Source organism: Gibbsiella quercinecans, from assembly GCF_002291425.1.
In the GTDB taxonomy this organism is placed as follows: domain Bacteria; phylum Pseudomonadota; class Gammaproteobacteria; order Enterobacterales; family Enterobacteriaceae; genus Gibbsiella; species Gibbsiella quercinecans.
The window spans coordinates 1,665,498-1,896,183 of sequence record NZ_CP014136.1 but is presented as its reverse complement, the minus strand read 5'-3'; the positions used below and the strand labels follow the sequence as shown (position 1 = coordinate 1,896,183).

The 230,686-nt window shown below is 55.6% G+C and carries 209 protein-coding genes, 7 tRNA genes, 3 rRNA genes, 2 pseudogenes and 1 other annotated feature (2 of these 222 only partly in view); of the genes and pseudogenes, 128 read left to right on the top strand and 93 right to left on the bottom strand.

Going from position 1 to position 230,686, the window contains the following annotated elements:
• A protein-coding gene (locus ACN28Q_RS08820) for a DASS family sodium-coupled anion symporter (protein ID WP_095846006.1) crosses the window boundary here: on the top strand, positions 1–741 show its 3' portion. 732 nt of this gene lie to the left of the window's left edge; only the last 741 of its 1,473 coding nucleotides appear in the window; its start codon lies off the left edge, out of view; the stop codon is at positions 739–741.
• Between the two features lie 44 nt (positions 742–785).
• Here ACN28Q_RS08820 and leuD read toward each other — a convergent pair whose 3' ends face one another.
• Genes leuD through leuA form a run of 4 tightly spaced genes read right to left on the bottom strand, consistent with a single transcriptional unit; the run spans position 786 to position 5,468 of the window.
• Positions 786–1,388 (bottom strand): 3-isopropylmalate dehydratase small subunit, encoded by a 603-nt coding sequence (leuD, locus tag ACN28Q_RS08815; RefSeq protein ID WP_095846005.1) that lies wholly within the window; start codon positions 1,386–1,388, stop codon positions 786–788.
• Positions 1,389–1,397: 9 nt separating this feature from the next.
• Positions 1,398–2,798, bottom strand: coding sequence for a 3-isopropylmalate dehydratase large subunit (gene leuC, locus ACN28Q_RS08810; protein WP_095846004.1), 1,401 nt, complete (start codon positions 2,796–2,798; stop codon positions 1,398–1,400).
• A 1-nt stretch (position 2,799) separates the two neighbouring features.
• On the bottom strand, positions 2,800–3,891 hold the full coding sequence (leuB, locus tag ACN28Q_RS08805; RefSeq protein WP_095846003.1) for a 3-isopropylmalate dehydrogenase: 1,092 nt from the start codon (positions 3,889–3,891) through the stop codon (positions 2,800–2,802).
• A gap of 2 nt (positions 3,892–3,893) precedes the next feature.
• On the bottom strand, positions 3,894–5,468 hold the full coding sequence (leuA, locus tag ACN28Q_RS08800; protein ID WP_095846002.1) for a 2-isopropylmalate synthase: 1,575 nt from the start codon (positions 5,466–5,468) through the stop codon (positions 3,894–3,896).
• 904 nt (positions 5,469–6,372) lie between these two features.
• Between leuA and leuO the strand changes: the two genes are divergently transcribed.
• From leuO to cra, 5 genes are all read left to right on the top strand, one after another.
• On the top strand, positions 6,373–7,317 hold the full coding sequence (gene leuO, locus ACN28Q_RS08795; protein ID WP_095846001.1) for a transcriptional regulator LeuO: 945 nt from the start codon (positions 6,373–6,375) through the stop codon (positions 7,315–7,317).
• Positions 7,318–7,751: 434 nt separating this feature from the next.
• A complete protein-coding gene (locus ACN28Q_RS08790; RefSeq protein WP_095846000.1) occupies positions 7,752–9,551 on the top strand; it encodes an AMP-dependent synthetase/ligase in 1,800 nt (599 codons plus the stop codon).
• A 514-nt stretch (positions 9,552–10,065) separates the two neighbouring features.
• Positions 10,066–11,784, top strand: a complete 1,719-nt coding sequence (gene ilvI, locus ACN28Q_RS08785) for an acetolactate synthase 3 large subunit (RefSeq protein ID WP_095845999.1) — start codon at positions 10,066–10,068, stop codon at positions 11,782–11,784.
• A gap of 2 nt (positions 11,785–11,786) precedes the next feature.
• Positions 11,787–12,278 carry an acetolactate synthase small subunit gene (ilvN, locus tag ACN28Q_RS08780; RefSeq protein ID WP_165907028.1) on the top strand — a complete coding sequence of 164 codons (492 nt, stop codon included), beginning with the start codon at positions 11,787–11,789 and terminating at the stop codon, positions 12,276–12,278.
• Between the two features lie 216 nt (positions 12,279–12,494).
• Positions 12,495–13,499 carry a catabolite repressor/activator gene (gene cra / locus ACN28Q_RS08775; RefSeq protein ID WP_095845998.1) on the top strand — a complete coding sequence of 335 codons (1,005 nt, stop codon included), beginning with the start codon at positions 12,495–12,497 and terminating at the stop codon, positions 13,497–13,499.
• Between the two features lie 52 nt (positions 13,500–13,551).
• Here the strand turns inward: cra and ACN28Q_RS08770 are convergent, their stop codons facing one another.
• A complete protein-coding gene (locus ACN28Q_RS08770; protein WP_095845997.1) occupies positions 13,552–13,992 on the bottom strand; it encodes an L-alanine exporter AlaE in 441 nt (146 codons plus the stop codon).
• Between the two features lie 872 nt (positions 13,993–14,864).
• Between ACN28Q_RS08770 and mraZ the strand changes: the two genes are divergently transcribed.
• The 16 genes from mraZ (at position 14,865) to lpxC (ending at position 32,734) form a co-directional block, all read left to right on the top strand.
• Entirely contained in the window at positions 14,865–15,323 is a 459-nt protein-coding gene (mraZ, locus tag ACN28Q_RS08765) for a division/cell wall cluster transcriptional repressor MraZ (RefSeq protein WP_095845995.1), read from the top strand.
• A gap of 2 nt (positions 15,324–15,325) precedes the next feature.
• On the top strand, positions 15,326–16,267 hold the full coding sequence (gene rsmH / locus ACN28Q_RS08760; RefSeq protein ID WP_095845994.1) for a 16S rRNA (cytosine(1402)-N(4))-methyltransferase RsmH: 942 nt from the start codon (positions 15,326–15,328) through the stop codon (positions 16,265–16,267).
• Positions 16,264–16,584 carry a cell division protein FtsL gene (gene ftsL, locus ACN28Q_RS08755; protein ID WP_095845993.1) on the top strand — a complete coding sequence of 107 codons (321 nt, stop codon included), beginning with the start codon at positions 16,264–16,266 and terminating at the stop codon, positions 16,582–16,584. The genes rsmH and ftsL overlap by 4 nt, the downstream gene beginning before the upstream one ends.
• 42 nt (positions 16,585–16,626) lie before the next feature.
• Entirely contained in the window at positions 16,627–18,390 is a 1,764-nt protein-coding gene (locus tag ACN28Q_RS08750) for a peptidoglycan DD-transpeptidase PBP3 (RefSeq protein WP_095845992.1), read from the top strand.
• Entirely contained in the window at positions 18,377–19,864 is a 1,488-nt protein-coding gene (gene murE / locus ACN28Q_RS08745) for a UDP-N-acetylmuramoyl-L-alanyl-D-glutamate--2,6-diaminopimelate ligase (protein WP_095845991.1), read from the top strand. The genes ACN28Q_RS08750 and murE overlap by 14 nt, the downstream gene beginning before the upstream one ends.
• Positions 19,861–21,222 carry a UDP-N-acetylmuramoyl-tripeptide--D-alanyl-D-alanine ligase gene (murF, locus tag ACN28Q_RS08740; protein ID WP_095845990.1) on the top strand — a complete coding sequence of 454 codons (1,362 nt, stop codon included), beginning with the start codon at positions 19,861–19,863 and terminating at the stop codon, positions 21,220–21,222. The genes murE and murF overlap by 4 nt, the downstream gene beginning before the upstream one ends.
• Positions 21,216–22,298, top strand: a complete 1,083-nt coding sequence (gene mraY / locus ACN28Q_RS08735) for a phospho-N-acetylmuramoyl-pentapeptide-transferase (RefSeq protein ID WP_095845989.1) — start codon at positions 21,216–21,218, stop codon at positions 22,296–22,298. Before murF ends, mraY begins: the two co-directional genes overlap by 7 nt.
• Before the next feature lie 2 nt (positions 22,299–22,300).
• On the top strand, positions 22,301–23,620 hold the full coding sequence (gene murD, locus ACN28Q_RS08730; protein WP_095845988.1) for a UDP-N-acetylmuramoyl-L-alanine--D-glutamate ligase: 1,320 nt from the start codon (positions 22,301–22,303) through the stop codon (positions 23,618–23,620).
• A complete protein-coding gene (ftsW, locus tag ACN28Q_RS08725; RefSeq protein WP_095845987.1) occupies positions 23,617–24,819 on the top strand; it encodes a cell division protein FtsW in 1,203 nt (400 codons plus the stop codon). Before murD ends, ftsW begins: the two co-directional genes overlap by 4 nt.
• 3 nt (positions 24,820–24,822) lie before the next feature.
• Positions 24,823–25,887 (top strand): undecaprenyldiphospho-muramoylpentapeptide beta-N-acetylglucosaminyltransferase, encoded by a 1,065-nt coding sequence (gene murG / locus ACN28Q_RS08720; protein ID WP_095845986.1) that lies wholly within the window; start codon positions 24,823–24,825, stop codon positions 25,885–25,887.
• A gap of 82 nt (positions 25,888–25,969) precedes the next feature.
• Complete coding sequence (murC, locus tag ACN28Q_RS08715) at positions 25,970–27,445, top strand: UDP-N-acetylmuramate--L-alanine ligase (RefSeq protein WP_095845985.1); 1,476 nt, start codon at positions 25,970–25,972, stop codon at positions 27,443–27,445.
• Complete coding sequence (locus tag ACN28Q_RS08710) at positions 27,438–28,358, top strand: D-alanine--D-alanine ligase (RefSeq protein ID WP_095845984.1); 921 nt, start codon at positions 27,438–27,440, stop codon at positions 28,356–28,358. Before murC ends, ACN28Q_RS08710 begins: the two co-directional genes overlap by 8 nt.
• Before the next feature lies 1 nt (position 28,359).
• Positions 28,360–29,229 carry a cell division protein FtsQ gene (gene ftsQ, locus ACN28Q_RS08705; RefSeq protein ID WP_095845983.1) on the top strand — a complete coding sequence of 290 codons (870 nt, stop codon included), beginning with the start codon at positions 28,360–28,362 and terminating at the stop codon, positions 29,227–29,229.
• Positions 29,226–30,482 carry a cell division protein FtsA gene (gene ftsA, locus ACN28Q_RS08700; protein WP_095845982.1) on the top strand — a complete coding sequence of 419 codons (1,257 nt, stop codon included), beginning with the start codon at positions 29,226–29,228 and terminating at the stop codon, positions 30,480–30,482. The genes ftsQ and ftsA overlap by 4 nt, the downstream gene beginning before the upstream one ends.
• Before the next feature lie 76 nt (positions 30,483–30,558).
• A complete protein-coding gene (gene ftsZ / locus ACN28Q_RS08695; RefSeq protein WP_095845981.1) occupies positions 30,559–31,713 on the top strand; it encodes a cell division protein FtsZ in 1,155 nt (384 codons plus the stop codon).
• Positions 31,714–31,816: 103 nt separating this feature from the next.
• Positions 31,817–32,734 carry a UDP-3-O-acyl-N-acetylglucosamine deacetylase gene (gene lpxC, locus ACN28Q_RS08690; protein ID WP_095845980.1) on the top strand — a complete coding sequence of 306 codons (918 nt, stop codon included), beginning with the start codon at positions 31,817–31,819 and terminating at the stop codon, positions 32,732–32,734.
• A gap of 20 nt (positions 32,735–32,754) precedes the next feature.
• Here the strand turns inward: lpxC and ACN28Q_RS08685 are convergent, their stop codons facing one another.
• Entirely contained in the window at positions 32,755–33,282 is a 528-nt protein-coding gene (locus ACN28Q_RS08685; RefSeq protein ID WP_095845979.1) for a DUF721 domain-containing protein, read from the bottom strand.
• Between the two features lie 26 nt (positions 33,283–33,308).
• Between ACN28Q_RS08685 and secM the strand changes: the two genes are divergently transcribed.
• From secM to mutT, 3 genes are all read left to right on the top strand, one after another.
• Positions 33,309–33,842 (top strand): secA translation cis-regulator SecM, encoded by a 534-nt coding sequence (secM, locus tag ACN28Q_RS08680; protein WP_095845978.1) that lies wholly within the window; start codon positions 33,309–33,311, stop codon positions 33,840–33,842.
• An 89-nt stretch (positions 33,843–33,931) separates the two neighbouring features.
• Positions 33,932–36,643, top strand: coding sequence for a preprotein translocase subunit SecA (gene secA, locus ACN28Q_RS08675; RefSeq protein WP_095848968.1), 2,712 nt, complete (start codon positions 33,932–33,934; stop codon positions 36,641–36,643).
• 131 nt (positions 36,644–36,774) lie between these two features.
• Positions 36,775–37,179, top strand: coding sequence for an 8-oxo-dGTP diphosphatase MutT (mutT, locus tag ACN28Q_RS08670; RefSeq protein ID WP_095845977.1), 405 nt, complete (start codon positions 36,775–36,777; stop codon positions 37,177–37,179).
• 48 nt (positions 37,180–37,227) lie between these two features.
• Here mutT and yacG read toward each other — a convergent pair whose 3' ends face one another.
• From yacG to coaE, 3 genes are read right to left on the bottom strand one after another with little or no spacing between them, the layout of a single operon-like run.
• Positions 37,228–37,419, bottom strand: coding sequence for a DNA gyrase inhibitor YacG (gene yacG, locus ACN28Q_RS08665; RefSeq protein WP_095845976.1), 192 nt, complete (start codon positions 37,417–37,419; stop codon positions 37,228–37,230).
• 51 nt (positions 37,420–37,470) lie between these two features.
• Positions 37,471–38,223 carry a cell division protein ZapD gene (gene zapD, locus ACN28Q_RS08660; protein ID WP_095845975.1) on the bottom strand — a complete coding sequence of 251 codons (753 nt, stop codon included), beginning with the start codon at positions 38,221–38,223 and terminating at the stop codon, positions 37,471–37,473.
• Positions 38,220–38,843 carry a dephospho-CoA kinase gene (gene coaE / locus ACN28Q_RS08655; RefSeq protein WP_095845974.1) on the bottom strand — a complete coding sequence of 208 codons (624 nt, stop codon included), beginning with the start codon at positions 38,841–38,843 and terminating at the stop codon, positions 38,220–38,222. The genes zapD and coaE overlap by 4 nt, the downstream gene beginning before the upstream one ends.
• A 338-nt stretch (positions 38,844–39,181) precedes the next feature.
• On the opposite strand from coaE, the gene ACN28Q_RS08650 reads away from it, so the two are divergent.
• Positions 39,182–40,225, top strand: a complete 1,044-nt coding sequence (locus ACN28Q_RS08650; RefSeq protein ID WP_095845972.1) for a GMP reductase — start codon at positions 39,182–39,184, stop codon at positions 40,223–40,225.
• Positions 40,226–40,271: 46 nt separating this feature from the next.
• Here ACN28Q_RS08650 and hofC read toward each other — a convergent pair whose 3' ends face one another.
• The 5 genes from hofC to nadC all read right to left on the bottom strand — a co-directional run bounded on the left by hofC (position 40,272) and on the right by nadC (position 46,019).
• A complete protein-coding gene (hofC, locus tag ACN28Q_RS08645; protein WP_095845971.1) occupies positions 40,272–41,471 on the bottom strand; it encodes a protein transport protein HofC in 1,200 nt (399 codons plus the stop codon).
• The gene (gspE, locus tag ACN28Q_RS08640; protein ID WP_413541189.1) at positions 41,471–42,895 is read right to left on the bottom strand and encodes a type II secretion system protein GspE; all 1,425 of its coding nucleotides are present in this window, start codon (positions 42,893–42,895) and stop codon (positions 41,471–41,473) included. The genes hofC and gspE overlap by 1 nt, the downstream gene beginning before the upstream one ends.
• A 5-nt stretch (positions 42,896–42,900) precedes the next feature.
• A complete protein-coding gene (gene ppdD, locus ACN28Q_RS08635) occupies positions 42,901–43,341 on the bottom strand; it encodes a prepilin peptidase-dependent pilin (RefSeq protein WP_095845970.1) in 441 nt (146 codons plus the stop codon).
• 251 nt (positions 43,342–43,592) lie between these two features.
• Positions 43,593–44,954, bottom strand: coding sequence for an esterase-like activity of phytase family protein (locus ACN28Q_RS08630; RefSeq protein ID WP_095845969.1), 1,362 nt, complete (start codon positions 44,952–44,954; stop codon positions 43,593–43,595).
• Between the two features lie 165 nt (positions 44,955–45,119).
• Positions 45,120–46,019, bottom strand: a complete 900-nt coding sequence (gene nadC / locus ACN28Q_RS08625) for a carboxylating nicotinate-nucleotide diphosphorylase (RefSeq protein ID WP_095845968.1) — start codon at positions 46,017–46,019, stop codon at positions 45,120–45,122.
• Between the two features lie 275 nt (positions 46,020–46,294).
• Between nadC and ampE the strand changes: the two genes are divergently transcribed.
• Positions 46,295–47,149 carry a beta-lactamase regulator AmpE gene (gene ampE / locus ACN28Q_RS08620; RefSeq protein ID WP_095845967.1) on the top strand — a complete coding sequence of 285 codons (855 nt, stop codon included), beginning with the start codon at positions 46,295–46,297 and terminating at the stop codon, positions 47,147–47,149.
• Positions 47,150–47,191: 42 nt separating this feature from the next.
• Here ampE and hemL read toward each other — a convergent pair whose 3' ends face one another.
• Complete coding sequence (gene hemL / locus ACN28Q_RS08615) at positions 47,192–48,481, bottom strand: glutamate-1-semialdehyde 2,1-aminomutase (protein WP_095845966.1); 1,290 nt, start codon at positions 48,479–48,481, stop codon at positions 47,192–47,194.
• 267 nt (positions 48,482–48,748) lie between these two features.
• Between hemL and erpA the strand changes: the two genes are divergently transcribed.
• Positions 48,749–49,096 (top strand): iron-sulfur cluster insertion protein ErpA, encoded by a 348-nt coding sequence (gene erpA, locus ACN28Q_RS08610; RefSeq protein ID WP_095845965.1) that lies wholly within the window; start codon positions 48,749–48,751, stop codon positions 49,094–49,096.
• A 128-nt stretch (positions 49,097–49,224) separates the two neighbouring features.
• On the opposite strand, the gene btuF is transcribed toward erpA, so the two are convergent.
• On the bottom strand, positions 49,225–50,031 hold the full coding sequence (btuF, locus tag ACN28Q_RS08605; protein WP_095845964.1) for a vitamin B12 ABC transporter substrate-binding protein BtuF: 807 nt from the start codon (positions 50,029–50,031) through the stop codon (positions 49,225–49,227).
• 1 nt (position 50,032) lies between these two features.
• Complete coding sequence (mtnN, locus tag ACN28Q_RS08600) at positions 50,033–50,734, bottom strand: 5'-methylthioadenosine/S-adenosylhomocysteine nucleosidase (RefSeq protein ID WP_095845963.1); 702 nt, start codon at positions 50,732–50,734, stop codon at positions 50,033–50,035.
• 130 nt (positions 50,735–50,864) lie between these two features.
• On the opposite strand from mtnN, the gene dgt reads away from it, so the two are divergent.
• Together dgt and degP are read left to right on the top strand one after the other, a co-directional pair.
• A complete protein-coding gene (gene dgt / locus ACN28Q_RS08595) occupies positions 50,865–52,382 on the top strand; it encodes a dGTPase (protein WP_095845962.1) in 1,518 nt (505 codons plus the stop codon).
• A 194-nt stretch (positions 52,383–52,576) separates the two neighbouring features.
• Positions 52,577–54,013 (top strand): serine endoprotease DegP, encoded by a 1,437-nt coding sequence (degP, locus tag ACN28Q_RS08590; protein ID WP_095845961.1) that lies wholly within the window; start codon positions 52,577–52,579, stop codon positions 54,011–54,013.
• Between the two features lie 98 nt (positions 54,014–54,111).
• On the opposite strand, the gene barA is transcribed toward degP, so the two are convergent.
• Entirely contained in the window at positions 54,112–56,868 is a 2,757-nt protein-coding gene (barA, locus tag ACN28Q_RS08585; RefSeq protein WP_095845960.1) for a two-component sensor histidine kinase BarA, read from the bottom strand.
• 74 nt (positions 56,869–56,942) lie between these two features.
• Here barA and rlmD point away from each other — a divergent pair, with 74 nt between their 5' ends.
• From rlmD to queE, 6 genes are all read left to right on the top strand, one after another.
• Entirely contained in the window at positions 56,943–58,292 is a 1,350-nt protein-coding gene (gene rlmD / locus ACN28Q_RS08580; RefSeq protein ID WP_095845959.1) for a 23S rRNA (uracil(1939)-C(5))-methyltransferase RlmD, read from the top strand.
• Between the two features lie 14 nt (positions 58,293–58,306).
• Positions 58,307–60,541, top strand: a complete 2,235-nt coding sequence (gene relA / locus ACN28Q_RS08575) for a GTP diphosphokinase (protein WP_095845958.1) — start codon at positions 58,307–58,309, stop codon at positions 60,539–60,541.
• Between the two features lie 63 nt (positions 60,542–60,604).
• Positions 60,605–61,399 carry a nucleoside triphosphate pyrophosphohydrolase gene (gene mazG / locus ACN28Q_RS08570; protein WP_095845957.1) on the top strand — a complete coding sequence of 265 codons (795 nt, stop codon included), beginning with the start codon at positions 60,605–60,607 and terminating at the stop codon, positions 61,397–61,399.
• 337 nt (positions 61,400–61,736) lie between these two features.
• On the top strand, positions 61,737–63,374 hold the full coding sequence (gene pyrG / locus ACN28Q_RS08565; protein WP_095845956.1) for a glutamine hydrolyzing CTP synthase: 1,638 nt from the start codon (positions 61,737–61,739) through the stop codon (positions 63,372–63,374).
• Between the two features lie 82 nt (positions 63,375–63,456).
• Complete coding sequence (eno, locus tag ACN28Q_RS08560) at positions 63,457–64,755, top strand: phosphopyruvate hydratase (protein ID WP_095845955.1); 1,299 nt, start codon at positions 63,457–63,459, stop codon at positions 64,753–64,755.
• 184 nt (positions 64,756–64,939) lie between these two features.
• Positions 64,940–65,611 (top strand): 7-carboxy-7-deazaguanine synthase QueE, encoded by a 672-nt coding sequence (queE, locus tag ACN28Q_RS08555; RefSeq protein WP_095845953.1) that lies wholly within the window; start codon positions 64,940–64,942, stop codon positions 65,609–65,611.
• A 30-nt stretch (positions 65,612–65,641) separates the two neighbouring features.
• On the opposite strand, the gene queD is transcribed toward queE, so the two are convergent.
• Positions 65,642–66,004 carry a 6-carboxytetrahydropterin synthase QueD gene (queD, locus tag ACN28Q_RS08550; protein ID WP_095845952.1) on the bottom strand — a complete coding sequence of 121 codons (363 nt, stop codon included), beginning with the start codon at positions 66,002–66,004 and terminating at the stop codon, positions 65,642–65,644.
• Between the two features lie 411 nt (positions 66,005–66,415).
• Between queD and cysJ the strand changes: the two genes are divergently transcribed.
• The 3 genes from cysJ to ACN28Q_RS08535 all read left to right on the top strand — a co-directional run bounded on the left by cysJ (position 66,416) and on the right by ACN28Q_RS08535 (position 71,116).
• Positions 66,416–68,221: an NADPH-dependent assimilatory sulfite reductase flavoprotein subunit gene (gene cysJ / locus ACN28Q_RS08545; protein ID WP_095845951.1), complete on the top strand. Its 1,806-nt coding sequence runs from the start codon at positions 66,416–66,418 to the stop codon at positions 68,219–68,221.
• Entirely contained in the window at positions 68,221–69,936 is a 1,716-nt protein-coding gene (gene cysI / locus ACN28Q_RS08540; RefSeq protein WP_095845950.1) for an assimilatory sulfite reductase (NADPH) hemoprotein subunit, read from the top strand. The genes cysJ and cysI overlap by 1 nt, the downstream gene beginning before the upstream one ends.
• 445 nt (positions 69,937–70,381) lie before the next feature.
• Positions 70,382–71,116, top strand: coding sequence for a phosphoadenylyl-sulfate reductase (locus ACN28Q_RS08535; protein ID WP_095845949.1), 735 nt, complete (start codon positions 70,382–70,384; stop codon positions 71,114–71,116).
• A 44-nt stretch (positions 71,117–71,160) separates the two neighbouring features.
• Here the strand turns inward: ACN28Q_RS08535 and ACN28Q_RS08530 are convergent, their stop codons facing one another.
• A complete protein-coding gene (locus tag ACN28Q_RS08530; protein WP_095845948.1) occupies positions 71,161–72,225 on the bottom strand; it encodes an aminopeptidase in 1,065 nt (354 codons plus the stop codon).
• 339 nt (positions 72,226–72,564) lie between these two features.
• Between ACN28Q_RS08530 and cysG the strand changes: the two genes are divergently transcribed.
• The 5 genes from cysG (at position 72,565) to ACN28Q_RS08505 (ending at position 77,408) form a co-directional block, all read left to right on the top strand.
• Positions 72,565–73,995: a siroheme synthase CysG gene (cysG, locus tag ACN28Q_RS08525; protein ID WP_095845947.1), complete on the top strand. Its 1,431-nt coding sequence runs from the start codon at positions 72,565–72,567 to the stop codon at positions 73,993–73,995.
• Positions 73,996–74,005: 10 nt separating this feature from the next.
• Positions 74,006–74,914, top strand: a complete 909-nt coding sequence (gene cysD / locus ACN28Q_RS08520) for a sulfate adenylyltransferase subunit CysD (RefSeq protein ID WP_095845946.1) — start codon at positions 74,006–74,008, stop codon at positions 74,912–74,914.
• Positions 74,915–74,925: 11 nt separating this feature from the next.
• Complete coding sequence (cysN, locus tag ACN28Q_RS08515; RefSeq protein WP_095845945.1) at positions 74,926–76,362, top strand: sulfate adenylyltransferase subunit CysN; 1,437 nt, start codon at positions 74,926–74,928, stop codon at positions 76,360–76,362.
• A gap of 1 nt (position 76,363) precedes the next feature.
• Complete coding sequence (cysC, locus tag ACN28Q_RS08510; protein ID WP_095845944.1) at positions 76,364–76,993, top strand: adenylyl-sulfate kinase; 630 nt, start codon at positions 76,364–76,366, stop codon at positions 76,991–76,993.
• Positions 76,994–77,090: 97 nt separating this feature from the next.
• Positions 77,091–77,408: a DUF3561 family protein gene (locus tag ACN28Q_RS08505; RefSeq protein ID WP_095845943.1), complete on the top strand. Its 318-nt coding sequence runs from the start codon at positions 77,091–77,093 to the stop codon at positions 77,406–77,408.
• A gap of 53 nt (positions 77,409–77,461) precedes the next feature.
• On the opposite strand, the gene ACN28Q_RS08500 is transcribed toward ACN28Q_RS08505, so the two are convergent.
• The 3 genes from ACN28Q_RS08500 to ACN28Q_RS08490 form a co-directional block, all read right to left on the bottom strand.
• Positions 77,462–78,184, bottom strand: a complete 723-nt coding sequence (locus ACN28Q_RS08500; protein ID WP_095845942.1) for an amino acid ABC transporter ATP-binding protein — start codon at positions 78,182–78,184, stop codon at positions 77,462–77,464.
• Positions 78,168–78,935, bottom strand: a complete 768-nt coding sequence (locus tag ACN28Q_RS08495) for an amino acid ABC transporter permease (protein ID WP_095845941.1) — start codon at positions 78,933–78,935, stop codon at positions 78,168–78,170. Before ACN28Q_RS08495 ends, ACN28Q_RS08500 begins: the two co-directional genes overlap by 17 nt.
• A 96-nt stretch (positions 78,936–79,031) precedes the next feature.
• On the bottom strand, positions 79,032–79,802 hold the full coding sequence (locus ACN28Q_RS08490; RefSeq protein WP_095845940.1) for a basic amino acid ABC transporter substrate-binding protein: 771 nt from the start codon (positions 79,800–79,802) through the stop codon (positions 79,032–79,034).
• Positions 79,803–80,064: 262 nt separating this feature from the next.
• On the opposite strand from ACN28Q_RS08490, the gene ftsB reads away from it, so the two are divergent.
• The 8 genes and pseudogenes from ftsB (at position 80,065) to rpoS (ending at position 86,476) form a co-directional block, all read left to right on the top strand.
• Positions 80,065–80,382, top strand: coding sequence for a cell division protein FtsB (gene ftsB, locus ACN28Q_RS08485; RefSeq protein ID WP_095845939.1), 318 nt, complete (start codon positions 80,065–80,067; stop codon positions 80,380–80,382).
• A gap of 3 nt (positions 80,383–80,385) precedes the next feature.
• Complete coding sequence (ispD, locus tag ACN28Q_RS08480) at positions 80,386–81,093, top strand: 2-C-methyl-D-erythritol 4-phosphate cytidylyltransferase (protein ID WP_095845938.1); 708 nt, start codon at positions 80,386–80,388, stop codon at positions 81,091–81,093.
• A 120-nt stretch (positions 81,094–81,213) separates the two neighbouring features.
• Positions 81,214–81,687, top strand: a complete 474-nt coding sequence (gene ispF, locus ACN28Q_RS08475) for a 2-C-methyl-D-erythritol 2,4-cyclodiphosphate synthase (RefSeq protein ID WP_095845937.1) — start codon at positions 81,214–81,216, stop codon at positions 81,685–81,687.
• A 4-nt stretch (positions 81,688–81,691) separates the two neighbouring features.
• Positions 81,692–82,738 (top strand): tRNA pseudouridine(13) synthase TruD, encoded by a 1,047-nt coding sequence (truD, locus tag ACN28Q_RS08470; protein WP_095845936.1) that lies wholly within the window; start codon positions 81,692–81,694, stop codon positions 82,736–82,738.
• Positions 82,719–83,480 carry a 5'/3'-nucleotidase SurE gene (gene surE / locus ACN28Q_RS08465; protein ID WP_095845935.1) on the top strand — a complete coding sequence of 254 codons (762 nt, stop codon included), beginning with the start codon at positions 82,719–82,721 and terminating at the stop codon, positions 83,478–83,480. The genes truD and surE overlap by 20 nt, the downstream gene beginning before the upstream one ends.
• Positions 83,474–84,100, top strand: a complete 627-nt coding sequence (locus ACN28Q_RS08460) for a protein-L-isoaspartate(D-aspartate) O-methyltransferase (protein WP_095845934.1) — start codon at positions 83,474–83,476, stop codon at positions 84,098–84,100. Before surE ends, ACN28Q_RS08460 begins: the two co-directional genes overlap by 7 nt.
• A gap of 310 nt (positions 84,101–84,410) precedes the next feature.
• Complete coding sequence (gene nlpD / locus ACN28Q_RS08455) at positions 84,411–85,424, top strand: murein hydrolase activator NlpD (protein WP_165907026.1); 1,014 nt, start codon at positions 84,411–84,413, stop codon at positions 85,422–85,424.
• A gap of 53 nt (positions 85,425–85,477) precedes the next feature.
• Positions 85,478–86,476 (top strand): annotated as a pseudogene (gene rpoS / locus ACN28Q_RS08450) (RNA polymerase sigma factor RpoS).
• A gap of 73 nt (positions 86,477–86,549) precedes the next feature.
• On the opposite strand, the gene mutS reads toward rpoS, so the two are convergent.
• The 6 genes from mutS to ACN28Q_RS08420 form a co-directional block, all read right to left on the bottom strand.
• The gene (gene mutS / locus ACN28Q_RS08445; RefSeq protein WP_095845931.1) at positions 86,550–89,111 is read right to left on the bottom strand and encodes a DNA mismatch repair protein MutS; all 2,562 of its coding nucleotides are present in this window, start codon (positions 89,109–89,111) and stop codon (positions 86,550–86,552) included.
• A 681-nt stretch (positions 89,112–89,792) separates the two neighbouring features.
• Entirely contained in the window at positions 89,793–91,265 is a 1,473-nt protein-coding gene (locus ACN28Q_RS08440) for an aldehyde dehydrogenase family protein (RefSeq protein WP_230469419.1), read from the bottom strand.
• Between the two features lie 13 nt (positions 91,266–91,278).
• Positions 91,279–92,388 (bottom strand): ABC transporter ATP-binding protein, encoded by a 1,110-nt coding sequence (locus ACN28Q_RS08435; RefSeq protein WP_095845929.1) that lies wholly within the window; start codon positions 92,386–92,388, stop codon positions 91,279–91,281.
• Positions 92,388–93,173 carry an ABC transporter permease gene (locus ACN28Q_RS08430; protein ID WP_230469418.1) on the bottom strand — a complete coding sequence of 262 codons (786 nt, stop codon included), beginning with the start codon at positions 93,171–93,173 and terminating at the stop codon, positions 92,388–92,390. The genes ACN28Q_RS08435 and ACN28Q_RS08430 overlap by 1 nt, the downstream gene beginning before the upstream one ends.
• Positions 93,170–94,036: an ABC transporter permease gene (locus tag ACN28Q_RS08425; protein ID WP_095845927.1), complete on the bottom strand. Its 867-nt coding sequence runs from the start codon at positions 94,034–94,036 to the stop codon at positions 93,170–93,172. The genes ACN28Q_RS08430 and ACN28Q_RS08425 overlap by 4 nt, the downstream gene beginning before the upstream one ends.
• 69 nt (positions 94,037–94,105) lie before the next feature.
• Complete coding sequence (locus tag ACN28Q_RS08420; RefSeq protein ID WP_095845926.1) at positions 94,106–95,176, bottom strand: extracellular solute-binding protein; 1,071 nt, start codon at positions 95,174–95,176, stop codon at positions 94,106–94,108.
• A gap of 185 nt (positions 95,177–95,361) precedes the next feature.
• Here ACN28Q_RS08420 and ACN28Q_RS08415 point away from each other — a divergent pair, with 185 nt between their 5' ends.
• Both ACN28Q_RS08415 and ACN28Q_RS08410 read left to right on the top strand, forming a co-directional pair.
• Entirely contained in the window at positions 95,362–96,633 is a 1,272-nt protein-coding gene (locus tag ACN28Q_RS08415) for an NAD(P)/FAD-dependent oxidoreductase (RefSeq protein ID WP_095845925.1), read from the top strand.
• A gap of 63 nt (positions 96,634–96,696) precedes the next feature.
• Positions 96,697–97,329 carry a helix-turn-helix domain-containing protein gene (locus ACN28Q_RS08410; protein WP_095845924.1) on the top strand — a complete coding sequence of 211 codons (633 nt, stop codon included), beginning with the start codon at positions 96,697–96,699 and terminating at the stop codon, positions 97,327–97,329.
• Positions 97,330–97,497: 168 nt separating this feature from the next.
• Here the strand turns inward: ACN28Q_RS08410 and ACN28Q_RS08405 are convergent, their stop codons facing one another.
• Entirely contained in the window at positions 97,498–98,421 is a 924-nt protein-coding gene (locus tag ACN28Q_RS08405) for a LysR family transcriptional regulator (protein WP_269467121.1), read from the bottom strand.
• Between the two features lie 80 nt (positions 98,422–98,501).
• Here ACN28Q_RS08405 and aptA point away from each other — a divergent pair, with 80 nt between their 5' ends.
• A complete protein-coding gene (gene aptA, locus ACN28Q_RS08400) occupies positions 98,502–99,833 on the top strand; it encodes an omega-aminotransferase AptA (RefSeq protein WP_095848965.1) in 1,332 nt (443 codons plus the stop codon).
• A gap of 10 nt (positions 99,834–99,843) precedes the next feature.
• Here the strand turns inward: aptA and ACN28Q_RS08395 are convergent, their stop codons facing one another.
• Positions 99,844–99,969 carry a hypothetical protein gene (locus ACN28Q_RS08395; protein WP_257790441.1) on the bottom strand — a complete coding sequence of 42 codons (126 nt, stop codon included), beginning with the start codon at positions 99,967–99,969 and terminating at the stop codon, positions 99,844–99,846.
• Positions 99,970–100,180: 211 nt separating this feature from the next.
• Here ACN28Q_RS08395 and ACN28Q_RS08390 point away from each other — a divergent pair, with 211 nt between their 5' ends.
• From ACN28Q_RS08390 to ACN28Q_RS08375, 4 genes are all read left to right on the top strand, one after another.
• Positions 100,181–101,164, top strand: a complete 984-nt coding sequence (locus tag ACN28Q_RS08390) for an amino acid ABC transporter permease (protein WP_095845923.1) — start codon at positions 100,181–100,183, stop codon at positions 101,162–101,164.
• On the top strand, positions 101,154–101,948 hold the full coding sequence (locus ACN28Q_RS08385) for an amino acid ABC transporter ATP-binding protein (RefSeq protein ID WP_095845922.1): 795 nt from the start codon (positions 101,154–101,156) through the stop codon (positions 101,946–101,948). Before ACN28Q_RS08390 ends, ACN28Q_RS08385 begins: the two co-directional genes overlap by 11 nt.
• Before the next feature lie 17 nt (positions 101,949–101,965).
• A complete protein-coding gene (locus ACN28Q_RS08380) occupies positions 101,966–103,996 on the top strand; it encodes an oxidoreductase (RefSeq protein WP_095845921.1) in 2,031 nt (676 codons plus the stop codon).
• Positions 103,997–104,125: 129 nt separating this feature from the next.
• A complete protein-coding gene (locus tag ACN28Q_RS08375) occupies positions 104,126–105,034 on the top strand; it encodes a transporter substrate-binding domain-containing protein (protein WP_131928963.1) in 909 nt (302 codons plus the stop codon).
• A 140-nt stretch (positions 105,035–105,174) separates the two neighbouring features.
• On the opposite strand, the gene ACN28Q_RS08370 is transcribed toward ACN28Q_RS08375, so the two are convergent.
• A complete protein-coding gene (locus ACN28Q_RS08370; protein WP_095845919.1) occupies positions 105,175–106,584 on the bottom strand; it encodes an MFS transporter in 1,410 nt (469 codons plus the stop codon).
• 234 nt (positions 106,585–106,818) lie between these two features.
• On the opposite strand from ACN28Q_RS08370, the gene pncC reads away from it, so the two are divergent.
• The 13 genes from pncC to luxS all read left to right on the top strand — a co-directional run bounded on the left by pncC (position 106,819) and on the right by luxS (position 116,595).
• Complete coding sequence (gene pncC / locus ACN28Q_RS08365) at positions 106,819–107,307, top strand: nicotinamide-nucleotide amidase (RefSeq protein WP_095845918.1); 489 nt, start codon at positions 106,819–106,821, stop codon at positions 107,305–107,307.
• 112 nt (positions 107,308–107,419) lie between these two features.
• Positions 107,420–108,484 carry a recombinase RecA gene (recA, locus tag ACN28Q_RS08360; protein WP_095845917.1) on the top strand — a complete coding sequence of 355 codons (1,065 nt, stop codon included), beginning with the start codon at positions 107,420–107,422 and terminating at the stop codon, positions 108,482–108,484.
• Between the two features lie 58 nt (positions 108,485–108,542).
• Positions 108,543–109,040, top strand: a complete 498-nt coding sequence (gene recX, locus ACN28Q_RS08355; protein ID WP_095845916.1) for a recombination regulator RecX — start codon at positions 108,543–108,545, stop codon at positions 109,038–109,040.
• A gap of 131 nt (positions 109,041–109,171) precedes the next feature.
• Positions 109,172–111,799, top strand: coding sequence for an alanine--tRNA ligase (gene alaS, locus ACN28Q_RS08350; protein WP_095845915.1), 2,628 nt, complete (start codon positions 109,172–109,174; stop codon positions 111,797–111,799).
• A gap of 253 nt (positions 111,800–112,052) precedes the next feature.
• Positions 112,053–112,238 (top strand): carbon storage regulator CsrA, encoded by a 186-nt coding sequence (gene csrA, locus ACN28Q_RS08345; RefSeq protein ID WP_004091602.1) that lies wholly within the window; start codon positions 112,053–112,055, stop codon positions 112,236–112,238.
• A gap of 307 nt (positions 112,239–112,545) precedes the next feature.
• Positions 112,546–112,638, top strand: a tRNA-Ser gene (locus ACN28Q_RS08340).
• Between the two features lie 3 nt (positions 112,639–112,641).
• Positions 112,642–112,718 (top strand) — tRNA-Arg (locus ACN28Q_RS08335).
• Positions 112,719–112,778: 60 nt separating this feature from the next.
• Positions 112,779–112,855: transfer RNA gene (locus ACN28Q_RS08330), tRNA-Arg, on the top strand.
• Between the two features lie 60 nt (positions 112,856–112,915).
• Positions 112,916–112,992, top strand: a tRNA-Arg gene (locus tag ACN28Q_RS08325).
• A gap of 280 nt (positions 112,993–113,272) precedes the next feature.
• Entirely contained in the window at positions 113,273–113,839 is a 567-nt protein-coding gene (yqaB, locus tag ACN28Q_RS08320; protein ID WP_095845914.1) for a fructose-1-phosphate/6-phosphogluconate phosphatase, read from the top strand.
• A complete protein-coding gene (locus tag ACN28Q_RS08315) occupies positions 113,836–114,264 on the top strand; it encodes a YqaA family protein (RefSeq protein WP_095845913.1) in 429 nt (142 codons plus the stop codon). The genes yqaB and ACN28Q_RS08315 overlap by 4 nt, the downstream gene beginning before the upstream one ends.
• Before the next feature lie 81 nt (positions 114,265–114,345).
• Positions 114,346–115,914, top strand: coding sequence for a glutamate--cysteine ligase (gene gshA / locus ACN28Q_RS08310; RefSeq protein WP_095848964.1), 1,569 nt, complete (start codon positions 114,346–114,348; stop codon positions 115,912–115,914).
• Between the two features lie 165 nt (positions 115,915–116,079).
• Positions 116,080–116,595, top strand: coding sequence for an S-ribosylhomocysteine lyase (gene luxS / locus ACN28Q_RS08305; RefSeq protein ID WP_095845912.1), 516 nt, complete (start codon positions 116,080–116,082; stop codon positions 116,593–116,595).
• 73 nt (positions 116,596–116,668) lie between these two features.
• Here luxS and ACN28Q_RS08300 read toward each other — a convergent pair whose 3' ends face one another.
• Positions 116,669–117,958, bottom strand: a complete 1,290-nt coding sequence (locus ACN28Q_RS08300) for an HlyC/CorC family transporter (protein ID WP_145957815.1) — start codon at positions 117,956–117,958, stop codon at positions 116,669–116,671.
• Between the two features lie 81 nt (positions 117,959–118,039).
• Complete coding sequence (locus tag ACN28Q_RS08295; RefSeq protein ID WP_095848962.1) at positions 118,040–118,831, bottom strand: cytochrome C assembly family protein; 792 nt, start codon at positions 118,829–118,831, stop codon at positions 118,040–118,042.
• Between the two features lie 168 nt (positions 118,832–118,999).
• Between ACN28Q_RS08295 and ffh the strand changes: the two genes are divergently transcribed.
• The 5 genes from ffh (at position 119,000) to rplS (ending at position 122,606) form a co-directional block, all read left to right on the top strand.
• Positions 119,000–120,361, top strand: coding sequence for a signal recognition particle protein (gene ffh, locus ACN28Q_RS08290; RefSeq protein ID WP_095845911.1), 1,362 nt, complete (start codon positions 119,000–119,002; stop codon positions 120,359–120,361).
• 212 nt (positions 120,362–120,573) lie between these two features.
• Positions 120,574–120,822 (top strand): 30S ribosomal protein S16, encoded by a 249-nt coding sequence (gene rpsP / locus ACN28Q_RS08285; protein WP_095845910.1) that lies wholly within the window; start codon positions 120,574–120,576, stop codon positions 120,820–120,822.
• An 18-nt stretch (positions 120,823–120,840) separates the two neighbouring features.
• The gene (gene rimM, locus ACN28Q_RS08280) at positions 120,841–121,389 is read left to right on the top strand and encodes a ribosome maturation factor RimM (protein WP_095845909.1); all 549 of its coding nucleotides are present in this window, start codon (positions 120,841–120,843) and stop codon (positions 121,387–121,389) included.
• A gap of 52 nt (positions 121,390–121,441) precedes the next feature.
• Positions 121,442–122,209, top strand: a complete 768-nt coding sequence (gene trmD / locus ACN28Q_RS08275) for a tRNA (guanosine(37)-N1)-methyltransferase TrmD (protein ID WP_095845908.1) — start codon at positions 121,442–121,444, stop codon at positions 122,207–122,209.
• Positions 122,210–122,258: 49 nt separating this feature from the next.
• Positions 122,259–122,606: a 50S ribosomal protein L19 gene (gene rplS, locus ACN28Q_RS08270; protein ID WP_004955150.1), complete on the top strand. Its 348-nt coding sequence runs from the start codon at positions 122,259–122,261 to the stop codon at positions 122,604–122,606.
• 88 nt (positions 122,607–122,694) lie between these two features.
• Here the strand turns inward: rplS and ACN28Q_RS08265 are convergent, their stop codons facing one another.
• The 4 genes and pseudogenes from ACN28Q_RS08265 to ACN28Q_RS08250 all read right to left on the bottom strand — a co-directional run bounded on the left by ACN28Q_RS08265 (position 122,695) and on the right by ACN28Q_RS08250 (position 124,775).
• Positions 122,695–122,919 (bottom strand): ogr/Delta-like zinc finger family protein, encoded by a 225-nt coding sequence (locus ACN28Q_RS08265; RefSeq protein WP_095845907.1) that lies wholly within the window; start codon positions 122,917–122,919, stop codon positions 122,695–122,697.
• A gap of 147 nt (positions 122,920–123,066) precedes the next feature.
• Positions 123,067–123,567: pseudogene (locus tag ACN28Q_RS08260) on the bottom strand (lysozyme); the annotation flags it as partial.
• Entirely contained in the window at positions 123,551–123,769 is a 219-nt protein-coding gene (locus ACN28Q_RS08255) for an HP1 family phage holin (protein ID WP_095845905.1), read from the bottom strand. The pseudogene ACN28Q_RS08260 and the gene ACN28Q_RS08255, both read right to left, overlap by 17 nt.
• A gap of 241 nt (positions 123,770–124,010) precedes the next feature.
• The gene (locus ACN28Q_RS08250) at positions 124,011–124,775 is read right to left on the bottom strand and encodes a DUF481 domain-containing protein (RefSeq protein WP_095845904.1); all 765 of its coding nucleotides are present in this window, start codon (positions 124,773–124,775) and stop codon (positions 124,011–124,013) included.
• 530 nt (positions 124,776–125,305) lie between these two features.
• Here ACN28Q_RS08250 and ACN28Q_RS08245 point away from each other — a divergent pair.
• Positions 125,306–126,379, top strand: coding sequence for a 3-deoxy-7-phosphoheptulonate synthase (locus ACN28Q_RS08245; protein ID WP_095845903.1), 1,074 nt, complete (start codon positions 125,306–125,308; stop codon positions 126,377–126,379).
• Positions 126,380–126,385: 6 nt separating this feature from the next.
• Positions 126,386–127,507, top strand: a complete 1,122-nt coding sequence (gene tyrA / locus ACN28Q_RS08240) for a bifunctional chorismate mutase/prephenate dehydrogenase (RefSeq protein ID WP_095845902.1) — start codon at positions 126,386–126,388, stop codon at positions 127,505–127,507.
• Between the two features lie 56 nt (positions 127,508–127,563).
• Here tyrA and pheA read toward each other — a convergent pair whose 3' ends face one another.
• The 4 genes from pheA to bamD form a co-directional block, all read right to left on the bottom strand.
• Positions 127,564–128,721, bottom strand: coding sequence for a bifunctional chorismate mutase/prephenate dehydratase (gene pheA, locus ACN28Q_RS08235; RefSeq protein ID WP_095845901.1), 1,158 nt, complete (start codon positions 128,719–128,721; stop codon positions 127,564–127,566).
• Positions 128,722–128,766: 45 nt separating this feature from the next.
• Positions 128,767–128,892, bottom strand: a sequence feature (Phe leader region).
• Entirely contained in the window at positions 128,844–128,891 is a 48-nt protein-coding gene (pheL, locus tag ACN28Q_RS08230; RefSeq protein WP_121525945.1) for a pheA operon leader peptide PheL, read from the bottom strand. (Overlaps the previous feature by 48 nt.)
• Before the next feature lie 105 nt (positions 128,893–128,997).
• The gene (raiA, locus tag ACN28Q_RS08225; RefSeq protein ID WP_095845899.1) at positions 128,998–129,339 is read right to left on the bottom strand and encodes a ribosome-associated translation inhibitor RaiA; all 342 of its coding nucleotides are present in this window, start codon (positions 129,337–129,339) and stop codon (positions 128,998–129,000) included.
• 312 nt (positions 129,340–129,651) lie between these two features.
• Positions 129,652–130,383, bottom strand: coding sequence for an outer membrane protein assembly factor BamD (gene bamD / locus ACN28Q_RS08220; protein ID WP_095845898.1), 732 nt, complete (start codon positions 130,381–130,383; stop codon positions 129,652–129,654).
• 131 nt (positions 130,384–130,514) lie between these two features.
• Between bamD and rluD the strand changes: the two genes are divergently transcribed.
• The 9 genes from rluD (at position 130,515) to ACN28Q_RS08175 (ending at position 141,812) form a co-directional block, all read left to right on the top strand.
• Positions 130,515–131,492 carry a 23S rRNA pseudouridine(1911/1915/1917) synthase RluD gene (rluD, locus tag ACN28Q_RS08215; RefSeq protein WP_095845897.1) on the top strand — a complete coding sequence of 326 codons (978 nt, stop codon included), beginning with the start codon at positions 130,515–130,517 and terminating at the stop codon, positions 131,490–131,492.
• Positions 131,492–132,223: a purine nucleoside phosphorylase YfiH gene (gene yfiH / locus ACN28Q_RS08210; protein ID WP_095845896.1), complete on the top strand. Its 732-nt coding sequence runs from the start codon at positions 131,492–131,494 to the stop codon at positions 132,221–132,223. Before rluD ends, yfiH begins: the two co-directional genes overlap by 1 nt.
• A gap of 130 nt (positions 132,224–132,353) precedes the next feature.
• Entirely contained in the window at positions 132,354–134,927 is a 2,574-nt protein-coding gene (gene clpB / locus ACN28Q_RS08205; protein WP_095845895.1) for an ATP-dependent chaperone ClpB, read from the top strand.
• Positions 134,928–135,424: 497 nt separating this feature from the next.
• Positions 135,425–136,966, top strand: a 16S ribosomal RNA gene (locus ACN28Q_RS08200).
• 143 nt (positions 136,967–137,109) lie between these two features.
• Positions 137,110–137,185: transfer RNA gene (locus ACN28Q_RS08195), tRNA-Glu, on the top strand.
• A 185-nt stretch (positions 137,186–137,370) separates the two neighbouring features.
• A 23S ribosomal RNA gene (locus ACN28Q_RS08190) occupies positions 137,371–140,280 on the top strand.
• Positions 140,281–140,388: 108 nt separating this feature from the next.
• A 5S ribosomal RNA gene (rrf, locus tag ACN28Q_RS08185) occupies positions 140,389–140,504 on the top strand.
• Together the 16S, 23S and 5S rRNA genes with 2 tRNA genes alongside form the textbook arrangement of a ribosomal RNA operon.
• Positions 140,505–140,598: 94 nt before the next feature.
• Positions 140,599–140,675: transfer RNA gene (locus ACN28Q_RS08180), tRNA-Asp, on the top strand.
• 342 nt (positions 140,676–141,017) lie between these two features.
• Complete coding sequence (locus tag ACN28Q_RS08175) at positions 141,018–141,812, top strand: endonuclease/exonuclease/phosphatase family protein (RefSeq protein WP_095845894.1); 795 nt, start codon at positions 141,018–141,020, stop codon at positions 141,810–141,812.
• Between the two features lie 88 nt (positions 141,813–141,900).
• Here the strand turns inward: ACN28Q_RS08175 and mltD are convergent, their stop codons facing one another.
• Together mltD and gloB are read right to left on the bottom strand one after the other, a co-directional pair.
• Entirely contained in the window at positions 141,901–143,286 is a 1,386-nt protein-coding gene (gene mltD / locus ACN28Q_RS08170) for a murein transglycosylase D (RefSeq protein ID WP_095845893.1), read from the bottom strand.
• Positions 143,287–143,358: 72 nt separating this feature from the next.
• Positions 143,359–144,114 carry a hydroxyacylglutathione hydrolase gene (gloB, locus tag ACN28Q_RS08165; protein ID WP_095845892.1) on the bottom strand — a complete coding sequence of 252 codons (756 nt, stop codon included), beginning with the start codon at positions 144,112–144,114 and terminating at the stop codon, positions 143,359–143,361.
• 44 nt (positions 144,115–144,158) lie between these two features.
• On the opposite strand from gloB, the gene ACN28Q_RS08160 reads away from it, so the two are divergent.
• Positions 144,159–144,878 (top strand): class I SAM-dependent methyltransferase, encoded by a 720-nt coding sequence (locus ACN28Q_RS08160; protein WP_095845891.1) that lies wholly within the window; start codon positions 144,159–144,161, stop codon positions 144,876–144,878.
• On the opposite strand, the gene rnhA is transcribed toward ACN28Q_RS08160, so the two are convergent.
• Complete coding sequence (gene rnhA / locus ACN28Q_RS08155) at positions 144,875–145,342, bottom strand: ribonuclease HI (protein WP_095845890.1); 468 nt, start codon at positions 145,340–145,342, stop codon at positions 144,875–144,877. The two genes, ACN28Q_RS08160 and rnhA, sit on opposite strands and share 4 nt — an antisense overlap.
• 71 nt (positions 145,343–145,413) lie before the next feature.
• Here rnhA and dnaQ point away from each other — a divergent pair, with 71 nt between their 5' ends.
• Both dnaQ and ACN28Q_RS08145 read left to right on the top strand, forming a co-directional pair.
• On the top strand, positions 145,414–146,145 hold the full coding sequence (gene dnaQ / locus ACN28Q_RS08150; protein WP_095845889.1) for a DNA polymerase III subunit epsilon: 732 nt from the start codon (positions 145,414–145,416) through the stop codon (positions 146,143–146,145).
• Between the two features lie 159 nt (positions 146,146–146,304).
• Positions 146,305–146,381 (top strand) — tRNA-Asp (locus ACN28Q_RS08145).
• Between the two features lie 160 nt (positions 146,382–146,541).
• Here the strand turns inward: ACN28Q_RS08145 and ACN28Q_RS08140 are convergent.
• The 18 genes from ACN28Q_RS08140 to ACN28Q_RS08055 form a co-directional block, all read right to left on the bottom strand.
• Positions 146,542–147,174 carry a lytic transglycosylase domain-containing protein gene (locus tag ACN28Q_RS08140; protein ID WP_095845888.1) on the bottom strand — a complete coding sequence of 211 codons (633 nt, stop codon included), beginning with the start codon at positions 147,172–147,174 and terminating at the stop codon, positions 146,542–146,544.
• 26 nt (positions 147,175–147,200) lie between these two features.
• Entirely contained in the window at positions 147,201–148,940 is a 1,740-nt protein-coding gene (locus ACN28Q_RS08135; protein WP_131928988.1) for a TadE/TadG family type IV pilus assembly protein, read from the bottom strand.
• 31 nt (positions 148,941–148,971) lie between these two features.
• Positions 148,972–149,556: a tight adherence pilus pseudopilin TadF gene (gene tadF, locus ACN28Q_RS08130; protein ID WP_095845886.1), complete on the bottom strand. Its 585-nt coding sequence runs from the start codon at positions 149,554–149,556 to the stop codon at positions 148,972–148,974.
• Positions 149,546–150,046, bottom strand: coding sequence for a TadE/TadG family type IV pilus assembly protein (locus ACN28Q_RS08125; protein WP_131928987.1), 501 nt, complete (start codon positions 150,044–150,046; stop codon positions 149,546–149,548). Before ACN28Q_RS08125 ends, tadF begins: the two co-directional genes overlap by 11 nt.
• Positions 150,047–150,086: 40 nt before the next feature.
• Positions 150,087–150,512, bottom strand: a complete 426-nt coding sequence (locus ACN28Q_RS08120; RefSeq protein ID WP_095845884.1) for an A24 family peptidase — start codon at positions 150,510–150,512, stop codon at positions 150,087–150,089.
• Between the two features lie 41 nt (positions 150,513–150,553).
• Positions 150,554–150,949, bottom strand: a complete 396-nt coding sequence (locus ACN28Q_RS08115) for a hypothetical protein (protein ID WP_095845883.1) — start codon at positions 150,947–150,949, stop codon at positions 150,554–150,556.
• Entirely contained in the window at positions 150,942–151,415 is a 474-nt protein-coding gene (locus ACN28Q_RS08110; RefSeq protein ID WP_121572386.1) for a roadblock/LC7 domain-containing protein, read from the bottom strand. Before ACN28Q_RS08110 ends, ACN28Q_RS08115 begins: the two co-directional genes overlap by 8 nt.
• 5 nt (positions 151,416–151,420) lie before the next feature.
• A complete protein-coding gene (locus ACN28Q_RS08105; protein WP_230469459.1) occupies positions 151,421–151,975 on the bottom strand; it encodes a GTP-binding protein in 555 nt (184 codons plus the stop codon).
• Between the two features lie 48 nt (positions 151,976–152,023).
• A complete protein-coding gene (locus ACN28Q_RS08100) occupies positions 152,024–152,389 on the bottom strand; it encodes a roadblock/LC7 domain-containing protein (protein ID WP_095845881.1) in 366 nt (121 codons plus the stop codon).
• Positions 152,390–152,421: 32 nt separating this feature from the next.
• Entirely contained in the window at positions 152,422–152,883 is a 462-nt protein-coding gene (locus ACN28Q_RS08095; protein ID WP_095845880.1) for a hypothetical protein, read from the bottom strand.
• A 35-nt stretch (positions 152,884–152,918) separates the two neighbouring features.
• Entirely contained in the window at positions 152,919–154,019 is a 1,101-nt protein-coding gene (locus ACN28Q_RS08090; RefSeq protein ID WP_131928986.1) for a tetratricopeptide repeat protein, read from the bottom strand.
• A gap of 341 nt (positions 154,020–154,360) precedes the next feature.
• Positions 154,361–155,206 (bottom strand): type II secretion system F family protein, encoded by an 846-nt coding sequence (locus ACN28Q_RS08085; protein WP_095845878.1) that lies wholly within the window; start codon positions 155,204–155,206, stop codon positions 154,361–154,363.
• A 7-nt stretch (positions 155,207–155,213) separates the two neighbouring features.
• The gene (locus tag ACN28Q_RS08080) at positions 155,214–155,855 is read right to left on the bottom strand and encodes a type II secretion system F family protein (protein WP_165907074.1); all 642 of its coding nucleotides are present in this window, start codon (positions 155,853–155,855) and stop codon (positions 155,214–155,216) included.
• Between the two features lie 257 nt (positions 155,856–156,112).
• Positions 156,113–157,402, bottom strand: coding sequence for a TadA family conjugal transfer-associated ATPase (locus ACN28Q_RS08075; protein WP_095845876.1), 1,290 nt, complete (start codon positions 157,400–157,402; stop codon positions 156,113–156,115).
• A 60-nt stretch (positions 157,403–157,462) separates the two neighbouring features.
• Entirely contained in the window at positions 157,463–158,599 is a 1,137-nt protein-coding gene (locus tag ACN28Q_RS08070) for a CpaE/TadZ family protein (protein ID WP_095845875.1), read from the bottom strand.
• A 36-nt stretch (positions 158,600–158,635) separates the two neighbouring features.
• Positions 158,636–160,036 (bottom strand): type II and III secretion system protein family protein, encoded by a 1,401-nt coding sequence (locus ACN28Q_RS08065; RefSeq protein ID WP_095845874.1) that lies wholly within the window; start codon positions 160,034–160,036, stop codon positions 158,636–158,638.
• 72 nt (positions 160,037–160,108) lie between these two features.
• Entirely contained in the window at positions 160,109–160,981 is an 873-nt protein-coding gene (locus ACN28Q_RS08060) for a CpaB family protein (protein ID WP_131928985.1), read from the bottom strand.
• Positions 160,982–161,095: 114 nt separating this feature from the next.
• Positions 161,096–161,338 carry a Flp family type IVb pilin gene (locus tag ACN28Q_RS08055; protein ID WP_095845872.1) on the bottom strand — a complete coding sequence of 81 codons (243 nt, stop codon included), beginning with the start codon at positions 161,336–161,338 and terminating at the stop codon, positions 161,096–161,098.
• A 1,366-nt stretch (positions 161,339–162,704) separates the two neighbouring features.
• On the opposite strand from ACN28Q_RS08055, the gene ACN28Q_RS08050 reads away from it, so the two are divergent.
• On the top strand, positions 162,705–163,913 hold the full coding sequence (locus tag ACN28Q_RS08050; protein ID WP_095848960.1) for a phosphoadenosine phosphosulfate reductase: 1,209 nt from the start codon (positions 162,705–162,707) through the stop codon (positions 163,911–163,913).
• Positions 163,913–164,539, top strand: coding sequence for an IbrB-like domain-containing protein (locus tag ACN28Q_RS08045; protein WP_095845871.1), 627 nt, complete (start codon positions 163,913–163,915; stop codon positions 164,537–164,539). Before ACN28Q_RS08050 ends, ACN28Q_RS08045 begins: the two co-directional genes overlap by 1 nt.
• 80 nt (positions 164,540–164,619) lie before the next feature.
• Here ACN28Q_RS08045 and citX read toward each other — a convergent pair whose 3' ends face one another.
• From citX to ACN28Q_RS08010, 7 genes are read right to left on the bottom strand one after another with little or no spacing between them, the layout of a single operon-like run.
• Complete coding sequence (gene citX / locus ACN28Q_RS08040) at positions 164,620–165,159, bottom strand: citrate lyase holo-[acyl-carrier protein] synthase (protein ID WP_095845870.1); 540 nt, start codon at positions 165,157–165,159, stop codon at positions 164,620–164,622.
• Complete coding sequence (gene citF / locus ACN28Q_RS08035) at positions 165,156–166,682, bottom strand: citrate lyase subunit alpha (RefSeq protein WP_095845869.1); 1,527 nt, start codon at positions 166,680–166,682, stop codon at positions 165,156–165,158. The genes citX and citF overlap by 4 nt, the downstream gene beginning before the upstream one ends.
• Positions 166,683–166,692: 10 nt before the next feature.
• A complete protein-coding gene (citE, locus tag ACN28Q_RS08030; protein ID WP_095845868.1) occupies positions 166,693–167,568 on the bottom strand; it encodes a citrate (pro-3S)-lyase subunit beta in 876 nt (291 codons plus the stop codon).
• On the bottom strand, positions 167,565–167,858 hold the full coding sequence (citD, locus tag ACN28Q_RS08025; protein ID WP_095845867.1) for a citrate lyase acyl carrier protein: 294 nt from the start codon (positions 167,856–167,858) through the stop codon (positions 167,565–167,567). Before citD ends, citE begins: the two co-directional genes overlap by 4 nt.
• Positions 167,859–167,876: 18 nt before the next feature.
• Positions 167,877–168,896 carry a [citrate (pro-3S)-lyase] ligase gene (gene citC, locus ACN28Q_RS08020; RefSeq protein WP_095845866.1) on the bottom strand — a complete coding sequence of 340 codons (1,020 nt, stop codon included), beginning with the start codon at positions 168,894–168,896 and terminating at the stop codon, positions 167,877–167,879.
• A gap of 16 nt (positions 168,897–168,912) precedes the next feature.
• On the bottom strand, positions 168,913–169,776 hold the full coding sequence (locus tag ACN28Q_RS08015; protein WP_095845865.1) for a fumarylacetoacetate hydrolase family protein: 864 nt from the start codon (positions 169,774–169,776) through the stop codon (positions 168,913–168,915).
• A 21-nt stretch (positions 169,777–169,797) separates the two neighbouring features.
• Complete coding sequence (locus ACN28Q_RS08010; protein WP_095845864.1) at positions 169,798–171,162, bottom strand: 2-hydroxycarboxylate transporter family protein; 1,365 nt, start codon at positions 171,160–171,162, stop codon at positions 169,798–169,800.
• Positions 171,163–171,496: 334 nt separating this feature from the next.
• Between ACN28Q_RS08010 and ACN28Q_RS08005 the strand changes: the two genes are divergently transcribed.
• Together ACN28Q_RS08005 and ACN28Q_RS08000 are read left to right on the top strand one after the other, a co-directional pair.
• Positions 171,497–173,134, top strand: a complete 1,638-nt coding sequence (locus ACN28Q_RS08005) for an ATP-binding protein (RefSeq protein WP_095845863.1) — start codon at positions 171,497–171,499, stop codon at positions 173,132–173,134.
• Positions 173,124–173,822, top strand: coding sequence for a response regulator (locus ACN28Q_RS08000; RefSeq protein ID WP_095845862.1), 699 nt, complete (start codon positions 173,124–173,126; stop codon positions 173,820–173,822). The genes ACN28Q_RS08005 and ACN28Q_RS08000 overlap by 11 nt, the downstream gene beginning before the upstream one ends.
• Before the next feature lie 75 nt (positions 173,823–173,897).
• Here the strand turns inward: ACN28Q_RS08000 and ACN28Q_RS07995 are convergent, their stop codons facing one another.
• Positions 173,898–175,358 (bottom strand): NCS1 family nucleobase:cation symporter-1, encoded by a 1,461-nt coding sequence (locus ACN28Q_RS07995; protein ID WP_095845861.1) that lies wholly within the window; start codon positions 175,356–175,358, stop codon positions 173,898–173,900.
• A gap of 164 nt (positions 175,359–175,522) precedes the next feature.
• Between ACN28Q_RS07995 and ACN28Q_RS07990 the strand changes: the two genes are divergently transcribed.
• The 4 genes from ACN28Q_RS07990 to ACN28Q_RS07975 all read left to right on the top strand — a co-directional run bounded on the left by ACN28Q_RS07990 (position 175,523) and on the right by ACN28Q_RS07975 (position 178,895).
• On the top strand, positions 175,523–176,239 hold the full coding sequence (locus ACN28Q_RS07990; protein ID WP_413541199.1) for a GntR family transcriptional regulator: 717 nt from the start codon (positions 175,523–175,525) through the stop codon (positions 176,237–176,239).
• Positions 176,236–176,979: an aspartate/glutamate racemase family protein gene (locus ACN28Q_RS07985; protein ID WP_095845859.1), complete on the top strand. Its 744-nt coding sequence runs from the start codon at positions 176,236–176,238 to the stop codon at positions 176,977–176,979. The genes ACN28Q_RS07990 and ACN28Q_RS07985 overlap by 4 nt, the downstream gene beginning before the upstream one ends.
• A gap of 18 nt (positions 176,980–176,997) precedes the next feature.
• Entirely contained in the window at positions 176,998–177,939 is a 942-nt protein-coding gene (gene puuE / locus ACN28Q_RS07980) for an allantoinase PuuE (protein ID WP_095845858.1), read from the top strand.
• Positions 177,940–178,016: 77 nt separating this feature from the next.
• Positions 178,017–178,895, top strand: a complete 879-nt coding sequence (locus tag ACN28Q_RS07975) for a siderophore-interacting protein (RefSeq protein WP_095845857.1) — start codon at positions 178,017–178,019, stop codon at positions 178,893–178,895.
• A 7-nt stretch (positions 178,896–178,902) separates the two neighbouring features.
• Here ACN28Q_RS07975 and hpxZ read toward each other — a convergent pair whose 3' ends face one another.
• From hpxZ to ACN28Q_RS07955, 4 genes are all read right to left on the bottom strand, one after another.
• Complete coding sequence (gene hpxZ / locus ACN28Q_RS07970; protein WP_095845856.1) at positions 178,903–179,286, bottom strand: oxalurate catabolism protein HpxZ; 384 nt, start codon at positions 179,284–179,286, stop codon at positions 178,903–178,905.
• Positions 179,287–179,289: 3 nt separating this feature from the next.
• Entirely contained in the window at positions 179,290–180,690 is a 1,401-nt protein-coding gene (locus ACN28Q_RS07965; RefSeq protein ID WP_095845855.1) for an AtzE family amidohydrolase, read from the bottom strand.
• Positions 180,687–180,878, bottom strand: a complete 192-nt coding sequence (hpxX, locus tag ACN28Q_RS07960) for an oxalurate catabolism protein HpxX (protein WP_095848959.1) — start codon at positions 180,876–180,878, stop codon at positions 180,687–180,689. The genes ACN28Q_RS07965 and hpxX overlap by 4 nt, the downstream gene beginning before the upstream one ends.
• A 63-nt stretch (positions 180,879–180,941) precedes the next feature.
• Positions 180,942–182,528 (bottom strand): gamma-glutamyltransferase family protein, encoded by a 1,587-nt coding sequence (locus tag ACN28Q_RS07955; protein ID WP_095848958.1) that lies wholly within the window; start codon positions 182,526–182,528, stop codon positions 180,942–180,944.
• A 129-nt stretch (positions 182,529–182,657) separates the two neighbouring features.
• Here ACN28Q_RS07955 and ACN28Q_RS07950 point away from each other — a divergent pair, with 129 nt between their 5' ends.
• From ACN28Q_RS07950 to ACN28Q_RS07905, 10 genes are all read left to right on the top strand, one after another.
• Complete coding sequence (locus ACN28Q_RS07950) at positions 182,658–183,497, top strand: MurR/RpiR family transcriptional regulator (protein WP_095845854.1); 840 nt, start codon at positions 182,658–182,660, stop codon at positions 183,495–183,497.
• A 218-nt stretch (positions 183,498–183,715) separates the two neighbouring features.
• Entirely contained in the window at positions 183,716–184,507 is a 792-nt protein-coding gene (locus ACN28Q_RS07945; RefSeq protein ID WP_095845853.1) for a transporter substrate-binding domain-containing protein, read from the top strand.
• Between the two features lie 12 nt (positions 184,508–184,519).
• Positions 184,520–185,185 carry an amino acid ABC transporter permease gene (locus ACN28Q_RS07940; protein WP_095845852.1) on the top strand — a complete coding sequence of 222 codons (666 nt, stop codon included), beginning with the start codon at positions 184,520–184,522 and terminating at the stop codon, positions 185,183–185,185.
• A gap of 2 nt (positions 185,186–185,187) precedes the next feature.
• Complete coding sequence (locus ACN28Q_RS07935; RefSeq protein WP_095845851.1) at positions 185,188–185,841, top strand: amino acid ABC transporter permease; 654 nt, start codon at positions 185,188–185,190, stop codon at positions 185,839–185,841.
• Positions 185,822–186,565 (top strand): amino acid ABC transporter ATP-binding protein, encoded by a 744-nt coding sequence (locus ACN28Q_RS07930; RefSeq protein ID WP_095845850.1) that lies wholly within the window; start codon positions 185,822–185,824, stop codon positions 186,563–186,565. The genes ACN28Q_RS07935 and ACN28Q_RS07930 overlap by 20 nt, the downstream gene beginning before the upstream one ends.
• A gap of 46 nt (positions 186,566–186,611) precedes the next feature.
• Positions 186,612–187,853, top strand: a complete 1,242-nt coding sequence (locus ACN28Q_RS07925; protein WP_095845849.1) for a pyridoxal-phosphate-dependent aminotransferase family protein — start codon at positions 186,612–186,614, stop codon at positions 187,851–187,853.
• The gene (hpxK, locus tag ACN28Q_RS07920) at positions 187,853–189,112 is read left to right on the top strand and encodes an allantoate amidohydrolase (protein ID WP_095845848.1); all 1,260 of its coding nucleotides are present in this window, start codon (positions 187,853–187,855) and stop codon (positions 189,110–189,112) included. The genes ACN28Q_RS07925 and hpxK overlap by 1 nt, the downstream gene beginning before the upstream one ends.
• On the top strand, positions 189,109–189,609 hold the full coding sequence (gene uraD / locus ACN28Q_RS07915) for a 2-oxo-4-hydroxy-4-carboxy-5-ureidoimidazoline decarboxylase (protein WP_095845847.1): 501 nt from the start codon (positions 189,109–189,111) through the stop codon (positions 189,607–189,609). Before hpxK ends, uraD begins: the two co-directional genes overlap by 4 nt.
• Positions 189,602–189,937, top strand: a complete 336-nt coding sequence (gene uraH, locus ACN28Q_RS07910) for a hydroxyisourate hydrolase (RefSeq protein ID WP_095845846.1) — start codon at positions 189,602–189,604, stop codon at positions 189,935–189,937. The genes uraD and uraH overlap by 8 nt, the downstream gene beginning before the upstream one ends.
• Before the next feature lie 93 nt (positions 189,938–190,030).
• Positions 190,031–191,383 carry a nucleobase:cation symporter-2 family protein gene (locus ACN28Q_RS07905; RefSeq protein ID WP_095845845.1) on the top strand — a complete coding sequence of 451 codons (1,353 nt, stop codon included), beginning with the start codon at positions 190,031–190,033 and terminating at the stop codon, positions 191,381–191,383.
• 187 nt (positions 191,384–191,570) lie between these two features.
• Here the strand turns inward: ACN28Q_RS07905 and ACN28Q_RS07900 are convergent, their stop codons facing one another.
• The 5 genes from ACN28Q_RS07900 to ACN28Q_RS07880 form a co-directional block, all read right to left on the bottom strand.
• Entirely contained in the window at positions 191,571–192,449 is an 879-nt protein-coding gene (locus ACN28Q_RS07900) for a formylglycine-generating enzyme family protein (protein ID WP_095845844.1), read from the bottom strand.
• A 308-nt stretch (positions 192,450–192,757) separates the two neighbouring features.
• Positions 192,758–193,636: a formylglycine-generating enzyme family protein gene (locus ACN28Q_RS07895; protein ID WP_095845843.1), complete on the bottom strand. Its 879-nt coding sequence runs from the start codon at positions 193,634–193,636 to the stop codon at positions 192,758–192,760.
• Entirely contained in the window at positions 193,633–195,885 is a 2,253-nt protein-coding gene (locus ACN28Q_RS07890; RefSeq protein WP_095845842.1) for a hypothetical protein, read from the bottom strand. Before ACN28Q_RS07890 ends, ACN28Q_RS07895 begins: the two co-directional genes overlap by 4 nt.
• Positions 195,886–196,061: 176 nt before the next feature.
• Positions 196,062–196,835, bottom strand: coding sequence for an amidohydrolase (locus ACN28Q_RS07885; RefSeq protein ID WP_095845841.1), 774 nt, complete (start codon positions 196,833–196,835; stop codon positions 196,062–196,064).
• Positions 196,823–197,983 carry a pyridoxal phosphate-dependent aminotransferase gene (locus tag ACN28Q_RS07880; protein WP_095845840.1) on the bottom strand — a complete coding sequence of 387 codons (1,161 nt, stop codon included), beginning with the start codon at positions 197,981–197,983 and terminating at the stop codon, positions 196,823–196,825. The genes ACN28Q_RS07885 and ACN28Q_RS07880 overlap by 13 nt, the downstream gene beginning before the upstream one ends.
• 232 nt (positions 197,984–198,215) lie before the next feature.
• On the opposite strand from ACN28Q_RS07880, the gene ACN28Q_RS07875 reads away from it, so the two are divergent.
• From ACN28Q_RS07875 to ACN28Q_RS07865, 3 genes are read left to right on the top strand one after another with little or no spacing between them, the layout of a single operon-like run.
• Complete coding sequence (locus tag ACN28Q_RS07875; protein ID WP_095848957.1) at positions 198,216–198,830, top strand: methylthioribulose 1-phosphate dehydratase; 615 nt, start codon at positions 198,216–198,218, stop codon at positions 198,828–198,830.
• Positions 198,827–199,513, top strand: coding sequence for an acireductone synthase (gene mtnC, locus ACN28Q_RS07870; protein WP_095845839.1), 687 nt, complete (start codon positions 198,827–198,829; stop codon positions 199,511–199,513). Before ACN28Q_RS07875 ends, mtnC begins: the two co-directional genes overlap by 4 nt.
• Positions 199,513–200,055, top strand: coding sequence for a 1,2-dihydroxy-3-keto-5-methylthiopentene dioxygenase (locus ACN28Q_RS07865; protein WP_095845838.1), 543 nt, complete (start codon positions 199,513–199,515; stop codon positions 200,053–200,055). The genes mtnC and ACN28Q_RS07865 overlap by 1 nt, the downstream gene beginning before the upstream one ends.
• Positions 200,056–200,107: 52 nt before the next feature.
• On the opposite strand, the gene mtnA is transcribed toward ACN28Q_RS07865, so the two are convergent.
• On the bottom strand, positions 200,108–201,136 hold the full coding sequence (mtnA, locus tag ACN28Q_RS07860) for an S-methyl-5-thioribose-1-phosphate isomerase (protein WP_095845837.1): 1,029 nt from the start codon (positions 201,134–201,136) through the stop codon (positions 200,108–200,110).
• 140 nt (positions 201,137–201,276) lie between these two features.
• Here mtnA and mtnK point away from each other — a divergent pair, with 140 nt between their 5' ends.
• Positions 201,277–202,476 carry an S-methyl-5-thioribose kinase gene (gene mtnK, locus ACN28Q_RS07855; RefSeq protein WP_095845836.1) on the top strand — a complete coding sequence of 400 codons (1,200 nt, stop codon included), beginning with the start codon at positions 201,277–201,279 and terminating at the stop codon, positions 202,474–202,476.
• Positions 202,477–203,742: 1,266 nt separating this feature from the next.
• Here mtnK and ACN28Q_RS07850 read toward each other — a convergent pair.
• The 7 genes from ACN28Q_RS07850 to ACN28Q_RS07820 all read right to left on the bottom strand — a co-directional run bounded on the left by ACN28Q_RS07850 (position 203,743) and on the right by ACN28Q_RS07820 (position 211,637).
• Entirely contained in the window at positions 203,743–204,672 is a 930-nt protein-coding gene (locus ACN28Q_RS07850) for a LysR family transcriptional regulator (protein WP_095848956.1), read from the bottom strand.
• A 148-nt stretch (positions 204,673–204,820) separates the two neighbouring features.
• Positions 204,821–206,254: a M20 family metallopeptidase gene (locus ACN28Q_RS07845; RefSeq protein WP_095845835.1), complete on the bottom strand. Its 1,434-nt coding sequence runs from the start codon at positions 206,252–206,254 to the stop codon at positions 204,821–204,823.
• Positions 206,255–206,319: 65 nt separating this feature from the next.
• A complete protein-coding gene (locus tag ACN28Q_RS07840) occupies positions 206,320–207,180 on the bottom strand; it encodes an ATP-binding cassette domain-containing protein (RefSeq protein ID WP_095845834.1) in 861 nt (286 codons plus the stop codon).
• Positions 207,177–208,169, bottom strand: a complete 993-nt coding sequence (locus ACN28Q_RS07835) for an ABC transporter ATP-binding protein (protein WP_095845833.1) — start codon at positions 208,167–208,169, stop codon at positions 207,177–207,179. The genes ACN28Q_RS07840 and ACN28Q_RS07835 overlap by 4 nt, the downstream gene beginning before the upstream one ends.
• Positions 208,170–208,180: 11 nt before the next feature.
• The gene (locus tag ACN28Q_RS07830; RefSeq protein ID WP_095845832.1) at positions 208,181–209,116 is read right to left on the bottom strand and encodes an ABC transporter permease; all 936 of its coding nucleotides are present in this window, start codon (positions 209,114–209,116) and stop codon (positions 208,181–208,183) included.
• Positions 209,117–209,126: 10 nt separating this feature from the next.
• Complete coding sequence (locus ACN28Q_RS07825; protein ID WP_095845831.1) at positions 209,127–210,044, bottom strand: ABC transporter permease; 918 nt, start codon at positions 210,042–210,044, stop codon at positions 209,127–209,129.
• Positions 210,045–210,104: 60 nt separating this feature from the next.
• Positions 210,105–211,637, bottom strand: coding sequence for an ABC transporter substrate-binding protein (locus ACN28Q_RS07820; RefSeq protein WP_095845830.1), 1,533 nt, complete (start codon positions 211,635–211,637; stop codon positions 210,105–210,107).
• A 66-nt stretch (positions 211,638–211,703) separates the two neighbouring features.
• Here ACN28Q_RS07820 and ACN28Q_RS07815 point away from each other — a divergent pair, with 66 nt between their 5' ends.
• Positions 211,704–211,907 (top strand): hypothetical protein, encoded by a 204-nt coding sequence (locus ACN28Q_RS07815; protein WP_095845829.1) that lies wholly within the window; start codon positions 211,704–211,706, stop codon positions 211,905–211,907.
• Positions 211,908–212,034: 127 nt separating this feature from the next.
• Here ACN28Q_RS07815 and ACN28Q_RS07810 read toward each other — a convergent pair whose 3' ends face one another.
• The 3 genes from ACN28Q_RS07810 to ACN28Q_RS07800 all read right to left on the bottom strand — a co-directional run bounded on the left by ACN28Q_RS07810 (position 212,035) and on the right by ACN28Q_RS07800 (position 214,115).
• Complete coding sequence (locus ACN28Q_RS07810; protein ID WP_095845828.1) at positions 212,035–212,535, bottom strand: fimbrial protein; 501 nt, start codon at positions 212,533–212,535, stop codon at positions 212,035–212,037.
• Positions 212,536–212,548: 13 nt separating this feature from the next.
• Positions 212,549–213,511, bottom strand: coding sequence for a fimbrial protein (locus tag ACN28Q_RS07805; protein WP_230469457.1), 963 nt, complete (start codon positions 213,509–213,511; stop codon positions 212,549–212,551).
• 256 nt (positions 213,512–213,767) lie between these two features.
• A complete protein-coding gene (locus ACN28Q_RS07800; protein WP_183096686.1) occupies positions 213,768–214,115 on the bottom strand; it encodes a hypothetical protein in 348 nt (115 codons plus the stop codon).
• 677 nt (positions 214,116–214,792) lie between these two features.
• Between ACN28Q_RS07800 and ACN28Q_RS07795 the strand changes: the two genes are divergently transcribed.
• From ACN28Q_RS07795 to ACN28Q_RS07745, 11 genes are all read left to right on the top strand, one after another.
• A complete protein-coding gene (locus tag ACN28Q_RS07795; protein ID WP_095845827.1) occupies positions 214,793–215,317 on the top strand; it encodes a fimbrial protein in 525 nt (174 codons plus the stop codon).
• A 140-nt stretch (positions 215,318–215,457) separates the two neighbouring features.
• The gene (locus ACN28Q_RS07790; protein WP_095845826.1) at positions 215,458–216,003 is read left to right on the top strand and encodes a fimbrial protein; all 546 of its coding nucleotides are present in this window, start codon (positions 215,458–215,460) and stop codon (positions 216,001–216,003) included.
• 47 nt (positions 216,004–216,050) lie between these two features.
• Entirely contained in the window at positions 216,051–218,609 is a 2,559-nt protein-coding gene (locus ACN28Q_RS07785; protein WP_095845825.1) for an outer membrane usher protein, read from the top strand.
• 118 nt (positions 218,610–218,727) lie between these two features.
• Complete coding sequence (locus ACN28Q_RS07780) at positions 218,728–219,495, top strand: fimbria/pilus periplasmic chaperone (RefSeq protein ID WP_413541198.1); 768 nt, start codon at positions 218,728–218,730, stop codon at positions 219,493–219,495.
• 78 nt (positions 219,496–219,573) lie between these two features.
• Positions 219,574–220,230: a fimbrial protein gene (locus ACN28Q_RS07775; protein WP_095845823.1), complete on the top strand. Its 657-nt coding sequence runs from the start codon at positions 219,574–219,576 to the stop codon at positions 220,228–220,230.
• A gap of 194 nt (positions 220,231–220,424) precedes the next feature.
• Positions 220,425–220,973 (top strand): fimbrial protein, encoded by a 549-nt coding sequence (locus ACN28Q_RS07770; RefSeq protein ID WP_095845822.1) that lies wholly within the window; start codon positions 220,425–220,427, stop codon positions 220,971–220,973.
• Positions 220,974–221,075: 102 nt separating this feature from the next.
• Complete coding sequence (locus tag ACN28Q_RS07765; protein WP_329957325.1) at positions 221,076–222,794, top strand: PglL family O-oligosaccharyltransferase; 1,719 nt, start codon at positions 221,076–221,078, stop codon at positions 222,792–222,794.
• 243 nt (positions 222,795–223,037) lie between these two features.
• The gene (locus ACN28Q_RS07760; RefSeq protein ID WP_095845820.1) at positions 223,038–223,460 is read left to right on the top strand and encodes a YuaE family lipoprotein; all 423 of its coding nucleotides are present in this window, start codon (positions 223,038–223,040) and stop codon (positions 223,458–223,460) included.
• Complete coding sequence (locus tag ACN28Q_RS07755; RefSeq protein ID WP_095845819.1) at positions 223,457–224,755, top strand: FKBP-type peptidyl-prolyl cis-trans isomerase N-terminal domain-containing protein; 1,299 nt, start codon at positions 223,457–223,459, stop codon at positions 224,753–224,755. Before ACN28Q_RS07760 ends, ACN28Q_RS07755 begins: the two co-directional genes overlap by 4 nt.
• 78 nt (positions 224,756–224,833) lie before the next feature.
• Complete coding sequence (locus ACN28Q_RS07750) at positions 224,834–225,424, top strand: response regulator transcription factor (protein WP_095845818.1); 591 nt, start codon at positions 224,834–224,836, stop codon at positions 225,422–225,424.
• Positions 225,425–225,782: 358 nt separating this feature from the next.
• On the top strand, positions 225,783–226,328 hold the full coding sequence (locus ACN28Q_RS07745; RefSeq protein WP_095845817.1) for a thioredoxin fold domain-containing protein: 546 nt from the start codon (positions 225,783–225,785) through the stop codon (positions 226,326–226,328).
• A gap of 117 nt (positions 226,329–226,445) precedes the next feature.
• Here the strand turns inward: ACN28Q_RS07745 and ACN28Q_RS07740 are convergent, their stop codons facing one another.
• On the bottom strand, positions 226,446–227,417 hold the full coding sequence (locus ACN28Q_RS07740) for a helix-turn-helix domain-containing protein (RefSeq protein ID WP_095848953.1): 972 nt from the start codon (positions 227,415–227,417) through the stop codon (positions 226,446–226,448).
• 209 nt (positions 227,418–227,626) lie between these two features.
• On the opposite strand from ACN28Q_RS07740, the gene ACN28Q_RS07735 reads away from it, so the two are divergent.
• The 3 genes from ACN28Q_RS07735 to ACN28Q_RS07725 are packed head-to-tail and all read left to right on the top strand — an operon-like array spanning position 227,627 to position 230,497.
• Positions 227,627–228,574 (top strand): carbon-nitrogen hydrolase family protein, encoded by a 948-nt coding sequence (locus tag ACN28Q_RS07735; protein WP_230469456.1) that lies wholly within the window; start codon positions 227,627–227,629, stop codon positions 228,572–228,574.
• 1 nt (position 228,575) lies between these two features.
• Complete coding sequence (locus tag ACN28Q_RS07730) at positions 228,576–229,625, top strand: phenylacetaldoxime dehydratase family protein (protein ID WP_095845816.1); 1,050 nt, start codon at positions 228,576–228,578, stop codon at positions 229,623–229,625.
• The gene (locus ACN28Q_RS07725; protein ID WP_095845815.1) at positions 229,622–230,497 is read left to right on the top strand and encodes a transporter; all 876 of its coding nucleotides are present in this window, start codon (positions 229,622–229,624) and stop codon (positions 230,495–230,497) included. The genes ACN28Q_RS07730 and ACN28Q_RS07725 overlap by 4 nt, the downstream gene beginning before the upstream one ends.
• A gap of 177 nt (positions 230,498–230,674) precedes the next feature.
• Here ACN28Q_RS07725 and ACN28Q_RS07720 read toward each other — a convergent pair whose 3' ends face one another.
• Positions 230,675–230,686, bottom strand: partial view of a hypothetical protein gene (locus tag ACN28Q_RS07720; protein WP_095845814.1) — the end only. It continues 507 nt past the right edge of the window; 12 of the gene's 519 nt are visible here — the last part of the coding sequence; its start codon lies beyond the right edge, outside the window — the gene reads right to left on this strand; the stop codon is at positions 230,675–230,677.

The following is a 230,686-nucleotide window of genomic DNA, read 5'->3' as shown; positions in this document are numbered from 1 at the left end:
CCGCTGGTGGTGTATTTGATGTATCCGCCGGAAATCAAAAGTACCCCGGATGCGCCGCGTTTTGCGCGGGAGAAACTGCATGCCTTGGGGCCGGTGACGCTGCCGGAAAAAATCACCCTGGGGGTTTTTGCCCTGCTGCTGTTGCTGTGGGCTGGCATCCCGGCGATGATTTTTGGCCCGCAGTTTGCCATTAACCCCACCACCACGGCGTTGATCGGCCTGGCTATCCTGCTGATGACCGGGGTGTTGAACTGGCAGGACATTTTAAAGCACAAAGGGGCATGGGATACCGTGGTGTGGTTCTCGGCGCTGGTGATGATGGCCACCTACCTGGGCAAGCTGGGGCTGATTGCCTGGCTGTCGCATACCGTCGGCAGCGGTATTGATCATATGGGGATGAGCTGGGTCGGCGGCATGCTGCTGCTGACCTGTGTCTACCTGTATTCCCACTACTTTTTTGCCAGCACCACCGCGCACGTGACCGCGATGTTCGCCGCCTTCTTTGCCGCCGGTATGGCTCTCGGGGCGCCGCCGGCCTTGCTGGGGCTGTTGCTGGCTTTTTCATCTTCGCTGATGATGTCGTTAACCCACTATGCCACCGGCACGGCGCCGATTGTATTTGGTTCAGGCTATGTCACGCTGGCGGAATGGTGGAAAACCGGCTTTGTGATGAGCGTGGTCAACTTGCTGATCTGGATGGTGGTCGGCGGGCTGTGGTGGAAATGGCTGGGATACTGGTAATAAAAAACTCACCCGCCTGGGGGCGGGTGAGGGGATAAGCCTGCTTAGTTCAAAAATGCCGGCTGTTGCGCTTCGTAGCGGGAGATATCCGCTTCGTGCTGCAGCGTCAGGCCAATGCTGTCCAGGCCGTTAATCATGCAGTGGCGGCGGAAGCTGTCGATTTCAAACGGGTAGCTGTGGCCACCGGCTTTGACCACCTGGTTTTCCAGATCGACAGTGAACTCGGTGCCTTCGTTATCGGCCACCAGCTTGAATAGCGTATCCACGTCCTGCTCGCTCAGCGTCACCGGCAGCAGCTGGTTGTTGAACGAGTTGCCGTAGAAGATATCGGCAAAGCTTGGCGCGATCACCACTTTAAAGCCGTAATCGGTCAGCGCCCAAGGCGCGTGCTCACGGGATGAGCCGCAGCCGAAGTTCTCGCGCGCCAACAGGATGCTTGCCCCTTTGTAACGCGGTTTATTCAGCACGAACTCCGGGTTGGGCTGCTCACCGGCGTCATCCAGATAACGCCAGTCGTTGAACAGGTGTACGCCGAAGCCGGTACGGGTCACCTTCTGCAGAAACTGCTTCGGGATAATGGCGTCGGTATCGACGTTGGCCGCATCCAAAGGCACCACTAAGCCGGTATGTTGAGTAAATTTAGCCACGGTAGCTCCTTAGTGCAATTCACGGATATCGGCGAAACGGCCGGTGACGGCAGCGGCGGCGGCCATGGCCGGGCTGAGCAGGTGCGTGCGCCCGCCGCGCCCCTGGCGGCCTTCGAAGTTACGGTTGCTGGTTGACGCGCAGCGCTCGCCCGGGTTCAGGCGGTCGTTATTCATCGCCAGGCACATGGAGCAGCCCGGCAGGCGCCATTCAAAACCGGCTTCGATAAAGATCTTGTCCAGGCCTTCCGCTTCCGCCTGGGCTTTCACCGGGCCGGAACCCGGCACGACGATCGCCTGTACGCCGCTGGCCACTTTACGCCCTTTGGCGATGGCGGCGGCGGCGCGCAAATCTTCAATGCGTGAGTTGGTGCAAGAGCCGATGAACACTTTGTCGATGGGCACTTCAGTCAGCTTGATGCCCGGCTTCAGATCCATATACGCCAATGCTTTTTCCGCCGAGGCGCGCTCAACCGGATCGCTAAAGGATTCAGGCAGTGGAATTTCCTGGTTGACGGCGATCACCTGGCCTGGGTTGGTGCCCCAGGTCACCTGTGGCGCGATGTCTTCCGCACGCAGGGTCACCACGGTGTCGAACTGGGCGTCATCGTCGGATTTCAGCGTGCGCCAGTAAGCGACGGCCTGTTCCCAGTTGGTGCCGGTTGGGGCGAACTGGCGGCCTTTCAGGTAGTTGAAGGTGGTGTCGTCCGGGGCCACCAGGCCCGCTTTGGCGCCCATTTCAATCGCCATGTTGCACAGCGTCATGCGGCCTTCCATGCTCAGCGCTTCAATCGCCTTGCCACAGAACTCCACCACGTGGCCGGTGCCGCCGGCGCTGCCGGTTTTACCGATCACCGCCAGCACAATGTCTTTGGCCGTGATGCCGGCGGCGGCTTCCCCGGTGACTTCGATCTTCATCGTTTTGGCGCGCCCCTGCTTCAGGGTTTGCGTCGCCAGCACGTGTTCTACTTCAGAGGTGCCGATACCAAACGCCAGCGAACCAAAGGCGCCGTGGGTCGCGGTGTGGGAATCGCCGCAAACGATGGTCATGCCCGGCAGCGTAATGCCCTGTTCTGGCCCCATCACGTGCACGATGCCCTGGTACGGGTGGTTCAGGTCGTACAGTGAAACGCCAAACTCCGCGCAGTTCTTGATCAGTTCCTGCATCTGAATGCGCGCCATCTCGCCGCTGGCGTTGATGTCTTTGGTTTGGGTGGATACGTTGTGATCCATGGTGGCAAACGTTTTGCCGGGCTGCCGAACCGGGCGGCCCATGGCGCGCAGGCCGTCGAATGCCTGCGGAGAAGTGACCTCGTGCACCAGATGACGATCGATGTACAGCAGCGGCGTTTCATTCGGCGCGGCATACACTACGTGTGCGTCGTACAACTTTTGGTATAACGTCTTGCCCATATCATGCCCCCTGCGCAACAAAGCGAGCGATGATGTCGCCCATTTCGCTGGTGCCGATGGCTTTGCCGTTGCCGGCCAGATCGGCGGTGCGGTAACCCTGTTCCAACGCCTGATTGATCGCGCGCTCGATAGCATCGGCGGCGTCTTCTGCCCCCAGGCTATAGCGCAGCAGCAGAGCGGCGGACAGGATCTGGGCTACCGGGTTGGCGATGTCTTTGCCTGCGATGTCCGGTGCGGAGCCGCCGGCAGGTTCATACAGGCCAAAGCCTTGGTCATTCAGGCTGGCGGAAGGCAGCATGCCCATAGAGCCGGTGATCATGGCACATTCGTCAGACAGAATGTCGCCAAACAGGTTGGAGCACAGCAGCACGTCAAACTGCGACGGGTCTTTAACCAACTGCATGGTGGCGTTGTCGATGTACATGTGCGACAGCTTGACGTCCGGGTATTCTTTGGCGATTTCACTGACCACTTCGCGCCACAGGATGGAGCTTTGCAGCACGTTGGCTTTATCAATGGAGGTAACGATGCCGCGGCGTTTGCGTGCGGACTCGAAGCCAATGCGGGCAATGCGTTCGATCTCGAAACGGTGATAGATCTCGGTGTCAAAGGCGCGTTCGTGCATGCCCTGGCCTTCACGGCCCTTCGGCTGGCCGAAGTAAATGCCGCCGGTCAGTTCACGCACGCACAGAATATCGAAGCCGCGCGCAGCGATATCGGCACGCAGCGGGCAGAAGCTTTCCAGGCCTTGATACAGGCGGGCCGGGCGCAGGTTGCTGAACAGTTTGAAATGCTTACGCAACGGCAACAACGCACCGCGTTCCGGCTGTTCTGCCGGCGGCAGGTGTTCCCATTTCGGGCCGCCCACGGAGCCGAACAGGATCGCATCCGCCTGCTCACAGCCGGCGATGGTTTCCTGCGGCAGCGGGGTGCCGTGGCGATCGATAGCGATACCGCCGATATCATATTCGGCATGGGTGATGCGCAGGCCGAAACGTTCACGCACTGCGTCCAACACTTTGTATGCCTGCGCCATCACTTCCGCGCCGATTCCGTCTCCGGGCAAGACGGCAATATGGTAAGTCTTTTTCATGTTCACACCGTTTCCTGATTATTTTGATGTTTGTTTTGCTGCAGGCGTTGTTTTTCTTTTTCTACCTGCTGGGAACGCCAAATGTTGTTCAATACGTTAATCATCGCCTGAGCGGAGGATTCAACGATGTCGGTCGTCAGGCCCACGCCGTGGAAACGGCGGCCGTGGTAAGACACCACGATATCAACCTGCCCCAGTGCATCGCGGCCCTGGCCTTTGGCGGAGAGCTGGTATTTTACCAGTTCGATCGGGTATTCGGTAATGCGGTTGATGGCCTGGTACACGGCATCGACCGGGCCGTTGCCGGTTGCGGCTTCGGCTTTTTCTTCGCCGCCGCACATCAGTTTCACTGATGCCGTAGCCATAACGCTGGTGCCCGATTGTACGCTGAAGTAGCCCAGTTTGAAGTGTTCTTCTTCATCCTGCCGGTTATTGATAAAGGCTAATGCTTCCAGATCGTAATCGAACACCTGGCCTTTTTTGTCGGCCAGCTTCAGGAATGCGGCGTACAGATTGTCCAGGTTGTAGTCTTGTTCTTTGTAGCCCATTTCTTCCATGCGGTGTTTCACGGCAGCACGGCCTGAACGGGAGGTCAGGTTCAACTGCACGTCTTTCAGGCCGATGGACTGTGGGGTCATGATTTCGTAATTTTCGCGGTTTTTCAGCACGCCGTCCTGGTGGATACCGGAAGAGTGGGCAAAGGCGTTGGAACCGACGATGGCCTTGTTGGCCGGGATTGGCATATTGCACAGTTGGCTGACGATTTGACTGGTGCGGTAGATTTCCTGATGGTTGATGTTGGTGTGCACCTTCATGATGTCGGCGCGCACTTTGATCGCCATGATCACTTCTTCCAGCGAACAGTTGCCGGCGCGTTCGCCGATGCCGTTCAACGTCCCTTCCACCTGGCGGGCGCCGGCCTGTACAGCGGCGATGGAGTTGCCGACCGCCATACCCAGATCGTCATGGCAGTGTACGGAGATAATCGCTTTATCAATGTTGGGAACGCGATCGTACAGCGTGCTGATGATGCCGCCGAATTGGTTTGGCGTGGTGTAGCCAACGGTATCAGGAATATTGATGGTGGTGGCGCCTGCGTTGATCGCGGCTTCTACCACCCGGCACAGATTATCGATTGGCGTGCGGCCGGCGTCTTCGCAGGAGAATTCCACATCATCGGTATAGTTACGCGCCCGTTTGACTGAATGCACCGCCATTTCCAGCACGTCGTCGAAAGAGCGTTTTAATTTTGATTCGATGTGCAGGGTAGAGGTTGCCAGGAACACGTGGATGCGGAACGCTTCGGCAACGCGCAACGCTTCGGCGGCGACGTCAATATCTTTGTCTACGCAGCGTGCCAGGCCACAGACGCGGCTGTTTTTGATCTGGCGTGCAATGGTCTGTACGGACTCAAAGTCGCCCGGTGAAGAAACTGGGAAGCCGACCTCCATTGCATCAACGCCCATTCTTTCCAGCGCCATGGCGATCTGCAGCTTTTCCTTAACGCTCAGGCTGGCTTGCAATGCCTGTTCACCATCACGCAGCGTGGTATCAAAAATAATGACTTGTTCGCTCATCGGTTGTTCCTTAATCGTGTTTGTTTCACGCTAAGCGGGCAAAAAAAAACCCGCGCAGTAGCGCGGGTTTATTATGAGGTGAGGTGCTGAATCAGATCCAGGTTTTGCCCACCGGCATACCGCGCAAAGGAGATGCGTTTAGTAGTAGGCCTAGTAGACGGGTAGTACGGATCATGGGGTTCAACTTCTCTGAAATATTTACGTTGTATTAAGTGATACGTTATTCGCCATCAAATGTCAACATTTGGTTGCCCGGTGAGCGCTCGTTGACCACGCATGATAATGGGATAATCATACTGGTGTATTATTCTGTGAAATAGCTTTTTTTCAGCAAAAAATAATAATATTTTTTGCGGGATGGTTAGCATAAATAGAACTTAGCAGGCAATGGAATATTGATTATTGATGGCGCTACGATAAAATCTGCAACAGAAGTGAGCGGTGAGAAATCGTTAACTTGAAGTATACAAGGTATAAAATTGAGAGCAGTTTATCTTTTATTCATGGCGTTATCTTTCATTTTACGTCTATCGGTAAATGAGTAGCGTGAGCGAAAATCTTCTGGAAACAGATTTGAGCGCTATTGACATGTTCCCCGCAATGGCAGGGCGCAGGGATAGGCCGAGTGACCAAACCAACACATCTGCACGTTGCAGGATGTAATTAGCCTGTATTTATGGGAATGTTGTACCTCTTTTGTATTTGTTATTGTCGTGATTTTAGGTGGCTTTAGTTTTTTGCCATGGGGATTAACCTTAAAGGGTTAGAGTAAAGCTATTGATTCATGTTTTTATAATGTTGATGCACTAATTGAATCTGTTATTGAAAAACTTAACTTAATTGATAATGACGGTTTTTTTAGGTGTTAATGGGATTATTTCAATAGGATTGAGTGGAGTATACTATGTCTGAATCTGATTTAGACGCTGCCTCAGGGAAAGAAACGCTCAGTAGTTACCTGCGTAACATCGATTTAAACTTACTCACGGTGTTTGATGCCGTTATGCAAGAGCAAAGTATTACCCGGGCCGCCAGTTTGCTGGGGATATCGCAGCCGGCGGTCAGCAATGCGGTTGCGCGCTTGAAGACCATGTTTAATGATGAACTTTTTATTCGCTTTGGCCGTGGCATCCAGCCGACGGCAAGGGCCAAACAGCTTTTTTCCCCGGTGCGTCAGGCGTTGTTGTTGGTAAGAAACGAGTTGCCCGGCACGGAATTTGACGCGGAAACCAGCGTACGTACGTTTTCGATTTCTATCTGCAGTCCGTTGGATTTACGCCTGGCGGTTAATATTATCAATACCGTTAAGGCGTTGGCGCCTCACATCCGCCTTCAGATCCGTTCTTTTATGAACAACGATATTGAACAGCAGCTACGCTACCGGGAAACGGATTTCGTCATTAGCTATAAGCGTTTTGACGGTGCAGAGTTTTGCAGCGAAGTTTTATTTGAAGATGAGCTCGTATTGGTTGCATCGCAAACGCACCCGCGTATTTCGAAGGTTATCATGCATGCGCACCTTTTAGCGGAGGAACATGCCGTGGTATCGCTAGAGAATTTTTGTTCCTTTAGTAAACCTCATTATATTGATCATGAAATGCGTAATCGCGTTGCGCAGCAATGCACCGATCTGCTCAGTGTGTTAGATATCGTGGCAAAAACACAGCTTATTGCTATTGTGCCAAAATGGCTGGCGCAACAGCGGCAAGAATTATTATCGCTGAAGATCATTTCTTTGCCTGGGAATAAACAAAAAACCTATGGTTACCTTTCCTGGCATGAATCTGCATCTTCGGATAAGTCTTATCAATGGATTAAAACATTGCTAAATCATATGGAGTCGAAGTAAAAATAGATTAACTTATTAATCTGGGGCGGCGAGTTCCCAGATTAATATTGTGTCTGACTCACGTGAAATAATAGGATTTTTCTTGGTTTTAGTGGGATTTTACTGTAATAAAATGGCAGGTTGTTCCGCTGGGTTACATCATCATTAATAAAAAATATTATCCTGTATTTTGTATTTATCTTGGTTTTTTAGATTGCCTGCCTGCTTTGCCTTGTGAGTCTTGTCATCGTGCAGCCCATCGCCATCTCTTTTGAGCCGCTGTGCGGGTTAAGCCGCATCACTTTTTTGAGCTTACACCTCTACGCTGAAATTCCTTCCCCATCGGTAAATGAGCCGGTAAACTGCAGAAAAACAGTAAACATATGTAAGCCGAGATGCTGGGCCGCCGCTCTGCTCCGGGTTAGTCAATTGATTAAATTCAGGCTCAGAGCACTATGATTGATAACATGCTGCAATACCATATTGTCCAACGCATCCAGCATCAGGTTGCCAACCGGGCCGAATGTACGGCTTTTCGCCAGTGGGCGCCAAGTGGGGAGATCCTGCTTTCCTGGCAAGAGGTGGGTTCGCATGTTGAACGCCTTGCCTGTGGGCTGTTGGCCCTCGGGATCGGGGTTCAGGAACGCGTCGCCATCTTCGCCAATAACAGCATGGCCTGGTCGCTGGCCGATCTGGCCATTTTGCATCTGCGTGCGGTCAGCGTACCGCTTTATGCCACCAATACGCCGGCCCAGGCGGCCTTCATTATTCATGACGCTGACGTTCGTACCCTGTTTGTCGGCGGGCAGGCGCAACTGGATACCGCGATTGCACTGCGTGAAACCTGCCCACAGCTGGCCCATATCATTGTGTTTGATGGCACCGTCGATCTGCGTGGCTGCGAGATCGCCTGTTACCTGGATGATCTGCTGCGTGATGCCGATGTGGCGGCTTTTGGCCCCGATTTGCAGGCGCGTATTGCCGCCAGTTGCTTAGCCGATCTGTTTACCCTCATCTATACCTCGGGCACCACCGGCGAGCCGAAAGGCGTGATGCTGGATTACCGCAACCTGGCGGCGCAGCTCTGCCTGCATGATGAGCGCCTGACGGTCAGCGGCGATGACGTTTCGCTGTGTTTTCTGCCGTTATCACACGTATTTGAGCGGGCCTGGAGCTTCTTTATCATGCATTCCGGGGCGCAGAACGTTTATCTGCCGAACACCGATTGGGTTCGGCAGGCGATGGCTGCGGTGCGGCCAACTTTGATGTGTGCGGTGCCGCGGTTTTACGAAAAAATCTTTAGCGCCGTGCATGAGAAAGTGGCGCGGGCCCCGTGGCTGCGCCGGGCGTTGTTCTATTGGGCGATGGTGTGTGGTGAGCGCAAGTTCCTGCAGGAGCGTGCCGGCAAGCCGCTGGGCAAACTGTTCATGCTTTCACACCGCTGGGCAGACAAACTGGTGCTCAGCAAGCTGCGCGATATTTTAGGTGGGCGCGTGCGCTTCCTGCCAGCGGCGGGTGCCAAGCTGGATGATAATGTGATCCTGTTTTTCCAGGCGATGGGGATCAATATCAAATACGGCTATGGGATGACGGAAACCTGTGCCACCGTTTCCTGCTGGGAAGAAGGTAATTTCCGCTTTGGCTCCATTGGCAAGCCCTTGCCGGGGATCGGCGTGCGCATTGGTGAAGAAAACGAAATCCAGGTGCATGGCCCGATAGTCATGCGTGGCTACTTCAACAAGCCGCAGGAAACGGCAGCGGCGTTTACCGCCGATGGCTGGCTGAAAACCGGTGATGCCGGGGGGCTTGATGAGGATGGTAATTTGTTTATCACCGAACGGCTAAAAGATCTGATGAAGACCTCCGGTGGGAAATACATTGCGCCGCAAATGATTGAAGGCGTGCTTGCACAGGATCGTTTTATCGATCAGGTGGCGATTGTGGCCGATGCGCGTAAATTTGTTTCCGCACTGATTGTGCCAAGCTTTGAATCGTTGGAAGAGTATGCGAAGTCGATCAACCTTAAGTATCACAATCGGCTGGAGCTTCTGCGCAACAGCCATATTGTCGAGATGTTCGAACATCGCCTGCGCGAAATGCAAAAAGAACTGGCGCGCTTCGAGCAGGTGAAAAAGTTTACCCTACTGCCGGCGGCGTTCTCGATGGAACAGGGGGAGTTAACGCCAACCCTGAAGCTACGGCGTAAAGTGATCCTGCAGCGCTATCAGCACCAAATTGATTCTATGTACCAATAAAAGCGGCGTTAGCGGGCCAAAAGCCAATGCTTTTGGCTAAAAAAACGGCATTGAGTGCGCCTGATATAGTTCTGTTGTTCATTCACTTTTCAAAACAATTGATGGATGAATTTGATGGATGCTAGTGCATAATATTTATTAACCTGAATTATTCAGTTTAGTAACAATCCCCCTTGGCTTGCTGTGCCCTTTTGCCGTTTGCCTGCCCCCATATTCTGACGTTATGTTAGTGGGTTATACCCTTCATACTTCACGTTGCAGGTGTGTTGGCTGCGCTCTGTCACCCGAATCACTTACCGGAGTCAGCTCATCGGGATTGGCTGTGTTGCCGCGTGATTCGGCCATACGGCCTCACCCCTTCGGGGCCAGCGCTATTCAAAAACGCTTTTGCGGTTTTGTCCTGCAACTCGAATTATCTTGGGTACACAGTCAATTCATAATAATTTTGGGGCATTGTCCCTACATTGGCGCGCTATCCGCGCCAGCAAAGCATTATCAGCCTGGAGGCAAACCCATGGAAATGTTGTCAGGAGCCGAGATGGTCGTTCGATCGTTGATCGATCAGGGCGTTAAGCACGTATTCGGCTATCCGGGCGGGGCAGTATTGGATATCTATGACGCCCTGCATACGGTCGGCGGGATCGACCATATTTTAGTCCGTCATGAGCAGGGCGCGGTGCATATGGCTGATGGCTATGCGCGCGCAACGGGCGAAGTGGGGGTCGTGCTGGTGACTTCCGGCCCGGGCGCCACCAATGCTATTACCGGTATCGCCACGGCCTATACCGACTCTATCCCGCTGGTGGTGCTTTCTGGCCAAGTGCCTAGCTCGCTGATTGGTTTCGATGCTTTTCAGGAGTGCGACATGGTGGGGATTTCCCGCCCGGTGGTGAAGCACAGCTTCCTGGTGAAGCGCACGGAAGATATTCCCGGCGTGTTGAAAAAGGCATTCTATCTGGCCTCCACGGGGCGGCCAGGCCCGGTGGTCATTGACCTGCCGAAAGATATCGTCGGCCCGGCGGTGAGAATGCCGTACGCCTATCCGCAGGAAGTGAGCATGCGTTCTTACAACCCGACGGTTCAGGGCCACCGTGGGCAGATCAAACGGGCGCTGCAAACCGTTCTGGCGGCGAAAAAACCGGTTATGTACGTGGGCGGCGGGGCGATCAATGCCGGCTGCCACGCGGAATTGCTGCAGTTGGCGGAACAGCTTAATCTGCCGGTGGCCAGTTCGCTGATGGGGCTGGGGGCATTTCCCGGCACGCACCGCCAGAGCGTTGGCATGCTCGGTATGCACGGCACCTACGAAGCGAATAAAACTATGCATAACGCGGATGTGATCTTCGCCGTTGGCGTGCGCTTTGACGATCGCACCACCAACAACCTGGCGAAGTACTGCCCGGATGCCACCGTGCTGCACATTGATATTGATCCCGCCTCGATTTCCAAAACCGTCAACGCGGATATCCCGATCGTCGGCGATGCCCGCCAGGTGTTGAGCCAAATGCTGGAACTGCTGGCGCAGGGAGAGCAGGCGCAGGACGGCGACGCGCTGCGTGACTGGTGGCAGGCGATTGAACTGTGGCGCGCGCGCAACTGCCTGGATTATGACAAAAGCGGCACCACCATTAAACCCCAATCGGTGATTGAAGCCGTTTATCGTCTGACCAAGGGTGATGCTTATGTGACTTCGGACGTGGGCCAGCACCAGATGTTCGCCGCGTTGTATTACCCGTTTGATAAACCTCGCCGTTGGATCAATTCCGGTGGCCTGGGCACCATGGGCTTTGGCCTGCCCGCGGCGCTGGGTGTGAAGTTGGCGCTGCCGGAAGAAACCGTGGTGTGTATCACCGGCGACGGCAGTATTCAGATGAATATCCAGGAGTTGTCGACCGCGCTGCAATACAACCTGCCGGTGGTGGTGGTGAATCTTAACAACCGTTATCTGGGCATGGTGAAACAGTGGCAGGACATGATTTATTCAGGCCGCCATTCGCAGTCGTACATGGATTCCCTGCCGGACTTCGTCAAGCTGGCGGAGGCCTACGGCCACGTGGGGATCGCCATCCGCACGCCGGATGAGCTGGAAAGCAAACTGGCGCAGGCGCTGGCTGAGAAGAATCGGCTGGTGTTTGTCGATGTGAACGTCGATGAAACCGAACATGTTTACCCGATGCAGATCCGCGGTGGGAGCATGGACGAAATGTGGTTAAGCAAAACGGAGAGGACCTGATCATGCGCCGTATCTTATCGGTATTATTGGAAAACGAATCCGGCGCTCTGTCGCGGGTGATCGGGCTGTTTTCCCAGCGGGGCTATAACATCGAGAGCCTGACCGTGGCGCCGACTGACGATCCAACCCTGTCGCGCATGACCATTCAGACCGTCGGCGACGAAAAAGTGCTGGAGCAGATCGAAAAGCAACTGCATAAGCTGGTGGATGTGTTGCGCGTCAATGAGTTGGTGCAGGGCGCGCACGTTGAGCGTGAGATTATGCTGGTCAAGCTGCAGGCCAGCGGCTACGGGCGTGAGGAAGTGAAACGCTGTACGGATATTTTCCGCGGCCAAATCGTCGATGTCACCGCAGCCTTGTACACCGTGCAACTGGCGGGCACCAGCGACAAGCTGGATGCTTTTCTCAATGCGGTGCGCGAAGTGGCCGAGATCGTCGAAGTGGCACGCTCCGGCATTGTCGGCGTGGCGCGGGGCGATAAAATCATGCGCTAGCGGCCGGCGCCGTTGCGTGGTGAACCCTAGGGCGTAGCGTTGGCTACGCCCTTTTTTACGTTTTTTGTCTGTTTGCTGGCACCTTTCGGCAAAAGCGGTTGCTTGCCAAAGTTTTCTGCTGTTAGATCGCTGGAACGAGGGTGAATAACGGCATGGGTGCCAGGGTTAATTTGGGTACGGCCTTCACTGTGTTTTCAGCATCATAAAGGGGTTAATGTGAAACTGGATGAAATCGCGCGTCTCGCGGGCGTTTCGCGTACCACGGCCAGTTATGTTATCAACGGCAAGGCAAAGCAGTATCGTGTCAGCGATAAAACCGTCGAAAAGGTGATGGCCGTCGTCAGGGAGCATAACTATCACCCCAATGCCGTGGCCGCCGGGCTGCGCGCCGGGCGAACCCGCTCCATTGGGCTGGTGATCCCGGATCTGGAAAACACCAGCTATACGCGCATCGCCAATTATCTGGAGCGCCAGGCCCGCAAGCGTGGCTATCAGTTGCTGATCGCCTGCTCGGAAGATCAGCCCGATAACGAAATGCGCTGTATCGAACATCTGCTGCAGCGCCAGGTCGATGCGATCATCGTTTCAACGGCGTTGCCGCCGGAGCACCCCTTTTATCAACGCTGGGTTAAAGACCCGTTGCCGATCATTGCGCTGGACCGCGCGCTCGATCGCGAGCATTTCATCAGCGTGGTGGGGGCCGATCAGGTCGACGCCTTTGCGCTGGCGCAGGAGCTGCGCACTTTTCCTGCGCAATCGGTGCTGTATCTGGGGGCCTTGCCAGAGCTTTCCGTCAGCTTCCTGCGTGAGCAGGGGTTCCGTGAGGCGTGGCAGGATGATGAGCGGCACGTGGATTACCTGTATGCCAATAGCTATGAGCGTGCAGCGGCCGGCACGCTGTTTGCGGAGTGGCTGAAAACCCATCCGATGCCGCAGGCGTTGTTCACCACCTCCTTTTCGCTGCTGCAAGGAGTGATGGACGTGACGCTCAAGCAGTATGGCCGCTTGCCGACCGATTTAGCGATTGCCACCTTCGGCGATAATGAACTGCTGGATTTCCTCGAGTGCCCGGTGCTGGCGGTGGCGCAGCGCCACCGGGAAGTGGCCGAACGGGTGTTGGAATTGGTGTTGGCCAGCCTGGATGAGCCACATAAGCCGAAGCCGGGGCTGACCAGCATTCGCCGTAATTTATTCCGCCGCGGCAGCCTGAGCCGCAAATAAGCGCCGGTTGCGGCCGGCACAACGCGCCGGCCGCACGCCCATTCTCATGGTGTTACACGTAGCCCTCTACCCGGAACAGCCGGCGGCAGTATTCCAGAAAATAGCCGTAGATTACGCCCATGACCATCGAGATGATCGCGTTGCTGGCCACCGCCGCTATGATTTGCGGGCCGTCCGCGCCCACGCTCCACAGGATGGCGGCATACACCGGTGACTGAAAGCTGACGTAAGCCAGCAGATCGGCCAGGTTGCGCAACAGTAACTGCCCATGCGGGCTGCGATGCGCGGCGCGGACAAACAGATCGCGGTAGCGCCCATAGGGCCAGGCGATCAAAATATTCACCGGAATGGAAAGCAGCCGTGAGGCAAGGGATTGACGAAAACTCATGCCAGAGATCAGCATTTCAATCGCCATCCCCGCAATGAAGCAATACACCACGAGTGCAAAAGTATCTGCGGCGGCACTACGCCAGCGTGAAGCAAAGGGCAGCATAAGGCTAACTCGACTTAATGAAGGTTAACACACCATTAACTTGCTTTTGTTTGGGTTAAAAAGCTGGTTTGTTGCTTTTTTTGTAGTTTACTTCACTGCTGTGTAGTTGTTAACTAGGGTAATATTTTTATTTTTAATATTTATCTTATTTTTATCCTGAGAATTACGGGAAAAAGGGAGATTGGGGGCATTAAAGGTGGATGCTTTCAATAATGACATTATAAACAAAAGGTTAGCTTTTTTAGGCTGGTGAGTGAACGGTTTGGGATATAAACAGGGCGAATGAGCGTGATAAAAAATAGAGAATATTAATTGTAAACAGGTATTTTAAGACTAATCTTACGCCGCTAATTTGATTTGAATTTCATGGGTTGCGCATTTCGTGACGCATTATTTTTTATCCGCGTTCATCTTTGCCGGATTTATTGCAGTAAAATAGCGCCGTAATTAGGCGGCAATTATTGACGAACATTATTAACTCAAGGGGTTATAACACTTGGGTTGTACTACTCTCGCCGTGCTCCCGGCCGCGCCCAGCACTGGCGGCGAGGATTTTGCCGTATGCGTGTACCCCTGCGGGAAATGAGACTTTGCTTGCAGAAAGGCGGAATAAGTTAATTAATCGCCAATTTGGCCGGATTTTAATCTGGCGCATGCCGTTAAGGAAATTCTTCTCTTTTATCATGGTGTTAATTTTTATTTGTTGAGTGATTAGCATCCCTTTCGTGCGACAGCTCCCAAAATGACCCGACAAATATTGCCAAAGCGCGGGCGCTCTGGCTTGACAAGGTTTTCATACCCTCCGTAAACTCCTTTACGTGGGAATTTGTGGGGTAAAGTGGTGAAAAAGGTCATGAAGGGGTAGCTCAGGAATGTTCCGTGGAGCGACGATGGTCAACCTCGACAGCAAAGGGCGGCTTGCCGTACCTACCCGTTATCGGGATGCGTTGAACGAGGAATCGCAAGGCCAAATGGTCTGTACCATTGACCTCCATCAGCCCTGCCTGCTGCTTTATCCGCTACCCGAATGGGAAATCATTGAACAAAAATTATCCCGTCTGTCGAGTATGAATCCCGCCGAGCGCCGTGTGCAGCGCTTACTCTTGGGGCATGCCAGTGAGTGTCAGATGGACAGTGCCGGTCGGTTGTTGATTGCCAATACGCTGCGTCAACATGCCGGGCTTTCTAAAGAAGTGATGCTGGTCGGTCAGTTCAACAAGTTTGAACTGTGGGATGAACAGACCTGGTATCAACAAGTTAAGGATGATATTGACGCTGAACAGTCTTCTCAGGAACCGTTGTCTGAGCGGCTACAGGACTTGTCACTATAAGCATGTTGGAAAACTATAAACACACAACCGTATTGCTGGATGAGGCGGTTAATGGCCTCAACATCCGCAGTAACGGCATATATATCGACGGTACTTTTGGTCGCGGCGGCCATTCTCGTCTGATTCTGTCCCAGTTGGGGCCGGAAGGGCGCTTACTGGCCATTGACCGCGATCCGCAGGCGATTGCAGCCGCTGAATCTATTGACGATTCCCGTTTTACTATCGTACACGGCCCGTTTTCCGAATTGGCGCACTATGTGCGCGAACGTGGCCTGGAAGGCAAGATTGACGGCGTTTTACTGGATCTGGGCGTTTCTTCACCCCAGCTTGACGACCCTGAGCGCGGTTTTTCCTTCATGCGCGATGGGCCGCTGGATATGCGTATGGATCCATCCCGCGGCCAGTCCGCTGCCGAGTGGCTGATGAAGGCCGCAGCAGAAGATATCGCCTGGGTGCTGAAAACCTTTGGCGAAGAGCGCTTTGCCAAGCGCATTGCGCGCGCGATTGTGGAGCGCAACCAACTGGAGCCGATGACGCGCACCAAGGAACTGGCGGATCTGATCGCCAATGCCAGCCCGGTGCGTGAAAAGCACAAACACCCGGCGACGCGCAGTTTCCAGGCGATTCGTATCTATATCAACAGCGAGCTGGAAGAAATCGAGCGTGCGCTGGCCGGTGCGTTGGAAATATTGGCACCGCAGGGGCGCCTGTCGGTGATCAGCTTCCACTCGCTGGAAGATCGCATTGTGAAGCGCTTTATGCGCCACCATAGCCGCGGTGCCCAGGTGCCGGCCGGGCTGCCGCTGACCGAAGCCCAACTGCGCGAACTGGGCGGCCGCACGCTGAAAGCTCTGGGCAAGATGATGCCGTCGGAAGCGGAAGTGGCGGAAAATCCACGGGCGCGCAGCTCGGTGCTGCGCATTGCAGAGAGGATGCCGCTGTGATTGGCAATGAGCGTCATGGTTTGGTCGGGGTGATTGGCGGGGATCTGCTGCGTAATGCCAAGATCCCGTTGATTTTACTGATTGCCGTGCTGGTTTCCGCCATTTTGGTGGTGACAACGGCGCACCGCACCCGTTTGCTGACCGCACAGCGTGAGCAACTGGTGCTGGAACGTGACGCATTGGATATTGAGTGGCGCAACCTGATTCTGGAAGAAAACGCCCTGGGTGACCATAGCCGCGTAGAGCGCATTGCGACTGAGAAGCTGCAAATGCGCCATGTGGATCCATCGCAGGAAAATATCATCGTCAAACCATGAATGATGTCAGCAGAGTTATGAGTCGGAGCAAAAAGGGAACGCATGAAAGCAGCACGCCCCGGTAAGTTGAAACGCCAGGAAGATCAGGCCAGCTTTGTCAGCTGGCGTTTTGCGTTGCTGTGCGGCTGTATTTTGCTGGCGCTGGTTGGGTTAATGCTGCGCGTGGCCTACCTGCAGGTGATTAACCCCGATCGGCTGGTGAAAGAAGGTGACATGCGCTCGCTGCGCGTGCAGGAAGTCCCGACCTCCCGCGGGATGATAAGCGATCGCGCCGGCAGGCCGTTGGCGGTGAGCGTGCCGGTGAATGCCGTGTGGGCCGATCCGAAAGAACTCAATGAACGGGGTGGCATTACGCTGGATTCGCGCTGGAAAGCGCTGTCAGATGCGTTGCAAATCCCGCTTGATCAGCTTTCCCGCCGGATCAACGCCAACCCGAAAGGGCGCTTTGTTTATCTGGCGCGCCAGGTGAACCCGGCGATCGGCGATTACATCCATAAACTGAAGCTGCCGGGTATCTATCTGCGCCAGGAGTCACGCCGTTACTACCCTGCGGGGCAAGTGACTGCTCACATCATCGGCGTGACCAACATCGACGGCTCCGGCATTGAAGGCATTGAAAAAAGCTTTGACCGTTGGCTGACCGGCCAGCCCGGTGAACGTACGGTCCGTAAAGATCGCTATGGCCGGGTGATCGAAGATATTTCCTCGGTAGATAGCCAGGCGGCGCATAACCTGATGTTGAGCGTGGATGAGCGCCTGCAGGCGTTGGTCTATCGCGAACTTAACAACGCCGTCGCCTTTAACAAAGCCGAGTCCGGCACGGCGGTGCTGGTGGATGTGAATACCGGTGAAGTGTTGGCGATGGCCAACAGCCCGTCCTATAACCCGAACAACCTGTCCGATACGCCGAAAGACACCATGCGTAACCGGGCGATAACCGATATTTTTGAACCCGGTTCAACCGTAAAACCGATGGTGGTGATGACGGCATTGCAGCACGGCGTCGTGAAGGAAAACAGCGTGCTGAACACCGTGCCTTACCGCGTTAACGGCCATGAAATCAAGGATGTGGCCCGCTATTCGGAACTCTCGGTGACCGGGATCTTGCAGAAGTCGAGTAACGTCGGTGTTTCAAAGCTGGCGTTAGCGATGCCGTCCTCAGCGTTAGTAGATACTTACTCACGCTTTGGGCTGGGAAAAGCGACCAATTTGGGGTTGGTCGGAGAAAGCAGTGGCTTATATCCTAAAAAACAACGGTGGTCTGACATAGAGAGGGCCACCTTCTCTTTCGGCTACGGGCTAATGGTAACGCCGTTACAGTTAGCGCGTGTCTATGCCACGATCGGCAGCATGGGGGTTTACCGCCCGCTGTCGATTACCAAAGTTGATCCGCCGGTTGCTGGTGAGCGCATATTCCCAGAGCCCTTGGTGCGTACCGTAGTGCATATGATGGAAAGCGTGGCTCTGCCGGGTGGCGGCGGTGTTAAGGCCGCCATCAAAGGCTATCGTATTGCCATCAAAACCGGTACGGCGAAAAAGGTCGGGCCGGATGGCAAATACGTCAACAAATATATCGCCTATACCGCCGGCGTGGCACCCGCCAGCCGGCCCCGCTTTGCCCTGGTGGTGGTGATTAACGATCCGCAGGCAGGGAAGTATTACGGTGGTGCGGTTTCCGCGCCGGTGTTTGGCGCCATCATGGGCGGGGTTCTGCGCACGATGAACGTTGAGCCGGATGCGTTGCCCACCGGTGAAAAGAACGAGTTTGTGATTAATCAACAAGAGGCTTCAGGTGGCAGATCGTAATTTGCGCGACTTGCTCGCTCCGTGGGTGCCATCTGCACCCGAGCGCGCGCTACGGGAAATGACATTAGACAGCCGCGTTGCGGCTGCCGGGGATCTGTTTGTTGCCGTTGCCGGCCATCAGACCGACGGGCGCAGTTATATCCCACAAGCCATCGCCCAAGGGGTTGCCGCCGTTATCGCCGAGGCAGAAGGCCAGGCGCAAGACGGTAAAATCATTGAAAAACATGGCGTACCGGTGATTTACCTGAGCCAGCTCAACGCGCGGTTGTCTGCGCTGGCTGGCCGTTTTTATCACCAGCCTGCAGAGCGCCTGCAACTGGTTGGCGTTACCGGCACCAATGGCAAGACCACCACTACCCAACTGCTGGCGCAGTGGGCCCAACTGTTGGGGAAAACCAGCGCCGTCATGGGCACCGTGGGCAACGGTCTGCTGGGGCAGGTGGCGCCTTCTGAAAATACCACCGGTTCTGCGGTCGATGTTCAACACACGTTAAACGATCTGGCAGAGCGCGGCGCTACCTTCGCCGCGATGGAAGTCTCTTCGCATGGGCTGGTGCAAAAACGCGTGGCGGCGCTGCCATTTGCCGCCGCGGTATTCACCAACCTGAGCCGCGATCATCTGGATTACCACGGTGATATGGCCAGCTACGAAGCGGCCAAATGGGCGTTGTTCTCTGACCATGAGGTCGGCCAGTCGATTATCAACGCTGATGATGACGTTGGCCGGCGTTGGCTGGATAAGCTGCAGGATGCCATCGCGGTGAGCATGGCGAGCAATATCCCAGCGGATTGGCACGGCCGCTGGCTAACGGCCGGCACGGTGGATTACCACGATAACGGCGCCACCATTAACTTCAGTTCCAGTTGGGGCAATGGAGTGATCGAAAGCCGTTTGATGGGCGCATTTAACGTCAGCAATGTGTTGTTGGCGTTGGCTACGCTGCTGTCACTGGGCTATCCGCTGCAGGCGCTGGTGGAAACCGGCAGCCAACTGCAGCCGGTGTGCGGCCGTATGGAAGTGTTTGCGGCGGCAGGCAAACCCACGGTCGTCGTTGACTACGCCCATACGCCGGATGCGCTGGAGAAAGCGCTGGCGGCTGCCCGGCTGCATTGCCAGGGGCAATTGTGGTGCGTATTCGGCTGCGGCGGCGATCGCGATAAGGGCAAACGTCCGCTGATGGGCGGTATTGCCGAGCAGTTTGCCGATCGCGTGGTGATCACGGATGACAATCCACGCACCGAAGAGCCGCAAAGTATTATCGCAGATATTCTTACCGGCCTGTTAGATGCCGGCCGGGCGCAGGTGATTCATGGCCGTGCACAGGCGGTGTCCAATACCATCATGCAGGCAAAGGCACAGGATGTGGTGCTGGTGGCCGGTAAAGGCCATGAGGATTATCAGATCGTGGGCCATCGCCGCCTGGACTACTCCGATCGCACCACGGTCGCGCGTTTGCTGGGGGGGCTGGCATGATTCCTGTTTCCTTCCAGACTCTGGCAAGCGTTTTGCGCGCGGCACCGCTGGGTGACGCCGGGCAGATTGTTGAGGTAGTGACGGATACCCGTAAGGTGACGCCGGGTTGCCTGTTCGTAGCCCTGAAGGGCGAGCGTTTCGACGCTCACGATTTTGCCGCCGACGCGGTTGCCGCTGGCGCCGGGGCGTTGCTGGTCAGTAAACGCCTGGCATTGGATGTTCCACAGTTGGTGGTTGAGGATACGCGCCTGGCGCTGGGGCAACTCGCTGCCTGGGTGCGCCAGCAGGTTCCGGCGCGCGTGGTGGCGTTGACCGGTTCATCGGGCAAAACCTCGGTGAAGGAAATGACCGCCGCAATCCTGCGTGAATGCGGCGAGGTGCTGTATACCGCAGGGAATTTCAATAATGACATTGGCGTTCCGCTGACGTTGTTACGTTTACAGCCTGAGCACGACTTTGCCGTGATTGAGCTGGGCGCCAATCATATCGGCGAGATTGCCTATACCACCGCCCTGGTGCGGCCGCAAAGCGCCCTGGTGAATAACCTGGCGGCGGCGCACCTGGAAGGTTTTGGTTCGCTGGCCGGCGTGGCGCAGGCGAAAGGCGAAATTTTTGCCGGTTTGCCGGCGGGCGGCGTCGGCATCCTCAATGCGGACAGCAACGACTGGCCGCACTGGCAGGCGGCGCTGGCGGGTAAAACGGTCTGGCGGTTCTCACCGCAGGCGGCGGAGAGCGTGGACTTCTCCGCCAGCCAGGTGCAGGTGAACGGCGACGGTACGCAGTTTACGCTGCATAGCCCGTTTGGCGCCGTGGATGTCGCCTTGCCGCTGCCGGGGCGCCATAACGTCGCCAATGCGTTGGCGGCGGCGGCGTTGGCCACCTCCGTCGGGGCGCCGCTGCAGGCGGTGCGTGCCGGGCTGGCTGGGCTGAAAGCGGTTCCGGGGCGTTTATTCCCGGTCAAACTGGCTGAAGGCAAGCTGATCCTGGACGACAGCTACAACGCCAACGTCGGCTCGATGACCGCAGCGGTGCAGGTATTGGCCGAGATGCCGGGTTATCGCGTGCTGGTGGTTGGCGATATGGCGGAGCTGGGCGCAGAAGCAGAAGAATGTCACCGCCAGGTGGGCGAAGCCGCCCGTCAGGCCCGGATCGATAAGGTTATCAGCGTGGGGGCGTTAAGCCAGGTGTTGAGCGCCGCCTCCGGTAACGGCGAGCATTTACAGGATAAGGCAGCAGTGATCGCGCGCGTGGCGGAATTACTGTCGGAACATGCGGTAATTACCGTGTTAATCAAAGGGTCACGTAGTGCCGCAATGGAGCAGGTAGTACGCGCGTTACAGGAGAAAGCACCATGTTAGTTTGGCTGGCCGAGCATTTGGTCAAGTATTATTCCGGCTTTAACGTCTTTTCCTATCTGACGTTCCGAGCCATCGTCAGCCTGCTGACCGCATTGGTGATTTCTTTATGGATGGGGCCGCGCCTGATTGCGCGCCTGCAGGAAATGTCGTTTGGCCAGGTGGTGCGTAACGATGGCCCGGAATCGCACTTCAGCAAGCGCGGTACGCCGACCATGGGCGGCATTATGATCCTGACCTCCATCACCATTTCGGTGCTGATGTGGGCTTACCCGTCCAATCCGTATGTTTGGTGCGTGCTGTTCGTGCTGGTGGGGTATGGCATCGTCGGTTTTGTCGATGATTACCGCAAAGTGGTGCGCAAAGATACCAAGGGCCTGATTGCCCGCTGGAAGTATTTTTGGCAGTCGGTGATTGCGCTGGCGGTGGCTTTTGTCATGTATGCCGTCGGTAAGGATACGCCGGCCACCGAGCTGGTGGTGCCGTTCTTTAAAGATGTGATGCCGCAGCTTGGCCTGCTGTACGTTCTGCTGGCGTATTTTGTGATTGTGGGCACCAGCAACGCCGTCAACCTGACCGACGGCCTGGACGGGCTGGCGATCATGCCGACGGTGTTCGTGGCCGCCGGTTTTGCGCTGGTGGCCTGGGCCACCGGTAACATGAACTTCGCCAATTACCTGCATATCCCCTATTTGCGCCATGCGGGGGAACTGGTGATTGTGTGCACCGCCATTGTGGGCGCCGGGCTGGGCTTCTTGTGGTTTAACACCTATCCGGCGCAGGTGTTTATGGGCGATGTGGGCTCGCTGGCGCTGGGCGGCGCGTTGGGCACCATCGCTGTGCTGCTGCGCCAGGAGTTTTTGCTGGTGATTATGGGTGGGGTGTTCGTGGTGGAAACGCTGTCGGTCATCCTGCAGGTGGGGTCGTTCAAGCTGCGCGGGCAACGTATTTTCCGCATGGCACCGATTCACCACCACTATGAATTGAAAGGCTGGCCGGAACCGCGCGTGATTGTGCGCTTTTGGATTATTTCGCTGATGCTGGTGTTGATTGGCCTGGCAACGCTGAAGGTACGTTAATTATGGTGGATTATCAGGGTAAAAAAGTCGTCATCATCGGGTTGGGCCTGACCGGCCTGTCCTGCGTTGATTTCTTTGTGGCACGCGGCGTGACGCCGCGCGTTATGGATACCCGTGTTTCTCCGCCCGGCCTGGATAAACTGCCCGAGAGCATTGAGCGCCATCTGGGTTCGCTGCATGAAGATTGGCTGCTGGCCGCCGATCTGATCGTCGCCAGCCCTGGTGTTGCGTTGGCGACGCCGGCGCTGAGCGCCGCCGCCGATGCCGGTGTGGAAATTGTCGGCGACGTGGAGCTGTTTTGCCGCGAAGCGGTAGCGCCGATCGTGGCGATCACCGGTTCCAACGGCAAAAGCACTGTTACCACCCTGGTGGGGGAAATGGCGAAGGCCGCCGGTTGGGCGGTTGGCGTGGGCGGCAACATTGGCCTGCCGGCGTTGCGCCTGCTGGAACAGGAGTGCCAACTGTATGTGCTGGAGCTGTCCAGCTTCCAGTTGGAAACCACCAGCAGCCTGCATGCGGCAGCCGCCACCATCCTGAACGTCACCGAAGACCATATGGATCGCTACCCGTTTGGCCTGCAGCAATATCGCGCCGCCAAACTGAAGGTTTATGAAAACGCCGCGGTGTGCGTGGTGAATGCCGATGATGCCCTGACGATGCCGATCCGCGGCGCCGACGAGCGCTGCATCAGCTTTGGCATCGACGTGGGCGATTACCACCTGAATAACCAGCAGGGTGAAACCTGGCTGCGGGTGCGCGGCGAAAAAGTGCTGAACACCAGTGAGATGAATCTGGTGGGGCGCCATAACTATACCAATGCGCTGGCGGCGCTGGCGTTGGCCGATGCGGTGCATCTGCCGCGCGCCTCCAGCCTGAAGGCGCTGACTCTCTTTACCGGTTTGCCGCACCGTTTCCAACTGGTGTGGCAAAACAACGGGGTGCGTTGGATTAACGATTCGAAAGCCACCAACGTGGGCAGCACCGAAGCGGCGCTTAATGGCCTGCAGGTGGCTGGCACGCTGCACCTGCTGCTGGGCGGTGATGGCAAGTCCGCTGATTTTTCGCCGCTGACGCGCTATCTGCAGGGCGACAATGTTCGCCTGTACTGCTTCGGGCGCGATGGTGCCCAACTGGCTGAGCTGCGCCCGGAAGTGGCGGTGCAAACGGAAACCATGGAACAAGCGATGCAGGTGATTGCCGGCCGTTTACAGCCTGGCGATATGGTGTTGCTGTCGCCGGCCTGCGCCAGCCTGGATCAGTTCCGTAATTTTGAAGAGCGCGGCAACGAGTTTGCCCGTCTGGCACAGGAGCTTGGCGGATGAGACTACGGGTGCCGACGTTCGGGCTGGCGGACAAGCTAAAAGAGTGGGTGATGGGGGCGCGCGACCACGATGCCGCCACCATGGTGCTGTATGACCGCACTCTGCTGTGGCTCACCTTTGGCCTGGCGATTATCGGTTTTGTGATGGTGACGTCGGCTTCGATGCCGATTGGCCAGCGTCTGGCGGACGATCCTTTCCTGTTCGCCAAACGTGACGCGCTGTACCTGGGGCTGGCCTTCGGCCTGTCGCTGGTCACGCTGCGCATCCCGATGGACGTGTGGCAACGCTACAGCAACGTGATGCTGCTGCTGTCGATCGTGATGCTGCTGATTGTGCTGGTGGTGGGCAGCTCGGTTAACGGGGCATCGCGCTGGATCGCGCTGGGCCCACTGCGAATTCAGCCGGCGGAGCTATCGAAGCTGTCACTGTTTTGCTATTTGGCCAGCTATCTGGTGCGCAAGGTGGATGAAGTTCGCAGCAACTTCTGGGGCTTCTGCAAGCCGATGGGCGTGATGGTGGTGTTGGCGGTGCTGTTGCTGGCGCAGCCGGACCTCGGCACCGTGGTGGTGCTGTTTGTCACCACGCTGGCGATGCTGTTCCTGGCCGGCGCCAAGCTGTGGCAATTCCTGGCAATAATCGGCTCCGGCCTGATTGCCGTTGCGTTGTTGATTATCGCCGAGCCTTACCGTATGCGCCGCGTAACTTCGTTCTGGAACCCGTGGGACGATCCGTTCGGCAGCGGTTACCAGCTTACCCAGTCGCTGATGGCATTTGGCCGCGGTGAGTTCTGGGGGCAAGGCCTGGGAAACTCGGTGCAAAAACTGGAATATCTGCCTGAAGCGCATACTGACTTTATCTTTTCGATCTTAGGTGAGGAGTTGGGCTATATCGGTGTGGTTTTTGCGCTGTTAATGGTATTCTTCGTCGCTTTTCGCGCGATGTCGATTGGGCGCCGGGCGTTGGAAATCGATCAGCGCTTCTCCGGCTTCCTGGCCTGCTCGATCGGCATCTGGTTTAGCTTCCAAGCGCTGGTGAACGTTGGTGCGGCGGCGGGTATGCTGCCGACCAAAGGCCTGACCCTGCCGCTGATCAGTTACGGTGGTTCGAGCCTGTTAATTATGTCAACGGCGATTGTGCTGTTGCTGCGGATTGATTTTGAAACGCGCCTGAGTAAAGCGCAGGCGTTTGTTAAGAGGTAAGGAATGAGCGGGAAACCCAAGCGTTTAATGGTGATGGCAGGCGGCACGGGCGGGCATGTGTTCCCTGGGCTGGCGGTTGCGCATCACCTGATGGCGCAAGGCTGGCAGGTGCGCTGGCTAGGTACCGCGGACCGTATGGAAGCCGATTTGGTGCCAAAACACGGAATCGCAATTGATTTCATCCGTATTTCCGGCCTGCGCGGTAAAGGGCCGATGGCTCAGTTGGCCGCGCCGGTGCGCATTTGGCGCGCGGTGCGCCAGGCTATCCTGATCATGCGCAGCTACCAGCCAGACGTGGTGCTGGGGATGGGGGGCTACGTTTCCGGCCCGGGTGGCCTGGCGGCCTGGCTGTGCGGCATCCCGGTGGTGCTGCACGAACAGAACGGGATTGCCGGGCTGACCAACCGCTGGCTGGCGCGCATCGCCAAAACGGTATTGCAGGCGTTTCCCGGCGCGTTCCCGAATGCCGACGTGGTCGGCAACCCGGTGCGCACCGACGTGTTGGCATTGCCGTTGCCGAACCAACGCCTTAAAGGGCGTGAAGGGCCAATCCGCGTGCTGGTCATTGGCGGCAGCCAGGGCGCACGCGTGTTGAATCAGACAGTTCCTGAAGTCGCCGCGCGTTTGGGCGATAGAATTACGCTCTGGCATCAAGTGGGCAAAGGCGCCCTGGAAAGCGTGCTGGCGGCCTACGAAAAAGCCGGGCAGACGCAGCACAAGGTCACCGAGTTTATCGATGACATGGCCGGCGCCTATGCCTGGGCGGATGTGGTTGTCTGCCGTTCCGGCGCGCTGACCGTCAGTGAGGTTGCGGCGGCTGGGTTGCCGGCGATTTTCGTGCCGTTCCAGCACAAGGATCGCCAGCAGTACTGGAATGCCCGCCCGCTGGAAGAAGCCGGTGCGGCGAAGATTATCGAACAGCCGCAGTTTAATGCCGATGTGGTTGCGGAACTGCTGGCAAGCTGGGATCGCCCGACGCTGCTGGCGATGGCTGAAAAAGCGCGCGCCGTGGCAATCCCGGATGCGACCGATCGCGTGGCGGCCGAACTGATCGACGCGGCCAGGTAATAATGCATGGGCCCGGTTTGCCGGGTACATAGTGAAGAACAGGTAATGGGGAGCGGTTTGCCGCTCCTGGATAGAGAAAGTGATGAATACACAACAACTGGCGAAACTACGTACTATCGTGCCCGAGATGCGTCGCGTCCGGCACATTCACTTTGTCGGCATCGGTGGTGCCGGTATGGGTGGTATCGCCGAAGTGTTGGCAAATGAAGGCTATCAGATTAGCGGCTCCGACCTGGCGCCCAATCCGGTAACCCAGCAGTTGAGCGAACTGGGGGCGACGATCTATTTCCATCACCGCCCGGAGAACGTTCAGGACGCTAGCGTGGTGGTGGTTTCCACGGCGATCCCGGCGGACAACCCGGAAATTGTCGCCGCCCGCGAGGCGCGTATTCCGGTTATCCGCCGCGCCGAAATGCTGGCCGAGCTGATGCGTTTCCGCCATGGCATCGCCATCGCTGGTACGCACGGCAAAACCACAACCACGGCGATGGTGTCGAGCATTTATGCCGAGGCCGGGCTGGATCCGACCTTTGTCAACGGTGGGCTGGTGAAGGCCGCGGGCACCCATGCGCGCCTGGGCTCCAGCCGTTACCTGATTGCGGAAGCGGATGAGAGCGACGCGTCGTTCCTGCATTTGCAGCCGATGGTGGCGATTGTCACCAACATTGAAGCCGACCATATGGATACCTACCAGGGCGACTTCGAGAATTTGAAGCAGACGTTCATTAACTTTCTGCACAACCTGCCGTTCTACGGCCGTGCGGTGATGTGTGTGGACGATCCGGTGGTGCGTGAACTCCTGCCGCGCGTGGGGCGCCATATCACCACCTACGGTTTTAGCGAAGATGCCGATGTGCGGGTGGAAGGCTACCAGCAAATTGGGCCGCAGGGGCACTTTACCCTGAGCCGCCAGGATAAGCCGCTGTTGACGGTGACGCTGAATGCGCCGGGCCGCCATAACGCGCTGAACGCCGCCGCTGCGGTGGCGGTGGCCACCGAAGAAGGGATCGACGACGACGACATCCTGCGTGCGCTTGCGGGGTTCCAGGGCACCGGGCGCCGCTTCGATTTCCTCGGCGAGTATCCACTGGCGTTGGTGAATGGCCAACCGGGCAGCGCGATGCTGGTGGATGATTATGGCCACCACCCGACCGAAGTTGACGCGACGATCAAAGCGGCGCGTGCCGGCTGGCCGGAAAAGCGGCTGGTGATGATTTTCCAGCCGCACCGTTATACCCGTACGCGCGATCTGTACGACGATTTCGCTAACGTGCTGTCGCAGGTGGATGTGCTGCTGATGCTGGATGTGTATCCGGCGGGCGAAGCCCCGATCCCGGGTGCCGACAGCCGTTCGCTGTGCCGCACCATCCGCAACCGCGGCAAGCTGGATCCGATTTTGGTTTCCGACGCGGCGACCGTGCCGGAAACGCTGGCGCAACTGCTGCAGGATGACGATCTGGTGTTGGTGCAGGGTGCGGGCAACGTTGGCAAAATCGCGCGTAAGCTGGCCGAGCTGAAGCTGCGGCCGATAAAAAACGAGGAGGCGAGCCATGGCTGACAAAGTTGCCGTTTTGTTGGGCGGCTCCTCCGCTGAACGCGACGTCTCGCTGCAATCCGGCGCGGCGGTGCTGGCGGGCTTGCGCGAAGCGGGTGTTGATGCCCACGGCGTCGATCCGCAGCATTTTCCGGTAACCGAGCTGAAAGCGCACGGTTTTACCAAAGTCTTTATCGCCCTGCACGGGCGTGGCGGTGAAGACGGCACCCTGCAAGGGGCGCTGGAGTTTCTCGGCCTGCCCTATACCGGCAGCGGCGTGATGGCTTCGGCGCTGACCATGGATAAATGGCGCAGCAAGCTGGTATGGCAAGCGCTGGGTTTGCCCATCGCGCCGTATGTGGCGCTGCAACGCCAGGCCTTCACCGGCGCGGCCCGGGAAGCGCAGTTGGCGGCTATCGCGGCGTTGGGGCTGCCGGTGATCGTGAAGCCGAACCGTGAAGGCTCCAGCGTCGGGATGAGTAAGGTGAGCGAGCCTGAGGCGCTGGAAGCAGCATTGGCCGCGGCTTTTCAGCACGACGACGATGTGCTGGTGGAAAAATGGCTCAGCGGGCCGGAATACACCGTGGCGTTTTTGGGGGAGCAAATGCTGCCTTCGATTCGCATTCAGCCGGCCGGGGTATTTTACGATTACCAGGCCAAGTACATTGCCGAAGATACGCAGTACTTCTGCCCAAGCGGCCTGAATGCCGCACAGGAAGCCGAACTGGCCGCCCTGTCGCAACGCGCGTACCGTGCGTTGGGCTGCAGCGGCTGGGGCCGGGTTGATGTAATGCAAGATAGCGATGGCCGCTTCTATCTGCTGGAGGTAAATACTTCGCCAGGCATGACCAGCCATAGCCTGGTGCCGATGGCGGCGCGCCAATATGGTTTGGGTTTTCCGCAGTTGGTAGCGGAAATTTTGGAATTGGCCGACTGATATGTCGCAAGCTGCCCTGAATGTGCGCGAGCGTGAGGCGGATAACAATCCACGTCGCAGCAATGGAACCCAGTTGGCCGGAATCATTTTCCTGCTGATGGTGTTAGGAACAATTTTGTGGAGTGGTTGGGCGGTGGTTGGTTGGATGAAGGACGCAAGCCGCCTGCCGCTGTCACGGCTGGTGGTGACCGGCGAACGCCATTACACCACCAACGATGATATTCGCCAGGCGATCCTGGCGCTGGGATCGCCGGGGACGTTCATGACGCAGGATGTCAACGTCATCCAGCAGCAGATTGAACGGCTGCCGTGGATTAAGCAGGCCAGCGTGCGCAAGCAGTGGCCGGATGAGCTGAAAATCCACCTGGTGGAATATGTCCCGGCGGCGCGCTGGAATGACTTGCACATGGTGGATGCCGAAGGCAAATCATTCAGCGTCCCGGCAGAACGTGTCGGCAAACAGAAATTGCCGTTGCTCTATGGTCCGGAAGGGAGCGAGCAAGACGTTCTGGAAGGCTATCGGGCCATGAGTAGCGTGTTAGCGGCCAACAGGTTTTCGCTGAAAATGGTGGCGATGAGCGCCCGCCATTCCTGGCAGTTGGCTTTGGATAACGATGTTCGGCTGGAACTGGGTCGTGACGATCGCATGGGGCGTCTGCAGCGCTTTATCGGGCTATATCCGGTATTGGTGCAGCAGGGCCAGGCAGAGGGCAAACGCGTCAGCTATGTCGATCTGCGGTATGAGTCAGGCGCCTCGGTTGGCTGGTCTCCGCTGCCGCTGGATCAACAGCAGCAAACGGATGGCTCGGCGACGCGCGATCGGCAAAACAGTAATCAGCAACAGAATCAGGCACAGGCAAAACAACAATGATCAAGTCGACGGACAGAAAGCTGGTAGTTGGACTGGAGATCGGTACGGCAAAAGTCGCCGCATTGGTAGGGGAAGTTCTGCCCGATGGCATGGTCAATATTATCGGTGTGGGTAGCTGCCCGTCCCGCGGGATGGACAAGGGGGGCGTAAACGACCTGGAATCGGTAGTGAAGTGCGTACAGCGCGCGATCGATCAGGCGGAGCTGATGGCGGATTGCCAGATTTCCTCGGTGTATCTGGCGCTTTCCGGCAAGCATATCAGCTGCCAAAACGAAATCGGCATGGTGCCGATTTCCGAAGAAGAAGTCACGCTTGAAGATGTTGAGAACGTGGTTCATACCGCCAAGTCGGTACGCGTTCGCGATGAGCATCGCATCCTGCATGTGATCCCGCAGGAATATGCGATCGACTATCAGGAAGGCATCAAAAACCCGGTAGGGTTGTCCGGCGTGCGTATGCAGGCCAAGGTGCACCTGATTACCTGCCATAACGATATGGCGAAAAACATCGTTAAAGCGGTTGAACGTTGTGGTCTGAAAGTTGACCAACTTATTTTCGCCGGTCTGGCCGCCAGTTACGCGGTGCTGACCGAGGATGAGCGCGAGCTTGGCGTTTGTGTTGTGGACATTGGCGGCGGCACCATGGATATGGCGGTGTACACCGGCGGCGCGCTGCGCCACACCAAAGTGATCCCTTACGCAGGCAACGTGGTCACCAGCGATATCGCCTACGCCTTCGGCACGCCGCCGACAGATGCGGAAGCGATCAAAGTTCGGCACGGTTGTGCGCTTGGATCGATTGTTAGCAAGGATGAAAGTGTAGAGGTGCCTAGCGTCGGGGGCCGCCCTCCGCGTAGTCTGCAAAGACAGACACTGGCTGAAGTGATTGAGCCGCGCTACACCGAACTGTTGAATCTGGTCAACGACGAGATTTTGCAATTGCAGGAGCAGCTACGTCAGCAGGGGGTGAAGCATCATCTGGCAGCGGGTATTGTGCTGACCGGTGGCGCCGCCCAGATTGATGGCCTGGCAGCCTGTGCGCAACGGGTGTTTCACACCCAGGTACGCATCGGCCAACCCTTGAACATCACGGGTCTGACGGATTATGCGCAGGAGCCTTACTATTCGACCGCGGTCGGGCTGCTGCACTATGGAAAAGAGTCTCACCTTAATGGTGAGACGGAAGTAGAAAAACGCGCCTCAGTGGGCAGTTGGTTTAAACGTATCAATAGCTGGCTGAGAAAAGAGTTTTAATGTTTCAACAAAGAGATCATGCTGATTTATATCTTCTTATGATCTCGCAGCGACAGGCACAAAACGGAGAGAAACTATGTTTGAACCAATGGAACTAACCAATGACGCGGTGATTAAAGTCATCGGCGTCGGCGGTGGCGGCGGCAACGCCGTTGAACACATGGTGCGCGAGCGCATCGAAGGTGTCGAATTCTTTGCCGTTAACACAGACGCTCAGGCGCTACGTAAAACGGCTGTGGGCCAAACCATCCAGATTGGTAGCGGTATTACCAAAGGGTTGGGTGCTGGCGCAAACCCCGAAGTAGGGCGTAATTCCGCGGAAGAAGACCGCGAAGCCCTGCGTTCTGCGCTGGAAGGCGCGGACATGGTATTTATCGCAGCCGGCATGGGCGGCGGCACCGGTACCGGTGCTGCGCCAGTGGTAGCCGAAGTGGCGAAAGATCTGGGTATTCTGACAGTGGCCGTGGTTACCAAGCCTTTCAACTTTGAAGGCAAGAAACGCATGGCGTTCGCTGAGCAGGGTATCGCTGAGCTGTCCAAACACGTGGACTCCCTGATCACTATCCCGAACGACAAACTGTTGAAAGTTCTGGGCCGTGGCATCTCTCTGCTGGACGCATTCGGCGCGGCCAACGACGTGCTGAAAGGCGCGGTGCAGGGTATTGCCGAACTGATCACCCGTCCGGGCCTGATGAACGTCGACTTTGCCGACGTGCGCACCGTGATGTCCGAAATGGGCTACGCGATGATGGGTTCCGGCGTGGCCTGTGGCGAAGATCGTGCTGAAGAAGCGGCGGAAATGGCAATTTCCAGCCCGCTGCTGGAAGATATCGATCTGTCTGGCGCGCGCGGCGTGCTGGTTAACATCACGGCTGGCTTCGATCTGCGTCTGGACGAATTCGAAACCGTGGGTAACACCATCCGTGCATTCGCTTCCGACAATGCGACCGTGGTTATCGGTACCTCTCTGGATCCAGAGATGAACGACGAACTGCGCGTTACCGTTGTGGCGACCGGCATCGGCATGGACAAACGTCCTGAAATTACCCTGGTGACCAACAAACAGGCCAGCCAGCCGGTAATGGATCACCGTTACCAACAGCACGGTATGTCGCCGCTGCAACAGGAAGTGAAGCCTGCTGCCAAAGTGGTTAACGATCAGAACGCGCAGCCAAACAAAGAGCCTGATTATCTGGATATTCCTGCGTTCCTGCGTAAGCAGGCGGATTAAGAATATCCTGAGAATTTGGTATCTCCGCTCTTTGTGCTAAAATGTCCCACCGGCCATGATGTATCATTGGCCGGTAGGATGAATAACATTGCGAGATAACACGATGATCAAACAAAGGACATTAAAACGTATTGTTCAGGCGACGGGTGTCGGTTTGCATACCGGCAAGAAAGTCACGCTGACAATGCGCCCAGCGCCGGCGAATACCGGGGTCATCTATCGTCGCACTGACTTGAATCCACCGGTTGATTTCCCGGCTGATGCAAAATCCGTGCGAGATACCATGCTCTGTACTTGCCTGGTGAATGAGCATGATGTGCGTATTTCTACCGTTGAGCATCTGAATGCGGCCCTGGCCGGGTTGGGCATTGACAACATCATTGTTGAAGTTGACGCCGCCGAAATCCCGATCATGGACGGCAGCGCGAGCCCATTCGTTTTCCTGCTGTTAGACGCAGGTATCGAAGAACTGAGCTCAGCGAAGAAATTCTTGCGCATTAAAGATACCGTGCGTGTAGAAGATGGCGACAAGTGGGCAGAGCTGTCCCCGCATAACGGGTTCCGCCTCGACTTCACCATCGACTTCAACCACCCGGCGATCGATGCCAGTTCACAACGTTATCGTCTGGATTTTTCCGCCGATTCGTTTGTGCGCCAGATCAGCCGTGCGCGTACCTTCGGTTTCATGCGTGACATCGAGTACCTGCAGTCGCGTGGTTTGGCGCTGGGCGGCAGCTTCGACTGCGCCATCGTGGTGGATGACTACCGCGTGCTGAACGAAGACGGTCTGCGTTTTGAAGACGAATTCGTTCGCCATAAAATGCTCGACGCCATCGGCGATCTGTTCATGTGCGGCCACAACATTATTGGTTCGTTCACCGCATATAAGTCTGGCCATGCGCTGAACAACAAACTGTTGCAGGCAGTGCTGGCAAAACAGGAAGCCTGGGAATACGTTACGTTCCAGGACGAAGCCGAAATGCCGCTGGCATTCAAGGCACCGTCGACCGTTTTGGCATAAGCTTGGCCTGATATCGCTGATTATTGATCGCGACTGGTAGTTTTGGCACTCTCTCCGGCCAACGCTGCCAGTCGCTCCAACGTTTTGCGCAATTTTTCCGGGCTGCGGCTCGCTAATCCCCTCAACTGTTCCGCACTTTCCTGGCTCAAATGCCGCAACGGCGCAGCCGGCTTTTCGTCGCCTGGTTTTTTCTTCGCCGCATCGGCCTGTTGATTACTGCCTTTTACCATCAGCGCGGGATTAATCCTGATGTCGATCGACGACAATGATGGTAGAATTTGCCCCCGTAGTGCAGATAATAAATTAGGCTGTTCGTAGCGCAGGCGCATCATCCAGCTGGCATTTGCCGTTTCTAGCACTAAAATACCCTGTCTGAAGTTTGCGACACGGCACCAGGGGTGCAGCTGGGCTGGCAATAGTCCCTTCACTGCCCGGTTGAGTTTCAGCAACGCGATAGCGCGTTGTTGAACATCGTGTAGCGGCCCTTTGTTCGCTGCGGACGCCTCAGTAAACAGGAAATCTAATAATTGTGGACGGCTATCGCGCATGATGAGCTCCGGCGGATTATAAACTCGTGATCGGTATTCTAAATCGTTGGCGACAATTTGGCAGACGTTATTTTTGGCCTCATCTCCTGCTGGGGATGGTAGCGGCCACGCTTGGCGTCCCGCAAAATTTGTCTGGCTGCCCTGAGCAGGCCGCGTTACCGAGCAATTCGTCCAGCGTTAACCGCCAGAACTCCGCCAGCGGTGCCTTTAACAGCCTGGCGTTGCTGCAGGATGTGCATCGTCGCCCTACCTTTGGCGTCGACTATTGGCACCAGCATGCGCTTCGCACTGTCATTCGTCACCTTTCTTTTGCCCTGGCGCCGCAGGTTGCCTATGTGCGCGCACAGGAAACCGAAGCGCAAGCCGATGAGCCGCTGCAGGTAGCCCAAGCCCAACTGGCGCTGCTTTCCACGCTGAATGCGCTGCTGACGCATGAGCCCAAGCCGCCAACCATTGTCCGCGATACCCGCCACGCGGTGCTGCCAACCTTCGCGCAGCATCAGGCCGGCCTGTGGCTGGCACAGGTGCAGGGGATCCGCGCCGGGCCTGCTGCGGCCTGATCATCTTTGCCCGCCCGGGCGACTATATCCTTATGAATAACGGTAATTGATGGCCCGTTATGGCCGTCATTAAAGAGACAGTAAACATCATGTTAGTGAAATTATTGACCAAAGTTTTTGGTAGCCGTAACGACCGTACGCTGCGCCGTATGCGTAAAGTGGTTGAGCAGATTAACCGCATGGAACCGGACATGGAAAAGCTGTCCGATGATCAGTTAAAAGCCAAGACCAGCGAGTTCCGTGAGCGCCTGAAAAAAGGCGAAGTGCTGGAAAACTTGCTGCCGGAAGCATTCGCCGTGGTGCGCGAAGCCAGTAAACGCGTGTTCGGCATGCGCCATTTCGACGTACAGCTGCTGGGCGGCATGGTGCTTAACGATCGCTGCATTGCGGAAATGCGTACCGGTGAAGGTAAAACCCTGACGGCGACCTTGCCGGCATACCTGAATGCGCTGAGTGGCCGCGGTGTACACGTGGTTACCGTCAACGACTATCTGGCCCAGCGCGATGCGGAAAACAACCGCCCGCTGTTTGAATTCCTCGGCCTGACCGTGGGCATCAACCTGCCGGGCATGCCGGCGCCGGCCAAACGTGAAGCCTACGCCGCCGATATTACCTACGGCACCAACAACGAATATGGCTTTGATTACCTGCGCGACAACATGGCGTTCAGCCCGGAAGAGCGCGTGCAGCGCCCATTGCACTATGCGCTGGTGGATGAGGTCGACTCCATCCTGATCGATGAAGCGCGTACTCCGCTGATCATCTCCGGCCCGGCTGAAGACAGCTCCGAGATGTACATCAAGGTCGACAAACTGATCCCTAAACTGATCCGCCAGGAAAAAGAAGACTCTGACACTTTCCACGGCGAAGGCCACTTTTCGGTGGATGAGAAAGCACGCCAGGTGCACCTGACCGAGCGCGGTTTGATCCTGATCGAAGAGCTGCTGGTGGGCGCCGGCATTATGGATGAAGGCGAATCGCTGTATTCCCCGGCCAATATCATGCTGATGCACCACGTTACCGCCGCATTGCGTGCTCACGTGCTGTTTACCCGCGACGTTGACTACATCGTGAAAGACGGCGAAGTCATTATCGTTGATGAGCACACCGGCCGTACCATGCAGGGCCGTCGCTGGTCTGACGGTCTGCACCAGGCGGTGGAAGCGAAGGAAGGGGTGGAAATTCAAAATGAAAACCAGACCCTGGCTTCGATCACCTTCCAGAACTATTTCCGTCTGTACGAGAAGCTGGCCGGGATGACTGGTACCGCAGACACCGAAGCGTTTGAGTTCAGCTCGATCTACAAGCTAGATACCATCGTGGTGCCGACCAACCGCCCAATGATCCGTAAAGACATGCCGGATCTGGTCTACATGACCGAGAAAGAGAAAATCGCGGCGATCATCGAAGATATTCGTGAACGCACCGCCAACGGCCAGCCGGTGCTGGTGGGTACCATCTCGATCGAAAAATCCGAAGTGGTTTCCCGCGAACTGGCGAAAGCCGGTATCGACCATAAAGTACTGAACGCCAAATTCCACGCCATGGAAGCGGATATCGTGGCCCAGGCCGGCCAATCCGGTGCGGTGACCATCGCCACCAACATGGCAGGGCGTGGTACCGATATTGTACTGGGTGGTAGCTGGCAGACCGAAATCGCGCAGTTGGAAGCCCCAACCGAAGAGCAGATCGAAGAGATCAAGCAGGCCTGGAAAGTGCGCCATGACGCCGTGCTAACGGCCGGCGGGCTGCACATTATCGGTACCGAGCGCCACGAATCACGCCGTATCGACAACCAGCTGCGAGGCCGTTCCGGCCGCCAGGGTGATGCCGGTTCTTCCCGTTTCTACCTGTCGATGGAAGATGCCCTGATGCGTATCTTTGCCTCCGATCGCGTGTCCAATATGATGCGTAAGCTGGGGATGAAAGAAGGCGAAGCGATTGAGCACCCATGGGTGACCAAGGCGATCGCCAACGCACAGCGTAAAGTAGAAAGCCGCAACTTTGACATCCGTAAACAGCTGCTGGAATACGATGATGTGGCCAACGACCAGCGCCGCGCCATTTACAGCCAGCGTAATGAACTGCTGGATGTGTCCGACGTCAGTGAAACCATCAACAGCATCCGCGAAGACGTCTTCAAGGCGACGATTGATAACTACATTCCGCCGCAGTCGCTGGAAGAAATGTGGGATGTGGCGGGGCTGGAAGATCGCCTGAAGAAAGATTTCGATTTGGCACTGCCGCTTGCCGAGTGGCTGGACAAAGAGCCGGAACTGCATGAAGAAACGCTGCGTGAGCGTATTCTGGATAAGGCCAAGGAAGAATATCTGCGCAAGGAAGAGGTGGTCGGCAGCGAAATGATGCGCAACTTTGAGAAGGGCGTGATGCTGCAAACCCTGGATTCGTTGTGGAAAGAGCATCTGGCGGCGATGGATTACCTGCGCCAGGGCATCCACTTGCGTGGCTACGCGCAAAAGGATCCGAAGCAGGAATATAAACGTGAATCCTTCGCCATGTTTGCCGCGATGCTGGAATCGCTGAAGTATGAAGTGATCAGCGTGCTCAGCAAAGTTCAGGTGCGGATGCCGGAAGAGGTTGAGGCCCTGGAACAGCAGCGCCGCAGCGAAGCAGAACGCCTGGCCCAGCAGCAACAGTTGAGCCATCAGGATGAAAATTCGCTGGCCGTTGATGACCCCAATACGCCAGCCGTCGCTGAGCGCAAGGTTGGCCGTAACGATCCTTGCCCATGCGGTTCAGGCAAAAAGTACAAACAGTGCCACGGCCGCCTGCAGAAATAATGCCGGTACTGCGGTAAAAAGATTGGCGGCATCCGGCAGCGGGTGCCGGCCAAACGTAAGGGGATCAGCATGCTGGTCCCCCTCTTTTTGGGGATGCTAACCGGCGCCCTGGGTTTATATCTGGAGACGCGATGAAACAATTGAATATCGCCGTTGGCATTATCCGCAACGCCCGGCAGGAAATCTTCCTCACCCAGCGTGCCGCCGATTCACATATGGCGGGCTTTTGGGAATTTCCCGGTGGCAAGATAGAAGCCGGGGAAACCGCCGAGCAGGCGTTAACGCGTGAGCTGCAGGAAGAAACCGGTATTGACGTGCAGCAGGCCACCCCGCTGGAAGTGGTTGAGCACCGTTTTGATGATAGGATCGTGACGCTGCATTTCTATCTGGTAGAGCAGTGGTGCGGTGAGCCGTATGGCCGGGAAGGGCAACCGATGCGCTGGGCCAGGCAGGCCGATTTGCAGGCGGCTGATTTCCCGCCGGCGAACGCCACGATTATTCAACTGCTGGTGGCGCAGGCAAACCCGGCAGTGTGATCTGTGCCAGCCTGGCGTTAGCGCGCCAGGCCATTTCCTGCAGACGGCCTACTCCTTGTCTTCTTCGCTCCACTCTTCGCTTTCCGTTAGATCGCTTTGGCTTGCTATCCGCTTTTCTTCTGCCGCCCATTCGCCAAGATCGATGAGCTGGCAGCGTTTGCTGCAGAACGGGCGAAAGGGGCTGACTTCTCCCCAGACCACACCTTTACCACAGGTTGGGCACTTCACTACGGTCGTCATTGCTTTTCCTTACCCCTGCGGCTTGGCGAGGGCGTATTTTTTTCTGATAAATTAACAACAGGCCAGAGCGAACGTTAGCCGTTCCGCAACCTTGCCGTGCTCGCTGTCCAGCGGCAGGAAGCGGATGGCATAGCGCGTTTTATGGCCGGAAATTTGTGGGTAGAGCTGATATTCCAGGTTGATACGCAGGCGCAGCAGATCGGCTCCTTCGGCATTGTCCTGGAAAAAGCCATTCAGGCTGATCTGGTTTTGGAACTGGCCGGATTTACGGATCAGATCCAACACCATCGACAGGGAATGGCTGAGCGGCTGCAGCGTTTCCAGCCAGGCGCTGACGTCATGATCGCGCTGGTGCTGCGGGATATGCATCCACATATGCAGCGTGGGCAAATCGAAACTGCAGCAGCCGCCGGGGATACTCAAGCGCTGGCGCACCAACGCAATCAGGCGATCCTCGCGCAAAGCCTGCCCCAGCCGCGGGGCGGCCATCAGTGATGACGCGCATTGTTTGAGTTGGTCACGCAGTTGGTTGACCAGGGTCATGTCCACGCCCGGCACGTCTGCCCACTGCAGCAGTTTTTGCTGCTGGCGTTCCAGCTCTTTTAGCAGTTCGGTACGCACTTCGCCGCGCTCCAGCACATCCAACAGATCGGCGACGGCGCGGAAAAACGTCAGGGCAATGGCGGTACTGTCCAATGCTTGCTGCTGGTACAACTGCTGTAAAAGAAACTCGATGCGCAGCCAGGTGCGCATTTTTTCATTCAGCGGGTGTTCAAAAAGAACGGTAGGGGAAACATCGCTCATTCGGTGTAATCCTGTTGGGGCGCTGATGCCGCCAATTCTAGATAGCGTTGATGTAATAGTGCGACAGCGGGTTCAATATCCCGCAGGTTGCCGCTGTTATCAATGACGTCGTCGGCCACCGCCAGGCGTTGGTGGCGCGTGGCCTGGGCCGACAAGATATTGAGTGCCTGCTCGCGGCTGCTGCTGTCGCGGGCCATGGTTCTGGCCAGTTGCGTCTCGCGATCGGCATCGACCACCAGCACCCGGTCGGCGCGCGTATGCAGATCGTTTTCCACCAGCAGCGGCACCACCCACAAGGCATAGGGGCTGCTGGCCAGGGCCAACTGACGCTGTGTTTCCTGATGGATCAGCGGATGGAGGTGCTGATTCAGCCAGGCTTTTTCCGCCGGGTGGTTGAAAATAAGTTGGCGCAGCCTGGCGCGGTCAAGCGAACCGTCCGCCTGTAATATTTCATTACCAAAATGCGTGGCGATCGCCGCCAGCGCAGGGGTGCCTGGCTCGACGACCTGGCGGGCGATCACATCGGCATCGACGATGGTGGCGCCAAAGCGCGCAAAAGCGTTAGCGACGGTGGTTTTGCCGCTGCCGATACCGCCTGTCAACGCAACAATATAGGCCATGGTTTAGGCGCACCCTGAGTTCACGAAAAGAATAGAGGAATCATAAAGCGCTGGCGCAGAAGTGCAAGCCGGTAGCAACGCGGGCCGCATTTGCCATTAAGGAGTGACAGGCCAACCAGCAAGGGGAACCGGTGCCGGATCATACTGGTAGACTGCGATGATTGTAGCGCACATTCGGGCACAATCGCAGTCTTGCCGCGTGATTATTCGCGCGTATGATAGTTTTACTGGAACTGGCATCAACGGGCTGCCGCTGTTGGCCGCACATCGGCTCATGCAGCGTAGTCACCCATTTGTCCCATCGCGCACCGCCGCCATTAACCAGGAAATCATTCGCTATGCGTATTGAGGAAGATTTGAAGCTGGGTTTTAAGGATGTGTTGATCCGCCCAAAACGCTCTACGCTGAAAAGCCGCTCTGAGGTTGAGTTGGAACGTCAGTTTACCTTTAAACATTCCGGCAGCAGTTGGTCTGGCGTGCCGATCATCGCCGCCAATATGGATACCGTGGGTACGTTCCGCATGGCTGAAGCGCTGGCCGCGTTTGATGTTCTCACCGCTGTGCATAAACACTATAGCGTGGCGCAGTGGGAGGCATTTATCCAGCGGGTGCCGGAATCGGTTTTGCGCCATGTCATGGTATCGTCCGGCACTTCAGCGGCTGATTTTACCAAGTTAACGCAGATCCTGGCGCTCTCCCCGGCGCTGAAATTCATTTGCATTGACGTTGCCAATGGCTATTCCGAACATTTCGTTAATTTCCTGCAGAAAGCGCGTGAAGCCTGCCCGGATAGCGTTATCTGCGCGGGCAACGTGGTCACCGGGGAAATGGTGGAAGAACTGCTGTTGTCTGGCGCGGATATCGTCAAAGTGGGGATCGGCCCCGGCTCGGTCTGCACCACGCGGGTGAAAACCGGCGTCGGCTACCCGCAGCTTTCCGCGGTGATCGAATGCGCCGACGCGGCGCACGGGCTTAGCGGGCAGATCGTCAGTGATGGCGGTTGCTCGGTGCCTGGCGATGTGGCGAAAGCGTTTGGCGGCGGCGCCGACTTTGTGATGTTGGGCGGTATGCTGGCCGGGCATGACGAATGTGAAGGCACCATCGTGGAAGAAAATGGCGAGCAGTTCATGCTGTTTTACGGCATGAGCTCGGCTTCCGCGATGGAGCGCCACGTCGGCGGCGTGGCGGAATACCGCGCGGCGGAAGGCAAAACCGTCAAGCTGCCTCTGCGGGGCGAAGTGGCGCTGACCGTGCGCGATATTCTGGGGGGCCTGCGTTCCGCCTGCACCTACGTGGGGGCGAGCCGTTTGAAAGAGCTGACCAAACGCACCACCTTTATTCGCGTGACGGAGCAGGAAAACCGCGTCTTTACCAACCGGTAATCGGCGCGTGGTTTAAGCGGAACCCCGTGCTATTGCGGGGCTTCGCCTAGCTTAGGATGTTCCCCATTTGGAAGATGGGTAAATACATGGCGATCACCAAGGCGCCGACGATAGCGCCGACCACCAGCATCAGCATCGGCTCCAGCGTTTGCGCCAGGGTATCGGCCAATTCATGTGTTTGCTGTTCATGCCATTGAGCCAGTTTGCCCAGCAGGGTATCCAGCGAGCCCGACTCTTCCCCAACCCGCACCAGTTGCTGGCATAGCGGCGGAAACAGCGCCTGTTGTGCCAGCGCATGGTGGAAGGTTGATCCCTGTGCCAACTGCTGTTGGATCGCGTTAAGCGCCTGGCGAAAGAACAGGTTGCTCACGCTCACCGCTGCCGCCTCCAGCCCTTCGACCAGCGTTAACCCGGCAAGCTGGGTCATGTGCAAGATATGGAAAATCTGGCTGAGGCAGCCGCCGCTCACCAACCGGGAAACCAGCGGCAGCCGCAGCAAAGCCCGCTGCTCACGCTGCCGCCAGTGCGGCAACGGGTGCAGCTTACGCAGATAGAACAAGATCAGCAGGGCCGCCGATATCGCCAGATAAGGGCCAGCGTGGATCAGCAGCATGGAAAGGTTTAATAGCCATTGGGTGAAGCTGGGGAGCGGGGCATTAAACGATTGATATACCTTGGCGAATTCAGGCAATACCATGGTCAGCATCAGAGTACTGACCAGCATGGCCACGGCGCAGATAAATAGCGGGTAACGCAGGGCCTTGGCGACCTTCTTGTGCAATTTTTGCTGTTGCTCCTGCTGCTGGGCAAGCTTGACGCAGCAGCCATCCAAATTGCCGGTTAACTCGCCGATGGCAATCAGCTTTGCGTAAAGTACCGGAAAAACATGCGGATAGTGGGCGAGTGCGGCGGAAAACGCGTGTCCCTGAGCGACCTGCTCGGCAACGCCGCGCAGCAGGCAGCGCCAGGCTGGCGAGGGGTGCTCGCGCGCCAGCAGTTGCAGCCCGTGGATCAGCGGCAGGCCAGCCTGCAGCAGCGTGGCCAACTGGCGGGTGAACTGAATCAGCGGCTCACCGCGCCAGTGGTGCGTAAAGATCCACTTGCCGCTGGCGATTCGGTATGGCTGTAGCCCCTGATCGATCAACTGTTGGCAAACATGCTGCTTGCTGATTTGCAGCGTTTCGCCCTGGCATAATTCCCCATGGCGATCAATTGCCTGCCACAGGAACAAGCGTTGCTTCTCCATCAGCGCGTTTCCGCGCCAGCGGTGACACCGAGTACTCGATACACTTCTTCCAGCGACGTGGTGCCCTGTGCCGCCTGTTCCAGCCCTGCCTGCAGCAAGGTTTTTTGCCCTTGCCGCTGGGCAATCTGCGCCAACTGCCCGGCGGTGGCATTTTGTATCAAACCCTCTTGCACTTCCGGGGTTATCGCCAGCAGTTCGTAAATGCCGATCCGGCCGTAATAGCCGCTAAGGCAATGCTCACAGCCTTCGGCACGCCATGGCGTCAGCGGTTCTGGCCACAGGGCGGTGGGGAAAGCGGCCGTCTCGCTTAGCGGGTAACGGCAATGGCGGCACAGGCGGCGCAACAGGCGCTGGGCGACCACCAGCTTCAGGCAGGCGGCGAGCAGGTAGCCCGGTATCGCCATCTGCGCCAGGCGCGCCAACGTTTCGCTGGTAGAGTTGGTGTGCAACGTTGAGAGCACCAGATGGCCGGTTTGCGCGGCTTTCACTGCGATCTCGGCCGTTTCCCTGTCACGGATCTCGCCGATCATGATCACGTCAGGATCCTGGCGCAGCAGAGCGCGTAGTACGCGGGAGAAACCCAGCTCGGCCTTGCTGTTGATCTGCGTTTGGTTGATGCCGAATACCGGGATCTCTACCGGATCCTCCACGCTGCACAGGTTGGTTTGGCTGTCGTTAAGCTGCCGCAGGCCGCTGTAAAGCGTAACGGTTTTACCGCTGCCGGTGGGCCCGGTTACCAGGATCAACCCCTGCGGATGACCCAGTGCGTTGGCATACAGGTTTAATGCCTCCTGGCTCATGCCGAGCTGGGCCAGCGGCAGTTCCTGACGCTCGCTCTGCAGGATCCGCAGGACGATCTTTTCACCGTGCAGCGTGGGCAGGGTGGCGATGCGCATTGAGTAGCGGGTGTTGTCCAACTGCACGCTGAGTTGGCCATCCTGGGGCAGGCGGCGTTCGGCAATATCCAGCCGCCCCATGATCTTCAACCGTGCCGCAATGCGTGCGGCCATTGGGAACGGCGGGGAAGGGACGGTTTGCAGCACGCCGTCGATGCGCAAGCGGATCCGCAGTGTTTGCGGATAGGGCTCAAAATGGATGTCGGACGCCCGGCGTTGAATGGCGGCGCGCAGCGTCTGATTGATGAACTGCACCACCGGGGCTTCGCTGTCTTCGTCCAGTGAGGGAACGTCCTGCGCCTGCGTTTCCGGTTCGCCCTGCTGCTGGCGTGTATTTTGCGCCTGTTCCAGGCGCGCCGCCGCCCATTGCTGCACGTTAATATGTTTACCGGTGGCGAAGCGCAATGCATCCAGAAGATCGGCTGGGATCGCATGTTGTACGGCAATGGTGAGCTGCTGTTCATCTTCGCTAACGGCAAGCGCTTGATAGCGCTGGCAGAGTGCATGGATTTCATTGCTGATTGCCATGGCGATCACCCCGCCGCATCATCAAAGCGGAACACGCTCTGGCAGCTTTCCTGCAATGCGCTGTTTTCACTGCTGCAGCGGCGCGTCCAGCGCGTCAGGCCTGTGCTGTCTTGCACCGGGTTCAGCATCACCGTCAGGCTTTGCAGCGTTTGGCTGCCGGTCAGGGTAATGATGCCCTGGCTGACGGCGATATTGCTGACGTAACGTGATGTCGTGGCGTTAGGGATCCCCTGGCTGCCGGTGTTGCAACCGCTGGCGGTGCCGCTATTTTCCAGCAGGCATAGCTCTACTGCCATTTTGTAAGGCACCATCGCCTGCAGCATATCGGTCAGCGACGCCTTTTGCAGATAGCGTTGATAAGCGGGAATGCCGATGGCGCTCAGGATGGCGATGATGGCGATCACCACCATCAACTCGATCAGGGTAAAGCCGCGTTGCGTTTCCATATGCCACGTTCTCCATAGTGATGTGAAGAGCAACATAATGCGCTTTCCCGTGGAGGGCGAGGGGCTTTGGGCAACGGTGCGTGCGGCTACGGTAGCAATGGCTTAGCGTTACATCGGGCTGGAAAAAAATGCGTTATGTTCCGCAATGTTGATGGCCTGGCCGCGCTGCGCGATGTTGAGCGCGGCCGGCCAGGCGGCGGTGTGCAGCGGTAGAATAGCCCGCCGGTAAAACGTTAGCGTTCAGCGCCCGGTTACGGCAAAGGGGACGGCAGTGTAATCAACCACAGCTCGTTGTCAGCCTCCGGTTTTTGCAACGGCACCACTTCCAGCGTGGTGTTGGTGGCAGTGCCGTCCCGCATCAGTTTACCGTCGGGGCCGGTTTGGTAATCGCCAACCTTGTCTTTTGCTTTCAGCGGGGATTTCAACGTGGAACGCAGGCCGAAATCGTTATCGTTGATGACCGCCAGCGTGTGTTTATCAACCATTGCCAGGCCTTCAACCTTTTCCTGTTGCCAACCCAGTTTACGCAGATCAACCAGTTCGCGTTTTTGCGCCAGGCGAATGCCGCGTTTGGCCAACTGTTCGCTATCGTCAAATTCCGGTGCTTTGCCGTTCGCATCAAAGGGGGTCAGATCGGTGGCCTGGCTCATGTCCACCAGATAGATGCGGTTCTGCATCTGCTTATCTTTGTCTGCGCCTTGCTCCACCAGCAGGATGCGTTGATTATCCAGCGCGACGATATCGCCGATTTTGGCATCTTTGGCCTTTTTATAGCTGTCAATATTGATGGGGTAACCCACCATCTGGCTGGCGCCGGTTTCCGGGTTGAACATCACCAGGCGGGTGAACTGCGCTTTGTTCTTACTTTTTCCGTTGATATCCAGCGTGCTTTGCACCGCCATCACCAGGGTGCCGTTTGGCAACCGGGTCAGCCCTTCAAAGCCGCGGTTGGGCTGGCGCCATTTAATAATGGCCGGCAGACCGGTCGCGACGGACTGCTCGGCGCCGCTGGGCGTTGGGCCAAATTTTTTCAGGATTTTCCCTTGCGCATCAATATGGATCAGGAACGGGCCATACTCGTCGCACAGCCAGAAACCGCCGTTGCCATCGGGCGTGATCCCTTCGGTATCCAGGCCGCGTTGGCTGGTGCTCAGGGGAAGTAAAGCATCATTCAACGCCACTTCATTGGTGGAGCCGATGAAATTCTCCGGCAGCGGCAGGCCATTTATCGGGCCTTGTTCATCGTGCAACGGGCGTGGGTTGACGGCCTGCGCCGCCTTGGCGCTGACTTTGATATCCATAATTAACGGGGTATAGCCGGGGTTGGCGAAGATCTTGGCTTCTTTATCACCCACCGGCGGCGCATCGGCATTGGGGCCGCGATCGGTCAGCGTGGTGAACAACAGATCGTCGCCCTGTTTCCCCATAAAATAGAGGCCAGACCCGATGCCTATCGGCAGGCCATGGGGAAAGTGACTGGCGAATTTCCCTTGATAAGCCACGCGTTCCCCGGCGGGAAACGTCACCACATAGCGGGTGGTTTTTTCACCTTCCGCCAGGGCGTTTAAAGATATCAATCCGGTGAGTAATAGCGGTAATAACTTATATTTCATCGTATTACACTCTTGTGTGCCCTGCCGGCAAGGCAGAAGGCGTGTGCGTTTCTGATTAGGAAGACAGCAGCTTAAATAACGGGTGTGTCATTTACATGACGGCCGCCATGCCGCCGCCGTGCGGGGATGACGGCCGCACGGGCGGGCGGACTGGGGAAGAAGCGGTCAGCGGGGTTCGTCGAAGCGCAGCGACAGATCGAGCGCGGTCACATTCTTGGTCAACGCCCCGACGGAAATATAGTCAACGCCGGTTTGCGCATACGCGCGTAGCGTGTCACGGGTGACGTTGCCGGAAATCTCCAACTGAGAGCGCCCCTGGGCCAGGGTGACGGCCTCGCGCATCATGTCAATGCTGAAATTATCCAGCATCACGATATCCGCGCCGGCATCAAGCGCCTGCTGCAGCTCATCCAATGATTCGACCTCGACTTCTACCGGCACATCGGCATGCAACCAGAAGGCCTGTTCGACGGCCTTTTTTATCGATCCGGCGGCGATAATGTGGTTTTCCTTAATCAGGAACGCATCGGAAAGCCCCAGGCGGTGATTGCTACCGCCGCCGCAGAGCACGGCGTATTTCAGCGCGGTACGCAGCCCCGGCAGCGTTTTTCGCGTATCCAGCAGGCGGGTTTGGGTGCCTTCCAGCAGCGCAACGTAGCGGCTGACTTCCGTGGCTACACCAGACAGCGTCTGGATGAAGTTCAGCGCCGTGCGTTCGCCGGTCAGCAACGTGCGCGCCGGGCCGCTCAGTTGGCACAGCGGCTGATTCGGCACCAGCGTATCGCCGTCGGCAACCAGCCAGGTGGTTTTGACCTTATTGCCCAGCTGAATGAAGACCTCATTCAGCCAGCGTTGCCCGCAGAACACGCCGGCTTCCCGGGTGATCAGGGTAGCGCTGGCCTGCTTGTCTGCGGGCAGTAACTGTGCGGTGATATCGCGATCGGCATCCACTTCGCCGCCCAAATCTTCACGCAGGGCCTGGGCAACGGCGTAGGGGATATCGCTTTCAATGCGTTCGAGCAGCTCGGCGCGGCGGCTGTCGGCACTGTAACGGCGTGTCGGCATAGGAAACTCCGAAATGGGCGGTAAGGGGATTGTGGAACATGCTACTCTGTTGCCAGGGCAAGTACCACTCATGCCTTAACCGTTTCTTTTGATAGCGGATTGCTGTGGCGGCTCATCATTTCGGCAACGTTATTATCCGGTAGGCAACCTTATCGGATCCTGTCGATCAGGGGGCTGGCCTGTTATTGGATGGGCATTGATATGCGTATCTCTGGAATCATGCGATAAATCCCGCTGCGCAACGCCGGGAGTACATAAAAGGAGAGGGCTGGCTCATGACGCTGTTTACGTTGTTACTGGTTCTGGCATGGGAACGTTTGTTCAAGCTGGGTGACCATTGGCAGTTGGATCATCGTATTGCCGGGGTGTTCCAGCGGCTGCGCCGCTTTTTACTGCCGCAGACGCTGGCGCTGGTTATTGTCTGGATGGCCGTGGTGTGGGCGATTCTGGGGATCAGCCACGGCCTGTTTTTTGGCGTGGTGACACTGCTGTTATGGATTGTGATTGGCCTGCTGTGCATTGGCGCCGGGATTATTCGCAAACACTATCGCGCCTATCTGAAGGCGGCCAGGCAGGGTGATGCCGACGCCTGCGCCCAGATGTCGGAAGAATTGGCGCTGATTCACGGCTTACCGGTGGATTACAGCGAGGAGGAACGACTGCGGGAGTTGCAAAACGCCTTGCTGTGGATTAACTACCGCTATTATCTTGCCCCGTTGTTCTGGCTGGTGGTCGGCGGGCCGTATGGGCCGATTGCGCTGGCAGGCTATGCGTTCCTGCGCGCTTATCAAACTTGGCTGGCGCGCCACCATACCCCGTTGCAGCGTTCACAGTCGGGCATCGACTGGCTGCTGCACTGGGTTGATTGGATCCCGGTGCGCCTGGCTAGCCTGGCGTATGCGATGTTTGGCCACGGCGAGAAAGCCTTGCCGGCGTGGTTTGCTTCGTTGGGGGATTTTCGCACCTCGCAATATCAGGTACTGACTTCGCTAGCGCAGTTTTCGTTAGCGCGTGAGCCCCATGGCGATGCAGTGCAGACCCCACGGGCTGCAGTGACGCTGGCGCGTAAAGTGACGATGATTATTGTGGTTGTGGTCGCGATATTAACGATCTACGGGGCGCTGACCTAAGCCGAAGCAGGGCCGCGTGATTGCGGCCCCGCTATGCGGTGATTACAGTTGGCTAAAGCAGCGGCGTGCGGCATCAATGGTGCGTTGGATATCATCTTTGCTGTGCGCCACGGACATAAATCCGGCTTCGAAGGCGGAAGGCGCCAGATAGACGCCTTCATCCAACATCAGGTGGAAGAAGCGTTTGAAACGCTCAACGTCACACTGCATCACGTCCTGGTAGCAGGTAATGGCTTCGGCATCGCTGAAGAACAGCCCGAACATGCCGCCAACGCGGTTGACGACCAGCGGAATATTCTCTTCGCGCGCGGCGTCCAACAGCCCCTGCGCCAGCATTTCCGTCAGTTCGGTCAAGGTTTGGTGCAAGCCCGGCTGCGCCACTTCATTCAGGCAGGCGTAGCCTGCGGCCATGGCGATAGGGTTGCCGGAAAGGGTGCCGGCCTGATAAACCGGCCCGGTTGGCGCCAGCGCCGCCATCACCTCGCGGCGGCCGCCGAATGCCCCCACCGGCATGCCGCCGCCGATGATTTTGCCCAGGCAGGTCAGATCCGGCACCACGTCATAGTAAGCCTGGGCGCCGGCCAGCGCCACGCGAAAACCGGTCATGACTTCATCGATAATCAACAGCGCCCCGTACTCATCGCACAGCGCGCGCAGGCCCGGCAAGAAGCCCGGCAGCGGCGGCACGCAGTTCATGTTGCCGGCCACCGGCTCAACGATGATACAGGCGATATCAGCAGGGTACTGTTCGAATGCGCTGCGTACCGAATCCAGATCGTTATAGCTGCAGGTCAGGGTATGTTTGGCGAAGTCTGCCGGCACCCCTGGCGAATTTGGTTGCCCAAGAGTCAGGGCGCCGGAGCCGGCTTTAACCAGCAGGCAGTCGGCATGGCCGTGGTAGCAGCCTTCAAACTTGATGATTTTATCGCGGCCGGTATAGCCGCGCGCCAGGCGGATTGCGCTCATGGTGGCTTCAGTGCCGGAGTTGACCATGCGCACCATGTCCATGGTTGGCACCAGTTCGGTCACCAGCGCCGCCATTTTCACTTCCATTTCGGTCGGTGCGCCGAAGCTCAGGCCGCGTTCGGCCGCTTCGATAACGGCGTTGCGAATGGCCGGGTGGTTGTGGCCCAGCACCATCGGGCCCCAGGAGCCGACGTAATCAATATAGGCTTTACCATCGGCATCATAGAGATAAGCGCCGTCAGCCCGCTCAATGAACAGCGGCACCCCGCCGACGCCGGTGAATGCACGCACCGGGGAGTTAACCCCGCCGGGGATTAACTGCTGCGCCTGGGCGTACAGACTTTCGGACTTGCTGTGTAAGCTCATAAATCGGCTCCTGGATTCTCAATAAATGGTTCGACGCAGGCTATTCTAGAGAAGTGCGCGCCGTTATGAAACGGTTAACCGGGGCAGGGCATGCCGGCATCGGCGGCATTTTTCGCCGGCTTTGCGGGCGAATGGTTTAAAAGGTGCCAATAAAATGCGCCTAATGCGGCGAATACTTGAACACAGCACTGGGGTATTGGATAATTAAAGGCATTAATCAGGCTGCCGTTGTAGTAACCTGATGCTGAACAATGTTGGGAGTTAAGTATGAGTGATGAAACAGCAGCACTGCCCCTGCAATTTACCGAGGCGGCAGCAAACAAGGTGAAATACCTGATTGCTGATGAAGAAAACCCAAACCTGAAACTGCGGGTCTACATTACCGGCGGCGGCTGCAGCGGATTCCAGTACGGTTTCACGTTTGACGATAAGGTTAATGAAGGCGATATGACCATTGAAAAGCAGGGCGTTGCGTTGGTGGTCGATCCGATGAGCTTGCAATACCTGGTAGGTGGTTCGGTGGACTACACCGAAGGGCTGGAAGGCTCACGCTTTGTGGTCACTAACCCGAACGCCAAAACCACCTGCGGCTGCGGTTCTTCGTTCAGTATCTGATCCTGCCTAATCAACCACCGCCGGCCGGTGGTCGTTGCTTCCCCCCGCGTTTGTTGTTGCCGGTGCGGGGGAGAAGCTCCGTGTAATCAATTTCCCCAACTCATTATGATGCGCCCGTATGGGGCGGATCAGTGAATGTCTGCCAGCCGGCTGCACAGTTGCTGCGCCGCCAGCATGATGCGTGGCCCAGGGCGATTAAACCAGTCTGCATCCAGCGCGATGATTGGCACCTGCAACTGCGGCGCCCAAAACGCTTTGGCATTGGCCAGCTCTTGCGCACCACCGCTGATCACGATCGCCTGCGGCTGGCGCGCCAGCACCTGCTCGCGGCTAACCTGCGGCCAGGGGATACGGCTGTCGGCAAAGATATTCTGCGCGCCGCACAGCGCCAGTAGCTGGCTTTGCAGCGTCGCTCCCGAGCTGGTAAACAGCGGTTGGGTGCCAAATTGCAACAGCACCCGTTTCGGCGGCAGGTGTGCGTATTGGGCTTGTAATTGTGTGGCTTGCCGGCGGATACGGTCGGCGGCCTGATGCGCGGCTTCGGGATGAGGGCTGTATTGCGCCAAATCGTCCAGTTCCTGGGCTACCTCATCAATGCGTTTGGCATCGGCATAGAAAATTGGGATGCCGAGCGCGGCAAGCTGATCCAGCACCCGCTGCGGATTGCCGCTGCGCCAGGCCAGGATAAGATCCGGTTTTAGCGCCAATACCCGTTCCAGGTTAATCCCTTGCCATGAAGCCACCTGCTCCAAGTTGCGCGCGGCGGGGGGATAATCGGAAAACGCGCTGGCTGCCACCAACACCTCACCCATGCCGGCGGCATAGGCCAGTTCGGTGGTGCTGGGGGCCAGGCTTATCACCCGTTGGGCGCCAAACGCCGGCGATGCCAGCCATAGCGCCAGGCCCCACAGCAGGAGCGTAAGCCGGCGTTTCACCTTAATGGCGTTTCGCCAGCGCCTGCAACATGGCGTTAACCATCAGGGTGGACTGCTTAGCGGCGACGATGAGGAATTCTTCAAAGCTCATGTGCGATTCGTGGTCGGCCACATCGGAAATGGCGCGCACTACCACAAACGGCGTACCAAACAGGTAGCAGACGTGGCCGATAGCGGCGGCTTCCATCTCAACTGCGGCCACCGCCGGGAAGGTGGCGCGGATGCGCGCCAGCGGCTCGGCGCCGTTGATGAAGGCATCGCCGCTGCAGATTAGGCCGCGCACCGCGTGCATATCCAGTTGCTTGATGCAGCTTTCCGCCAGGGCAATCAGCGCCTCATCTGCGTTAAACGCCGCCGGGCAGCCGGCCATCTGGCCCGGTTGATAACCAAAGGCGGTTACGTCGGCATCGTGATAGCGCACTTCGCTGGAAACCACGATATCACCCACTTTCAGCGTTGGCGCCAGGCCGCCGGCGGAGCCGGTGTTGATCACCACATCCGGCTTGCAGTGTTCCAGCAGCAGGGTGGTGCCCATCGCCGCCGACACTTTACCAATGCCGGATTTCAGCAGCGCCACGTCAACGCCGTTCAGTTGGCCGGTATAGATTTCGCAACCCGCGCGTACAAGGGTCTGGCGGTTCTGGATTTGCTCGCGCAGCAGGGTGACTTCTTCTTCCATTGCGCCGATGATGCCTACTTTCATAACTAACACTCGCTGATTGGGGTGAACATTGCGCCATAGTCTATCATGGCTCTCAATGAGAGATAATCCGTTGCATCCGCTGCCGGGAATTGCTATCACGGGGGCTGGTGCGCAACGGTAGGGGAAACAGATGTCCGGGATCGACTTTAAGCAAAAAATCAGCTTCCAGCGGCCATTCAGCAAGCCGATCGTGGCTGAGGAAGAGTACGAGATTATCCGTCAGTTTGAGAGCGATCGCGGGCGTATCGTCAACTCAGCCGCTATCCGCCGGCTGCAGCAGAAAACCCAGGTTTTCCCGCTGGAGCGCAACGCCGCCGTGCGCAGCCGCCTGACCCACTCCATGGAAGTACAACAGGTGGGGCGGCATATCGCCAAAGAGATCCTCAACAGTTTCAAGCAGCAAAAGCGTGTGGATGCGCTGGGCCTGGTCCGGCTGCTGTCGCCTTTTGAAAGCATCGTCGAAATGGCTTGCCTGATGCACGATATCGGCAACCCGCCATTCGGCCATTTTGGCGAATCGGCGATCAATGACTGGTTCCGCCAGCGGTTGGTGCCGGCCAGCGGCGGCCACGAGCCTAACGGCCAGGATAACTGCCAGGTTGCCGTGCTGCGCCTGCAGGAAGGGCAAAGCGATCTTAACCAACTGCGCAGCCGCATCCGCCAGGATCTAAGCAATTTTGAAGGCAATGCGCAGGCGATCCGCATGGTGCATACCCTGCTGAAGCTGAATCTGACCTATGCACAGGTGGGCTGTATTTTGAAATATACCCGCCCGGCGTATTGGTCCGGCGACATTCCGGCCAGCCATGACTATTTAATGAAGAAGCCAGGTTTTTATCTGGCAGAAGAAGCCTTTGTCGACAGGTTGCGCCGGGAATTGAATATAGGTGAATTCGAACGTTTCCCATTAACTTATATTATGGAGGCGGCCGATGATATTTCTTATTGTGTGGCCGACCTGGAAGATGCGGTGGAAAAAAACATTTTCACCGTCGAGCAGCTTTATCAACATTTAATCCAGGAATGGGGCGAAGTAAAAAGCGGCGATCTGTTTGATAAAACCGTCGCCAGCGCCTTTCGCAAGCTCGATCGCGGGGGCGCCCGGCGCAGCGCGGAAGATCACTTCTTCATGTACCTGCGGGTATTCACCGTGGCTCGCCTGGTGCCGCACGCGGCGCAGCGCTTTATCGATAACCTGGAGAGCGTCTATCAGGGCACCTTTAACCAGGCGCTGTTGGAGGACTCCAGTCCCGAGTTCCGCCTGCTGAAAATTTTCAAGAATGTCGCTTCAAAACATGTGTTTAATCACCCGGAAGTGGAGCAGCTTGAGCTGCAGGGTTACCGGGTTATCAGTGGGTTGCTGGATATTTACAGCCCGCTGTTGGCCATGCCGCTGGCCGCGTTCAGCCAGTTGGTGCGTGAAGACACTCACCGCGGTTACCCGATTGAAACGCGCTTGTTCCATAAGCTTTCCACCAAACACCGCCTGGCCTATGTGGAAGCGGTGGAAGGGCTGCAGCGCCTTTCACCCGAGCAGCAGGCGGTGAGCGAATATTATTTCCGCGCGCGTTTGTTGCAGGATTATATCAGCGGCATGACCGATCTTTATGCCTATGACGAATATCGGCGATTAATGGCGGCGGAATAATTAATAGGCAAAGCAACCCGTTATTTTGGCGCTGACGTTCCTGCGGGGGGAATTATTTCGAGTTTTGTAAAGACGGACAATATTTGTTTACTATTGCGGCGTGCATTGTCCTGAACTTCGGGCGATAAATAAACTCTGATTAGGCACACAAGAATGCAATCTTTCCTTGAATGACTTTTCTAAGAGACACACAGATGAAAAAAACCGCATTAGTTTTGAGCGCCCTGGCATTCAGTATTGGTATGGCTGTAGGGCCGGTTACGGCCAGTGCGGCGGATGTGGTTGCACCCAGCGCCACGTCGCAGCAGTTGCCAAGCCTGGCTCCCATGCTGGAAAAAGTGATGCCTTCCGTAGTGAGCATCAACGTTGAAGGCAGCACCACGGTGAATACGCCGCGTATGCCGCAGCAGTTCCAACAGTTCTTCGGCGAGAATTCTCCTTTCTGCCAGGACGGTTCGCCGTTCCAGGGTTCGCCAATGTGCCAGGGCGGCGGCCAGGGCCAGGGTGGGCAAAGCACGCAGGAGAAATTCCAGGCGTTGGGCGCCGGGGTGGTGATTGATGCGGCCAAAGGCTACGTGGTGACCAATAACCACGTGGTGGATAACGCCAACAAGATCCAGGTGCAACTCAGCGATGGCCGCCGTTTCGATGCCAAGGTGATCGGTAAGGATCCGCGTTCTGATATTGCGCTGATCCAACTGAAAGACTTCAAAAACCTGACGGCCATCAAGATGGCGGATTCCGATCAGTTGCGCGTGGGTGACTATACCGTGGCTATCGGTAACCCGTATGGCCTGGGGGAAACCGCCACCTCGGGTATCGTTTCCGCGCTGGGGCGCAGCGGGTTGAATATCGAAAACTACGAGAACTTTATTCAGACCGATGCCGCCATCAACCGCGGTAACTCCGGCGGCGCGCTGGTGAACCTGAACGGCGAGCTGATCGGTATCAATACCGCAATCCTGGCGCCGGACGGCGGCAATATCGGTATCGGCTTTGCGATCCCAAGTAACATGGTGAAAAACCTGACGTCGCAGATGGTGGAATACGGCCAGGTCAAGCGCGGCGAATTGGGCATCATGGGGACTGAGCTGAACTCTGAGCTGGCCAAGGCCATGAAAGTCGACGCCCAGCGTGGCGCCTTTGTTAGCCAGGTGCTGCCGAAGTCTTCCGCTGCCAAGGCCGGTATTAAAGCGGGGGATGTGATCGTCACCATGAACGGCAAGGCAATTTCCAGCTTCGCGGCGTTCCGCGCCGAAATCGGCACGTTGCCGGTCGGCAGCAAAATGAGCCTGGGCATCATCCGTGATGGCAAACCGGTAACCGTTGACGTTACGCTGGAGCAAAGCACCCAAACGCAGGTGGATTCCGGCAATATCTACACCGGTATCGAAGGGGCCGAACTGAGTAATACCCAGGTCGGCGACCAGAAAGGTGTGAAGGTGGATAACGTGAAAGCCGGCAGCGCCGCTGCGCGTATTGGCCTGAAGAAGGGCGATGTGATCCTTGGGGTTAACCAGCAGCCGATTCAAAACCTGGGCGAGCTGCGTAAAATCCTCGACAGCAAACCGAGCGTTCTGGCGCTGAACATTCTGCGCGGCGATAGCTCGCTGTACCTGCTGATGCAGTAATAAAACCCGCAGGCGTTATACGAAACATGGCCCCCTTACTTTAGGGGGCTTTTTTATCCCTGCTGAATAGCTTGCGCCGCCGGCCTGTCGCGAAGTGGTTACTCAGCGGCCAAATGGGCCTTTGCCGCCTGGTTGACCAGCTCAATTTCATCCAGCAGTTCCAGCCATTCCGGCTCCAGTTCTTGTTGACTGACGCCCTGGCGTAGCTGCTGTTCGATATAGAAACACAATTGCTTGAGCCGCGGCACGCCGCTGTAGCTGCAACTGCCGTGCAGTTTGTGGATCAGATCCAGAATACCGTCATCCTCTACGCCTTCCAGCAGCGCCTGTACCCGTTCGCTAACCTGCGGCAGGAATTCCACCAGCATCTGTAACAGATCCTGCGCCAGATCGGCTTTGTTGGCCGCCTGGCGCAGCGCCAACGGCCAGTCCAGGGACAGCAGCGGTTCGCCGCTAGCCGTACCGCCGCGCGGCACCACCGTGACGGTATCGCCGTGGCCGCTGCTGTGATAGCGGGACAGCACCCGCGTCAGCATGGCCTCATCGATAGGTTTCGCCAGGTAGTCATCCATCCCGGCCTGAAGCAGGTGTTCACGTTCGCCGCTGATGGCGTGGGCGGTCACGGCCACGATCGGCGTTGAGGTGTGGTGCGGCATCTGGTGGATCAGCTCGCTGGTACGGATACCGTCGATATTGGGCATCTGAATATCCATCAGAATCAAATCCAGTACGTTATCGCGCGCCAGGGCAATGGCCTCTTCACCGCTTTCGCACAACAGGGTGTGCTCAACCTGTTCCGCCAACAAGGTGCCAATCAGCTTCAGGTTGGCCGGGTTGTCGTCCACGGCCATCACGGTTAACGGCAGGCGTTTATGCGCGGCCTGCGGCTGGGGCGTGCACGGCGTTTCGGCGCGTAGCAGCGGGAACAGGCGGTTACTGGTGACGGGCTTGGTCAGGCAGCCGATGGCGCCCTGTGCTTTAAGCTGTTCGGCGTCAAGCTGTGATTGGCTCGGCAACGCCAGGATCACCCGCCGGGCATAGCGCAGGGCCGCGACTAGCATGTCGGTATGCTGCGCCATATTGTCACGGAAGGGGATCGGCACCCCCATCAGCAGGAAGTCGTAATCATTTTTCGGCAGTTGGCCGAGCGTCGGGGAATGGGTCACCACCAGTTGGGTGACGCTCAGCATATTGAGCGTTGCCTGGGCGGCGATCGGGTTAGACTCGATATACGCCAGAGTTTTCCCGCGCAGATCCGGCAGGCTTGGCGGCAGTGACAGCATGTCTTCGTTCAGATCGAGCGTAATGTGGAACCAGAAGGTGGAGCCACGGTTCAACTGGCTGTGGAAACAGATATCGCCGCCCATCTCCTTCACCAGCTTTTGCGTGATCACCAGCCCAAGCCCGGTGCCGCCGTGGCGGCGCGAAATACTGGCGTCCGCCTGGCGGAAAGCCTGGAACAGCTGTGATTGCTGGCGTTCGGAGATACCGATGCCGGTATCGTGGATCTGCACTTCCAGCTCCACCTGGTGGGCCAGTTGGTTGCGTTGCTCAATGCGGATATCGATGTTGCCGGTTTCGGTGAATTTCACCGCGTTGCCTAACAGGTTGGTGATCACTTGCTGCAGGCGCAGTGAGTCGCCGATAACCTGATCGGGCACGTCGTTGTGCACGTCCAGGGTGAGCTCCAGCCCTTTTTCATGCGCGCTGGGCGCCAACAGCACGATCACTTCATCCAGGGTGTCGCGCAGCGAGAACGGAATATGTTCCAGCACCAGTTTGCCGGCCTCCAGCTTGGAGAAATCCAGCACATCGTTGATGATCGACAACAGGTTGTTGGCCGAGCGTTCGATGGTTTGCAGATAGTCGGCCTGGGTGGCGCTCAGTTCGGTTTTTAGCATCTGGCGGGTAAAGCCGATCACCCCGTTAAGCGGGGTGCGCAGTTCATGCGACATATTCGCCAGGAATTCGGATTTAATGCGTGCCGCTTCCTGAGCGCGCTTTTTCGCCAGATCCAGCTCGACGTTCTGGATCTCCATTTGTTCCAGGGTTTCCCGCAGATCCGAGGTGGCCTGATCGATATTCTGCTGCATCTCTTCGTGGTAGGCGGTCAATGACATCGCCATCGAGTTGATGCCGTTTTTCAACATTTGCAGTTCGCCGAGCATGAAACCCTCTACCCGGCTATCCAGTTGGCCGCGGCGGATGCGATCGACGGTGTTCACCATGTTGCGAATCGGGCCGGTCACGTCACGCATCAGGCGGTAGGCGAACAAAATGGCGATACACATGCACAGCAGCAGCAATAACGTGGAGACGAACACTTCTTTATATTGCTGCAGGCGCATCGATTGCAGATCCAGTTCGATCGCCACATAGCCAAGATTGTTATCCTGATCCTGTTGGACATCCGTACTGGTGGCCTCGTCCGGGTAATGGTTTTCAGGCAGGATCGGTGTGCGCAGGATCAGGGAATCGCCGCGGCGCGTCAGCATCAGTTCGCTGGGGACTGGCACACCTTTGGGCAACTGCAGCCGGGAGACGTTATGGTGATAATTAGACGTGACGAACAGATTATTTTGCGCATCAAACACTGTGATTGAACGTACAATGTCGGAATGGCGGCGGTGTAGCAGGCTAACCAGTTGCCTGACCGATTCACGGCTGTGGAACGTCATGCCATATTCGCTGGCGACGGCGAGCGGCTCGATGATGCTGACGCCGGCATCCACCAACTGTTCCTGCAGCTCGTTGTAACGGTGCACAACGAAGAAAGTACTGAGCAACAAACCTATCAATAACGTTGGCGCCAGGATCAGTATCATCATGCGCGCACGCAGGCTGTATTTGGTCATGAGGTTCCAATGTGGGAGAATTGAGGCTAATCCTAGCTTCCTAAGCTTACAAACCAGCACATAATTGATAAATAATGGCGCAATTCTACTCTCCCAAACGCCGCGTGACGACCCGGCAGGCTTCACAAATATTAACCGTAGCGGTAGCGGATCTCGATCCGTTCGGCCAGGGTGTGGCGCGCCACAACGGTAAAGCGGTGTTTGTGCCGGGCGTATTGCCGGGCGAACAGGCGGAAATTCAACTGACGGAAGATAAGCGCCAGTTCGCCAAAGGCCGGCTGAAAAAGCTGCTAAACCGCAGCCCGCAGCGGGTAGAACCACGTTGCCCACACTTTGGCGTATGCGGCGGCTGCCAACAGCAACATGCCGATGAGGCGCTGCAACAGCAAAGCAAAGCCGCCGCGCTGCAGCGTTTGATCGGCCGTGAAACCGGCGTGGCCGTACAGCCCGAAGCGGTAATCGCCGGCCCGGCCTATGGCTATCGCCGCCGGGCCCGGCTGGGGCTGGCCTGGCAGCCCAGGCAGCAGCAGTTGCAGATGGGGTTCCGCCAGGCGGCGTCGAATGAACTGGTGAACATCAGGCAGTGCCCGGTGCTGGTGCCTGAGCTGGAACAACTGCTGGCGCCGCTGTACCGCTGCCTGGCGGGGCTGGACGCCGCCCGGCATCTCGGCCATGCGGAACTGGTGCAGGCCGACAACGGATCGGTGCTGGTGCTGCGCTGCATGGCGGTATTGCAGGAGAAGGATCGCCAGGCGCTGCTGGCGTTCGCCCGGCAAAACGCGCTGACGCTTTATTTGGCGCCGGACAGCGAACGCCTGGATAAACTGTGCGGTGAAGCACCGTATTATCAGGTTGACGGTCTACGCTTAACCTTCAGCCCGCGCGATTTCATCCAGGTGAACGATGCCGTCAATCAGCAAATGGTGGCGCAGGCGATGGCGTGGCTGGATATCCAGCCAACCGACCGGGTGTTGGATCTTTTCTGCGGCATGGGCAACTTCACGCTGCCGTTGGCCCGGCGCGCCAGGGCGGTTGTCGGCATTGAAGGTGTTGCCACGCTGGTGGCGAATGGGCAGTATAATGCACATCAGAATTCGCTGGAAAATGTCGCGTTCTTCCATGAAAACCTGGAAGCGGACATTGAGCAGCAGCCTTGGGCAGCACAAGGGTTTGATAAAGTGATGCTGGATCCCGCGCGCGCTGGCGCAGCCGGGGTGATGTCACATATTGTAAAACTGGCACCAGAGCGGGTGGTTTACGTCTCCTGTAACCCAGCCACGCTGGCCCGCGACAGTAAAGTGTTGCTGGATGCCGGTTATCGTCTTGCTCGTGTACGGATGCTGGATATGTTCCCGCACACAGGGCATCTTGAGTCAATGGCGCTGTTTATTAACGGTAAGACGCCGGCGGCCGCTGCAAAGTAGGGAGAAGTCAAGTTATGGTTGCGGTAAGAAGTGCACATCTGAATAAGGCCGGAGAGTTTGCACTGGATGCGTGGATTGCCAGCTTGGGGTTATCCAATTCACAGTCTTGTGAGCGGTTGGCCGCAACCTGGCAATATTGTGAGCAGCAGACCAAGGGCCACCCGGATGCGGCACTGCTGCTGTGGCGTGGCCTGGAGATGGTGGAAATCCTCTCGACGCTGAGCATGGATAACGACAGCATGCGCGCGGCGCTGCTGTTCCCGCTGGTGGATGCCGGCGTGGTGCAGGAAGCCGCGCTGGATGAAGCCTTCGGCAAGCACATCACCAGCCTGGTGCACGGCGTGCGCGACATGGACGCCATCCGCCAGTTGAAAGCCACCCATAACGATTCCATGGGCTCGGAGCAAGTGGATAACGTGCGGCGTATGCTGCTGGCGATGGTGGAAGATTTCCGCTGCGTGGTGATCAAGCTGGCGGAGCGTATTGCCCACCTGCGTGAAGTGAAAGACGCGCCGGAAGACGAGCGCGTGCTGGCGGCGAAAGAGTGCTCGAATATCTATGCGCCGCTGGCCAACCGCCTGGGTATCGGCCAACTTAAGTGGGAGCTGGAGGATTTCTGCTTCCGCTACCTGCATCCGGAAGAGTACAAACGTATCGCTAAGCTGCTGCATGAGCGGCGTATCGATCGTGAACAGTTTATTGATGACTTTGTGGCCTCGCTGCGCAAGGCGATGGCGGATGAAGGCATCAAGGTCGAAATCTATGGCCGGCCAAAGCATATCTACAGCATCTGGCGCAAAATGCAGAAGAAGCACCTCGCTTTCGACGAGCTGTTTGACGTGCGAGCGGTGCGCATTGTGGCCGAGCGCCTGCAGGATTGCTATGCGGCGTTGGGCATCGTCCATACCCACTTCCGCCATTTGCCGGATGAGTTTGACGACTATGTCGCCAACCCCAAACCCAACGGCTACCAGTCGATCCACACTGTGGTGCTTGGCCCGCGCGGCAAAACGGTTGAGATCCAGATCCGCACCCGCCAGATGCACGAAGACGCCGAGCTGGGCGTGGCCGCACACTGGAAATACAAAGAAGGCGTGGGCGTCGCGACGGTGCGTTCCGGCTATGAAGAACGCATTGCGTGGCTGCGTAAACTGATCGCCTGGCAGGAAGAGATGGCGGATTCCGGCGAGATGCTGGATGAAGTGCGCAGCCAGGTTTTCGACGACCGCGTGTACGTGTTTACCCCGAAGGGGGACGTGGTGGATTTGCCCGCCGGCTCCACGCCGCTTGATTTCGCCTACCACATCCACAGCGATGTGGGGCATCGCTGCATCGGCGCCAAGATTGGCGGGCGCATCGTGCCGTTCACCTACCAGTTGCAGATGGGCGACCAGGTGGAAATCATCACCCAGAAGCAGCCGAACCCTAGCCGCGATTGGCTGAACCCCAACCTGGGCTATGTCACCACCAGCCGCGGGCGTTCGAAGATCCACAACTGGTTCCGCAAGCAGGATCGCGATAAAAACATCCTTGCCGGGCGGCAGATGCTGGATAACGAACTGGAGCATCTGTGCATCAGCCTGAAAGAAGCCGAGAAACTGCTGATCCCGCGTTACAACATGAACTCGCTGGATGAAGTGCTGGCGGCGATCGGCGGTGGCGATATCCGGCTGAACCAGATGGTGAACTTCCTGCAAAGCAAGCTCAACCAGCCAAGCGCCGAAGAGCAGGATCGCGAAGCGCTGCGCCAACTGGTGCAGCAGAAAGCGCCGCCGGCCACGCGCAAAAAAGACGACGGCCGCGTGGTGGTGGAAGGGGTCGGCAACCTGATGCACCACATTGCCCGTTGCTGCCAGCCTATCCCGGGCGACGATATCGTCGGCTTTATTACGCACGGGCGCGGTATCTCGATCCACCGCGCGGATTGCGATCAGTTGGCGGAGCTGCAAGAGAATGCGCCGGAACGTATTGTCGATGCGGTGTGGGGTGAAAGCTACTCCAGCGGTTATTCGCTGGTGGTGCGGGTGATCGCCAACGATCGCAGCGGCCTGCTGCGCGACATCACCACTATCCTGGCCAATGAAAAGGTCAACGTGCTGGGCGTGTCCAGCAGGAGCGACACCAAAAAACAGTTGGCCACCATCGATATGGATATCGAGATCTACAACCAGGTGGTACTGGGGCGGGTGATCGCCAAGCTGAACCAACTGCCGGACGTGATCGACGCCAAACGCCTGCACGGCAACTGATCGCTCTTTTTCTTTCCATCCAAAGCCCGGTATACCGGGCTTTTATTTGTTCAGGATTTACCCATGACCCAAGTGACATCATTGCAACGCTTGTTGACCATCATGAAAAAGCTGCGTGACCCGCAGACGGGCTGCCCGTGGGATCGCACGCAGACCTTTGACAGCATCGCGCCTTACACGCTGGAAGAAACCTACGAAGTGCTGGATGCCATTCAACGCCAGGATTATGACGATCTGCGCGATGAACTGGGCGATTTGTTGTTCCAGGTGGTGTTTTACGCCCAGATGGGCCAGGAGCAGGGGCTGTTTGATTTCCAGGATATTTGCCACGCCATCAGCGATAAGCTGGAACGCCGCCATCCGCATATTTTTGGCGATGCCAGTGCGGCTGATACCGCCGCCGTTGCCGCGCGCTGGGAAAAGATAAAAACGCAAGAGCGCGCCGAAAAAGCGCTGCATTCTGCGCTGGATGATATTCCCCAGGCGCTGCCGGCGTTAATGAAGGCGCACAAAATCCAAAAGCGTTGTGCGGCGGTCGGCTTTGACTGGAACACGCTGGGGCCGGTGGTGGACAAGGTGTACGAAGAAATCGACGAAGTGATGCACGAGGCGCGTCAGGCGGTGGTGGACGAGAAAAAGCTGGAAGAGGAACTGGGCGATCTGCTGTTCGCCACGGTGAATCTCACCCGTCACTTGGGCCATAAGGCGGAAAATGCGTTGCAGGCGGCGAACCGCAAGTTTGAACGCCGTTTTCGCCAGGTTGAGGCGATTATCGGGCAGCAGGGCATGAGCATGAACGACGCCACGCTGGAGCAAATGGAAGCGGCCTGGCAGCAGGTGAAACAGCAGGAAAACTGATTGTTTGATCGGCGACAATATTCACCCTAGCTGAAACGGTTAAGCTACGCATCAGAATTGGTTGTGGCGCCAGAGCAACGTGTGTAAAGAGCAACAAACTGAATTGTAAGGTGTTTTTTTGCCGCAGAAGGCTGCTAAAAGAGAAGTTTTAACGCTAACCTGTTGTTTTACAAATATTGTATGGGGGGTCTTGATGGGGTTAACCCGGATGAACCCACGGTGGTGGCAGAGATGATGGATGGCAAAACGATCGTTTGTAGGTCAAGGCGGGTTCGGGTATACTACTTTCCCGTCTTGGTTCTTCCATCGTCTTTAAACCTAAACTCTCAGGTTCAGCATGACAACTAATTATATTTTTGTGACCGGCGGGGTCGTATCCTCTCTGGGTAAAGGCATTGCCGCAGCCTCTCTGGCGGCTATTCTTGAAGCCCGTGGCCTCAACGTTACCATCATGAAACTGGACCCGTACATCAACGTGGATCCGGGCACCATGAGCCCGATTCAGCATGGGGAAGTTTTCGTCACCGAAGACGGCGCAGAAACCGATCTGGACCTGGGCCACTACGAGCGCTTCATTCGCACCAAAATGACGCGTCGCAACAACTTTACCACCGGCCGCATCTACTCCGACGTTCTGCGTAAAGAACGCCGTGGCGACTATCTGGGCGCGACCATTCAGGTTATTCCGCACATCACCAACGCCATCAAAGAGCGCATTATTGAAGGCGGCGAAGGCCATGACGTGGTGCTGGTTGAAATCGGCGGCACCGTCGGCGATATCGAATCCCTGCCGTTCCTGGAAGCGATCCGCCAGATGGCGGTGGAAGTCGGCCGTGAGCACACGCTGTATATGCACCTGACCCTGGTGCCGTATCTGGCAGCCGCCGGCGAAGTGAAAACCAAGCCTACCCAGCACTCGGTAAAAGAACTGCTTTCAATCGGGATCCAGCCGGATGTGCTTATTTGCCGTTCAGATCGCGCCGTTCCGGCCAATGAACGCGCGAAAATTGCGCTTTTCTGCAACGTGCCGGAAAAAGCGGTTATCTCCCTGAAAGACGTTGATTCTATTTATAAAATCCCTGGCCTATTGAAATCACAGGGGTTGGACGATTATATTTGTAAACGATTCAGCCTGAACGCACCGGAAGCGAACCTGGCTGAATGGGAACAGGTTATTTACGAAGAAGCCAATCCAGGCGGCGAAGTGACTATCGGCATGATCGGCAAATATATTGAACTGCCGGATGCTTACAAGTCTGTGATTGAAGCGCTGAAACACGGCGGCCTGAAAAACCGTCTGACCGTAAATATCAAGCTGATCGATTCGCAGGATGTTGAAACCCGCGGCGTCGAAGTTCTGAAAAATTTGGATGCTATCCTGATCCCTGGTGGTTTCGGCTACCGTGGCGTTGAGGGTAAGGTGATGGCCGCACGCTATGCGCGCGAGAACAAAATCCCTTACCTGGGTATTTGCCTGGGGATGCAGGTTGCGCTGATGGAATTTGCCCGCAACATGGCCGGAATGGAAAACGCGAACTCCACCGAGTTTGTGCCGGACTGTAAGTACCCGGTTGTGGCGTTGATTACCGAATGGCGCGATGAAGACGGCAATGTTGAAGTGCGTACGGAAGATGGCGATTTGGGCGGCACCATGCGCGTTGGCGGTCAACTGTGCCATCTGACGGATGACAGTCTGGTGCGCCGCATGTATGGTACGCCAACGATTGTTGAACGCCATCGTCACCGCTATGAAGTCAACAATATGCTGTTGAAGCAAATTGAAGCAGCGGGGCTCCGCGTAGCGGGCCGCTCTGCCGACAACAAGCTGGTTGAGATTGTTGAATTGCCTGATCATCCGTGGTTTGTCGCTTGTCAATTCCACCCGGAATTTACCTCGACGCCGCGTGATGGGCATCCGTTGTTCGCCGGCTTCGTCAAGGCGGCGGGTGAATACCAGAAACGTCAGGTAAAATAAGCGTTTAGTGAACAACGCGCGGTGAGAACCGCGCGTTGTTGTCTGGAGTTTTAGTTTAACTTGTGACTTGAGGAAAACCTATATGTCCAAAATTGTTAAAGTCATCGGCCGTGAAATCATCGACTCACGCGGCAACCCTACCGTTGAAGCTGAAGTGCATCTGGAAGGTGGTTTCGTAGGCCTGGCTGCTGCGCCATCAGGTGCTTCCACCGGTTCCCGTGAAGCACTGGAACTGCGCGACGGTGACAAGTCTCGTTTCCTGGGTAAAGGCGTACTGAAAGCGGTTGCTGCGGTAAACGGCCCAATCGCTGAAGCCGTACTGGGTAAAGATGCTAAAGACCAGGCTAACATCGATAAAATCATGATCGATCTGGACGGCACTGAAAACAAATCAAAATTCGGCGCTAACGCTATCCTGGCTGTTTCCCTGGCTTCAGCCAAAGCTGCTGCGGCTTCCAAAGGCATTCCTCTGTACGAACACATCGCTGAACTGAACGGCACCCCAGGCAAATTCTCTATGCCCCTGCCTATGATGAATATCATCAACGGTGGCGAGCACGCTGACAACAACGTTGATATTCAGGAATTCATGATTCAGCCAGTTGGCGCGAAAACCCTGAAAGAAGCGGTTCGCATCGGTTCTGAAGTGTTCCACAACCTGGCTAAAGTGCTGAAAGCCAAAGGCATGAACACTGCAGTAGGTGACGAAGGTGGCTATGCGCCAAACCTGGAATCCAACGCTGCTGCGCTGGCTGCTATCAAAGAAGCCGTAGAAAAAGCAGGTTACGTGCTGGGTAAAGACGTTACCCTGGCGATGGACTGTGCAGCTTCTGAATTCTACAACAGCGAAACCGGTAACTATGAGCTGAAAGGCGAAGGCAAAACCTTCACTTCTCAGGAATTCACTCATTACCTGGAAGGCCTGACCAAAGAATATCCGATCGTGTCCATCGAAGATGGCCTGAACGAATCTGACTGGGATGGCTTCGCATACCAGACCAAAGTGCTGGGCGACAAAATTCAGCTGGTGGGCGACGACCTGTTCGTTACCAACACCAAGATCCTGAAAGAAGGTATCGATAAAGGCATCGCTAACTCCATCCTGATCAAATTCAACCAGATCGGTTCTCTGACCGAAACGCTGGCTGCTATCAAGATGGCGAAAGACGCTGGCTACACCGCGGTTATCTCTCACCGTTCCGGTGAAACCGAAGATGCAACCATCGCCGACCTGGCGGTAGGTACTGCTGCTGGCCAGATCAAAACCGGTTCTATGAGCCGTTCTGACCGCGTTGCCAAATATAACCAACTGATCCGTATTGAAGAAGCGCTGGGCGACCGCGCACCATTCAACGGCCGTAAAGAAATCAAAGGCCAGTAATCACGCCTTTTGTTTCGTTGGTAGATAAAACCCGCTGCGGCGGGTTTTTTTTCGCCTGCGTTTTGTGCTGCGATGATGGGGCCGCGCGTGAGATATCGCCCGAGCGGCTGCAGGAAGATGCAATTTGGTGGCGGCGGGGGAATCTGCGATAATCGCGCTTTAAATTTGCTGAATTGAGAAACAAATGCAGTACCCGATTAACGAAATGTTCCAGACCTTGCAGGGTGAAGGCTATTTCACCGGTGTTCCTGCGATTTTTATCCGCCTGCAGGGGTGCCCGGTTGGCTGTAGCTGGTGCGATACCAAACATACCTGGGAAAAGGACGCCAATCGGGAAGTGGATCTGCAGCGGATCCTGGTGAAAACGCAAGAGAGCGCCGCGTGGGGCAGCGCCAGCGCCGAACAGTTGCTGGCGGTGGTGCGCCAGCAGGGTTATACCGCACGCCATATTGTCATCACCGGCGGCGAGCCCTGTATACACGATCTGGCCCCGTTAACTGCCCTGTTTGAACAGCACGGCTTTTCTTGCCAGATAGAAACCAGCGGCACACATACCATCCTGTGCTCGCCGGGCACCTGGGTGACGGTATCGCCGAAAGTGAATATGCGTGGCGGCCTCAAGGTGTTGCCCACGGCGCTGGCGCGTGCCGATGAGATAAAGCACCCGGTGGGGCGGCAGCGCGATATTGAGGCCCTGGATGCACTGCTGGCGACGTTGCACGATGATAAACAGCGGGTGATTGCCCTGCAGCCGATTAGCCGGAAAGAAGAGGCGACGCGCCTGTGTATCGAAACCTGCATTGCGCGCAATTGGCGGCTTTCAATGCAGACGCACAAATATCTGGATATTGCCTGAAATAAGGGCGCTGTTGCAGCGCCCTTATCGTTAACCTTTGTAGATGCAGCCTGCGGTGCAGGTTTCCTTTACCATGACGGCGGAAAGCAGCGGCAGCCGTGGTTTCATTTGGCGCCAGATCCAGGCAGCCAGCACTTCGCTGGTGGGGTTTTCCAACCCTTCCACCTCGTTGAGGTAGTGGTGATCCAGCTGTTCCCAGACGGGTTTGAATGCCGCTTTAAGCTCAGCAAAATCGATAACCCAGCCGGTATGGGGATCCACTTCACCGGTGACTTCCAGCCGCACCATGAAAGAATGCCCATGCAGCCGGCCGCATTTATGGCCTTCAGGCACGTGCGGGAGCAGGTGTGCGGCTTCGAACGTAAAATCTTTAAACAGCGTGGTTGCCATTATAACGGCCTCATTGACTCAAAAACCGCCGCATAGTACCGGAAAGCAGCGCTGCATGCCATTTATACCGCGTTTGTTGCTACACACTGCCGCGCGGCGCTGCTTAACAGTTTTTTTGTTTGGTCTGACCTCTGCTTACCCGTACAGCAAGTTAGCCGCAAATGCGATTCATTCAAAAACAGCATTTAAAAACCCTTTTATTTCAAATAAATAAAAATAATTATTTAGTGATTTAACCGTTATCCATTACCAGAAAAACAGCTTAGTCATTTTGGTTATTATTTATTGCTATCCCTTATTTATTTGTTGTTATTCTGCTCTGTAACCTTACAAACTCACCTGATCTTTTCAGGACACGGAACACAACGAAAAGCCGGCATCCAGTACTGGCTACGTATAGGAAACATGTGCGCAATGACGACTCAGGCTCCTCCAACTTCTTTGCTCCCACTGTCGCCCGAACAGCTGTCACGCTTACAGACGGCGATTGGCGATTATTCACCGACGCAGCTGGCTTGGCTGTCGGGGTATTTCTGGGGAATGGTCAACCAGCAACCCGGCGCTACCGCCACGGCGCTCACCCCGCCATCGGCCACAGCGGCCGGCATCACCTTGATTTCGGCTTCACAAACCGGTAATGCACGCCGCCTGGCGGAACAACTGCGTGATGAGCTGTTGGCGGCCAAACTGGATGTCACTCTGGTGAACGCCGGTGATTATAAATTCAAGCAGATTGCGCAAGAGCGGCTGCTGATTATTATCGCCTCCACCCAAGGGGAAGGGGAACCGGCGGAAGAAGCTGTGGCGCTGCATAAATTCCTGCATTCGAAAAAAGCGCCCAAGCTGGATAACACCGCGTTTGCCGTCTTTGGCCTGGGCGATACCTCGTATGAGAATTTCTGCCAGTCTGGTAAGGATTTCGATGCCAGGCTCGCCGAACTGGGCGCCGAGCGCCTGGTGGAGCGCGTTGATGCCGATGTGGAATACCAAGAGCTGGCGGCGGCCTGGCGCCGGCAGGTGGTTGAGGTGCTTAAATCGCGCGCCCCGGCGGAAAACGCCGCCCCCGGCGTGCTGGCCAGCGGCGCTATCGATCAGATAGACAGCAGCCCATACAGCAAAGAACAGCCGCTGACCGCCACGCTGTCGGTCAACCAAAAGATCACCGGCCGCGGCTCGGATAAAGACGTGCGCCATATCGAAATCGATCTGGGTGACGCCGGCCTGCGCTACCAACCCGGCGACGCGCTGGGCGTGTGGTTTGAAAACGATCCGGCGTTGGTGGATGAGTTGGTGCAACTGCTTTGGCTGAAGGGCGATGAGCCGGTTGCGGTGGAAGGCAAAACCTTACCGCTGGCGCAGGCGCTGCGCAGCCACTTTGAACTGACGCAGAACACCACGCCGATCGTTGAAAAGTACACTGCGCTGGCACGCGATGAGAAGCTGATTGAACTGCTGGCCGACAAAGCCAAATTGCAGCACTACGCCCGCAATACGCCGATTGTCGATATGGTGCGCCAGGCGCCGGTGGATCTCAGCGCCGAGCAACTGGTCGGTTTGCTGCGCCCGCTGACGCCGCGCCTGTATTCCATCGCCTCTTCACAAGCGGAAAACGAAGACGAAGTGCACATCACCGTTGGCGTGGTGCGCTATGAGATTGACGGCCGCCCGCGCGCCGGCGGCGCTTCCAGCTTCCTGGCCGATCGCCTGGAAGAAGATGGCGAGGTGCGGGTGTTCATTGAGCACAATGAGAACTTCCGCCTGCCGGCTAACCCGGATACGCCGGTAATCATGATTGGCCCAGGCACCGGCATCGCCCCGTTCCGCGCTTTTATGCAGCAGCGTGAAGCCGACGGTGCCACGGGCAAAAACTGGCTGTTCTTCGGTAACCCGCACTTTACCGAAGATTTTCTTTACCAGGTTGAATGGCAGCGCTACGTCAAAGACGGCCTGCTGAGCCGTATCGATTTGGCCTGGTCGCGCGATCAACAACATAAAGTCTATGTACAAGACAAATTGCGTGAACAGGGTGCGGAAGTGTGGCGCTGGATTCAGGAAGGCGCGCACATTTACGTCTGCGGCGATGCGAATCGCATGGCGAAAGACGTTGAGAACACATTACTGGAACTGGTGGCCGAGCACGGTGGCATGGATACCGAGCAGGCAGATGAATTTTTAAGTGAGCTGCGCTTTGAGCGCCGTTATCAGCGAGATGTTTACTGATGAGTGATAAACACACCGGGCCTCTGGTGGTAGAAGGCAAACTGGCTGATGCCGAACGCATGAAGCACGAAAGTAACTTCCTGCGCGGCACTATCGCCGAAGATTTAAACGACGGGCTGACCGGCGGCTTCAACGGTGATAACTTCCTGTTGATCCGTTTTCACGGTATGTACCAGCAGGATGACCGTGATATCCGCGCTGAGCGCGCCGAACAGAAGCTGGAGCCGCGCCATGCGATGATGCTGCGTTGCCGCCTGCCTGGCGGTGTGATGACGCCGCAGCAGTGGTTGGGCATCGATAAGTTCGCACAGGAAAATACGCTGTATGGCAGCATCCGCCTGACCAACCGCCAGACCTTTCAGTTCCACGGCATCCTGAAGCGCGATCTGAAATCAGTGCACCAGTTACTGAACCAACTGGGGCTGGATTCGCTGGCGACCGCCAACGACGTGAACCGCAACGTGCTTTGTACCTCTAACCCGGTGGAGTCCGAGCTGCACCAGGAAGCCTATAAATGGGCGAAGAAGATTTCCGAGCACCTGCTACCGCGCACCCGCGCCTATGCGGAGATCTGGCTGGATCAGGAAAAAGTGGCCACCACCGATGAAGAGCCGATCCTGGGGCCGAACTATCTGCCGCGCAAGTTTAAGACTACGGTAGTGATCCCGCCGCTGAATGATGTTGATCTGCACGCCAATGACATGAACTTTGTCGCGATTGCCGACAACGGTAAGCTGGTCGGTTTTAACCTGCTGGTTGGCGGCGGCTTATCCATCGCTCATGGCGACAAAAAGACCTATCCGCGCCAGGCCAGTGAGTTTGGCTATATTCCGCTGGAGCATATCATGGCGGTGGCGGAAGCGGTGGTGACCACCCAGCGCGACTGGGGCAACCGCACCGATCGTAAAAACGCCAAAACCAAATATACCTTGGAACGCGTGGGTGTTGACGCTTTCCGCGAAGAAGTGGAAAAGCGCGCCGGCATTAAGTTTGAACCGATTCGCCCGTATGAGTTTACCGATCGCGGCGATCGTATCGGCTGGGTGAAGGGCGTGGATAACCACTGGCATCTGACGCTGTTTATTGAAAACGGGCGTTTGTTGGATTATCCGGGCCGGCCATTGAAAACCGGCGTGGCTGAAATTGCCAAGATCCATAAAGGGGACTTCCGCCTGACGGCCAACCAAAACCTGATCGTGGCCGGCGTGCCGACACGGCAAAAGGCCAAGATCGAAGCGCTGGCGCGCAAGTATGGTCTGATTGACGACAACGTGACGGAACAGCGTAAGAACTCGATGGCCTGCGTGTCGTACCCGACCTGCCCGCTGGCGATGGCGGAAGCCGAACGTTTTCTGCCGGAGTTCGTCTCCAAAGTGGAAGCGATTATGCATCAGCACGGCGTGGGCGACGAGTACATCGTGCTGCGCGTCACCGGCTGCCCGAACGGCTGTGGCCGCGCGCTGTTGGCGGAAATTGGCCTGGTGGGCAAAGCCATTGGCCGTTATAACTTGCATCTGGGCGGTAACCGTGAGGGCACAAGGATCCCGCGGATGTACCGTGAGAATATTAATGAAGAAGAAATCCTGAAAGAGATCGATCACTTGGTCGGCCGCTGGGCGAAAGAGCGCCAGGCGGGCGAGGGGTTCGGTGATTTCACCGTGCGTACCGGCATTATTAAGCCGGTGGTGGATTCCGCACGCGATTTCTGGGATTGATTACCGGCGCCCGCTTGCCCTCACCCCGCCCCTCTCCCACAGGGAGAGGGAGTAACCGGTGCCCGGAATAGGCTTTGTGAAATAAGACACAGGGCCGGCAGTATTAGCACGAACGATCCCCTCTCCCTGTGGGAGATGGCTAGGGTGAGGGGCGTTCGCCGGTAGGTTAGGTATCCCCTATATCCCCTCTCCCTGTGGGAGAGGGCTAGGGTGAGGGGCGTTCGCCGGTAGGTTAGGTACCCCCTATATCCCCTCTCCCTGTGGGAGAGGGCTAGGGTGAGGGGCGTTCGCCGGTAGGTTAGGTACCCCCTATATCCCCTCTCCCTGTGGGAGAGGGCTAGGGTGAGGGGCGTTCCCCGATAGGTAAGGTACCCCCCATATCCCCTCTCCCTATGGGAGAGGGTTAGGGTGAGGGGCCATCATCAAGCATCTGGAGGCCGGACATATGGCTGAATTCGATCTGGCGGCGCTGAGCGCGTTGCCCAAGCCCGAGCAAGAACAGGCACTGGCGGCCGTTAATGCGCAGTTGGAAACCCTGTCGGCGGAACAGCGCGTGGCATGGGCGCTGGAACAGCTGCCCGGTGAGTTTGTGCTGTCATCCAGTTTTGGTATCCAGGCCGCCGTGTGCCTGCACCTGGTGACGCGCATCAAACCGGATATCCCGGTGATCCTCACCGACACCGGCTATCTGTTCCCGGAAACCTACCAGTTTATCGATCAACTGGTGGACCAACTGCAGTTGAACCTGAAGGTGTTCCGCGCCGAGCAGTCACCGGCCTGGCAAGAAGCGCGCTACGGCAAGCTTTGGGAACAAGGGGTGGAAGGCATTGAGAAATACAACCTGATCAACAAGGTTGAGCCGATGAACCGCGCTTTGCAAACGCTCGGCGCCCAAACCTGGTTTGCCGGCCTACGGCGCGAACAGTCTGGCAGCCGCGCCAACCTGCCGGTGTTGGCGGTGCAGCGCGGGGTTTTCAAACTTCTGCCGATTATTGAGTGGGATAACCGTAAAATCTATCAGTACCTGACCGAACACGGGCTTGGCTATCACCCGCTGTGGGAGCAAGGCTACTTGTCGGTCGGCGACACTCACACGACCCGTAAATGGGAACCGGGCATGAGCGAAGAGGAAACCCGTTTCTTCGGCCTTAAGCGTGAATGCGGGTTGCACGAAGGCTAACCGTAGCAGGGCCTGTTAACCGGGCCCTTACCGTGGCGCCCCGCCTAGCCCTTGGCTGATTTTGCCGGGTGCGCCTGCGCCAGTTCTTTGATCAACGGCAGCAGAATCTGCACGCTTTCACGGCTGCGCTTGTCGATGCGCCCTGGCATATAGCGTTCCAGGTATTGCAGGTTGTCATACTGCGGCCGGTGCCGCGTCAGCCCCTGTGGGAAGTGCGGGCTGATCGCACGTTGCAAATCCTCATCTTTATTCCCTAACGTCCAGTTGGCCGCTTCCATCGTCAACGTGGGGAATTTTGCCTGATCAAAGGCATCATCATCCGCGCTTTCCTTACCGGTTTTTTTATTGCCCGGCGGAATAGCGGCGGCGATCCCATAGCGGCGAGCAATACTTAACGCGCGATTGCGGGTGGTTTTGGCCACATCCGCAGGCGTATTGCGCCCGGCAGAGAAGTAGAGACGATCGCCGGCGATCAGGCTGTCGAGATTGATCACCAACACGGTATTCGCCTTCTCGTCTTCACTCATTCGCTGCAGATAGTTTTGCGCGCCGAGCGCGCCAATCTCTTCTGCGCTGGTCGCGATAAAACGCAGGCCGTAGTGGGTGGGGATATCTTTCATCCGTTGCGCCAGCTCAAGCATCACGCCGACGCCAGAGGCGTTATCGTCCACGCCCTGTAACGTCAGGCCGCCGAGGTTGTGATCTAGATCGGCGTCGCTTTGCGGCAGATAGGTGTCAAAGTGGGCGACGATCAGGATCTGTTTCGGCGTCTCGCCGGGCTTGGCGGCAATCACCGAGCTGGCGGTGACGTTGTTCCAGTTTTGTTTGCCGTCTTTACTGGTATAGAGATAGCGAGTGTTGAAACTGCGAACGTCGCTTTGGTAACCCATGTTGATGAACTGCTGCTTCAGGTAGTCTGCGGTAAGCAATTCCGCTGGGCTGCCGGCCATTCTGCCGGGGAAATAGGTCGCAATGTGGCGGATCTGCCCGGCGGCAAATTGGCCCAATGGCATTTCTTTTGCCGCGTGCGCTGTGGTGGCGGAAACGTTGAAAACGGCACCCAAGGCCACCGCGAGCAGACCGGCCTTCAGGTAAAAACGGGAAAACATATCGGAAAATCCTTCTCTGATATCGGCACTGCAGTTATTTTTTGTGATGTTCAGTATGATGCTGCTCCCCTGATTACACAATTTCACTTGCTCTTAATTTTTGCCCGAATGTGCAAAATTTTATTTACCGCTTTTGCGCCTGGTGGTGTGCTTCCCCCTGATTTCCCTATGGATAAGCCTTCACGGGGCAAATAGCCATGCGCTGGCTTATCGTCAGGCTTGGTTTCGTATCGCACCCTTTATTCCATAAAGGAACTAGTCATTCCTTTTCGTCATTTCAGGGGCTAAATAACAGCCCGTATAGTCACACTATCTTTCTGTTATATGACAAAGGCTGTTGTGGACTATCTACCTATTTTTGCCGATCTGAAACAACGCCCGGTACTGGTCGTTGGCGGCGGTGAAGTGGCTGCGCGCAAAGTCTCCTTTCTTCAGCGCGCTGGGGCTGAAATACGGATAGTTGCGCAGTCGCTTTCAACCGAGTTGGAGCACCTTCGCCAGCAGGGGAACATCCACTGGCTGGGGCAGGCTTTTTCCCCTGCACAGTTGGACGACGTTTTTCTGGTGATTGCCGCCACCAATGATCCGGCGTTAAACGCCGCGGTATTCGCCGCAGCGGACAAACGCCGCGTGCTAGCTAATGTGGTTGACGATCAGCCGAGCTGTTCATTTATTTTTCCTTCGATAGTCGAGCGCGCGCCGCTGATGGTGGCCATCTCTTCCAGCGGCCAGGCACCGGTGCTGGCGCGCATGCTGCGTGAAAAACTGGAAGCGCTGTTGCCGGCCAGCCTGGGCACCATGGCTGAACTGGCCGGCGGCTTTCGCCAGCGCGTGAAGCAAGCATTACCCAGCGTTGATCAACGTCGCCGCTTTTGGGAAAGAACCTTTGGCGGGCGTTTTGCCACGCTGGTGGCCACTGGCCAGGCCGCGCAGGCCGCACAGGATATGGAACAGGATTTAACCGCCTTTGCCGCCGGTAATGAACGCTCGCAGGGTGACATCGCACTGGTGGGCGCCGGGCCGGGCGACGTTGGGCTGCTGACGTTGCGCGGCCTGCAGGTGATACAGCAGGCCGACGTGGTGCTCTACGATCACTTGGTGAGCGAAGACGTGCTGGAACTGGTGCGCCGCGATGCGGAACGGATCTGCGTGGGTAAACGCGCGGGCGCGCATTCGGTGATCCAGGAGGAAACCAACCGCCTGTTGGTGGAACTGGCGCAGCAGGGGAAACGCGTGGTGCGCCTGAAAGGGGGTGATCCGTTCATCTTTGGGCGCGGCGGCGAAGAGCTGCAGGTGGCCGCTGCTGCGGGGATCCCGTTTCAGGTGGTGCCGGGCGTGACGGCCGCGGCAGGGGCGATGGCCTATGCCGGCATCCCGTTGACGCACCGCGATCATGCCCAGAGCGTGACTTTTATTACCGGCCACAGCCGTTCCGACGGTGAAGGGTTGGACTGGGCGGATTTAGCGCGCGCCCGGCAGACGCTGGCTATTTATATGGGCACCATGACGGCGGCGGAGATCAGCCAGCGCCTGATAGCCCATGGCCGCGCGGCGGAGACGCCGGTGGCGGTGATCAGCCGTGGCACCCGCCCCGATCAACAGGTGCAAATCGGCACGCTGCAGCAGCTTGAACAATTAGCGCAACAGGCGCCGCTCCCGGCCTTGCTGGTGATCGGCGAGGTTGTGGCGCTTCATCATCAAATTGCCTGGTTTGGGCAGCAATCGCAGGCGGCGGGGCAGGTGCGCCCAGCCGTCGTAAATTTGGCGTAAGGATCTGTATATGGACGAAAAACGACTCACTCACTTGCGGCAATTGGAGGCGGAGAGTATCCATATTATCCGTGAAGTTGCCGCTGAGTTTGCTAACCCGGTGATGCTTTACTCGATTGGTAAAGACTCCTCCGTCATGCTGCATTTGGCGCGTAAAGCCTTTTACCCGGGCACCTTGCCGTTCCCGCTGCTGCATGTGGATACCGGTTGGAAATTCCGTGAAATGTACCAATTCCGCGATCGCACGGCCAAAGAATACGGCTTCGAACTGCTGGTGCATAAAAACCCCGAAGGGGTCGCTATGGGGATCAATCCCTTTGTGCACGGCAGCGCCAAACACACTGACATCATGAAAACCGAAGGCCTGAAGCAGGCGCTGAACAAGTACGGTTTTGATGCCGCCTTCGGCGGCGCGCGGCGTGATGAAGAGAAATCGCGCGCCAAAGAGCGTATCTATTCCTTCCGCGATCGCTTCCACCGTTGGGATCCGAAAAACCAACGCCCGGAGCTGTGGCACAACTACAACGGCCAGATCAACAAGGGCGAAAGCATCCGCGTGTTCCCGCTCTCGAACTGGACCGAGCTGGACATCTGGCAGTACATCTTCCTGGAAAAGATCGATATCGTGCCGCTGTATCTGGCCAAGCCGCGCCCGGTGCTGGAGCGCGACGGTATGCTGATGATGGTGGACGACGATCGTATTGATCTGCAGCCCGGCGAAGTGATCGAACAACGCATGGTGCGTTTCCGCACCCTCGGCTGCTGGCCGTTGACCGGCGCGGTGGAATCCACGGCGCAAACCTTGCCGGAGATCATCGAAGAGATGCTGATCTCTACCACCAGCGAACGCCAGGGCAGGATGATCGACCGCGATCAGTCCGGCTCCATGGAGCTGAAAAAGCGTCAAGGGTATTTTTAAGGAGCCGCCGGATGAACAACGTTATTGCACAACAAATTGCCGAGCAGGGCGGTGTAGAAGCCTACCTGCACGCCCAGCAACACAAAAGCCTGCTGCGCTTCCTGACCTGCGGCAGCGTCGATGACGGCAAGAGCACCCTGATCGGCCGCTTGTTGCACGATACCCGCCAGATCTATGAAGATCAGCTCTCCACGCTGCATACCGACAGCAAGCGCCTGGGCACGCAGGGCGAAAAGCTCGATCTGGCGCTGCTGGTGGACGGCCTGCAGGCCGAGCGCGAGCAGGGCATCACCATTGACGTAGCGTATCGCTATTTCTCAACCGAAAAGCGCAAATTTATCATTGCCGATACCCCGGGCCATGAGCAGTACACCCGCAACATGGCCACCGGCGCTTCCACCTGCGATCTGGCGATCCTGCTGATCGATGCGCGCAAGGGGGTGTTGGATCAAACCCGGCGCCATAGCTTTATCGCCACGCTGCTTGGCATCCGCCATTTGGTGGTGGCGGTGAACAAGATGGACCTGGTGGATTACAGCGAAGCGGTTTTTGAACAGTACCGCGAGGATTATCTGGCCTTTGCGCAGCAACTGCCCAACGATCTGGACATCAAGTTTGTGCCCCTGTCGGCGTTGGATGGCGATAATGTAGCGACTCAAAGCGCAAAAATGCCGTGGTACAGCGGCCCAACGCTGCTGGAAGTGCTGGAAACCGTGGACGTCATCAGCGAGCGTGAACAGCAGCCGCTGCGCTTCCCGGTGCAGTACGTTAACCGCCCGAACCTGGATTTCCGCGGCTATGCCGGCACGCTGTCCGCCGGTGTGGTGCGCGTCGGCCAGCGGGTGAAGGTGCTGCCTTCCGGCGTGGAATCGACCGTCGAGCGCATCGTCACCTTTGATGGCGATCTGCAGGAAGCGGTGCCTGGTGAAGCGATCACCCTGGTGCTGAAGGACGAAGTTGATATCAGCCGTGGCGATTTGCTGGTCGCCGCCGATGAAACGCTCCAGCCGGTGCAAAGCGCGTTGGTGGACGTGGTGTGGATGGCGGAGCAAACCTTGCTGCCGGGGCAAAGCTACGATATCAAAGTGGCCGGCAAGAAAACCCGCGCCCGGGTGGTGAGCATCCGTCATCAGGTTGAGATTAACTCTCTGACCCAGCACGAGGTGGACACGCTGCCGCTGAACGGTATTGGGCTGGTGGAGCTGACGTTTGACGAGCCGCTGGTGCTTGATAGTTATCAGCGCAACCACGACACCGGCGGCCTGATCGTTATCGATCGCCTGACCAACGTGACCGTGGGCGCCGGGTTGATCCGCGAAACGCTGCAGGATACTCCCGCCGCGGCCGGCGAATTCAGCGCGTTTGAGCTGGAACTTAATGCCTTGATCCGCAAACATTTCCCGCACTGGGGTACGCGCGATCTGCGTGATTTGCTTGGGGGAAAATAAGGTGGCCGATGCACAACAACGGCTGACCGGGCCGGATGATGAAAACGTGGTCTGGCACCCGCATGCGGTGACGCGTGCCGATCGCGAGGCGCGTAGCGGCCATCAGGGCGTGGTGCTGTGGTTTACCGGGCTTTCCGGCTCGGGGAAATCCACCGTTGCCGGCGCGTTGGAACAGGCGTTGCACGCTTACGGCGTCAGCACCTATCTGCTGGACGGTGACAACGTGCGCCACGGTTTGTGCCGCGATCTGGGGTTCTCTGACGATGACCGGCGCGAGAACATCCGCCGGGTGGGGGAAGTGGCCCGTTTGATGGTCGACGCCGGGCTGGTGGTGCTGACGGCGTTCATCTCGCCGCACCGTGCAGAGCGGCAAATGGTGCGTGAAATGCTGGATGACGGCCGGTTTATCGAAGTGTTTGTCGATACGCCGCTGGCGATTTGCGAAGCGCGCGATCCCAAAGGTTTATACAAAAAAGCCCGCGCCGGTGAACTGCGTAACTTCACCGGCATCGATTCCGTTTATGAGGCGCCGCAGGCCCCGGATATTCACCTGGATGGCGAACAATTGGTAACAAATTTGGTTGTGCAATTGTTAGACGTGCTGCGTGGTAAAGTTATTATCAAATCCTGAGTTTAAGCAAGGCAGAGGGGGTTTTCGGCGCCCTCTGTTTTTCGCATTCAAGCCGCTGCAGAGCGTGCTGACGGAAGGCGAGTAATCAGGAACCACTATGCAGAACGTTACCCCCATCTTGGCAGGCGCAAAACAGGAAAAAGAGGAGCCCTCGTACTCTTTCCTGGGCGGCGTAAGCGGCTTTGTTTTTTATTGGCTGGCCTTTGCCGTGCCGTTTTTGGTGTATGGCCCCAACACGCTGTTTTTCCTGCTCTATACCTGGCCTTTCTTCCTGGCGTTGATGCCGCTTTCCGTGCTGATTGGCATCACGTTCAGCATGATATTGCGCGAGCGCCAGCTGTTGACGCTATTGCTGACCGGTGTGACGGTAATGTGTTTATTCTGGCTGGTGTTCAGCAGCCTGAGCGGGTGGTGAACCGCCGGGCGCCGATCGTGGCGCCCGGCAGGATTGCAAAGCAGTGCTGAAAGTTACAAAACTTTGCTTAGAAATGCCCGCGTACGCGGATTGGTCGGGTTGGTAAAAATCTGCTGCGGCGCGCCTTCTTCCTGAATAATGCCCTGATCGATAAACATCACCCGATCGGCCACTTCGCGGGCAAACCCCATTTCATGCGTGACCACCACCATCGTCATGCCCTCATGCGCCAACGCTTTCATTACCGCCAGCACTTCCCCCACCAGCTCTGGATCCAGCGCCGAGGTGGGCTCATCAAACAGCATGATTTTCGGCTCCATCGCCAGCGCGCGGGCAATGGCGACGCGCTGCTGCTGCCCGCCGGACAGGCTGTTTGGGTAGGCATCGGTTTTATCCAGCAGTCCGACTTTGCGCAGTAGCTTTTCCGCCCGCAGTGTGGCCTCGGCGCGCGACAGCTTTTTCACATCCATCGGCGCCATGATGATGTTTTCCAATACCGTCATGTGCGGGAACAGGTTGAACCGCTGGAACACCATGCCGACGCTCTCACGCATTTTGTTGAGATCGGTGCGCTGATCGTGGATGGCGAAGCCGTTAACGTCTATTTCGCCGCCGGAGAGCGTTTCCAGCGCGTTGATACAGCGCAGGAAGGTGCTTTTCCCCGAGCCGGACGGCCCGATAATGCACACCACTTCATTCGGCGCGATGTCACAGGAGATGCCACGCAATACGTGGCTTTCACCAAATTGTTTTTGCAGATTATGTACGCGAATCACTTTTGCCGAACCTCTTTTCCATATGTTGCACCAGCAGCGAAAGCAGGAAGGTGATGACCCAATAAACCAATGAAATGGTCAGATAGGGTTCCCAGTAGGTAGCGTAAGCGCCAGAGACGGTACGGGCGGCATAGGCCAAATCGGCCAGCCCGATGGCGGAGGCCAGAGACGAATCCTTGACGATGGCAATGGCGTTATTGCCCAGCGGCGGCAGCATGCGGCGGAACGCCTGCGGCAGGATCACCCGGCGCAGGGTTTTGCCATAGCTCATTCCCAGCGAGCGCGAGGCTTCCATCTGTCCGCGATCCAGCGACTGGATGCCGGCGCGGAAAATTTCCGAAACGTAAGCGCCGGCATTGAGCGTAATCGCCACCACGCAGGACAGGAAGGCGCCGTAGTCGGAGCGCAACATGCGGGCGAAGTCGCTGCTCATCAGGCCGCTGGTGACCAAGATACCGTCACGCGGGTTGATAAACAGCGGCACCAGCGCAAAGTGCACCACCATGATCTGAACGAACAGCGGCGTGCCGCGAAAGGCGCTGATATAGATGCGCACCGGCCATTGCACGCCGTAGCGCAGAATGGGTTTCCAGATGCCGTACGGTGCCTGTGCCAGGCGGCCCAAACCGAGGATCAGGCCCCAGGTGGTGCCCAGCAGCACGCAGATGATGGTGCATTTGATGGTCATCCAGGCGCCTTGGGCAAACAGTGGCGCGTATTCCTGGATGATTTCCCAGCGGAAAGCAGACAAGTTCAGTTCCTTACAGATAAAAAGCGGCAATCAGGCAGGCCCGATTGCCCAAAACACGATACAACCCCTTCCCAAAGCGGGCGGAAGGCGCTGGGATTATTCAGCCGGCAGCGTTGGGACGTTACTGTCGAACCAGGTTTGGTAAATTTTGGCATAGGTGCCATCGGCAAGGATTTTTTTCAGGCCGGCGTTAATCTTATCGCGCAGTTCTTCGTTGCCTTTCGCGACGGCAATGCCGAAATACTGGCGTTCAAATTTGGCGTCGGACACCAGCTTGAACTGTTTTTCCGGGTGGGTTTTGATGTAGAACTTGGCGACGCCCACATCGCCCACGGCAGCGCTGATGCCGTCTTCATACAGCTCCTGTAGCATCAGCGGCGTGTTATCGAAGCGTTTGATCGCCGTGTTGTTTTTGCCCAATACGTCGGACACCACGATATCACCGGTGCTGGAGTTAACCACGCCAACCTTCAGCGTTTTCAAGGCGGCGATGGAATCAACGCTGGAGTCATGCGGCACCACGATCGCCTGTTCCGCCGGGAAGTACGGGGCGGAAAAATCCACCATCTGCTTACGCTTATCGGTGATGGTAATCCCCGAGATGATAATATCGCGATCGCCGGAGTTCAGCGTGGCGAAAATGCCCTCCCACGGCGTATTCACCAGCTTAACCTGAAAGCCTTCTGCCTTGGCGATAGCCTTGATGATATCAATATCAAAACCTTCCAGCTGTTTGTTGCTGTTTTCGTATTCAAATGGGCGGTAAGTGCCGCCGGCGCCGACGGTATAGGTGGCTTCAGCCGCAAAGGCGGCGGCGGATAACGTGGCGGCCAGGCAGGCGCCAATGATAACCAGACGTTTTAACATGATGTTTCCCTGTGATTAATTAATGGTCATAAAAATTATTTATGCATTTTGACTGCATAAAAGTAAGGGGTAATGCCGGGGAATGCAACCGCGCGCCATCGGCACGGCAAAAGTCACTTTTTTTGTCGCTTTCGCGACGGATTTAGCGGATAAACACGGGAAATTATCATCCGTATTCTGAATCTGGCGCTGAAATGCCGTGCTCGGTGTGGAGTCCAACCAAAAGTTGTGGGATGATTGTGCGGTTTTTCAGGGGGCGGGGATGGGAAAACTTACGCTACTATTGCTGGTATTGCTCGGTTGGTTACAGTATTCGCTGTGGCTGGGTAAAAATGGTATTCACGATTATGTGCGCGTCAATGACGATGTTGCTGTCCAACAGGGCAATAACGCGAAGTTGAAAGCACGTAACGATCAGTTATTCGCTGAAATCGACGATCTCAACGGGGGTCAAGAAGCGATAGAAGAGCGTGCGCGCAATGAACTGGGCATGATTAAGCCCAATGAAACTTTTTACCGTTTGGTGCCCGATCAATCCAGGCGCACGGCCACGTCCTCTTCACAAAACAACGTAAAATAACGCATGAATCACTCCGCAAATGCCTTTCCACAGGTGATTGCCGTGCTGCCTGCGGCGGGCATCGGTAGCCGCATGCAGGCGAATTGCCCGAAGCAATACCTTACCATTGGCGATAAAACCATTCTGGAACATGCGATCCACGCGCTGTTGCGCCATCCGCGCATCCCGCAGGTGATTGTCGCCATCAGCCCGGCCGATCGGCAGTTCCAACAGTTGCCGATTGCGCAGGATCCGCGTGTGCGCGTGGTCATCGGCGGCGAGCTGCGTGCGGAGTCCGTCATGGCCGGCCTGCGCCTGGCCGGCGGCGCCGAGTGGGTGCTGGTGCATGATGCCGCGCGCCCGTGCCTGCACCACGACGATCTCGATCGCCTGTTGGCGATCACCGAACACAGCAAGATTGGCGGTATTTTGGCGGCACCGGTGCGCGATACCATGAAGCGAGCGGAAACCGGGCAATGTGCGATTTCCCACACCGTCGAACGCCAGGATTTGTGGCATGCCCTCACGCCGCAGTTGTTCCCACTGGAACTGCTGAAACTTTGCCTGCAGCGTGCGCTGGATGAGGGCGCGGCGGTGACCGATGAAGCCTCGGCATTGGAGCATTGCGGTTATCATCCGCTGTTGATCTCGGGGCGTTCAGATAATATTAAAGTAACGCGTCCAGAGGACTTGGCGCTGGCGGCGTTTTATCTAACTCAATTAAACAGGTAAGAACCTATTTGAATAGGCACCAGCGTTGCGGGCTGCGCCGGTAGCGGCGCTTGCGCGTGGGCGCTGCCACGGTTAGCCGGCGCATACGCCTATTGGAATGGGTTCTGAGGAGAACAAATAATGCGTATTGGTCATGGTTTTGATGTGCATAAATTTGGCGGCGAAGGCCCGTTGGTGATCGGCGGTGTGCGCATCCCTTATGAACACGGCCTGCTGGCGCACTCCGACGGCGACGTTGCGTTGCATGCGGCCACCGATGCGTTGCTGGGTGCGGCGGCGTTAGGGGATATCGGCAAGCTGTTCCCGGATACCGATCCCGCGTTTAAAGGCGCAGACAGCCGCGCATTGTTGCGTGAGGCGTGGAAACGTATCCAGGCCAAAGGCTACCGGCTGGGCAACCTGGATATCACCATTATTGCCCAGGCGCCGAAGATGGCGCCGCATATTCCGCAGATGCGGGTTTTCCTGAGCGAAGATCTGGGCTGCCATCTCGACGACGTCAACGTGAAGGCGACCACCACCGAGAAGCTCGGTTTTACCGGGCGCGGCGAAGGCATTGCCTGTGAGGCGGTCGCCTTGTTGATCAAGGAGTAAGCGAATGGACATGGCGAATCTGAGCTGGCTGCACGGTAAACCGCGCGGCAGCGGTGTGTTGAAAGCCAACCCGGAAGATTTCGTGGTGGTGGAAGACCTGGGCTTTGAGCCGGATGGCGAAGGCGAGCACCTGCTGGTCAACATCCGCAAAAATGGCTGCAATACGCAATTTGTGGCTGAGAATCTGGCGCGCTTCGCCGGTATTCATGCCCGCTGCGTCAGCTATGCCGGCCTGAAGGATCGCAATGCCGTCACCGAACAGTGGTTCTGCCTGCATCTGCCGGGCAAAACCGATCCCGATCTCGGCCAGTTTGCTTTGGCGGGCTGTGAAGTGCTACGCGCGGCGCGCCACCGGCGCAAGCTGCGCATAGGCACCCTGAAAGGCAACGCGTTTACCCTGATACTGCGCCAAATCAGCGATCGCCAGGAGGTTGAACAACGGCTGGCGGCAATCGCCGCCCAGGGCGTGCCGAATTATTTTGGTAGCCAGCGCTTCGGGCATGGCGGCAATAATCTGGTGATGGCGAAGCGCTGGGCCAATGACGAAATTCGCGTCAGAGAGCGCAACAAGCGCAGCTTTTACCTCTCCGCCAGCCGCAGCGCGCTGTTTAATCACGTGGCGAGCGCACGTCTGGCCGATGGCCTGCAGGCAACCGTGCTGGCAGGCGATGCCCTGCAGTTGACCGGCCGCGGCAGTTGGTTTGTGGCGCAGACGGATGAGCTGCCCAGCCTGCAACAGCGGGTTGACGCCGGTGAGTTGCGGGTGACTGCGCCGCTGCCTGGCGATGGCGAACCCGGCACGGCCGATGCCGCGCTGCAGTTTGAGCAGCAGTGCTTGGCGGAACAGCCAGAATTGCTTACGCTTTTAAAGCGTGAACGGGTTGAGCCGGCGCGCCGGGCGCTGCTGTTACAGCCGCAAAATATGCGGTGGAACTGGTGGGACGACGTCACCGTTGAGCTACGCTTCTGGTTGCCTGCGGGGAGTTTTGCCACCAGCGTGGTTCGCGAAATTATGCTGCAGGATAACGGCGATGCGGATATTACTGAGTAACGATGACGGCGTTTCCGCTCCAGGTATCCAGGTGCTTGCCGAGGCGTTGCGCCGCTTTGCCGAGGTGCAGGTGGTGGCGCCGGATCGCAACCGTAGCGCATCTTCCAATGCGCTGACGCTGGAAGCGCCGTTGCGCACGTTGACGTTGCCGAATGGCGATATCGCCGTGCAGCAGGGCACGCCGACCGATTGTGTCTACCTTGGCGTTAATGCGTTGATGCGGCCGCGGCCGGATATTGTGATTTCCGGTATCAATGCCGGCCCGAATCTGGGCGATGATGTGATCTATTCAGGCACCGTAGCGGCGGCGATGGAAGGGCGACACCTGGGGTTCCCCGCGCTGGCCGTTTCGTTGAATGGCCAACGCCATTATGACACTGCGGCGGTGGTCACCTGTAGCTTGCTGCGCGCCTTGCAACGCGAGCCGCTGCGCACCGGGAAAATCCTCAACGTTAACGTGCCGGATTTGCCGCTGGATGAAATCAAAGGCATCCGCGTGACGCGCTGCGGCAGCCGCCATCCGGCCGAAAAGGTCTTTTGCCAGCAGGATCCGCGCGGGCAGAATCTCTACTGGATTGGGCCGCCGGGTGATAAATTTGATGCCGGGCCGGATACAGACTTTGCCGCCGTGGAGCAAGGCTATGTGGCGGTGACGCCGCTGCAGGTGGATTTAACCGCTTACGCGGCCCAGGATGTGGTAAAAACGTGGTTGACCAAGGCAGAGGTTAGCGGGGAATGGTGAACAAACGTATGCAAACATTATTGGCCCAGTTGCGGCAGCAGGGCATCCGGGATGAACGCTTGCTAAAAGCGATCGAAGCCGTGCCGCGCGAGCGTTTTGTTGATGAAGCGCTGGAGCACAAAGCCTATGAAAATACCGCGTTGCCGATTGGTTCCGGCCAAACAATTTCCCAGCCTTACATGGTGGCGCGGATGACCGAACTGCTAAGCCTGACGCCAACCTCGCGGGTATTGGAGATCGGCACTGGCTCCGGTTATCAGACCGCCATTCTGGCGAACCTGGTGCAACATGTTTGCTCCGTAGAGCGTATCAAAGGGTTGCAATGGCAAGCGAAACGCCGCCTGAAGCAGCTTGATCTGCACAATGTCTCTACCCGCCACGGTGACGGTTGGCAGGGTTGGGCGTCGCGCGGCCCGTTTGATGCGATCATTGTTACCGCCGCCCCGCCGGAAATCCCCGCCGCGCTGATGGAGCAATTGGATGACGGCGGTATTTTGGTGCTGCCGGTGGGGGAACAGGCCCAGACGTTAAAGCGTATCCAGCGCTATGGTAACGAGTTCAGCATTGATGCGGTTGAAGCCGTGCGTTTTGTCCCCCTGGTGAAGGGCGAACTGGCCTGAATAAACCGCCCGGTTTTAACTCTGTTGCACTTTAGCCGTTGGCGGAAACGCTTTTCACGTTTCAATGCGACTGATTTTCACTACAATGGCAGTATGTTAGCCGTTGTCTTATTGTGGAGCAGTGTTGATGTGGTTAGCATCGGCCTGCTGTTTTTTGATTTCCCGGCACGGCCGTTGGTGTGTGCTTAGCCTGGGGGAGCCTTTCATCGCAGCCTTCGTGGTACGTACGATACCCAACTGCGGTGCAAAGGGATTTTGGATATATCGCTGATATTGCTGTCATGGGGGAAGCATGAGCACGGGAAGCCCAATGATTATTTTACGCCGCGTTGCGGTGTGTACAATGATAAGTGTGTGGTTGGCAGGATGTTCCAATGGCGAGTCGACCTCGGCACCCATTAGCAGCGTAAACGACGGCGGTATTACCGGTTCAGCTACGGCGCCGGTGGTGGGCAACGCTGGCGCGCAGGGCGACCGAATTGTCTATAACCGCAGCTATGAGTCCATTCCGAAAGGCAGCTATAGCGGCAGCACCTATACGGTCAAACGCGGCGACACGCTGTTTTATATCGCCTGGATCACCGGGAGTGATTACCGCGATCTGGCGCAGCGCAATAATATTCCTGAGCCTTATAGCCTGAACGTGGGCCAAACCATTCAACTTGGTAATGGGTCTGCGCAAAATAACGGCGGCATGCAGGTGGCGACTGATGCAACAAGCAGTGGAGTGCCGAAGCCACCTTCCTCAACGCAGATACAAACTGCAACGCAGATACAAACCGCAACGGTTGATTCTCAACCAACTAACGCGTATTCTGAAAACTCGGGTAAACAGAATGTAGGGAAGATGTTACCTGCATCAGGCGCTGCCGCAGTAGGTTCTGCCGCCGCTCCTGTTACCGCACCAGCTGCTGCACCTCCGGTGAGCAGTACCGTCAGCAACAGCGCGCCAGTCAGCAGTTGGAAGTGGCCGACAGACGGTAAGATCATTGATAACTTTTCTTCATCAGACGGTGGAAATAAGGGTATTGATATCGCTGGTTCCCGTGGGCAACCGATTTTTGCTACCGCCGATGGGCGCGTAGTGTATGCGGGCAACGCCTTACGGGGTTACGGTAATCTTATTATCATCAAACACAATGATGATTACCTGAGCGCCTATGCTCACAATGATACGATGCTGGTCCGGGAACAACAGGAAGTGAAGGCGGGTCAAAAAATAGCAACCATGGGGAGCACCGGAACCAGTACAGTACGTTTGCATTTTGAAATTCGTTACAAGGGGAAATCCGTAAACCCGCTGCGTTATCTTCCGCAGCGATAGATTGGGCAGGATAAGCGCTATCCTGCTCGCGGTATCACGGGTAGGAGCAGCTTATGAGCCAAAGCACGCTGAAAGTTAACGAGTTACATGACGAGACGGATTTCGACGAGAACGGAACTGAGGCTGAATCATTTGATGAGAAAGCACTGGTAGAAGAAGAAACCAGTGACAATGATCTGGCAGAAGAAGAGCTGTTGTCGCAGAGTGTTACCCAACGTGTATTGGATGCGACGCAGCTCTATCTTGGCGAAATTGGTTTTTCACCTCTGCTGACGGCAGAGGAAGAAGTTTACTTTGCACGGCGAGCACTGCGTGGTGATATTCCATCTCGCCGTCGAATGATTGAAAGCAACCTGCGGCTGGTGGTGAAAATTGCCCGCCGTTACAGCAACCGCGGTCTGGCACTGCTGGATCTGATCGAAGAAGGTAACCTCGGCCTGATCCGTGCGGTGGAAAAGTTCGATCCTGAGCGCGGTTTTCGTTTTTCTACTTATGCCACTTGGTGGATCCGTCAGACGATTGAACGGGCGATCATGAACCAAACCCGTACTATCCGCCTGCCGATTCACATCGTTAAAGAACTCAACGTTTATCTGCGCACCGCGCGCGAGCTTTCCCACAAACTGGATCATGAACCGAGCGCTGAAGAGATTGCCGAGCAACTCGATAAGCCGGTGGATGACGTCAACCGTATGCTGCGTCTGAATGAGCGTATTACTTCCGTTGATACGCCGTTGGGCGGTGATTCAGAGAAAGCCTTGTTGGACATTCTGGCCGATGAGAAAGAAAACGGCCCCGAAGACACCACGCAAGACGATGATATGAAGCAAAGCATCGTTAAGTGGCTGTTTGAACTGAATGCGAAGCAACGTGAAGTGCTGGCGCGCCGTTTTGGGCTGTTGGGTTATGAAGCGGCCACGTTGGAAGATGTAGGCCGTGAGATTGGCCTGACGCGTGAACGCGTTCGCTAGATCCAGGTTGAAGGCCTGCGCCGTCTGCGTGAAATTTTGCAGATGCAGGGGCTGAGCATTGAAGCCCTGTTCCGCGAATAGCACATTTTTACCACGCATATAAAAAGGGTGGGCTTGCGCCCACCCTTTTTTTATCGCATCTGTGCAATGCCGGTTACACCATGTTTTTTAACCGGTAGAGCCATTCCAACGCCTGCCGCGGGGAAAGCGTATCGGGATCGAGCGCTTCCAGCGCTTCTACCGCCGGTGAGCTTTCTTCCGCCAATAACGTCATCTGGGTGGCCTCGACGGTGCCGGCGGCGGTGTGGCTGGAGATCGTTTCCAGCTCGCGCAGCTTTTGGCGCGCCCGTTTGATGACATCGCGTGGCACACCGGCCAGGGCGGCAACCGCCAGGCCGTAGCTTTTGCTGGCCGCACCGTCTTGTACGCTATGCATGAACGCAATGGTATCGCCGTGCTCCAGCGCATCCAGGTGCACGTTGACCACGCCCTCCATTTTTTCCGGCAGCGTCGTCAGCTCAAAATAGTGGGTCGCAAACAGCGTCATGGCCTTGATGCGGCTCGCCAGATTTTCTGCGCAGGCCCAGGCCAGCGACAGCCCATCGTAAGTGGATGTGCCGCGCCCAATTTCATCCATCAGCACCAGGCTGTGTTCTGTGGCGTTATGCAGGATGTTGGCGGTTTCAGTCATTTCTACCATGAAGGTGGAGCGGCCGGAGGCCAGATCGTCGGCGGCGCCCACGCGGGTGAAGATGCGATCCACTGGGCCGATGGTCGCCTTTGCCGCCGGCACATAGCTGCCGATGTGCGCCATCAGCACAATCAGCGCCGTTTGGCGCATATAGGTGCTTTTACCCCCCATATTGGGGCCGGTGATGATCAACATCCGGCGTTGCGGCGATAGCGAGACCGGGTTGGCGATGAACGGATCGCTCAATACCTGCTCCACCACCGGATGGCGGCCTTCGCTGATGCGGATGCCGGGTTTATCACTCATGGTCGGGCAGGCGTAGTTCATCGTCTCTGCGCGTTCCGCCAGGTTTGCCAGCACATCCAGCTCCGCCAGCGCGCCCGCGCTTTGTTGCAGCTCGGCCAGATGCGGCAATAGCAGATCGAACAGTTCATCATACAGGCCCTTTTCTATCGCCAGCGCTTTGCTCTTCGAGGTCAGAACTTTGTCTTCGTACTCTTTCAGCTCGGGGATGATGTAGCGTTCTGCATTTTTCAGCGTTTGGCGGCGCACATAGTGGATCGGCACCAAGTGGCTTTGCCCGCGGCTCACCTGAATGTAGTAACCGTGTACGCCGTTAAAGCCCACTTTCAGCGTATCCAGGCCCAGTTTTTCGCGCTCGCGGATTTCCAGGCGTTCCAGATAATCGCTGGCCCCGTCGGCCAGCGCCCGCCATTCGTCCAGTTCAGCGTTATAGCCGGTGGCGATCACGCCGCCGTCGCGCACCAACACCGGCGGCGCTTCAACGATGGCCCGTTCCAGCAACGCCTGCAGTTCATCGAACTGGCCAATTTGCTGCAGCAGGCTTTGCACATGCGGTGTATCAACCGGCTGCAACAGCGCGCGAATTTCCGGCAACTGTTGGAATGCGTGGCGCATGCGCGCCAGATCGCGTGGGCGTGCGGTCCGCAGCGCCAGGCGCGCCAGAATGCGTTCCAGATCGCCCACCTGGCGCAGCGGGGGCTGCAACTCCAGGTATAAATCACGCAGGGTGCCGATGGCCTGTTGGCGGTGATTCAGCACGTTGAAATCGCGGGTTGGCATATGCAGCCAGCGCTTGAGCATACGGCTGCCCATGGCAGTAACCGAGCGATCGAGAATGGCGGACAGGGTATTATCCACCCCGCCGGACAGGCTCTGCGTCAGCTCCAGGTTACGGCGCGTGGCCGCATCCATGATAATGCCGTCCTGCTGGCGCTCCATGGTGATACTGCGTATATGGGGCAGGGAGGTGCGTTGGGTGTCCTTGGCGTATTGCAGCAGGCAGCCGGCGGCGCGCAGTGCCTGTTGCGCCTGCTCGACGCCGAAGCCATTAAGATCGCGCGTGCCGAACTGCAGATTCAATTGCTGGCGCGCGGTTTCCAGTTCAAATTCCCACAGTGGGCGGCGGCGCAGCCCGCGGCGCTGCTCTATTAGCGCCATCTGTTCAAAGGTTTCCGGGTATAGCAGTTCGGCCGGGTTGGTGCGTTGCAACTCTGCCGCCATGGTTTCCAAATCGCCGGGCTCGGCAACGCGGAAACGGCCAGAGCTGATATCCAGCGTGGCGTAACCAAAACCGCGCGCGTCTTGCCAAATGGCGGCCAGCAGGTTGTCCTGGCGTTCTTGCAGCAATGCCTCGTCGCTGACGGTGCCCGGGGTGACGATACGCACCACCTTGCGTTCTACAGGCCCTTTGCTGGTCGCCGGATCGCCAATCTGTTCGCAGATCGCGACCGATTCCCCAAGCTGCACCAGCTTGGCCAGGTAGTTTTCCACCGCGTGGTGCGGCACACCGGCCATCGGGATAGGCTCGCCTGCCGAGGCGCCGCGTTTGGTCAGCGAGATGTCCAGCAGCTGGGACGCGCGTTTTGCATCGTCATAAAACAGCTCGTAGAAATCCCCCATGCGATAAAACAGCAGAATTTCAGGGTGTTGCGCCTTCAGGCGCAAGTACTGCTGCATCATTGGCGTGTGGGCGGTGAAGTCCTTGTCAATAGACTCTTTCATATTGATTTTACTCGTTTTATAGGTCTTCTATGTACTCGGGCGGCTCGTTGTAAACCCCCTGGAAACTCAAATGAACCCAAAAATTTGTATTCCATAGCTATCCCAGCGATGCACTGGAATAGACATGTGGACTTGCGGGTATACATTTGGACCAACGCATGAAAATGACACTCAATCAGCCGATTCTAATCAATAAGTTACCTATACCCAAAACAATTCTAGCCGCAGGAAAAAACGCCAACGGCGTTGCTGAACGGGCTGGTAAGGCTTGCAACGTAAATGATGACGGCCAAACCACATTTTGCCTGCGATGGGCAAGCCGTTGCCGCCTGGAGCGAAAGCCGTATCTTATCACTGATAATCACTGCGATTCACCCGCAGCTTTAGCACACAGGCCCGCGTGACCCCAGGCCTTTATCTTCCACATGGCGGGTTGCTGCCGGGAACGCCGTGTTAATGGAAGAAATGCGCCGTCTGAGATTATCAAATCAATCATGGCTACGGTGTCGGATTGTGCCGATATTGTGTAGGTATGCGATGCCGCCCGCATGATGGCCAGACGAAGTCACCCAAGTGAAGTTGATATTGTTGCACCGGCCAGCGGGGTGGCCTATCGGATGGCAAGCGCGCCGTCGGTAAACCCTTCGGCGCAGTAAGCTGATCGGCCAGTTGCCTGATGTTTTAATCCCAGCCGCAAATGCCCTTGATTTCGGTGTAGTCATGAATGCCCCAATCCGCATACTCACGACCATTCCCAGACTGCTTATAGCCGCCAAAGGGGGCGAAAAGATCCCAATCCGGTCCGTTTAAATAGATAGAGCCGGCGCGAATACGTTTTGCCACATTGCGCGCCCGGCTGTTATCGCCTGACCAAATGTATGCGGCGAGCCCATACAACGTATCATTGGCGATATCAATCGCCTGGTCTTCATCGCGATAAGGCATGATTGACAACACTGGCCCGAAGATTTCTTCACGCGCGATAGCCATTTCTTGGCTGACATTGCCGAAAATAGTCGGTTTGACGAAATAGCCATGAGTTATGCCATCAGGTTTGCCCAACCCACCGGTGACTAAAACAGCGCCTTCATCGATACCCGATTGAATAAGCCGCTGGACCTTGGCAAACTGCTGAGCAGAAATCAACGGGCCCATTGTTGTCGCCTCGTCACGGGGATCGCCGACAATGATCTTTTCGGCAATGACTTTCGCCATGGCGAGCACTTCTTGATGGCGCTCGGCGGGAACTAACATACGGGTCGGTGCATCGCAGGATTGCCCAGTGTTGTTCATGGCGGCAATCACACCGCTACCGATCGCCTTTTCGAAATCGGCGTCTGGCAACACGATATTGGGGGATTTGCCCCCCAGTTCTTGCGTCACTCTTTTTACTGTGTCAGCGGCCGTTTGGGCGACGTTTATCCCTGCGCGCGTCGAGCCGGTAAAACTCATCATATCGATATCCGGGTGCGCCGCCATTTTTTGGCCGACTTCCGGCCCCGTACCGTTAATCAGGTTGAAGACGCCTTTCGGCACGCCCGCTGCTTCAATAATTTCAGCAAATAAAATGGCGCTCAATGGCGCAATTTCTGAAGGCTTGAGAACCACCGTACAGCCGGCCACCAAAGCCGGCGCGACTTTGCACACAATTTGATTCATCGGCCAATTCCAGGGGGTAATCAGGCCGCAGACGCCAATGGGTTCGCGGATAACCAACGTTGAACCGCGCTTTGACTGCCATTCAAATGTTTCCGCCGCCTTAATGGTGGCTTCAAGATGCCCTCTGCCTGCATAGGCTTGCGCATCGCGCGCCCATGAAATCGGCGCGCCCATTTCGCGGCTTATGGTTTGGGCCATGAGCTCATATTTTTCGTTATATATCGTGAGCACCCGTTCCAGCACGGCAATGCGTTCCTCAACAGGGACGCCAGCCCAGGCAGGAAAAGCATTGCGGGCGGATTTCACCGCACGATCGACATCTTCTGCGCCGCCAACGGCAATTTGCGCAAATTGCCGTTCAGTAGAGGGATCAATGACATCCATCATGGCAGGAACGGCGGGGTCTACCCAGGCGCCATCTATGAAGAATTTCTGCGTGTGACGCATATCGGTTTCCTTATGATGCAGTTTTATTTCGATGAGAATACAGGCCATGCTGAATTTTTAGTTATCCGCTCGCTTTATCATCAGAGAGCAGCGTCCCACTACATGAGCTCCAAATCACTTCAACCTGCTCATCTAATGAAAAAGCGTCACCGTCGTTGGACATACGGGCCGTAACAATCGTGCCGTTAGTAAGCGAAACCTGATACTTAACCACATTGCCAAGATAAATCTTCTCGCAGATTTGGCCCGACAGGCGGTTTTTATTTTCATCGGCCCCCATTGCCTGTGGGCGTTGCACCATGATTTCTTCTGGGCGCAAGAGAATACACTGTGGCTTTGTGCCTGAAGGCAAACAATCAATAGTGACATATTCATCTTCGGCTATTTGTATCTCGGTTTTATCCCCGACCATACGATGTGGGCCACGTAACACAGAGCTTTCACCGATGAACTCACCGACGAATAACGTTTTTGGATATTTATACAGTTCTTCCCCAGTTCCTATCTGCTCAATGCGCCCTTTGTTGAAAACGGCTATTCTGTCAGACAGTACCAGCGCTTCTTCCTGATCGTGTGTAACAAAAATAAAGGTGCTGCCCAATTCGCGGTGAATACGCCTGATTTCGAGCTGTAATGATTCCCGCAGCTTTTTGTCTAATGCGCCGAGAGGTTCATCCATCAGTAACAGCGCGGGTGAAAATACCATCGCCCTGGCAAGGGCCACGCGTTGTTGTTGCCCTCCTGACAGCTCTTCGGGGTAGCGATTGGAAAACGAATTCAGCTCGACTTTCTCTAATACCTCGGCGACCAACCGTTCGCGTTCGCGTTTCGCTATTTTCCGCCGTTGTAATGGGTATGCGACATTCGCGGCGACCGTCATATGTGGAAACAGCGCATAGTTCTGAAAAACCACGCCCATGTTTCTTTTGTGCGCCGGCTCTTTATCTATTTCGTATCCATTATAGAGAATCGATCCACTATCGTTATCGATAAACCCTGCGATAATGTTCAGCGTCGTTGTCTTGCCAGATCCTGAAGGCCCAAGGAAAGAGATAAATTCACCGGCCTTTATCTTGAGTGACACATTATCTAACGCAGTAAATCCACTATAAAATTTGCTAATGTTACAAATTTCGACCTCTGCGCCTTTCGTGGCAGCTTTATTCAACATTATTTTTTCCTCTTTAACGAAGAGAGAAGGCCAATACCGATGAGAAGCGTCGTCACCGCAAAGGTTATCGAGCCTATCGCTGCGATAGTAGGATCGGTATCCCGTGTTATTGATGAATAAATTTTTACGGGTAGCATCGTTACCTGTGGGCTGGATATAAATAATGAGATGACTATTTCGTTAAATGAGGTCACAAAAGAGAATAATATTCCTGACAGTATCCCAGGTAACGTGAGCGGAATGGTGACGGTTAATAGTGTGGTTATCTTGGATGCCCCAAGACTGGCTGCCGCCGTTTCCAGCCGGTTATCGAATACGGCCAAATTCGCACTCACTGAGATAACAACAAAGGGTAATGCTAAAAGCGTATGAGCCAGAATAAATCCCGTATAAGTGCCGATCAGGTGATATTTGAGATAGATTGCATATATGCCAATGGCCAGCACGACGCCAGGCATGACTATCGGTGTGAGCAAGATAACCTTTAACATACCGCCAAATTTATTTTTAAGGTGTTCAATCCCCAGGGCCGCAAACGAACCAAGAAGCGTGGCCAGAATGGAGACGATCACCGCAACCTGTAGGGACGTAATCATGCTATCCTTCCAGCTCTGGCTCTCGAAAATATTTTGGTACCACCGCCACGAAAATCCCCTGGGTGGAAATACCAGCGATTGTTGCTCGCTAAATGAGATCGGGATGATGACTAACGTCGGCGCAATCAACCACAATGAAATTAAAATGCAAACCAGCCCCAGTGAAATGCGTAAAAAAAGCTTCATCATTTATCCTCGTTTACACTCTTTCGTTTGCGACGCATAAACGGCGTCACAGCGAGCAGACATCCGAAAGTGAGAATAAGTAATACCACGCTCATGGCGCCGCCATGCCCCCAATTGAGCAAGGAGGAAATTTGTTGTTGAACAAGCGTTGAGAGTAGCGTGCTCGTCGGGCCACCAAGGAGCAACGGTGTAATATAGAAACCTGTCGCCAGTATGAAAACGATGGTTGCCCCCGAAAAAACGCCTGGCAACGATAAGGGCAAATAGATTTTAAAAAAGCTGACCAGTGGCGAAGCGCCTAAGCTGCATGAAGCCTTGATCAAATCTAAATTTATGCCGCGCATAACGGAATACAACGGCATGATCATAAATGGCAGCAGTATTTGAACCATGCCAATCATCACCCCGGTTTGTGTTCTGATTAACCTTACCTTTTCAAAACCAAAATACTCAAGGATGCTATTAAAGACGCCTGAATTTTGTAAGATGATAATCCAGGCGAAAGTACGTACGATATCCGATGCCCATAAAGGAACCAGGGTACAGAGAATGAGCAGAATACGGTATTTGGGTTTGAGCACCGACATGGCGTAAGCATAAGGATAAGCAATCACGGTGCATAGCAAAGTGACGATTAAAGCCACCTTAAAGGTACGTATTAAAACGGTGACGTTTATATTGGTATTAAAAAACCATAAGTAATTTTGAAAGCCCGTGGTGGGTAGCGTGAAACTCTGATAGATTATTGTGAAAATAGGTATAAGTAAAACCAATGATAAAAGTGCTAACGCCGGGGTCGTCATCAGAAACGCTCTAAATTTCCTCCGTTCTTCAGGCGTAGCACGGGAGCTAAAGACATTACCCATAGTTATTACCTATAGAAGTTAGTGGCTACCATAACACGAAAATAAGCTCACGTTTTGGCGTGATGACGATCAATTACCTGCGATGAATTCGGCCCATTTATCCGTTAATTCCTGGTTGTGATCCACCCAATAAGGAATATTCGGCTGGTATGCATCTTTTTGCTTTTCAGGGGTATTGGTTAACCATTGGCTGATTAAACTATCCACTTTGGGTTGAGAGTTAATATTGATGGGGGAATAGGATGTGGCCTCTGTCATGATTTCTTGTTGCCTTTTTCCCAGGTAATCATTAATCAGAGCATATGCGGCATCCAGGTTTTTTGTGCCGACGGGGATAGTCAGCTGATCTTTCACCACGACCCAATCTTTCCAAACGGGTGCGTAATCAGCGCCATTACGTACTGCTGCCATTCCGCGCCCGGACCAGACCATGATCATATCGGCCTCTCCCGATTCAATAAGCTGCTGGGATTGTGCTCCCGTCTGCCAAAGAATCAAGTCGCCGGAATCACGAATTGCCCGATACTTATTCAAAGCGCGATTTATATCGGCAGGGAACAGTTTATCTTTTGCCACGCCATCGTTTAATAATGCGAGTTCAATAACATAGCCTTCTGCATCACCATATCCCGGGATTGCACGTGTGCCGGGGAAGGCTTTTACATCAAAGAAGTCGTGCCAGCTGGTTGGCGGGTGGTCTTTATACTTCGCTTTATTATACATCAGCACCACGCCGTAGTTCATCGCCGGAACACTGCATGGCCCAACCTGGTCTTTTGGTATATTCGAGGTATCAATACGGCTGAGATCTAACTTTTGAAACACCGTGCCGCAGTAAACGTACGGCATGCTGTCCCCAGTATCGACCACATCCCACTGCACGTTGCCTGACTCAACCTGCGCTTTCACCTTTGCGAGTTCGGTAGGGCCATCCGAATAGAATTTGACCCCAGATTTTTTCACAAAACTATCCAGCGCTTTCACTTGCCCGTCTTGGTAGACGCCGCCATAGGAAGCAAACGTCACGGTCTTACCCTTGAGGGAATCACTGGGGGTTTCACCCGCAACCGGCGTTTGGGCCAGGGCCGGCGCTACGTGAAACAATGTGGCGATAAAGGACATTTTTATAATATTTTTCATGCTATTACATTTCCTCTGACGGTTGTTAAAGCGAAGCTATACAATGTCGATGACTTTAAATAAATGCACTAAAATATATTGATATGTAAAAAAATCTGTGTAAATTTTTAGCGCAGATAATTTTATCCGTCAAGCCTTGTTGTTACATTGTTGTGTCTTTGCGTAAAAAAGGTGAGGAACATGTAATGAAAAATCTTTATAAGAAAACCGCCCGGCTGCAAATATCCGCTCCGGTACTGGCCAATGAAAGGCGAGCCGATGTCGTCATTATCGGCGGGGGATACAGCGGGTTATCGGCTGCGTTACATCTGGCGCAGGGGGGCATGGCGCCCGTGGTGCTGGAGGCGGCTGAAATCGGCCATGGCGGTTCCGGGCGTAACGGCGGCCAGGTCAATCCAGGGTTAAAGCTGCTTCCCAATGAGCTGGTGGCGCATTTTGGTCAACAACAAGGTGAGAAACTTAACCAGCTGTCTTCTGATGCACCTAAGCTGGTATTTGATTTGATCAAGCGTTATCAGATTGACTGTTCCCCAAGCAATACCGGGACAATACGTGCGGCAATAGACCAAAAAGGGCTGAAGCAGGTTAATGCTCTGGTGGAACAGGCGAGCCAGCGCGGATGGCCGGTGCGTTTTGCTGACCAAAACGAAATGGCTCAACTGACAGGCACCCACATTTATATTGGCGGCGCAGTTGACGCTCGCGGCGGGCATCTTAATCCGTTGGCGTATGTGCGAGGGCTTGCCTTGGCGGCACAACAGGCCGGCGCGGCGTTACATGAAAATAGCCGTGCTATATCCATCCGGCGTGAAAATGATCGGTGGCATGTGGCAACGGCCCAGGGGAAAGTGATTGCGCCGGAAGTCATTATTTGTACCGATGGCTATTCGGATAATTTATGGCCCGGTATGCGTAAATCCTTAGTCCCGGTTTATACGTATATTGCGGCAACGGATCCATTGCCTGAAACCATCAAAAGCAAAATCATGCCGTGTAAATCTGCGCTTTATGAAGCGGCATGGGATGTTATTTATTATCGGGTTGATGATGAAGGCCGGCTGTTAATGGGGGGCCGTGGCCCACAACGCGACGACAAAGGCGCGAAGGATTATCAGCATCTGATCGATTATGCGATCAAGCTTTGGCCAGAGTTGAAGGGGATAAATTTCCCATGGGCATGGCAGGGCCAGGTTGCCATTACCAAAGACCACTTGCCTCATTTAGTTGAGCCGGAGCCGGGTGTCCGATTGGTGTTTGGTTATAATGGCCGAGGTGTTGCGATGTCTACGATGGTAGGCAAAATTGTCGCGGATCTGATTCTTTCTCATGGCACCTCTGATAACCCCTTTACTATTGACAAAAACTTATCACAATATGCATTCCATGATTTTTGGCGCGTTGGCGCAACCGGAAGCATGATGTGGAATATCATGCTGGATGGGATTAAAGGCAGATAACCTTATTTATGCGTAGGTCTGCCGGCACGTTTTAAACATGATTGTTATGAGCGGGTATTGGTAATGTTTATAGATGAACGACTTAATTTAAAAACTATGCGCACATCTGCGAATGTTGTTCACGATGGAAAAACGTCTGATTTAGGAACCCGCCTGCGTTTACGGCGCAAAGTCAAACGCATGACGCTTGCGAGCGTGGCAGAAAGTGCAGGGATTTCTACCGCCTTGTTAAGCCAAATCGAGCGCGGCAACGCGACAATCTCTATTGATAAGCTGGTGCTGCTCTGTAAAGCGTTAGAGATGCCGCTGAGCTGGTTACTCGATCCGGTTTACAACGACGCTTCTGCCGATGAAGAAAGCCGTTACATCCTGAGAAAAGAAGCGCAGCGGCATATTAGTTTTAGCGATAATGGCATTGAAAAAGACATGCTCACGCCGGATAGCATGACGCAGCTGCAAATGATGCGGATTGTATTATCGCCAGACGGCACGACAGGCGAACATCCCTATAATGAGTCTGAAGGAACGAAATGTGGGCTGGTGCTGCGCGGCATATTAGGCATTGAAATAGATGGCAATACGTTTACCGTGAATGCAGGTGACTCATTTTTCTTTAGTGCGAAATCGCTTATAAGGTTTTGGGCCGAGGGCGTTGAAACCGAATTGTTTTGGGTGACTAACCCTGCGTTCTATTAATTATCGTGGTATATCCGCCATCTTCAAATGGCATATGCGGGCTTGGTGACTCGGCGCCCAGTCCCGGTGAGGTGCTGCCAGCCAGGCTCAACGCTGCTGCGGCAGATTTTCCCCTCGCCCCATTAATGGCTGGAGCCGGTTTTCCGCGTTTTTCTCTTGTCGCTCGCATCATTGATCGTTTAGCGAAGCCAGAAAAAGTTCCAATATTGAGTTCGGCCTGCGCCCTTTGCGAGTAACCACGGAAATTTCTGATTTTGCACACATTACCTCTGGCATAATGGCGCGCATCATTCCTTTTTCCTCCCAGTAGGCGGCGTAATGATCGGGTAATAAGCCAACATATCTGCCGGTCAGTATCAAAAAAGCAATGCCTTCCCGATCAGAGGCCGTTGCGCTACCGTTAAAGTGTTGAAGCATCTCTATAATATCCGCCGTCATGCGGTAAGTGGGGATGACGGCGTCATACATCCGAAGTTCGTTGTTATCCGGTGCATGGTTGTAGTGGAATAGCGGGTGCTTCGCACTGCAATAGAGAAAGGATATTTCATCATACAGCTTGTTGTAATCAAGGCCGGAAACGGGGGCCGATTTAGGTAGCGCGCCTACGTGCAGCCTTCCATCCATAAGGCCGCGTTCGATTTCTGACGCTGTACTCATGCTGAGGTTTATACGAATTCCCGGGCCATGCTTACTGAGTATTTCAAGCGCATTGGTGATTCGCATGATGGGCTGCGTCACCAGGTTATTAATGATCCCAATATTGAATTCGCCGCGTAGGTTTTTATGCATCTCATTGACTTGCTGGCGAAAGCTTTCAATAGATACCATCATCGTCTCGCTAAGTTTGAGAATCTCTCTTCCTTCATCGGTTAGCGAAAACCCGGCTCTCCCGCGCTGGCACAGGCGCATCCCCAACCGCTTTTCAAGGTCGCTCATGTGCAGGCTGATTGCCGAGCGAGTAATGCCCAGCAAACTTTCGGCGGACGAGAAACTCCCGCATTCGGCGACGGTTTTAAAGATACGCAGCAATTTGATATCGAAATCGCTTATTTGGCCCAGCGCTTTATTTCTCATATAGGTGAGTAAATCCAAACCTAATCATTCGATAATAAGGATTTATCTCAACTGACTTTTGATTGCAAACTCTTCTAACACCTGTTGGGAGAATGATCATGGCTAAAGACCTAGACACGGCTTCACTTAATCTCAAAGCGCATTGGATGCCGTTCAGCGCTAACCGCAATTTCCATCGTGATCCGCGCTTCATCGTTGCCGCGCAGGGGCATTGGCTCACCGATGATAAAGGCCGCCAGATCTATGACAGCCTTTCCGGTTTGTGGACCTGTGGCGCCGGGCACACCCGCAGCGAGATTCAAACCGCCGTGGCAAACCAGCTCGGCACGCTTGATTATTCGCCGGGGTTTCAATATGGCCATGCGCTGTCATTTAAGCTGGCAGAAAAAATTGCGCAGTTGATGCCGGGCGATCTCAACCACGTTTTCTTTACCGGCTCCGGTTCCGAATCTACAGATACCGCGGTCAAAATGGCCCGCGCATACTGGCGTGTCAAAGGTCAGCCGGCCAAAACCAAACTGATTGGCCGCGCCCGTAGTTATCATGGTGTGAATATTGCCGGTACCAGCCTGGGCGGCATTGGCGGTAATCGCAAAGTGTTTGGTCAGTTTATGGATGTGGATCACTTGCCGCATACCTTGCAGGCTGGCCAGGCATTCACTCAGGGCATGGCTGAAACCGGCGGCGTTGAACTCGCCAATGAGATGCTTAAACTTATTGAGCTGCACGATGCTTCCAATATTGCCGCCCTTATCGTTGAGCCGCTGTCTGGTTCTGCGGGCGCCATCATTCCGCCGAAGGGATATCTGCAACGCTTGCGTGAAATCTGTGACAAGCACGATATCTTGCTCATTTTTGATGAAGTGATTACCGGCTTTGGCCGCATGGGGCGTTGGAGTGGGGCAGAGTTTTTTGGTGTGACCCCGGATATTCTCAACTTCGCCAAGCAAATTACCAATGGCGCGATCCCGCTTGGCGGCGTTGTTGCAAGCAGCAAGATTTATGAAACCTTTATGTCCCAGCCGTTACCAGAGCACGCGGTTGAGTTTCCACACGGCTACACCTACTCTGCGCATCCGGTAGCCTGTGCTGCGGGCCTGGCGACGCTGGAACTGATGGAAAAGGAGAACCTTATCGCCCAGTCTGCAGCGCTGGCGCCACATTTTGCCACTGCGCTGCATGCGTTGCGCGATTGCCCACATGTGATTGATATTCGCAACTGTGGCCTTGTGGGGGCAATTCAGCTTGCGGCGCGGGAGGGCGATGCAACGGTAAGGCCATTTGATGCGGGCATCGCGCTGTGGAAAGCCGGATTTTATGTTCGCTTTGGCGGCGACACCCTGCAATTTGGCCCGATGTTTAATAGCCAGACAGCCGAACTGGATCGTTTGTTTGATGCCGTCGGCGAAACACTGCACCACATCAGTTAAAGAACGTTCATTAGCATCGTGCCGCACGGTTGATGGGCACGTTGCTGATGTATTGCCCTTCCTTTAAGGCCGCGTGCCTGGCGGCCTTGCCATCAAGCAAGGCATAGGTTGAGCTTCCAGGCTTGAGCTTGTTCATCGTAATCCCTTCTATGGCCGCGTGATTTGGCTATACGGCCTCACTCTTTCGCGGTTAGCGCCCGCATTATTCAATAAGCATGTGGCGTTCTTACCCTGCAACTCGACTTATTTTGGGTATGATTATCTATATAAAGCATTTGTTGCCCATATTTTCTTGTGTATATTTTGTTAAAAAACATGCATCCTTTTAATTTCCCCAGGTAAAAGAAATGACAGATTTCGATGCAGGGAAAAACGTCCGTTTTTTCCAGAATCAGGAAAAAATAATAATTAATACTGAGCGAAAATATTATGGTGAAGATTTTTCATATTTAATTGAATTAGAAAATAAACAGGGGATAACCCAGAGGTTTTCCTATGCGCGTTGGGCCTTTGGCGTGGCTGTCTTATTTATCGTTCTGTCTTTTATTTATCTTGCAGCTCAAAATGAGGCTTTTGACTGGGCACTGGTGGGGCATTATCTGTTCAACCCACAGATCCTGAAAGGGCTTTATACCACCCTATGGTTAACGGCGGTAGTTACACTTCTCAGTTTGATTTTTGGGGTGGTCGTTGCCGCTATGCGTTTATCCAGGAACCCGGTCGTTTCTCTGATTGCCTGGTGCTATATCTGGCTGTTTCGCGCGACACCTCTGCTGGTGCAACTGTTGTTTTGGTTCAACATCGGATATCTGATCCCGACGTTAAATCTTGGCCTGCCAGGCATGCATCCTTGGATCAGTATTCCAACCAACAGCCTTATCAGCGCGCTGGGTGCCTCGATCCTCGGCCTCACTATGCACGGCGTAGCGTATTCAGCAGAGTTTGTTCGCGGCGGTTTGCTTGCGGTTCCTGTGGGCCAACAGGAAGCGGCGCGAATGCTGGGTCTCTCCCCATTACAGATCTTTAGAAAAATAGTTTTCCCGCAGTCTCTGCGCAGCATTATTCCTGCCTTGGGAAATTTCTTGATCGATAATCTGAAAGGCACGTCGATTATTAGTGTTGTCGCGGTGACCGAGTTGCTCTATTCAGCACAGCTTATCTATAACCGCAATTACAAAATTATTCCTTTGTTGTTGGTAGCAACAATCTGGTATGTATTCGTCACCTCGTTATTGTCGCTAATGCAGCATGCCATCGAAAAACGTTTTAATCGCGGATATCAGCGCCAAAAATATGCCCGGCCAGAAACAGGAGGCGACCATGCCCAATAATTCGCAACTTGCCGTCGAGCAAACGCCTACTTTTCTGCGCCTGCGTAACATACATAAAAGCTTTGGTGAAAATGCCGTGCTCAAAGGTATTGACCTGGATATCGATAAAGGGGAGGTCGTGTGCTTGATCGGCCCTTCTGGCTCGGGGAAGAGCACGCTGCTGCGCACCATTGCCACGCTGGATAATATTGATCGCGGGGTGATCCTGTTCGATGGTTCGCCGCTGGGCATCGAAGTTGATAACGGTCGGCTCTATGCCGCCAGCGAAGCGGTCGCCCGCCGTGAGCGTGACAAGATCGGTTTTGTGTTTCAGCAATTTAATTTGTTCCCTCATCTGACTGTGCTGGAGAACATTACTTTAGCGCCTTCACTGCAGAGTAAAGGGCAGGATCATATCAAGCACGCTAAAAAGTTGTTGGAGCAGGTCGGTTTAGCGCATAAGGCTGCGGCCTACCCAGGTGAACTCTCCGGCGGCCAGCAACAGCGAGTGGCGATTGCTCGTGCACTGGCGCGAAAGCCGCAGCTTATTTTGTTTGATGAGCCAACGAGCGCACTCGATCCCGAACTGGTAGGGGAGGTTTTATCGGTTATCGCCGGGCTGGCTTCCTCAGGTATCACCATGGTCATTGCCACTCATGAAATGGGCTTTGCCCGCCGAGTGGCCGATCACGTCGCTTTTCTTGATAAGGGCAAAATCGTCGAATATGGCACACCGCAACAGGTACTTGACCATTCAAGCAAGGCACGTACTCGAGAATTTCTCCAGCAAATTGTACCCGATTAACGCATCCCGAGGCCGCGATGACAGATAAAACTGATTCACTTTCCACGGCATATAGCGCGCTATTTTCACCGATTACCCTTGGTGGCGTCACCTTAAGAAACCGTATCGTCAATTCAGGGCACGGCACTAGCTTGGGGCCAGGTACGCATAACGAAGATTTACTCTCTTATGAGGAACGTCGGGCACAAGGCGGCGCGGCGGTTGTTATTACTCAGGCCAATGCGGTAAACGCACAGGTGGGCGACTTCTTTGTCGGTAAAGAGGCCAGCAGTGGTAAATACGATCAACTGGCCAACCGCATTCACGCCCATGGCGCGCTATCTTTTGTGCAAATCAACCATCCAGGCCGCCAGGCACACCTCGGCCCCAATGCTTTCAATGAGGTCCTGTATTCTTCTTCCGCGGTGCCGCAGCGTGAATATGGTGCGCAAGTCAGGGTGCCTCGTTCGTTATCGCATGAAGAAATACTTCAGGTGATTAATGATTTTGCCACGGCTGCCGAACAGATTGCTAATACGGCGGTTGACGGCATCGAAATACATTTTGCCCACGGTAACCTGGTGCAGCAGTTCCTTTCACCGGATTTAAACCAGCGTGAGGACCAATGGGGCGGCGATGCGGCAGGCCGTAACCGCCTGGCTATCGAAATTTTACGCGAAATCCGAAAGCGGATTGGTAAACGTTTAATTGTTGGGGCGAGAGTCAATCTCGAGTTGGCGCCACAAGAGGATGCCCAAAGCGAATTAACCGATCAGATTCTGACGATTATTGATACCGGTCTGCTGGATTATGTTTCGGTAAGCGGCGGGAACTTTTCCAGTGGATGGGGGGTGGCCACCAATCTGCCTGATGCCAGCTTCCCTCCAGCGCTGTGGCGCAATGCTGCGCGCAAGCTTAAGCAGGGGCAAACGCGAATTCCGATTTTTCTGGCTGGCAGAGTGCTGACGCCAGAATTAGCTAATCGTCTGATTAGTGAAGGATATTGCGACGTTGTCACGATGGCGCGCGAGCTGGTGGCTGACCCGGACCTGCCAAACAAGGCCAGGCGCGGTCAGGATAAAGAGATCCGCCCCTGCGTGGGCATCCAGTCTGGCTGCTGGCAACGGGTGGCGGACGGTAAACCCATTCACTGTGCATTCAATCCCGTGGCAGGGCGTGAAGCCGATGAGCGCGATAATGCAGCCGCGCCCATTGAGCGGGCGTTGTCGGTGGCGGTGATCGGCGCGGGGCCTGCGGGATTAGAGGCAGCGCGCTCGGCGGCATTGTTTGGCCATAAGGTCACACTTTACGATCGGCGCCATGCCCTTGGCGGGCAATTAACGCTGATAGAAAACGTTCCGCATCGCCAGGATCTGCGAAAAATTATTGGTTGGTTTGAACGAGAGTTGAAAACTTCCGGCGTTATCTTGCGTCTTGGCACCGATATCGATGTCAAGACGCTCATTAGCCAGCAGTATGATGCCGTGCTGGTGGCGACCGGCGGTCTGGAATCTTTCCGCCCGGATTGGCAGGGCGTATTCGACGGGCAGATTCTTACGGTTAATGAGGCATTAACTCAGAGGCTGCCGGCCACGCAAAACGTTCTGATTTATGATGAATGGGGGGGCCGTGCCGCACTTAGCGCCGCTGAATATCTGATTGCTCATGGGAATAAAGTGACTTTTATCACCTCGCTGACCTATGCCGGCGAAGGATTGAACAATACTGTGCGGCTACCCGCCGTATCTCGTCTGGCGCGCAGTGGGGTGGCCTTTCTAGCCGAACACCAGCTACAGGCCGACAACGGGCAATTGCGGCTGCGCAATTCACTGTCTTATCAGTTGACCATGTTGCCTGCTGCCGATGTATTGGTTACCTCCCTGATCCCAACCGGTAACAACGCCCTGTACGAAGCATTGCTGGATGCCGGGGTAACAACGCAAATTATCGGCGATGCGCGCAGCCCTCGGGGGATCACAGAGGCCACGCGTGAAGGTTATCTGGCGGCACGTGCGCTGGGCCGTACGCCTGTGGTGGCCCGTTCAGACCTGAATATTCTTGTTGTGTAACCCGGCTTATACCCGATTGATTTTGAGTCACCGCGAGGCGGCAAGCCCATGGCCGCTAACAGATTTGAACACTGTTGGTAGCGGCCCGTTGGGGCGCAACACAGAGATTAGCCGGGTCACCGCTGCAACTTGAAAGATAAAGGGGATATCGCCGCTTCGGTAGCCTTGACTCATATACTCACACCAGGGAAATCAAAAGAAATGAGAATCCATGCATTAGCCTTAACCCTCGGCCAACTGTTAGCCGTTGCCAGTTGCTCAAACGCCTGGGCAACAGACGAAAGCAATATTATCCCGCATTCCCCGTATGTTGGAAAAACGGTGGTCATGGCGATTCAGTATGACTGGGAGCCGTTGTCTTTCAAAAACGATCAAGGCCAACCGACCGGCTATTTTTATGATATCGCCGCCGCCGCTGCTGCGAGATTAGGCGCTAAAGTTGAGGTGACCAGTGGTGATTTTGCCGCAGTCATCCCGGCCATTCAGTCAGGCAAATTCACCGTTGCCGCCGGACTGGATGCCACCACCGAACGCCAGGCCGTGGTGGATGTTGCTTCAACCGTCAATGCCGGTTACCAGATTATTGTCTTAAAAAAAACGGATATTCCTGAGAATGCCTCGTTGGACGATTTCTGTGGCCGAACGATCGCGCTATTGGCGAGCCATCCTTCAACCAAAACGTTTGAAGCACAGTCAGAAAAGTGTATTGCCGAAGGTAAAAAAACGATTACCGTCAGCCAGTTCCCCGACCGTGGGGCCACCTGGTTGGCGCTTCGCTCCGGCCGCGCCGATGCGACTCTTGGTTATTCCGGTGAAAATGGTTGGTTATTGAAGAGCCAGTCCGATTTAAAACGCGTTGGTCCCATCATCGACACGACGTATGCCGGTATTCCAGTAAGCAAACAGTCCGGTAATGCGAAATATTGGGTAGAAGCCATTAACTCGTTAATCGCCGATGGTACCTACAAGAACATTTTAGCCAAGTACGGGGTGCCAGAAGTCGCTATTCCACGTTCAGAGTTGAATCCGGTGAAATAACTTGTTGTTGCGCTTGGCATTTCTGGCGAGCCGCTGCTGCGGGTACTTGATAATAAGGGGCTAGTCAGGGGGAAACAATTCCCCCTTCGTTCCGTGTAATTTCACCAGCGCAGACCTAGCGGCCTTAATGCACAAAGCGCCTACAGCATGGTGTAGGCCTTTTTCAGCCCGGTATCTTCATCAGGATCCGCCCCTTGCGGGGGCGCGTTCTCATCTTCTGCCGTTGCTTCGTCGGCCTGGCTCTGCGGGCTGGCGTTTCCCTCTGCTGGCGGCTCGGGCGCGGTTTCCGGCGGTGGCATGGTGTCCTGAATCATCTGTTCGTCAAACGCCGGGTTCAGAGCAGGCGACAGCGGGGAACTGACCAGGCTATCCGGCATGGGAACATGGGGCAATGGCGCATCCTGGACAAACTGCTCCTCGTCTTTTTTCACGGAACGGTTGAAGGCCACAATCATTACGCCGCAAAGCGCAAAGAAGGCATAAAGAATGTTGCCGCCCAGCGGTTGAATCAGCAGGCCAACGATTAACGGGCCGATGCTGGCGCCCACGCCAAATGCCATCAGCAGACAAGCGGCTAGCGAGACGCGGCGCTCGGGCTCGATCATATCGTTGGCCAGCGCGACGGCCAGCGGATAGAGGGTGAATTGCAGCATACTGACGACAAACCCCAACGTTAACAGTACCGGGAAATGAATCTGGGGCAGTACGGCAAGGGGCAGGGCGGCAAGCACCAGCAGGATAGCGTTCACACGCATCAATAGTTGGCGGTTATAGCGATCGGAAAGCCAACTGAGCGGAAATTGCACTACCAGCCCGGCGAAAACCGCAATCGCCATGAACAACCCGGTTTGTTGCGTGCTCAACGCCTGTTGGCTGGTGTATACCGGCGCCAGGCCATAGAATGCGCCAATCAGCATGCCAATAACCAGCGTGGTGGCCAGCACTTTCGGGATCGCCTGGGTAAAGTAGCGCAGCTCCATCGGAGCCGGCGACATATGGCGCGCGTTGGTGCGGGTTGTCAGTGCGATTGGCACCAGGCACAGGGCAAAGCACAGTGCGATCACCAATAGCGTACTCATGCCAAGGCCGCTTTGGACCATCAAAACCACCTGGCCTAACGTCATTCCCAGATAAGTCGCCGCCATATAGACGCCAAAGACCATGCCGCGCTGGCTGGATTCGGCCTGATCGTTAAGCCAGCTTTCCAGCACCATGAACTGGCACATCATACACAAGCCGATAATTAGGCGCAGCATGACCCAAACGGGAAGATATTCAGTCAGCCCATGGCCGATCACCGCTGCCGTAATGATACCGGCACAGGCGACATAGGCCCGGATATGGCCGACACGGGCGATCAGGAAGTGGCCCACTTTGCCACCGATCACTAACCCGATATAGTTGGCGGCAATGATAGCCCCGATCAGGCCGCCGCTGACATGAATCGCGTTCAAACGTAGTGAGATATAGGTGGTTAGCAGACCAGACCCCAGTAGCAGAAAGAGGGTAGTGGTGTATAGCGGAAGGAAAATGCCCAGCGTTTTTTTCACTCTATCATCCTAATTGTTTTCCTGGCCGGTGTTTGGGCGGCCCCTACCATCATGTGCCTCTATAAGAGAATCGGCCCGGAAAAACGGGATACGTTTGATACTAGCAGCTTGTTCCGCGGCATCAAACCGCATTACTCTGCGCAACGGTACGCATCTCCTGCGTAGTGCAATCGCTGGTAGGCCTTGATAAATGCTACTATCGGGCACATATATTCGTTTCTCTAAGGAGGGATCATGAGTGGGAATACGCTGCATGAACTTAGTGTGGTCATTGGAGCCAGGCTAAAAGCACATGGCCAGTGGATCACCTGTGCGGAGTCCTGTACCGGCGGCGGCATCGCCAAGGCGATCACCGATATTGCCGGCAGCTCGGCCTATTTTGACCGCGGGTTTGTGACCTACAGCAACACGGCGAAACATGATTTACTGGGCGTGGCGTCAGCAACGCTGGAAGCACACGGTGCCGTGAGTGAAGAGGTGGTGCGCGAGATGGCACAGGGCGCGCTGCATGCGGCCAATGCCGACCTGGCGCTTGCCGTCAGCGGTATCGCCGGGCCTGATGGCGGCAGCGTGGAGAAACCGGTTGGCACCGTCTGGTTCGGCTTTGCCGGGCGTTCGGGCAAGGTGCTGGCCCGCAAGGTGCGTTTTGATGGCGATCGTAATGCGGTGCGCGAACAGGCTATCGCCTATTCTTTGCAAACGGCGCTTGATGAATTTTTATAAAATTAGGCTTGATACTGTATGCTCATACAGTATAATCAGCGGCATTACCTGCACAACAATTATTCTGTAGCAGTGTGGGCGACCACCGGCATTGCGCAACGAAGGAGCAAAAATGGCTATTGATGAGAACAAGCAAAAAGCGTTAGCAGCAGCCCTGGGCCAGATTGAAAAACAATTTGGCAAAGGCTCCATCATGCGCTTGGGTGAAGACCGTTCCATGGACGTGGAAACGATCTCCACCGGTTCACTTTCACTTGATATCGCTTTGGGTGCCGGTGGCTTGCCGATGGGGCGTATTGTAGAAATTTACGGGCCGGAATCTTCAGGCAAAACCACGCTGACGCTGCAGGTTATCGCCGCCGCGCAGCGTGAAGGGAAAACCTGTGCGTTTATCGACGCCGAGCACGCGCTGGATCCTATTTACGCCAAGAAGCTGGGTGTGGATATCGATAACCTGCTGTGTTCTCAGCCAGATACCGGCGAGCAAGCGTTGGAAATCTGTGATGCGTTAACCCGCTCCGGCGCCGTTGACGTCATCATCGTCGACTCCGTTGCGGCGCTGACGCCGAAAGCGGAAATTGAAGGTGAAATCGGCGATTCGCACATGGGGTTGGCGGCGCGCATGATGAGCCAGGCCATGCGTAAGCTGGCTGGTAACCTGAAAAACGCCAATACCCTGCTGATCTTTATTAACCAGATCCGTATGAAAATTGGCGTGATGTTCGGTAACCCGGAAACGACGACCGGGGGTAACGCGCTGAAGTTTTACGCTTCTGTTCGCCTGGATATCCGCCGTATCGGCGCGATCAAGGACGGCGATGAAGTTGTCGGTAGTGAAACCCGCGTCAAAGTGGTCAAAAACAAAATCGCTGCGCCATTTAAGCAGGCTGAATTCCAGATCCTGTATGGCGAAGGGATCAACAGCCGCGGTGAACTGATCGATTTGGGCGTTAAGCACAAGATGATCGAAAAAGCCGGCGCCTGGTATAGCTACAATGGGGAAAAAATCGGGCAGGGCAAGGCAAATGCCTGCAACTTCCTGAAAGAAAACCCGGCTATTGCCGCCGAGCTGGATAAAAAGCTGCGCGATCTGTTGCTGCATAACAGCAATGAGCCGGCATCCGCTACCAGCGAAGGGTTTGACGATAGCGAAGCTGAAACCAGTGAAGAGTTTTAATCTTTGCTGATGTACATGCATGCCGCCAGGCATGCATGTGAAAATACAGGCTAAAATGATGAATGAACTGCTAAGCCGCGCCATGCGCTTACTGTCTCAACGCGATCATAGTGAAGCTGAACTGCGCCGCAAACTTGCGGCGCAGCCGTTTGTACCGCAAGCTCGATCGGGTTCAAAACACGGGCAGCAGAGCCCCGATGAACCCGTCTCTCCTGAAATCATCGACCAGGTTATCTCCTATTGTTATCAGCACAACTGGCTGGACGACCAGCGCTTTGCCCAAAGCTATATTGGCAGCCGTAGCCGTAAGGGGTATGGCGCGCAGAGGATCAGTGCTGAACTGTTGCGCAAAGGGGTCGATAAAGAGATCGTGCGTACCGCGCTGGCAGAGTGTACGATCGACTGGTGTGTCTTGGCGCAACAGATTGCCCAGCGCAAATTTGGTGAACAGTTGCCAACCGAGTGGAAAGATAAAGCCAAAGTACAGCGCTATCTGCTTTATCGTGGCTTCTTCCGTGAAGAAATCCAGTCTATTTATTGCGATTTTGCGCAATGAACGCACACGGGGTTTTACTTCCCTCTGAAGAAAATTTATCTTATCCCCACTTTTTGTTCGTGAGCCAGATGCCATCATAGGATGTCGAGTTTCTTGCTCACGTGTCGTTATTCTGCCTTTCCGGGAAAAATATGAGCAAGAGCACCGCTGAGATCCGTCAAGCGTTTCTCGATTTCTTCCAGAGTAAAGGTCACCAGATTGTAGCGAGCAGCTCCCTGGTGCCTAACAATGATCCGACGTTGCTGTTTACCAATGCCGGGATGAACCAATTCAAAGACGTTTTCCTGGGGCTGGACAAACGTGCCTATTCCCGTGCGACAACGTCGCAACGCTGCGTGCGCGCAGGCGGCAAGCATAACGATTTGGAAAACGTTGGCTATACCGCCCGCCACCATACCTTCTTCGAGATGCTGGGCAACTTCAGCTTTGGCGATTATTTCAAGCACGATGCGATTATCTTCGCATGGGAACTGCTGACCAGCCCGAGCTGGTTTAATCTGCCGAAAGAAAAGCTGTGGGTCACGGTGTATGAAACCGATGATGAAGCGTACAGCATCTGGCGTGATGACGTGGGCGTGCCGGTGGAACGTATCATTCGCATTGGCGACAACAAGGGTGCGCCGTATGCCTCCGATAACTTCTGGCAAATGGGCGATACCGGCCCATGCGGCCCATGCTCCGAGATTTTCTACGATCACGGCGATCATATCTGGGGTGGCCCTCCGGGCAGCCCGGAAGAGGACGGCGATCGCTATATTGAGATCTGGAACCTCGTTTTCATGCAGTTCAACCGTCAGGCTGATGGCACCATGCAACCGCTGCCGAAGCCTTCCGTTGATACCGGCATGGGGCTGGAGCGTATTTCCGCCGTACTGCAGCATGTGAACTCCAACTACGAAATCGATCTGTTCCGCACCCTGATCAAAGCGGTTGCGGAAGTGACGGGTGCGACAGACCTGGACAATAAATCACTGCGCGTGATTGCCGACCATATTCGCTCCTGCGCCTTCCTGGTTTCCGACGGTGTGATCCCATCGAATGAAAACCGTGGCTATGTGCTGCGCCGCATCATTCGCCGTGCGATCCGCCATGGCAATATGCTGGGTGCGAAAGAGACCTTCTTCTATAAGCTGGTTGCGCCGCTGATCGCCGTGATGGGGCCAGCCGCTGACGAGCTTAAGCGCCAGCAGGCGACGGTTGAGCAGGTGTTGAAAACGGAAGAAGAGCAGTTTGCCCGCACGCTGGAACGCGGCCTGGCGCTGCTGGATGACGAGCTGGGCAAGCTGCAGGGGGATACCCTGGATGGCGAAACCGCGTTCCGTCTCTACGATACTTACGGCTTCCCGCTGGATCTGACGGCAGATGTTTGCCGTGAACGTGGGCTGAAGGTTGATGAAGCCGGCTTTGAAGCCGCGATGGAAGCGCAGCGCTCCCGTGCGCGTGAGTCCAGCGGCTTTGGCGCTGACTACAACAACGTGATCCGTGTGGATGGCGCCAGCCAGTTCTGCGGTTACGACCATAACGAACAGCCGGCAAAAGTGACCGCTTTATTCCGTAACGGCCAGCCGGTGGATGAAATTCACGCGGGTGAAGAGGCCGTCGTGGTGCTGGATAAAACGCCATTTTATGGCGAGTCTGGCGGGCAGGTTGGCGATAAAGGCGTGCTGAAAGCCGTAGCCGGTGATTTTGTGGTTAGTGATAGCCAAAAATACGGGCAAGCCATCGGCCATCAGGGCCAACTGGCGCAAGGGGCGTTGAAGGTTGGCGAATCCGTTGATGCGGTGATTGATGTCGCTCGCCGTAACCGTATCCGCCTGAACCACTCGGCGACGCACTTGTTGCATGCCGCGCTGCGCCAGATCCTGGGCGAGCACGTCGCGCAGAAAGGCTCGTTGGTGAATGACAAATACCTGCGTTTCGACTTTTCGCACTTTGAAGCGATGAAGCCGGAACAGATCCGTGCGGTTGAAGATCTGGTCAATCAGCAGGTACGCCGTAACCTCCCGGTGCAGACCGAAATCATGGCGCTGGAGAAGGCGAAAGAAAAAGGCGCCATGGCGCTGTTTGGCGAGAAGTATGACGAGAGTGTCCGTGTGCTGACCATGGGCGATTTCTCCACCGAACTGTGTGGTGGCACCCACGCCGGGCGTACGGGCGATATCGGTCTGTTCCGCATCATGAGCGAATCCGGTACTGCAGCCGGTATTCGCCGTATTGAAGCGGTGACCGGCGAGGGCGCTATCGCTTCGCTGCATCAGCAAAGTGATTTGCTCCACAACGTTGCCCAGTTGGTGAAAGGCGACAGCAACACGCTGGCTGATAAAGTGCGCGGCGTGCTGGAACGTACCCGCTTGCTGGAAAAAGTGCTGCAGCAGTTGAAAGATCAGGCTGCTGCGCAGGAAAGCGCATCGTTGTCGAGCAAGGCCAAGCTGGTTAATGGCGTTAAGCTCCTGGTGAGCGAGTTAAACAACGTTGAGCCGAAAATGCTGCGGACGATGGTTGACGATCTGAAAAATCAGTTGGGATCGGCGATTATCGTGCTGGCTACGGTTGCGGATGATAAGGTCAGCCTGATTGCCGGCGTGACCAAAGATCTGACAGACCGGGTTAAAGCCGGCGAGCTGATTGGCAATGTCGCACAGCAGGTTGGCGGCAAAGGCGGTGGCCGCCCGGATATGGCGCAAGCAGGCGGGAGCGATGTTAATGCGTTGCCTGCGGCGCTGGGCAGCGTAGAGGCTTGGGTTGCTTCAAAACTGTGAAATATAAATAAATAGTACAAGGAAATGCTATAAACAGTTGTTGTTTATGGCATTTCATTACTGTGCTGCTACATTGTTGTTACACTTACGGGAACAAAGTTTTTCAGGTCGGCTAGACTTACCATTAGCTGCGGTGATATCAAGCTCATTAACATCCATTGTTAATGTCATGGCTTACGTTTTCACCATGTATGATGGATAATGGCCGGGAAACTGAGAGACCCGACTCTTTTAATATACCAAGGAGCAAAGAATGCTAATTCTGACTCGTCGAGTTGGTGAAACCCTCATGATTGGCGATGAGGTAACGGTCACAGTGCTAGGAGTAAAGGGCAACCAGGTACGTATTGGCGTGAATGCTCCCAAAGAGGTGTCTGTTCACCGCGAAGAAATCTATCAGCGTATCCAGGCCGAAAAGTCTCAGCAGACGACTTACTGATTTCTAAACAGCGTCTCGTTGTTTAAGCGAGGCGCTGTCCACGACTTTTGCCTGTTGGGCATCCCCTTGCCGTTACTCCCTGCTTTCTTGTTATTGCCGTTCATTTTTTTTCTCCGTTCATCCTCCGTTGCCTGTTGATAATATTCCCATTTTGCCGTGAAAGTGCCCATGTTGCGTGGGAATTGTGCAAACGGCAGTGAGTTGGGAAAAATTGTTTGACTTATAAGGCGGGGAAAGTAATATGTGCGCCACGCAGTGCCGATGAGCTTTAACAAAAGTTTTCATCGCACACTCGAAAGAGGCGTTTGGTGAGGTGGCCGAGAGGCTGAAGGCGCTCCCCTGCTAAGGGAGTATGCGGTCAAAAGCTGCATCCGGGGTTCGAATCCCCGCCTCACCGCCATTTGCATCCATAGCTCAGCTGGATAGAGTACTCGGCTACGAACCGAGCGGTCGGAGGTTCGAATCCTCCTGGATGCACCATATTTTGCAGTATGGTGGGGTAGTAACAACGTACCATACGGTATCAAAAAGAAGTTCTGTGCATCCATAGCTCAGCTGGATAGAGTACTCGGCTACGAACCGAGCGGTCGGAGGTTCGAATCCTCCTGGATGCACCATATTTTGCAGTATGGTGGGGTAGCAACAACGTGCCATACAGTATCAAAAAGAAATTCTGTGCATCCATAGCTCAGCTGGATAGAGTACTCGGCTACGAACCGAGCGGTCGGAGGTTCGAATCCTCCTGGATGCACCATATTTAACCTCACGTATCGCGAAGAGCAATCTGCATTCGTGTGGTAAGTAAAAAGTATTTTAGGGAAGATAACGTTGTTTCAGCAACGGCCCACAGGGCAAGGCGTTAGCGCCAAGTCATCCTCCTGAATATGCCCTATCAGAAAAACCCGCTTCGGCGGGTTTTTTGCTTTTTCACCACCATGCTAACCGCTTGGCACTTCCCCCTCCGCACATGCAGCGACAATTTCTCCGCTTTACGCTAAAGTAGATGACTTTCATTTAATACGCATGGGGCTGCAATGTACGATCATTTCCAGGGTCTGATCTTTGACATGGACGGGACGATTTTGGATACCGAGCCTACGCACCGCCAGGCATGGCACGACGTTTTGGCTCGGTACGGCATGGTATTTGATGAAAAAAAAGTCATCGCGTTAAATGGCTCGCCAACCTGGCGTATTGCCCAAGCGTTGATTGAAAGCCACGGCGCGGATCTTGACCCTCATGCCCTGGCGAAAGAGAAAACGCAGGTTGTCGAGGCTATGCTGTTGGATACGGTTCGTCCGTTGCCGTTAATTGACGTGGTAAAGGCTTATCATGGCCGCCGGCCAATGGCCGTAGGCACGGGCAGTGAACACCGGATGGCCGAGATGTTGCTGCGCCATTTGGGGCTATTGCCGTATTTCAATGCAATTGTTGGCGCCGACGACGTTACGCGTCATAAGCCAGAGCCAGATACCTTTCTACGCTGTGCGGGCCTGATTGGCGTGCCGCCTGAAGAATGCGTTGTGTTTGAAGATGCCGATTTCGGTATTCAGGCAGCGCAACGCGCCGGTATGGCAGTGGTGGACGTTCGGGCGCTGTGAGTAGTACGCTAGCTCTCGTATCATTGTTCGGCAGCAGTTTCCTAAGTGCGACCCTGTTACCGGGAAACTCAGAAATTGTATTAGTTGCCTTGCTGGCAAACGGCGTTACGCAACCTGAGTGGCTGGTATTGGCCGCTACCCTGGGGAATACGCTTGGTGGGCTGACAAACGTCATTATTGGGCGCCTGTTGCCCACGTTGAAGGCCCAGCCGGGGCTGGGAATGGCACAGTATTGGCTGCAACGCTTTGGGCCGGTTGCGCTATTGCTCAGTTGGATGCCGGTAGTCGGTGATGTGTTGTGCGTGTTGGCAGGTTGGCTGCGGATGCCATGGGGCCCTGTCGCGCTGTTTCTGTGCATTGGAAAAGCGCTGCGTTATATCGTCCTGGCGGTGATAACGTTGCAGGGAATTGCCTGGTGGCATTAACGAAATGAATATAACTCAATATTCTCTCGGGTGCAGATTCAGTATGCTTACGAGTTATTCTTTTATCAGCGGGAGGTCGATTTGATCCCGGACGTATCACAAGCGCTTTCTTGGTTGGAAAGCCATCCCCATGCTTTAAAAGGGATCCAGCGTGGCATTGAGCGGGAAACACTGCGGGTCACCGCAGACGGTACGCTCGCCACGACTGGGCATCCAGAGAAACTGGGCGCGGCATTAACGCATCAATGGATTACCACAGACTTCGCCGAGGCGCTGTTAGAGTTCATTACGCCGGTTGATGACAATATCGAACACATGCTGACGTTCCTGCGCGATATCCACCGTCACGTGGCGCGGAATCTGGGCGAAGAGCGCATGTGGCCACTGAGCATGCCGTGCTTCATCAGCGCCGAGCAGGATATTGAACTGGCCCAGTATGGCTCTTCAAATATTGGCCGGATGAAAACGCTGTATCGCGAAGGGTTGAAGAACCGTTATGGCGCCCTGATGCAGGTCATTTCCGGCGTGCATTACAACTTCTCATTGCCGCTGGCTTTCTGGCAGGCGTGGGCAGGGGTAAAGGATGAAGAAAGCGGCAAAGAACAGATCTCCGCAGGCTATTTCCGCCTTATCCGCAATTATTACCGGTTTGGCTGGGTGATCCCCTATCTGTTTGGTGCTTCGCCGGCGATCTGCTCCTCGTTCCTGCAAGGGCGTGAAACTGCGCTGCCGTTCGAACGAACCGACAGCGGAGCGCTTTACTTGCCGTATGCAACGTCACTGCGGCTGAGTGATTTGGGCTACACCAACAAATCGCAAAGTAACCTGGGTATTACGTTTAACGATCTGCATACCTACGTCGCCGGGTTAAAGAAAGCGATCGTCACGCCTTCTGAAGAGTTCGCCAAATTAGGCGTGAAAAGCCAGGGTGACGATCGTTATTTGCAGCTCAATAGCAATGTACTGCAGATTGAAAACGAACTGTATGCACCGATCCGCCCTAAACGTGTCACAAAAAGCGGTGAGACGCCGTCGGATGCTCTGCTGCGCGGCGGTATTGAGTACATTGAAGTCCGCTCACTGGATATCAACCCCTTCTCGCCGATAGGCGTTGATGCGGTGCAGGCGCGTTTCCTCGATCTGTTCTTGGTATGGTGTGCGTTGGCGGATGCGCCGGAAATGAGCAGCGATGAGTTGCTATGTACGCGCACAAATTGGAACCGGGTCATACTGGAAGGGCGCAAACCGGGCCAGACCATTGGTTTTGGCTGCGGAGACACCACCAAACCATTGGACCAGGTAGGGAAAGCGTTGTTTGCCGACTTACGCCGCGTTGCTGAAGTGCTGGATAATGACGCCGGGGATCAGCAGTATCAGCAGGCTTGTGATGCGCTGGTGGCCGCGTTCGACGATCCTGATTTGACCTATTCCGCGCGTATCCTGAAAGCCATGCAGGAAAAAGGCGCCGGGCGGGTGGGCCTGGAACTGGCAAGTCAGTACAGAAATATGCTGATTGAAGAACCGCTGGAAATCCTGACGGAAGCGGATTTTAATGCCGAACAGGTGGCTTCATGGCAACGCCAGCACAACAAAGAAGCCAGCGATACGCTAAGCTTTGAACAGTTCCTGCAGCTTAACGGCGAGGGCTGAAAAGAAAAAGGCCACATCACTGTGGCCAAATATACATCTCTGATGACAGGGATGATGATAACAAATGCGCGTCTTTCACATATTCAGACTCGCGGGCTTGGAAAAGGTTTCCCTGGTAGCTAAAAAAATTCTTAAACAGATACGATTGTACGAGGAGGCGACGAAATGCCACTGCTGGATAGCTTTACCGTAGACCATACTCGCATGGCAGCTCCGGCTGTTCGCGTTGCGAAGACCATGAAGACGCCTCATGGCGATACTATCACCGTGTTCGATTTGCGTTTTTGTATCCCCAACAAGGAAGTGATGCCAGAGCGTGGCATCCATACGCTGGAGCACCTGTTCGCCGGCTTTATGCGTGATCATCTAAACGGCCAGGGCGTTGAAATTATCGATATTTCACCGATGGGCTGCCGTACCGGCTTTTATATGAGCCTGATTGGCGTGCCGGATGAGCAACGTGTTGCTAAGGCCTGGAAGGCGGCGATGGCGGACGTGCTGAAAGTCACCGACCAGCGCAAAATTCCGGAGTTGAACGAGTATCAGTGTGGTACTTACCACATGCACTCCCTGAAAGAGGCGCAGGAAATCGCTCAGCACATTCTGGATCATGATGTGGTGATTAACCACAATGATGAACTGGCATTGCCGAAAGAGACGCTGAAAGAACTGCACATTTAATCCTGTGCGTTTTGTGCCTTAAGTAAAAAAAGACGCGGTTGCCCGCGTCTTTTTTCTTTCTTCCGGGGGGCGATCAATGCCCTTGCACGCTGGCTTGCAACGGGCGAAGCGGGATAACCCGCACGTGTTTGACCATGTTGTCCTGCACGTCCAGGATTTCAATATCATACAGCCCGATACGCACGCATGTGCCGGCATTAGGGATATCCTCTAATGCTTCCAGCAGCATACCGTTAATGGTTCTTGCTTCGTGCGCCGGCAGGTTCCAGTTGAAGGCCTTGTTTAATTCACGGACGTTGGCCGTGCCGTCGATCAGCACCGAGCCGTCGCCCTGTGGGTTGACCTCTTCGGCCAGCGTGGGTGACATGGAGGTGGTGAAGTCGCCGACGATCTCTTCCAAAATATCCTCGACCGTCACCAGCCCTTGAATATCACCGTATTCATCCACCACGATGCCCACTTTCTCTTTATTACGCTGAAACTTCACCAACTGCACGTTGAGCGGGGTGCCTTCCGGCACAAAGTAAATTTCATCGGCTGCGCGCAATAGGTTTTCTTTATTGAACTCTTTCTTCTCGGTCATCAGGCGATAGGCTTCGCGTACCCGCAGCATGCCAATGGCATCGTCCAGCGAATCGCGGTAAAGCACAATGCGGCCATGCGGCGAGTGGGTCAACTGGCGCATGATGGATTTCCACTCGCCGTTGACGTCAATGCCGACGATCTCATTGCGCGGCACCATGATGTCATTCACCGACACCTTTTCCAGATCCAGAACCGAAATCAGCATGTCCTGATTGCGGCGTGAAATCTGGGCCTGGGATTCTGTGACGATTGTGCGCAATTCTTCTTTGCTGACCGCATCGTTTACCCGCACATTGGTGCGAATGCCAAAGGCGTGTAAAACCAGGCTGGTGATACTATTAAGCAACCAGACCAGCGGGAACATCACCTTTTGCAACGGTGCCAACAGCACGCTGCTAGGGAAGGCGATACGTTCCGGGTACAGCGCGGCGAAGGTTTTGGGCAGCACTTCGGCGAACAGCAACACGGCCAGTGTCAACACTGCGGTGGCGATGGCCACCCCGAAATCGCCGTACAGCCGCATACCGACGATGGTCGCCAGCGCTGAAGCCAGAATGTTGACCAGGTTGTTGCCCACCAGCACCAGGCCAATCAGGCGATCCGGCTTCTGCAGCAGTTTTTCAACCCGGCGCGCAGCGCGGTTGCCGCTTTTCGATTGGTGGTGCAGGCGATAGCGGTTGAGCGTCATCATGCCGGTTTCTGACGCAGAAAAGTAAGCGGAGACCACAATCATGATCACCAAGGTAATGATGAGGGTCCCTGTCGAAACGTGCTCCAACGTTGTATTCCTTATAGGCGGATGAAGATAGCCCCATACACGGTGGTGTGAGGACGAACCAAAAGCAGACGCTATGCTATTTTAGCGTACCATCACTTCCTGAATCAGTCGGCTGCCAAAATAAGCCAGCGTCAGCAAAAAAGCGCCGGCAAAGCTGAACCAGACGACGCGACGCCCGCGCCAGCCTTCGTGGTAGTGGCCCCACAGCAGCACGATATAGATAAACCACGCCATAATGGAGAGCACCGCTTTATGAACATTTTCCTTGCTGAACAGGTTATCCATGTACAGCAGGCCGGTGCACAGCGTCAGAGTCAGCAAAACTACGCCGATCTGGGTGATATGAAACATTTTGCGCTCAATGCTCATCAGTGGCGGCATATCGGCGCTGAAGGTGAGCTTTTTGTTTTTCAGCAGGTAATCCAAACAGGCTAACTGCAGCGCATAGAGCGCAGCAATAATCAGCGTTGCATAGGAGAACAGCGCCAGCCCAATGTGCACCAGCAGCCCTGGCGTCGCTTCCAGATGGGTGATGAACTCCCCCGGCATGAAGCTGGCAAATGCCAGGTTGATCATGGCAAAGGTGTACACGATCGGCGTCAGGAACCAGCCGCGATTGCGCGAAGCGACGATGGTCATCACGGTACAGATAATCAGACTGACGATGGCACCGATATTGAGCAGGCTAAGATTTTGCCCGGTGCTGACATCGAAGATCCGCTGCTGCAGGGCAATGGCATGGCAAACTAATGCCGCCACGGCTGAAATCAAAGCGAGCCGACGGTATGCGCTGTTCTTTCTCAGTAGGCTGGGGATGATCAGCCCAAGGCTGACCAGGTAGGCCGTTATAGCCGCAATGGAGAATACTGGCATAGCGTTTAATTTGAACATCGGCATGGTTAATCAGATTGCCAGTATAGCCTTGCATGCCGCTTGCTCCAACCTATCTCCAACGCTAAGGCAGAGATCGCGTTGGCTTCGTGTTATAATCGCCGCAATTGTGTCGCCACTGCGGCCTGTCTTTACGTTGAGCATGAGACGATGTTTGAAAATTTAACCGATCGATTGTCGCGCACACTGCGCAATATCAGCGGCCGTGGGCGGCTGACCGAAGAAAATATCAAAGATACCCTGCGTGAAGTTCGTATGGCCCTGCTTGAGGCGGACGTCGCCTTGCCGGTGGTGCGTGATTTTATCAACCGCGTCAAAGAGAGCGCCGTTGGTCATGAAGTCAACAAAAGCCTGACCCCAGGGCAGGAGTTCGTCAAGATCGTCAAGAACGAACTGATTGCCGCAATGGGCGAGGTGAATACCGAGCTGAACCTGGCCGCGCAGCCGCCGGCCGTGGTGCTGATGGCCGGCCTTCAGGGGGCGGGTAAAACCACCAGCGTCGGTAAGCTGGGTAAATTCCTGAAGGAAAAACAGAAGAAAAAAGTGCTGGTGGTTTCTGCCGACGTGTATCGCCCCGCGGCGATTAAACAGTTGGAAACCCTGGCAGAGGGCGTCGGTGTGGATTTCTTCCCGTCGGATGCCAAAGACAAACCGATTGATATCGTTAATCGCGCGCTGCAGCAGGCGAAGCTGAAGTTCTACGATGTTTTGATCGTCGATACCGCCGGCCGCTTGCACGTTGACGAAGCGATGATGGACGAAATCAAGCAGGTGCACGCGGCGATCAACCCGGTGGAAACGCTGTTTGTGGTTGATGCGATGACCGGCCAGGATGCGGCGAACACCGCCAAAGCCTTTAATGAAGCGCTGCCGCTGACGGGCGTGGTGTTGACCAAGGTTGACGGTGACGCGCGCGGCGGTGCGGCGCTTTCTATTCGCCACATCACCGGCAAGCCGATCAAGTTCCTTGGCGTGGGCGAAAAGACCGAAGCGCTGGAGCCTTTCCACCCCGATCGCGTCGCCTCACGCATTCTGGGCATGGGCGATGTTCTGTCGCTGATCGAAGATATTGAAAGCAAGGTTGATCGCGAGCAGGCGGAAAAGCTGGCTAACAAGCTGAAGAAGGGCGACGGTTTCGATCTGACCGACTTCCTGGAGCAGCTAAAACAGATGCGCAACATGGGCGGGATGGCCAGCATGCTCAGCAAGCTGCCGGGCGCGGGCCAACTGCCTGCCAATGTGAAGTCGCAGATGGACGACAAAGTGCTGGTGCGGATGGAAGCGATCATCAACTCGATGACGCTGAAGGAACGCGCCAAGCCGGAAATCATCAAAGGTTCACGCAAGCGCCGTATTGCCATGGGTTCCGGCATGCAGGTGCAGGACGTCAATCGCCTGCTCAAGCAGTTTGATGAAATGCAGCGCATGATGAAGAAAATGAAAAAAGGCGGTTTGGCGAAAATGATGCGCGGCATGAAAGGCATGATGCCGCCGGGTTTCCCTGGCCGCTAAGGCGTGCGCGCCGCGCTGGCGCACGCGTTTGTTGAATTACCGTTCGCGGTAAAAACGCCCGAAATTTGACTGGCTGCAAAACTTGTTGGCCGCAATCGACGCTTTAGATTGCTTTTTGCGCCAAAATGAGTAAAATTTTCGGGCTTTTTATATTGCAACCGGGCCCCGTTCCTCGATGGGGCCCGGCTGTTTTATTAACTAAAGAGGATGTTATGGTAACAATTCGTTTGGCACGTGGCGGCGCTAAAAAGCGTCCGTTCTATCAAGTAGTAGTGACCGACAGCCGCAATGCGCGTGATGGTCGTTTCATCGAGCGCGTAGGCTTCTTCAACCCGATCGCTTCTGGTCAGGCTGAAGCACTGCGTCTGGACCTGGACCGCATCGAACATTGGGTCGGCCTGGGTGCAACCGTTTCTGATCGCGTTTCTGCGCTGATCAAAGACGTTAAGAAAGCAGCTTAATCTGTCGCGGTGGTGGCAATGAGCAAGCAACTCAAACCGGTAGTGCCCAACCAGCCGATAGTTCTCGGCAAAATGGGTTCTAGTTACGGCATTCGTGGTTGGCTCAGAGTGTTTTCATCCACCGAGAACGCTGAAAGCATTTTTGACTATCAGCCCTGGTTTATCCAGAAGGCGGGTCAGTGGCAGCATATCGAGCTGGAAAGCTGGAAGCGCCACAATCAGGACATGATCATCAAAATTAAAGGTGTTGACGATCGTGATGCGGCGAATCTACTGACCAATTGCGAAATTGTGGTGGATTCTGAACAACTGCCCCCACTGGATGGCGATGATTACTACTGGAAAGACCTTATGGGCTGCCAGGTAGTGACGCCGACCGGTTATGATCTGGGTAAAGTCATCGATATGATGGAAACCGGATCAAACGATGTGCTGGTTGTAAAAGCAAACCTGAAAGATGCATTCGGTATGAAGGAGCGGCTGGTTCCGTTTCTTCATGGGCAGGTTATCAAGAAAGTCGATCTCGCTGCCAAGGTGATTGAGGCAGATTGGGATCCTGGTTTTTGATCTCCGGCTTTAACGGTCTGGGGTCGTGGAATAGACAAATGGGGATTGGCTTGTGTTTATTGGTATTGTGAGCCTGTTTCCTGAGATGTTTCGCGCCATTACCGATTACGGAGTGACGGGCCGGGCAGTAAAAAATGGCCTGCTGAGCGTGCAGTGTTGGAGTCCGCGTGACTTCACCTACGATCGGCATCGCACCGTGGACGATCGCCCCTACGGCGGCGGCCCAGGGATGTTGATGATGGTGCAACCCTTGCGGGAAGCCATCCACGCAGCCAAAGCAGCGGCAGGTGAAGGCGCAAAGGTGATTTATCTTTCACCTCAGGGGCGCAAGCTGGATCAAACCGGCGTGTGTGAACTGGCGGCCAACCAGAAAATCATTCTGGTGTGCGGCCGTTATGAAGGGGTTGATGAGCGCGTGATCCAAACCGAAATTGACGAAGAATGGTCAATCGGCGATTACGTTCTCAGCGGTGGGGAACTGCCGGCAATGACGCTGATCGATTCAGTCGCTCGGTTTATACCGGGTGTGCTGGGCCACCAGGCGTCTGCGGAAGAAGATTCTTTTGTCGATGGATTGCTGGACTGCCCACATTATACCCGCCCTGAAGTGTTGGAAGGAATGGAAGTACCGCCGGTTCTGCTGTCGGGCAACCATGCCGAGATACGTCGCTGGCGCTTGAAGCAGTCGCTGGGCCGAACCTGGCTTAGAAGACCTGAACTTCTAGAAAGCCTAGCTCTGACTGACGAGCAAACGGTGTTGCTGGCTGAGTTTCAACGGGAACATCAGGCCGAGCAACAGGACCATGAAGGGAACGCCTGATACGCAGGCGAGACCGATATATCAGTTTACCTAGGGTAAGAGACATATTATGAGCAACATTATCAAGCAACTTGAACAAGAGCAGATGAAGCAAGACGTACCTGCATTCCGTCCGGGTGATTCCGTGGAAGTTAAGGTATGGGTCGTTGAAGGTAGCAAAAAACGTCTGCAGGCATTCGAGGGCGTGGTTATCGCTATCCGTAACCGCGGTCTGCACTCTGCATTCACTGTTCGTAAGATTTCCAACGGCGAAGGTGTTGAGCGTGTATTCCAGACTCACTCCCCAGTAATCGACAGCATTACTGTTAAACGTCGTGGTGCCGTTCGTAAAGCCAAACTGTACTACCTGCGTGAGCGTACTGGTAAGGCTGCTCGTATCAAAGAGCGTCTTAACTAAGATACAGCTAACGCTGCATCCAAAAGTTAATAATTATCTGGGGCTTACCGTTATGGTAAGCCCCTTTTTTTGGCCGTTTAGCCATTGGTTACACCGTGCTGGCGCTCGGTTGTTTCCCCACCGCCGGGCGCTGAGGTTGCACTGCAACGCTCTCGCTCGGTTTGGCGATCACCCGTGCAACTGATTCATGGGTGGCGAAAGTGCAGCTGCAATGAATATTTTGGCATTGGTGATAACGTTCTTTGGTTGAGTTACTGAGGTAACGGCTGGAGCGGGTATGGGCCACGTTACCGCACAGTGGACAATGCATCATAGGAACCCCCTTGATAGATAATTAAAAAATTTTGTGTTTGAACCGGTTTCAGTAGTTTGCTGGTTTGGCGAGCTGTATAGGTCCCAGCTCATTCCCATTGCCGGGGTTTTTCACGGCCTGGCGTTGGTTGGCTGCCGCTCGTCTGGCGCCGCGCAGGCATAGCGTGCGCTCTGCCGCCCGCCGTCGTTCCAATCCCTTGCTTTTTATCCCCAGCACATACACCCATCGCGGCAGCTGATTGCACGCTTTGTGCCATTGCCGCTGCTGTAAAAAACGCATCATGGTCGAATGGCAGGCGGCGTGTACGCCAACGTTGAAGGCAAACGCGATCACCGCGTCGTAGATTTCCTGCGGCATATCAGCCGGTAAACAGACCGCCATCCCTCTCTCCACATGGCGAACGTCCGCCAGGAAGTCTTTCGCTACCCGCTTACGGGTCACCGTTTGGCCGGGGAGAACGTCGAGCGTATGGCCGATACCGCGGGTCCAGATATCCGCATCGCACTGGTAAGCTGTCAGTTGGCAGCCTTCAAAATTGGCGATCAGCATCAGGCCCGCCTGTGACGTTTTCAATTGATCAAACTGAGGCAGCGTTGCCACCAAAACCAGAATAGTGGCAGTGCTGCATCGTTTAGCGATTGAGTTCATCGTAGATCCTCCTGGCGGCTGCATTTCGTTGGATTTCTTTCAGTAACTGGTAGTTTTTGCGCCGGTAGTACCAGTTGACGAGGAAGGTGCCGATGCCCACCGCAGAGCCCACCAGAAAGGCGATATCCTGTGGTGAAAGTTTGCCGAGCCAGGCGAGAAACAGCGCCATGGCATAGGTAATCAATGAAGTCATTTTTTCCATAACGCATATCCTGCATCGCCCTGAGAAACGGCGTTCATTAGCGTTATCGACCATGGGAGCCTGCCGCAGTAGATAGCTGTCATATTTTCCCTCCCAATAACTATACTGTATATATAACCAGTATTAAGCAATTTGCTAAATAGGTCAACCGTGAAATCACAAACTTTTTAGCAACGGAGAAAAGGCAAATTTCAGGCATAAAAAAGCCCACCGGAGTGGGCTTGGCAGGAAAGAAGAGGAATTACAGACCGTAAACCAACGTGACCGAGGTGGTGGTGTCGGTTTTCTTCGGTGCAGAGGCCGGAGGGTTATTGTTATAGGTCACCGTATAGGCCAGGCGCAGCGAGAATTTTTCATTGATCGCGACGTTCAGCGCCGTTTCCGAGTTCAGGGTCACGTCTTCGTTGGCCAAAGCGGAAAGGCCTTCGGTGAACTTGGTGGTATCGGTCAGCTGATACGTATAGTTTGCGGCACCGTAAGCCAGTGCTTTGGTGCTGCGGCCGCCGCCGTGATATTCGTCGTGGCGTACGCCGGGACCGAATTCGAGACGCAGATCGTGCACTGGGCCATTCAGCACCTGGCGCCCGTAACCTACGGTGAGCGTCGAGCGTGAATCATAACCGGCAAAGCGATCGTTCAGCCAGTTAGCCTGGCCGAACAGGTAATTACGCTCAGTCATGTTGTAACGGGTACGTCCGCCCACCTGATATTTTTCGCTTGAGCGAACGTTGGAGGAGGTGGTGTTGTTGGCGGCTCCCCACAGACTATAGGCCGTAGAGGTATTGAACCAGGTCAGTGAACTGTTCGCCAGCAGCGAGGAGTTTTCCGAGTTACCGGATTGCGCGTTATAACCCGCCTGTACATTACCTTCAAATGGCTTCTTCGCGGTTGCCGGGTCATCCATCGCGGTGAACAGTGTATTGTCTGCGAAAGAGGGAATACTGGCGAAAGCGGTGAGGCAGCTAATATACAATGGGATAGCGCGACGAGCGCGTAAAGAGAGCATTTTGGATCCAGTCTGTTAAAAGTGATGAGTGGTTGCCAACGTATTATAGCGATTCGCAATTGCGACAAAAATAGCCATAGTTAGCTTAACTTATTCATTTTTCATCGTCACTTATTCATTTTTCTTCTACTCACGGCATGTATAGGCTGCCGTTTCCCCTGTTTAGGCGGCGGGCAGCTTACCGCTAAAAGTGCTTGCCGGTGATGCCGGTGTCATTGGCGGTCGGCTGGTGTGATGCGCAGTACCGCCTGTTAATTTTGTTGTAAACTTAAGTTTACTTATTGATGTTTTATTCCTGATGATGTTAATGAGTGATGGTCGTCTTTTAGCGTGGGGAAATTAATCAATACTATGATAATTAATGTTATTTTGTTGTTCTGTGTTGGTTTTATTACGCTTGCGCTGTTGTGGTAATTTTTTATTTACACCAAATGGATTGAAATCTTTACATCGCGTGATAAGGTATAGCCCAGTAACGCTCAATGTTTCAAACACGCTCACGCATAACAGCACACGACAGGACTAGCATCATGCAAAAAGACGCGCTCAATAACGTACACATCAGTGCCGAACAGGTCATGCTCACCCCCGAAGAGCTGAAAGGGCAACTCCCGCTTACCGCCAGTGATGAATCGGCTATCACGACGGCGCGCCAGACCATCGCCAATATTTTGCAGGGGCGCGATCATCGCCTGCTGGTGGTTTGCGGCCCATGTTCCATTCACGATCCAGACGCCGCGCTGGATTACGCGCGTCGTTTGAAAACCCTGTCGGCTGAATTGAGCGATCAGCTGTATATCGTTATGCGTGTCTATTTTGAAAAACCCAGAACGACCGTCGGCTGGAAAGGCTTGATCAACGATCCGTTTATGGACGGCTCATTTGATATTGAGGCTGGCCTGCAGATTGCGCGTCGCCTGCTGCTGAATCTGGTCAACATGGGGTTGCCGTTGGCGACGGAAGCATTGGATCCGAACAGCCCGCAATATCTGGGCGATCTGTTCAGTTGGTCAGCGATCGGGGCGCGCACCACGGAATCGCAAACGCACCGTGAAATGGCTTCGGGCCTGTCGATGCCGGTCGGTTTTAAAAATGGCACCGATGGCAGCCTGAGCACGGCAATTAATGCGATGCGCGCCGCTGCGATGCCGCACCGCTTTGTGGGTATCAACCAGGCGGGGCAGGTTTGCCTGCTGCAAACCCACGGCAACCCGAATGGGCATGTGATTCTGCGTGGCGGTAAAGAGCCGAATTACAGCGCGGAGCACGTGGCTGCATGTGAAAAACAGATGCAGGACGCGGGACTCCGTCCGTCCTTAATGGTAGATTGCAGCCATGGCAACTCGAATAAAGATTATCGCCGTCAGCCGCTGGTAGCGGCATCCGTGGTTGAGCAAATTAAAGCGGGTAACCGTTCGATCACCGGCATCATGCTGGAAAGTCATTTGCATGAGGGCAACCAGTCTTCTGAGATGCCGCGTGCCGAGATGCGCTATGGCGTATCCGTCACGGATGCTTGCATTAACTGGGAAAACACGGAAACGCTGCTGCGCCAAATGCATCAGGAGCTCGGCGCTGCGCTGACGGCCCGCACTGGAGAGTAGTGATTTATGGTGGCTGAACTGACCGCATTGCGCGATCAAATTGACGATGTAGATAAAGCGTTGCTGGATCTGCTGGCAAAACGCCTGCATCTGGTGGCAGAAGTTGGTGAGGTCAAAAGCCGCTATGGTTTACCGGTGTATGTTCCGGAACGGGAAGCTGACATGCTGGCTTCCCGCCGTAAAGAGGCCGAAGCCCTGGGGGTGCCGCCAGATCTGATTGAAGACGTGCTGCGCCGGCTGATGCGCGAATCCTACACCAGTGAAAACGACAAAGGCTTCAAGGCGTTGTGCCCTCAACTGCGGCCGATCGTGATTATTGGCGGCGATGGCCAGATGGGGCGGTTGTTCAACCGCCTGCTGTCGCTTTCCGGTTATCAGGTAAAGGTGCTGGAGCAGCAGGATTGGCCACAGGCGGAAACGCTACTGGCGGATGCGGGTATGGTGATCGTCAGCGTGCCGATCCACGTGACGGAACAGGTGATCTCGCGTTTGCCGAAGTTGCCGGATGACTGCATCCTGGTCGATCTGGCCTCCGTGAAGAATCGGCCGCTGCAGGCCATGCTGGCAGTGCATGGCGGGCCGGTGCTTGGCTTGCACCCGATGTTTGGGCCGGATGTTGGCAGCATCGCCAAGCAGGTCGTGGTCTATTGCGATGGGCGTCAGCCGGAAGCTTATCAATGGCTGCTGGAACAACTGCAGGTTTGGGGAGCCAGGTTGCACCGCATCAGCGCCGTTGAGCACGATCAGAACATGGCGTTTATCCAGGCTCTACGCCACTTTGCGACTTTCGCCTACGGGCTGCATCTGGCGGAAGAGAACGTGCGGCTGGAACAGTTGCTGGCGCTCTCTTCCCCCATCTATCGGCTGGAGTTGGCGATGGTGGGCCGGTTGTTTGCGCAGGATCCACAACTGTATGCCGATATCATCATGTCTTCGGAAGAGAACATCGCATTGATTAAACGCTATTACCAGCGTTTCGGCGAAGCGATTGCGTTGCTTGAACACGGTGATAAGCAGGCGTTTATTGAAAGCTTCCAGAAAGTGGAGCACTGGTTCGGTGATTACGCCCAGCACTTCCTGGTGGAGAGCCGTTCGCTGCTGCGGCAGGCTAACGACAGCCGCCAGTAATTGCATTTTTCGGTGTTGTGTAAAAAGGGTTTGGCATTGCCAAACCCTTTTTGTCTTTAGGAAGGATTGACCGGCACCACGTTTTCACTGGGGTAGCAGCCCAGCACTTTCAAGGAGCGGGTAATGGGCGCCAAATCCTTAAGCGCCTTTTGCATCGCCTCCGAGCGCAGGTTGGCCTGCACATCAATATAGAACATCTCTTCCCACGGGTTGCCGTTGATGGGCCGTGATTCCAGCTTGGTCATAATGATGCCGTTTTCTCGCAGCACCAGCAGCGCTTCTACTAATGCCCCCGATTGCTGGCCGGTGGCCATGATCAGCGTGCTCTTCGCCGGCACCTGATCGGAAACCTCTATCGCTTTGCGCGCCAGCACGATGAAGCGCGTAATGTTCTGCTGCTGGTTTGCCAGGTTATGTTCCAGCACCTGCAGGTTATACAGCGCGCCGCCGGCCTCGCTGCCCAGCGCCGCCACGTTGGGTGAATTCAGGCTGGCGACTTTCTCCATCGCCGCCGCGGTGCTTTCGCAGTACTCGATGTTCCAATGTGGGAAGCGGTTGATGAACTGGCTGCACTGTTGGAAAGGCTGTGGATGGCTGTAAACGGTTTCTATCTGGCTGAGATCGGTATCACCGGATACCAACACGCAATGGTTAATCGGGTTGCTCAGTTCGCCGACAATCGACAGGCTGGTGTGCTGCAGCAGATCGTAGACGTCATTAATTGAACCGGAACTGGTATTTTCAATCGGCAATATGGCGTAATCGGCCTGCCCGGTTTCCACCTGGGTGAAGATATCCTGGAATTTGTGGCAGCCATGCTCGATCAACTGTTCAAAATGGCGTGCGGCATACTGGCGGGCAGCCAAATGTGAATAAGAGCCTTTCGGGCCGAGGAAGGCAATACGCGCAGTGTGTTGGCTGGTGGCATTGAGCTGCTGCTGCAACAGCGCCTGTTGCGTCAGAATGGAATCCTCGATGATCAGTTGGAACAGGCGGGTGACATAAAATCCGTCAAGGCCATGGGGTTTGGCGGCCTTAACCAGCGTATCAAGCAGATCGCGCTCGCGTTCTTTGTCGCGGATCGGGTTGTGGGAGTGCAGTTTGGTTTTGCCCACCGCGATCGCCAGTTTCCTGCGTTCCGCCAGCAGCGCCAGCAGTTCCAGGTCCAGCGCGCTGATGCGTTCGCGCAGCGCAAGTAACGGGTTGTCAGTCATAGTCAGCTTTGCCTTGTGTTTTTATTAATTTGTTATCGAATAGCCATAAAAAAAGCCCCCTGTTTCAGGAGGCTTTGCTGTTCGTCTTTGCATTCTTTGTCACACGACGAAACGCCTCCCAATCAGGGGAAGGTAAAAAAGAATGCAAAGAAAAACGGTTTGTGTGCCATGGGGTGCCCAGTGGTTTATCGCTCTGGGGTAAGTTAACCGCTGGCTTTTCCCTGTGTCAACAAAAAACCCGCCGAAGCGGGTTTGATGCATCATGTTCGTGAGGGATTATTTCTGTTCCGGTTCCACTTCCGGGACGATATCTTTTACGCTGGCGGCGGCGCGGCGCGCTTCGCCCTTGTGCTGAACCTTATTCAACTGGCGTTCAAGTTTTGCGATCAGCTCGTTAACCGCAGCGTACATATCATCGTGTTTTGCGCTGGCGACCAGCGGGCCGTTTGGCGTAGTGATGGTGGCGTCGGCCACAAAACCCTGGGGCTCTTTGGATAAAACGATATGCGGGTTAATGAGTTGAGCTTGCCATTTATCCAGTTTGGTAAGACGGTCTTCGACATGATTGCGGATGGCGGGGGTGATATCCATTTGTTTGCTGGTAATGTTGACTGTCATATAACTTACCTCTTGTGTCTTTCCGTCTTTGGATAACTTCAGCATACCTGTGTTTTTGCTTAAATGCGTGATGGAGATCACATTTTTTTGTCACTTCTTGTCAATTGCACGCGTTCTGTGATTTGGCTGTTGAAACCTGCATACAGCGCTTGAGTCTTGGTGCCGGATCGCGCATTATTGATGGGATAACTTTGTGGCGTATAGCGCTAATAGCCTGTTTTTATTAAGGTGTATAGCCAGTTCTTAGTGCGTCGGCAGAATAAAAAACGGCAGCTGAAGGCTGCCGTTTTTTGTGTCTTGCCACCGGAGATGTTAAGCCGGGTTGGCGGCAATAATCTTCGCGACTTTATCTGCCTGGCCGTTCAACTGCAGTTGCTTGTAAGCATTTTCCATCAGCGGCAGTGCATCATGGGTCGCTTTGGTATCCGGGAAATCACGCAGCATCTGTTCTACACGGTTAACAACCGCGACGTAAGCGCCGCGTTTGGTGTAGTATTGCGCAACGGAAAGTTCGTATTTGGATAAACGATCTTTCAGGAACACCAAACGTTTTTGCGCATCGGTCGCGTACTGGCTGTTCGGATACTGCTGGATCAACTGGCTGAAATCACGGAACGCGGCACGTGCGTGCTCTGGATCGCGGTCAGAACGATCGACGCCAAAGAAGCCCTGCAGCGCACTGTCATCCAGCGCCATATCCGTCAAACCGCGCATATACATCACGTAATCGATGTTCGGGTGCGTTGGGTTCAAGCGCATGAAGCGATCGATAGACGCTTGTGCCAGTGGCAGATCGGCAGATTTGTAGTAGGCATAGATAAGATCCAACTGAACCTGCTGGGAGTATGGCCCGAAAGGATAGCGGTTATCTAACGCTTCGAGTTGCGTAATAGCACCCTTGAAGTTACCGTCCTGTAGTTTTTGCTGGGCGTTAGCATAGATTTCCGAAGGCGGGTTGTCGGGAACCGTATCCTTGGAACTGGAGCAACCTGCCAGCGCCAGGCTCAACGTGGCTGCCGCCACCAGATATTTCATACGCGTCATGACGTTTTGATTATCCTCAGGGTGTTATTCCGGGAGACTGACCGTTAAGCTCCCGACAAAGACCAGTTACAATAGCACATTATATTAAACGGCATCGCCGTGAAAACCCAACGTTAACGAAGAAGCTGCATATGGCACAACAAGTACAACTCACCGCAACGGTGGCCGAATCTCAACTCGGACAACGTTTAGATCAGGCTTTGGCCGAATTGTTCCCTGATTATTCAAGATCTCGCATAAAAGATTGGATCCTGGAAGATCGGGTTCAGGTCAATGGCAAAACGATAAACAAACCGAAAGAGAAGGTGCTGGGCGGGGAGACGGTCGCCATTGATGCACAGATAGAAGAAGACGCACGTTGGGAACCGCAGAATATTGCGCTGGATATCGTCTATGAAGACAGCGACATCCTGGTGATCAACAAGCCGCGCGATCTGGTGGTGCACCCCGGCGCCGGCAACCCGGATGGGACAGTGCTGAACGCGCTGCTCTATCACTTCCCGGCCATTGCCGATGTGCCGCGTGCCGGCATTGTTCACCGCCTGGATAAAGACACCACCGGGCTGATGGTGGTGGCGAAAACCGTGCCTGCGCAGACACGGCTGGTGGAATCGCTGCAGGCGCGGGAAATTACCCGTGAGTATGAAGCGGTGGCGATCGGCACCATGACCGCCGGCGGCACGGTGGAGGAGCCGATTGCTCGCCACTCGACCAAACGCACCCATATGGCCGTGCATCCCATGGGTAAACCGGCGGTGACCCACTACCGTATTATGGAGCATTTCCGCGCCCATACCCGCCTGCGGCTTCGGCTGGAAACCGGGCGTACGCACCAGATCCGCGTTCATATGTCGCATATCAATCATCCGCTGGTGGGCGATCCGCTCTACGGTGGTCGCCCACGCCCGCCGAAAGGGGCATCGGAGGCGTTTATTCACACCCTGCGCGGTTTTGATCGCCAGGCATTGCATGCCACCATGCTGCGCTTGTATCACCCGATCAGCGGGATTCAAATGGAATGGCATGCGCCGTTGCCGCAAGACATGGTCGATCTGGTGGATGCGCTGAAAGCGGATACCGAAGCGTTTAAAGAGCAGATGGATTGGTGATGGATCCACTCATCGTGCCCGATTGGCCGTGTCCTGAAAGGGTGCGGGCCGGTGCCACTTCCCGGCATGGCGGTGTCAGCCGCCCGCCTTATGATTCACTCAACCTCGGGACACACGTGGGCGATGATGCCCAGGCGGTGGCGGCTAATCGCGCGCGCCTGGTGGCGGGGGCGGCATTGCCGCAGATGCCGGTATGGCTCGAACAGGTGCATGGTACCCGTGTGCAGCACCTGAACGGCACGCCGCCGCAGGATGTGCGCGCAGACGCGGTTTACACGCGCCAGGTTGGGCAGGTGTGTGCGGTGATGACGGCAGATTGCCTGCCGGTATTGTTTTGCTCACGCTCTGGTGATGAAGTGGCCGCCGCCCATGCCGGTTGGCGCGGGTTATGCCATGGCGTGCTGGAAAATACCGTGGCCGCTTTTGCTGCCCAGCCGGGCGACATTTCCGCCTGGTTGGGGCCAGCCATCGGGCCGCAACGCTTTGAAGTCGGGGCAGAAGTTCGCGCCGCGTTTATTGCGGTTGATCCCCAGGCCGCGGTGGCGTTTACACCCTACGGCGATAAATTCCTGGCCGATATTTACCAACTGGCGCGCCAGCGCCTGGGGCGTGCCGGGGTCACCGCCGTATACGGCGGCGGGCGTTGTACCGTGACGGAAAGCCGCCAATTTTTCTCTTTCCGGCGCGATGGAATCACCGGGCGTATGGCAAGTTTAATCTGGCTGATATAACCTATTGAATTAGGACGATCCACTGACGCATAACGTGGTACTCATAATAAAGTGTTGGAATAACCTTGAAAATTTGAGGGATGACCTCATTTAATCTCCAGTAGCAATTCTGACCTATATTGGAGGTGTTATGCGTCTGGATCGTCTTACCAACAAATTCCAGCTTGCCCTCGCCGATGCCCAATCCCTAGCCCTTGGGCGCGACAACCAGTTTATTGAACCGTTACACCTGATGAGCGCTTTGCTCGCACAGGAAGGGGGCACGGTTCGCCCACTGTTAACTTCTGCCGGTATCGATGCAGGCCGTGTAAGCACCGAGATCGAGCAGGCGTTATCCCGTTTACCGCAGGTTGAAGGTACCGGCGGTGACGTACAACCATCCCATGAACTTGTCCGGGTGCTGAACCTGTGCGATAAGCTGGCGCAAAAACGTGCGGATAAATTCATTTCTTCAGAGCTGTTTGTGTTGGCTGCGCTGGAAGATCGCGGTGCGCTGACCGATTTGCTCAAAGCTGCCGGCGCAACGGCCGACAAAATCAGTAAGGCCGTCGAGCAGATGCGCGGGGGGGAAAGTGTGAATGAGCAAGGTGCGGAAGATCAACGGCAGGCATTGAAGAAATACACCATTGATCTTACCGAGCGCGCGGAGCAGGGGAAACTGGACCCGGTTATCGGCCGTGATGAAGAAATCCGCCGTACTATCCAGGTGCTGCAGCGCAGAACCAAGAACAACCCGGTGTTGATCGGTGAGCCCGGCGTGGGTAAAACCGCGATTGTTGAAGGATTGGCCCAGCGTATTATTAACGGTGAAGTGCCGGAAGGGCTGAAGCATAAACGCGTGCTTTCGCTGGATATGGGGGCGCTGATCGCTGGGGCGAAATACCGCGGTGAGTTTGAAGAGCGTCTGAAAGCCGTATTGAGCGATCTGTCTAAACAGGAAGGCAGCGTCATCCTGTTCATCGACGAATTGCACACCATGGTCGGGGCGGGTAAAGGCGACGGCGCAATGGATGCCGGTAATATGCTTAAACCTGCGCTGGCCCGTGGTGAACTGCACTGCGTTGGCGCCACCACGCTTGACGAATACCGCCAGTATATCGAGAAGGATGCGGCGCTTGAGCGGCGTTTCCAGAAAGTGTTTGTGGCTGAGCCCAGCGTTGAAGATACCATCGCTATTCTGCGCGGCCTGAAAGAACGCTATGAGCTACACCATCATGTGCAGATTACCGATCCGGCTATCGTGGCTGCCGCAACGTTGTCGCACCGCTATATCGCCGATCGCCAGTTGCCGGATAAAGCCATCGACCTGATCGATGAAGCTGCATCCAGCATCCGTATGCAGATGGACTCTAAGCCGGAATCGCTTGATCGGCTTGAGCGCCGTATCATCCAACTAAAATTGGAACAGCAGGCGCTGAACAAAGAATCTGACGACGCAAGTAAGAAGCGCCTGGAAATGCTGAGTGGCGAGCTGGATCAGAAAGAGCGTGAATATGCTGAGCTTGAAGATGAGTGGAAAGCTGAGAAGGCTTCGTTGTCTGGCACTCAGAATATTAAAGCAGAGCTTGAGCAAGCCAAGATAAGCCTTGAGCAGGCGCGCCGTGTGGGCGATCTGGGGCGTATGTCCGAACTGCAGTACGGTAAAATTCCAGAGCTGGAAAAACAGCTTGCCGCGGCGACCAACGCCGAAGGCAAAACCATGAAGCTGCTGCGCAATCGCGTTACCGACGCCGAGATCGCCGAAGTGCTGGCGAAAGCCACCGGGATCCCGGTGGCCAGAATGCTGGAAGGTGAGCGCGATAAACTGTTGCGTCTGGAACAGGAACTGCATTCGCGCGTGATCGGCCAGGATGAAGCGGTGAACGCCGTTTCCAACGCCATTCGCCGTAGCCGCGCTGGCCTGTCGGATCCAAACCGGCCGATCGGCTCTTTCCTGTTCCTGGGGCCAACCGGGGTGGGGAAAACCGAGCTGTGTAAAGCGCTGGCGTCGTTCCTGTTCGACAGCGACGATGCGATGGTGCGTATCGACATGTCCGAGTTTATGGAGAAACACTCCGTGTCGCGGCTGGTGGGTGCGCCTCCGGGCTACGTCGGCTATGAGGAAGGCGGTTATCTGACCGAAGCGGTGCGCCGCAGACCTTACTCGGTGATCCTGCTTGATGAGGTAGAGAAAGCGCACCCGGATGTGTTCAATATCCTGCTGCAGGTCTTGGACGACGGCCGCCTGACGGATGGCCAGGGCCGAACCGTTGATTTCCGTAATACGGTGGTGATCATGACATCCAACCTCGGCTCCGATCTGATTCAGGCGCACTTTGGCGAGATGAACTATGCGCAGATGAAAGAATCCGTGATGGAAATGGTCAGCCACCATTTCCGCCCGGAATTCATCAACCGTATTGATGAAGTAGTAGTCTTCCATCCGCTCGGCCAGAAACATATTGCTGCGATTGCCAAGATCCAACTGGCTCGTCTGTATAAACGCCTGGAAGAACGTGGTTACGAAGTCACCATGACCACGCCGGCTTTGGAACTGCTGGGCAAGATTGGTTACGATCCTGTCTATGGTGCGCGGCCGTTGAAACGCGCCATCCAGCAAGAGATCGAAAACCCGCTGGCGCAGCAGATACTGTCCGGGAAATTGTTGCCGGGCAAACCGGTAACGCTGGATGTCGAAAACGAGCATATTGTGGCTAAACAATAACTGCCAGGCTGCAAGTGAATGAGAAGGGAGCGAGCAATCGCTCCCTTTTCTTTTATCGCTTTAATGGGCTTTGCCGGTGTGGCGGGCTAAAAACGAACGTTTCCCGGTGAATTAATGCGCTATCAGGGGCTTTTTGGCGTTTTTATATTCGTTTGACAGTTTTTTTTAAATTAGGGGTTGCAGGCTGCCGGGAAGTCCCTATAATGCGCCTCCACTGACCGGGAACAACGACTGACAAGCCGCCGGGTCAGCAAGACGAAAGCGAAATAAACGCTTGACTCTTCGGGCTAAAAGCGTAATATACGCAGCCCACGCCAGCGACTTTATCGCCGGCGACGCTCTTTAACAATTTATCAGACAATCTGTGTGGGCACTCACAAGACGATATCCAGCACCTTCGGGTGCACAAAAATATCAAGTCTTGAAGAGTGACTAACTGAAGTAAAATTCATGCAGTAAATCTTCGAGCACGCTATTAACTTAGCAAATCAAGCTTTTAATTGAAGAGTTTGATCATGGCTCAGATTGAACGCTGGCGGCAGGCCTAACACATGCAAGTCGAGCGGCAGCGGGAGGAAGCTTGCTTCCTCGCCGGCGAGCGGCGGACGGGTGAGTAATGTCTGGGAAACTGCCCGATGGAGGGGGATAACTACTGGAAACGGTAGCTAATACCGCATAACGTCGCAAGACCAAAGTGGGGGACCTTAGGGCCTCACACCATCGGATGTGCCCAGATGGGATTAGCTAGTAGGTGGGGTAATGGCTCACCTAGGCGACGATCCCTAGCTGGTCTGAGAGGATGACCAGCCACACTGGAACTGAGACACGGTCCAGACTCCTACGGGAGGCAGCAGTGGGGAATATTGCACAATGGGCGCAAGCCTGATGCAGCCATGCCGCGTGTGTGAAGAAGGCCTTCGGGTTGTAAAGCACTTTCAGCGAGGAGGAAGGCGTTGTAGTTAATAACTGCAGCGATTGACGTTACTCGCAGAAGAAGCACCGGCTAACTCCGTGCCAGCAGCCGCGGTAATACGGAGGGTGCAAGCGTTAATCGGAATTACTGGGCGTAAAGCGCACGCAGGCGGTCTGTTAAGTCAGATGTGAAATCCCCGGGCTTAACCTGGGAACTGCATTTGAAACTGGCAGGCTAGAGTCTCGTAGAGGGGGGTAGAATTCCAGGTGTAGCGGTGAAATGCGTAGAGATCTGGAGGAATACCGGTGGCGAAGGCGGCCCCCTGGACGAAGACTGACGCTCAGGTGCGAAAGCGTGGGGAGCAAACAGGATTAGATACCCTGGTAGTCCACGCTGTAAACGATGTCGATTTGGAGGTTGTGGCCTTGAGCCGTGGCTTCCGGAGCTAACGCGTTAAATCGACCGCCTGGGGAGTACGGCCGCAAGGTTAAAACTCAAATGAATTGACGGGGGCCCGCACAAGCGGTGGAGCATGTGGTTTAATTCGATGCAACGCGAAGAACCTTACCTACTCTTGACATCCAGAGAACTTTCCAGAGATGGATTGGTGCCTTCGGGAACTCTGAGACAGGTGCTGCATGGCTGTCGTCAGCTCGTGTTGTGAAATGTTGGGTTAAGTCCCGCAACGAGCGCAACCCTTATCCTTTGTTGCCAGCGGTTCGGCCGGGAACTCAAAGGAGACTGCCAGTGATAAACTGGAGGAAGGTGGGGATGACGTCAAGTCATCATGGCCCTTACGAGTAGGGCTACACACGTGCTACAATGGCATATACAAAGAGAAGCGACCTCGCGAGAGCAAGCGGACCTCATAAAGTATGTCGTAGTCCGGATTGGAGTCTGCAACTCGACTCCATGAAGTCGGAATCGCTAGTAATCGTAGATCAGAATGCTACGGTGAATACGTTCCCGGGCCTTGTACACACCGCCCGTCACACCATGGGAGTGGGTTGCAAAAGAAGTAGGTAGCTTAACCTTCGGGAGGGCGCTTACCACTTTGTGATTCATGACTGGGGTGAAGTCGTAACAAGGTAACCGTAGGGGAACCTGCGGTTGGATCACCTCCTTACCGAACGATATCTGAATGTGTAGTGTCCACACAGATTGTCTGATGAAATGAATGAGCAAGAGCACCTGTTGATGCGGTAGGGGAAACCTTACGCTGATGCGAAAGTGCCATATCACGCGAGTGGTCTGGTACGGAATTTTCGTGTCCCCATCGTCTAGAGGCCTAGGACACTGCCCTTTCACGGCTGTAACAGGGGTTCGAATCCCCTTGGGGACGCCATTCCGATAATGAGTGAAAGACATTATCACCGAATATCTTAAAGATGACTTTAACGAGTCGTGTTTAAGATATTGCTCTTTAACAATCTGGAACAAGCTGAAAATTGAAATGATGAATAATCGAAAGATTATTCACGAGTCTCTCAAAAGCGCACAGCCGATGATGGAAACATCTTCGGGTTGTGAGGTTAAGTGACTAAGCGTACACGGTGGATGCCTAGGCAGTCAGAGGCGATGAAGGGCGTGCTAATCTGCGATAAGCGTCGGTAAGCTGATATGAAGCGTAATAACCGGCGATACCCGAATGGGGAAACCCAGTGTGTTTCGACACACTATTGCATGGTGAATCCATAGCCATGCAAGGCGAACCGGGGGAACTGAAACATCTAAGTACCCCGAGGAAAAGAAATCAACCGAGATTCCCCCAGTAGCGGCGAGCGAACGGGGAAGAGCCCAGAACCTGAATCAGTTTGTGTCTTAGTGGAAGCGTCTGGAAAGTCGCGCAGCAAAGGGTGATAGCCCCGTACACCAAAAGGCATGAATTGTGAGTTCGATGAGTAGGGCGGGACACGTGTTATCCTGTCTGAATATGGGGGGACCATCCTCCAAGGCTAAATACTCCTGACTGACCGATAGTGAACCAGTACCGTGAGGGAAAGGCGAAAAGAACCCCGGCGAGGGGAGTGAAATAGAACCTGAAACCGTGTACGTACAAGCAGTGGGAGCCTTGATTTATCAGGGTGACTGCGTACCTTTTGTATAATGGGTCAGCGACTTATATTTTGTAGCAAGGTTAACCGAATAGGGGAGCCGTAGGGAAACCGAGTCTTAACTGGGCGTCAAGTTGCAAGGTATAGACCCGAAACCCGGTGATCTAGCCATGGGCAGGTTGAAGGTTGGGTAACACTAACTGGAGGACCGAACCGACTAATGTTGAAAAATTAGCGGATGACTTGTGGCTGGGGGTGAAAGGCCAATCAAACCGGGAGATAGCTGGTTCTCCCCGAAAGCTATTTAGGTAGCGCCTCGTGAACTCATCTTCGGGGGTAGAGCACTGTTTCGGCTAGGGGGCCACCCCGGCTTACCAAACCGATGCAAACTGCGAATACCGAAGAATGTTATCACGGGAGACACACGGCGGGTGCTAACGTCCGTCGTGAAGAGGGAAACAACCCAGACCGCCAGCTAAGGTCCCAAAGTCATGGTTAAGTGGGAAACGATGTGGGAAGGCATAGACAGCCAGGATGTTGGCTTAGAAGCAGCCATCATTTAAAGAAAGCGTAATAGCTCACTGGTCGAGTCGGCCTGCGCGGAAGATGTAACGGGGCTAAACCATGCACCGAAGCTGCGGCAGCGACGTTTAGGCGTTGTTGGGTAGGGGAGCGTTCTGTAAGCCGTTGAAGGTGGCCTGTGAGGGTTGCTGGAGGTATCAGAAGTGCGAATGCTGACATAAGTAACGATAATGCGGGTGAAAAACCCGCACGCCGGAAGACCAAGGGTTCCTGTCCAACGTTAATCGGGGCAGGGTGAGTCGACTCCTAAGGCGAGGCTGAAAAGCGTAGTCGATGGGAAACAGGTTAATATTCCTGTACTTGGTGTTACTGCGAAGGGGGGACGGAGAAGGCTAGGCTGGCCGGGCGACGGTTGTCCCGGTTTAAGCGTGTAGGGGGGTAGTCCTGGTAAATCCGGACTGCTTTAACCCTGAGGCGTGATGACGAGTCACTACGGTGGCGAAGCAGTTGATGCCCAGCTTCCAGGAAAAGCCTCTAAGCATCAGGTAACATCAAATCGTACCCCAAACCGACACAGGTGGTCAGGTAGAGAATACTCAGGCGCTTGAGAGAACTCGGGTGAAGGAACTAGGCAAAATGGTGCCGTAACTTCGGGAGAAGGCACGCTGGCGCGTAGGTGAAGTCCCTCGCGGACGGAGCTGAAGCCAGTCGCAGATACCAGCTGGCTGCAACTGTTTAATAAAAACACAGCACTGTGCAAACACGAAAGTGGACGTATACGGTGTGACGCCTGCCCGGTGCCGGAAGGTTAATTGATGGGGTCAGCCGCAAGGCGAAGCTCTTGATCGAAGCCCCGGTAAACGGCGGCCGTAACTATAACGGTCCTAAGGTAGCGAAATTCCTTGTCGGGTAAGTTCCGACCTGCACGAATGGCGTAATGATGGCCAGGCTGTCTCCACCCGAGACTCAGTGAAATTGAACTCGCTGTGAAGATGCAGTGTACCCGCGGCAAGACGGAAAGACCCCGTGAACCTTTACTATAGCTTGACACTGAACATTGAGCCTTGATGTGTAGGATAGGTGGGAGGCTTAGAAGTGTGGACGCCAGTCTGCATGGAGCCAACCTTGAAATACCACCCTTTAATGTTTGATGTTCTAACTCGGCCCCCTGAGCGGGGGTGAGGACAGTGTCTGGTGGGTAGTTTGACTGGGGCGGTCTCCTCCCAAAGAGTAACGGAGGAGCACGAAGGTTAGCTAATCCTGGTCGGACATCAGGAGGTTAGTGCAAAGGCATAAGCTAGCTTGACTGCGAGAGTGACGGCTCGAGCAGGTGCGAAAGCAGGTCTTAGTGATCCGGTGGTTCTGAATGGAAGGGCCATCGCTCAACGGATAAAAGGTACTCCGGGGATAACAGGCTGATACCGCCCAAGAGTTCATATCGACGGCGGTGTTTGGCACCTCGATGTCGGCTCATCACATCCTGGGGCTGAAGTAGGTCCCAAGGGTATGGCTGTTCGCCATTTAAAGTGGTACGCGAGCTGGGTTTAGAACGTCGTGAGACAGTTCGGTCCCTATCTGCCGTGGGCGTTGGAAGATTGAGAGGGGTTGCTCCTAGTACGAGAGGACCGGAGTGAACGCACCACTGGTGTTCGGGTTGTCATGCCAATGGCATTGCCCGGTAGCTAAGTGCGGAAGAGATAAGCGCTGAAAGCATCTAAGCGCGAAACTTGCCTCGAGATGAGTCTTCCCTTGGACCTTGAGTCCACTAAAGGAACGTTTAAGACTAAGACGTTGATAGGCTGGGTGTGTAAGTGCAGCGATGCATTGAGCTAACCAGTACTAATGAACCGTGAGGCTTAACCTTACAACACCGAAGGTGTTTTAGAGACTTGACAGAGATTTTTAGCTTGTTTACAGATTGGTTTTGGTGGTTGTGTGAAAGTACACAACGGCCGGAATGAAACAGAATTTGCCTGGCGGCAATAGCGCGGTGGTCCCACCTGACCCCATGCCGAACTCAGAAGTGAAACGCCGTAGCGCCGATGGTAGTGTGGGGTCTCCCCATGCGAGAGTAGGACACTGCCAGGCATCAAACAACGTTGTTAGCGTGACGGCTGGCAATAGCAGGGCTGCGATGAGCAGTTTTGCAGGTATCGAAAGATACCGCGTAAAAGAAATCGGTGGAGCGGTAGTTCAGTTGGTTAGAATACCTGCCTGTCACGCAGGGGGTCGCGGGTTCGAGCCCCGTCCGTTCCGCCACTTATTAAGAAGCCCCGAGTCAATGACTCGGGGCTTTTTTTCGTCTAATGTTCCCCATGCCATCTTTTCTCTGTTTTTATTTGGTGCCTTCGCGCCGAATACAGGATCGTTTTCGCATTAATAATCACCAACCTTTACAGAGATATACCCTATTACCGATTGAAATTGTTACCGGGCGTCCTTATAACTGAATAATACGCCTGCGGTAAAAGCCATGCCGGGCGTTTACCGCAGGCGTATAATCAGTAAGCTACTGGCTGTACGGGCCATGTAGGGCTCTGCTTGGGCCGGGTGTTTCACGCTAGAAAGTGATTTTTCATCTGATGGGGAAAGGCGAATAACGTGCCGAAACGAACTTATGCTATGAGGTATGTTGCTGGCCAGCCGGTTGAGCGAATTTTCCCAGGTGCCATGAAGCTGCCGTTGCCGCTCGGTGCGGCCTTGCCAACGGCAGGGGCGTTACGCGTCATGGTATGGAATATTTTCAAGCAGCAGCGGGCTGACTGGCTTTCTGTACTGCAAAGCTATGGCAGGGATGCGCAGCTGGTTTTATTGCAGGAAGCGCAGACCACGCCTGAACTGGTCAGTTTTGCCACTTCGCACTACCAGGCGGCCGATCAGGTGCCTGCGTTCGTTTTGCCGCAGCACCCTTCTGGTGTGATGACGCTGGCGGCGGCGCAACCGGTGTATTGCTGCCCGCTACGTGAACGCGAGCCTTTCTTGCGCCTGGCGAAATCAGCGTTGATTACGGTGTATCCGTTGTTCAACGGCCAACTGCTGATGGTGGTTAACATCCATGCGGTGAATTTTAGCCTGGGCGTTGATGTTTACAGCAAACAGCTGGGCCCGATTGGTGAGCAGATTGCCAGCCACAATGGCCCGGTGATTATGGCCGGCGATTTCAATGCCTGGAGCCGTAAGCGTATCAATGCGTTGTATCAGTTTGCTTCGGACATGGCGCTACGTGAAGTTAACTTTGCCAATGATAACCGCCGTACGGCGTTTGGCCGCCCGCTGGACTTTGTTTTCTACCGTAATCTTGGGGTGACTGGCGCATCGGTATTGGTCACGCGCGCCTCGGATCATAACCCGCTGTTGGTCGAGTTTTATCCCGAAACTGATAAGCCCCGATGGTAGGCGCCTGTTCAAGCCTGTTTCCATCAAATGAAAAAAATGCCAGCCGGCTAAGCCTGACTGGCATTTTTATTAAGCAGAACCCTGAGAGCTAGGTTTCCGGCGACATCTTGTTATTGACGAACAGCGTCAGCTTCAAGCCCGGCTGCAGGCTGTTGCCCTTGCCAAGCATGGTGTTCCAACGCATCACATCATCAATATTTACGCCATGGCGCTGTGCAATGCTGGCAAGCGAATCACCGCGGCGAACCTGATAGGTAATGCTGCTGTTGCTGCCGCTATTGCTGGCGACTTGCAGGTTCTGGCCAACTTTCAGCGTGCTCTTCGCATGCAGGTTGTTCCAGTTCTGCAGATCCCGGGTACTGATGTTCAGCCGTTTAGCAATCGCGGATAAGGTATCGCCGGAGCGCACTTTATACGTGGTATTGCTCGTCACACTGCTGTTCTTGGCCAACTGGGTCGTCGGTTGCGAAGCAGCGATGCGTACATCGACCAAAGAGTCTTTCAACTGATCGGCATTCACCTTGGGCACCATGATGTAATGAGGCCCGTTTGGTGCGGTTACGCCTTTCTTATAGCCCGGGTTATACGCCTTCATTTTACTGATCGGCAACCCTGCCAGCTCAGCCGCCTGAGTTAACTGTATCTGCTGCCCAACATCAACACGGGCCAGCGCACGGGTTTCATCTGTTTTTGGCAGACGAACACCATAGCGCTTGCTGTTTTTGATGATGTCGCTCAGTGCCAGCATTTTCGGAACATAGATTGACGTTTCACGCGGAAGCGACAATGCCCAGAAATTGGTTGGCTTACCCTGGCGTTTATTGGCTTTCAGCGCCTGCATCACGCGGCCTTCACCACTGTTATAGGCAGCAACGGTCAATAACCAGTCACCGTCAAACATGCGGTTCAAGCGCTGCATCATGTCCAGCGCAGCAGTCGTCGAGGCAACCACATCACGGCGCCCGTCATACCACTGATTGTTCTTCAAACCATAATTACGACCCGTTTGCGGTACAATCTGCCATAGCCCTGCGGCGTTGGCACTTGATGTGGCGTGTGGGTCAAAAGCGCTCTCCACTATGGGTAGCAGTACCAGTTCCATCGGCATGTTGCGTTTCTTGATTTGCCCGACTATCCAGTACATGTACGGCTCTGCCCGTAATGTTACATCGTGGAGATAGCTCTTACTTTTTAGATACTTTCTTTTTTGTTCACGGATCCGGGAATTTTCCGGAACCTCCATCTTCAGTTCGTCACTAATGAAGTTCCACAGATCTTGTTGCGCGGCACCACTGTTGTTATCCAGCCACCGCGCCGAGCTCGCTCGGCCATTTTCTGTGTACTTTCCTGCTTCACTTTCTTGACCTGCCGAAGACAGACTCTGTGCATGCTGCACTGGTGCCGGCGCGTCCTGCCTGGACGACTGGCACCCGACTAGCAAGACTGAGGCGAGTATTATCGCTTTAGCCTTCATGTGTGTGTCAATATAGGTTGCTTAAAAGACGAGCAATCATACTTTGCTTCACCAAACAAAACAACCAAAAGCTTAGAAGTTGTCTTTCCGCAGGCGTAATTCGGAAAAAACCGAATGAAGCTGCTTGGGTGGAGAGTTAAAACCCAATTTCTTTTGTAAATCAGCGTCATGGCAGCGTAAAAACAGGTTAATTTTACGCTCTAATTGCAATGTTGTTGGTACGCTGGGTTGCTGTTTTGCCCTTGTTGCTTCAACTTGTTGTTGATACGTTTCAATTCGTCGATCTTCCGGTAAAATTGCCCGCGAAAACTTAAGATTTGAAAGAGTATATTCATGTGCGCAACAAATCAGGGTTTCATCAGGAAGTTGCGCGATCCGTTGAAATGATTGGTACATTTGCTCCGCCGTGCCTTCAAATAGTTTGCCGCAGCCAGCCGAGAACATCGTATCGCCGCAAAATAAATAAGGCGCGCTGTAGTATGCCACGTGGCCGAGTGTGTGCCCGGGAACGGCGAAGACGCTGTATTTCCGGCCGTTGATTGCCAGCAGATCGCCATCTTTTACAATCTGCGTCGCCCCTTTATCGGCGGTTTCCTGCGGCCCATAAACCACCAGGCCGGGATATTGCGCAACAAGCTGTTTAACGCCGCCTACGTGGTCATGGTGATGGTGGGTAAGCAAAATGGCGTCAGGGATCAGTTGAAGGCGTTGGAGCGCGGCAAGCACGGGCGCGGCTTCGCCAGGATCGACGATGATGCAGTGCCCTTCCTGGTTATCCAATAGCCAAATGTAATTATCCTGCAGGGCAGGAATGCTGATAAGATTCATGGCGGACCCCTCATTGGCAATGTCTCGAAAGAAGATAATAAATCATGCGACCAGCCCATACGCTACAAAAGCTGAACAGCCCGCGCTCGTGGGGCGGTTTGCTGTGGGGCGAGTATTATCGTGATGCGCTTGAACGGCAGTTGCAACCCTGGTGGCCGAAACTGTTTGGTTTTCACCTGCTGAAATTGGGTAACCTCAGCGCCGAGCTGGCGACGGAAAAATGTGCTATTTCCCACCAGGTTAACGTTGGCCTGGAAGGTGATAACTTGCAAGTGATTGCGGCGCCTTATCAACTGCCGTTTGCGGCAAAATCGGTGGATGCCTGCTTGCTGGCGCATACGCTCTCCTTTGCTGACGATCCCCATCGTATGCTGCGTGAGGTTGATCGGGTGCTGATCGACGACGGCTGGCTGGTAATCAGCAGTTTTAATCCGTTCAGCCTGTTGGGGCTGGGGAAACTGGTGCCGGGCCTGCGCCGGCGGCAGCCCTACGCAAGCCGGATGTTTACCCAGATGCGCCTGTTGGACTGGCTGAGCCTGCTTAACTACGAGGTGCTGTATCAGGCGCGTTTTCAGGTGTTGCCGTGGCACCGCCTGGGGGGGAAGTTCCTGAGTACGCATTTGCCGGCGCTGGGATGCATGAGCGTGATTGTGGCGCGTAAGCGCACCGTGCCGTTGACGCCGGTGCCGATGAAGGTGGGGGCGCGGAAACCTTCTCTTAGCCGCGCGGTGGGCGCGACCAAGAGCTATCGCAAACTGCCTTAGGCTTCCGGCTGGTAACCTACGTCGTCCTGGGTAGGGTTACCGGCGGCTGCGCGCGCCAATTCGTCGCAGCGTTCGTTTTCCGGGTGGCCGGCATGGCCTTTGACCCACACCCAGCGGATGGTGTGGTGCTGTATGGCCTGATCCAGCCGCTGCCACAGATCAACGTTTTTCACCGGTTTTTTATCAGCGGTTTTCCAGCCGCGCTTTTTCCAATTGTGGATCCACTGGGTGATGCCCTGGCGCACATACTGGCTGTCGGTGCTGAGGATCACTTCGCACGGCGTGGTGAGCGCTTCCAGCGCCACGATCGCCGCCATCAGTTCCATCCGGTTATTGGTGGTCAAGCGGTAACCGGTATGAAAGGTTTTCTCGTGTTGTTTGTAACGTAAAATAGCGCCGTAGCCGCCGGGGCCTGGGTTGCCGAGGCAGGAGCCGTCGGTGAAAATTTCTACCTGTTTGAGCATATCTGGTAGACTCTTCCTCTTAGTTTTATAAAAGCCAAGTCTGACATAAACGAGCGCTGCGAGCACTGCATATGATCTCTACACCAACCAGACAAATCGTTCTTGATACCGAAACCACCGGTATGAACAAACTCGGGGTTCACTATGAAGGCCACCGGATTATTGAAATCGGCGCCGTCGAAGTGATTAACCGCCGTCTGACCGGGCGCCATTACCACGTTTATATTCGCCCGGACAGGCAGGTGGATCCCGAAGCCTATAACGTACATGGCATCAGCGACGAATTTCTGGCAGACAAGCCGACGTTTGCGCAGGTTGCCGATGAGTTTTTGGCGTTTATCCGCGGCGGCGAACTGGTGATCCATAACGCAACGTTTGATATCGGCTTTATGGATTATGAGTTCCGCATGCTGAAGCGGGATATCCCAAAAACCGAGACCTTTTGTACTATCACCGATAGTCTGTTGATGGCGCGCCGCCTGTTCCCGGGCAAGCGTAATAACCTGGATGCGTTGTGCAACCGTTACGAGATAGATAACAGCAAACGAACGCTGCACGGCGCATTGCTCGATGCCGAGATCCTGGCGGAAGTTTATCTGGCCATGACCGGTGGCCAGACGTCAATGGCATTCCAGATGGAAGGGGACACCCAGCAAGCTAATGCCAGCCAGGATATCCAGCGTATTGCGCGCCCAGCTTCGGCGATGAAAGTGGTGTATGCCAGCGATGACGACCTGGCCGCCCACGAAGCGCGCCTGGATCTGGTGGTGAAAAAAGGCGGTAGCTGCCTGTGGCGAGCTTAACCGGTTTGTTTGCCGCGAGTAGGGGCAATAAAACTGGCTGATAGTTTGGCTGCGTTTTCGTTGAAAAACTGTGCAAACGGTTATTTTTATGAGAAAAAGGCATTGACGGCAACGAAGGGCAACCGTAATATTCGCGTCGTCCCCGCAAGGGGCTAGCGCGGAGCGGTAGTTCAGTTGGTTAGAATACCTGCCTGTCACGCAGGGGGTCGCGGGTTCGAGCCCCGTCCGTTCCGCCACTTAATCTATTCCGAGGTGTACTTTTACATCTCAGGACGAAAAAAACCGTATTGCTGTCATAGGCGTACGGTTTTTTTTCGTCTCTATATTATCCCCGTCATAGTGGGGTATCCGGCAGCAAAGCTGCAGGTGCATTGGCTGCCTAACACGTATCGCTATTCAGTCTCCTCGTAGTGTCTTAACTCCCATCGTTGTGGTATTGCCGAGCTGTGATATTTTCGCCCCTGATTGCGTTTGCTTGTTTTCTTCGGCGGAAGGTGGCTTCACGGCGGGGCGGGTTTTGCCGTTCGGGATCACTGTAATGGCCGTGGCGGTGTTTGTGGGAAGCGTGGGTTTTACCGCCATAATCCGCTCGACGTAGCTGGTTTGCGCCTGGCCTTCCGGTACAAATCCGCGCCTGAAATTGCCGCTGTAATAGCATGAAAAGGCCGCCAGTTGCGCCTGTTGCCCGGCAAACTTTCCGGAAGCACGCTGCAGGCACTCATTAAAAATACCGGCGGCGGCACGGGCGTTATGGCAGGGATCGAAGACCGTTTCATAGGTCAGCCCGTATTTGTCCAGGTTATAGCGGTTAACCTGGCCCAGCCCCATCGAAAAGTTCCAGCCAGCCAGCTCCAGATATAACGCGGTGGCGATGGCTTCTTCTTTATGCCTGGGCTGGCGCGCCAGGCGGCCGCCCACGACGCCAATAGCATAGGGGTTAAACGATGATTCCACTTTTATTAATCGTTCCAGTGTCTGTGGTGCAACATCAGGCGCACACTGATTAGCCAGAAAAGCGAAATCGATCACGCAGACCTCCTTGTAACATCAACCGGCTATTCCTGCTCATTTTTATTGATAAACTTGACGGAAGAATTTTTGGCAATACCCGTCAGGACATTAATCATATCCTGATAGTTGGTCGCCAGATAAACATTCTCCTTGCCCACGCAGTAATTTGACCACAGATTAAGGGCGGTGGTAGATGCTGAACTATTCACCGTAAAAATAAAGAACATATCGGCCTGTTCTGTGGGCGTTCCTTCAGGGTAGCGCAGCAATCCCTCTTTTATTTTGTCGCATAACGAATAGTCATCAAATAGCTTTTTCGCCAGGGTTCCATTATCTGAGTCAAGGCCATCTGATATTACGATAATTACCTTTCGCTGATTAACACCTTTGGCTATTACAGGAAGTGCACGCAGTAGGCCCGAGGTTACGTAGGTTGCGCCACCAGTTACCTGCATGTCGTTAAATTCGTCAATAATACTGCGATCATTTGTTAACTCGATAAGATAAGAGGCAGGTTTAGCCGTTTTACTTTTCAAGGTGTTGCTTGCCGTTGCAGCAGTGATGCTGCCAAATGTCGAATAACAATCATAATAAAATGGTCGTTCAGCAATAAGGTTGACCATATAATTATAGGTTGTCACCGCCTTATCTGAAAACATAAAACCGTCCGCCAGTAAGCCGTCAAAATCCATTGTAACGGTATTGAACATTGTGAGGTAGTAATAAGCATAATACATTAATTTTTGTGCCGCCGAGCGAGTTTCTAAAAATTCGGTATAATTATCAAACAGGTTTGCGCGCGAGTCGGCATCACAACTATACAGGGCCCGGCCATATGACTCGCCGTATCGGGGATTTTTAACACACCAGCTTTTATTAACCATGTCATCCATACTATATCCCGTTGCTGGAGAAACTACATTTTTATAATAATTGTATAAGGATTGATCGAGTTGGTAATATTGCGACGTTTGAGCTGGCAATGACGAACTGTAGTAGTATAATTTTTTATTATACCAGAAGTTCAAATCCACTCCTGCGTATTCCGATTTCAGTTTACCTACATGGGAGCAGCCAAAATTATTCCCCCCAGCAATATTCTCTCCGGGAAGAATAACAGATACGCCGGAAGTAAAGGGAATAATACCTACCGTATTAGATGACTCATCTGACAGTATTTCGTCCATGAATTCAGTCACCACTTTACGCAACAGTGCAATTCTTGTCAGGCCGGGTTCCGCAGAAGCACTTAACATTGATCCCGAAAAATCCAGCACTAATGCATAGTCTGTAGGGTATTCGACTTCCTCAATGGTTCTTCTGACCACGCCCGCACTACTGTCGGCCCGGAGGTCAAGCGATGAATCGAAGCCCACCTCTCTCTGGGCACCGATGATGGGCTGAACGCTGGCCTTGCCGCTGCCCGTATAGTCCACGGACTCAACCTTGCCAGACGTGCTGTAATTCATTGCCACCGTAATCTTCAGATCGTTTTTAGAGATCGTCGCATCCGGCAAATAATATGAAAGATAACTATGCAGCAGGGTAATATTCGCGGTTTCGTCCGCACTGGTCGCGTTGCGGTTATCCACCATGGCGACCGCCAGAACCCCTTGATTAAGGCCATCCGCCAGTCTGGCGCGGCTACTTTGAAAACGCGCGCCATCATACGCCACGGAATAAAACATAATCAGTAGCGGAAACATAATGGCAAACATGACGGTTATCGCTCCGTATTCCTTGCGTAACGGACGCACGACAAACCGAAATAACAGGTTTCGCATAATTTTTTCACCTCACCCATGAGGAACAGTATTAACGCGGAATAACTGCATTACTGACGGCGAGATCGCCAATCGTTATTCCGACAGTGCCCAGCAGGCGTTTAAACAAACTTTCGCCGCCCGGCACACACAGCGTGATCTGATAAACAGGCAGCCAGCGCCCATCGGTATGCCACGGAGACAAATCTGTAATCTGGGCACTGGTTATTGAAACCGGAACGTTGCAGGTCACGGTCCCGCTGGAGAAAGACTGCGTGCTGGCCACTTTTTTGCTGGTGCTGGATTGAAAAAAAACAGCCTCCACCACCAGTTGGTAATGGCTATCAGCCAGGCGGCTCTCTTCCAGCAGGACGCCAGCCAGAGCGTAAAGATCGTTAGCATCCTGCTGGCTTATCGCTTCGTTTTCATTGTAAAAGACCTTTCTTTCACGTACGACGCTTGCGAGGGAGTGCGTTACGCGCTCCAGATAGCTTTTATTAAGAAATACGGCGCTGAAATCCAACAACAGGGCACACAGCAGAAAGAAAACCACGAAGTACAGGCCAGCCTCGATCGCCACGGCACCGCGTTCCTCACACAGAAAGCGTTCTGTATATTTACCCTTTTCACCCATCATTTTCTGTTTCTCGCTGAAATTCCTGGACAAGTAAAATTCTGCGGCTCAGCTCGCGTATGACACTTTGATTAGGAAAGAAAAAAAACAGCGGCTGATAATCCGTGGTCACTTTATAAAACGCCAGCGGCTTACCTGTTGCATCCGTTGTGGTACAGGTGTTGTTGATAACGGCGGCGATACTGTCACACCAGGTTACCGACAGCTCAACATGTACATCACGTGAAATCAGCGGCCAGCTTGCCATGCGTTTATTTATCTCATCATTAAAATAAAGCTGATAGTTCTCCGGCACCTGGGTAATAGAAGCAATATGACCGGACTCAGACGTAATGAGATCCAGCGCAGATGAGATAAATACTACCCGACACATTTCGGCAATAAAGAGTATTGAAATAATAAAGGGAATAAACACCATAGAAAATTCCATGGCGACAACCCCCCGTTCACTCCATAAATACTTATTCAGGGCGCCTGTCATCTTTTTTGACATAGATCCACCAGTCGTTATTTTGGGTATATCGGCATGCTATTCACGTCGCCATCCGTAGCCAGTACCCGCAGCTAATAGCCAGCGCATAGGGCACCGATGCGCGCTTTTGGCGATCGAAAAAATAAAAATACAGCAAGCTGGCAACGGAAACGGGGATGCCGGAGATGCCCGTCAGCAATAAGAAATCGCCCGTTTCTGAAGCCGTCAGAGCAACAGCCAACGCGCTGACTAACTTAACATCTCCGGCACCAATTAAATTCACCATCGACGCGAAAAAACCCAACGCCAATAGCAAGCAAGGCAGCACTATTGCTGGATATGGCATATGTACAAACCCTGATAATAAAGAGAGAAGAAGTATAATCAGCGTTGCCCGGTTAGGTATACGACGCCAGCGTATATCCGTATAGCAAACGTAGATAAGCATAATACTTATCCCGGTATTTAATAACCCTGCGATATCCACTTTATATGCCTCACTGCGATAAAATAGTCAGCGTATTTCCTTTAACGCGAATGGATATCCTCTTCGCCCACCGTTGGTTCACTCTCTTCAGCATAATCAGCGGCGCAAACCTGTAGCCAGGAAAAATACGTGGTGACGCTTTCTGTTATTTTTGTGTCACGATCGTAAAGTACCGGTGCCACCGCAATGGCATCACTGATGATATCTGCACAGGTTAACTCCACCGCCTGTGTTATCAGATGTGGAAAAATATCAGGAGTGCTTATGCCCTGCAGCATGTTGCGGCCCAGCCGATTAAGCCATTCCTGATGCCAGAACAAACGCTGCTGGATTAACGCCTCCCGGTTTCCCAGCACCGGCGCAATGGGAATAAAGCCGCAGCTGACATCCGCACAGCATAATCTGACGGCAAGCAACATCATTAATTGATTATTCATAATAATTTTCCTGCGGTGGTTGCGTGTCTTGCGGCATATTACAGAGCCCGGCAATGCTTCCTGCCAGCTGGCGCAACAACCAGAAAAGTTGCCCAAGCGGCTCCTGGGAGGAGGCAATGGCAGTCAGGCACAAAGGCTGGGGCCGGGAGGCTATTTTCCAGAGCAAAATATTGTCCGTCCCGCCTTCAATGGTGATGGCTTTTTGCTCTCCGGCATCAATTTCGTTCAGCATCGCGGTACCAATCCCAAGCACAGAACTGGTCATCGCCGCAATTTTATGTAGCCGCCCAGGATCCTCTTCTTTCAAAACCGCCGCTACTTCATAGCCATCAGCGGTGGCGACCAGGAGCTCTCCTATCACGGGATGGGCCTGGGCAAACTGCAACAGCAATTGCTGCACGGGTTGACTGAATTCACGGGAAACGGTTCCGGAATCTTTGATGTCGAAAGGAAGTATGCTTGTCATCAGGATTAAACCTCTTTATCTCTGGCACGTTCAAGTTGATAAAACAGTGCTTTCAGCAGCAATAAAACGCTCTCCGGCCTGCGGGCATCCAGCATGGCGACAGGGAAGAACAGCCCCTCCTCGCGGAGCAGCTTTTTGTATTGCTCAACGTCCGGCAAAGGGGATAAATCACATTTAACAATGCCCAGCAGCACGATGGCCTTTCCCACTATCGGGCCGGATTTCAGCGCCCGTAGCCAGCCGCGGGTTTCTTCCAGTGGATCGGGCCGGTGATTATCCACCAGGAGCAATAACCCAACGCTGCCGCGTTCCAGAATCTCCCGCATAAAAGTGAAGCGCTCCTGCCCCGGTGCGCCATATAGCCGCATGCGGTTTTGCCCACCCGGAACGGTCAGCTCACCGTAATCAAAACCCACGGTAGTGGTTTCTTTATCCGTTGCGCATCGATCCGATGCCCGCACATCCGTTGAAACGACGCTGATCTCACTCACGCTGCGGATAGCCGTCGTTTTGCCGGAGCCGCTACGTCCCACCAGGATCACCTTATAGTCTTTTATCATCCCGAGGTTCCCTATGCAGTCCGCCTGCGCCAGGCAGGCGGAGGCCACTTATAAAACGACGATAGTTTCTTCAACGTTCGTGACTTTGCGTCTCGCCAGCGCCAGATTGCCATTGCGGCGATCCAGAATGGTATAAACAAACACGCCGTCCACCGCCTTCACCGGCCGGAGTATGTGATACTGTTTTCCCAGCGTAATCAGGATATCTTCCACCTCATCGCTGCTTGCCATTAATCTCAGCATCTTCATATTCGCGCGCAGAACATCGGTAATGGCCGCCGCAGCAATTTCGATATCCAGCCCGGCAGATCCCACGCCGTGTAATAACATGCCATTTCGGGCATCCACTAACGCTGCACCCAGGGCCCCATCCAGGTTGACCAGTCCATCAAGTAACTTTTCCATTTCCGCCATTCTTTGCTCCTGTGGGATTAATCCCGTTGTGATTAATCAGAGACCTTTAAGTCATGAATAACTTCTTTAACATTTGCCAGTAATATATTGTCGATGGAAAGGCCTTCCACCTTCAGTTTTAATATCTGGCACCATGGCTTCATGCCCGGTGTATAGCAGCTAACCACCGCATGAACTTCTGAGGTCAGACAAAGTTCTTCATTGACGGCCGAGTGAAGCGTATATTTGTCCCCGGCGCTGAAACGTTCCGTGCCGGGTGGCACAGACTCATGAATAATAATCGGTGAATATTCCCGCAGCTCGGCAATGTCACTGAGTGATGTTTCCCAGTTAAGCGCGCAGGGAAGAATACTTTCATTGGTTTCCCACGGCCGGGGCCGCGATGTATCCGGCTTATTACGATAGCCACGCAGCAGCCCATCCGCGCCGATCATCAGATGCGTGACGCCTGTAGGCACCTGCACCAGCAGCCCCTTGTACTCATAGATTTTCATAATGATTATTCCCGCATTGAAATTTGCTGCGCTAATTATCCATAATAAATATCAAATACCAGCCGTTCCCCGGCAGTCTTGTTTGCTGCCAGTCTGAATATCTTTGTTTTAGCCAGCGAATGTGTAAATTCAAACTCAATCAGAACAGTGTCTGGCCGGTTCTGATAAAAGGTCAATTTATTAATATCTGGATGCTTACGTGGAATATCGTTAGCCGCCCGGAGCAAATGCGGCCCCAGCCGGACATTATGGAGTTCGAATACACGCTTATTTTTATCAGCACCGGGTAGCTCTCGGAAATTAATGGCCTGCCGCGATTCCAGCGTCATCCTGAAATACCCTTGATGTCGCCCGCAGCGCACCGCGGAAACCTCTTTCAGATTCTGGGTGACCGATAAAGAAGCCGTTTCCGACAGCACCGCTGTTTTAGCCAGCCCGGATTTGCTTTCCAGCAACCGGGTAATCTCATCTTTCACGGGGCCAGAGGCATCTTTTGCCGCGGTAGCCTGTAATACCGGCGGAGAGGCGGTTCCCTTTGCCTCTTTCAGCTTGTAGGTGGCCGATAAAGAAGCCGTTTCCGGCAGCACCGCTGTTTTGGCCAGCCCGGATTTGCTTTCCAGCAACCGGGTAATCTCATCTTTCACGGGGGCAGAGGCATCTTTTGCCGCAGCAATCTGTAATACCGGCGGAGAGGCTTTTCCCTTTACCCCCGGGTTCACCGGCTGCGGAGCCGGTTTAGCAACAGGCAGTCGGGCCGTCTGCGCATGCGGGCGCGGGTTAACTTTTGCCAGCGCTTCTACCAGCCCCCCGGCATGATCGGACAGTTTTTCCTGCTGCAGGATACCCTCGGCACCGGTAAAGTCCTGGAGTTTTACGAGAACATAAACCAGGTTATGCAGCGCTTTCTGGCTCGCATGCCCCCGGTTGTATAGCGTGAGCAGATAGTCTCTGGCCGTGGCGTAATCTTCCTGCATAATTGCCAGCATCGCCAGATTGTTGATGACGACATCGTCATCAACAAAAAGCTGTCTTGCATGGTTAAACGCGCTGAATGCACCCGTAAAATCCCCATTTTGCGCCATCAGGATCCCCTGAACATTCCAGGCTTCACCGTTTTTGGGATTGCGCTTAATCACCTGGGAAATGGCCGCCTGTGCCTCCGCCAGGCGCTCCAGTTCCAGCAGGTTCTTGCTTTCCAGCAATAGCGCTCGCTCATCTGAATTATTGGTGAGCAGCGGTTGCAGGTACTGGCGGGAAGACTCAAAATCTTCCGCCATATAATAGTATTTCGCCAGTTGGTAACGGGTCTCCTTATCTTCTTTGCGGCTGAGCTTTTCACGATAAAGCTTAATCAGTCCGTTATAGTTGTTGACCTTACTGAGAATATATTCCCGTTGGCTGTCATCAAGTTCGTTGCTATTACTGAGGGTCTGGCAACCGCCAGTCAAAAGCATCGACAGTATCACTGCAAGGTTAATTATTTTGACCATACTGCCACCATTCCTACAAAACCTGGCCCGGCAACAATGACCAGTAATGGAAACATGATGAAGGCTATCATCGGCAACGTCATTTTTGCTGAAAGGCTGGCTACTTTTTCCTCTGTATTCAGCAGCTGTAGCTCACGCATTTCTTTGGAAAGGTCGATCAAGACCTGGTAAATCGAAGAGCCGTATTTAATACTCTGCTGTAAGGTAGAGCACAACATTCTAACTTCCGTTGCTGGAACTTCCTCATAGAGTTGTTCCAGCGCAGCGTTAATCCCGTTAACCTCTGTTTTAAGCATTGCCCTGTCGAACAGAGTGGCAATATTGGGGTTGATTTCATAAATATTATCGGCGATATAGCGTAATGCTTTTTCAATCGTCATCCCCGACTGCGCACATACTGCCATCATATCAATGACAAACGGCAGATCGTCGGAGATTCTTTTCATGTGTTTTTTTATCGTCATTTCTTTTATCAGATTAGGCAGCAAAATAACCACCACCACCACAAATAAAACACAGAGGAACAACGTGTTCCGGGAAAAGCTATAAACACCTGATACGTCAACCACAAACAGGATCAGTACCGCCGCCGCTGCGGTTAACACTTTAGCGACAATATTTTTATCCATCATCGCGGTCCAGGAGACCAGTCGGCTGGTTTTCTTCATTATTTTCTCAACTGGCGTGCTATTATCCGATGAAGAAACAACGAGCGATTGGCTATTCTGCACCAGCAGGCGATAAATATTCTCTCTGCGCCGTTTTCGTATATAGACCCGGGTTATCCCCCCGGCCCCTACGACAAGCAGCGATAGCGCAATAATATAAAACATAAGTCACCTATATTTTATTCATCATCATCCAGACAATCAGCAATCCCAGCAGAATGCTGCAAATGGCGTAATAGAGCATCATCTGGCCAGAAGGGTGATGCAACAGGATGTCAAAGTTAGCTGGCGACTGATATTTCATGAAGAAGAAGAAAAAAATAGGAATCCCCGTCAGTATCTTAATGGACATTCGGACTTCCGCTGTCATGGCATATTTTTTCTTTTCCAGTATTCGCGCATTAGAGATCAGCTGCCCAAGACGCGACATCACCTCTTTTACCTGCCCGCCGCCCTTCATATTCAGCTGTACGGTAATAATGAAAAAGTAGTATTCGTTAAAGGGCAGACGTTTCCAGGAGGCCATAAAGACGCTGTCCGCATCTTCCCCGATTTCCAGGCGCTGCGCTATTTGTTTGAATTCATCGCCAAGCACGCCCGACATTTTTTCCCCGCACTGTTCAATCCCCTGGATAACGGAATTGCCGGCGCGTATTGAGCTATTAATAATATTCAGCGCTTCCGAAAACTCAGCATCAAATGCAAGGCGCATTTTTTTCTTGCTGTTCAGATAAAGCCCGTAAAGGGTCAGCACAAAGCACAGAGACTGTACAATGGCCGCGTTCAGGTTCAGATAGTTTTGGTTGACGTACAAACAGCCGGCCTGAACCAGTATCAGGATAATCGCATGGCGCAACGCGGTGCTGCGTTGTTTGCCGATTAAATGCAGCCGCATATCGCTGATAACGCGTGACAGCCAGTTCCCCAGGGGGTTACGCCTCAGCCTGTTGGTCAGTTCCACTCTGTTCCGGGCCGTATCTGCCCGCTGTAAAAGCTGTATTCGCCTCTGCTGGCGATACCACAACCATAGCTGAATAATGCCGGCCAACAGCAAAAGGCTAAAAATGATAATCATGGCATCCGGTTCCCGAACAAGTGTTTTAAAGGTTCAAGCAGGCCGTGTACCAGCGCCTGCCGGTAAACGGCCGAACGCTGTAACAGCCCAAAACAGGTAAACGTTCCCTGAACATTCCCGTGCTCATTGCGATCGGCCTCAGCGCTGAAGCTGAAGATGTCTTGCAAAATAATATTGTCGCCCTCCATGCCCATCACTTCGGCGATATTGATGACTTTGCGCGATCCATCCGGCAGGCGTGACACCTGGACAATAATATTGATGGCGGAGGCGATATTACGGCGTATAGCCGCCAGCGGCAGTGAGGCACTGGACATCATGATCATACTTTCCAGACGTGCCAGCGCGTCGCGCGGCGAGTTGGCGTGAAGCGTGGACATCGAACCATCATGCCCGGTGTTCATCGCCTGAAGCATTTCAAACGCTTCCTCACCGCGACACTCACCGACGATGATCCTGTCCGGGCGCATACGCAACGCATTCACCATGAGGTGTCGCATACTGACCACCCCCTGATTTTCCGAACCGGCCATACGCGTTTCCAGGCGCACAACGTGCGGCTGCTGCAGGCGCAGTTCCGCCGCATCTTCCAGCGTCAGCACGCGTTCATCTTCATTGATATACTGCGACATCGCGTTAAGCAGCGTGGTTTTCCCGGAGCCCGTCCCCCCGGACACAATAATGTTGACCCGGCACCGGCTGGCTATTACCAGGAAATTTGCCATCATCTCGTTCATGCTGCCGTACTCCACCAGGTCGGCCAGCGATTTCTTCCCCTTGCCAAACTTACGGATCGAAATTGATGCGCCATCTAACGCCACCGGTGAAATCACCACATTCAGACGGCTACCGTCCGGCATTCTGGCGTCCACCAGTGGCTGGGAATCATCCACGCGGCGCCCAACCCTGGCAACCAGCCGTCTGGCGATATCGGTTAACTGATCATTGTTCAGGAAACGTTTATCGACCTGCTCAAGCTTGCCAAAACGCTCGACAAAAATGCGGTCCGGCCCGTTGACCAGAATGTCGCTGATGGTATCGTCTTCCATTAATTCCCGCAGCGGGCCATAGCCGGTTATCTCATCGGTAACCAGTTCACAAAGATCGTGGCTGGTGCGGGAAGACAGATACCGCCCGCTGCTGTTAACCAGGCGTGTAATCACATCGTTAATTTCCCGGAACAGTGCATCACGATCGTGCCGCAGTGCATCCACCCGCTCTAAATCGACACTCTTAAGCACCTGCTCCCGAAAATAGAGAAGTGATTCAAAACTCTCCGTATCCATCGCTTTCGTTATCCTTGAAATTTATGTCCCTGCGCCGTCGGGCGGGGAGGGCACAGGTCGTTATGACTTACGGCCGGAATGTAATTTGAATAACGATGATAGAGACCGCTTCTTCACAGCGTCTGCCGGTTTGCCGAGCAGGGTTTGTGCCGCGAAATGCCAGAGGGGAGTACCGTTCAGCGCTTTATTTTTCTTTATGCTCCAGGGATTCACTACCGACAGCGGGCACGCTAAATATTCCTCAATATCTTCATTGTGCAGCTCATCGCTTTGCGCGGGGCGGCTTTCATTCAGGCAGATAAATACGCGCAGTTCTTTGCCGTTGCGGGATAAAGCCATACGCTGTTTTTCATCCAGTAAACGCTTCGCCACCCGCAGCGCACTCAGATCACGGTTAATCACCAGAATCAGCGTATTTGAACTCGTGAAGATCGTCTCAAGGTGTTCATTGGGTTGGGTATACACGCCGTGTTCAAACATCACGAGGTTAAAACGGTTAAAGTGGTTGTCATCATAGTTCCAGGCACCGTCCAGTGATTCGATGCAGGCGGACTGATGTTCATTGATTTGTATAATTGCCCCATCCCTGGGAAGAGCATGGGAGGTAATTAAATCCAGATCCCGGCTGCCGCTGGCACCCTGCACAAGCAGCGACGGAATAGACGTCTGCATACCGATGGCCTGAAAAAGCTGCCAGGCGACGGACGATGTGCCTGCGCCGCCTTTACAACCCAACAGGCTGATTTTCATCGTACTGCGCGCCGCCAGCGCGCTATCCGACTGCTGTAACTGGCCGGCAAGCTGCGCCAGCTGAGACTGAATATGCAGATAGCAAAAACCTGTGCTGCTCAGCGCCTGCGCAAACGCAATGGAATCATTGTTGCCTAAAAAGATGTGGCGCGCGCTGGCGGGAATAAGCAGCGTGGCCGTCTCGCAAATCAGCGTCACGTCATTGCAATTCGCGATATCGATAATAACCGTAGCGGCATCGCGCAAAATACTGTCATCCTGTAACGCAAAAAAATCGAGTGGGTGGCCAATGACGTTTTTAAAATTATTAATTAACAATAAACTGGTCACGTCGGACAATATCTCTTTGTCTGGCGATATCACGACAATCGACTGCGCGGCGCTCTTTTTTGATTTATTTACGGCTTCTGGCTCGCTTTTCTTTTTGGCATCCGAAAACAATTTCATCTCTCACTCCCAAAATATCGTGATTCCGCGCTGCCGTTATCGGGCAAAACCGCCCTGCTCCAGGAAGCGCCCGGCGTCGTTATTTAAACGGTCTTCGCGCATTTTCTGATCGACACCAACGTTAAAGAACAGTTTTTCTATCGAGCTGCGCCGGAAGGACGGCAGTGAAATATTTCTGGCCGAGGCTGCGGGCAGCGGCTTAACCAAATTCACCGTGGCAAAAACGACCAGCTCGCTTTTACTTCTTTCCGTATTGGAACTGCGGGCCAGCGCCCCCAGCACCGGAATGTCGCCAATAAACGGCACTTTGGTGAGCGACTCTTTGTCTGCCTCGCTCAATAAGCCTGCGATGACAAAGCTATCGCCATCCGCCAGCTCGATGGTGGAGCTGGAACGGCGCGTGCGCATGGTTGGGATCTGATAATCGTTATAGGCGTAGGTGCCCGTTACGCTACTTAATTCATTTGAAACAAACAGCCGTATTTTTTGGCGTTTTTGCACTTTGGCGGTGATATTCAGCCGAATGCCGTATTCTTTATACTGCACAGTGACTGAGTCATCCTCTTTCACCATAATGGGAATTTCCCCGCCCACCAGGAAACTGGCCGACTCCCCGGAAAGCACGGTCAAATTAGGCTGGGCAAGCACTCGCGCAATCGAGTCATTTTTTACCGCGTTAATCAGGGTACTGATATTTGCGGCGTCAAAACCGCGCCGGAACCCCAGCAGATTGAACACGCCGGGGCTGTTAGCGGAGCTATCATTATTAATAATGCTATCCAGTGTCAGACTGCTCCATTCAATGCCCAGGGTGTCGGTAAACTCTTTGCTGACCTCCACCACGGTAAGCTTGACGTTAACCTGGTTCGATGACGGGAGCTGCAAGCGGTTAATCACGTTGTCATAGGTTTTCGCCGCCGTGAAACGGGCATCTTCGTTACTGCTTGCGCTTTTTCCACTGCTCTCTCCAGAACCGACAAGGGTGCCGACAAGCTGGTAAACCCCATCACGGGTTTCTTCATCGGCAACCGTGCCGCTCAGAACCCATGTCGCTTTTTCGGCATGCTGGAAGCGTTTAATGTCGACCGCGCTGCCGGGGTATTCACGTGCCACCCGCTGGCGGATATCGCCCAGAAAGGGATCAACATCCACGCTGAGATTCATCAATATTTTCGCTTTGTTGCCATAGACGATAAGCTCGGTGCTCCCCATCTTGCGGGCATACAGCACAATATTTTTATTATTAACGATTTTGTAGTCGGCCACGGCCGGATCAGAAACAAACACCGTACTCACCGCTTCGCTAAAGCGCAGTGTTTTCGATTGCCCGGGTTTAAGATTCGCCTGTTCTGCCTTTGCTTGCAGAGAAAATGCGCAAAACAACAGAAGCAACGGCAACATAAACAGCTTGTTAATACAGAACGAACATTGAGTCATGTTTTAAAATACCCTTATATCCAGATTCTATTGTTTTTATCCGTTGCATTGACCAATTAGCTCTGGCGGTTGCTAACCCCGCAGCTCATTGATTTTCGTTACGAGCGTTTCAGGGGCAGCAGGTGCATTAAAAATCATGTCGTTGCTGACCGGCCATGCCGCTTCCATCACCGGCAGCGCAATATCCGATTGACCGTCCTGAGAAGCGGTGGTCGGGAACAGTAAAACATTGGCCAGGTCTCCACCGAGGCCCTTTAGCATTTTGACCTCACGGTCCTGTAGCTCCACCACCAGTTGGCTGCCTTTTTCAACCACCTTGACACCGTTATTGTTCACGGTTTTGGCCGGGCGAATCGCCAGCACGCGTTTATTGCCCATCAGCGGTTTTAGCCGGTTATGCTGCAGATTTTTTTCCCTGGATTGTTCCGCGCTAATTTCAAGTGTCTCTTCCTGTTTGGGATAGACCCGGCGATAAGACAGATAAATATCTACCCCTTGCCCGGCTTTGATGTTGTCTAATAAATAGTTGTCCGGTTTTTTTAGCTCAAAGGTATAGAGAATATTCCCTGGTTTTAGAAACAGGGAAAGGTAATCATTGCTGCCCGGTTCAACCAGTAAAGTTGGCATGATCCATGAACCAGCCGGAACCGCACTTTTTAGCGCCCACCTGTCCAGCGTCTTGCCCACGAGATTAAACTGGGAATCGGTACTGCCCACGTCAACCGCCACGGTTTTAATCTGAAAGTCTTCCGCACGTAAAACCGTGGTAGCCTCTAAATCACGCACAGCTACCGCCACGCTGATGGTTTGTTGCGGCTTTATTTCTGGCTGACTGACCTGCTGAGGCACCACCGTGTGGGACTGGTTAAAATAGAAAAACAGGCCCAGGATGCCAACAACGATCATTACCGTATAAACGATCAGGCCACTCCTTTTCATATTCATTGTTTTTTCACTTTATTATTTTCAGTATCCACCGAACAGTGAACAGACATTGCATCCGGCAATGTCTGTATCAAAACAATTAAAGCTCTACTAAAGCTCTACGGCGCTTTCCGATTAAGGCGTTCCCGTTGCCATGGAATTTGTGACCGAAGTTGTGACTTTCGCAAAAATGTTTGTTAACAATGTAGCCACGGTCCCGCCAGAACCAAAAACAGTGGCGACGACAGCCGCTACCCCAGCGATAACAATGCCGTATTCAACGGCAGTTACGCCTTTTTCACTGAGTTTAAAGCGCTTGATGCTTTCAGTGACGGATACATAAGTGGCCAAATACTTAGTATTAATAGTGTTAAGCATATCTAATTCCCTTGTTAACCCATAAATAAAAAAGCCTGTTAGTAATTGATGGGGGAATAAATCTCACCACGAGAGTCAACAATGACTAACGAGAGGAAATAAAACATAATTTCGACACGGGCTAATGTTTATGACAAAAGTTTGTTAGATAAACGAAGCGATCTTATAACAATTGCCGATCGCTTAATAGCGCATGCGATAACTCAAAAGAGGTAAAAAAGCGCAATAAACAAGTAACTAGCTGTAAAATAAGAAAATTAATATCTTATTTATTGTTTTTTATCAGTTTTTAATTCAGGTTTTTAGTATATTTACCTGTATGGTTAACATTTGCCAAACATTTTTATGGCTAAAATAAATGATACTATTTAACATCGCGTCTATTGATGTAATGGAATTATTTCATCTGGCGGTGTTTATGGGTAAAAATAACGGTGCGGTACTAAATGCCTGTATTTAAATATCGTTAATCCTGGCGGTTTATCCTCTGCGATGGGCGAGGGATACAGTTGATAAACAGTGGGGGTTATCGCGAAAAATTAACAGAAGAGCAGCATCCAATCAGTGTGGTTTTATTTATTTCCAATATTCCAAAAAATAACGGCAAACACGATTATTTAATCTATCAATACAATTTTTCAGCATATACAGGATGTTATATTGATATGGGTAAGTAAAATACACTGTTGCGCAAAAATTAGTGTAAAATATCATAAGTAATAATGTTGATTTATATAAACTTAACACCTGATGATTTTTCCAGTATTTTGATTGTGTTAAACTTTAAGTACCTATGAAAATCAAACTCGATATTTAACCGCATCCAGTTACACTGATCTACATCAATAGACAATCATTTTGTGAAAATAAATTTTATATAACGATGCCAGTAGTGTTTGCTACTGGTAGTTATGAGAATGGGCGTTAATAAATCATGAGTACCGATGATTTTATAGGATGGAATGCTTAATGCGTCTTGAATTGAACACTTGCTTATTGTTTTTTTTAAGATAATACTCTGGAATCTTTCATTTAAAATGAATGTTTTGTGTTGTTTTTCGATCAAAAAATAAGAAATTAAAATTAATTAGTGGAAATGCTTACATGATGACCTAACTCTAATGGAATAGATCGGCCTTCAATATTGGATGCCGGAAATATTCAGGAGATATATAATTCCTGATGTCTAAGCTAATAGTGATATATCATCCTCCAGATTACTTGAAAAACACTTTCATGCGGAAGTGCCGGGTGGCCAGTTTATCATTCTGATCAAGTACCGACACGTAATGAAAGCATGACACGAGTCTACATCCACCGACGCAACAGGGTTACATTAATGCATGATGGAGAAAGCAACAGCGCCATGAAACGCGAACTGGATATTAATGTACTTGATGCAGCACTGCTGCGGCTCGAATGGGTTTTTGACACCTTTAATAAGGTGTGTTTGTCCTTCTCCGGGGGAAAGGATTCCACCGTGCTGTTTCATCTTACCGCCGCAGTGGCACGGAGTAAGGGCAAGACGTTTGACGTGCTGTTCATTGACTGGGAAGCCCAGTATTCACTAACCATCAACCACATCCAGGCCATGAAGGAACGCTACCAGGATGTCGTCGGCCAGTTTTACTGGGTGGCATTACCCCTAACGACCGTGAACGGTGTGTCCCAGTATCAGCCGGAATGGGTCGCCTGGGAGCCGGGAACTGAATGGATCCGTCAGCCCCCGGAAGGCGCCATAACCTGCCCGGAATTTTTCCCGTTTTACCGGCATGCCATGACCTTTGAAAATTTTGTGCCTGCGTTTGCAGAATGGCTGGCCGGGGGGGAAAGCCTTGCCTCAATGATTGGGATCCGGACCGATGAATCCCTGCAGCGTTATATGGCGCTAACCTCACAAACAAAACTGCGCTTCAGCGATGACACGCCCTGGACCACCGCCTCCCCGGAAGGCTACAGCTACACTTGCTATCCGTTATATGACTGGAAAACCCGTGATATCTGGATATTCTTCGCACAGACAAAGCTTCCCTACAATCCACTGTATGATCTGATGCAACGCGCCGGCGTGCCATTGAGAAATATGCGAGTTTGCGAACCCTTTGGCCCGGAGCAGCGCCGCGGATTATGGCTCTATCATATTATCGAGCCGGATACATGGGAAAAACTCTGCCGCCGCGTAAGCGGCGCCCACAGTGGCGGCATATATGCCAATGAATCCGGCGATTATTACGCCCTGCGGAAAAAAATACGCAAACCTGCACACCATACCTGGCGCAGTTACGCCCTGTTCCTGCTGGACAGCATGCCGCAAAAAACCGCCGAACATTACCGCAATAAAATCGCCATCTACCTGCGCTGGTACCAGACACGCGGTTTTCCCGACGATATACCCGATGAACAGGAAAATGATCTGGGTTACCGGGATATTCCCTCCTGGCGGCGGATCTGCAAGACCATCATAAAAAATGATTTCTGGTGTAAAACGCTGTCGTTCAGCCCAACCCGATCCGAACACTATGAACGCTACTGCCGGAACATCAGTCAGAAAAGAACCGAATGGGGGGTACTGTAATGTCACCGAAAATCGCGCATATCATCATTGAATATATTGAAGCACAAGAAGATGTGCACCAGAAGATCCGTGTCATCAATGAGCTGAAAAGCCTTATTCATCAGCACAGCCCATTCAGCCAGGAGCCTGTCGACTGCGTGTTGTGGGTGCGGGAGGAGACTGTGGAGGCTAACGACTATAACCCCAATGTGATGGCCTCGGTGGAAAAAAAATTGCTGGAGCATTCCATTGAGATGGACGGTTTTACCCAGCCGATAGTGGTGGCCAGGCAGGAAGAAAAAAACCTTGTCGTGGACGGCTTTCATCGTCACCTGATTGGGGCATCGTGCGAGCAACTGCATGAACGGCTCCAGGGTTACCTGCCGGTCACTTGCATCAACGTCTCCCGGCACGGGCAGAAAGAGCGAATAGCGGCCACCATCCGGCACAACCGGGCCAGGGGAAAACACCAGATAACCGCCATGTCCGATATTGTCAGGGATCTGTGTCGCCTTGGCTGGAAAGATGCGCAGATAGGTACCGAGCTGGGGATGACTCAGGATGAAGTGCTGCGTCTGAAACAAATCAGCGGCCTTGCTGAACTCTTCCTCAATGAAGAATACAGCAAGGCATGGACTGTTAAGTAAGTTTACCACCTGAACAGAAGGGCATCGGGAAGGGGAAGCCGGCCCGGGCGGCAAGCTCCGGCACATTTGCCGCGGCGGGTTTAGTCGCGAGCGAACCAGCCATCAATCAGTTTCTCGACCTGTGCGACCACCTCGTCCACCGGGTGGCGGCGTGAACGCGCGCAGCCGTGTGCCGGCTCATTACACACCAGGCAGCGGCGGGTATTCAAATCCAGCGAATGCCGCCCGATTTGCCCATTTTTCGGGCAAAACACGTCAATGTCCCACAGCCGGCCAAGCGAATGCGTCTGTTCCATCTCAACGCACTGCGCTTTAATCTCTACCGCCGGGTGCTCAACGCACCATAGCGCTTCCGCGCCGGTCGGCAGCCATAGCACCTGGCGATCCAACACCGGCCAGCGGTTTTGCCACAGCAGTTGATCGCAGGCTTGCAGCGCCACGCCCATGGTGTTGCGGTAGCGAATACTGTCTTTGACTGCGCCTGGGGTCACCAGCGTCAGTGAGATAATCGGTTGTTGATAGCGTGCGAGCCAGTCAGCCTGACGCGCTGCACGGTTATCTTTCGCCGCCAGCAGCGCTTCAAGGCTGACGCCCGCTTTAACGGACGTCAGAGTGGTCATTGATTTTCCTCTTTCACCTGGCGGACAACGTCAATCACGCTGCCGTCACGATAACGGATCACCCCGACAATACGGTCGGTGAAGGCGATAGGTTTCGGCTCACCGGTCAGGGAGATGGCGCGTTGGTACAGGGCTTCGATATCGACGACGTTCAGGCCGGCCGCCAGCAGGCGCTCGCGGATATCCGGGCGCGCCGGGTTAACGGCAATCCCGTGGTCAGTCACCAGCACGTCGATGCTTTCCCCCGGCGTCAACCGCGTGGTGACGCGTTTGACCACCGTCGGGATACGGCTACGCAGCAGCGGCGCAACCACAATCGTCAGGTTAGCCGCCGCCGCCACATCGCAGTGACCGCCGGATGCGCCACGCATCACGCCATCAGAGCCGGTGATCACGTTTACGTTAAAGTCGATATCGATTTCCAGCGCGCTGAGGATCACCACATCCAGTTGATCGCAACTGGCCGCCTTGCCGCCGGGGTTGGCGTAGACGTTCGTGGAGATCTCAACGTGGTTCGGGTTACGGCGCAAAGAAGCGGCCGCTTCACCGTCGAAGCACTGGGTATCCAGCAGCTTTTCGATCAGCCCTTTTTCATGCAGATCCACCAGGCTGCCGGTAATGCCGCCGAGTGCAAAGCGCGCTTTCACACCGTGGCGTTCCATTTTCTCTTCCATAAAGCGGGTTGCCGCAGTGGCCGCTGCGCCGGAGCCTGTCTGCATGGAAAAGCCGTCTTTGAAATAACCGGAGTGTTCGATCACATCAGCCGCATAGCGCGCGATCATCAGTTCACGCGGATTGCTGGTGACGCGCGCCGCGCCGACGCTGATTTTCGCCGGATCGCCAACGCTCTCTACCTGCGCGATCAGATCCACCTGATCCTGGCCGAGACTGGCAGGCATATTGGGGAACGGCACCAGTTCTTCGGTCAGCAGCACCACTTTTTTGGCGAACTGCGCGTCCACCATCGCATAGCCCAGTGAACCGCAGCAGGATTTACCCTGCGTGCCGTTGGCGTTGCCAAACTCATCGCTGCACGGCACGCCCAGGAAGGCGACATCAATCTTTAGCTCGCCGTCCTGCAGCAGTTTTACGCGCCCGCCGTGGGAGTGGATCTGTACCGGTTCAGCCATCAGGCCGTGAGAGATCGCATCGGCCAGCTTGCCGCGCATCCCGGAGGTGTAGATCCGGCTGATCACGCCGCTCTGGATATGTGCGATCAGCGCATCGTTGCAGGACATCAGTGAACTGGAGGCCAGCGTCAGGTTTTTAAAGCCCAGGCGCGCCAGCGTTGCCACCACGTTGTTGATTACCCGGTCGCCTTCACGGAATGCGTGGTGAAATGAAATGGTCATGCCATCTTTCAGGCCGCTGCGGGCAATCGCGTCTTCCAGCGAGGCACAAAGTTTGCGCGTATGTTTGCTGTTAATGTCAGCCAGCCACGGTGTGGTGGCATGGGCGCCCTCAAAGGGCGTTAACTCACACAGATGTGGGAAATTAACGTGAAGAAGCTCAGTATGATTCATTGTTCTGTCCTTAATGACGCACGCCGGACGCAGCCGCACGTTCCAGCACCATCTGCGCGTGATTAATAATGGGGGCATCGATCATTTTGCCGTTTAGCGAAACAACACCCAGGCCGTTGCGTTCACCTTCTTCCGCCGCTGCGATAACCCGTTTGGCGTGGTCAACCTCCTGCTGAGTTGGCGCATAAGCGTTATGCAGCAGATCGATCTGGCGCGGGTTAATCAGCGATTTACCGTTGAAGCCCATCTTGCGCACCAGCGCGACTTCCCGCAGGAAACCGGCCTCGTCATTTACGTCTGACCACACCACGTCGAAAGCATCGATCCCGGCGGCGCGGGCGGCGTGCAGCACGGCGCAACGGGCGTAAAACAGCTCGGTGCCGTCGCCGCGTTCGGTTTGCATATCCATCACGTAGTCAAACGCGGCCAGTGCGATACCAATCAAACGCTGAGAACTGCGGGCAATCGCCACCGCGTTAATCACGCCGATAGCCGATTCGATCGCCGCCATCACACGGGTAGAGCCCACTTCACGGCCGCAGGCCAGTTCGATGCGCGCCAGGTGGTTTTCCAGTTCGTCGATATCTTCCGGGGTATCGGTTTTCGGCAAACGCACCACATCCACACCGGCGCGCACCACCGCTTCCAGATCCTGCAAGCCAAACGGCGTGTTCAACGGGTTGATGCGCACCACGGTTTCAATATCCCGGTACATGGGGTGTTGCAGCGCATGGAACACCAACAGGCGCGCCGTATCTTTTTCACGCAGGGCGACCGCATCTTCCAGATCGAACATGATCGAGTCCGGGCGATAGATAAAGGCAGTGGAGAGCATGGCGGCGTTAGCGCCGGGCAGGAACAGCATGCTACGACGAAGTTTTTTCACAGCAGTTTCCCCCAGTCGATTTCCTGCCCTTCGGTAGCGCGCAGGATGGCGCTTTGCAGACGGGCACGGATCACGCAGTCGAGCGCGCCTTTATCTTCAATGATGATTAACCCCTGGCGGACATCCATCGCATCCAGCGTGGCGTCCACCACCTGGCGGATCTGATCGCCGAACTGCTTGATCACTTCGCTGTGCACAACCACCTCCAGCTCGCCGTCGGCGGGAGCGATTTTTACCATTAGGTCGCTGGATTCCAGGGTTCCTGCCAGCGCCTCCTTCACGATTTTCATATTTAGATTCCTGATTTTTTAAGCAACTTCCGCGCTGTAATGGGATTCGAGATACGCGAAAGTGGTATCCGGTACGATTTCCCGAATACGGGAAAACTGATGTGTTTTAAGTAAACGGCGCACTTCCGATGCAGAGATGGCATGGCCGGTGGCCTGGAGCCGTGGGATTTCCACCACCGCTACTGCGCCTGCCAGCAACTGATGCATGGTCTGGTTGTACTGGCGGGTGATAGCGCAAAACGGCTCGTTGCCGATAAACCGGTGGGTAATGCCCAGCGCCGGCGCAATGTGGTTGCGGAAGATCAGCAGATCGATCTCACTCCACGCCTGCTGCACTTTGCCGGTCTCTTTCAGGAAGTAGGCCGGGAAGGTGGCGCGGGAAATGATGTACTGCGAGCCTTCATGCACGGTGACATTCGCCAAATGCGCCACGCCGGCTTTCACCATCTTCAACCGTGCGGCGAAAGGAAAGAACGAGGCGTCTTCCTGCACCACAAACAGGTGCAGCCAGTCGCAAGTTTGCGCGGCCTGCTCCACCAGATGGCGGTGCCCAAGCGTAAAGGGGTTGGCGTTCATCACTATCGCGCCAATGCGCTTGCCCGGCACGCGCTTTGCCTGCAAACAACGGCAGTAGCGCTGGATACCTGACGGGGTGTTTTCCATCAGAATCGCGTTATTACCGCTCTGGGCGAGCGGCCAGAAGCCACTGCGCTGAAAGCGCTCCCGATTGCAGGGGCGGGTGCAGAGAAACAGATGAAAATGCCCGCGCGCCAGCGCCAGGTGCTCAACTTCCGCCAGCAGCCGCGCGCTGAGGTTCTCACCACGCAACTGTTCGTCGACGGCCACACACTTGATGACGTTGGCGGCCAGGCCGGCACAACCCACCAGCCGGTTTCCCGCCCAGGCCTCAACGAAGGTACTGATGTCACTGTCCATGCCCAATCCGCTGTCTGCGAGCAAGGTGCGGATAGCGGCCAGCCGTTGGCGATTGCCGTTGACTTCCGCGATGCGGAAGTCGATGGGAGGGCGTGCTTGCATGCTATTGCCTTCGTCCTTAGTGTGCCGCCGTCAGCGCGTGGGCTGGCGCATCGATAATCACATTGCTGAGGTGGCCGATATGCTCGATTTCCACTTCAATGCGATCGCCCGCTTTCATAAACAGCGGCGGGGTGCGTTTTTTGCCTACGCCGCCCGGCGAGCCGGTGATGATCACGTCACCGGGCGTCAGGCTGGTGAACGTACTGATGTACTCGATAAGCTCGGCCACGCTATGGATCATGCTGGCGGTGTTGTCGTCCTGCACCATGCGGCCGTTCAGCCAGGTACGGATCGCCAGTTGATGCGGATCCGGGATCTCGTCGGCGGTGGTCATCCACGGCCCGAACGCCCCGGTCTGCCGCCAGTTTTTGCCGGCGGTGAACCAGGTGTGCTGCCAGTCGCGCGCTGAGCCGTCCATATAGCAGCTGTAACCCGCCACATGGCTTAATGCCGCCTGGCGGGGGATATCTTCCCCGCCTTTACCGATGATCACCGCCAGCTCGCCTTCGTAGTCGAATTCGCTGGAGTGGCGCGGTTTCAGCACCGGTGCGTTATGCCCAGTCTGCGAATCGGCAAAGCGCACGAACAGCGTTGGCGCCGGGTTGTGCTGATCAAACTCTTTGCGTTTTTCGGCGTAGTTCATGCCGACGCAGAGAATTTTCCCCGGGTTGTCGATCACCGGCAGAAATTCGAGATCGTCAAAGCGGATATCCGGCGTTTCGCCATCCAACTGCTGCGCCTCATGCAGCGCGTCGGCGGCGAGCAGCGATTTCAAATCACCGTAGCGGTTACCCAGGCGCTGGCCGAGATTGATAACCCCGTCGGCCTTGACGATGCCGTAACTACGGATCCCCTGGTGGATAAAGCTTGCGAGTTTCATATCAGTTCCTGTAATGCTTAATCAGACGAGGAAATTGCCAAGGATCAGCAGCGATACCGATACGTTGATCGCGCCGCCGATACGGGTCGCAATCTGCGCGAACGGCATCAGGCCCATGCGGTTGCCCGCAGTCAGGATGGCAACATCCCCGGTACCGCCCTGGCCGCTCTGGCAGCAGGAAACGATGGCCACATCGATAGGGTGCATGCCGATCTTTTTGCCCACGAAGAAGCCGGTTGCCACCAGTGCGAAAACGGTACTGACGATCACCAGCAGGTTGTTGATGGTGAAGGCGTTAACCAGTTCTTCCCACGGCGTAATCGCCACGCCAACGGCGAAGAGAATGGGATAGGTGACCGAGGTCTGGAAGAATTTGTACACCACCTGCGAGCCTTCCAGCAGGCGTGGAGAAACGCCGTGGGCCAGCTTGATCAGCACGGCGATAAACAGCATGCCGACCGGCGCAGGCAGGCCAATCAGTTTGTGGCCGAGCATCCCGATCATGTACAGCAGCACCGCCAGCAGCGCGCCCGCCGCGATGGTCGTCACGTCGGTTTTGCCGGAGAACGCCGGCGCGGCCGGGGCGGGTTCGTCGCCGTTGCTGCGGTTGGGCATCAGTTGCCCTTCACCGGTCAGGTGCGGGAAGCGTTTACCCAGTTGGTTCAGGCAGCCGGAGATAATGATGGCGGTCAGGCCGCCGAGCATCACCATCGGCAGAACACGGCCGAGCGCAACACCCTGGTCCATATGCAGCAGCGCCGCGTAACCGATGGACAACGGAATGGCACCTTCACCGACACCGCCGGCCATGATTGGCAGAATGATAAAGAAGAAGATTTGGAACGGTTCCATGCCGAGCGCCAGGCCGACGCCCATCCCTACCAGCATGCCGACCACTTCACCGCACAGCATCGGGAAGAAGATACGCAGGAAGCCCTGGATCAGCGTGGTGCGATTCATGCTCATGATGCTGCCGACGATGATGCAGCAGATATAGAGATAGAGAATATTGGTGGATTTGTAGAACTTGGTGGTGGATTCCACGACCACGTCCGGCAGCAGACCGTAGTAAACCATGGCCGAGGGGATAAAGGTGGCGCAAATCGCCGCCGCCCCCAGCTTGCCGACGATCGGCAGGCGTTTACCGAATTCGCCGCAGGCAAAGCCGAAGAACGCCAGCGTCGCCACCATCACCACGATGTCGCTCGGTAATTTGCCGCCAAGACAGTCGATCGCAATTAATGCGCCCGCCAACAGGAATAACGGCAATGGAATAATGCCGACCTTCCAGGTGTCCATAATATGCCACCACTTATCTTTCAGTGATGTCTTCTGAATCGATAACGGTTCAGAGGTAACAGGAAATGAATCGTCAGTTGTGCTCATGATTAAGCCCCTCGGTTATTTTGTTCCGACAGGGTAAATGGCCAAAGGCACACGTAATGTGAGGTGCGACATAATAAAATTAGAGTTTTAATGGCGCCTATGGTTTTTATGGTTTCTTTTACTCTATGTGATTTACACCTTAATTATTGGCGTGGTTTTTATGGTTTTTTTAAATAAAAATACAAGTTAATAACATTTCCAAAAGAGAATGTTTAACAGGGCGTTTTTCGCGTCAACACCGGCTGTGCAAGGGATCACAAGTTTCCAGCAAACTGCGCGCGCGGGTGAGAAAAGATGGTACATTGGCGCATTGTTGGCTGCCGTGCGTAAGGTCATGAAAATATCTTTTCAAATAAAACTATTTATTTCTCTGGTGCTTTTTTTATCCGGCCTTTTCGTCTTGCTGGGCGTTTATTATTACAAGGATGTTGGCCGGCAGCTATACCAGGAAATGAGCGCAAGAGCAAAAATACAGGCGGAGGAAATAGCGATTATCCCCAATTTGCGCCAGGCGGTTGCGGCAAAAGATATTCCGGCGATCACGCAATTTATGCATAAATTGGCTGCTCACAGCGATGCCAGCTTTATTGTTATCGGTGATAATCAAGGCATGCATTTATTTCATTCCGTCCATGCGGATGTCGTCGGGAAAACGCTGATTGGCGGCGACAACGAAGAGGTATTGCAGGGGAAAAGCATCACCACCATCCGTAAAGGTGGGTTAGGCATTTCACTGCGCAGCAAAGCGCCGATTTTTGACGATAACGGGCGCGTGGTGGGCATTGTTTCGGTAGGGTATCTGACCAGCTATCTCGACAACATTACGTTTGGCAAAGTGATCGACATTTTTATCGCGGCGGTGTTGCTGCTGGCGGCGCTGTTCATTTTTTCCTGGTTTTTTACCCGCAGCATCAAAAAGCAGATCTTCTCGCTGGAGCCGCGCGAAATCGGCCTGCTGGTGCGCCAGCAAAAAGCGATGATGGAGTCGATCTACGAAGGGGTGATTGCCATCGACGGTGAATCGCGTATTGAAGTGATTAACCAGGCCGCGCGCAAACTGTTGGGGTTAAGCCAGCCCACGCGCGCGCTGCGTGGGCTGACAATCGGCGAGGTGATTGTGCCGGTGCCGTTCTTCGTCCATGACGTGATGCTGGAAAAGGACACTCACGATGAGATTTGCTGCTTCAACCAGTTGACGGTGATTGCCAGCCGGGTACGCATTATGCTGGAAGATAAGTTGCAGGGCTGGGTGATCACCTTTCGCGATCGCAATGAAATCGACACCCTTAGCGCGCAGTTGAGCCAGGTAAAACGCTACGTCAATAACCTGCGCATCATGCGCCACGAGCAGCTCAACCGGATGACCACGCTTTCGGGGTTGCTGCATATGGAGCGCTACGACGAAGCGGTGCGATATATTCAGGCGCAGTCGGAACATGCGCAGGAGCTGCTCGACTTTATCTCGTCGCGTTTTCGCTCGCCGACGCTGTGCGGGCTGCTGTTGGGGAAAGCCGCGCGCGCTGGCGAAAAGGGCGTTGAACTGGCCTTTGATCCTGCATGCCGAATGGATCGCGCCTGCCGCCTGCTGGGCGAGGCCGAGCTGATTTCGATCATCGGTAATCTGCTGGACAACGCCATCGAAGCGACGCAGCGCGCCGTGCTGCCGCACGAGCCGGTGGAAGTGCTGATTCTGCTCAATGAGCGGGAATTGATTATTGAAGTGGCGGATCGCGGGGTGGGAATCGATCCGTCTATCCGTGAACATATTTTTGAGCGCGGAATGACCACCAAACGCAGCGGCGATCACGGTATCGGCCTGTATCTGATCGCCAGCTATGTCACGCAGTCGGGCGGTTCGATTGAGGTTTCCGCCAACATGCCGCGCGGCACGGTTTTTTCTTTGTTTATTCCTGAAACGGGCAACGTCTTGCGTCCCGTATCGACCCTGGAAGATCAGAATTATGCAACATGAACTGATAGACGTGCTGATAATCGAAGATGAACACGCGCTTGCGCAGCTTCATGCAGAGCTGATCGGCAAACATCCGCGCTTGCGGCTGGTGGGGATCGCTTCGTCATTGGCGGAAGCGAAGGTGTTGCTGGACAGGATGCAGCCGAAACTGGTTTTGCTCGATAATTATCTGCCGGATGGCAAGGGCATTACGTTGATTAACGATAGGCAGATTATCTGCGCCAACTGTTCGGTAATTTTTATCACCGCCGCCAGCGATATGGATACCTGCAGCCAGGCGATACGCAACGGCGCCTTCGACTATATTCTTAAACCGGTATCGTGGAAGCGGTTGGGCCAATCGTTGGAGCGTTTTGTGCAGTTCGTCGAACAGCAGCGCGTGTGGAAAATCGTCGATCAGCAAAACGTCGATTCGCTCTATCAGTTGCAGGCGAAGAACTACCGCCAGGATAACGGCAGCAAAGGGATTGAAGAGAATACGCTGGCGCTGATACAAAAACTGTTTGCCGATGAGGCCGGGCGCTGTTTTTCCGTCGATGACGTCGTCAGCGAAACGGGCTTAAGTAAAACCACCACCCGTCGTTATCTGGAACATAGTGTAGAAGCTGGTTTTCTGGTGGTCGAAATGCAGTACGGGAAAATTGGCCATCCCCGGCGGATGTACCGCCGGGTAAATGGCCACGGATAATGGCGGCGAGGTGGGACACCGCCTAGCGTCGTACTGCCGGCAAGGCGAAAGAGGCCAACCACCACGCCGCTGCAGTTACTCCTTGCTCATTTCTGTGGTCATCAATAATCTGCCGTGGTTTGCGGCAGACTCCTGGCGCGCTATATAGCGGTAGCAGCCGCCCCCCAGCAACACGCCGATAAACCAGCTGAAGTTCGCTACGTCATGCAGCCCTGGCGTGAAGCTGATCGCCAGGCCGATCGCCACCGACGGCAGCAGCGCCATAATCGCCTTGGGGTTAAAGCCGTTGCGATACCAGTAACGGCCGCTCGGCGTGGCGTTGAACAGATCGTCAACGTGGATGTTGCTGCGTTTAATCAGGTAGAAATCGACGACCAGGATGCCGAACAGCGGCCCGATGAACGCGCCGAGCACATCCAGCGTGTAGTGGATCAGCTCTGGGGAGTGGAACAGGTTCCACGGCGTCAGCAGCACGGAACCGACCGCCGCGATCATACCGCCGGCGCGGAAGCTGATTTTTTGCGGTGAACAGTTGGAGAAGTCAAAGGCGGGTGAAACAAAGTTCGCCACAATGTTGATGCCGATCGTCGCGGTGATCATGGTCAGCAGGCCAATCGCCACCGCGACGCCGTTGCCGACGCGCGTGGCGGTTTCGATGGGATCGGTAATCATCTGGCCGAACAGCGACTGCGTGCCGGAAACGATCACCACGGTCACGATGGAAAACAGCAGGAAGTTGAACGGCAGCCCCCAGCGGTTGCCGCGCCGGATTTCCCGCATGCTTTTGCCATAGCGGGCAAAATCGCCAAAGTTCAGCAGCGGGCCGGAGAAGTAAGACACTACCAGCGCCGTTGCGGTCACCATCTGCCAGCCTTGCTCCGCAGGCGAAAGGGATTTGCTTGCCAGGGTGAACGAAATATTGTCCAGCCCCGTCTTGTATACAATCCAGCCGGCCAGGGCGAGCATCACCACATACACCGCGGGGCCGGCAATATCGATAAAGCGCTTAATCGCATTCATCCCGTGCCAGAACACCATGGCCTGCAGCAACCACATGATGCCAAAGCAGATCCATCCCAGCGCCGAAAGCCCGAGCCAATGGGGCTGCGTCAGGGGATTGAGCGCCGGGAAAAACTTCAGCAGCACCAGCATCAGCGCATGGGCGGCCAGATAGGTCTGGATACCGTACCAGGCAAAGGCGATCAGCCCGCGGATCACCGCCGGGATATTGGCGCCGAACACGCCAAAGGATTGCCGGCAAATCACGGCGTACGGCACGCCGGCAATCTGGCTGGGCTTGGCGACCAGGTTGGCGCACAGCTGCACGATGCAAATGCCCACCAGCAGGCAAATCAGCACCTGCCAACTGGCCAGGCCAAGGGCAAAGAAGCTGGCGGCCACTACGTATCCTCCCATGCTGTGTACATCCGACATCCAGAAAGAAAAGATGTTGTACCAGCTCCAGTTCTGATCGCGCGTTGGCGCCAGGTCTTTGTTGCACAGCTTCGGGCTGTAATTGGTATTCGGGATTGGCATAAATCGTGCTCCTCTCAAGCATGTACCCAGATGTTGATTGGTGTTTCTGACCCACAGGGTTGAGAGGTCTTTTGCACGAATCAGGCCATATTTTCGATTTTTGTATACAATTAAATTATTTCTTGTATACGATTTACTTATTCAACCTGACACGGAGCAGCATGATGATCGGCGCCAAAGCCACCTACTTTACTGAAGATAAAGACGATCACATTTACAATGCGCTGGTGAAAGCGATAGTGGAGCACCGGCTGTTGCCGGGCAATAAACTGCCGGAAGAGGCGCTGGCGGAAACCTTTGGCGTGAGCCGCACCGGTATCCGCCGGGTATTGCAGCGCCTTGCCGCAGTGCAATTGGTGACGCAATTGCCCAAGCGTGGTGCACAGGTTGCCACGCCGGGCGAAGCAGAAGCGCGCGACGTGTTTACCACGCGCAAGATGCTGGAATGCGCCAACCTGCCGCAGATCGTGGCGAACTGCCGGGCTGAGCATTTGCTGATGATCGAGACGATCGTGGCGCAGGAAAAGCAGGCGCATCAGGATCAGGACGGCGCGGCGGCGATTCGCCTGTCGGCCGCGTTCCACGTGCAGTTACAGGCCATCGCCGGCAACGGCGTGCTCACCGAGACGGTCTCTCAACTGACGCTGCGCTCCTCGCTGGCGATTGCCGCCTACGGTACCCCGTGGCAGCAGGGCTGCCGCTGCCACGATCACAGCGATCTGCTGGCGTTGCTACGTGCCGGCGATACCTCCGGCCTGGCGGCGCAGATGGCGCATCACTTCGATGATATCGTCGCCAGCCTGCGCTTCACGCACGACATGGACGGCACGCCGGACTTCGCCAGCATCTTTGCCGCCAGCCAGCCGCAGGATGCGCTATGAACGCCCCCTGCGTGATCCAGGTGATCAACCCCAACACCAGCCCGGAAATGACCGAAACCATCGGCGCGGCCGCCCGTGCCGTCGCCGTACCCGGCACCGAGATCCTCGCAGTGTGTTCAGCGCACGGGGCGCCTTCCATTGAAGGGCATTTTGACGAAGCGATCGCCACGATCGGCGTGCTGCAACAGGTGAAAGCGGGGCGTGAGGCCGGCGTTCAGGGCCATATCATCGCCTGTTTCGGCGATCCGGGCCTGCTGGCGGCGCGGGAATTGGCGAGCGCGCCGGTGGTGGGCATTGCCGAAGCCGCGATGCATACGGCGACGCTGCTGGCTACACGGTTTTCCATCGTGACTACGCTGCCGCGCACCTTGATCATCGCGCGCCATTTGCTGCACCAGTACGGCTTTGAGCGCCACTGCGCCGCGCTGCACGCTATCGATCTGCCGGTGCTGGCGCTGGAAGACGGCAGCGGCCTGGCGCAGCAGCGGGTACGTGAACAGTGCCTGCAGGTAAAACAGCGCGACGGCAGCGGGGCGATCGTGCTGGGCTGCGGCGGCATGGCTACCCTGGCGCGGGAACTGACGCAGGAGCTGGGGATGCCGGTGATCGACGGCGTCAGCGCCGCGGTGAAAATGATCGAATCGTTGCACGGCCTGGGCTTGCAAACCAGTAAACATGGCGATCTGGACTACCCGTTAACCAAGCCGTTATCCGGGATGTTTGGCCGTTTTAATTCGTAATCTGAATGGGAATTATCGATGAGTGACTATGCGTTTAATCAAGACTATCCCCGCGATCTTATCGGTTATGGCGGGCAACCGCCGCACGCGGGCTGGCCGGGACAGGCGCGCGTCGCGGTGCAGTTTGTGCTCAATTATGAAGAGGGTTCGGAAAACAACGTGTTGCACGGCGACGCCGGTTCCGAACAGTTTCTTTCCGATATCATCGGCGCGGCCAGCTACCCGGCGCGCCATATGTCGATGGATTCACTGTACGAGTATGGCTCGCGCGCGGGCTTTTGGCGGATCCACCAGGAGTTCCAGCGCCGCGGCTTGCCGCTGACCATCTTTGGCGTGGCGATGGCGCTGGCGCGCAACCCGCGGGTGGTGCAGGCGATCAAAGACGCCGATTACGATGTGGTTAGCCACGGCTGGCGTTGGATCCACTACCAGGATATTGATGAAGCCACCGAACGCCAGCACCTGCAGCAGGCGATCGCCGTGCATAGCGAGCTGTTCGGCAAGCCGCCGTTGGGTTGGTATACCGGGCGCGATAGCCCCAATACCCGGCGGCTGGTGGTTGAACAGGGGGGCTTCCTGTACGACAGCGATTACTATGGCGACGATCTGCCGTTCTGGACCGAAGTGGCATGCGCCAACGGTGAAAAGAAACCGCACCTGATTGTGCCCTACACCCTGGAAGCGAACGACATGCGCTTTGCTTCCCCGCAGGGCTTTAATACCGCCGAGCAGTTCTTTACCTACCTGAAAGACAGCTTCGATGTGCTGTATCAGGAAGGCGAAGACGCGCCGAAGATGCTGTCGATCGGCATGCACTGCCGCCTGCTGGGGCGCCCCGGCAAGTTCCGCGCCTTGCAGCGCTTCCTGGATTACATTCAGCAGCACGATCGCGTTTGGATCTGCCGCCGCCAGGATATTGCTGAACATTGGTTGCAGCACCATCCCTATCCCGGTTGTTAAGCCGGGTTGGGGGGACTTTCCCGGGCGGCGGAAGTCGCCTACTATGGCAACGTACTGATCCCAGGAGAGTCGCTAAGATGGCCGCCAGCTACCGTATTTTTGATATTACTCTGAAGCAGAAAGTGCGTATTTCGCCTTCGCTGGTACGTTGCGTATTCAGCGGGCCGCAGGTGCACCAGATGAAGCTCGAGGCGCCGGATCAGCGCATCAAGCTGCTGTTCCCCGCCGAAGACGGCCAACGTTCACGGCTGGAAAACAGCGACGACTGGTATCGCCGTTATATGGCGTTGCCGAAAGCGCAGCGGCCGATCATGCGCACCTATACCCTGCGCGGGTTGCGCCAGGCGCAGCAGGAGCTGGACGTTGAGTTCGTGCTGCACGGCGTGAATGGCCCGGCTTCGGCATGGGCCACCCACGCTGAAGCCGGCGCCACGCTGCAGGTGGTGGCGCCAGATGCGGAATTTGCCGGCGATAGCGGCGGCTATGAGTGGGTGCCGCCAGCACACCTGCAACAGGCGCTACTGATTGCCGATGAAACGGCGTTGCCGGCGGCGATGGGCATCCTTGAACAGTTGGCGCAGCAGGCTAACCCGCCGCGGGTGCAGGCGTTTTTCGAAGTGCCGGCCAGCGGCGATTGCATCAGCGTGGCGCAGTTCCCGTTTGCCGAGGTTCACTGGCTGCCGCGCGATGGCGGTTCGCCGCAGCGGCACGGGGCGCAATTGCTTGATGCGGTGCGTAGGCACGTGGAAATACCGGCGACTGCGCGCGCCGCCGCCCAGTCGCTGGCGGAAAACAGCCTGGGAGGCGATCTATTGTGGGAGCGCGCCGCCGGCGGGAACGGTTTTTACGCCTGGGTGGCGGCGGAATCCTCCACCGTGAAGGCGCTGCGCCGTTATCTGATCGCAGAATGCGATCTTGATCGCGACGCAGTGAACTTTATGGCCTATTGGTGCTGACGGCAGTCTAGCCCATCAGGCTGACGTGGGCTGCCACGATGCGCCAGCCGCACGGCAGCTTCACCCAGGTTTGCATCTGCCGGCCAATGCGATCGCTGCCTTCACGGCGGAATTCCGTGCTGGCCACCGCCATGTCATCGCCGTAGGTGGTGATGACGGTGTTTTCCAACTGGCGATCCAGCCCTTTTGAAGGGCGCTTGAGGCGGAAATCACGGATCTGCTCGATACCGTACAGGTTCTCCGTCGCGCCGTAGCGCACGGTGCGGCTATCGTGCCAGAACAGCTCATCAAGCACTTCCACATCGTTGCCGATCAGTGCCTGCTCGTAGCGGTAAAAGGCGGCGTTGACCTCTGCCAGCACCGCCGGGCGATCGATATATTCACTTTTCATTATTCAGTCCTGTTTCCCCGGTAAAACACATTGGGCTACGCCGCGCTGTTCCAGCGCATGGGCCGCTCGCAACGCCAAATCTTCGCGCCACGGCGGGGCGATCAACTGCAGGCCGATCGGCAGGCCGCCGGCCGTTTTCAGCGGCACCGTCACCACCGGCAGGCCGAGGAATGAAATCGGCTGGGTCAGCATGCCCATGCTGGCGCGGGTGGGTAAATCGGTATGATTGATGCGCATGCTCTCCTGGCCGATCGTCGTGGCGCAGCACGGTGTTGCGGGCGCGATCAGGATATCCCATTGCGTGAACAGCGGCAGCGTCTGCTGCTGGAAATGATTACGGAAACGCTGCGCCTGCACATACCAGGCCCCTGGCAGCATCGCTCCGGCCAGCAGGCGCTCGCGCGAGTTGGGCTCAAAGCGCGCCGGTTCGCTGCGCAGCAGCGGCAAATAATGATTACCGCCCTCCGACGCACTAAGGATAAACGCCGCCGAACGCGCCAGCTCGGCCAGCGGCAGTTCGACTTCTTCTGAAGCTTCCAGCGCCTGCGCCACTTGGCGCACGGCCGCTTTGGCATCATCATCGCACCACTGCTGGAAATAGCCGCCCAACACCGCACAGCGCAGCCCCTGCTGGCCGCGTGGCAGCAGTGATTCGGTTTGGGTGATGGGTTTGTCCGCCTGGAAGCGATCTTCGATATCGGTGCCTTGCATCACGTCATAGACAGCCGCCAGATCGCGCACCCGGCGGGCCATCGGGCCGACATGATCGAGGCTGGCGACAAACGGCTGGCTGCCGCTGCGCGACAGGCGGCCAAAGGTGGGTTTGAGCCCGAAGATGCCGCACAGCGAAGAGGGCACGCGGATGGAGCCGTTGGTGTCGCTGCCGAGCGCGAAGTTAACCAACCCGGCCGCCACCGCCGCGGCTGAACCGCCGGAGGAACCGCCGGCGACGCGCGTGGTGTCGTGCGGGTTGTGGGTGGCGCCGTAATGGCTGTTTTCCGTGGTGAAACCATAGGCATAGGCATCCATATTCAGCATGCCGGAGAGCATGGCGCCTTGCGCGGCCAGGCGGGCAACCACCCAAGCGTCGCGCTTGGCCGCCGGGCGATCGCTAAACAGGCTGGCGCCGGCCAGGGTGGTTTCGCCGGTGACGTCGAACAGGTTTTTCACCGCGTAGGGGATCGCGGCCAATGCCGGCAGCGGTTGGCCGTTGGCACGGCTGTGATCCAGATGATCGGCTTCGCTTAGCATTCGCTCGCGGGTAATGTGCGTGTAGGCATTAAGCGCCGGGTTTTGCGCATCGATCTGGTCTAGTGTCTGCTGGGCGATCTCACGGGCAGAAATGGCGCCTTGCTTGAGCGCACTGCGGATCTCGGCGATCGACAGCTCACTGAGTGGGTTCATGCGCGATACACTCCTGCGATTTCCAAACGTTGATCCAGCGGGAAGGCCATCAGCGGTTCGGCCATGGCCGCAATGCGGTTGAATTGCACCAGTAACTCTGCGCGGCGCGCATCGTCCAGCTCCAGCGCCAGGATGGTTTCCATCTGGCGGATGTAGGCGGCCCAGTCGGCAGCCGGTATGTTGTTCATGGTGTTTTCCCCGATAAATGTGTGAAACAAGCCTACGCCCCTCCGGCTTGAGGGGCGCAGCGGCTAGAAGCCGGCGGCGCTGCCGTTGCTGCGCGGATCGAACGCGCCTTCCAGCATGCCATTCGTGTGGCGCACAATGGCGCCGGCATGGCCGACGGCCTCGCTGAAGTCCGGCAGCAGTTCGACTTCATGGCCGCGTTGGCGCAGGTAGTCGATGGTTTCGGCGCTAAAGCGGCGCTCCAGCTTCAGCGAGTCGGAGCTTTCGCCCCAGGTTCGGCCAAGCAGCCAGCGTGGGTTGCTGATGGCCTGTTGTAAGGGTAGCCCCTGAACCACATGGCGGATAAACACCGCCGCCTGGGTTTGCGGTTGGCCGTCGCCGCCCATGGAGCCGTAAACCAGGGTGCGGCCGTCATACAGGCGTGCGGCGGCCGGGTTGAGCGTGTGGAAAGGCTGCTTGCCGGGCGCCAACGCCAGCAGGTGGTTGGCATCCAGGCTGAACGACGCGCCGCGGTTTTGCCACAGCACTCCGCTGTTGGGCAGCACAACGCCGCTGCCGAATTCGTGATAGATGCTCTGGATGAACGACACCGCCAACCCGCTGCTGTCCATCACGCCCATCCATACGGTATCGCCTGGCCCTTTGCCCTGGCCCCAGGCGGCGGCGTGCTCGCCGTCGATCTGTTTTGCCAGTTCATCCAGATAGCCCGGTTCGAGCAGCGCCTGCGGATCTTGGGTCATCTCGCGCGGATCGGTGATGTAGCGATCGCGCAGGCCAAAGGCCAGTTTGGTGGCTTCTACTATCCCGTGGATCGTGGCGCCGTCGTCCTTGCCTTCCAGCGCCAGGCGGTCGGCTAGGCCGAGGATCGCCAGCGACACCAGCCCCTGGGTAGGCGGCGTGAGATTAAACACTTCGCCTTTCTGGTGCTGCAAGCGCAGCGGCGTGCGCCGGCGCGGGCGATAGTCTGCCAGATCCTGCGCGGTGAGCGGCATCCCGAGCTTCGCCATATCCGCCGCCATGCATTCGGCCAGCCGGCCGCGGTAGAAGCTATCCAGCCCCTCTTCGGAAAGTGCAATCAGGGTTTCCGCCAGCAGCGGCTGGCAGAAACGCTGCCCGCAGTGCGGGATCTCGCCTTTAGGCAGGTAGGTGCGGGCAAATTCGTCCAGGTTCGCCAGCTCGTGGTATTTGCTGCGGGTGGCCGCCTCCTGCGAGGCGGTGACCGGAATACCGTCCGCCGCATAGCGAATGGCATCGGCCAACAGGCGCGGCAGGGGCAGCTGTTCCCCACCCAGCTCCGCCGAGAATGCCAGGGCTTCCTGCCAGCCGCCGACGGTGCCGGCAACGGTCAGCGCCGCCTTCGGCCCGCGGTGGGGGATGCGGCTTTCGCCGGCGTAGAAATCCAGCGTAGCCAGGGAGCCGGCCGCGCCGCTGGCATCGATAGCCACCGGATCGCCCTGCGGCGGTACGATCAGCCAAAAGCCGTCACCGCCCAGGCTATTCATGTGCGGGTAGACCACCGCAATGGTCGCGGCTGCCGCCACCATGGCTTCAATCGCGTTGCCGCCTTCGCGCAGCACGGCCAGTGCGCTTTCGCTGGCCAGGTGGTGAGGGGTGACCGCCATGCCTAATGGTGCGGTATTACTGTTAATCATGAGTAAGCCTTTATTATGGTCTGCATCAATCAATAAGTTAAGCAAGAGACGTTCCAGATTTGCAGGCTGGCGGAATCTTATTTGGCTGTGCTATGTTCCGCTGAAACAAATGTTACAGCAGGAGTAGCAATGAAGCAGATTGATGAACGCCTGCGTAGTGAGTATCCGCAACTGACGCCGCAGGAACAACGGGTGGCGGATTTTATCTTCGATCACTTTGACGATCTGATCAGCTACAACAGTGCGGAGCTGGCGCGGTTGAGCGGGGTTTCCAAGGCCACCGTCAGCCGGCTGTTTAAACGGCTGGGTTACCCCAGCTACCGCGCTATGCGCGACGAACTGCGCACGCTGCGCCAAAGCGGTATGCCGCTGACCGACAACCGCGATGCGGTGCAGGGCAATACGCTATTGGCGCGCCATTACAAGCAGGAAATGGCGAATCTGACCCACTGGGTGAACCAGATCGATGCCCAGCAGTTTACGGCGGTGATCGGCAAACTGGCGCAGGCCGGGCGGGTTGTGCTGATGGGCTTTCGCAATAGCTATCCGGTGGCGATGCACCTGCGCCAGCAACTGCTGCAGGTGCGTGAAAACGTACTGCTGGTGCCGCAGCCGGGCCAGACGCTGGCGGAAGAGCTGGTGGATCTTTCCGGGCGCGACATGGTGGTTCTGGTGGCGTTCCGCCGCCGGCCGCGGCTGCTGCGGGCATTGCTCACGCAGTTGCAGATTCAGCAGGTGCCGACGCTGTTGATCTGCGAGCCGCAGGCGCAGGCGTTGATACCGCTGGCGACATGGCACTTGCCGGCGCCGTTGGACAGCGTCTCCGCTTTTGACAGCTACTCTTGCGCCATGAGCCTGGCAAACCTGCTCAGCAATGCCTTGCTGCATGAGTCGCTGGTGCTCGGCAGGCAGCGTATTTACCAGATTGCGGATTTGTACAGCGATCTGGACGAACTGGAGCACCGCTAGCGAAGCGCTGTATTGGTGCTTTTGCACTGTATTGGTGCTTTACTTTCCGCTTTTTTCCCTTCTTCCCGCCGCGCCCCGGCGGGGAACATTCCCGCGTAAAACGTTAACCCCTCGGGGTTAAAGCAGATTATTAACTCCCGCCTGCTTTGGCACATTAGTTGCAGTGAAATGAATCAAAGAATCTTTTGTTTCATCATCTCACCATTGGGGATACATTTATGAGCATTAAAAAAACACTGGTTGCAGCATTGGGGGCGGTGGTGCTGTTGGCACAGGCCGCCACGGCGATGGCGGATCAACTGCAGGATATCCAGCAACGCGGTGTTTTGCGTGTGGCGGTACCGCAGGATTTCCCGCCGTTTGGCTCGGTGGGCACGGATCTGCAGCCGCAGGGTTATGACATCGATATGGCGCACTACCTGGCCGATAAAATGAAACTTAAGTTGCAACTGGTGCCAGTAACCAGCGCCAACCGGGTGCCTTATCTGCAAACCAATAAAGTGGATCTGGTGATCTCAAGCCTGGGCAAAAACCCGGAGCGTGAAAAGACCATCGCCTTTAGCCGCGCCTATGCGCCGTTCTTCCTGGGCGTTTTCGGGCCGAAAGACGATGCCCTGAATGACGTTGCCGGGTTGGACGGCAAAACGGTGGGGGTGACGCGCGGTGCGGTGGAAGACATGGTGCTGAGCGATAGCGCGCCGAAGGGCGCCCAGATCAAACGCTACGAAGACAACAACACCACGCTGTCGGCCTATTTGTCCGGGCAGGTGCAGTATGTGGCGACCGGTAACCTGGTGGTGAGCGCCATTGCGCGCCAGAACCCGGCCAAGGCGCCGGTTGCCAAGTTCATGCTGAAGGATTCACCGTGCTATGTCGGCCTGCGCTTGGGCGAACCGGCGCTGCAAGCCAAAGTGAATGAACTGATTGAGCAGGCCCTGAAGGACAACACGCTCAATGGCCTGTCGGAAAAATGGCTGAAGGCGCCGTTGCCGGCCGATCTTGGCGCATAACGGGAGAGCCTGATGACCTATCAGCTGAATTTTCCCGCACTGTGGCCGTTCATGCCCGAACTGTTGGCGGGTTTGCTGACCACCATTGAGCTGACGGCCATGGCCACCATCATGGGAGTGGCGCTGGGGATTTGCGGTGCGGCAATCCGCAGCGGGAAAACCAACCTGTTAAGCCGTATCTGGGGTATTTACGTCGAGGTGGTGCGCAATACGCCGTTCGTCGTGCAACTGTTTTTTATCGTGTTCGGTTTGCCGAGCCTGGGCTGGAAACTGACCGCCGGCCAGGCGGCGCTGTTGGCGATGGTGATTAATCTCGGTGCCTACAGCACCGAGATCATCCGCGCCGGCATCCAGGTTACGCCGAAAGGCCAATGGGAAGCCGGCCGGGTGCTGGGGCTGACGCGCGGCCAGATATTCCTGCGCGTGGTGCTGCCGCCGGCGCTACAGCGTATTTATCCGGCGCTGGTGAGCCAGTGCATCATCGTGATGCTCGGTTCCTCGGTGGTTTCACAGGTGGCGTTTGAAGAACTGACCTTTGCCGCCAACCTGATTCAGTCGCGCACCTTCCTCAGTTTTGAGGTGTATCTGGTGACGACGCTGTTTTATCTGTTGCTTTCGGTGCTGATGCGCCAGCTGCTGCTGGCCGCCGGTAAACGCTTTTTGGGGAGCCAGGCCTGATGATGACATTCACCGACTGGGATATCGTGCGCAATTTGCTGCTGGCAGCGCGCTGGACGTTGCTGCTTTCGCTGACCGCATTCTTCGGCGGCACGCTGGTCACGCTCCCTTTGCTGTTGCTGCGGTTGAGCAAGCGCCGTTGGGCGCTGGGTTTTGTGCGCATGTATGCCGAGCTGTTTCAGGGCACGCCGCTGCTGATGCAACTGTTCCTGGCGTTTTTCGGGTTGGCGCTGTTCGGCATTGACGTCAGCCCATGGGCCGCCGCCGCGCTGGCGCTGACGCTGTTCACCAGCGCATTTCTGGTGGACATCTGGTCCGGCAGCATTGCCGCCTTGCCGAAGGGGCAGTGGGAAGCCTGCCGTTGCCTGGGGCTGAGCTTCGGCCAAACGATGTGGCGGGTGATTGTGCCGCAGGCGGTGCGCATCGCTATCGCCCCGACGGTCGGTTTTTCGGTGCAGGTGATCAAGGGCACCGCGCTGGCGTCGATTATCGGCTTCATTGAGCTGACCAAGGCCGGAACCATGCTGAACAACGTGACCTACCAGCCGTTTAAAGTGTTTGGCCTGGTTGCGCTGGGCTACTTCCTGATGTGTTACCCGCTGTCGCGCTACAGCCACTACCTGGAGAAAAAATTCCATGCCGCTCATCACAATTAATCAGGTTCAAAAATATTACGGCCAGAACCATGTGCTGAAAGGCGTGGATCTGGATATCGACATGGGCGAAGTGATCTCGATCATCGGCCGCAGCGGCTCGGGGAAAAGCACCCTGCTGCGCTGCATCAACGGCCTGGAAGGCTATCAGGAAGGCAGTATCAAGCTGGGCGGCATGACGATCACCGATCGTGATTCGCAGGCGCGCGAGATTAGCCGCTCCATCGGCATGGTGTTCCAGAACTTCAACCTGTTCCCGCACATGACCGCGCTGGAAAACGTAATGCTGGCGCCGCGCCGGGTGTTAAAGAAAAGCCCGGCGGAGTGCCGTGAACTGGCGGAAGAGATGCTGAACAAAGTGGGCCTGGGGGAGCGGATGGATTATGCGCCGGCCAATTTGTCCGGCGGCCAGCAGCAGCGCGTGGCGATCGCCCGGGCGCTGGCCATGAACCCCAAGGTACTGCTGTGCGATGAAATTACCTCGGCGCTTGATCCCGAACTGGTCGGCGAAGTGCTGAAAGTGCTCGAACAACTGGCCGCCGAAGGCATGACGCTGATTTTGGTAACGCATGAAATGAACTTTGCCCGCGAAGTGGGCGACCGGGTGGTGTTTATGCACCAGGGCAAAGTGTGGGAGCAGGGCGAAAGCCGCCAGGTGTTCGCCAATCCGCAAACCCAGGAGCTGAAGCAGTTCATCGCCTCCGTTCGTGGGCTGTCGGAAGCCTGAAATAAGACAACAAGATAATAACTTATTAAGCTCGCAAGGAAATAACATGTTAGATATCAGCAAATTCGATCAGATAAACCCACCGCAACGCCTGCTGATGGGCCCTGGCCCAATCAACGCCGATCCGCGCGTGCTGCGTGCCATGTCGAGCCAGCTGATTGGCCAGTACGATCCGGCGATGACCGGTTACATGAACCAGGTGATGGAACTGTACCGGGCGCTTTTTCGCACGGAAAACCGCTGGACCATGCTGGTGGACGGCACGTCCCGTTCCGGCATTGAAGCGGTGCTGGTTTCCGCTATCCGCCCCGGCGATAAGGTGCTGGTGCCGGTGTTCGGCCGCTTTGGCCACCTGCTGTGTGAAATCGCCCGCCGCTGCCGCGCTGAAGTGCACACCATTGAAGCGCCGTGGGGCGAAGTGTTCAGCGCCGATCAGATTGAAGATGCGATTAAAACGGTGCGCCCGCGCCTGCTGTTGACGGTGCAGGGCGATACGTCAACCACCATGCTGCAGCCGCTTAACCAGCTCGGCGAGATTTGCCGCCGCCACGGCGTGCTGTTTTATACCGACGCCACCGCTTCGTTCGCCGGCAACCCGCTGGAAACCGACGCCTGGGGGCTGGACGCCGTATCGGCCGGGTTGCAAAAGTGCCTGGGCGGCCCGTCCGGCAGTTCCCCGATTACCCTTAGCCCGCGCTTTGAAGAGATTGTTTGCCGCCGCAAATGCGTGGAAGAAGGGATCCGCACCGCCGATCATGCCAACGGCGAAGAAGAGATGATCTATTCCAACTACTTCGATCTGGGCATGATCATGGATTACTGGGGGCCGGAGCGCCTTAACCACCATACGGAAGCCACCAGCATGTTATTCGCTGCCCGCGAATGCGCCCGGGTGATCCTGGAAGAAGGGTTGGACAACACCATTGAACGCCATCGCCTGCATGGCGCCGCAATGCTGGCCGGCATTCAGGGCATGGGGCTGGCGGTGTTCGGCGATCTGGACAACCGGATGAACAACGTGCTCGGCGTGGTGATCCCGCAGGGCATACACGGCGAGCAGGTGCGCCAGATGATGCTGAACGATTTCGCCATCGAGATTGGCACCTCGTTCGGCCCGCTGCAGGGCAAAATCTGGCGCATCGGCACCATGGGCTACAACGCGCGCAAAGACTGTGTGCTGCAAACGCTGGCGGCGCTGGAAGCGGTATTGAACCGCCTGGGCTTCGTGAGCAAGCAGGGCGAGGCGTTGCAGGCGGCCTGGAACACCTATAGCGCAGGGGGCTGCTGATGGCGACATTGTTGTCGGCCCAGGCGGCGGAGCAGGCCGCGGCGCGCGTGCTGGCGCGCTGCGACGCGCTGGCGGCAATCAGCAGTACGCCGGGCCAACTGACGCGGGTATACCTTTCGCCCGAACACCTGCGCGCCAACCAACGAGTGGGCGACTGGATGCGCGCGTTGGGCATGACGGTCTGGCAGGACAGCGTCGGCAATATCTGCGGCCGTTATGAAGGGCAAACCCCGGGCGCGCCGGCGTTGCTGTTGGGATCGCATCTGGATACGGTGCGCAATGCCGGGCGCTACGACGGCATGCTGGGCGTGCTGACCGCGCTGGAAGTGGTGGCGCATTTGCATGCCCAGCGGCGCCGCCTGCCGGTGGCGATAGAGGTGATTGGCTTTGCCGACGAAGAAGGCACCCGCTTTGGCATTACCTTGCTCGGCAGCAAAGGCATCACCGGCCAATGGCCGGCAGACTGGCTGCAGCGCACTGACGCCGACGGTATCACCGTGGCGCAGGCGCTGCGCGACGCTGGGTTGGATCCTGATGCCATTGGCGAAGCGAAACGCGCCAAAGAGGCCTTTTGCGCCTATCTGGAACTGCATATCGAACAGGGGCCGTGCCTGGAAGCCGCCGGCCTGGCGCTGGGGGTGGTGACGGCGATTAACGGCGCGCGCCGCCTGAACTGCACCTTTACCGGCGAAGCCGGCCATGCCGGCACCGTGCCGATGGGCCAGCGCCGCGATGCGCTGGCGGCGGCGGCCGAGTGGATGGTGGCGGTGGAAAATCTCACCCGCAGCAGCGATCCACACCTGGTGGCGACCGTCGGCTGCATCGAAGCCGTGCCTGGCGCGGTGAACGTCATTCCTGGCCAGGTCACGCTGTCGCTTGACGTGCGTGGCCCGCAGGACGGCCCGCTGGCGCAACTGTTGGCCGGGCTGCTGGAGCAGGCGCAGGCGATCGCCGCCCGCCGCGGTGTGCACTTCGCCAGCGAGGAGTTTTACCGCATTGACGCCACTGCCTGCGACGCCGATCTACAACGGCGCTGGCATGACGGGGTGATACAGGTGCAGGGGCAAAGCCCGGCGCTGCCAAGCGGGGCCGGCCACGATGCGATCGCGGTGTCCGCACAGTGGCCGGTGGGGATGCTGTTTGTGCGCTGCGATCGCGGCATCAGCCACCACCCGGATGAATCCGTCACCCAGGCGGACGTGGCGCTGGCTATTCAGGCGTATTGCCAGACGGTGGCAAGTTGGGGGGATAACGCATGAGGTTACAACAGTTTAACCAACTGCCGGCGCCAGAAGCCGCGCGCCTGCTGCGCCCGTGTGTGGATATCGCCCGTTGGATCGACGCGGTGATCGCCGCCCGGCCGTTTGACAGTGTGGCGGCCGCACTGGCCTTTGGCCAACAGGCGGCGCTCGACTGGCAGCCGGAAGAAGTGGCGGTGGCGCTGGCGGCGCACCCGCGCATCGGCGAACGTGCCAACGGCCAGGGGCAGGCGGCACAGTTTTCCCGGCGTGAGCAGGCGGCAGTGAATAGCCGGGATGCGGAGCTGGCGCAGGCCCTGCTGGACGGCAATCTGCGCTACGAAACCCGCTTTGGCCAGGTATTCCTGATCCGCGCCGCCGGGCGCGACGGGCAAACCATCCTGCGTGAGCTTGAGCGCCGGTTGCAAAACAGCCCCGAGCAGGAGCAGCAGGAAACCGCCGAGCAACTGCGTGAAATCGTATCGCTGCGTTTTAAGGAGCTATTAAGCCATGAGTAATATCAGCACCCATATTCTTGATACCTCCGTCGGCAAGCCGGCGGCCGGCGTGCGCGTTTGGCTGGAGCGGCTGGAAAACCAGCAGTGGCGGGTGGTCGCGGAAAGCCACTCTGACGCCGACGGCCGCGTGCGTGATCTGACGCCGGAGGGCCTGGCCGGCGGGCGCTATCGCCTGAATGCCGATCTGGGCGGCTATTTCGCCCAAAGCCAACGGCAAACCCTGTACGTGACGGCAATTATCGATTTTGCCATTGAGGATGCGCAACAGCATTACCATCTGCCGCTGTTGGTCAGCCCGTACTCATACTCAACGTACCGGGGCAGTTAAGCGCCTTAGCGATCGCGCAATACCGCGCAACCATCGGGCGGGGTTCCCCGCCCGATGACATGACATCTCGATGACCCAGTTAGCGGGGGAATTATGGCTCTATCGCAAGAGAGGGGCGCGGCCGCGTGCCGCCCGGAAGACGAACAACTGCCGCTGGGTAAAACCTTTGCCTACGGTTTGCAGCATATTTTGACGATGTATGGCGGCATTATCACGCCGCCCCTGATTATCGGTTCGGCCGCTGGGCTGAGCGCGCCGCAAATCGGCATGTTGGTGACGGCGGCTCTGTTTGTCAGCGGGCTGGCCACGTTATTGCAAACTCTGGGGATGCCGCACTTTGGTTCGCGCTTGCCACTGGTGCAAGGGGTTTCTTTCGCCGGCGTGGCGACGATGGTCACGATTGTCAACGGTGGCGGCGGCCTGCCGGCGGTGTTTGGCGCGGTGATCGCGGCTTCGTTGATCGGGTTGCTGATCGCGCCGTTCTTTTCGCAGATTATCCGCTTCTTTCCCCCGGTGGTGACCGGTACGGTGGTGACGGTGATTGGCCTGTCGCTGATGCCGGTGGCCATTCGCTGGGCGATGGGCGGCAATGCCAAGGCGCCGGACTGGGGCTCGACGGGGAATATCGGCCTGGCGGCGGCGACGCTGGCGGTGATCCTGCTGTTGAACAAGGTCGGTTCACCAGCATTGAAACGCCTGGCGGTGCTGTTGGCGATGGCGGCCGGTTGTGCGGCGGCGGCGTTAATGGGCAAGGTGGATTTCTCAGCGGTGGGCAGCGGGCCTTGGCTGGCGATACCGGCGCCCTTCGCCTTCGGCTGGCCGACCTTTGAGCTGAGTGCGATTCTTTCCATGCTGCTGATTGTTCTGGTGCTGTTGACCGAAACCACCGCCGGGCTGATTGCGGTAGGGGAGATCGTCGGTTCACCGGTGGGTTCGCGCCGCATCGCCAACGGCCTGCGCGCTGATATGCTTTCCAGCGCGCTGTCGCCGGTGTTCAATTCGTTTCCGCAAAGCTCGTTTGCCCAGAATATCGGGCTGGTGGCGCTCACTGGCGTGAAAAGCCGCTTTGTGGTCAGCGCCGGCGGTGCGATCCTGGTGGTGCTCGGCGTGCTGCCGATATTGGGCACGATAATGGCCTGTATCCCCTTGCCGGTGCTGGGGGGCGCTGGGGTGGTGCTGTTCGGTTCGGTGGCCGCCAGCGGCATTCGCACCCTGGCGAAGGTGGAATACAAGGACAACATGAACCTGGTGGTGGTGGCGACGGCGATTGCCTTCGGCATGATCCCCATCGTGATGCCGACGTTTTACGATCAGTTCCCGTACTGGGTGCGCACCCTGCTGCACTCCGGCATCAGCGCCTCATGCCTGGCGGCACTGCTACTGAACGTATTGTTCAACCAGGTGGAAGCCGAAGACAAAAGCGCCATCGGTGACGAGGCTTCATGAATCACAAGGGGCGGCAAAGGCGCCGCCCCCTTGAATTTATTGATAAAACCGCCAATCGTTAATGAGATATTCGGGTCACCCATACAGAGAGGCCGTTAGGCGGCTTACGACGCTATGCCTTTCCCGATTACCACGTTTCATCAACCGTATGAAAAAATTATAAAAATGTAATTTTCTTTTTAATCAATCAATGTGTTGTCGGGCTGTTCTCAACGCAGCGGAACCCTGTTGTCCGTGACGGGGGGCCATACACAGTATCCGGTTTTTTGCTTCCACGAGTTATCGTATAACCTTCTCCTGCATCATTGGGTATCCCTCTGACGATTCTCCTATCGCCATTGTCGGGCCCTTGCGGATCTTTTTCAGGGGAATGGCTGTAATAATCTGCTGCATACCAGTCTTTTATCCAGTCGGTCCCATTTCCCTGCATGTCATACAAACCAAGAGGATTTGGGGCATAGCTCCCGACAGGGCGGTTTTTCGCTGAGGGCGCGATGTTACGGGCCTTGTCATTTTCGTAGTGGTATCGATTATCGCTGTTACCAAAAATCCGAAACTGGCCCCGACTGCGTGCGGCATATTCCCACTGTGCTTCTGTCGGCAGGTCAATATGCCGATGGCTGACCTGTCCCAGCCACAGGCAGTATGCGCGGGCATCATTCCAACTGGCAGAGGCCGGATAATTGTCACCAAGAGCTTCCCGGCCACTTTTCCACGTATATTTACTATCGCGAGTATTCTTGTAGAAATTAGTCAGATCCCTCCCCTCAATCGTCAGCCAACGATTAAACTCGTCCCAGGTCACCCGATATCGACTGATGCGAAAATCAGACAGTTCAACCCAGTGCAGTGGCTTGTTGTCTGTATCCGCACTGAAAGGCAGTTTTTCACCAATAAGAGGGCCAAAGTCTCCCATCTGAAAACGACCGCCTTTCACCGCCACCATGTTATCCAGTGCGGTGCTAACCAGCGCATCCTGTTCTGCTTTTAGCTTTTGTTCGTCCCGGCAGCCACATAGCGCCAGCATTATCAGGGCCCCCGCCAGGCCATAATGTATCCGCGTCATGATTTACCTCCGTGCATGGAAGCAACCAGCTGCGTACAACTATAGAGATATATCGGCAGAACTTCTTTCAGTGGCAGGGTGGACATATTGATATGGCCGGGGGGAATGGCCGGGGTTTCCGGCAGGTATCGATAGGCTCCGCTCATTACCGTATAGCATCTGTTGCCCTTCGGTATAATCCTCTTTTTCATGTCAAAATCCCTTTGTTTTGCGCTAGTCGGCAGCTTATGCCGCTATGCCTTTCCCGATTACCACATTTTATCAACCGTATGAAAAAATTATAAAAATGTAATTTTCTTTTTAATCAATCAATGTATTGTCGGGCTGTTCTCAACGCAGCGAAAACCACTCGATCGAGATGGAGGACCCGATACTGTGTCCGGCTTCATGCTTTCACGGATCATAGTAAGTGAATCTGATGGTGCGCCCTGACGCCCCCGAATAACTTTTTTCTCCCCTGTTTCCGGCCCCTGAGGATCTTTTTCAGGTGAATAGCTGTAATAATCTGCTGCATACCAGTCTTTAACCCAGTCAGTTCCGTTCCCCAGCATGTCATACAAACCAAGAGGATTTGGGGCATAGCTCCCGACAGGGCGGTTTTCCGCTGAGGGAGCGATGTTACGGGCTTTATTATCCTCGTAATACCAGTGATTATCGCTATTAGCCAGAATCAGGAATTGGCCCCGGCTGCGTGCGGCATATTCCCACTGTGCTTCTGTCGGCAAGTCAATATGCCGGTGGCTGACCTGTCCCAGCCACAGGCAGTATGCGCGGGCATCATTCCAACTGGCAGAGGCCGGATAATTGTCACCAAGAGCTTCCCGGCCACTTTTCCACGTATATTTACTATCGCGAGTATTCTTGTAGAAATTAGTCAGATCCCTCCCCTCAATCGTCAGCCAACGATTAAACTCGTCCCAGGTCACCCGGTATCGACTGATGCGAAAATCAGACAGTTCAACCCAGTGCAGTGGCTTGTTGTCTGTATCCGCACTGAAAGGCAGTTTTTCACCAATAAGGGGGCCAAAGTCTCCTATCTGAAAACGACCGCCTTTCACCGCCACCATGTTATCCAGTGCGGTGCTAACCAGCGCATCCTGTTCTGCTTTTAGCTTTTGTTCGTCCCGGCAGCCACATAGCGCCAGCATTATCAGGGCCCCCGCCAGGCCATAATGTATCCGCGTCATGATTTACCTCCGTGCATGGAAGCAACCAGCTGCGTACAACTATAGAGATATATCGGCAGAACTTCTTTCAGTGGCAGGGTGGACATATTGATATGGCCGGGGGGAATGGCCGGGGCTTCCGGCAGGTGTCGATAAAGATTTTTCAGGTTATCTGCGTAGTGACTGGGTTCAATGGTGATGTTTTGCGCGCCGGGGTGCAGTGAACCGGCATAACCATAAGTGCGCGGCGCCTCTCCCCGTGCCAAAAATGCTGTTACCCGCTGTTCATTGGCTTGCCAGTTACTCTTCACTGACATATCGGCATCGAGATGCTGCATAATATTTTCATATTCACGCTGCGACTGTACCCAGCGCAGGGCATAAATCACGGCGCGTTTGCGGGCGCTGAAGGTGGTTCCCCCTTCACAGGGCGTTTCTGCGTGGCTGGCCGGGCTGGCAACCGCATCCCAGAAACCGGTCTCAATCAGCGCCGCAATGGCCGCGCCCTTGCTCTCCGGCGGCGCAAACTTCAGGCAATCGCCTTTTGTCTTGAGGATTTTTTCCATCAGCGCTACGCGGGCTTCTTTGATTTGCCAGCTTCTTATCAACGCGCTAGTAATCTCGTCACCGCTATCAATGACACGGTTGATGCCGTACATCCCCACCAGCAGCGGGATGGCACAGAACGCGTAGTAGTCGTCGGCCAACATAATCTGCATTAACTGAACGTAGTCGGCATTGCGCAGCATATAAACCAGGCAGGGCATAAATTCCGCCATGATGGCCGGGCCATTCACGTCAAAACTCATCGCCCCCTTGCCGCCGGTCCCCCAGCACAGCCCGCCGCTGACCTCAATGCGAACTTTACCATTTTGCCATCTGAACTTGAGCTGCCCGCTGAATCCTGCCCCCGTCTGAACTGTTGCCCCCACGGCCACCTTTGCCAGCGTGCTGTATTTGTCCTCATGGTCGGGGTTGAGCCAAAGCAGTGTACCAGATACGTTGGCGCCGGCTTCCGCTCCGGCAAACATGCCTAACTCCGCGCCGCCGCTGAGAGGTTCGTCTGCCGCTTTCGTGACATCGACTTTGCGCCAGAAACCGTATCCCTGATCGGGAATGGCTTTTACCGGCAGCCCTTTTGCCCGATCATCAGTGATGCTAACGCCAGCCTCCACACCGAGGCTGGCCCCGATGCTGCCGGACAGCGCAAGCTCTATATCAAAACGCAACGTACCGAGGATACCGATCCCGCCACCGGGGATTTTCGCAGGATCCAGTGGGTAGCAAATTCTTACCCCAACCTTGTCCGGCAGGTGCAGCGTTCCGTTGCTTTTGGCTTCTGCCAGCGCCAGATTCGCATAAAAACGGGTTTTACCGCTAAGATCGGTAATTGCCTTACGTTTTCCGGTGCGGATATCAACTTCAAACGGGTTAAGCACGCCTTTCATGCTGGCACCGTATGCCCAGCGCAGCAACTGCGCCTGTGCGTCAAACGCTATACAGGAGCCTTCATAGGGAGAGTGTTTCAGGCTGTCGTTTAATTCTCGTGCCCATTGGCTCCAGATGCCGGCATTGTCATCCAGCAGTTTCACCTCCCATGCCGTCATGGAAGGCTTCAGCTTCGCCAACTGGCTTTTTAACTTCTCCGGGTCAATCTCCTGACGAGTACGGCGCTGTCCGTCCTCCCCGGTGTATTCCACCATTTTCAGGAAACTTTTCCCGCCGCTTTTCTGCTCGGAATCATTCAGCTGATAGCGCCGCCAGTGGCTGCCTATTTTGTCCGAGCGGACATAAACATATTTAGCGCCGTTTTTTCCACCCCTAACTTCTATCAGTTCCATGAGCCCAATGGCATTCTCTTTACTGCTCTCATCCAACAAGGTCGTTTCAGGCAGATGTTCCGCCGGCGACAGTGCCGTAAGCTCTGCTCGCAGGGCCTGGCAGGCTTCATCAAGGTGTTGGTACTCTGCCTTCAGCAGAGACTGATATCGGTCGCGCTCCCGAATATTTGCCCAGCCCGGTGTGATGGCCCCCTGTATCAGTTCTTCAATTCGCTGCAACGAATCAGCCCGTTTTGCCAGATAGTGCGTAAGCCGGTTACTTTCCTGTTCAAGGTCATGCCCGTCACATTGGTCAACGGCCAGCAGGGTTTCACTGTCGGGATGAAAATAGAGGCGGGGATATGAGGGAACCATCACTTCTTTGCGGACGCATCCGGGGCCGGTGACCATGCTGTAACTGCCGTCCCACGGTATAATCCTTTCTTCCATGTCAAATTCCTTTTATATGGATAAATAGTCGCCATAATACTTAACCAGATATAATTGGCAAAGCAACGGACTAAGCCGCTACGACGCTTACGGTATGCTTTCCCTGATACCAAATTTTGTCGGCAGTTTGAAGGGGCGGCAAAGGCGCCGCCCCCTTGGCTTAAAACTACACTGGGTTAATCGTGGAGCAGGAAGCTGTCGGCATCGCGCCATGCCGGGAAGGCATTGCGGTAGGTTTGCAGGTTTTCCAGCGACAGATCGGCATCCAGCCTGGCCGGCTGGCCGGGCTCTGCCTGCGCGAGCACTTCCCCCTGCGGGCTGATGATCAGGCTGTCGCCGCTGTAGTGCAGGCCGTTGCCGTCTTCCCCCACCCGGTTGCAACCGGCCACGTATGCCTGGTTTTCGATGGCGCGCGCCGCCAGCAGCGTTTGCCAGTGCAGGCTGCGCGGCGCCGGCCAGTTGGCGACGTACAGGGCCAGATCGTAATCCTGCAGGTTGCGTGACCACACCGGGAAGCGTAGGTCGTAACAGATTTGCGGCAGGATACGCCAGCCGCGCCATTCAACCACCTTGCGCTGTTTACCCGCCTGATAGTGCTGATGTTCGCCGGCCATGCGGAACAGGTGGCGTTTATCGTAACCATGCACGTTGCCGCCCGGCTCTACCAGCAGGAAGCGGTTAACCGCGCCCTGCGGGGTTTTCAGCGCCACGCTGCCGCCGATCAGCGCATTGGTTTTCTTGGCCCAGGCGTGCAGCCATTCAATCACCTGCGGTTCCGGCAGCGCGCTTTCACCGGCATCCATCGCAAAGCCGGTGGTGAACATTTCCGGCAGCACGATGACATCCCGGCCGGCGATCGCCGCCAGCGCGGCGTCAAACTGCTGCAGGTTGGCCGCCCCGTCGCGCCAAACCAGCGGGTGCTGTAACAGGGTGATTTTTAAAGTCGACATAAACGCTCCGCAGCCGCATCCAGCGTGGCATCCTGTTTGGCAAAACACAGCCGGATTAATTTATGAGGGAAGGGATCGGCGCAAAAAACGGAAAGTGGAATGGCCGCCACACCGACGTGCTCGGTGAGCCAGCGGCAAAATTCGACGTCGTCCAGATCGGACACCGCGCTGTAATCCGCCAGCAGGAAGTAGGTGCCTTCGCAGGGCAAGATTTCCAACCGGCTGTTCTCCAGCGCCTGCACAAAGCGATCGCGTTTGGCGCGGTAGAACGCCGGCAGTTGGCGCCAGTGTTCAGGATCGGCGCGCAGCATATCGGCCAGCGCCAGCTGTGCCGGAGTATTGACCGAGAAGGTCAGGTATTGGTGCACCTTGCGCACCTCGGCGCTGATCGCGGCGGGGGCAACGCAGTAACCCACTTTCCAGCCGGTCATATGGTAGGTTTTACCAAACGAAGATACGGCCACCGAGCGCTGGCGCAGTTGCGGGTGCGCCAGCACGCTGGCATGGCCGCCTTTGGCAAAGCAGATGTGCTCGTAGACTTCATCGCTCAACACATAGATTTCACGTTCGGCGATGGCGGCCCACAACTGTTGCATATCTTCCGCCTGCCAGACGGTGGCGGACGGGTTGTGCGGCGTATTGAGGATCACCAGACGGGTGCGTGGCGAAAGCACATCAGCAAACTGCTGCCAGTCCACGCGGAATGCCGGCGGCTGCAGGGCAATGCGTTTAAGCTCGCCGCCGGCCAGCGTCACCGCCGGAGCATAGCTGTCATAGCTGGGATCGAAGCAGATCACCTCGTCGCCCGGGCGCACCAGCGCGCTGATGGCGGCAAACAGCGCTTCCGTGGCGCCGGCGGTGACGGTGATCTCCGCGTTAACATCCGGCTGCCAGCCATAAAGCTGCGCGGTTTTATCGGCAATCGCCTCGCGCAGCGCCGCTACGCCGGTCATCGGGGCATATTGGTTGGCACCCTGGCTGACGTGCCAGGCCAGGCGTTCTTTCAGGTAATCCGGGCCGTCGAAGTCCGGGAAGCCCTGGGAGAGGTTGATCGCCTGATGCTGCTGCGCCAGCGCGCTCATTTGGGTGAAGATTGTCGTGCCGAGGGCAGGAAGTTTGCTTTCGGGAACCGGTGCTGAAGTGCTCATAAATAGAATGACGCCCCGTCTTGGTTGTTAGTACTCATGTTGCTGTCAATATAACACGATGTTAGTATTTGGCAATCAAGACGCTTAGACGGCTAAAGTAAGAAAATGATCTTACCGCAACCCGCCATAAACAAAGCGGCAATAGCTACGCAGCAAGTAAATTTCCGCGCCATCGGGGGGCGGAGCAGGGCGGATGATGGCGCCTATCGACCACTGGGAAGAAGCAAGCATAATGACAGAAAATTCACAACTGCAGGCGTTATTGGCCACCTGCCGCTGGATTGGCGAAAAGGGCTGGTGCCCGGCAACCGACGGCAACATGTCGCTGCGCCTGGATGCCGAGCGCTGCCTGGTCACCGCATCCGGCAAAGATAAAGGCAGCCTGACCGAACAGGATTTCCTGTTGGTGGAAACGGCAACCAATCATGTTCCCAGCGGCCTGAAGCCTTCAGCGGAAACCGGCCTGCATACGCTGGTTTACCGCCTGGCGCCGCAGGTGGGGGCTATTTTGCACACCCATTCGGTGAATACCACGGTGCTGTCGCGGGTGGAAAAGGGCACGGCCGTGGTGCTGCAAGGCTATGAAATGCAAAAGTCGCTTAGCGGCCAGCACAGCCACCTGGATAGCGTCAGCATCCCGATTTTCGACAACGACCAGGATATTCCGGCGTTGGCGGCGCGGGTTGCGGCCTACGCCGGGCAAACGCCGTTGCAGTATGGTTTTCTGGTACGCGGCCACGGCCTGTACTGCTGGGGCAATACGGTGGCGGAAGCGCTCCGCCATCTCGAAGGGCTGGAGTTTTTATTCCAGTGCGAACTGCAACGCCGTTTGCTGGAGGCAAAATGATCCGCGCGATTGTGACTGATATTGAAGGCACCACCAGTGAGATCCGCTTTGTGCATCAGGTGCTGTTCCCTTATGCGCGGGCGCATCTGGATGCATTTATCCGCCAGCATGCCGACGATGCTGAAGTGGCGGCGCCGTTGGCGGCGCTGCGCGAGGAGCTTGGCCAGCCGGATGCGGATCTGGCGCAGCTGATCGCCGCGCTCTACCGCTTTATGGATGAAGATCGCAAGTCCACCGCGCTCAAGGCGTTGCAGGGCATCATTTGGCGCAGCGGTTATCACCATGGCGATTTCCGTAGCCATGTGTACCCGGAAGTGGCTGGGCAGTTGGCCGCCTGGCAACAGCAGGGGCTGAAGCTGTATGTTTATTCTTCCGGTTCGGTAGAAGCGCAAAAACTGCTGTTCGGCTACAGCGAAGCGGGCGATTTGCAGCCGTTGTTCAGTGGCTACTTTGACACCCGGATCGGCGCCAAGCGTGAAAGCGCGTCATACCGGAATATTGCCGGCGCAACGGGGTTTGCGCCGGGTGAGTTGTTGTTCCTGTCGGATATCCGCCAGGAACTGGACGCAGCGAGGGAAGCCGGTTGGCACACCTGCCAACTGATCCGCGACGACGCAGACGAGCAAAGCCGGCATCCGCAGGTTAAGCGGTTTGATCATATCAATGTAGGGGAGTTTGCCTGATGAGTGGATTGACGATATACAGCGATAAAGAGCCGCAGCAAGCGCTGTGGCAGAGCGATGATGCCAATGCCATCCAACAGGAGCTGGCGCAGATTGGCGTGCGTTTCGAACGGTGGCAGGCCGACCACGAGCTGGGGGAAAACCCGCAGCCGGAGGCGGTGATCGCCGCCTATCAGCACGAAATCGACCGCCTGGTGGCGGAAAAGGGCTATCAAAGCTGGGATGTGATCAGCATGCGCCCGGATAACGAACAGCGCCAGGTGCTGCGGGAAAAGTTCCTGTCTGAACATACCCACGGTGAAGACGAAGTACGTTTTTTTGTTGAAGGGGCGGGGCTGTTCTGCCTGCACCTGAACGGCAAGATCTACCAGATCCTGTGTGAGAAAAACGATCTGCTGTCGGTGCCGGCCAATACGCGCCATTGGTTCGACATGGGATCGTCGCCGAGCTTTACGGCGATCCGCCTGTTTGATAACCCGGAAGGCTGGGTGGCGCATTTTACCGGCGACAAGATTGCTGAAGCCTACCCGCGCCTGGATTAACGGCGCCGGGCGGTGAGGAAAAGGAACGCGCCTTTATGGCGCGTTCGTGTTTTTAACCGAGCGCCCGTTGAAAAGCCCCGGCCTTCACCTGTTCCGGCGTGATCACGCCGCTGTCCAGGATCCAACCGTTGATTAATGCCGCTGGCGTGACGTCGAACGCCGGGTTATACACCGGTGCGTCAACCGGCGCCCATTGGCAACTGCCGAAGCTGCCGGCGACGCCGGTCACTTCTTGTGCCGCGCGCTGCTCGATGGGGATCGCCGCACCGTTTGGGCAAAGGGGATCGTGCGTGGTATACGGCGCCGCTACGTAGAACGGGATGCCGTGATAATGCGCCAGTACCGCCAGGCTGTAGGTGCCGATCTTGTTCGCCACGTCGCCGTTGGCGGCGATGCGATCGGCGCCCACCCACACCGCATCCACTTGGCCCTGCGCCATCAGGCCGGCGGCCATGGAATCGCAAATCAGCCGATAGGGAATGCCCAACTCACCCAGCTCCCAGGCGGTTAAACGGCCGCCCTGCAGCAGCGGGCGGGTTTCGTCCACCCACACCTGCGCCACCTTGCCCTGCTGGTGCGCCCGCAGCAGCACGCCAATCGCAGTGCCAACGCCGGCGGTCGCCAGGCCACCGGTATTGCAGTGGGTCAGCAAGCGGCTGCCGGGCTGCACCAGCGCCGCGCCGTAGTCGGCGATGCGATCGCACTGCGCGCGGTCTTCCTCCACCAGGCGCAACGCCTCATCCACCATGGCGGCTACCCACTGCGGCTGCGCCAGCGCTAGCTTCATGCGATCCAGATTGTTCATCAGGTTAACGGCCGTTGGGCGCGCCGCGCGCAGCGTAGCGAGCGCCTGTTCCAGCTCGGCGCGCGGCAGCTCGCGCTCGGCCAGCAATGCCAGCAACAGGCTGGCCGACAGGCCGATTAACGGCGCGCCGCGCACGCGCAGGGCCTGAATATGTTCAACCAGTTGTTCCACGCTGTTGCTGGGCAGCCAACGTTTTTCCTGCGGCAACGCTTGCTGATCGAGGATGCAGAGCTGGTTGTTTTTCAGTGACAGGCTGGTAGTGTTAATCGTTAGCATCAGCGGTTAAATCCTTGTTGCGTTGTTATTGCATCTGGCTGCATATTCTGCCAACATGATTTGCGGATGTATAGACGTCCAAATGCTTTTACGTCTAAAAAATAAGAATTATCGCTTTGTAAGACACCAGAGGGGTTGGAATGTCGCTTTATCGTACGTTTACGGCTGCTGATGCCGTTGAATATGCCCGGCAATATGGGCAGGTTGCCGATCCACAGGCGCTGGTGAGCGCGGAAGAGATCGGTGACGGCAATCTGAACCTGGTGTTTAAAATCCGCGATCGCGAGGGCGTCAGCCGGGTGATCGTCAAGCAGGCGTTGCCCTATGTGCGCTGCGTCGGCGAGTCCTGGCCTTTGACGCTGGATCGGGCGCGTATTGAAGCGGAAACGCTTCGGGTGCACGCTGATTTTTGCCCACGCCATACGGTTAATGTGCTGCATTACGATCCTGAACTGGCCGTGATGGTGCAGGAGGATCTTTCCGATCACCACATTTGGCGTTCGGAGTTAATCAAGGGCAATTATTATCCGCTGGCGGTCGGGCAGTTGGCGGAGTATTTGGCGCAGGCGCTGTTTCACACCTCTGATTTTTACCAGAACGCACAACAGAAAAAAGCCGACGTTCAACGCTTTACCAATCCAGAACTGTGCCAGATCACCGAAGATCTGTTTTTTAGCGATCCTTACATTGAACACGAACGTAACCAGTTTGCAGAAGCATTATTGCCTGCGGTGCAAGAGTTGCGCGCCGATGCGGACTTGAAGCTGGCGGTGGCCGGCCTGAAGCATCGTTTCCAGAGCCAGGCCCAGGCGTTGCTGCACGGGGATATTCACAGCGGCTCGGTATTTGTCGCGGAAGGCAAGCTGAAGGCGATTGACGCCGAATTTGGTTTTTATGGGCCAATCGGCTTTGACGTGGGCACGGCGCTGGGCAACCTGTTGCTCAATTTCTGCGGATTGCCGGGCCTGCTCGCTGCGCGTGAGGCTGCCGCCGGGCGTGAGCAACGCCTGCAGGATGTGCGCGAACTGTGGTTGATTTTTGCCGACCGTTTTTTGTCGCTGTGCCATCAACATACGCGTGATGTGGCGCTGGCGGTGCCGGGCTATGCCGAGCAGTTCCTGCAACAGGTGTGGAAAGATGCCCTGGGTTACAGCGGTACCGAGCTGATACGCCGCACCATCGGTCTGTCGCACGTGGCGGATCTGGACGGCATTGAGGATGCGGCCATGCGCACGGAATGCCAGCAGCAGGCGCTGGTGCTGGGGCGTTTTCTGATTGTTAATGCCGAACGGATTGAGAATATCGATGCCTTGCTGGCGCGGATCCGCCAGTACGCTTAATCAACAATGGTATTTGTAACCCGTTGTGTAAGTGGAATTGCCTTAATCGTATCGAGTTTCTTTGCGGCAATCGTGCACGGCAATTGTCAGGGCCGAAGGCCCGGCCCCGACACCCCGGCCTGCGCTTAACATGGCCTGCCCGCTGCGCGGGTGCCCTCGCCGCGTCCCCGTCGCCGGGCGGGTCGGCTACGACAAACCTCCCTGTTTGTCTCGCCTCAATCGGCCGTCCGTGGCCGATTGCCCCTAGCAACGGTGCCTTGCTCGGCAGCCCAAGATGCGCGCTAAACGTCAACCCCCCAATCTATCGCCACCGGGTAACCTAACCACCTGTTTTGACACAAATTAATGAGTTAATAAGTTAATTTCAAAGACGATTCATGTGGTGAGTGGAGCACGGGTGTGGAAGCCATTGAAGGTGCCGAACGGCGGAACGTAGCATAGGCGAAACCGCCAGGACGGCGGTTTCAGGCGAGACAGGCAGGGACGCCTGTCGTAGCCGGCCGTGATGCGAAGTGACACAGTGAGGGTAGCCGCGTAGCGGCCGCCTGATATGGCGCAGGCGTGGGTCGTTAGGGGCCGCGCCCACGGCCCCTAACTCGGGCGCGGGCTACGGTGCGACAAAAAGCGACCGAGTTATAGCGACCGAAACCCTCACGGTCAGGGCAAAGAACGTTGCTAAAACAGTACTCTGCCACCACCAGCGTAAAGGGAATTGCCCTAATCGTATCGAATTTCTTTGCGGCAATAGTGGCTGGCAATTGTCAGGGCCGAAGGCCCGGCCCCGACACCCCGGCCTGCACTTAACATGGCCTGCCCGCTGCGCGGGTGCCCTCGCGGCGTTACCGTCGCCGGGCGGGTCGGCTACGACAAACCTCCCTGTTTGTCTCGCCTCAATCCGTCCGTGGCCGATTGCCCCTGGCAACGGTGCCTTGCTCGGCAGGCCGAGATGCGCGCTGAAGGTCAACCCCCCTATACCCTTCATACTTCGAGCCGCAGGTGCGTTGGCTTTCCTCGCTCACCCCAGTCACTTACTGGAGTAAGCTCCTGGGGATTCGCTGCGTTGCCGCATGATTCGGCCATACGGCCTCACCCCTTCGGGGCCAGCGCTAGCGCTGTTCAAAAACGCTTTTGCGTTTTTGTCCTGCAACTCGAATTATTTTGGGTATAGCCTCATTCATTGATTTTATGAAAGACAATGCCATTGGTGAGTGGGGCACGGGTGTGGAAGCCATTGAAGGTGCCGAACGGCGGAACGTAACCTGGCGATCAGCCCGGGATACGATACTCCTGGCGAAAGCGTTCATCCTGGGTGTTGAGTTCATCCGTTAAAAAATCAAAGAACGTTTTCAGCGCCGCGGTTTTTGGCTTGCTGGCTTCCGTTTGGATCTGCAATGTCCGCTGCCCTACTTGCCTGGCGTCGAGCGACCTTATCTGTAAACCATCACGCCGGGCGCAGTACAACAGTGAGAAATGGCTGCAGATGGTGATCGCCTGCGGCGTATTAAGGATGAAGGCATACAGCGTGGCGAAATGGTTGCAGGTAAACACCGGATCGATAAAAACCCCGCTCATACGGCATGACAGATCAAACAACTGGCGCACGGTTGCCGTTTGTTCCGGCAGGGCGACCGGGTAAGCGTTGAGATCGGCCAGTTGAAAATCCGCTGTGGCCAGCGGGTGATCCTCTTTCATAACCACCAGAAACGGCGAGGGAAAGGTCGCGATCACATCAACGCCATACTCCGGCGACAGGCTGAACTTCAGCGCCACGTCGCATTCGCCATTGCGCACCATTTCCGGCACCTGCCGGGCGCTGCCCACCGACAGGCAAAAATTGACCGTCGGGTGCTGTTGGCGGAACTTGGCCATGACGGTCGGCATCATATTGAATGCGATGCCGTCGGTGCACACGACGCGAATCGTCGTTTGCCGGGCCGATTTCAGGCCTTCGATCTCGGCAATCGCCAGCTCCATATCCGCCATGCTGCGGCGCACATGGTTTTCCAGAATCTGCCCGGCGCTGTTAAGCACCATCCCCCTGGCATGCCGATCGAACAGCGGCACCCCCAGCCGGCTTTCCAGCCGCTGAATTTGCCGGCTGATGGCGGAAACGGCCACAAACAGTTGCTGGCTGGCGGCGCTGAGTGAGCCGGTGCTGGCCACCGCCATGAAGTAACGGATTTCATTGTTGTGCATGGGCGCTCTCACCTGCTCTGGGTTATCCATCTTCTCTTCCTGTTATCGCCGCCCACGTCTGCCTGGCGGCGATAGTTTCCATCTTAAATGAGAGCAGGCGCATACGTACATCCCGCACATCCGGTGAATGCCCCGTGCCTGGCGCGGGCTATACGCGCTCTACCGGGGGGCTTTCCTGCCGGGCGCGCAGGCGGACGATGTTGCTGCCTTGCTCGGCCAGATCCCAGAACAAGCCGGTCATGATCTTCAGCGCTTCCAGCGTCACATCCGCCAGAATGTGCTCATTCGGCGCATGTTGCGCGCAGGCCGGGTAAGAGTGGGGAACCCAAAGCGTCGGCAGCCCCAGCGTTTGTGAGAAGCAGGCGTTGGGTAATCCGCCGCCGAAATTGGGCAGCACGGCGGCGTTGAGGCCCACCGACTGGGCGATCGACGCTTTCCCCCATTCCACCCACAGATCGTTGGGATCAAGCCGGGTAGCCTCATAACTACTGACGGCGTTAACCAGTTCTACGTCTTCAAAGCCGTTGGCGTCCAGGTGGTTGCGGATATGCCGGGAAAACTGGTCGACATCGCTGCCCACCACGTAGCGCATATGGCAGTGGGCCCGGGCTTCCGGCGGAATCGCGTGCATTGGTTTATCCGGATCGCCGGTCACAAACGCCAGCACGTCCAGCGTGTTCCAGCTATAGAGTTTTTCCGCCGCGGTCAGGCCGTTTTCCCCCCATTGCGGATCGATAGCCGGATCGGTTGGGCCGCCGCCCAGCTCAATATCGGCCAGGATCTGCCGCATGGTGGCGGTAATCGCCGGTGGGCGCAGGCCCGGCACCAGGATCCGCCCGTGGGCGTCCACCATGGTCGCCAGCGCATGCGCCAGGCGGATCCCCGGGTTGCTCAACAGGCCACCCCAGTTGCCGGAGTGGTGGAACCCCTGGCGCGGATTCAGCGCCAATTCAAAATTGAATACCCCGCGGGAACCTAAAAACAGCGTTGGGCGCGCCGCCGTAATTCGCGGGCCGTCGGAGGCGATAAACAGATCGGCGGCCAGCCACTCGCGGTATTGCCGGCAGATGGCGTCCAGTCCTGGCGAACCGTCTTCTTCGCCCATCTCAAGAATGATTTTTACGTTATAGCCCAAGCGGTTATTGCGCGCTTTCAGCACTTGCTCCAGCGCCGCCAGGTTTATGCTGTGCTGCCCCTTATTATCCGCAGTACCGCGGCCGTACCAGGTATTGCCGTCTTCGGTCACTTCCCAGGGCGATATCCCGGCGCGCCATTGTTCATCATTGCCCGGCACCACGTCGCCGTGGCCATAGGTTAGCAACGTCAGCTGCGCGTCCGGCTCGATGCGCCGCGCCAGCAGGAACGGGCTTTTGCCGGCGATCGGGTTTGCTGCAATCAGGCATTCGAACCCCATACCCTGTAGGGTGGGGATCATTTCGTCCTGCAAATAGGCCAGCAACACCGGCCCATGGTCGCCGCCCTTACTGACCGTGCGGTAGGCTACCCGGCGTGCCAAAACCTCACGGAATTTCCCTGACTGAAAGTCATCAATCGTCGCCTGGATCGTCTCTTCACGCGTCATATACAGTGTGTCCTCTACATCAAATAATGAGTGCTTGTCTTACTGCGCTAATGGCACTGGCCGTTTCAGTGCGCCGTAATGTCCGGAATGCCCAGCGCGGCTTCCGGTGTGAGCACCGAGGCCAGCAACATCCGGGTGTAGGGATGCTGCGCCGAGTGGAAGATGTGCTCGCGCGTGCCCTGTTCCACAATCGTGCCCTTTTGCATCACCGCGACGTGATCGACCAGGTGCTCCACCACCGACAGGTTGTGGCTGATGAGCAGGTAAGTCAGGCCAAACTCCTTTTTCAGCGCCAGCAGCAGGTTCAGGATTTGCGCCTGGACGGAAACATCCAGGGCGGATGTCGGTTCATCACATATCAAGATGTCGGGGCGCATAATCAGCGCCCGGGCGATCGCCACCCGTTGGCGTTGGCCGCCGGAGAGTTGGTTGGGGTATTGGGCGTGGGTGCGCGCCGGCATACCGACCACGTCCAGCATCTCTTTTACCCGGGCTTTGCGCTCCGCCGGCGTGCCGATGCCATGTAGCCGCAGGGCCACTTCCACAATGTCTGCGATGGTGCGGCGCGGGTTCAGCGACGAGTAAGGGTCTTGAAAGATCGGCTGGATGCGCGCGGCCATCGCTTTGCGATTGGTGGCGTCGATTTCTTTGCCTTCGATCAGCACGTTGCCGGATGTCGGTTTCAGCAACCCGAGTAGCATTTTGGCCAGCGTGCTTTTCCCGCAGCCGGATTCGCCGACCAGGCCAAGGGTTTCGCCCCGGCGTACCCGCAGGGAGACGTTATTGACCGCCCGGATCTCGCCCGGGCGGGCGAACAGCCCACGGTTCAGACGATAGACCTGCGTCAGGGCGCAAAGCTCCAGCGCAATATCCTCGTTGCCGGCGATGTGGGTCGGCAACGCGGAAGGGATTATCGTGGTATTCATATTCCCTCCAGTTCGCGGGCCACCTGAACGCAGCGCACCGCATGGTGCGCGCTAACATTGACATAGGGCGTCGTTTCCTGGCTGCAGGCGGTGCTGCATTGCCCGCAGCGGTTACTGAATGCGCAGCCGCGTTGGGCGCCGATCAGGCTGGGCACGACGCCGGGGATCGCCCGCAACGGTTGCCCCGGCACGGTTTTCCCCTGAATGGGAATGCAGTCAAGCAGGCCGCGGGTATACGGGTGGCGCGGTTGGTTGAAGAGCGTCATCACCGAGCCGGTTTCCACGATTTGGCCGGCGTACATAACGGCGACCCGATCGGCGATCCGCGCCACAACGCCCAGATCGTGCGTAATGAAAATAATGGCGGTGCCCATTTCCTGCTGCAGTTCGCGCAGCATGCGCAGGATCTGCGCCTGGATCGTCACGTCCAGCGCGGTGGTGGGCTCATCGGCGATGATCAGATCCGGCTCGCACATCAGGGCCATGGCGATCATGATGCGCTGGCGCAGGCCGCCGGAGAGCTGGTGGGGATATTGGTTCAGGCGATCGGCCGCCATCGGGATGCCAACCCGTTCCATCAGGTAAACCGCGCGATCGCGGGCAACCGCGTGCGACACTTTCCGATGTGCGCGCAGGGTTTCGCATAGCTGATTGCCCAGCGTAAAAGAGGGATTCAGCGACGTCATCGGCTCCTGGAAAATCATCGACATCTGATCGCCGCGTAACGCTGCGATTTCGCGCTTTTTCAGCGTTTGCAGTTCCGCGCCCTTGAACTGCATCCGCTCCGCCGTTCTGATGGCCTTCGCCGGCAGAAGATCCATCAATGCCAGCGAAGTCATGGATTTACCGCAGCCGGATTCGCCCACCAGGCACAGCATTTCGCCACGCCGCACGGAAAAGTCGATGCCGCGCACCGCGTGTAGCATCCCGCGCGCGGTTGGAATGTCCACCTTCAGCCCTTTAACATCGAGCAACATGTCATTATTCATGGCGTTTTTCCTCAGTTACGTCCGTCCAGCGCGGTGATGTCGCGCAGGCCGTCCCCCACCAGATTGATGCCCAACACCAGGATGGCGAGCGCGCAGCCGGGGATCAAAATCACCCACGGCATAAAGAACATGTAGGCTTTGCCTTCGGCGATCATCAGCCCCCAGGACGGCATCGGCGGCTGCACGCCAAGCCCTAAAAAGGACAGCGTGGCCTCCAGCAAAATGGCATGGGCGATTTCAAGCGTGGCGACGACGGTCAGCGGCCCGAGCAGGTTGGGCAGGATCTCGCGCAGCATGATGAACAGCGAAGAGGCGCCGAGCGTTTGGGCGGCGGCGATAAACTCCGCTTCGCGCAGTTGGCGGGTGACGGAGCGCGAGACGATCAGAAAACGATCCCACAATAATAGCCCCAACAGCAGGATCACCACTTTCACCGAGCCGCCCATCAGCGAGGCCGTCGCCAGGGCCACCAGGATCACCGGCATGGACAGGCGCACGGTCAGGATATAGCTGACCACGGCATCCACCCGGCCGCCGAAGTAGCCGGCCAGTACCCCGAGTGTTATGCCGATGCCGCCGGCCACCAGCACGGAAACCAGGCCGATGATCAACGAAACCTGCGCGCCGTATAGCAGGCGGCTTAGGTAGTCACGCCCCAGTTTGTCGGTGCCGAGAATATGTTCCCAGCTGCCTCTTTCCTGCCAGACCGGTGGGATCAACCGTTGGCTGATATCTTGCGCGTAGGGATCGTGCGGGCTGATGAGCGGCGCCAGAATCGCGGCGATGACAATCACCCCCAGGATCACCAGGCCGATCGTCATACTGCGATGGCCGAAGATTTTTCCCAACCATTTGCGCCAGGCGGTGGGTTCCGGCAACAGCGAGCCGGGATCGGCCGCCGGCGTATTGCCGAGTGGCGCGGAAGAGAGAGATAACGAGGTTTTCATGGCCGCCCCTTTATTTGGTCCGTAGACGTGGATCCAGCGCCGCATTGAGCACATCGGCTATAAACGTCAGCCCGATGTAGAACACGGCAATAATCAGCACGATGGCCTGTACCACAGGAAAATCGTTGCGCGAGATGGAATCCCAGGCCAGCTGGCCCAACCCCTGCAGGGCAAAAACGGATTCGATCACCACCGAGCCGCCGAGCATAAAGCCCAGCTCGACCGTCGCCAGCGCCACCACTGGGATAATGGCGTTGCGCAGGCCGTGTTTGACGATCACCTGAAACGCACTAAGCCCTTTGGCTTTGGCGGTGCGGATATAGTCCGAACCCAGCACATCCAGCATGCCGGAGCGGGTCAGGCGCATCAGCGACGGCATGGCGTAGTAGCCGAGGGCGATGGCGGGCAACACAAAGTTTTGCCAACTGCCGTTGCCGGCGACCGGCAGCCATTTCAGCTCGACGGCGAAAATCAGAATCAAAATCAGCGCAAACCAGAAGTTCGGCATGGCCTGGCCGATAACCGCGATGAAAATCGAGCAGCGGTCGATCCAGCTATCGCGGAAAACCGCCGCCAGCACGCCAAGCGGAATGGCTACCAGCAAGGCGATGCCCAGCGAAAGCACGCCGAGGTTCAGGGTGATTGGCATCCGCTGGCCGATCAGCTCCATCACGGTGTTTTCAAAATAGAAAGAGCGTCCGAAATCCAGGTGCAGCGCTCCCCACAGCCAGTGCAGAAACTGGGTGTACAGCGGTTGATCCAGCCCGTATTGCACGCGGATGCGGGCAACCACTTCGGCCGAGGCGTCCGGCCCGGCGATCGCCGCGGCCAAATCGCCGGAAAGGTGCAACAGCGAAAAGCTGACGACGGCGACGGTGAACAGCACCGCCAGCGCCACGAGAAGCCGATGTAAGATATAAATAACCATGAGCTGTTCCTGATTATTGCCAACGTGGCGGGGGGAAACCGGCGGCGCCCCCTGCGCGATTTATTTCCAACTGGCCATTGCAAAGCGCGGCAGCTCATCCGGCCAATCGTCAAAATTCAAATCAGCGGTGAAGGCATAGTTCGTCGAATAGGAGAACAGCGGCGCCAGATAAGCCTGCGACGAGATCCTGCCCAGCGCGTCTGCGTACAATGCGCTGCGCTGTTGGGCGTCGATGGTTTCGTCGGCTTTGGCCAGCGTGCTGGTCACCTGCTGATCTTTCCAGATGTCGTCGCCTTTGCCGCCGAAGTACGGTGAGGTAAAGGCGGAGGCGTCGTTGATCGAGAACGATCCCCAGGTGCGGATGGCCATTGGCGCCTTGCCGGAAATCAGATCGGCGGCCAGTACGGAATACTGGACGTAGTGCAAACGGGCGCGGATCCCGACTTTGCGCAGATCGCCGATGATCGCTTCGGCATAGTCGCGCTCGCGGTAGGCCCAGATATCGGTATCAAAGCCGTTGGGGTAGCCGGCTTCCGCCAACAGTTTCTTGGCTTTTTCCGGATCGTATTGATACTTCACCACCTTGCTGGTGTCGCAGGCGGTTTGGGTATGGAAGCAGGCGGAATAAACCGGCTGGCTGCCGCCGCGCACCAGGTTTTTGACCATGCCCTCACGGTTGATGGCGTAGTTCACCGCCTGGCGCACGCGCACGTCTTTAAAGGGTTCGCCCCCCGGGCCTTTGGCCTGCGGATTCAGCGCCAGAAAGCCGATGCGCATGGTTTCGCCGCTTTTAACCGTGACGTTCGGCATGGTTTCCAGCATGGTGAGCTGATCGGCCGGCACCCGCCAGATCCAGTCCACCTGGCCGGTCATCAACTGCGCCAGCCGGGTTTCCGGATCCCGAATCACTACAAACTGCAGTTTGCCGATCTTCGGTTGCCCGACGGGGCTTTGTGCAAAATAGTCCGGGTTCTTTTCCATGTTGATGCCCTGGCCCGGCGTGACCTGCGTAATCTTGTAAGGGCCGGTGCCGATAGGCGCTTTGCTGAAGCCAGCCAGTTTCACACGCTGGAAATAGTTGGCCGGGTAGATTGGCGTCGGCCCGGAAAGATATTCCAATGCCGCCGGGAACGGTTTGTGCAGATGCAGTTTTACCGTGTAGTCATCGACTTTTTCCGTTGTCTGGATCCAGTTGACGCTCTGCGGCATAACGGAACCGGTGTTGTCGCCGGCGATGTGGTTGAAGGTATAAACCACGTCGTCGGCGGTGAAATCGTCGCCGTTATGGAATTTAATCCCTTTGCGCAAATGAATCAGCAGCGTCACCGGCGATTCCCACTTCCAGTCGGTGGCGAGCTCCGGTTTGTATTCCCCGGTTTTCGGATCGCGGAAAATCAGCGTATCCCACACAAGGTGCGTGATGATCACGCCTTCGCGCAGGTTATTGTGGTATGGGCTGACGTTCTCAACCTCATTATCCGAAGCATACACCAGGGTATCATTCGCTTTCCCCGCATAGCTGGACGCGGCGTATCCAATTACCAATGCAAATAAAGCGCTTTTTTGTATCAGTCTTGCCAGGGAATACGTCATGCCATTCTCCATACGATTAAATGATGAAAGAATTAAAAGGGTGCATAGAACTGAGGGAACAGAAGGGTGCAAGAGTTGCGCCAATCGCCGGCGGAAATCCTTACTGATTTTCGCTTCCAGCTTTCTAAAAAAAAGAAACCGGCGGCGTGGCCTGCTTTATTTTTGCATGCTGGTGGCTGGGCGATAGGGCAGAAAGGCGAGCTTAACGGTGCCGTTGAGCAAGATACCGTGTCGTTTGGCTGCGTGGGTTCCCCTATGGCAGTGCGCTAATCTGGGGGATGTGCACCATTTGAAGGCGAAAAAGTGTGCACGCCATCAAATGGGGAAGTGAAGCGTGGCGGTAGACAACCCGGCCGCCTGACGATACCTGCGGCCGGGAATGGGGCAAAACCGTGGGTTAAAAATAGTCCACCAGCATGGTGGCGCCGCTGGTGAACTCCCCTTCGGCCAGGGTGGCGGTGGTGCTTTTCACCGGCACCGCGTCCAGCGCGGGCAGATTGGTGTAATCAATATTAAAGGGGGAATTGATGGTCAGGGCGTTCCCATTAGCTAACAGCCGGATGCCCAGCCCCGTCACGTTGGTGGTGATTGCCGATGCATCAAACGAGGTCACGCTACCGACGATTTTCATCTGCAGCTGTTTACTGCTGTCCAGAAATTCACATTTCACCGTGTAATTCAGCCGTTGCATGTAACGGTTGCCATCGATTTTATTGACCCCAACAGTGCCGAATTCCACGTCGATGGTGCGATCTTCATTAATCACGCAAGGCGGCGGCGCCACCACGGTGCCTGATATGACAATCGGCGTGCCCTGATTATCAGCCGCCACGGCAACGCTGGAAAAAGGCACAGAGACGAACAAAAAATAGAATAACCTGCGGCCACTGTTGAACATATCTCCCCCTGGCTTAAGGTGCGCTGAAAATCAGCGTTGCCGATCCGGTAAACGGACCTGTTGCGATGTCGCTGTAAGCGACATTGTTTTTCACCGGGACAAAGGTCACGGTATCGTTGCCGACGCCATTGGTGACACGGGTGCTGAAGGTGTTGTTGGGGCTAATCACCTGATTGTTATAGACCAGGGCGACGCCGACGTTCGCATTGGTGGTTTTGATATAGCTGGATGAAAACGGCGCCGCATCGCTGACCAGGCGGATCTGCACATCCTGCGTGGCGGTGAGATCCTCGCACTGATAGGTCAGCGCCTTGTCTTGTTTAATCTGGGCGTCGGCGATCGTCTGGGTCAGGTAATCCTGCCGGATCTGGTTAAAATCGACGTTGATTTGCTGGTTATTGTTGATCGTGCAACTGGTGGTAACGAAGTAGGCATCGTTATCGGCGATCAACTGCCAGCGATAAGGGCCGCACTGCGGGCAGCCGGCCCGGTCATTGGTTTGCACAAAGTTGATTTGCCCAATGATATCGCCTTGGCTGATTTTGATATCCCGCGTGGGTGCCTTGTTCAGCACGATATATACGCGCAGGGTCACGGTTTGCGAGGCCTTGTTGGTCAGCGTCATGATACTAATGCCGCCCGGAACCGGCGCGGTGTAGTCCGTGCCGTTAATGGTTGCGCCAAAGCCAATACTGCCAAATAGAGCGGTGTTGAGCGACAGGGCCGAGGAGTCGGTTTTCAGGTAGTCCGTCCATGAAGCGACGTCGTTGGTACAGGTGACCTGGCTAACGTTGACGATTTCGTTTTTGCCGTATTGAAGATTTGGGCCGATACGCACCCTGACATTTACCGGCGTGGTTGACCCGCCTGGGGAAATAACGCCGCCGTCAGAGGTTCGGCAGGTGAAAGCGTGCGCATTGTTCGCCAGCAAAAAAGCGCAGCAGGCGAGCAGGCTATAAAAGATTTTTTTTCTCACCGTAATATCTCAATAGTAAGTGATTAATATGTCCTTTCGAACGGCGCGCGTTCAAGGGTTAAGAATGCGTCAATTCGGGTTAGCATTGGTTAGGGTTACATATAACGCTATGGGCAATAATGATTTGCCCGCAAATCGTTATTAGAGGTAAATGTAATAATTTGAAATATTTACTCACCATTAAAAAAATGCCCTTAAAATATATCCATTTTTAACCATAAAGGAGTATTGTGTTTCGCTCATTTATAGCCGGGTTCTAGCGTAGAACGTGATGGATTCTTCTTATGGATGATTTTTGGGGAGCAATGCGGTACGTTCTGCTGTGATAACTATTAGCCAAGGCAGTGGGATACCAACGCAAGGAATTTTTCACCGGGCCGGATGAAACCAACACGTCGCCGAGTTCAACCATTTTCAGCAATAACGTTCGCGCGCGGTATACGCCTTCATTGATGACTTCCGCCAGCCTGCGGGTTGTCAGCCATTGTTCTTGGGGAGGGAGTTCCCCACTTTTAAGGGGGCGTGGCGACAGTAATAATAACGCCTGATGCAGCGTTTGGCACAATTGCTGAGTTTCCTTCCTTTTGGGGGATAGATCGTCCATTCGCTTCTCCATTCCTCGCTGTTCTTTTGCTGTTGCCGCCGGCTATCGTATTTTTCATGGCGGCTCCGTTTTTCGTCTAAAACGGTAAGAAAAGCAAAAGAGTGACTATTGCTGATGATTGACGTAATCAGCTCCCTGAGAGTATTTCCTATGGATTTTGGCCGTTTAGGCCATTGAGTCCCTTTTCGTCAACTTGGTTTATTGTATTACCTAACAGCTTCTTTGTGGATCTTATTTGATGTGATAACTGAAAAAACAGAATATTATTTTGATTTTAATTTTTTTACGATCTATGTCTCTAAAAAGAAACATTAAACTACTCCGCTAAAGGAAAAAAATGTGAATATCGCCACTTTTGCAAAAAAAGCTTTTTTTAAAGTTGGCCTTTTGTAAGAATCTCATTTGCCAATCAAGGGGAGAGATTGGGATGAAAAAGGATTTTGAATCATAAAGGATTATTCAACCGCCTTGCTTTTCAAATCCATTTTAATTAATTGATTTCATAGTCTTAATACCATCATGGATGGTATCTGGATTTTTTAATGTCCCCTTTTGTTTTGGCAGTGACTCATCTTCAATGTACTAAAGAATAAGAGCAGCGATCGCGGTGTATATACATGCGCCATGCTCTTACCTTTATTGGAAACCAGCTTTTTCTTATAAGGAATATAGGTTCTATGAAACTGAACAAAATCATGATGGCCGCTGTGATGGCAATGGGTGCTACTTCATTTGCTCACGCAGCCGATCAGGGCAACGGTAAGGTGTATTTCACTGGTTCCATTATTGATGCCCCTTGCTCAATTTCTCCGGACTCAGAGAAGCAAACTGTTGATTTGGGCCAGATCTCTAACGTTGCGCTGAAAGATGGCGGCAAATCTAACCCGCGTACGTTCGAAATCAAGCTGGAACAGTGTGATACCACCACCCTGAAAACCGTAACCACCACCTTTACCGGTAAAGCATCGCCAAACAACAGCGATCTGCTGGGTATTAACGGCGGCACCGCAAGCGGCGCTGGCATCGGTATTACTTACGGCGGTGAGAAAATTAAACTGGGCCAGGCGACTGCTGCACAGACGCTGAACACCGGCAACAACACGCTGGCCTTCGCCGCGTACCTGCAGGGTGAAGGTGCTTCCGCCGCCATCGTCCCGGGTGACTTTACTGCCGTTGCCGACTTCACGCTGGCATACCAGTAATAACCGCTATATATACCCAAAATAATTCGAGTTGCAGGAAGCCAACACACCTGCAACTTGAAGTAGGAAGGGTATAGGCATGTGCCCCGTGTTTTGCACGGGGCGCAGCCTGGTTGACCACCTGCATAAGGGATGCCGCGATGTTTTTACAAGGGAGTAAGGCAGGCGTGACGCCTTTTATATTGATGCTTGCGTTGGTCTCTGCCCCGGGTGGCGCCGCGCCAGCCCTGCAAGGGTGGGGCAGGGTCAATATGCAAGGCGCCATTATCGATACCGCCTGCGCTATCGCTGCCGGTAGCCGGGAACAAACCATTGATATGGAAACCCTTCCGGTGGGGCAAATCATGCGTGATGGCCAGGGTTTGACCAAGCCTTTCAGCATCGAATTGATCAATTGCGTGTTGGAACGGGCAGGAAATAAGCCGAACTGGAAAAATTTCCAGGTTACGTTCGATGGCCATGCGGATGGCGATTTATTTGGTGTGCAGGGTGAAGCCCGCGGTATCGGCTTGAAAATTACCGATAACAACGGCCATGTTGTTATTCCCGGAGTGCCATTACCTATGGAAGAAATAGAGCCAGGGAATATGACGCTGAATTATTTCATGACGCTGATACCTAATCATCAGCCGTTGAAGGCGGGAACGTATTTCTCCACGGTGCGGTTTAAACTGGATTATTTTTAATTTTCTCGCGTACTGACGATTAATCCGTTTTCGAAAGGATTTGTATTATGCTTTCACCGGCAGGGAAGTTATTTCGTCTTCATATTCTGGGATTATGCGTTGCCCTCGCGTTCGGGCAGCCGATAGTGCAGGTTTATGCTGCTGACGAGATCCAATTTAACACGGACGTTTTGGACACCAACGATCGTAACAATATCGATCTGAGCCAGTTCTCCCGTAGCGGCTTCATCATGCCCGGCACCTATACCATGGTGTTGCACGTCAACAAAAGCGATATGCCTGAACAGCCGGTAGCTTTTGTTGCGCCGGAAAACGATCCTAAAGGCAGCGAGGTCTGCTTGTCGCCAGCGTTGGTTAATCAACTGGGGCTGAAGGAAAATCAGACCAGCACGCTGGCCTGGACGCACGGCGGCCAATGTTTGGATCTGCACAGTTTGCCGGGCATGGAAGCGCATGGCGATCTGAGCACCTCTTCTTTATACCTGAGTATTCCGCAAGCCTACCTGGAATACACCTCCGAGAACTGGGATCCGCCTTCCCGCTGGGATGAGGGCATCCCGGGGTTGCTGTTTGATTACAACGTCAACGCCCAAACGCAGCAGCGCCACCGCAGCGGCGGCAGCGGTAGCTACAGCCTGAGCGGGAACGGCACCACGGGCGCCAACCTTGGGGCCTGGCGCCTGCGCGCCGACTGGCAGGCAAACCTCTCACACCAGACCGGCTCTGGCCAACCGACGGACAGCCAGTTCGACTGGAGCCGTTATTACGCCTATCGGGCCATTCCGGCGCTGCGCGCCCGCATGTCGATGGGGGAGGACTACCTGAGTTCCGATCTGTTTGACAGCCTGCGTTTCACCGGCGCCAGCCTGCGCTCCGATGACAACATGCTGCCTCCGAACCTGCGCGGCTATGCGCCGGAAGTTTCCGGCGTGGCGAAAACCAACGCCAAAGTGGTGATCAGCCAGCAGGGCCGGGTGCTGTATGAAACCCAGGTCGCCGCAGGGCCGTTCCGGATCCAGGATATTAATGACGCTGTCTCCGGCGAGCTGGACGTCAGGGTGGAAGAGCAGGACGGCAGCGTACAGACCTTCAAAATGAACACCGCGAGCATTCCTTACCTGACGCGCCCCGGCAGCCTGCGCTACAAGCTGGCAATGGGTAAACCGTCGGATTGGGAACACCGGACGCGCGGCCCGCTGTTCGCCACCGGGGAGTTTTCCTGGGGGGTGAGCAACGGTTGGTCGTTATACGGCGGCGGCATCGGCGGCGGCGATTACAACGCGTTGTCCGTGGGGCTTGGGCGCGATTTGATGGCGTTGGGCGCCCTGTCGTTCGATGTCACGCAGTCGCGCGCCGACTTGCCGCAGCAAGGCACGCTGACCGGCGGTTCTTACCGCCTGAGCTATTCAAAAAACTTTGACGAATACGACAGCCAGATCACGTTCGCCGGCTACCGCTTCTCACAGAAAGACTTCATGAGCATGGCGGAGTACCTGGATGCGCGCTACGAAGGCGAACGCAGCGGCAACAGCAAAGAGCTGTATACCATCACCTTTAACAAACAGTTCCGCGACTGGGGATTGAGCACCTATCTGACCTACAGCCATCAGACCTATTGGGATCGCGCGGCGAACGATCGTTACAACCTGATGGTGTCGCGCTATTTCGACGTCGGTAATTTCAAAAACCTGAGCGTATCGCTGTCGGCATATCGCACACGCTACAACGACACCAACGACGACGGCATGTACCTGTCGCTGTCGGTGCCATGGGGTAATAGCGGCACGCTGAGCTACAACATGGCGGCAAGCCGCGATGACAACACGCACCGTATTGGCTACTACGACCGGGTGGATGAACACAATAACTACCAGATCAGCGCCGGTAGCGCACGCAGCGGGGCGACGGCCAGCGGTTATTACAGCCACGAAGGCGATATGGCACAGATTAGCGCCAACGCCAGTTACCAGGGCGGCAGCTACAGCGCGATGGGGCTGACGGCACAGGGCGGCATCACCATGACGCCGCAGGGCGCCGCGCTGCACCGCGTTACCAGCCAGGGCGGCACCCGGCTGATGCTGGATACGGAAGGGGTGGCTGACGTACCTGTGCGTGGCTACGGCAGCACGATCATGACCAACCGGTTTGGCAAAGCGGTGATAACGGATGTGAACAGCTATTACCGCAACAAAGCGAGCATCGATTTGAACCGCCTGGGCGACAACGTTGAAGCGACGCGCTCGGTGGTGCAGGCCACCCTGACGGAAGGGGCCATCGGCTATCGTCAGTTTGACGTCATCGCCGGTGAAAAAGCCATGGCGATTATCAAACTGGCAGACGGCAGCGAGCCGCCGTTCGGCGCCACGGTGATGAACATGCGCAAACAGACAACGGGGATTATCAACGACGGCGGCACCGTTTACCTGTCGGGTATTAACCCGGGTGAGGTGATGCAGGTGCACTGGAATGGCGGCCCGCAGTGCCAGGTGCAAATGCCGACGCCGCTGCCGGCAGAGATGCTGATGAACAGCCTGCTGCTGCCTTGCCAGCCGTTGAATAGCGCTAAAACGCCCGCTGCGGTTGCCGCGAAAGAACAACAGCAATAACGGTGCACGGGGCGGAAACCAACGTCCGCCGCCCCGGCGCAATATGCCCCCGGCGTCACAGAGCCTGATGCCGGTGGATCCTAATTGAGCGTAACGGATACTCACTGCGAAGAAGATGATGAACCAGAACCTTATCAAACAGAAACAGCGCGTTATTTTCAAACTGGCGGCCGTCGGCGCGCTGATGGCCGGGATGCTGGCGCAATCGGCGCAGGCGGCGATCGCACTCGATCGCACCCGGGTGGTTTTTGACGGCAGTCAAAAGACGATGAGCCTGAATATCAGCAACCAGAACAAAAACTTGCCCTATCTGGCGCAGGGGTGGATCGAGGATGAACAGGGCAACAAAATTCAAAGCCCGTTCACCGTGTTGCCGCCGGTGCAGCGCGTGGAGCCGGGCAAGCCCAGCCAGGTGAAAATCCAGGCGCTGCCGGTGGCAAAACAGCTGCCGCAGGATCGCGAGACGCTGTACTACTTCAACCTGCGTGAGATCCCGCCGCGCAGTGATAAGCCAAACACGCTGCAGATAGCACTGCAGACGCGGATCAAAATGTTCTATCGCCCTGATGCGATCGCTCCGGTGCGCAATGCGCAGCCGTGGCAGGAAAAACTGACGTTAAGCAAGCAGGGGGAGCGGTATGTGGTGCACAACCCAACCCCTTACTACGTGACGATAGTGGAAGCCAGTACTCGCAAGCAAGGCACTGCGTTGGACGGCTTCACGCCGTTGATGGTGGCGCCAAAAAGCAGTGCGCCGATGAGTGTCAGCGCCGCGGCGCTGGGCGGCAGCCCGGTGCTGACCTATATCAATGATTATGGCGGCCGGCCGCAGCTGACGTTCCGCTGCGGCGGCAGCGAGTGCCAGGTTGTGCCAGAGAAGAAATAAGCTGCCCGGCGTGCCGTTATGTCAAACGGCAGGGAAGGGACAACCCCGGCAATAGACACAGACAGCGGAGAGAAAACAATGCGACGGAATAGCCCAAAATTGTCTGGCAAAGCCTACCGGAACTATCAGCGCCAGCGGGTTAGCCTGATGGTGGCGGCAGTATTAATGGTGCCCTTGGCCGTGGGGATGTTGCTGATATTGATGCCCCGAGCGCACGCCGTGGATAACTGGGACGTGCAGGGGGCTAACGGCGTGCTTTACGTTTCCGGCGTCCTGACGGAAAACGCCTGCGGCCTGGAGATGGAGTCCGCGCGCCAGGAGGTGTGGTTAGGGGAGACCGGCACGGCGCAATTCCAGCATATCGGCGATCGTGGCACGCCGGTGGCATTTGTTCTGCGCCTGAAAGACTGCCTGCGGGCGCCGGCCAGCAACCGCGATCCCTGGGGGGGCGCACTGGCCTGGAGCGGCCGCGAGCCGGCGGTATCCGTCAGCTTCGGCGGCCCCGCGGATGCGGACGCACCGGGGCTGGTGAGCGTGACTGGCGCAACCGGGTTGGGGCTGCTATTGGCGGATAGCCGCGGGCAGCCGGTGCGGTTGGGCGCCCGTAACAAACCGGTGCTGCTCACGCCGGGGAACAATACCCTGACGTATACGGTAACGCCGATACGCACGCCGGCGACGTTGAACCCCGGGCGCTATCAGGCGGTGATTGATTTCCGGCTGCATTATGACTAAGAGCCTACCCCATTAGGGCTATTTTACTTGCCATTTTGGCCCTGGGCAGTGCTCGAAATCCTCACGTACTCCGTGTACGTTCCGGTTTCTGCGCGCTGTCCGTGTCCAAACTGGCTGCGACAATAACGCCTACTGGGATAGGCTCTAAGGCGCCCGGAGTAGGATGCGGGTGCAGCAATAAAGGGAACGGCGCTATGTTGATGATAAAGAAAAAGCCGCAGGGTGTGGCCCTGCTCGCTGCAATGCTGCTGGCGGCTAGCGGGCACGCGGCCGCGGCGAATGGCGAGAATATGTATTTCCACGGCACGCTGGTGGCCGAACCGTGCGTGATCCCGCCGGGTGAAGAAGAGATTGCGCTGGATTTTGGCACCATTGTCGACAAATACCTGTATCTGAACACGCGCACTCTCAGCCGGCCTTTCACGCTGCATCTGACGGAGTGCGATACCAGCCTGGGGAATACGGTCACGGTCACCTTTAGCGGCACAGAGAACAGCCATTTGCCAGGGCTGCTGGCGGTTGACAGCGGCAGCGCTGCCTCGGGGATCGCCGTTGGGCTGGAAACCCAGGACGGCCAAGCCCTGCAACTCAATAAGGCCACCAGTAAATACCAACTGACAGACGGCAGCAACACGATATCGCTGCAGGCCTATGTGCAGGGCGAACCCGACGCCATCACCAACAAAACGATCGGGCGCGGCACATTCAGCGCGGTTGCGACGTTCAGCCTGGCGTACGAATAAGCCGCCCGTCGAGCGTTCCGGCGGCCCATGCCGCCTGCTTCCCTTGGCCGACCGTGTTGTCCCCCAGGGGCGTTTGGTTTTCTTTTCTTATGGCGTGATTGCGTGTTGCGAATAGAACGGTTGTCGGTTGTTTATTTTATCGGCCTGCTGGCTTTGTCGGTGTGCTATTTCCCCAATATGGGCGGCGTTGGCCTCAATTTGCCGGTGAATGCCCTCTGTTATGCGGCGCTTGCCGGCGTGATGTTGTTTATCTGGTGCCGCCTGCCGTTAAGGCGCGGCATCGTGGTGACGCCGGCCAGCGGCTATTTGTTGGTTGCCGTGGCGTTGCTGTTTATTCCCTTGGCCTATGGCTATGCGCCCGGTTTCTCTACCGCCGCCTGGCGGCTGGCGGGGCTGTTGGCCGGTTGGGGCTTTTACTTTTCATGGCTGCAGGTGCGCATGCCGTTTCGGCTGCGCGCGCACCTGATGGTGCTCTTGCTGCTGCTGGTGCTTGGGCAGGCCGCGATCGCTTTGCTGCAACTGTTCGCGCCCGCATTGAGTTGGGTGCCGCTGCGCGGGACGCGGGTATTCGGCGTGTTTCAACAGCCCAATGTGCTGGGCAGCTTTATCGCCACCGGGTTGGCGCTGGCGCTGATGCTGTTTTTATTGCCGGGCTACGCACTGAAATCGGCGAAACAGGAACGTTGGCGCCGCGGCGGGTTGGGCGTGTTGCTGGTGCTGCTGTCGGCGCTGTTGGTGTGGATACAGTCGCGCGCCGGCTGGCTGGGCGGCGCACTGGCGGCGCTGGGGTTCCTGCTCTGCTTTGGCCGTCGTTACCGCTGGCAGGCAGCGGCGGCTGCGGCGCTGGTGTTGGGCGGCGTGGGCGTGGGGATTGCGGTGTTGCTGGGGCAGGAAAGCGCCGGCGTATTGCGCTATCTGACCCATGAACAGTCGAACCTGGCGCGCGTTTTGATGCTGCAGGATACGCTCAGGATGATCGCGGAACGGCCCTTTGCCGGCTGGGGCTACGGCAGTTTTGATTACGCCTTTCAGCATTTTCGCGTGCACCAGGCCTCGCCAACGCAGGTGCAGGAAATTGCCCGCCATCCCCACAATGAAATCTTGTTGTGGTGGGTAGAAGGCGGCCTAATCGCGGTGTTTGGTCTGGGAGTGGCGATCGCCGCCAGCGCGCGGGTGTTGCGGCAGGCCGTCAAGCACGATCGGGCGGCGTTTGTCGCCGGGCGCGCCAACGCCGGCGAGGCGACGGCACTGTGCCTGGTCATGGTACCTATGCTGATGCACACCCAGCTTGAGTATCCGTTTTATCTTTCGGCGTTGCACTGGGCATTGTTCATGCTGTTGCTGGCCACGCTGGATCGTCTTACTTGTCGAAAGCGCAGGGTGGTGCGTCTGCCCCTGATGGCCGGTGTAGCGCTGAAGGCTGGGTTGGCATCGGTGCTCGCCGTCGGCGCTGGGGTGATGCTGGCGGCTTTTTATACCGGGCAGACGCTGACCTGTGTTGAACGCGGCGGCCTGCGCGATGTTGAACCGCTGGCTGCTTTGCCGCCGGTGGTCGCCTGGCCGTTGCAAGAGCGCCTGGCATTTGATCTGCAAACCCATGCGCTGCTGGTTTACAACCGCACCCGGGACGAGGCGCTGCTTTGGCACTATGCCGACTGGGCCGAGGCCTATTTGGCACAGCGGACCGACGCCAATGTCTACGCCAGCCTGATTGCCATTTTGTATCACCAACAGCGGAATATGGCGGCGGAACGTTATCGCCGCGAAGCGGCTTTGCTGTTTCCAAAGGATCGGCGTTTTTATCCGCTATACCCAAAATAATTCGAGTTGCAGGAAGGCGGCAACGCAGCGAATCCCCAGGAGCTTACTGGAGTAAGTGACTGGGGTGAGCGACAAATCTGCCAGGAGCAGATTTGAACGCTGTTAGCAGCGGCCCCGAAGGGGCGAGGCCCAGGGACGGGCCGAGTAACCAAGCCAACACACCTGCAACTTGAAGTATGACGAGTATATAGCCTCTATGCGCCCGCCGGGCAGAAATAACGTAAAAAATGAAGGGAAGCCAACATGATCAAGCCTTATCTATCTCGTTGCGTACAGATCGCGCTGTTATGCCTGGCAGGGGCAAGCGTCGTGGGGTGTAAAAACGCCCCAGTGCAAAAGCGCATTGTGCCGGAAAAGACCGCCGAAGTGCAGGCGCCTTCGCCGGAGGAACAGCGCAAGCAGCGGGAAGCCGAGCGGCTGCAGCAATGCCAGAAAGAGCTGGACGCGCTGCGCACCATTAATGCCGAACAATATCAGCAGAATAAACGCGCTTTTGATGCCCTGATGAGCGGCGCTTCGCAGTATGCGGGGCTGCGCACCCAGGTGAATAGCGATACGCAGGACACAGTGGATGCGCTGTATCGCTACAAGGTCAATCGCCTGTGTGCCGAGGTGAATCAGGCGGTGCTGGCCGGTTTGGCGGCGCGCGGGGAACAGATTAAATGAAACGCCCGGTTCGGCTAACGCTATCCCTGCTGGCCACGTTGCTGGCGTTGCCTTGCGGCGCCGATGCGCAAAGCGGCGTCCCTGCTCTGTTGCAGTTTGCCGAGCAGTATCAGCAGCAGAGTGAGGCCGCACCGGCGGCCAAACCGGCCCCGGCGGACCCGCGCCGTGCTGATAAGAAATCAGCCGACGGCGCGTCCGAGCCGGTGAAAAAAGCGCCGCAGGCGCCTGCGGCGACGGTACTGCCGCTGCGCCAGGCCTTGCGGGAACGGGATGAACAATTGGCGCGCCAGACGGCGGAGCTGAATGCGCTGCGCCAGGAGGTGCACAGTTTACGGCTCGCCGCCCCGGCCGCACCGCCATCCCATGCACCCGATTTAGCCCTGTTGCAACAGTGGTTGGCCGGTATGCGCCAGGCGGTGCAGGGCACGCCGGACGAACAGCGCAAAGCCGCCTTGATTCAGCAGGCGCAGCAGCGGGCAGCGCAGGCTCGGGTGGCCGAGGAAAAAGTGCGCGCGCAGGCCGACACATTGGCTACGCAACTGGCGCAGGCGCAACAAACCAGCCAGGCGCAGCAGGTTCAGGCACAGCAGCAGCAAACAGAGTTGGCGGTGGCCCGGCAAGAAATTGGCGCTTTGCGCCAACACAAGGTGTGGCAGATCACGCCGGAACAGTTAACCGATGACCGTGCGCGCATGTCCTACGCGGTGGGCAGCGCCCTGGGGAAAGACATTCAGGGGTTGGTGCAGGAACGCCAGGGCTGGGGGGTGACGGTCGATCAAGATATCCTGCTGACTGGCGTGCTGGATACGGTGGCCGGGCACCCGGCGCTGCCGCAGCCGGAGCTGGCGGCACTGATGGCGAAAGCCGATGCGGCGGCGAACGCGGCGCGTGATGCGGTGGTCAAGTCACGGGAGGCGAAAGACAAAGCCTATGTGGCCGATTTCCGTGGGCAGAAAGGGGTGAAACAGTCCGATATGGGGTTCTGGTACCGGGTGGATTACGCCGGTGACGAGCCGCTGGCAGAGGGGGCGATTATTGAAGTGGTGGTCAAAGAGATGCTGACGGACGGCGCGGTGGTGCAGGATATGGAGCTAAGCGGCAAGGTCTTGGCGCAGCCGCTTTCTGCTTATCCGCCGTTGTTCCGCGAGGCGATCGGCCACCTGCGCAATCATGGCAGCCTAACGATGGTGGTACCGCCGGCGCTGGCCTACGGCGAGAGCGGCTACCCGCCGAAAGTGCCGCCGAATGCCACCATGGTGTATCAGCTTAGGATCGACAACAGCCATGCGCCATAACGGGCGCCTGGCAGGTGAACGGCGTGGAAGGCCGTGGTGCCGGGCCGTTTAGCAAGCAAGTCATAAGGCAGGGAGCTTATGCGTCCAATAATAACAGTAGCTATATTTGATGAGAATGCCTATTTCGCCAGTGGGCTGCTGGCGGCCATCAGCGCCTATTTTGGCCGATCGGGGATCGCCGTGCGGCGCGTGGCGGTGCAATACCCCGGCGTGGATATGATTTTCCAGTATTTCCCCTCCGGTATACCCACCTGTTTTTGCCTGTATGAGGGCCTCAAACCCGGCTTTAGCCCACTGTGTTTTGCGATCCGTCAGCCCCATGACAGGACAAACGGCTGGGCGGATTGTGCGCTACAGGCGGGTGTGATCCAGCATGATTTTTCCATCGCTGCGGCGCTGCAGGTTATTACCTGCGGGCTGGAACGCCGCCGCGGGCAACGAGTGGATCAGCCTGTGCCAATAAGCCGCTGTGCCTGCACGCAACACGCGCTAACGCTGCGGGAAAAACAAGTAATGATGTTCCTGCGGCAGGAGCTGTCGCTGTCGGAAATTGGCTCCCGGCTTACAATCAGTATTAAAACGGTGAGCAACCATAAAATGAGCGTGATGCGCAAAATGGGCTTCAGGCGCAATATGGAACTGTATCGCTGGCTGCGGCAAGGGCTGTAGTTAAAGTAAACGAACCGCTGACGGATGCGGTTTATTTCCCCGGCGGACGACCGCTAAATGGCGCCGCCCAGACTAATGCCAACCACTGAAGAATTTTACCCTGGTTGGCTGTCACCTGTTACAAAAATCACAGCCCACCATGGCATGACCAATCGTTCGATCTAAGCAAACCGCGATATACTAATAACTTCGACATATTGTGGATTTTTCCATATTCCTATGCTGTGAACTTTGGCGTATCTTAAATTTGTGCTCTCATTAATCCGGTATGGGAAGTGTTTATATGGATAAATGCAAGTGAAATAAATGGAATTATAACAATTGTTATTTTGATAAATATGTTTAGAAGGTATAAATAATGAAGTTTCTTCAAATGTTAATGGTGGGGGTATTATTCACCGTGAGTTTTGCTGCCTTGTCAGCGGCTGAGCCGGCTCCAGAGACTACCGTCGGTGAGGCATATGCAGATATTATTCGTTCTCTGCCTGCACTTGAACCTATCACCTATCCATCAGCAGTGGAAAAGTACAGGCTTCTGGTCTTTATCGATGATCAATGTGTATATTGCAGTTATGTCGTTAAAAATGTGAAGAAATATACCGATGCGGGCCTGACGATGTCATTTCTTACCGTAACGCCTGGTGCCATTCGCGATTCAGTGATTGCTGATATGGCGCGAGTCTGGTGTTCTTCAGACCGTAAAAAGAGCTTACAAAACGCCATGACCGGTTTTTTACCGAGTAATGACAGCACGGCAGAATGTACCCGCCTGATTGAAAACCAGTCAGCACTTGCCGACAGGCTGGGTGTAAACGCGACGCCGGCGATGGTTGTCATTAATCCTTCCGCTCATACCTTTCTTGGCAGCGTTCCACCAGATAAAATCCTATCAGATCTCCAATAAAGTGCTCTGTATGATTGAGAAGATCGGTCTCTGTTTATAAACGCAATCAGTACCCTATTTTTGCCGTTTGCGTTTGATAATGAATATCACTGTTTTAATAATGTCATATTTTTATTTTTAAGCGTCGGCGCCACAGGGATTATCCGCCTCACGAGAGTTATGCCGATAGTCCGTAGGCGAGCAGCCAAATTTCGCCCTGAACTCACGGGAAAAATACGACATATCACTGAATCCGTAACGCCAGGCAATCTGGCTGATCGGTGTATTTGCATGCAGTGAAGACCGCAGTGCTTCTGCGGATTTTGTCAGCCTTTGGTTTAGCAGATATTTGCCGAAAGAGATGCCGTCTTTCTGAAAAAGCATACTCAGATAACGGGATGATATGCTAAATGACTCTGCAACCGTTGCCGCGGAGAGAGTGTGTTCAGCAAGATGGCTGTTGATCATTATTTTTATCTGGAACAGCAGCCCATGATATGTACCGGCACCGCCTTTGCGCAGCTTGCTCTCGTCGGAAATGATGCTGGTAAGCAGTTCCAGAAACTGGTCATAAAGCATCGCCGCATATTTCTGTGGAATATCGTCTGGCAGCGTCATCAGGTTATTTAGAAACATCTGCAGAAATGGCATTAACTGATGATGCTTTCCAAACGTGCTTGCGACAAAGCGATCCGTTTTCCCCAGCCTCTGCCAGAGATGTTCACCGGGTATCTGCACCACATGCTGCCGCGACTCACCATTGAGGTGCAGCTCATAAGGAAAACGCGTGTTATAAAGCCCGAATTCTCCCTGGCCGAGACAGGCATGATTCCCCGCTTGCACCACAGCCGTTGTTCCTTCGCTGACAAAACTCAACAGTATCAGGTTGTCAGGATGATTCTCCGCGCCTTTGCGCGCTCTCACTACGTCCTGAGCACTGCAATTTATCTCTGATATTCGCAGATTCCCCCAGGAACCCGTTCTGATCGTTCCCGCTTTCGTGCTCCCGGCAAAAGCGCATTCAAGAGGAACGAACGTTCTGCTGATGGCGTCGCGCCAGTAGTCAGTCCGGTCGGCGTATATCACATCAGCGGTATCAAAAATATTCATGCCAGCCCCCCAGTCGTCACTGAAAGACCTTATGCAAACCGCGCGCCAAACCCGTGTTCCGTACCAGACAAGCATCACTTCCTTTATGTCATATCGCTCCGTGATAGCGGGAAGTTATATCTATTTCCTGCTTATTTTACTCACCTGGAGACTGAAGCATGATGAACAAACCTGTTACCGTGGCCTGCGTACAGGCTGCCCCGGCGTTCATGGATCTGGAAGGCACGGTTAATAAAACGATTGAGTTTATTCAAGAGGCAGCCGGTAAAGGCGCAGAACTCATCGCATTTCCAGAAACATGGATACCTGGGTACCCATGGTTTCTGTGGCTGGATTCCCCCGCAGCCAACATGCCTCTGGTTTATCAGTATCATCAGAACTCGCTGGTGCTGGACAGTGAGCAGGCAAAACGCATTGCAAATGCTGCACGGGAAAACACTATCCAGGTCGTTCTGGGCTTCAGTGAACGTGACCACGGCAGCCTTTATATCTCTCAGTGGATCATTGGCAGCGACGGAGAAACGATTGGCACGCGGCGTAAGCTCAAGGCAACGCACGTTGAGCGCACACTTTTTGGTGAAAGCGACGGTTCTTCGCTAACCACCTGGGAAACACCACTGGGTATCCTCGGAGCACTCTGCTGCTGGGAACACCTGCAGCCGCTTTCACGCTATGCGATGTATTCACAGCATGAAGAGATTCACATCGCCGCCTGGCCGAGCTTCAGCCTTTATACCAGTGCAACGGCCGCACTGGGCCCTGAAGTAAACACGGCGGCCTCACGCCTTTATGCTGCGGAAGGGCAATGCTTCGTTATCGCCCCTTGTGCGATTGTTTCCCATGAAATGATCGACCAACTCTGCCCTGATGACACCAAAAAACAACTGCTCAGCGCTGGCGGCGGCCATGCCCGTATTTACGGCCCTGATGGAAGAGATTTGGCCCCCCCGTTGGAAGAAAATCAGGAAGGGCTGCTCATTGCGACGCTGGATCCCGCCGCAATCACCTTCGCCAAGTTTGCCGCCGATCCGGTAGGCCACTATTCCCGCCCGGATGTAACCCGGCTGCTTTTTAATTGTTCGGCTAACACGCCGGTAGTCAAAACGGAACCGGCATCTGATTTGCTGGGTGAATTACCCGCAGAGGAGGATGAATAGTATGGAATCTGCTATTCCAAAACATCTGCGTGTGTTGCGCCACTATCCGGCCGCTTTGCCCGAAGGCCATCATCCACCTTTTCCGGCCTGGACCGCCCGTTTTCCCCCGCTTACCGGGCAGGTCGTGATGGCTTATTTTGGCGTTCAGGGTGAGGAAGTTATTAATCCGTCGGCCCTGCAAGAGGTGATTAACCGTTTTTCGTTAACTGACGGCCCTGCGCACTGGGACATGGCCTCATGCACGGACGAAATGGGATTTCACAACCTGATGGCCATTGCCTACTGGTCATCCCCAGAGCAGTTTCAGAACTGGAAGCAGAGCAGCCTGTTTTCCGAATGGTGGGCATCAGCGGAAAGGGAAAATGGCGAATACGGTTTCTTTCTGGAAGTGGTTAGCCCCGAGTCGGACCGTTTTGAAACGATTTTCTCTGATAAGGGGGCGCCTGAAGGCGTTGCCTGTCTTGGTGAGGGAATGAGCGGCGAGATGATTGAGCACGGTTATTGGGGCAGCGCCCGGGACCGCCTGCCAGCGGCCCAACAAACCCAATTGGAGGGGAGCCAAAAGGCTCAAAGCCGGAAATCATCGGGGAAACGCGTGGTACTGTCTGGCCGGCAGAACCTTTGCCTGATTCGCTCCGGGCAGGACTGGTCCGATACGCGCGAGGATGAAAGAACAAAATACATTACCGACGTTGAACCGGTATTGCGCGAGGGCATGCACTTCCTTAGAGACCAGGGCCATACCGTAGGATGCCTGAGCTGCCGTTATATGGCGGTGATCGATTCAGCCACGAATGGCAAGACGGAAAAAACGTTCGGGCTGGCCCACTTTACCGATATGGCGGCGCTGGAGCTTTGGGCAAAAAGTCATCCGACGCATGTCGCCATATTCGGAGAATTTATGCGCTATGTGAAAGCGCTGAATTTTAATATTTCGCTTCGCTTATGGCATGAAATCGCCGTAGTGCCTGCCAGCGCGCAACACTTTGAATACATCAACTGTCATCCGAAAACGGGCCTTTTAGGGCAGCGCTGTGGGGAGTCGTCATGAAAAAAGTCTGTGGTAGTCTCGGAGCGCTTTTTGCCGCTCTGCTCAGCCAGCCGGTTTATGCGCTGGAGTTTTCTCCGGGCGATTATGAAATGCTGCCGGCAGATAAGAGCCTGTTGCTGGCATATTTTCAATACGCCCACAGTGATGCCTATTTCTCGCAGGGCAATAAGCAACAGGGCGATTATCGGCTGCGTACCGAAGCAAGCCTGCTGCGTTTTATACATGCCTTCCGCCCACAGGAAAATATCAGCATCGAACCGCAGATGATCCTGCCCTTGATCAAGGCCAGCGCGTTGGGGGATGCCAGTGCGCTTGGGGAATCATCAGGAATGGGGGATATCATACTGGGCGTCCCGTTCAAGTTCGATCTGGCTGGCGCTGGCGTGAACATTGTCTCACTGGCACCGTTTATTTATCTGCCGAGCGGGGCATATGACAATGAAAAATCGGTAAACGCCGGTGAAAACCGTTGGCGCTATCTGCTCCAGGGAGTATGGATACACCATTTTTCTGATTCATGGGCGTTTGAAACCGGTGCGGACGTATCGTGGGTGAGCAGAAATAACGAGTATGGTGCGGATAAAGCCACGCTGAAGCAAACGCCCCGTTATGAATACCAGGCCTATTTGCGTTATAACCTGACGCCCGCCACGCAGTTTGGCATTGGCGGTGGCTGGATAACCGGTGCGCAAAGCAGCATTAACGGCCAGGACCAGCATGACAAGCTCGATAGCACTTACATGCGTATTTCGGCTTCTCATTTCATTACGCCGAAAATGCAACTTCAGGTATCCGGTGGGCGAGATCTGTCGGTTGAGCAGGGGTTCAGGCAAGACACCAGTATCAGCCTCCGACTGGGTTTCCTTTTTTAACCTCTGGGCCAGAGTTTGCGGAAGTTTGCGGGGTGATGCTCATCGGTATTCATACCCTATATTTTAATGCTGCTGCTCTGGCTCTCTTATTATCTGGTTGGCCGTTCATTTTATGATAATTAATTCTCGCGGAAGATAAAGAGAGGCTATAGCCGGGAATAACCAGGCGTTGTGAAATTATCGGAAACT

Bases quoted from the DNA above. Each gene is read 5' to 3' on its own strand.
- leuC (WP_095846004.1), bottom strand. From the start codon at position 2,798: ATGGGCAAGACGTTATACCAAAAGTTGTACGACGCACACGTAGTGTAT.
- leuB (WP_095846003.1), bottom strand. From the start codon at position 3,891: ATGAAAAAGACTTACCATATTGCCGTCTTGCCCGGAGACGGAATCGGC.
- leuA (WP_095846002.1), bottom strand. From the start codon at position 5,468: ATGAGCGAACAAGTCATTATTTTTGATACCACGCTGCGTGATGGTGAA.
- leuO (WP_095846001.1), top strand. From the start codon at position 6,373: ATGTCTGAATCTGATTTAGACGCTGCCTCAGGGAAAGAAACGCTCAGT.
- ACN28Q_RS08790 (WP_095846000.1), top strand. From the start codon at position 7,752: ATGATTGATAACATGCTGCAATACCATATTGTCCAACGCATCCAGCAT.
- ilvI (WP_095845999.1), top strand. From the start codon at position 10,066: ATGGAAATGTTGTCAGGAGCCGAGATGGTCGTTCGATCGTTGATCGAT.
- ilvN (WP_165907028.1), top strand. From the start codon at position 11,787: ATGCGCCGTATCTTATCGGTATTATTGGAAAACGAATCCGGCGCTCTG.
- ACN28Q_RS08770 (WP_095845997.1), bottom strand. From the start codon at position 13,992: ATGCTGCCCTTTGCTTCACGCTGGCGTAGTGCCGCCGCAGATACTTTT.
- mraZ (WP_095845995.1), top strand. From the start codon at position 14,865: ATGTTCCGTGGAGCGACGATGGTCAACCTCGACAGCAAAGGGCGGCTT.
- rsmH (WP_095845994.1), top strand. From the start codon at position 15,326: ATGTTGGAAAACTATAAACACACAACCGTATTGCTGGATGAGGCGGTT.
- ACN28Q_RS08750 (WP_095845992.1), top strand. From the start codon at position 16,627: ATGAAAGCAGCACGCCCCGGTAAGTTGAAACGCCAGGAAGATCAGGCC.
- murF (WP_095845990.1), top strand. From the start codon at position 19,861: ATGATTCCTGTTTCCTTCCAGACTCTGGCAAGCGTTTTGCGCGCGGCA.
- mraY (WP_095845989.1), top strand. From the start codon at position 21,216: ATGTTAGTTTGGCTGGCCGAGCATTTGGTCAAGTATTATTCCGGCTTT.
- murD (WP_095845988.1), top strand. From the start codon at position 22,301: ATGGTGGATTATCAGGGTAAAAAAGTCGTCATCATCGGGTTGGGCCTG.
- ftsW (WP_095845987.1), top strand. From the start codon at position 23,617: ATGAGACTACGGGTGCCGACGTTCGGGCTGGCGGACAAGCTAAAAGAG.
- murG (WP_095845986.1), top strand. From the start codon at position 24,823: ATGAGCGGGAAACCCAAGCGTTTAATGGTGATGGCAGGCGGCACGGGC.
- murC (WP_095845985.1), top strand. From the start codon at position 25,970: ATGAATACACAACAACTGGCGAAACTACGTACTATCGTGCCCGAGATG.
- ACN28Q_RS08710 (WP_095845984.1), top strand. From the start codon at position 27,438: ATGGCTGACAAAGTTGCCGTTTTGTTGGGCGGCTCCTCCGCTGAACGC.
- ftsQ (WP_095845983.1), top strand. From the start codon at position 28,360: ATGTCGCAAGCTGCCCTGAATGTGCGCGAGCGTGAGGCGGATAACAAT.
- ftsA (WP_095845982.1), top strand. From the start codon at position 29,226: ATGATCAAGTCGACGGACAGAAAGCTGGTAGTTGGACTGGAGATCGGT.
- ftsZ (WP_095845981.1), top strand. From the start codon at position 30,559: ATGTTTGAACCAATGGAACTAACCAATGACGCGGTGATTAAAGTCATC.
- lpxC (WP_095845980.1), top strand. From the start codon at position 31,817: ATGATCAAACAAAGGACATTAAAACGTATTGTTCAGGCGACGGGTGTC.
- ACN28Q_RS08685 (WP_095845979.1), bottom strand. From the start codon at position 33,282: ATGCGCGATAGCCGTCCACAATTATTAGATTTCCTGTTTACTGAGGCG.
- secA (WP_095848968.1), top strand. From the start codon at position 33,932: ATGTTAGTGAAATTATTGACCAAAGTTTTTGGTAGCCGTAACGACCGT.
- mutT (WP_095845977.1), top strand. From the start codon at position 36,775: ATGAAACAATTGAATATCGCCGTTGGCATTATCCGCAACGCCCGGCAG.
- yacG (WP_095845976.1), bottom strand. From the start codon at position 37,419: ATGACGACCGTAGTGAAGTGCCCAACCTGTGGTAAAGGTGTGGTCTGG.
- zapD (WP_095845975.1), bottom strand. From the start codon at position 38,223: ATGAGCGATGTTTCCCCTACCGTTCTTTTTGAACACCCGCTGAATGAA.
- coaE (WP_095845974.1), bottom strand. From the start codon at position 38,843: ATGGCCTATATTGTTGCGTTGACAGGCGGTATCGGCAGCGGCAAAACC.
- ACN28Q_RS08650 (WP_095845972.1), top strand. From the start codon at position 39,182: ATGCGTATTGAGGAAGATTTGAAGCTGGGTTTTAAGGATGTGTTGATC.
- hofC (WP_095845971.1), bottom strand. From the start codon at position 41,471: ATGGAGAAGCAACGCTTGTTCCTGTGGCAGGCAATTGATCGCCATGGG.
- gspE (WP_413541189.1), bottom strand. From the start codon at position 42,895: ATGGCAATCAGCAATGAAATCCATGCACTCTGCCAGCGCTATCAAGCG.
- ppdD (WP_095845970.1), bottom strand. From the start codon at position 43,341: ATGGAAACGCAACGCGGCTTTACCCTGATCGAGTTGATGGTGGTGATC.
- ACN28Q_RS08630 (WP_095845969.1), bottom strand. From the start codon at position 44,954: ATGAAATATAAGTTATTACCGCTATTACTCACCGGATTGATATCTTTA.
- nadC (WP_095845968.1), bottom strand. From the start codon at position 46,019: ATGCCGACACGCCGTTACAGTGCCGACAGCCGCCGCGCCGAGCTGCTC.
- ampE (WP_095845967.1), top strand. From the start codon at position 46,295: ATGACGCTGTTTACGTTGTTACTGGTTCTGGCATGGGAACGTTTGTTC.
- hemL (WP_095845966.1), bottom strand. From the start codon at position 48,481: ATGAGCTTACACAGCAAGTCCGAAAGTCTGTACGCCCAGGCGCAGCAG.
- erpA (WP_095845965.1), top strand. From the start codon at position 48,749: ATGAGTGATGAAACAGCAGCACTGCCCCTGCAATTTACCGAGGCGGCA.
- mtnN (WP_095845963.1), bottom strand. From the start codon at position 50,734: ATGAAAGTAGGCATCATCGGCGCAATGGAAGAAGAAGTCACCCTGCTG.
- dgt (WP_095845962.1), top strand. From the start codon at position 50,865: ATGTCCGGGATCGACTTTAAGCAAAAAATCAGCTTCCAGCGGCCATTC.
- degP (WP_095845961.1), top strand. From the start codon at position 52,577: ATGAAAAAAACCGCATTAGTTTTGAGCGCCCTGGCATTCAGTATTGGT.
- barA (WP_095845960.1), bottom strand. From the start codon at position 56,868: ATGACCAAATACAGCCTGCGTGCGCGCATGATGATACTGATCCTGGCG.
- rlmD (WP_095845959.1), top strand. From the start codon at position 56,943: ATGGCGCAATTCTACTCTCCCAAACGCCGCGTGACGACCCGGCAGGCT.
- relA (WP_095845958.1), top strand. From the start codon at position 58,307: ATGGTTGCGGTAAGAAGTGCACATCTGAATAAGGCCGGAGAGTTTGCA.
- mazG (WP_095845957.1), top strand. From the start codon at position 60,605: ATGACCCAAGTGACATCATTGCAACGCTTGTTGACCATCATGAAAAAG.
- pyrG (WP_095845956.1), top strand. From the start codon at position 61,737: ATGACAACTAATTATATTTTTGTGACCGGCGGGGTCGTATCCTCTCTG.
- eno (WP_095845955.1), top strand. From the start codon at position 63,457: ATGTCCAAAATTGTTAAAGTCATCGGCCGTGAAATCATCGACTCACGC.
- queE (WP_095845953.1), top strand. From the start codon at position 64,940: ATGCAGTACCCGATTAACGAAATGTTCCAGACCTTGCAGGGTGAAGGC.
- cysJ (WP_095845951.1), top strand. From the start codon at position 66,416: ATGACGACTCAGGCTCCTCCAACTTCTTTGCTCCCACTGTCGCCCGAA.
- cysI (WP_095845950.1), top strand. From the start codon at position 68,221: ATGAGTGATAAACACACCGGGCCTCTGGTGGTAGAAGGCAAACTGGCT.
- ACN28Q_RS08535 (WP_095845949.1), top strand. From the start codon at position 70,382: ATGGCTGAATTCGATCTGGCGGCGCTGAGCGCGTTGCCCAAGCCCGAG.
- ACN28Q_RS08530 (WP_095845948.1), bottom strand. From the start codon at position 72,225: ATGTTTTCCCGTTTTTACCTGAAGGCCGGTCTGCTCGCGGTGGCCTTG.
- cysD (WP_095845946.1), top strand. From the start codon at position 74,006: ATGGACGAAAAACGACTCACTCACTTGCGGCAATTGGAGGCGGAGAGT.
- cysN (WP_095845945.1), top strand. From the start codon at position 74,926: ATGAACAACGTTATTGCACAACAAATTGCCGAGCAGGGCGGTGTAGAA.
- ACN28Q_RS08505 (WP_095845943.1), top strand. From the start codon at position 77,091: ATGCAGAACGTTACCCCCATCTTGGCAGGCGCAAAACAGGAAAAAGAG.
- ACN28Q_RS08490 (WP_095845940.1), bottom strand. From the start codon at position 79,802: ATGTTAAAACGTCTGGTTATCATTGGCGCCTGCCTGGCCGCCACGTTA.
- ftsB (WP_095845939.1), top strand. From the start codon at position 80,065: ATGGGAAAACTTACGCTACTATTGCTGGTATTGCTCGGTTGGTTACAG.
- ispD (WP_095845938.1), top strand. From the start codon at position 80,386: ATGAATCACTCCGCAAATGCCTTTCCACAGGTGATTGCCGTGCTGCCT.
- ispF (WP_095845937.1), top strand. From the start codon at position 81,214: ATGCGTATTGGTCATGGTTTTGATGTGCATAAATTTGGCGGCGAAGGC.
- truD (WP_095845936.1), top strand. From the start codon at position 81,692: ATGGACATGGCGAATCTGAGCTGGCTGCACGGTAAACCGCGCGGCAGC.
- surE (WP_095845935.1), top strand. From the start codon at position 82,719: ATGCGGATATTACTGAGTAACGATGACGGCGTTTCCGCTCCAGGTATC.
- ACN28Q_RS08460 (WP_095845934.1), top strand. From the start codon at position 83,474: ATGGTGAACAAACGTATGCAAACATTATTGGCCCAGTTGCGGCAGCAG.
- nlpD (WP_165907026.1), top strand. From the start codon at position 84,411: ATGATTATTTTACGCCGCGTTGCGGTGTGTACAATGATAAGTGTGTGG.
- mutS (WP_095845931.1), bottom strand. From the start codon at position 89,111: ATGAAAGAGTCTATTGACAAGGACTTCACCGCCCACACGCCAATGATG.
- ACN28Q_RS08440 (WP_230469419.1), bottom strand. From the start codon at position 91,265: ATGGCCTGTATTCTCATCGAAATAAAACTGCATCATAAGGAAACCGAT.
- ACN28Q_RS08435 (WP_095845929.1), bottom strand. From the start codon at position 92,388: ATGTTGAATAAAGCTGCCACGAAAGGCGCAGAGGTCGAAATTTGTAAC.
- ACN28Q_RS08430 (WP_230469418.1), bottom strand. From the start codon at position 93,173: ATGATGAAGCTTTTTTTACGCATTTCACTGGGGCTGGTTTGCATTTTA.
- ACN28Q_RS08425 (WP_095845927.1), bottom strand. From the start codon at position 94,036: ATGGGTAATGTCTTTAGCTCCCGTGCTACGCCTGAAGAACGGAGGAAA.
- ACN28Q_RS08420 (WP_095845926.1), bottom strand. From the start codon at position 95,176: ATGAAAAATATTATAAAAATGTCCTTTATCGCCACATTGTTTCACGTA.
- ACN28Q_RS08415 (WP_095845925.1), top strand. From the start codon at position 95,362: ATGAAAAATCTTTATAAGAAAACCGCCCGGCTGCAAATATCCGCTCCG.
- ACN28Q_RS08410 (WP_095845924.1), top strand. From the start codon at position 96,697: ATGTTTATAGATGAACGACTTAATTTAAAAACTATGCGCACATCTGCG.
- aptA (WP_095848965.1), top strand. From the start codon at position 98,502: ATGGCTAAAGACCTAGACACGGCTTCACTTAATCTCAAAGCGCATTGG.
- ACN28Q_RS08395 (WP_257790441.1), bottom strand. From the start codon at position 99,969: ATGAACAAGCTCAAGCCTGGAAGCTCAACCTATGCCTTGCTTGATGGC.
- ACN28Q_RS08390 (WP_095845923.1), top strand. From the start codon at position 100,181: ATGACAGATTTCGATGCAGGGAAAAACGTCCGTTTTTTCCAGAATCAG.
- ACN28Q_RS08385 (WP_095845922.1), top strand. From the start codon at position 101,154: ATGCCCAATAATTCGCAACTTGCCGTCGAGCAAACGCCTACTTTTCTG.
- ACN28Q_RS08380 (WP_095845921.1), top strand. From the start codon at position 101,966: ATGACAGATAAAACTGATTCACTTTCCACGGCATATAGCGCGCTATTT.
- pncC (WP_095845918.1), top strand. From the start codon at position 106,819: ATGAGTGGGAATACGCTGCATGAACTTAGTGTGGTCATTGGAGCCAGG.
- recA (WP_095845917.1), top strand. From the start codon at position 107,420: ATGGCTATTGATGAGAACAAGCAAAAAGCGTTAGCAGCAGCCCTGGGC.
- recX (WP_095845916.1), top strand. From the start codon at position 108,543: ATGAATGAACTGCTAAGCCGCGCCATGCGCTTACTGTCTCAACGCGAT.
- alaS (WP_095845915.1), top strand. From the start codon at position 109,172: ATGAGCAAGAGCACCGCTGAGATCCGTCAAGCGTTTCTCGATTTCTTC.
- csrA (WP_004091602.1), top strand. From the start codon at position 112,053: ATGCTAATTCTGACTCGTCGAGTTGGTGAAACCCTCATGATTGGCGAT.
- yqaB (WP_095845914.1), top strand. From the start codon at position 113,273: ATGTACGATCATTTCCAGGGTCTGATCTTTGACATGGACGGGACGATT.
- luxS (WP_095845912.1), top strand. From the start codon at position 116,080: ATGCCACTGCTGGATAGCTTTACCGTAGACCATACTCGCATGGCAGCT.
- ACN28Q_RS08295 (WP_095848962.1), bottom strand. From the start codon at position 118,831: ATGCCAGTATTCTCCATTGCGGCTATAACGGCCTACCTGGTCAGCCTT.
- ffh (WP_095845911.1), top strand. From the start codon at position 119,000: ATGTTTGAAAATTTAACCGATCGATTGTCGCGCACACTGCGCAATATC.
- rpsP (WP_095845910.1), top strand. From the start codon at position 120,574: ATGGTAACAATTCGTTTGGCACGTGGCGGCGCTAAAAAGCGTCCGTTC.
- rimM (WP_095845909.1), top strand. From the start codon at position 120,841: ATGAGCAAGCAACTCAAACCGGTAGTGCCCAACCAGCCGATAGTTCTC.
- rplS (WP_004955150.1), top strand. From the start codon at position 122,259: ATGAGCAACATTATCAAGCAACTTGAACAAGAGCAGATGAAGCAAGAC.
- ACN28Q_RS08265 (WP_095845907.1), bottom strand. From the start codon at position 122,919: ATGATGCATTGTCCACTGTGCGGTAACGTGGCCCATACCCGCTCCAGC.
- ACN28Q_RS08255 (WP_095845905.1), bottom strand. From the start codon at position 123,769: ATGGAAAAAATGACTTCATTGATTACCTATGCCATGGCGCTGTTTCTC.
- ACN28Q_RS08250 (WP_095845904.1), bottom strand. From the start codon at position 124,775: ATGCTCTCTTTACGCGCTCGTCGCGCTATCCCATTGTATATTAGCTGC.
- ACN28Q_RS08245 (WP_095845903.1), top strand. From the start codon at position 125,306: ATGCAAAAAGACGCGCTCAATAACGTACACATCAGTGCCGAACAGGTC.
- tyrA (WP_095845902.1), top strand. From the start codon at position 126,386: ATGGTGGCTGAACTGACCGCATTGCGCGATCAAATTGACGATGTAGAT.
- pheA (WP_095845901.1), bottom strand. From the start codon at position 128,721: ATGACTGACAACCCGTTACTTGCGCTGCGCGAACGCATCAGCGCGCTG.
- raiA (WP_095845899.1), bottom strand. From the start codon at position 129,339: ATGACAGTCAACATTACCAGCAAACAAATGGATATCACCCCCGCCATC.
- bamD (WP_095845898.1), bottom strand. From the start codon at position 130,383: ATGACGCGTATGAAATATCTGGTGGCGGCAGCCACGTTGAGCCTGGCG.
- rluD (WP_095845897.1), top strand. From the start codon at position 130,515: ATGGCACAACAAGTACAACTCACCGCAACGGTGGCCGAATCTCAACTC.
- yfiH (WP_095845896.1), top strand. From the start codon at position 131,492: ATGGATCCACTCATCGTGCCCGATTGGCCGTGTCCTGAAAGGGTGCGG.
- clpB (WP_095845895.1), top strand. From the start codon at position 132,354: ATGCGTCTGGATCGTCTTACCAACAAATTCCAGCTTGCCCTCGCCGAT.
- mltD (WP_095845893.1), bottom strand. From the start codon at position 143,286: ATGAAGGCTAAAGCGATAATACTCGCCTCAGTCTTGCTAGTCGGGTGC.
- gloB (WP_095845892.1), bottom strand. From the start codon at position 144,114: ATGAATCTTATCAGCATTCCTGCCCTGCAGGATAATTACATTTGGCTA.
- ACN28Q_RS08160 (WP_095845891.1), top strand. From the start codon at position 144,159: ATGCGACCAGCCCATACGCTACAAAAGCTGAACAGCCCGCGCTCGTGG.
- rnhA (WP_095845890.1), bottom strand. From the start codon at position 145,342: ATGCTCAAACAGGTAGAAATTTTCACCGACGGCTCCTGCCTCGGCAAC.
- dnaQ (WP_095845889.1), top strand. From the start codon at position 145,414: ATGATCTCTACACCAACCAGACAAATCGTTCTTGATACCGAAACCACC.
- ACN28Q_RS08135 (WP_131928988.1), bottom strand. From the start codon at position 148,940: ATGCGAAACCTGTTATTTCGGTTTGTCGTGCGTCCGTTACGCAAGGAA.
- tadF (WP_095845886.1), bottom strand. From the start codon at position 149,556: ATGATGGGTGAAAAGGGTAAATATACAGAACGCTTTCTGTGTGAGGAA.
- ACN28Q_RS08125 (WP_131928987.1), bottom strand. From the start codon at position 150,046: ATGTCAAAAAAGATGACAGGCGCCCTGAATAAGTATTTATGGAGTGAA.
- ACN28Q_RS08115 (WP_095845883.1), bottom strand. From the start codon at position 150,949: ATGAATAATCAATTAATGATGTTGCTTGCCGTCAGATTATGCTGTGCG.
- ACN28Q_RS08110 (WP_121572386.1), bottom strand. From the start codon at position 151,415: ATGACAAGCATACTTCCTTTCGACATCAAAGATTCCGGAACCGTTTCC.
- ACN28Q_RS08105 (WP_230469459.1), bottom strand. From the start codon at position 151,975: ATGATAAAAGACTATAAGGTGATCCTGGTGGGACGTAGCGGCTCCGGC.
- ACN28Q_RS08100 (WP_095845881.1), bottom strand. From the start codon at position 152,389: ATGGCGGAAATGGAAAAGTTACTTGATGGACTGGTCAACCTGGATGGG.
- ACN28Q_RS08095 (WP_095845880.1), bottom strand. From the start codon at position 152,883: ATGAAAATCTATGAGTACAAGGGGCTGCTGGTGCAGGTGCCTACAGGC.
- ACN28Q_RS08085 (WP_095845878.1), bottom strand. From the start codon at position 155,206: ATGTTTTATATTATTGCGCTATCGCTGCTTGTCGTAGGGGCCGGGGGG.
- ACN28Q_RS08075 (WP_095845876.1), bottom strand. From the start codon at position 157,402: ATGGATACGGAGAGTTTTGAATCACTTCTCTATTTTCGGGAGCAGGTG.
- ACN28Q_RS08070 (WP_095845875.1), bottom strand. From the start codon at position 158,599: ATGAAATTGTTTTCGGATGCCAAAAAGAAAAGCGAGCCAGAAGCCGTA.
- ACN28Q_RS08065 (WP_095845874.1), bottom strand. From the start codon at position 160,036: ATGACTCAATGTTCGTTCTGTATTAACAAGCTGTTTATGTTGCCGTTG.
- ACN28Q_RS08060 (WP_131928985.1), bottom strand. From the start codon at position 160,981: ATGAATATGAAAAGGAGTGGCCTGATCGTTTATACGGTAATGATCGTT.
- ACN28Q_RS08055 (WP_095845872.1), bottom strand. From the start codon at position 161,338: ATGCTTAACACTATTAATACTAAGTATTTGGCCACTTATGTATCCGTC.
- ACN28Q_RS08050 (WP_095848960.1), top strand. From the start codon at position 162,705: ATGAAACGCGAACTGGATATTAATGTACTTGATGCAGCACTGCTGCGG.
- ACN28Q_RS08045 (WP_095845871.1), top strand. From the start codon at position 163,913: ATGTCACCGAAAATCGCGCATATCATCATTGAATATATTGAAGCACAA.
- citX (WP_095845870.1), bottom strand. From the start codon at position 165,159: ATGACCACTCTGACGTCCGTTAAAGCGGGCGTCAGCCTTGAAGCGCTG.
- citF (WP_095845869.1), bottom strand. From the start codon at position 166,682: ATGAATCATACTGAGCTTCTTCACGTTAATTTCCCACATCTGTGTGAG.
- citD (WP_095845867.1), bottom strand. From the start codon at position 167,858: ATGAAAATCGTGAAGGAGGCGCTGGCAGGAACCCTGGAATCCAGCGAC.
- citC (WP_095845866.1), bottom strand. From the start codon at position 168,896: ATGCAAGCACGCCCTCCCATCGACTTCCGCATCGCGGAAGTCAACGGC.
- ACN28Q_RS08015 (WP_095845865.1), bottom strand. From the start codon at position 169,776: ATGAAACTCGCAAGCTTTATCCACCAGGGGATCCGTAGTTACGGCATC.
- ACN28Q_RS08010 (WP_095845864.1), bottom strand. From the start codon at position 171,162: ATGAGCACAACTGACGATTCATTTCCTGTTACCTCTGAACCGTTATCG.
- ACN28Q_RS08005 (WP_095845863.1), top strand. From the start codon at position 171,497: ATGAAAATATCTTTTCAAATAAAACTATTTATTTCTCTGGTGCTTTTT.
- ACN28Q_RS08000 (WP_095845862.1), top strand. From the start codon at position 173,124: ATGCAACATGAACTGATAGACGTGCTGATAATCGAAGATGAACACGCG.
- ACN28Q_RS07995 (WP_095845861.1), bottom strand. From the start codon at position 175,358: ATGCCAATCCCGAATACCAATTACAGCCCGAAGCTGTGCAACAAAGAC.
- ACN28Q_RS07990 (WP_413541199.1), top strand. From the start codon at position 175,523: ATGATCGGCGCCAAAGCCACCTACTTTACTGAAGATAAAGACGATCAC.
- ACN28Q_RS07985 (WP_095845859.1), top strand. From the start codon at position 176,236: ATGAACGCCCCCTGCGTGATCCAGGTGATCAACCCCAACACCAGCCCG.
- puuE (WP_095845858.1), top strand. From the start codon at position 176,998: ATGAGTGACTATGCGTTTAATCAAGACTATCCCCGCGATCTTATCGGT.
- ACN28Q_RS07975 (WP_095845857.1), top strand. From the start codon at position 178,017: ATGGCCGCCAGCTACCGTATTTTTGATATTACTCTGAAGCAGAAAGTG.
- hpxZ (WP_095845856.1), bottom strand. From the start codon at position 179,286: ATGAAAAGTGAATATATCGATCGCCCGGCGGTGCTGGCAGAGGTCAAC.
- ACN28Q_RS07965 (WP_095845855.1), bottom strand. From the start codon at position 180,690: ATGAACCCACTCAGTGAGCTGTCGATCGCCGAGATCCGCAGTGCGCTC.
- hpxX (WP_095848959.1), bottom strand. From the start codon at position 180,878: ATGAACAACATACCGGCTGCCGACTGGGCCGCCTACATCCGCCAGATG.
- ACN28Q_RS07955 (WP_095848958.1), bottom strand. From the start codon at position 182,528: ATGATTAACAGTAATACCGCACCATTAGGCATGGCGGTCACCCCTCAC.
- ACN28Q_RS07950 (WP_095845854.1), top strand. From the start codon at position 182,658: ATGAAGCAGATTGATGAACGCCTGCGTAGTGAGTATCCGCAACTGACG.
- ACN28Q_RS07945 (WP_095845853.1), top strand. From the start codon at position 183,716: ATGAGCATTAAAAAAACACTGGTTGCAGCATTGGGGGCGGTGGTGCTG.
- ACN28Q_RS07940 (WP_095845852.1), top strand. From the start codon at position 184,520: ATGACCTATCAGCTGAATTTTCCCGCACTGTGGCCGTTCATGCCCGAA.
- ACN28Q_RS07935 (WP_095845851.1), top strand. From the start codon at position 185,188: ATGACATTCACCGACTGGGATATCGTGCGCAATTTGCTGCTGGCAGCG.
- ACN28Q_RS07930 (WP_095845850.1), top strand. From the start codon at position 185,822: ATGCCGCTCATCACAATTAATCAGGTTCAAAAATATTACGGCCAGAAC.
- ACN28Q_RS07925 (WP_095845849.1), top strand. From the start codon at position 186,612: ATGTTAGATATCAGCAAATTCGATCAGATAAACCCACCGCAACGCCTG.
- hpxK (WP_095845848.1), top strand. From the start codon at position 187,853: ATGGCGACATTGTTGTCGGCCCAGGCGGCGGAGCAGGCCGCGGCGCGC.
- uraD (WP_095845847.1), top strand. From the start codon at position 189,109: ATGAGGTTACAACAGTTTAACCAACTGCCGGCGCCAGAAGCCGCGCGC.
- uraH (WP_095845846.1), top strand. From the start codon at position 189,602: ATGAGTAATATCAGCACCCATATTCTTGATACCTCCGTCGGCAAGCCG.
- ACN28Q_RS07905 (WP_095845845.1), top strand. From the start codon at position 190,031: ATGGCTCTATCGCAAGAGAGGGGCGCGGCCGCGTGCCGCCCGGAAGAC.
- ACN28Q_RS07900 (WP_095845844.1), bottom strand. From the start codon at position 192,449: ATGACGCGGATACATTATGGCCTGGCGGGGGCCCTGATAATGCTGGCG.
- ACN28Q_RS07895 (WP_095845843.1), bottom strand. From the start codon at position 193,636: ATGACGCGGATACATTATGGCCTGGCGGGGGCCCTGATAATGCTGGCG.
- ACN28Q_RS07890 (WP_095845842.1), bottom strand. From the start codon at position 195,885: ATGGAAGAAAGGATTATACCGTGGGACGGCAGTTACAGCATGGTCACC.
- ACN28Q_RS07885 (WP_095845841.1), bottom strand. From the start codon at position 196,835: ATGTCGACTTTAAAAATCACCCTGTTACAGCACCCGCTGGTTTGGCGC.
- ACN28Q_RS07880 (WP_095845840.1), bottom strand. From the start codon at position 197,983: ATGAGCACTTCAGCACCGGTTCCCGAAAGCAAACTTCCTGCCCTCGGC.
- ACN28Q_RS07875 (WP_095848957.1), top strand. From the start codon at position 198,216: ATGACAGAAAATTCACAACTGCAGGCGTTATTGGCCACCTGCCGCTGG.
- mtnC (WP_095845839.1), top strand. From the start codon at position 198,827: ATGATCCGCGCGATTGTGACTGATATTGAAGGCACCACCAGTGAGATC.
- ACN28Q_RS07865 (WP_095845838.1), top strand. From the start codon at position 199,513: ATGAGTGGATTGACGATATACAGCGATAAAGAGCCGCAGCAAGCGCTG.
- mtnA (WP_095845837.1), bottom strand. From the start codon at position 201,136: ATGCTAACGATTAACACTACCAGCCTGTCACTGAAAAACAACCAGCTC.
- mtnK (WP_095845836.1), top strand. From the start codon at position 201,277: ATGTCGCTTTATCGTACGTTTACGGCTGCTGATGCCGTTGAATATGCC.
- ACN28Q_RS07850 (WP_095848956.1), bottom strand. From the start codon at position 204,672: ATGCACAACAATGAAATCCGTTACTTCATGGCGGTGGCCAGCACCGGC.
- ACN28Q_RS07845 (WP_095845835.1), bottom strand. From the start codon at position 206,254: ATGACGCGTGAAGAGACGATCCAGGCGACGATTGATGACTTTCAGTCA.
- ACN28Q_RS07840 (WP_095845834.1), bottom strand. From the start codon at position 207,180: ATGAATACCACGATAATCCCTTCCGCGTTGCCGACCCACATCGCCGGC.
- ACN28Q_RS07835 (WP_095845833.1), bottom strand. From the start codon at position 208,169: ATGAATAATGACATGTTGCTCGATGTTAAAGGGCTGAAGGTGGACATT.
- ACN28Q_RS07830 (WP_095845832.1), bottom strand. From the start codon at position 209,116: ATGAAAACCTCGTTATCTCTCTCTTCCGCGCCACTCGGCAATACGCCG.
- ACN28Q_RS07825 (WP_095845831.1), bottom strand. From the start codon at position 210,044: ATGGTTATTTATATCTTACATCGGCTTCTCGTGGCGCTGGCGGTGCTG.
- ACN28Q_RS07820 (WP_095845830.1), bottom strand. From the start codon at position 211,637: ATGACGTATTCCCTGGCAAGACTGATACAAAAAAGCGCTTTATTTGCA.
- ACN28Q_RS07810 (WP_095845828.1), bottom strand. From the start codon at position 212,535: ATGTTCAACAGTGGCCGCAGGTTATTCTATTTTTTGTTCGTCTCTGTG.
- ACN28Q_RS07800 (WP_183096686.1), bottom strand. From the start codon at position 214,115: ATGGACGATCTATCCCCCAAAAGGAAGGAAACTCAGCAATTGTGCCAA.
- ACN28Q_RS07795 (WP_095845827.1), top strand. From the start codon at position 214,793: ATGAAACTGAACAAAATCATGATGGCCGCTGTGATGGCAATGGGTGCT.
- ACN28Q_RS07790 (WP_095845826.1), top strand. From the start codon at position 215,458: ATGTTTTTACAAGGGAGTAAGGCAGGCGTGACGCCTTTTATATTGATG.
- ACN28Q_RS07785 (WP_095845825.1), top strand. From the start codon at position 216,051: ATGCTTTCACCGGCAGGGAAGTTATTTCGTCTTCATATTCTGGGATTA.
- ACN28Q_RS07780 (WP_413541198.1), top strand. From the start codon at position 218,728: ATGAACCAGAACCTTATCAAACAGAAACAGCGCGTTATTTTCAAACTG.
- ACN28Q_RS07775 (WP_095845823.1), top strand. From the start codon at position 219,574: ATGCGACGGAATAGCCCAAAATTGTCTGGCAAAGCCTACCGGAACTAT.
- ACN28Q_RS07770 (WP_095845822.1), top strand. From the start codon at position 220,425: ATGTTGATGATAAAGAAAAAGCCGCAGGGTGTGGCCCTGCTCGCTGCA.
- ACN28Q_RS07760 (WP_095845820.1), top strand. From the start codon at position 223,038: ATGATCAAGCCTTATCTATCTCGTTGCGTACAGATCGCGCTGTTATGC.
- ACN28Q_RS07755 (WP_095845819.1), top strand. From the start codon at position 223,457: ATGAAACGCCCGGTTCGGCTAACGCTATCCCTGCTGGCCACGTTGCTG.
- ACN28Q_RS07750 (WP_095845818.1), top strand. From the start codon at position 224,834: ATGCGTCCAATAATAACAGTAGCTATATTTGATGAGAATGCCTATTTC.
- ACN28Q_RS07745 (WP_095845817.1), top strand. From the start codon at position 225,783: ATGAAGTTTCTTCAAATGTTAATGGTGGGGGTATTATTCACCGTGAGT.
- ACN28Q_RS07740 (WP_095848953.1), bottom strand. From the start codon at position 227,417: ATGAATATTTTTGATACCGCTGATGTGATATACGCCGACCGGACTGAC.
- ACN28Q_RS07735 (WP_230469456.1), top strand. From the start codon at position 227,627: ATGGATCTGGAAGGCACGGTTAATAAAACGATTGAGTTTATTCAAGAG.
- ACN28Q_RS07730 (WP_095845816.1), top strand. From the start codon at position 228,576: ATGGAATCTGCTATTCCAAAACATCTGCGTGTGTTGCGCCACTATCCG.
- ACN28Q_RS07725 (WP_095845815.1), top strand. From the start codon at position 229,622: ATGAAAAAAGTCTGTGGTAGTCTCGGAGCGCTTTTTGCCGCTCTGCTC.